Annotated in this window: 216 protein-coding genes, 4 tRNA genes and 6 pseudogenes (2 of these 226 only partly in view); 96 read left to right on the top strand and 130 right to left on the bottom strand. The window is 64.1% G+C overall.

Annotated features, from left to right (window positions below; translation table 11 throughout):
* The 16 genes from tuf to ACNJX8_RS16960 all read right to left on the bottom strand — a co-directional run.
* On the bottom strand, positions 1-191 hold the beginning of the coding sequence (gene tuf, locus ACNJX8_RS17035; protein ID WP_027574053.1) for an elongation factor Tu. 1,000 nt of this gene lie to the left of the window's left edge; the window shows 191 of its 1,191 coding nt (coding positions 1-191); it begins with the start codon at positions 189-191; its stop codon lies beyond the left edge, outside the window.
* A 40-nt stretch (positions 192-231) separates the two neighbouring features.
* Positions 232-2,304: an elongation factor G gene (gene fusA / locus ACNJX8_RS17030; protein WP_128933132.1), complete on the bottom strand. Its 2,073-nt coding sequence runs from the start codon at positions 2,302-2,304 to the stop codon at positions 232-234.
* 33 nt (positions 2,305-2,337) lie between these two features.
* Positions 2,338-2,808: a 30S ribosomal protein S7 gene (gene rpsG, locus ACNJX8_RS17025; RefSeq protein ID WP_008136420.1), complete on the bottom strand. Its 471-nt coding sequence runs from the start codon at positions 2,806-2,808 to the stop codon at positions 2,338-2,340.
* A 15-nt stretch (positions 2,809-2,823) separates the two neighbouring features.
* Positions 2,824-3,195 carry a 30S ribosomal protein S12 gene (rpsL, locus tag ACNJX8_RS17020; protein WP_007603006.1) on the bottom strand — a complete coding sequence of 124 codons (372 nt, stop codon included), beginning with the start codon at positions 3,193-3,195 and terminating at the stop codon, positions 2,824-2,826.
* 883 nt (positions 3,196-4,078) lie between these two features.
* The gene (locus ACNJX8_RS17015) at positions 4,079-6,076 is read right to left on the bottom strand and encodes an ABC transporter ATP-binding protein (RefSeq protein ID WP_439361413.1); all 1,998 of its coding nucleotides are present in this window, start codon (positions 6,074-6,076) and stop codon (positions 4,079-4,081) included.
* 131 nt (positions 6,077-6,207) lie between these two features.
* The gene (locus ACNJX8_RS17010; protein ID WP_128940586.1) at positions 6,208-8,262 is read right to left on the bottom strand and encodes an FAD-dependent oxidoreductase; all 2,055 of its coding nucleotides are present in this window, start codon (positions 8,260-8,262) and stop codon (positions 6,208-6,210) included.
* Positions 8,263-8,454: 192 nt separating this feature from the next.
* Complete coding sequence (gene rpoC, locus ACNJX8_RS17005; RefSeq protein WP_128933129.1) at positions 8,455-12,651, bottom strand: DNA-directed RNA polymerase subunit beta'; 4,197 nt, start codon at positions 12,649-12,651, stop codon at positions 8,455-8,457.
* Between the two features lie 129 nt (positions 12,652-12,780).
* Positions 12,781-16,899, bottom strand: a complete 4,119-nt coding sequence (gene rpoB / locus ACNJX8_RS17000) for a DNA-directed RNA polymerase subunit beta (protein WP_128933128.1) — start codon at positions 16,897-16,899, stop codon at positions 12,781-12,783.
* 488 nt (positions 16,900-17,387) lie between these two features.
* Positions 17,388-17,765, bottom strand: coding sequence for a 50S ribosomal protein L7/L12 (rplL, locus tag ACNJX8_RS16995; protein ID WP_091894765.1), 378 nt, complete (start codon positions 17,763-17,765; stop codon positions 17,388-17,390).
* Between the two features lie 54 nt (positions 17,766-17,819).
* Entirely contained in the window at positions 17,820-18,338 is a 519-nt protein-coding gene (gene rplJ, locus ACNJX8_RS16990) for a 50S ribosomal protein L10 (protein ID WP_128933127.1), read from the bottom strand.
* Positions 18,339-18,921: 583 nt separating this feature from the next.
* A complete protein-coding gene (locus ACNJX8_RS16985) occupies positions 18,922-19,875 on the bottom strand; it encodes a 2-hydroxyacid dehydrogenase (RefSeq protein ID WP_439361412.1) in 954 nt (317 codons plus the stop codon).
* A gap of 90 nt (positions 19,876-19,965) precedes the next feature.
* A complete protein-coding gene (gene rplA, locus ACNJX8_RS16980) occupies positions 19,966-20,658 on the bottom strand; it encodes a 50S ribosomal protein L1 (RefSeq protein ID WP_018647230.1) in 693 nt (230 codons plus the stop codon).
* A 6-nt stretch (positions 20,659-20,664) separates the two neighbouring features.
* Positions 20,665-21,093 carry a 50S ribosomal protein L11 gene (rplK, locus tag ACNJX8_RS16975; protein ID WP_128933125.1) on the bottom strand — a complete coding sequence of 143 codons (429 nt, stop codon included), beginning with the start codon at positions 21,091-21,093 and terminating at the stop codon, positions 20,665-20,667.
* Positions 21,094-21,222: 129 nt separating this feature from the next.
* On the bottom strand, positions 21,223-21,777 hold the full coding sequence (gene nusG / locus ACNJX8_RS16970; RefSeq protein WP_018647229.1) for a transcription termination/antitermination protein NusG: 555 nt from the start codon (positions 21,775-21,777) through the stop codon (positions 21,223-21,225).
* The gene (gene secE, locus ACNJX8_RS16965; RefSeq protein WP_091894769.1) at positions 21,777-21,968 is read right to left on the bottom strand and encodes a preprotein translocase subunit SecE; all 192 of its coding nucleotides are present in this window, start codon (positions 21,966-21,968) and stop codon (positions 21,777-21,779) included. The genes nusG and secE overlap by 1 nt, the downstream gene beginning before the upstream one ends.
* Before the next feature lie 336 nt (positions 21,969-22,304).
* Positions 22,305-22,380: transfer RNA gene (locus ACNJX8_RS16960), tRNA-Trp, on the bottom strand.
* 150 nt (positions 22,381-22,530) lie between these two features.
* Between ACNJX8_RS16960 and ACNJX8_RS16955 the strand changes: the two genes are divergently transcribed.
* Positions 22,531-23,766: a serine hydrolase domain-containing protein gene (locus tag ACNJX8_RS16955; RefSeq protein WP_439361411.1), complete on the top strand. Its 1,236-nt coding sequence runs from the start codon at positions 22,531-22,533 to the stop codon at positions 23,764-23,766.
* A 225-nt stretch (positions 23,767-23,991) separates the two neighbouring features.
* On the opposite strand, the pseudogene ACNJX8_RS16950 reads toward ACNJX8_RS16955, so the two are convergent.
* The 5 genes and pseudogenes from ACNJX8_RS16950 to ACNJX8_RS16930 form a co-directional block, all read right to left on the bottom strand.
* A pseudogene (locus ACNJX8_RS16950) lies at positions 23,992-24,468 on the bottom strand (transposase); the annotation flags it as partial.
* Between the two features lie 79 nt (positions 24,469-24,547).
* Positions 24,548-25,807 carry a group II intron reverse transcriptase/maturase gene (ltrA, locus tag ACNJX8_RS16945; protein ID WP_439361410.1) on the bottom strand — a complete coding sequence of 420 codons (1,260 nt, stop codon included), beginning with the start codon at positions 25,805-25,807 and terminating at the stop codon, positions 24,548-24,550.
* 528 nt (positions 25,808-26,335) lie between these two features.
* Positions 26,336-26,805 (bottom strand): annotated as a pseudogene (locus ACNJX8_RS16940) (IS630 transposase-related protein); the annotation flags it as partial.
* Between the two features lie 104 nt (positions 26,806-26,909).
* The gene (locus ACNJX8_RS16935; protein WP_091894773.1) at positions 26,910-27,677 is read right to left on the bottom strand and encodes an SDR family NAD(P)-dependent oxidoreductase; all 768 of its coding nucleotides are present in this window, start codon (positions 27,675-27,677) and stop codon (positions 26,910-26,912) included.
* Between the two features lie 67 nt (positions 27,678-27,744).
* Positions 27,745-28,443 (bottom strand): histidine phosphatase family protein, encoded by a 699-nt coding sequence (locus ACNJX8_RS16930; RefSeq protein ID WP_164934808.1) that lies wholly within the window; start codon positions 28,441-28,443, stop codon positions 27,745-27,747.
* A 133-nt stretch (positions 28,444-28,576) separates the two neighbouring features.
* On the opposite strand from ACNJX8_RS16930, the gene ACNJX8_RS16925 reads away from it, so the two are divergent.
* Positions 28,577-29,362: an SDR family NAD(P)-dependent oxidoreductase gene (locus ACNJX8_RS16925; protein WP_128933122.1), complete on the top strand. Its 786-nt coding sequence runs from the start codon at positions 28,577-28,579 to the stop codon at positions 29,360-29,362.
* Positions 29,363-30,460: 1,098 nt separating this feature from the next.
* Positions 30,461-31,633, top strand: a complete 1,173-nt coding sequence (argE, locus tag ACNJX8_RS16920; RefSeq protein ID WP_439361409.1) for an acetylornithine deacetylase — start codon at positions 30,461-30,463, stop codon at positions 31,631-31,633.
* 294 nt (positions 31,634-31,927) lie between these two features.
* Here the strand turns inward: argE and ACNJX8_RS16915 are convergent, their stop codons facing one another.
* Positions 31,928-32,986, bottom strand: a complete 1,059-nt coding sequence (locus tag ACNJX8_RS16915; RefSeq protein ID WP_439361408.1) for a phosphotransferase family protein — start codon at positions 32,984-32,986, stop codon at positions 31,928-31,930.
* A gap of 158 nt (positions 32,987-33,144) precedes the next feature.
* Complete coding sequence (locus ACNJX8_RS16910; RefSeq protein ID WP_128933118.1) at positions 33,145-34,380, bottom strand: acyl-CoA dehydrogenase family protein; 1,236 nt, start codon at positions 34,378-34,380, stop codon at positions 33,145-33,147.
* A gap of 216 nt (positions 34,381-34,596) precedes the next feature.
* Between ACNJX8_RS16910 and ACNJX8_RS16905 the strand changes: the two genes are divergently transcribed.
* Complete coding sequence (locus ACNJX8_RS16905) at positions 34,597-35,259, top strand: TetR/AcrR family transcriptional regulator (RefSeq protein ID WP_128933117.1); 663 nt, start codon at positions 34,597-34,599, stop codon at positions 35,257-35,259.
* A gap of 345 nt (positions 35,260-35,604) precedes the next feature.
* Here ACNJX8_RS16905 and ACNJX8_RS16900 read toward each other — a convergent pair whose 3' ends face one another.
* From ACNJX8_RS16900 to ACNJX8_RS16875, 6 genes are all read right to left on the bottom strand, one after another.
* Entirely contained in the window at positions 35,605-35,997 is a 393-nt protein-coding gene (locus tag ACNJX8_RS16900; protein ID WP_439361407.1) for a RidA family protein, read from the bottom strand.
* 93 nt (positions 35,998-36,090) lie between these two features.
* Entirely contained in the window at positions 36,091-36,306 is a 216-nt protein-coding gene (locus tag ACNJX8_RS16895; protein WP_128933115.1) for a hypothetical protein, read from the bottom strand.
* Between the two features lie 161 nt (positions 36,307-36,467).
* Positions 36,468-37,697, bottom strand: a complete 1,230-nt coding sequence (locus tag ACNJX8_RS16890; protein WP_128933114.1) for a CaiB/BaiF CoA transferase family protein — start codon at positions 37,695-37,697, stop codon at positions 36,468-36,470.
* Positions 37,698-37,872: 175 nt separating this feature from the next.
* Positions 37,873-39,078 (bottom strand): MFS transporter, encoded by a 1,206-nt coding sequence (locus ACNJX8_RS16885; RefSeq protein ID WP_439361406.1) that lies wholly within the window; start codon positions 39,076-39,078, stop codon positions 37,873-37,875.
* Positions 39,079-39,211: 133 nt separating this feature from the next.
* Entirely contained in the window at positions 39,212-40,039 is an 828-nt protein-coding gene (locus tag ACNJX8_RS16880) for a 3-keto-5-aminohexanoate cleavage protein (protein ID WP_439361405.1), read from the bottom strand.
* 122 nt (positions 40,040-40,161) lie between these two features.
* Positions 40,162-41,559 (bottom strand): MFS transporter, encoded by a 1,398-nt coding sequence (locus tag ACNJX8_RS16875; protein WP_439361404.1) that lies wholly within the window; start codon positions 41,557-41,559, stop codon positions 40,162-40,164.
* A 195-nt stretch (positions 41,560-41,754) separates the two neighbouring features.
* Here ACNJX8_RS16875 and ACNJX8_RS16870 point away from each other — a divergent pair, with 195 nt between their 5' ends.
* On the top strand, positions 41,755-41,901 hold the full coding sequence (locus ACNJX8_RS16870) for a hypothetical protein (RefSeq protein ID WP_439361403.1): 147 nt from the start codon (positions 41,755-41,757) through the stop codon (positions 41,899-41,901).
* 24 nt (positions 41,902-41,925) lie between these two features.
* On the opposite strand, the gene ACNJX8_RS16865 is transcribed toward ACNJX8_RS16870, so the two are convergent.
* The 7 genes from ACNJX8_RS16865 to ACNJX8_RS16835 all read right to left on the bottom strand — a co-directional run bounded on the left by ACNJX8_RS16865 (position 41,926) and on the right by ACNJX8_RS16835 (position 47,081).
* Positions 41,926-42,096 carry a hypothetical protein gene (locus ACNJX8_RS16865; protein ID WP_164934807.1) on the bottom strand — a complete coding sequence of 57 codons (171 nt, stop codon included), beginning with the start codon at positions 42,094-42,096 and terminating at the stop codon, positions 41,926-41,928.
* 40 nt (positions 42,097-42,136) lie between these two features.
* The gene (locus tag ACNJX8_RS16860) at positions 42,137-42,340 is read right to left on the bottom strand and encodes a hypothetical protein (RefSeq protein WP_091889217.1); all 204 of its coding nucleotides are present in this window, start codon (positions 42,338-42,340) and stop codon (positions 42,137-42,139) included.
* Positions 42,341-42,397: 57 nt separating this feature from the next.
* Positions 42,398-43,735, bottom strand: a complete 1,338-nt coding sequence (locus ACNJX8_RS16855) for a PQQ-dependent sugar dehydrogenase (protein WP_439361402.1) — start codon at positions 43,733-43,735, stop codon at positions 42,398-42,400.
* Entirely contained in the window at positions 43,732-44,172 is a 441-nt protein-coding gene (locus ACNJX8_RS16850) for a DUF2231 domain-containing protein (RefSeq protein ID WP_439361401.1), read from the bottom strand. The genes ACNJX8_RS16855 and ACNJX8_RS16850 overlap by 4 nt, the downstream gene beginning before the upstream one ends.
* A 185-nt stretch (positions 44,173-44,357) precedes the next feature.
* Complete coding sequence (locus ACNJX8_RS16845) at positions 44,358-45,197, bottom strand: bifunctional allantoicase/(S)-ureidoglycine aminohydrolase (RefSeq protein ID WP_128940615.1); 840 nt, start codon at positions 45,195-45,197, stop codon at positions 44,358-44,360.
* Between the two features lie 27 nt (positions 45,198-45,224).
* Positions 45,225-45,725 (bottom strand): ureidoglycolate lyase, encoded by a 501-nt coding sequence (locus tag ACNJX8_RS16840; RefSeq protein ID WP_439361924.1) that lies wholly within the window; start codon positions 45,723-45,725, stop codon positions 45,225-45,227.
* Positions 45,726-45,746: 21 nt separating this feature from the next.
* Positions 45,747-47,081, bottom strand: coding sequence for a C4-dicarboxylate transporter DctA (locus ACNJX8_RS16835; protein WP_128933107.1), 1,335 nt, complete (start codon positions 47,079-47,081; stop codon positions 45,747-45,749).
* Positions 47,082-47,286: 205 nt separating this feature from the next.
* Between ACNJX8_RS16835 and ACNJX8_RS16830 the strand changes: the two genes are divergently transcribed.
* Entirely contained in the window at positions 47,287-48,177 is an 891-nt protein-coding gene (locus ACNJX8_RS16830) for a LysR substrate-binding domain-containing protein (RefSeq protein ID WP_439361400.1), read from the top strand.
* A 175-nt stretch (positions 48,178-48,352) separates the two neighbouring features.
* On the opposite strand, the gene ACNJX8_RS16825 is transcribed toward ACNJX8_RS16830, so the two are convergent.
* From ACNJX8_RS16825 to ACNJX8_RS16815, 3 genes are all read right to left on the bottom strand, one after another.
* Positions 48,353-48,426, bottom strand: a tRNA-Gly gene (locus tag ACNJX8_RS16825).
* 355 nt (positions 48,427-48,781) lie between these two features.
* Positions 48,782-48,985, bottom strand: coding sequence for a hypothetical protein (locus ACNJX8_RS16820; protein WP_439361399.1), 204 nt, complete (start codon positions 48,983-48,985; stop codon positions 48,782-48,784).
* 26 nt (positions 48,986-49,011) lie between these two features.
* Positions 49,012-49,197 carry a hypothetical protein gene (locus ACNJX8_RS16815; RefSeq protein WP_091889314.1) on the bottom strand — a complete coding sequence of 62 codons (186 nt, stop codon included), beginning with the start codon at positions 49,195-49,197 and terminating at the stop codon, positions 49,012-49,014.
* A 195-nt stretch (positions 49,198-49,392) separates the two neighbouring features.
* Between ACNJX8_RS16815 and ACNJX8_RS16810 the strand changes: the two genes are divergently transcribed.
* Complete coding sequence (locus ACNJX8_RS16810) at positions 49,393-49,773, top strand: YciI family protein (RefSeq protein ID WP_164934806.1); 381 nt, start codon at positions 49,393-49,395, stop codon at positions 49,771-49,773.
* Between the two features lie 8 nt (positions 49,774-49,781).
* Here ACNJX8_RS16810 and ACNJX8_RS16805 read toward each other — a convergent pair whose 3' ends face one another.
* Positions 49,782-50,372, bottom strand: a complete 591-nt coding sequence (locus ACNJX8_RS16805) for a TMEM175 family protein (protein ID WP_128933063.1) — start codon at positions 50,370-50,372, stop codon at positions 49,782-49,784.
* Between the two features lie 129 nt (positions 50,373-50,501).
* Here ACNJX8_RS16805 and ACNJX8_RS16800 point away from each other — a divergent pair, with 129 nt between their 5' ends.
* A complete protein-coding gene (locus ACNJX8_RS16800) occupies positions 50,502-52,559 on the top strand; it encodes an ATP-dependent helicase (protein WP_439361398.1) in 2,058 nt (685 codons plus the stop codon).
* 103 nt (positions 52,560-52,662) lie between these two features.
* Here ACNJX8_RS16800 and ACNJX8_RS16795 read toward each other — a convergent pair whose 3' ends face one another.
* From ACNJX8_RS16795 to ACNJX8_RS16785, 3 genes are read right to left on the bottom strand one after another with little or no spacing between them, the layout of a single operon-like run.
* Positions 52,663-53,910, bottom strand: coding sequence for an amidohydrolase family protein (locus ACNJX8_RS16795; protein ID WP_439361397.1), 1,248 nt, complete (start codon positions 53,908-53,910; stop codon positions 52,663-52,665).
* A gap of 17 nt (positions 53,911-53,927) precedes the next feature.
* On the bottom strand, positions 53,928-54,425 hold the full coding sequence (locus tag ACNJX8_RS16790; RefSeq protein WP_439361396.1) for a GAF domain-containing protein: 498 nt from the start codon (positions 54,423-54,425) through the stop codon (positions 53,928-53,930).
* Positions 54,422-55,780: an MFS transporter gene (locus ACNJX8_RS16785; RefSeq protein ID WP_128933059.1), complete on the bottom strand. Its 1,359-nt coding sequence runs from the start codon at positions 55,778-55,780 to the stop codon at positions 54,422-54,424. Before ACNJX8_RS16785 ends, ACNJX8_RS16790 begins: the two co-directional genes overlap by 4 nt.
* Before the next feature lie 112 nt (positions 55,781-55,892).
* Here ACNJX8_RS16785 and ACNJX8_RS16780 point away from each other — a divergent pair, with 112 nt between their 5' ends.
* A complete protein-coding gene (locus tag ACNJX8_RS16780; protein ID WP_091889327.1) occupies positions 55,893-56,816 on the top strand; it encodes a LysR family transcriptional regulator in 924 nt (307 codons plus the stop codon).
* 141 nt (positions 56,817-56,957) lie between these two features.
* The gene (locus ACNJX8_RS16775; protein ID WP_439361395.1) at positions 56,958-57,989 is read left to right on the top strand and encodes an LLM class flavin-dependent oxidoreductase; all 1,032 of its coding nucleotides are present in this window, start codon (positions 56,958-56,960) and stop codon (positions 57,987-57,989) included.
* Positions 57,990-58,002: 13 nt separating this feature from the next.
* Here the strand turns inward: ACNJX8_RS16775 and rlmB are convergent, their stop codons facing one another.
* On the bottom strand, positions 58,003-58,845 hold the full coding sequence (gene rlmB / locus ACNJX8_RS16770) for a 23S rRNA (guanosine(2251)-2'-O)-methyltransferase RlmB (protein ID WP_439361394.1): 843 nt from the start codon (positions 58,843-58,845) through the stop codon (positions 58,003-58,005).
* Between the two features lie 207 nt (positions 58,846-59,052).
* On the opposite strand from rlmB, the gene ACNJX8_RS16765 reads away from it, so the two are divergent.
* Positions 59,053-59,138 (top strand) — tRNA-Tyr (locus ACNJX8_RS16765).
* 192 nt (positions 59,139-59,330) lie between these two features.
* Here ACNJX8_RS16765 and ACNJX8_RS16760 read toward each other — a convergent pair.
* Together ACNJX8_RS16760 and ACNJX8_RS16755 are read right to left on the bottom strand one after the other, a co-directional pair.
* The gene (locus tag ACNJX8_RS16760; RefSeq protein WP_439361393.1) at positions 59,331-59,825 is read right to left on the bottom strand and encodes a hypothetical protein; all 495 of its coding nucleotides are present in this window, start codon (positions 59,823-59,825) and stop codon (positions 59,331-59,333) included.
* Between the two features lie 43 nt (positions 59,826-59,868).
* Positions 59,869-60,354: a hypothetical protein gene (locus ACNJX8_RS16755; protein ID WP_128933054.1), complete on the bottom strand. Its 486-nt coding sequence runs from the start codon at positions 60,352-60,354 to the stop codon at positions 59,869-59,871.
* 282 nt (positions 60,355-60,636) lie between these two features.
* On the opposite strand from ACNJX8_RS16755, the gene ACNJX8_RS16750 reads away from it, so the two are divergent.
* The 7 genes from ACNJX8_RS16750 (at position 60,637) to ACNJX8_RS16720 (ending at position 65,042) form a co-directional block, all read left to right on the top strand.
* Positions 60,637-61,101: a hypothetical protein gene (locus ACNJX8_RS16750; RefSeq protein ID WP_128933053.1), complete on the top strand. Its 465-nt coding sequence runs from the start codon at positions 60,637-60,639 to the stop codon at positions 61,099-61,101.
* Positions 61,102-61,266: 165 nt separating this feature from the next.
* Positions 61,267-61,341 (top strand) — tRNA-Thr (locus ACNJX8_RS16745).
* Between the two features lie 200 nt (positions 61,342-61,541).
* Positions 61,542-62,909: a tyrosine-type recombinase/integrase gene (locus ACNJX8_RS16740; RefSeq protein WP_439361392.1), complete on the top strand. Its 1,368-nt coding sequence runs from the start codon at positions 61,542-61,544 to the stop codon at positions 62,907-62,909.
* Between the two features lie 3 nt (positions 62,910-62,912).
* Positions 62,913-63,563 (top strand): hypothetical protein, encoded by a 651-nt coding sequence (locus ACNJX8_RS16735; protein WP_439361391.1) that lies wholly within the window; start codon positions 62,913-62,915, stop codon positions 63,561-63,563.
* 73 nt (positions 63,564-63,636) lie between these two features.
* Complete coding sequence (locus tag ACNJX8_RS16730; protein ID WP_439361390.1) at positions 63,637-63,858, top strand: hypothetical protein; 222 nt, start codon at positions 63,637-63,639, stop codon at positions 63,856-63,858.
* A gap of 162 nt (positions 63,859-64,020) precedes the next feature.
* A complete protein-coding gene (locus tag ACNJX8_RS16725) occupies positions 64,021-64,344 on the top strand; it encodes a DUF6074 family protein (protein ID WP_439361389.1) in 324 nt (107 codons plus the stop codon).
* The gene (locus ACNJX8_RS16720; RefSeq protein WP_439361388.1) at positions 64,341-65,042 is read left to right on the top strand and encodes an AAA family ATPase; all 702 of its coding nucleotides are present in this window, start codon (positions 64,341-64,343) and stop codon (positions 65,040-65,042) included. The genes ACNJX8_RS16725 and ACNJX8_RS16720 overlap by 4 nt, the downstream gene beginning before the upstream one ends.
* Before the next feature lie 529 nt (positions 65,043-65,571).
* Here ACNJX8_RS16720 and ACNJX8_RS16715 read toward each other — a convergent pair.
* The 3 genes from ACNJX8_RS16715 to ACNJX8_RS16705 form a co-directional block, all read right to left on the bottom strand.
* A complete protein-coding gene (locus tag ACNJX8_RS16715; RefSeq protein WP_128933052.1) occupies positions 65,572-65,991 on the bottom strand; it encodes a GFA family protein in 420 nt (139 codons plus the stop codon).
* Positions 65,988-66,674, bottom strand: coding sequence for a class I SAM-dependent methyltransferase (locus tag ACNJX8_RS16710; protein WP_439361387.1), 687 nt, complete (start codon positions 66,672-66,674; stop codon positions 65,988-65,990). Before ACNJX8_RS16710 ends, ACNJX8_RS16715 begins: the two co-directional genes overlap by 4 nt.
* Before the next feature lie 75 nt (positions 66,675-66,749).
* Positions 66,750-67,469 carry a class I SAM-dependent methyltransferase gene (locus tag ACNJX8_RS16705; protein ID WP_128945651.1) on the bottom strand — a complete coding sequence of 240 codons (720 nt, stop codon included), beginning with the start codon at positions 67,467-67,469 and terminating at the stop codon, positions 66,750-66,752.
* Positions 67,470-67,894: 425 nt separating this feature from the next.
* Here ACNJX8_RS16705 and ACNJX8_RS16700 point away from each other — a divergent pair, with 425 nt between their 5' ends.
* Complete coding sequence (locus ACNJX8_RS16700; RefSeq protein WP_206734841.1) at positions 67,895-68,086, top strand: hypothetical protein; 192 nt, start codon at positions 67,895-67,897, stop codon at positions 68,084-68,086.
* Between the two features lie 3 nt (positions 68,087-68,089).
* Here ACNJX8_RS16700 and ACNJX8_RS16695 read toward each other — a convergent pair whose 3' ends face one another.
* Entirely contained in the window at positions 68,090-68,254 is a 165-nt protein-coding gene (locus ACNJX8_RS16695) for a hypothetical protein (protein ID WP_164934801.1), read from the bottom strand.
* Positions 68,255-68,359: 105 nt separating this feature from the next.
* Between ACNJX8_RS16695 and ACNJX8_RS16690 the strand changes: the two genes are divergently transcribed.
* Positions 68,360-68,737, top strand: coding sequence for a hypothetical protein (locus ACNJX8_RS16690; RefSeq protein WP_439361386.1), 378 nt, complete (start codon positions 68,360-68,362; stop codon positions 68,735-68,737).
* Positions 68,738-69,040: 303 nt separating this feature from the next.
* On the top strand, positions 69,041-69,295 hold the full coding sequence (locus ACNJX8_RS16685) for a hypothetical protein (protein WP_128933048.1): 255 nt from the start codon (positions 69,041-69,043) through the stop codon (positions 69,293-69,295).
* 24 nt (positions 69,296-69,319) lie between these two features.
* On the opposite strand, the gene ACNJX8_RS16680 is transcribed toward ACNJX8_RS16685, so the two are convergent.
* The 4 genes from ACNJX8_RS16680 to ACNJX8_RS16665 all read right to left on the bottom strand — a co-directional run bounded on the left by ACNJX8_RS16680 (position 69,320) and on the right by ACNJX8_RS16665 (position 71,852).
* Positions 69,320-69,562, bottom strand: coding sequence for a DUF6719 family protein (locus ACNJX8_RS16680; protein ID WP_027560017.1), 243 nt, complete (start codon positions 69,560-69,562; stop codon positions 69,320-69,322).
* A 250-nt stretch (positions 69,563-69,812) separates the two neighbouring features.
* Complete coding sequence (locus tag ACNJX8_RS16675) at positions 69,813-70,520, bottom strand: outer membrane protein (RefSeq protein ID WP_439361385.1); 708 nt, start codon at positions 70,518-70,520, stop codon at positions 69,813-69,815.
* A gap of 288 nt (positions 70,521-70,808) precedes the next feature.
* On the bottom strand, positions 70,809-71,204 hold the full coding sequence (locus ACNJX8_RS16670) for a hypothetical protein (protein WP_128937331.1): 396 nt from the start codon (positions 71,202-71,204) through the stop codon (positions 70,809-70,811).
* A 279-nt stretch (positions 71,205-71,483) separates the two neighbouring features.
* Positions 71,484-71,852: a His-rich protein BRANT gene (locus ACNJX8_RS16665; protein WP_128933046.1), complete on the bottom strand. Its 369-nt coding sequence runs from the start codon at positions 71,850-71,852 to the stop codon at positions 71,484-71,486.
* Between the two features lie 250 nt (positions 71,853-72,102).
* Between ACNJX8_RS16665 and ACNJX8_RS16660 the strand changes: the two genes are divergently transcribed.
* Together ACNJX8_RS16660 and ACNJX8_RS16655 are read left to right on the top strand one after the other, a co-directional pair.
* A complete protein-coding gene (locus ACNJX8_RS16660) occupies positions 72,103-72,645 on the top strand; it encodes a tetratricopeptide repeat protein (protein ID WP_128933045.1) in 543 nt (180 codons plus the stop codon).
* A 125-nt stretch (positions 72,646-72,770) separates the two neighbouring features.
* On the top strand, positions 72,771-74,156 hold the full coding sequence (locus tag ACNJX8_RS16655) for a serine hydrolase domain-containing protein (protein WP_439361384.1): 1,386 nt from the start codon (positions 72,771-72,773) through the stop codon (positions 74,154-74,156).
* Here the strand turns inward: ACNJX8_RS16655 and ACNJX8_RS16650 are convergent.
* Positions 74,146-75,714 carry a S10 family peptidase gene (locus tag ACNJX8_RS16650; protein ID WP_439361383.1) on the bottom strand — a complete coding sequence of 523 codons (1,569 nt, stop codon included), beginning with the start codon at positions 75,712-75,714 and terminating at the stop codon, positions 74,146-74,148. The two genes, ACNJX8_RS16655 and ACNJX8_RS16650, sit on opposite strands and share 11 nt — an antisense overlap.
* Positions 75,715-75,966: 252 nt before the next feature.
* Here ACNJX8_RS16650 and ACNJX8_RS16645 point away from each other — a divergent pair, with 252 nt between their 5' ends.
* From ACNJX8_RS16645 to ACNJX8_RS16635, 3 genes are all read left to right on the top strand, one after another.
* Positions 75,967-76,746 carry an NAD kinase gene (locus tag ACNJX8_RS16645; RefSeq protein WP_128933043.1) on the top strand — a complete coding sequence of 260 codons (780 nt, stop codon included), beginning with the start codon at positions 75,967-75,969 and terminating at the stop codon, positions 76,744-76,746.
* Positions 76,747-76,843: 97 nt separating this feature from the next.
* Entirely contained in the window at positions 76,844-77,389 is a 546-nt protein-coding gene (locus tag ACNJX8_RS16640; RefSeq protein WP_008549760.1) for a response regulator, read from the top strand.
* Positions 77,390-77,408: 19 nt separating this feature from the next.
* Complete coding sequence (locus ACNJX8_RS16635) at positions 77,409-77,987, top strand: Hpt domain-containing protein (RefSeq protein ID WP_128933042.1); 579 nt, start codon at positions 77,409-77,411, stop codon at positions 77,985-77,987.
* A gap of 173 nt (positions 77,988-78,160) precedes the next feature.
* Here the strand turns inward: ACNJX8_RS16635 and ACNJX8_RS16630 are convergent, their stop codons facing one another.
* The 4 genes from ACNJX8_RS16630 to folE form a co-directional block, all read right to left on the bottom strand.
* Complete coding sequence (locus ACNJX8_RS16630) at positions 78,161-79,336, bottom strand: DUF2336 domain-containing protein (protein WP_439361382.1); 1,176 nt, start codon at positions 79,334-79,336, stop codon at positions 78,161-78,163.
* Positions 79,337-79,596: 260 nt separating this feature from the next.
* Positions 79,597-80,658: a lytic transglycosylase domain-containing protein gene (locus ACNJX8_RS16625; protein ID WP_164940304.1), complete on the bottom strand. Its 1,062-nt coding sequence runs from the start codon at positions 80,656-80,658 to the stop codon at positions 79,597-79,599.
* Between the two features lie 176 nt (positions 80,659-80,834).
* Positions 80,835-81,257 carry a phosphoribosyl-AMP cyclohydrolase gene (gene hisI, locus ACNJX8_RS16620; protein ID WP_128933039.1) on the bottom strand — a complete coding sequence of 141 codons (423 nt, stop codon included), beginning with the start codon at positions 81,255-81,257 and terminating at the stop codon, positions 80,835-80,837.
* A gap of 84 nt (positions 81,258-81,341) precedes the next feature.
* Complete coding sequence (gene folE, locus ACNJX8_RS16615) at positions 81,342-82,034, bottom strand: GTP cyclohydrolase I FolE (RefSeq protein WP_091889368.1); 693 nt, start codon at positions 82,032-82,034, stop codon at positions 81,342-81,344.
* Between the two features lie 235 nt (positions 82,035-82,269).
* Here folE and ACNJX8_RS16610 point away from each other — a divergent pair, with 235 nt between their 5' ends.
* Positions 82,270-82,725: an iron-sulfur cluster assembly scaffold protein gene (locus ACNJX8_RS16610; protein ID WP_091889370.1), complete on the top strand. Its 456-nt coding sequence runs from the start codon at positions 82,270-82,272 to the stop codon at positions 82,723-82,725.
* Between the two features lie 98 nt (positions 82,726-82,823).
* Here the strand turns inward: ACNJX8_RS16610 and ACNJX8_RS16605 are convergent, their stop codons facing one another.
* Complete coding sequence (locus ACNJX8_RS16605; protein ID WP_128933038.1) at positions 82,824-83,735, bottom strand: hypothetical protein; 912 nt, start codon at positions 83,733-83,735, stop codon at positions 82,824-82,826.
* 248 nt (positions 83,736-83,983) lie between these two features.
* Between ACNJX8_RS16605 and yidD the strand changes: the two genes are divergently transcribed.
* The gene (yidD, locus tag ACNJX8_RS16600; RefSeq protein ID WP_128940497.1) at positions 83,984-84,322 is read left to right on the top strand and encodes a membrane protein insertion efficiency factor YidD; all 339 of its coding nucleotides are present in this window, start codon (positions 83,984-83,986) and stop codon (positions 84,320-84,322) included.
* 92 nt (positions 84,323-84,414) lie between these two features.
* Entirely contained in the window at positions 84,415-84,624 is a 210-nt protein-coding gene (locus ACNJX8_RS16595; RefSeq protein ID WP_128933036.1) for a hypothetical protein, read from the top strand.
* On the opposite strand, the gene ACNJX8_RS16590 is transcribed toward ACNJX8_RS16595, so the two are convergent.
* Positions 84,625-85,833 carry a hypothetical protein gene (locus tag ACNJX8_RS16590; RefSeq protein WP_128933035.1) on the bottom strand — a complete coding sequence of 403 codons (1,209 nt, stop codon included), beginning with the start codon at positions 85,831-85,833 and terminating at the stop codon, positions 84,625-84,627.
* 2 nt (positions 85,834-85,835) lie between these two features.
* Positions 85,836-87,203 (bottom strand): APC family permease, encoded by a 1,368-nt coding sequence (locus tag ACNJX8_RS16585; RefSeq protein ID WP_128933034.1) that lies wholly within the window; start codon positions 87,201-87,203, stop codon positions 85,836-85,838.
* Positions 87,204-87,536: 333 nt separating this feature from the next.
* Between ACNJX8_RS16585 and ACNJX8_RS16580 the strand changes: the two genes are divergently transcribed.
* Positions 87,537-88,859: an alpha/beta hydrolase gene (locus ACNJX8_RS16580; protein ID WP_439361923.1), complete on the top strand. Its 1,323-nt coding sequence runs from the start codon at positions 87,537-87,539 to the stop codon at positions 88,857-88,859.
* A 40-nt stretch (positions 88,860-88,899) separates the two neighbouring features.
* Here the strand turns inward: ACNJX8_RS16580 and ACNJX8_RS16575 are convergent, their stop codons facing one another.
* Positions 88,900-89,277 carry a hypothetical protein gene (locus ACNJX8_RS16575; protein ID WP_091889385.1) on the bottom strand — a complete coding sequence of 126 codons (378 nt, stop codon included), beginning with the start codon at positions 89,275-89,277 and terminating at the stop codon, positions 88,900-88,902.
* A gap of 89 nt (positions 89,278-89,366) precedes the next feature.
* Positions 89,367-90,542, bottom strand: a complete 1,176-nt coding sequence (locus ACNJX8_RS16570) for an MFS transporter (protein ID WP_439361381.1) — start codon at positions 90,540-90,542, stop codon at positions 89,367-89,369.
* A gap of 185 nt (positions 90,543-90,727) precedes the next feature.
* Here ACNJX8_RS16570 and thrS point away from each other — a divergent pair, with 185 nt between their 5' ends.
* The 3 genes from thrS to ACNJX8_RS16555 all read left to right on the top strand — a co-directional run bounded on the left by thrS (position 90,728) and on the right by ACNJX8_RS16555 (position 94,759).
* Entirely contained in the window at positions 90,728-92,770 is a 2,043-nt protein-coding gene (gene thrS, locus ACNJX8_RS16565) for a threonine--tRNA ligase (RefSeq protein ID WP_439361380.1), read from the top strand.
* Positions 92,771-92,863: 93 nt separating this feature from the next.
* Positions 92,864-93,427 carry a nitroreductase family protein gene (locus ACNJX8_RS16560; protein WP_128933029.1) on the top strand — a complete coding sequence of 188 codons (564 nt, stop codon included), beginning with the start codon at positions 92,864-92,866 and terminating at the stop codon, positions 93,425-93,427.
* A gap of 63 nt (positions 93,428-93,490) precedes the next feature.
* Positions 93,491-94,759: a serine hydrolase domain-containing protein gene (locus ACNJX8_RS16555; protein ID WP_439361379.1), complete on the top strand. Its 1,269-nt coding sequence runs from the start codon at positions 93,491-93,493 to the stop codon at positions 94,757-94,759.
* Here ACNJX8_RS16555 and ACNJX8_RS16550 read toward each other — a convergent pair.
* The 3 genes from ACNJX8_RS16550 to ACNJX8_RS16540 all read right to left on the bottom strand — a co-directional run bounded on the left by ACNJX8_RS16550 (position 94,745) and on the right by ACNJX8_RS16540 (position 99,435).
* On the bottom strand, positions 94,745-97,207 hold the full coding sequence (locus tag ACNJX8_RS16550; RefSeq protein WP_439361378.1) for a putative bifunctional diguanylate cyclase/phosphodiesterase: 2,463 nt from the start codon (positions 97,205-97,207) through the stop codon (positions 94,745-94,747). The genes ACNJX8_RS16555 and ACNJX8_RS16550 overlap by 15 nt on opposite strands.
* A gap of 601 nt (positions 97,208-97,808) precedes the next feature.
* Positions 97,809-98,003: a hypothetical protein gene (locus ACNJX8_RS16545; RefSeq protein ID WP_128940488.1), complete on the bottom strand. Its 195-nt coding sequence runs from the start codon at positions 98,001-98,003 to the stop codon at positions 97,809-97,811.
* A gap of 343 nt (positions 98,004-98,346) precedes the next feature.
* Complete coding sequence (locus ACNJX8_RS16540; protein ID WP_439361377.1) at positions 98,347-99,435, bottom strand: hypothetical protein; 1,089 nt, start codon at positions 99,433-99,435, stop codon at positions 98,347-98,349.
* A 240-nt stretch (positions 99,436-99,675) separates the two neighbouring features.
* Between ACNJX8_RS16540 and ACNJX8_RS16535 the strand changes: the two genes are divergently transcribed.
* On the top strand, positions 99,676-100,716 hold the full coding sequence (locus ACNJX8_RS16535) for a patatin-like phospholipase family protein (RefSeq protein ID WP_128933023.1): 1,041 nt from the start codon (positions 99,676-99,678) through the stop codon (positions 100,714-100,716).
* Between the two features lie 7 nt (positions 100,717-100,723).
* On the opposite strand, the gene ACNJX8_RS16530 is transcribed toward ACNJX8_RS16535, so the two are convergent.
* On the bottom strand, positions 100,724-101,152 hold the full coding sequence (locus ACNJX8_RS16530; RefSeq protein ID WP_439361376.1) for a CBS domain-containing protein: 429 nt from the start codon (positions 101,150-101,152) through the stop codon (positions 100,724-100,726).
* Positions 101,153-101,330: 178 nt separating this feature from the next.
* Positions 101,331-102,146 carry a rhomboid family intramembrane serine protease gene (locus tag ACNJX8_RS16525; RefSeq protein WP_439361375.1) on the bottom strand — a complete coding sequence of 272 codons (816 nt, stop codon included), beginning with the start codon at positions 102,144-102,146 and terminating at the stop codon, positions 101,331-101,333.
* A gap of 455 nt (positions 102,147-102,601) precedes the next feature.
* Between ACNJX8_RS16525 and ACNJX8_RS16520 the strand changes: the two genes are divergently transcribed.
* From ACNJX8_RS16520 to ACNJX8_RS16505, 4 genes and pseudogenes are all read left to right on the top strand, one after another.
* On the top strand, positions 102,602-103,156 hold the full coding sequence (locus ACNJX8_RS16520) for a PAS domain-containing protein (protein ID WP_439361374.1): 555 nt from the start codon (positions 102,602-102,604) through the stop codon (positions 103,154-103,156).
* Between the two features lie 141 nt (positions 103,157-103,297).
* Positions 103,298-104,437: pseudogene (locus ACNJX8_RS16515) on the top strand (DJ-1/PfpI family protein).
* 39 nt (positions 104,438-104,476) lie between these two features.
* The gene (locus ACNJX8_RS16510) at positions 104,477-104,983 is read left to right on the top strand and encodes a GNAT family N-acetyltransferase (protein ID WP_164934799.1); all 507 of its coding nucleotides are present in this window, start codon (positions 104,477-104,479) and stop codon (positions 104,981-104,983) included.
* A 124-nt stretch (positions 104,984-105,107) separates the two neighbouring features.
* Positions 105,108-105,395: a hypothetical protein gene (locus tag ACNJX8_RS16505; RefSeq protein WP_439361373.1), complete on the top strand. Its 288-nt coding sequence runs from the start codon at positions 105,108-105,110 to the stop codon at positions 105,393-105,395.
* Between the two features lie 79 nt (positions 105,396-105,474).
* On the opposite strand, the gene ACNJX8_RS16500 is transcribed toward ACNJX8_RS16505, so the two are convergent.
* A complete protein-coding gene (locus ACNJX8_RS16500; protein ID WP_439361372.1) occupies positions 105,475-107,424 on the bottom strand; it encodes a DEAD/DEAH box helicase in 1,950 nt (649 codons plus the stop codon).
* A 245-nt stretch (positions 107,425-107,669) separates the two neighbouring features.
* On the opposite strand from ACNJX8_RS16500, the gene ACNJX8_RS16495 reads away from it, so the two are divergent.
* A complete protein-coding gene (locus ACNJX8_RS16495) occupies positions 107,670-108,182 on the top strand; it encodes a hypothetical protein (RefSeq protein WP_439361371.1) in 513 nt (170 codons plus the stop codon).
* A 65-nt stretch (positions 108,183-108,247) separates the two neighbouring features.
* Here ACNJX8_RS16495 and ACNJX8_RS16490 read toward each other — a convergent pair whose 3' ends face one another.
* The 4 genes from ACNJX8_RS16490 to ACNJX8_RS16475 all read right to left on the bottom strand — a co-directional run bounded on the left by ACNJX8_RS16490 (position 108,248) and on the right by ACNJX8_RS16475 (position 111,026).
* Entirely contained in the window at positions 108,248-108,748 is a 501-nt protein-coding gene (locus ACNJX8_RS16490; RefSeq protein ID WP_128945675.1) for a hypothetical protein, read from the bottom strand.
* Positions 108,749-108,843: 95 nt separating this feature from the next.
* Entirely contained in the window at positions 108,844-109,284 is a 441-nt protein-coding gene (locus ACNJX8_RS16485; protein ID WP_128933013.1) for a VOC family protein, read from the bottom strand.
* Positions 109,285-109,403: 119 nt separating this feature from the next.
* The gene (locus ACNJX8_RS16480) at positions 109,404-109,871 is read right to left on the bottom strand and encodes a DUF5680 domain-containing protein (RefSeq protein ID WP_439361370.1); all 468 of its coding nucleotides are present in this window, start codon (positions 109,869-109,871) and stop codon (positions 109,404-109,406) included.
* Between the two features lie 3 nt (positions 109,872-109,874).
* The gene (locus tag ACNJX8_RS16475) at positions 109,875-111,026 is read right to left on the bottom strand and encodes a zinc-binding dehydrogenase (protein WP_439361369.1); all 1,152 of its coding nucleotides are present in this window, start codon (positions 111,024-111,026) and stop codon (positions 109,875-109,877) included.
* Between the two features lie 273 nt (positions 111,027-111,299).
* Between ACNJX8_RS16475 and ACNJX8_RS16470 the strand changes: the two genes are divergently transcribed.
* From ACNJX8_RS16470 to ACNJX8_RS16460, 3 genes are all read left to right on the top strand, one after another.
* Positions 111,300-112,517, top strand: a complete 1,218-nt coding sequence (locus tag ACNJX8_RS16470; protein ID WP_128945705.1) for an MFS transporter — start codon at positions 111,300-111,302, stop codon at positions 112,515-112,517.
* Positions 112,518-112,676: 159 nt separating this feature from the next.
* The gene (locus ACNJX8_RS16465) at positions 112,677-113,288 is read left to right on the top strand and encodes a PilZ domain-containing protein (RefSeq protein WP_091889429.1); all 612 of its coding nucleotides are present in this window, start codon (positions 112,677-112,679) and stop codon (positions 113,286-113,288) included.
* Between the two features lie 331 nt (positions 113,289-113,619).
* Positions 113,620-114,243, top strand: coding sequence for a transglutaminase-like cysteine peptidase (locus ACNJX8_RS16460; protein ID WP_164939481.1), 624 nt, complete (start codon positions 113,620-113,622; stop codon positions 114,241-114,243).
* Between the two features lie 116 nt (positions 114,244-114,359).
* On the opposite strand, the gene ACNJX8_RS16455 is transcribed toward ACNJX8_RS16460, so the two are convergent.
* The 3 genes from ACNJX8_RS16455 to ACNJX8_RS16445 form a co-directional block, all read right to left on the bottom strand.
* Complete coding sequence (locus tag ACNJX8_RS16455) at positions 114,360-116,120, bottom strand: CYTH and CHAD domain-containing protein (protein ID WP_439361368.1); 1,761 nt, start codon at positions 116,118-116,120, stop codon at positions 114,360-114,362.
* 180 nt (positions 116,121-116,300) lie between these two features.
* Positions 116,301-117,848 carry an FAD-dependent oxidoreductase gene (locus ACNJX8_RS16450; RefSeq protein WP_439361367.1) on the bottom strand — a complete coding sequence of 516 codons (1,548 nt, stop codon included), beginning with the start codon at positions 117,846-117,848 and terminating at the stop codon, positions 116,301-116,303.
* Positions 117,849-118,263: 415 nt separating this feature from the next.
* Positions 118,264-118,971, bottom strand: a complete 708-nt coding sequence (locus ACNJX8_RS16445) for a GntR family transcriptional regulator (protein ID WP_439361366.1) — start codon at positions 118,969-118,971, stop codon at positions 118,264-118,266.
* Between the two features lie 257 nt (positions 118,972-119,228).
* Between ACNJX8_RS16445 and ACNJX8_RS16440 the strand changes: the two genes are divergently transcribed.
* From ACNJX8_RS16440 to ACNJX8_RS16415, 6 genes are all read left to right on the top strand, one after another.
* Entirely contained in the window at positions 119,229-120,215 is a 987-nt protein-coding gene (locus tag ACNJX8_RS16440; protein ID WP_128933008.1) for an ABC transporter ATP-binding protein, read from the top strand.
* Positions 120,216-120,257: 42 nt separating this feature from the next.
* Entirely contained in the window at positions 120,258-121,547 is a 1,290-nt protein-coding gene (locus ACNJX8_RS16435; RefSeq protein WP_164939483.1) for an ABC transporter substrate-binding protein, read from the top strand.
* Positions 121,547-122,506, top strand: coding sequence for an ABC transporter permease (locus ACNJX8_RS16430; protein WP_439361365.1), 960 nt, complete (start codon positions 121,547-121,549; stop codon positions 122,504-122,506). The genes ACNJX8_RS16435 and ACNJX8_RS16430 overlap by 1 nt, the downstream gene beginning before the upstream one ends.
* Positions 122,506-123,384: an ABC transporter permease gene (locus tag ACNJX8_RS16425; protein WP_130219791.1), complete on the top strand. Its 879-nt coding sequence runs from the start codon at positions 122,506-122,508 to the stop codon at positions 123,382-123,384. The genes ACNJX8_RS16430 and ACNJX8_RS16425 overlap by 1 nt, the downstream gene beginning before the upstream one ends.
* Before the next feature lie 20 nt (positions 123,385-123,404).
* Positions 123,405-124,136 carry an aspartate/glutamate racemase family protein gene (locus ACNJX8_RS16420; RefSeq protein WP_439361922.1) on the top strand — a complete coding sequence of 244 codons (732 nt, stop codon included), beginning with the start codon at positions 123,405-123,407 and terminating at the stop codon, positions 124,134-124,136.
* Between the two features lie 177 nt (positions 124,137-124,313).
* Positions 124,314-124,808: a hypothetical protein gene (locus ACNJX8_RS16415; RefSeq protein WP_128940470.1), complete on the top strand. Its 495-nt coding sequence runs from the start codon at positions 124,314-124,316 to the stop codon at positions 124,806-124,808.
* Positions 124,809-125,003: 195 nt separating this feature from the next.
* On the opposite strand, the gene ACNJX8_RS16410 is transcribed toward ACNJX8_RS16415, so the two are convergent.
* Together ACNJX8_RS16410 and ACNJX8_RS16405 are read right to left on the bottom strand one after the other, a co-directional pair.
* On the bottom strand, positions 125,004-125,354 hold the full coding sequence (locus ACNJX8_RS16410; RefSeq protein ID WP_439361364.1) for a hypothetical protein: 351 nt from the start codon (positions 125,352-125,354) through the stop codon (positions 125,004-125,006).
* Positions 125,355-125,457: 103 nt separating this feature from the next.
* The gene (locus ACNJX8_RS16405) at positions 125,458-125,787 is read right to left on the bottom strand and encodes a hypothetical protein (RefSeq protein WP_128933002.1); all 330 of its coding nucleotides are present in this window, start codon (positions 125,785-125,787) and stop codon (positions 125,458-125,460) included.
* 96 nt (positions 125,788-125,883) lie between these two features.
* Here ACNJX8_RS16405 and ACNJX8_RS16400 point away from each other — a divergent pair, with 96 nt between their 5' ends.
* Positions 125,884-126,048 (top strand): hypothetical protein, encoded by a 165-nt coding sequence (locus ACNJX8_RS16400; RefSeq protein ID WP_164934795.1) that lies wholly within the window; start codon positions 125,884-125,886, stop codon positions 126,046-126,048.
* 30 nt (positions 126,049-126,078) lie between these two features.
* On the opposite strand, the gene ACNJX8_RS16395 is transcribed toward ACNJX8_RS16400, so the two are convergent.
* From ACNJX8_RS16395 to ACNJX8_RS16380, 4 genes are all read right to left on the bottom strand, one after another.
* The gene (locus tag ACNJX8_RS16395; RefSeq protein WP_439361363.1) at positions 126,079-127,068 is read right to left on the bottom strand and encodes a PAS-domain containing protein; all 990 of its coding nucleotides are present in this window, start codon (positions 127,066-127,068) and stop codon (positions 126,079-126,081) included.
* Positions 127,069-127,071: 3 nt separating this feature from the next.
* A complete protein-coding gene (locus ACNJX8_RS16390; protein WP_439361362.1) occupies positions 127,072-127,773 on the bottom strand; it encodes a HAMP domain-containing protein in 702 nt (233 codons plus the stop codon).
* Positions 127,774-127,903: 130 nt separating this feature from the next.
* A complete protein-coding gene (locus ACNJX8_RS16385) occupies positions 127,904-128,434 on the bottom strand; it encodes a gamma carbonic anhydrase family protein (protein ID WP_091889454.1) in 531 nt (176 codons plus the stop codon).
* A 96-nt stretch (positions 128,435-128,530) separates the two neighbouring features.
* Entirely contained in the window at positions 128,531-128,860 is a 330-nt protein-coding gene (locus tag ACNJX8_RS16380; protein WP_128940466.1) for a DUF6949 family protein, read from the bottom strand.
* Positions 128,861-129,081: 221 nt separating this feature from the next.
* On the opposite strand from ACNJX8_RS16380, the gene ACNJX8_RS16375 reads away from it, so the two are divergent.
* Positions 129,082-129,789 (top strand): hypothetical protein, encoded by a 708-nt coding sequence (locus ACNJX8_RS16375; protein ID WP_439361361.1) that lies wholly within the window; start codon positions 129,082-129,084, stop codon positions 129,787-129,789.
* Positions 129,790-129,885: 96 nt separating this feature from the next.
* Here ACNJX8_RS16375 and ACNJX8_RS16370 read toward each other — a convergent pair whose 3' ends face one another.
* Positions 129,886-130,785 carry a helix-turn-helix domain-containing protein gene (locus ACNJX8_RS16370; RefSeq protein WP_245474153.1) on the bottom strand — a complete coding sequence of 300 codons (900 nt, stop codon included), beginning with the start codon at positions 130,783-130,785 and terminating at the stop codon, positions 129,886-129,888.
* Between the two features lie 195 nt (positions 130,786-130,980).
* On the opposite strand from ACNJX8_RS16370, the gene ACNJX8_RS16365 reads away from it, so the two are divergent.
* Genes ACNJX8_RS16365 through ACNJX8_RS16355 form a run of 3 tightly spaced genes read left to right on the top strand, consistent with a single transcriptional unit; the run spans position 130,981 to position 134,728 of the window.
* Positions 130,981-133,107 (top strand): molybdopterin-containing oxidoreductase family protein, encoded by a 2,127-nt coding sequence (locus ACNJX8_RS16365; protein WP_439361360.1) that lies wholly within the window; start codon positions 130,981-130,983, stop codon positions 133,105-133,107.
* A gap of 2 nt (positions 133,108-133,109) precedes the next feature.
* On the top strand, positions 133,110-133,415 hold the full coding sequence (locus ACNJX8_RS16360; protein WP_091889461.1) for a ferredoxin family protein: 306 nt from the start codon (positions 133,110-133,112) through the stop codon (positions 133,413-133,415).
* Entirely contained in the window at positions 133,412-134,728 is a 1,317-nt protein-coding gene (locus tag ACNJX8_RS16355; protein WP_439361359.1) for an FAD-dependent oxidoreductase, read from the top strand. Before ACNJX8_RS16360 ends, ACNJX8_RS16355 begins: the two co-directional genes overlap by 4 nt.
* Before the next feature lie 16 nt (positions 134,729-134,744).
* On the opposite strand, the gene ACNJX8_RS16350 is transcribed toward ACNJX8_RS16355, so the two are convergent.
* Positions 134,745-134,963 (bottom strand): DUF3126 family protein, encoded by a 219-nt coding sequence (locus ACNJX8_RS16350; protein ID WP_007602550.1) that lies wholly within the window; start codon positions 134,961-134,963, stop codon positions 134,745-134,747.
* Between the two features lie 130 nt (positions 134,964-135,093).
* Positions 135,094-135,918 carry a serine O-acetyltransferase gene (cysE, locus tag ACNJX8_RS16345; protein ID WP_091889465.1) on the bottom strand — a complete coding sequence of 275 codons (825 nt, stop codon included), beginning with the start codon at positions 135,916-135,918 and terminating at the stop codon, positions 135,094-135,096.
* A 276-nt stretch (positions 135,919-136,194) separates the two neighbouring features.
* Between cysE and ACNJX8_RS16340 the strand changes: the two genes are divergently transcribed.
* Positions 136,195-137,598: a hypothetical protein gene (locus ACNJX8_RS16340; RefSeq protein ID WP_439361358.1), complete on the top strand. Its 1,404-nt coding sequence runs from the start codon at positions 136,195-136,197 to the stop codon at positions 137,596-137,598.
* On the opposite strand, the gene ACNJX8_RS16335 is transcribed toward ACNJX8_RS16340, so the two are convergent.
* Complete coding sequence (locus ACNJX8_RS16335; protein WP_128937326.1) at positions 137,556-138,311, bottom strand: alpha/beta fold hydrolase; 756 nt, start codon at positions 138,309-138,311, stop codon at positions 137,556-137,558. The genes ACNJX8_RS16340 and ACNJX8_RS16335 overlap by 43 nt on opposite strands.
* A gap of 165 nt (positions 138,312-138,476) precedes the next feature.
* Positions 138,477-139,613, bottom strand: a complete 1,137-nt coding sequence (locus tag ACNJX8_RS16330) for a hypothetical protein (RefSeq protein ID WP_439361357.1) — start codon at positions 139,611-139,613, stop codon at positions 138,477-138,479.
* A 307-nt stretch (positions 139,614-139,920) separates the two neighbouring features.
* On the opposite strand from ACNJX8_RS16330, the gene ACNJX8_RS16325 reads away from it, so the two are divergent.
* On the top strand, positions 139,921-140,166 hold the full coding sequence (locus ACNJX8_RS16325) for a zinc-finger domain-containing protein (protein ID WP_279376967.1): 246 nt from the start codon (positions 139,921-139,923) through the stop codon (positions 140,164-140,166).
* Positions 140,167-140,185: 19 nt separating this feature from the next.
* On the top strand, positions 140,186-141,388 hold the full coding sequence (locus ACNJX8_RS16320; protein ID WP_128940460.1) for an FAD-dependent monooxygenase: 1,203 nt from the start codon (positions 140,186-140,188) through the stop codon (positions 141,386-141,388).
* A gap of 25 nt (positions 141,389-141,413) precedes the next feature.
* On the opposite strand, the gene ACNJX8_RS16315 is transcribed toward ACNJX8_RS16320, so the two are convergent.
* From ACNJX8_RS16315 to ACNJX8_RS16300, 4 genes are all read right to left on the bottom strand, one after another.
* Complete coding sequence (locus tag ACNJX8_RS16315) at positions 141,414-141,833, bottom strand: twin-arginine translocation pathway signal (protein ID WP_439361356.1); 420 nt, start codon at positions 141,831-141,833, stop codon at positions 141,414-141,416.
* 615 nt (positions 141,834-142,448) lie between these two features.
* The gene (locus ACNJX8_RS16310) at positions 142,449-142,700 is read right to left on the bottom strand and encodes an acyl carrier protein (protein WP_439361355.1); all 252 of its coding nucleotides are present in this window, start codon (positions 142,698-142,700) and stop codon (positions 142,449-142,451) included.
* Between the two features lie 260 nt (positions 142,701-142,960).
* Entirely contained in the window at positions 142,961-144,034 is a 1,074-nt protein-coding gene (locus ACNJX8_RS16305; RefSeq protein WP_439361354.1) for a phosphatase PAP2 family protein, read from the bottom strand.
* A 394-nt stretch (positions 144,035-144,428) separates the two neighbouring features.
* Entirely contained in the window at positions 144,429-145,727 is a 1,299-nt protein-coding gene (locus tag ACNJX8_RS16300) for a hypothetical protein (RefSeq protein WP_439361353.1), read from the bottom strand.
* Between the two features lie 356 nt (positions 145,728-146,083).
* On the opposite strand from ACNJX8_RS16300, the gene ACNJX8_RS16295 reads away from it, so the two are divergent.
* The 4 genes and pseudogenes from ACNJX8_RS16295 to ACNJX8_RS16280 all read left to right on the top strand — a co-directional run bounded on the left by ACNJX8_RS16295 (position 146,084) and on the right by ACNJX8_RS16280 (position 148,972).
* The gene (locus tag ACNJX8_RS16295) at positions 146,084-147,334 is read left to right on the top strand and encodes a multidrug effflux MFS transporter (protein ID WP_439361352.1); all 1,251 of its coding nucleotides are present in this window, start codon (positions 146,084-146,086) and stop codon (positions 147,332-147,334) included.
* A 300-nt stretch (positions 147,335-147,634) separates the two neighbouring features.
* Entirely contained in the window at positions 147,635-148,645 is a 1,011-nt protein-coding gene (locus ACNJX8_RS16290) for a phosphatase PAP2 family protein (protein ID WP_439361351.1), read from the top strand.
* A pseudogene (locus ACNJX8_RS16285) lies at positions 148,645-148,770 on the top strand (MFS transporter); the annotation flags it as partial. The gene ACNJX8_RS16290 and the pseudogene ACNJX8_RS16285, both read left to right, overlap by 1 nt.
* Before the next feature lie 64 nt (positions 148,771-148,834).
* A complete protein-coding gene (locus ACNJX8_RS16280; protein ID WP_164934792.1) occupies positions 148,835-148,972 on the top strand; it encodes a hypothetical protein in 138 nt (45 codons plus the stop codon).
* 9 nt (positions 148,973-148,981) lie between these two features.
* Here the strand turns inward: ACNJX8_RS16280 and ACNJX8_RS16275 are convergent, their stop codons facing one another.
* Together ACNJX8_RS16275 and ACNJX8_RS16270 are read right to left on the bottom strand one after the other, a co-directional pair.
* On the bottom strand, positions 148,982-150,577 hold the full coding sequence (locus tag ACNJX8_RS16275) for a glycosyltransferase family 39 protein (RefSeq protein ID WP_439361350.1): 1,596 nt from the start codon (positions 150,575-150,577) through the stop codon (positions 148,982-148,984).
* 232 nt (positions 150,578-150,809) lie between these two features.
* Positions 150,810-152,420: an ABC transporter substrate-binding protein gene (locus tag ACNJX8_RS16270; protein ID WP_439361349.1), complete on the bottom strand. Its 1,611-nt coding sequence runs from the start codon at positions 152,418-152,420 to the stop codon at positions 150,810-150,812.
* Between the two features lie 270 nt (positions 152,421-152,690).
* Here ACNJX8_RS16270 and ACNJX8_RS16265 point away from each other — a divergent pair, with 270 nt between their 5' ends.
* The 8 genes from ACNJX8_RS16265 (at position 152,691) to ACNJX8_RS16230 (ending at position 163,141) form a co-directional block, all read left to right on the top strand.
* A complete protein-coding gene (locus tag ACNJX8_RS16265; RefSeq protein WP_439361348.1) occupies positions 152,691-153,821 on the top strand; it encodes a M20/M25/M40 family metallo-hydrolase in 1,131 nt (376 codons plus the stop codon).
* A 215-nt stretch (positions 153,822-154,036) separates the two neighbouring features.
* Positions 154,037-154,978, top strand: a complete 942-nt coding sequence (locus ACNJX8_RS16260; RefSeq protein ID WP_164934790.1) for an ABC transporter permease — start codon at positions 154,037-154,039, stop codon at positions 154,976-154,978.
* A 19-nt stretch (positions 154,979-154,997) separates the two neighbouring features.
* On the top strand, positions 154,998-155,885 hold the full coding sequence (locus ACNJX8_RS16255; RefSeq protein ID WP_091888843.1) for an ABC transporter permease: 888 nt from the start codon (positions 154,998-155,000) through the stop codon (positions 155,883-155,885).
* A gap of 156 nt (positions 155,886-156,041) precedes the next feature.
* Entirely contained in the window at positions 156,042-157,691 is a 1,650-nt protein-coding gene (locus tag ACNJX8_RS16250; protein WP_128940450.1) for an ABC transporter ATP-binding protein, read from the top strand.
* A gap of 297 nt (positions 157,692-157,988) precedes the next feature.
* Complete coding sequence (locus tag ACNJX8_RS16245) at positions 157,989-159,494, top strand: M81 family metallopeptidase (protein WP_439361347.1); 1,506 nt, start codon at positions 157,989-157,991, stop codon at positions 159,492-159,494.
* A 13-nt stretch (positions 159,495-159,507) separates the two neighbouring features.
* Positions 159,508-160,680 (top strand): M20 aminoacylase family protein, encoded by a 1,173-nt coding sequence (locus ACNJX8_RS16240; protein WP_128932986.1) that lies wholly within the window; start codon positions 159,508-159,510, stop codon positions 160,678-160,680.
* A complete protein-coding gene (locus ACNJX8_RS16235) occupies positions 160,673-162,094 on the top strand; it encodes an amidase (protein ID WP_128940448.1) in 1,422 nt (473 codons plus the stop codon). The genes ACNJX8_RS16240 and ACNJX8_RS16235 overlap by 8 nt, the downstream gene beginning before the upstream one ends.
* Positions 162,095-162,250: 156 nt before the next feature.
* Positions 162,251-163,141: a crotonase/enoyl-CoA hydratase family protein gene (locus ACNJX8_RS16230; protein ID WP_439361346.1), complete on the top strand. Its 891-nt coding sequence runs from the start codon at positions 162,251-162,253 to the stop codon at positions 163,139-163,141.
* A gap of 252 nt (positions 163,142-163,393) precedes the next feature.
* On the opposite strand, the gene ACNJX8_RS16225 is transcribed toward ACNJX8_RS16230, so the two are convergent.
* A complete protein-coding gene (locus ACNJX8_RS16225) occupies positions 163,394-164,371 on the bottom strand; it encodes an NADPH:quinone oxidoreductase family protein (RefSeq protein WP_439361345.1) in 978 nt (325 codons plus the stop codon).
* Positions 164,371-164,979 (bottom strand): 2-hydroxychromene-2-carboxylate isomerase, encoded by a 609-nt coding sequence (locus ACNJX8_RS16220; RefSeq protein WP_128932981.1) that lies wholly within the window; start codon positions 164,977-164,979, stop codon positions 164,371-164,373. The genes ACNJX8_RS16225 and ACNJX8_RS16220 overlap by 1 nt, the downstream gene beginning before the upstream one ends.
* 105 nt (positions 164,980-165,084) lie before the next feature.
* Between ACNJX8_RS16220 and ACNJX8_RS16215 the strand changes: the two genes are divergently transcribed.
* On the top strand, positions 165,085-166,107 hold the full coding sequence (locus ACNJX8_RS16215; RefSeq protein WP_128946586.1) for a methionine synthase: 1,023 nt from the start codon (positions 165,085-165,087) through the stop codon (positions 166,105-166,107).
* Between the two features lie 20 nt (positions 166,108-166,127).
* On the opposite strand, the gene ACNJX8_RS16210 is transcribed toward ACNJX8_RS16215, so the two are convergent.
* From ACNJX8_RS16210 to ACNJX8_RS16200, 3 genes are all read right to left on the bottom strand, one after another.
* Positions 166,128-166,745, bottom strand: a complete 618-nt coding sequence (locus tag ACNJX8_RS16210) for a hypothetical protein (protein ID WP_439361344.1) — start codon at positions 166,743-166,745, stop codon at positions 166,128-166,130.
* A gap of 107 nt (positions 166,746-166,852) precedes the next feature.
* Complete coding sequence (gene gpt / locus ACNJX8_RS16205; protein WP_128932978.1) at positions 166,853-167,380, bottom strand: xanthine phosphoribosyltransferase; 528 nt, start codon at positions 167,378-167,380, stop codon at positions 166,853-166,855.
* A gap of 42 nt (positions 167,381-167,422) precedes the next feature.
* Complete coding sequence (locus tag ACNJX8_RS16200) at positions 167,423-168,160, bottom strand: competence/damage-inducible protein A (RefSeq protein ID WP_128932977.1); 738 nt, start codon at positions 168,158-168,160, stop codon at positions 167,423-167,425.
* Between the two features lie 221 nt (positions 168,161-168,381).
* Here ACNJX8_RS16200 and ACNJX8_RS16195 point away from each other — a divergent pair, with 221 nt between their 5' ends.
* The 5 genes from ACNJX8_RS16195 (at position 168,382) to ACNJX8_RS16175 (ending at position 173,438) form a co-directional block, all read left to right on the top strand.
* The gene (locus ACNJX8_RS16195) at positions 168,382-169,800 is read left to right on the top strand and encodes a circularly permuted type 2 ATP-grasp protein (RefSeq protein ID WP_439361343.1); all 1,419 of its coding nucleotides are present in this window, start codon (positions 168,382-168,384) and stop codon (positions 169,798-169,800) included.
* Positions 169,801-169,804: 4 nt separating this feature from the next.
* Complete coding sequence (locus ACNJX8_RS16190) at positions 169,805-170,749, top strand: alpha-E domain-containing protein (RefSeq protein ID WP_091888869.1); 945 nt, start codon at positions 169,805-169,807, stop codon at positions 170,747-170,749.
* A 98-nt stretch (positions 170,750-170,847) separates the two neighbouring features.
* Positions 170,848-171,690, top strand: coding sequence for a transglutaminase family protein (locus tag ACNJX8_RS16185; protein ID WP_128932975.1), 843 nt, complete (start codon positions 170,848-170,850; stop codon positions 171,688-171,690).
* A gap of 206 nt (positions 171,691-171,896) precedes the next feature.
* Positions 171,897-172,655, top strand: a complete 759-nt coding sequence (locus tag ACNJX8_RS16180) for a proteasome-type protease (RefSeq protein WP_128932974.1) — start codon at positions 171,897-171,899, stop codon at positions 172,653-172,655.
* Between the two features lie 24 nt (positions 172,656-172,679).
* Complete coding sequence (locus ACNJX8_RS16175) at positions 172,680-173,438, top strand: SDR family oxidoreductase (protein WP_091888875.1); 759 nt, start codon at positions 172,680-172,682, stop codon at positions 173,436-173,438.
* 132 nt (positions 173,439-173,570) lie between these two features.
* Here the strand turns inward: ACNJX8_RS16175 and ACNJX8_RS16170 are convergent, their stop codons facing one another.
* Entirely contained in the window at positions 173,571-174,809 is a 1,239-nt protein-coding gene (locus ACNJX8_RS16170; protein WP_439361921.1) for an MFS transporter, read from the bottom strand.
* 172 nt (positions 174,810-174,981) lie between these two features.
* Between ACNJX8_RS16170 and ACNJX8_RS16165 the strand changes: the two genes are divergently transcribed.
* Positions 174,982-176,232, top strand: coding sequence for a NupC/NupG family nucleoside CNT transporter (locus ACNJX8_RS16165; protein ID WP_128940441.1), 1,251 nt, complete (start codon positions 174,982-174,984; stop codon positions 176,230-176,232).
* Between the two features lie 132 nt (positions 176,233-176,364).
* Here the strand turns inward: ACNJX8_RS16165 and ACNJX8_RS16160 are convergent, their stop codons facing one another.
* Together ACNJX8_RS16160 and ACNJX8_RS16155 are read right to left on the bottom strand one after the other, a co-directional pair.
* Positions 176,365-176,892 carry a cupin domain-containing protein gene (locus tag ACNJX8_RS16160; protein ID WP_439361342.1) on the bottom strand — a complete coding sequence of 176 codons (528 nt, stop codon included), beginning with the start codon at positions 176,890-176,892 and terminating at the stop codon, positions 176,365-176,367.
* A 176-nt stretch (positions 176,893-177,068) separates the two neighbouring features.
* The gene (locus tag ACNJX8_RS16155; protein ID WP_439362077.1) at positions 177,069-177,335 is read right to left on the bottom strand and encodes a hypothetical protein; all 267 of its coding nucleotides are present in this window, start codon (positions 177,333-177,335) and stop codon (positions 177,069-177,071) included.
* Between ACNJX8_RS16155 and ACNJX8_RS16150 the strand changes: the two genes are divergently transcribed.
* Positions 177,216-177,605: a tetratricopeptide repeat protein gene (locus tag ACNJX8_RS16150; RefSeq protein WP_439361920.1), complete on the top strand. Its 390-nt coding sequence runs from the start codon at positions 177,216-177,218 to the stop codon at positions 177,603-177,605. The genes ACNJX8_RS16155 and ACNJX8_RS16150 overlap by 120 nt on opposite strands.
* A pseudogene (locus ACNJX8_RS16145) lies at positions 177,538-177,975 on the top strand (O-linked N-acetylglucosamine transferase family protein); the annotation flags it as partial. The gene ACNJX8_RS16150 and the pseudogene ACNJX8_RS16145, both read left to right, overlap by 68 nt.
* 179 nt (positions 177,976-178,154) lie before the next feature.
* Here the strand turns inward: ACNJX8_RS16145 and ACNJX8_RS16140 are convergent.
* Positions 178,155-178,442, bottom strand: a complete 288-nt coding sequence (locus tag ACNJX8_RS16140) for an usg protein (protein WP_091888885.1) — start codon at positions 178,440-178,442, stop codon at positions 178,155-178,157.
* Positions 178,443-178,823: 381 nt separating this feature from the next.
* Here ACNJX8_RS16140 and ACNJX8_RS16135 point away from each other — a divergent pair, with 381 nt between their 5' ends.
* Both ACNJX8_RS16135 and groL read left to right on the top strand, forming a co-directional pair.
* A complete protein-coding gene (locus ACNJX8_RS16135) occupies positions 178,824-179,138 on the top strand; it encodes a co-chaperone GroES (protein WP_128932969.1) in 315 nt (104 codons plus the stop codon).
* 45 nt (positions 179,139-179,183) lie between these two features.
* Positions 179,184-180,824, top strand: coding sequence for a chaperonin GroEL (groL, locus tag ACNJX8_RS16130; protein WP_060736470.1), 1,641 nt, complete (start codon positions 179,184-179,186; stop codon positions 180,822-180,824).
* A gap of 289 nt (positions 180,825-181,113) precedes the next feature.
* Here the strand turns inward: groL and lepB are convergent, their stop codons facing one another.
* Positions 181,114-181,866, bottom strand: a complete 753-nt coding sequence (gene lepB / locus ACNJX8_RS16125) for a signal peptidase I (RefSeq protein ID WP_439361341.1) — start codon at positions 181,864-181,866, stop codon at positions 181,114-181,116.
* 177 nt (positions 181,867-182,043) lie between these two features.
* A complete protein-coding gene (locus ACNJX8_RS16120) occupies positions 182,044-182,877 on the bottom strand; it encodes a LysR family transcriptional regulator (RefSeq protein WP_439361919.1) in 834 nt (277 codons plus the stop codon).
* A gap of 129 nt (positions 182,878-183,006) precedes the next feature.
* Here ACNJX8_RS16120 and ACNJX8_RS16115 point away from each other — a divergent pair, with 129 nt between their 5' ends.
* On the top strand, positions 183,007-183,600 hold the full coding sequence (locus ACNJX8_RS16115) for a cysteine hydrolase family protein (RefSeq protein WP_164934789.1): 594 nt from the start codon (positions 183,007-183,009) through the stop codon (positions 183,598-183,600).
* 113 nt (positions 183,601-183,713) lie between these two features.
* Here ACNJX8_RS16115 and ACNJX8_RS16110 read toward each other — a convergent pair whose 3' ends face one another.
* Complete coding sequence (locus ACNJX8_RS16110; protein WP_164939647.1) at positions 183,714-184,820, bottom strand: DUF2778 domain-containing protein; 1,107 nt, start codon at positions 184,818-184,820, stop codon at positions 183,714-183,716.
* Positions 184,821-185,498: 678 nt separating this feature from the next.
* Here ACNJX8_RS16110 and ACNJX8_RS16105 point away from each other — a divergent pair.
* A complete protein-coding gene (locus ACNJX8_RS16105; protein ID WP_439361340.1) occupies positions 185,499-186,023 on the top strand; it encodes a FecR domain-containing protein in 525 nt (174 codons plus the stop codon).
* Positions 186,024-186,085: 62 nt separating this feature from the next.
* On the top strand, positions 186,086-187,975 hold the full coding sequence (locus ACNJX8_RS16100) for a CHASE2 domain-containing protein (RefSeq protein ID WP_439361339.1): 1,890 nt from the start codon (positions 186,086-186,088) through the stop codon (positions 187,973-187,975).
* Positions 187,976-188,011: 36 nt separating this feature from the next.
* Here the strand turns inward: ACNJX8_RS16100 and ACNJX8_RS16095 are convergent, their stop codons facing one another.
* The 4 genes from ACNJX8_RS16095 to ACNJX8_RS16080 form a co-directional block, all read right to left on the bottom strand.
* Positions 188,012-189,514: a glycosyltransferase family 39 protein gene (locus ACNJX8_RS16095; protein WP_439361338.1), complete on the bottom strand. Its 1,503-nt coding sequence runs from the start codon at positions 189,512-189,514 to the stop codon at positions 188,012-188,014.
* A gap of 6 nt (positions 189,515-189,520) precedes the next feature.
* On the bottom strand, positions 189,521-190,654 hold the full coding sequence (locus ACNJX8_RS16090) for a glycosyltransferase family 2 protein (protein ID WP_128932962.1): 1,134 nt from the start codon (positions 190,652-190,654) through the stop codon (positions 189,521-189,523).
* 257 nt (positions 190,655-190,911) lie between these two features.
* The gene (locus ACNJX8_RS16085; RefSeq protein ID WP_128932961.1) at positions 190,912-191,106 is read right to left on the bottom strand and encodes a hypothetical protein; all 195 of its coding nucleotides are present in this window, start codon (positions 191,104-191,106) and stop codon (positions 190,912-190,914) included.
* An 87-nt stretch (positions 191,107-191,193) separates the two neighbouring features.
* The gene (locus tag ACNJX8_RS16080) at positions 191,194-191,559 is read right to left on the bottom strand and encodes a hypothetical protein (protein WP_128946575.1); all 366 of its coding nucleotides are present in this window, start codon (positions 191,557-191,559) and stop codon (positions 191,194-191,196) included.
* Positions 191,560-191,660: 101 nt separating this feature from the next.
* Between ACNJX8_RS16080 and ACNJX8_RS16075 the strand changes: the two genes are divergently transcribed.
* Together ACNJX8_RS16075 and ACNJX8_RS16070 are read left to right on the top strand one after the other, a co-directional pair.
* Entirely contained in the window at positions 191,661-192,497 is an 837-nt protein-coding gene (locus ACNJX8_RS16075) for a DUF72 domain-containing protein (RefSeq protein ID WP_439361337.1), read from the top strand.
* An 8-nt stretch (positions 192,498-192,505) separates the two neighbouring features.
* Positions 192,506-192,967: a DUF488 domain-containing protein gene (locus tag ACNJX8_RS16070; RefSeq protein ID WP_128932958.1), complete on the top strand. Its 462-nt coding sequence runs from the start codon at positions 192,506-192,508 to the stop codon at positions 192,965-192,967.
* Positions 192,968-193,149: 182 nt separating this feature from the next.
* Here the strand turns inward: ACNJX8_RS16070 and ACNJX8_RS16065 are convergent, their stop codons facing one another.
* The 6 genes from ACNJX8_RS16065 to ACNJX8_RS16040 form a co-directional block, all read right to left on the bottom strand.
* A complete protein-coding gene (locus tag ACNJX8_RS16065) occupies positions 193,150-194,064 on the bottom strand; it encodes a PhzF family phenazine biosynthesis protein (RefSeq protein WP_439361336.1) in 915 nt (304 codons plus the stop codon).
* Positions 194,065-194,226: 162 nt separating this feature from the next.
* On the bottom strand, positions 194,227-195,534 hold the full coding sequence (locus tag ACNJX8_RS16060) for an adenylate/guanylate cyclase domain-containing protein (protein WP_439361335.1): 1,308 nt from the start codon (positions 195,532-195,534) through the stop codon (positions 194,227-194,229).
* Between the two features lie 30 nt (positions 195,535-195,564).
* Positions 195,565-196,728, bottom strand: a complete 1,164-nt coding sequence (locus ACNJX8_RS16055; RefSeq protein ID WP_439361334.1) for an ABC transporter permease — start codon at positions 196,726-196,728, stop codon at positions 195,565-195,567.
* 12 nt (positions 196,729-196,740) lie between these two features.
* Positions 196,741-197,673 (bottom strand): ABC transporter ATP-binding protein, encoded by a 933-nt coding sequence (locus tag ACNJX8_RS16050; RefSeq protein ID WP_439361333.1) that lies wholly within the window; start codon positions 197,671-197,673, stop codon positions 196,741-196,743.
* Positions 197,670-198,458: an HlyD family secretion protein gene (locus ACNJX8_RS16045; RefSeq protein ID WP_128940429.1), complete on the bottom strand. Its 789-nt coding sequence runs from the start codon at positions 198,456-198,458 to the stop codon at positions 197,670-197,672. The genes ACNJX8_RS16050 and ACNJX8_RS16045 overlap by 4 nt, the downstream gene beginning before the upstream one ends.
* A complete protein-coding gene (locus tag ACNJX8_RS16040) occupies positions 198,455-199,150 on the bottom strand; it encodes a TetR/AcrR family transcriptional regulator (RefSeq protein WP_091888919.1) in 696 nt (231 codons plus the stop codon). The genes ACNJX8_RS16045 and ACNJX8_RS16040 overlap by 4 nt, the downstream gene beginning before the upstream one ends.
* A gap of 108 nt (positions 199,151-199,258) precedes the next feature.
* On the opposite strand from ACNJX8_RS16040, the gene ACNJX8_RS16035 reads away from it, so the two are divergent.
* Genes ACNJX8_RS16035 through ACNJX8_RS16025 form a run of 3 tightly spaced genes read left to right on the top strand, consistent with a single transcriptional unit; the run spans position 199,259 to position 200,490 of the window.
* A complete protein-coding gene (locus tag ACNJX8_RS16035) occupies positions 199,259-199,594 on the top strand; it encodes an ArsR/SmtB family transcription factor (protein ID WP_128940427.1) in 336 nt (111 codons plus the stop codon).
* Positions 199,591-200,064 (top strand): SRPBCC family protein, encoded by a 474-nt coding sequence (locus tag ACNJX8_RS16030; protein ID WP_128932951.1) that lies wholly within the window; start codon positions 199,591-199,593, stop codon positions 200,062-200,064. Before ACNJX8_RS16035 ends, ACNJX8_RS16030 begins: the two co-directional genes overlap by 4 nt.
* Positions 200,065-200,076: 12 nt before the next feature.
* Positions 200,077-200,490, top strand: a complete 414-nt coding sequence (locus ACNJX8_RS16025; protein ID WP_439361332.1) for a GFA family protein — start codon at positions 200,077-200,079, stop codon at positions 200,488-200,490.
* 105 nt (positions 200,491-200,595) lie between these two features.
* Here ACNJX8_RS16025 and adhP read toward each other — a convergent pair whose 3' ends face one another.
* The 11 genes from adhP to ACNJX8_RS15970 form a co-directional block, all read right to left on the bottom strand.
* A complete protein-coding gene (adhP, locus tag ACNJX8_RS16020) occupies positions 200,596-201,621 on the bottom strand; it encodes an alcohol dehydrogenase AdhP (RefSeq protein ID WP_439361331.1) in 1,026 nt (341 codons plus the stop codon).
* A gap of 136 nt (positions 201,622-201,757) precedes the next feature.
* Positions 201,758-202,168, bottom strand: a complete 411-nt coding sequence (locus ACNJX8_RS16015) for a DUF2000 family protein (RefSeq protein WP_128932949.1) — start codon at positions 202,166-202,168, stop codon at positions 201,758-201,760.
* Positions 202,169-202,341: 173 nt separating this feature from the next.
* Positions 202,342-202,731: a DUF4189 domain-containing protein gene (locus ACNJX8_RS16010; RefSeq protein WP_439361330.1), complete on the bottom strand. Its 390-nt coding sequence runs from the start codon at positions 202,729-202,731 to the stop codon at positions 202,342-202,344.
* Between the two features lie 209 nt (positions 202,732-202,940).
* A complete protein-coding gene (locus ACNJX8_RS16005; RefSeq protein ID WP_439361329.1) occupies positions 202,941-204,545 on the bottom strand; it encodes an NTP transferase domain-containing protein in 1,605 nt (534 codons plus the stop codon).
* Entirely contained in the window at positions 204,542-205,243 is a 702-nt protein-coding gene (locus tag ACNJX8_RS16000) for an XdhC family protein (RefSeq protein ID WP_439361328.1), read from the bottom strand. Before ACNJX8_RS16000 ends, ACNJX8_RS16005 begins: the two co-directional genes overlap by 4 nt.
* A 2-nt stretch (positions 205,244-205,245) precedes the next feature.
* Positions 205,246-205,569, bottom strand: a complete 324-nt coding sequence (locus ACNJX8_RS15995; protein ID WP_008564652.1) for an XdhC family protein — start codon at positions 205,567-205,569, stop codon at positions 205,246-205,248.
* 10 nt (positions 205,570-205,579) lie between these two features.
* Positions 205,580-206,782 (bottom strand): vWA domain-containing protein, encoded by a 1,203-nt coding sequence (locus ACNJX8_RS15990; protein WP_128932946.1) that lies wholly within the window; start codon positions 206,780-206,782, stop codon positions 205,580-205,582.
* 163 nt (positions 206,783-206,945) lie between these two features.
* Positions 206,946-207,869 carry an AAA family ATPase gene (locus ACNJX8_RS15985; protein WP_128932945.1) on the bottom strand — a complete coding sequence of 308 codons (924 nt, stop codon included), beginning with the start codon at positions 207,867-207,869 and terminating at the stop codon, positions 206,946-206,948.
* Between the two features lie 62 nt (positions 207,870-207,931).
* Positions 207,932-208,738, bottom strand: a complete 807-nt coding sequence (locus tag ACNJX8_RS15980; protein ID WP_128932944.1) for an FAD binding domain-containing protein — start codon at positions 208,736-208,738, stop codon at positions 207,932-207,934.
* A 33-nt stretch (positions 208,739-208,771) separates the two neighbouring features.
* Positions 208,772-209,257 carry a (2Fe-2S)-binding protein gene (locus ACNJX8_RS15975; RefSeq protein ID WP_091888943.1) on the bottom strand — a complete coding sequence of 162 codons (486 nt, stop codon included), beginning with the start codon at positions 209,255-209,257 and terminating at the stop codon, positions 208,772-208,774.
* 135 nt (positions 209,258-209,392) lie between these two features.
* Positions 209,393-209,839 carry an SRPBCC family protein gene (locus ACNJX8_RS15970; RefSeq protein WP_128932943.1) on the bottom strand — a complete coding sequence of 149 codons (447 nt, stop codon included), beginning with the start codon at positions 209,837-209,839 and terminating at the stop codon, positions 209,393-209,395.
* Positions 209,840-210,008: 169 nt separating this feature from the next.
* Here ACNJX8_RS15970 and ACNJX8_RS15965 point away from each other — a divergent pair, with 169 nt between their 5' ends.
* The 3 genes from ACNJX8_RS15965 to ACNJX8_RS15955 all read left to right on the top strand — a co-directional run bounded on the left by ACNJX8_RS15965 (position 210,009) and on the right by ACNJX8_RS15955 (position 212,688).
* Positions 210,009-211,364: a 3-carboxy-cis,cis-muconate cycloisomerase gene (locus ACNJX8_RS15965; protein ID WP_439361327.1), complete on the top strand. Its 1,356-nt coding sequence runs from the start codon at positions 210,009-210,011 to the stop codon at positions 211,362-211,364.
* Between the two features lie 37 nt (positions 211,365-211,401).
* A complete protein-coding gene (pcaD, locus tag ACNJX8_RS15960) occupies positions 211,402-212,184 on the top strand; it encodes a 3-oxoadipate enol-lactonase (RefSeq protein ID WP_439361326.1) in 783 nt (260 codons plus the stop codon).
* A 111-nt stretch (positions 212,185-212,295) separates the two neighbouring features.
* Complete coding sequence (locus ACNJX8_RS15955) at positions 212,296-212,688, top strand: carboxymuconolactone decarboxylase family protein (protein ID WP_128940418.1); 393 nt, start codon at positions 212,296-212,298, stop codon at positions 212,686-212,688.
* Here the strand turns inward: ACNJX8_RS15955 and ACNJX8_RS15950 are convergent.
* A complete protein-coding gene (locus ACNJX8_RS15950) occupies positions 212,650-213,174 on the bottom strand; it encodes a hypothetical protein (RefSeq protein ID WP_439361325.1) in 525 nt (174 codons plus the stop codon). The genes ACNJX8_RS15955 and ACNJX8_RS15950 overlap by 39 nt on opposite strands.
* Positions 213,175-213,362: 188 nt before the next feature.
* Positions 213,363-213,524: a hypothetical protein gene (locus ACNJX8_RS15945; RefSeq protein WP_164934786.1), complete on the bottom strand. Its 162-nt coding sequence runs from the start codon at positions 213,522-213,524 to the stop codon at positions 213,363-213,365.
* Between the two features lie 267 nt (positions 213,525-213,791).
* Here ACNJX8_RS15945 and ACNJX8_RS15940 point away from each other — a divergent pair, with 267 nt between their 5' ends.
* From ACNJX8_RS15940 to ACNJX8_RS15920, 5 genes are all read left to right on the top strand, one after another.
* Positions 213,792-214,709 (top strand): ABC transporter permease subunit, encoded by a 918-nt coding sequence (locus ACNJX8_RS15940; RefSeq protein ID WP_128932939.1) that lies wholly within the window; start codon positions 213,792-213,794, stop codon positions 214,707-214,709.
* 24 nt (positions 214,710-214,733) lie between these two features.
* Positions 214,734-216,035, top strand: a complete 1,302-nt coding sequence (gene livM, locus ACNJX8_RS15935; RefSeq protein WP_439361324.1) for a high-affinity branched-chain amino acid ABC transporter permease LivM — start codon at positions 214,734-214,736, stop codon at positions 216,033-216,035.
* Positions 216,032-216,865 carry an ABC transporter ATP-binding protein gene (locus ACNJX8_RS15930; RefSeq protein ID WP_128932937.1) on the top strand — a complete coding sequence of 278 codons (834 nt, stop codon included), beginning with the start codon at positions 216,032-216,034 and terminating at the stop codon, positions 216,863-216,865. The genes livM and ACNJX8_RS15930 overlap by 4 nt, the downstream gene beginning before the upstream one ends.
* A complete protein-coding gene (locus ACNJX8_RS15925) occupies positions 216,862-217,605 on the top strand; it encodes an ABC transporter ATP-binding protein (protein ID WP_091888961.1) in 744 nt (247 codons plus the stop codon). Before ACNJX8_RS15930 ends, ACNJX8_RS15925 begins: the two co-directional genes overlap by 4 nt.
* Before the next feature lie 170 nt (positions 217,606-217,775).
* Positions 217,776-218,894 (top strand): branched-chain amino acid ABC transporter substrate-binding protein, encoded by a 1,119-nt coding sequence (locus tag ACNJX8_RS15920; RefSeq protein ID WP_439361323.1) that lies wholly within the window; start codon positions 217,776-217,778, stop codon positions 218,892-218,894.
* A gap of 76 nt (positions 218,895-218,970) precedes the next feature.
* Here the strand turns inward: ACNJX8_RS15920 and ACNJX8_RS15915 are convergent.
* Positions 218,971-219,352, bottom strand: a pseudogene (locus ACNJX8_RS15915) (response regulator).
* A gap of 235 nt (positions 219,353-219,587) precedes the next feature.
* Between ACNJX8_RS15915 and ACNJX8_RS15910 the strand changes: the two are divergent.
* Positions 219,588-219,754, top strand: the beginning of a protein-coding gene (locus ACNJX8_RS15910) for a PAS domain S-box protein (RefSeq protein WP_439361322.1). The gene runs 2,671 nt beyond the window's last position; 167 of the gene's 2,838 nt are visible here — the first part of the coding sequence; its start codon is at positions 219,588-219,590; its stop codon lies beyond the right edge, outside the window.

Raw genomic sequence — 219,754 nt, 5'->3', positions numbered from 1 at the left:
GAGATGGTGATGCCGCGAGCCTTCTCTTCCGGCGCCTTGTCGATCTGATCGTACGCGGTGAACGTCGCGCCGCCGGTCTCGGCGAGGATCTTGGTGATCGCCGCGGTCAGCGACGTCTTGCCATGGTCCACGTGACCGATGGTGCCGATGTTGCAGTGCGGCTTGGTACGTTCAAACTTTGCTTTGGCCATTTGACTCTCCGTTCAATCGTCAGCTTGAGACCGACGACAATCAGGCAAACTTCTTCTGGACTTCTGCCGACACGTTGGCCGGCGCTTCTGCGTAGTGATCGAACTGCATGGTGAAGGTCGCGCGACCCTGGCTCATCGAGCGCAGATTGTTCACGTAACCGAACATGTTCATGAGCGGCACCATCGCGTTGATGACGTTGGCGTTGCCGCGCATGTCCTGACCCTGGATCTGACCGCGCCGGGAGTTCAGGTCGCCGATGACCGAGCCGGTATAGTCCTCCGGGGTCACCACTTCGACCTTCATGATCGGCTCGAGCAGGACGGACTTGCCCATCTGGAGCGCTTCGCGGAAGCAGGCGCGCGAGGCGATTTCGAAGGCGAGCGCCGACGAGTCGACGTCGTGATACTTGCCATCGACGAGCTGCACCTTGACGTCGACCACAGGGAAGCCCGCGACCACGCCGGACGACAGCACGCTCTCCAGGCCCTTCTCGACGCCGGGGATGTATTCCTTCGGCACCGCGCCGCCGACGATCTTCGATTCGAACTCGTAGCCCTTGCCGGGCTCGTTCGGCTCGACGATGAACGACACGGCCGCGAACTGGCCGGTACCGCCGGTCTGCTTCTTGTGGGTGTAGCTGTGCTCGACCCGCTTGGTGACGCGCTCACGGAAGGCCACCTGCGGCGCACCGATGTTGGCGTCGACCTTGTAGGTGCGCTTGAGGATGTCGACCTTGATATCGAGATGGAGTTCGCCCATGCCCTTGAGGATGGTCTGGCCGGACTCGTGGTCGGTCGACACGCGGAAGGACGGATCCTCCGCAGCGAGCTTGGCCAGCGCCACGCCCAGCTTCTCCTGGTCGGCCTTGGACTTCGGCTCGATCGCGATCTCGATGACCGGCTCGGGGAATTCCATCTTCTCCAGGATCACCTGCTTGTCCGGATCGCACAGCGTGTCGCCGGTGCGCGCTTCCTTCAGGCCGGCCAGCGCGACGATGTCGCCGGCATAGGCTTCCTTGATGTCTTCGCGGTTGTTCGCATGCATCAGCAGCATGCGCCCGATGCGCTCCTTCTTCTCGCGGGTCGAGTTCACGACGCCGGTGCCGCTCTGCAGAACGCCGGAGTAAATGCGGCAGAAGGTGATGGTGCCGACGAACGGGTCGTCCATGATCTTGAACGCGAGCAGCGCCAGCGGCTCTTTGTCGTCCGCCTTGCGCACGACTTCGTTGCCCTTGTCGTCGGTGCCCTTGATCGCGGGCACGTCGAGCGGCGACGGCAGGTAGTCGACGACGGCGTCGAGCAGCGGCTGCACGCCCTTGTTCTTGAAGGCCGAGCCGCACAGCACGGGATAGAACGCGCCGGTCAGCACCGCCTTGCGGATCAGGCGCTTGAGGGTCGCCTCGTCCGGCTCCTTGCCGTCGAGATAGGCGGCCATGGCATCGTCGTCGAGCTCAACGGCGGCTTCCACCATCTTCTCGCGGTATTCCTTGGCCTGGTCGACCAGGTCTTCCGGAATGTCGACATAGTCGAACTTCGCGCCGAGCGCTTCATCGTTCCAGACGACGCCCTTCATCTTCACGAGGTCGACGAGACCCTTGAAGTTGTTCTCGGCACCGATCGGAAGCTGGATCGCGACGGGCTTGGCGCCCAGACGGTCAACGATGTCGGACAGGCACTTGAAGAAGTCCGCACCGATCTTGTCCATCTTGTTGGCGAAGACGATGCGCGGAACCTTGTACTTGTCACCCTGGCGCCAGACGGTCTCGGTCTGGGGCTCGACGCCCTGGTTCGAGTCGAGCACGCAGACGGCGCCGTCGAGCACGCGCAGCGAACGCTCGACTTCGATGGTGAAGTCGACGTGGCCGGGAGTGTCGATGATGTTCAGGCGCTTGCCGGCCCAGAAGGCGGTGGTCGCAGCCGAGGTGATCGTGATGCCACGCTCCTGCTCCTGCTCCATCCAGTCCATCGTCGCGGCACCTTCGTGCACTTCGCCGATCTTGTGGCTCTTGCCGGTGTAGTAGAGGATGCGCTCGGTCGTCGTCGTCTTGCCGGCGTCGATATGCGCCATGATACCGAAGTTACGGTAGTCCTCGATGGCATGTTGGCGGGGCATGGGGTGTTCCTTGCGAGTCCGTTTGTTTCGCCGTTACCAGCGATAGTGCGAGAAGGCGCGGTTGGCTTCCGCCATCCGGTGCACGTCTTCACGCTTCTTGACGGCGTTCCCACGGTTGTTCGACGCATCCAGCAGCTCAGCCGAGAGCCGCTCGGTCATGGTCTTCTCGTTGCGCTCGCGCGCGGCCGAGATCAGCCAGCGGATGCCCAGCGCCTGACGGCGGGTCGAGCGAACCTCGACCGGCACCTGGTAGGTCGCGCCGCCGACGCGGCGGGAGCGAACCTCGATCGTCGGCATGACGTTCTCGAGCGCCTGCTCGAACACGCCGAGCGGGTTCTGCTTGGTCTTGGATTCGATGATGCCGAACGCACCGTAGACGATACCTTCCGCGACCGACTTCTTGCCGGCGTACATCACCGAGTTCATGAACTTCGTGACGATGATGTTCCCGAACTTCGGATCGGGAAGAACTTCGCGCTTTTCCGCTGAGTGGCGACGAGACATTGAGCTGGTTCCCGCTTACTTCGGACGCTTCGCGCCGTACTTCGAACGACGCTGCTTACGGTTCTTGACGCCCTGGGTATCCAGAACGCCGCGGAGGATGTGGTAGCGCACGCCGGGCAAGTCCTTGACGCGGCCGCCACGGATCATGACCACCGAGTGCTCCTGGAGGTTATGACCCTCGCCGGGGATGTAGCCGATCACCTCGAAGCCGTTGGTCAAGCGCACCTTGGCGACCTTACGAAGCGCCGAGTTCGGCTTCTTCGGGGTCGTGGTGTAGACGCGAGTGCAAACACCACGCTTCTGCGGCGACTGCTGCAGCGCCGGCACCTTCTTGCGCGACTTCTGCACTTCCCGCGGTTGAGCGATCAGCTGGTTGATCGTCGGCATCCTGGCCTTACCCTTTGTTCTAGCGCAGACCCTTCCGGATCCGCTTTCTTGCCGCAGCCCGTTGCCGGGACTGCAAATTCTGCTCGAGCTACCTGCCCGACGAGGCCGCCCTGCGCAGATCAATCCGCGCAAAGCGAAATTGCGCCAACCGCTCCATCACTGAGCGGAAAGCGCTTCGACGCCACAGAGGACCGCAGTAGTTCGACCGGTCAGCACAATGCCGCGGCCCGCGCACTGAGGTCATGCATCCGAGTTCGATCCCATGAGAACGTGCTCAAGAGAACTAAAATCGCACTGGCATTGCCTAGCTATGATCGACAGCGTTTGAGCGGCATTCGTCGAGGTTGGTGCCCGCCTTTACGACCCCTTGTGGATCTAGTCCTTGAGGATCAAACGGGTGGCCCGTTCCGACGCTGGCGATGCTCACCGCCTGTCGTTAAGTGAGGCGCTTTCTATAAGTGAGAATCGGTCAAGTCAAGGTGAAACGACAGTCACAAAGCGCCTCAGCGCCTGCAAAAATAGCCTCTTGGCCGCCTCCCGGCGCCAGCCTGAGATGGGGACGAAGCGCTTGATTTGTCAGATCCGAACGAAATTATACCCGGGCGAAATGTAGTTTTATTATCAAAACTGAGGCCTTTTTCCTGCCCATGCACAAATCAGCTGGCTGGCGGCGGCTTTCCAGCTTCCCTGGCGTGCCGCGATGCTCGGTCTCGCGGAGATTTCGGCAGTACTAGTCGACCCGCGACGGGCCGGTGCGCCCAAGCCAAATATCGAAAAAGTCCGCGGCTTGGCGTCGGCCGAACGCCTTGCGTCAGGGAATCACTGAGTCGGTGCTGGTCCGCGCATCGGGAACGGCGTTCTGTGCGCAGCCGAACGCCCCCAGTCATTCCTCCTCGTCGTCCTCATCACCCTCGAGGTCTTCATCCTCGCTGTCGTCGTCGGCGTGAGCCGCCGCGCCATGGGGCTGGTGAATCTGATCGTTCCACAGCTTGCGATAGGTGCCGTTCCTGGCGAGCAGTTCGGCATGGGAGCCGCGCTCGATCGCCTTGCCACCTGAAATCACGATGATCTCGTCCATCTCGACCACCGAGGCCAGGCGGTGGGTCGACCAGATCATGGTACGGCCCTTAGCGACCTTCAGCAGCGTGCGGTTGATCGCGGCTTCCGTGGTCTGGTCGAGCGCCGAGGTGGCTTCGTCCAGCAGCAGCACGGATGGGTTACGGATGATCGCGCGCGCGATCGCGATGCGCTGGCGCTGGCCGCCTGAGAGCGTTTCGCCGCGCTCGCCGACCGGCGTGTCGTATCGCTGCGGCAGGCCCATGATGTAGCGGTGGATCTCGGCCTTCTTGGCCGCCTCCTCCACCTCTTCGTCGGTCGCGCCCTCCTTGCCGAGCCGGATGTTCTCGCGGATCGACATGTTGAACAGCATGTTCTCCTGGAACACCACCGCCATGCTCCGGCGCAGCGAATCCAGCGTCACCTTGCGGACGTCAACGCCGTCGATGGTGACGCGGCCTTCGTCGGGCACGTAGAGCCGCAGGATCAGATTGAGCAGCGTGCTCTTGCCGGAGCCCGAGGGACCGACGATGGCGATGCGCTTGCCGGCCTTAAGCTTGAGACTGAGATTGTCCAGCACCGGCGTCTGGCTACCTTCGTATTGGAACGTCACGTGGTCGAAGGTGATGTCGTTGGTGATGCGCGGCAGGTCGGGCGCGCCGGGGCGATCGGCACCGCGCGTCGGCTCGTCGAGCAGCTCCTGGATGTGCCGGATCGCAGCGGCCGAGGAGATCGACACTGGAATGAAATGCATCACATGGGCGATGTTGTAGGAGACCTCCCAGAACGCGCTCTCGAAGGTGACGAAGGTGCCGATGGTGATCTGGCCCTTGGTCGCAAGATATGCGCCGATCGCGAGCACGACCAGGTGCAGGAGCAGCACCGAGATGGTGACCGTCCGCTCCACCATGGTCGACAGGAATGCGGCCGAGGCGATCTTGTTGCGCGTCTCGTCGTTGCGGAAGGTGAAGAAGCCGAACATCTTGCGTTGCAGGCTGAACGCCTTGATCACCGCCTGCGCCGCCACGTTCTCCTGCACCATGCCGAGCAGCGCGCTCTCGTTGAGCTTCTGCTCGTAATTGGCCTGCACCGCCTTCGGGGTGAGGATGCGCGGGCCGATCAGCGTGATCGGGAACACCAGCAGCGCGACCACCGCAAGCTGCCAGTTCAGGAACACCATCAGGATGATGCCGGCGATCAGTTCCAGGAACGGCAGCGCTGCGCTGTTGGCAAAGCTCTTGACCGAGCCTTCGAAGGCCGAGAGATCGACGGAAAAGCGCGACAGGATCTCGCCGCGCTTGGTGCGGCCGAAATAGGCCGCCGGCAAATCCTGGACATGCTCGAACAGGCGTTTGCGCACGTCGGAAATGATGCAGGCAGCGAGCCGCGCGTCCCAGCGCTCGTACCAGACAGCGACAATCGAGGTGAAGATGCCGGCGGCCGCGAGCACGCCCAGGATCTTGTAGAGGGCCTGGAAGTCCTCCTCGCCGAGCGCGTCGTCGATCAGGTACTTCAGGCTGAGCGGCATGATGACGTTGAACAGCGTCTCGACGCAGACGCCGAACGCGACGAATGACAACATCCGCTTGTAGTTGGTCAGATAGGGCCTGATGAACCCGACGATGGTGGCGAGCGCGCCGGCGGCCTCGCGCGCGGTAAAGACGACGAGGTCCTCGTCCTCATCGTCGTCATCGAGCTCCAGCTCGTCCTCGCCCTCCTCGTCTTCGAGTTCCGGCTTCGCGGCGGCGGCGAGCTTGTCGTCGAGCTCGGCCGCCTCTTCCGCGGCGAGCTTCTGTTTGTCGGGCGAGAGGGGCTTGGACGCCATAAAACCAACCGATGCTGACGGCCGGCATGACCGCAGAGAAAGCAGCAATAGCGGCAGCCGCTATTGCACCGATTCTATGCCATCAAGATGAATTCGGCAAAGCAATTGGCGAAGGCGCCCGACGTCTTGGACTAGTCGTCGTCCTCGACCTTGTCGAAGAAGGAATAGCGCAAGCTGTCAGCGTCGGCGTACCACTGGCCGGGCCCCTTGCTCGCGGCGAGCGTCGCCTCCCAGAGCGCATCGGTGCAGTCCTTGCGGTGCATCGACAGATCGAAGCCGTTGCCGAAGAACAGTTCGGACCACTCCCACCAGGTGCCAAGCTTCTTGACCCCGCGCAGCAGGTCGTAGCGGTCGATCAGTGCCGGCGCCATGTCCGACGTAATCGAGCCGAACACGAGGCCGGTCTTGACCACACGATTCAGCTCGCGAATCGCGCGGACCACCTGCTTCGGCGAAACGTGGCAAAGGCTGGTCTCGAACACGAAGTCGAACGCACCGTCCTTGAACGGCATGTCGGTGATCGAGCCGAGCTTGTTGTACTTCTTCAGCGCCTTCGGCGTTTTGGCGTGAATGGCGCGGTTGTTCTCGATTCCCCATGCATCGATGCCGCGATCGCGCAGCGCACCGACCAGCTCGCCGCTGGCAGAGCCCGCGACCAGCAGCTTGGCGCCCTTCGCCTCGCCCCAGACGATGCCGATCAGGCTCGTGAGATAATCGGGATCGGTGAAGTGGCGCCACGCCTCGTCATAGGGACCGAGGCCGCGATAGTTCTCGAAATAATCGCGGTCGATCTTGTCGGAGAGCGGCTTGTCCTCCTGCGCGCGCTCGCGTCGCAGGCGCATCATCTCGGTGAGGATGATGTCGGTCGCCGCGTCCGAGGAGTCGAGCAGACCGTTCAGCGTCGAGTCGAACAGGTAGTCGCCGACCACCACGATGCCGGGATGCTGCTTCGGCTCGGGCCGGTGATTGGTCATGACGTCGCGCACCGGCAGACCGCCCGGCAGCGCGTTCACCGACGACAGCCAGCGGTGGATCTTGCCTTCCATGAAATGCGAACGCGCATCGCCGAGCGATGCCGGCAGCGATTTCAGCGCCGCCTCGATCAGCTCCTGGTCCGACAGGTTGGCGAAGGCCAGCGCGTCGGAGCCGGGAATGAGCCAGTTCAAGACGCCGTGCTTGCCGACGTCGTGGCGCGCGCCCTCGTTGTAGACGCAGCAGCCGCCGAAGGCCTCCGACATGAACCAGGCGCCGGGTATCCTCTCGCCCCAGAACGGCGTGTCGAACAGGATCGAGACGCGCAGGTAGTGCGCCGGGCGGTCGAAGTACGAGACGTGCTTGACCATCGACTTGCGCAGCTGCTCGCCTTCCCAGCCGACGGTCGCGAGCCAGGAATGCGGCAGGCACATCAGCACGAGATCGAAGTCGCGCGTCTCCGGCCCCTTGCCGTTCATCATCTTGAGCTGATAACGGCCGGTCGGGGCCTTGCCGACGGTGAGCACCCGGTGATTGAGCTGGATGTCGGCATTGACCTCCGACTGCAGGCACTCGATCAGCTGCTCGTTGCCGTTCTGGATGGAATAGAGGCCGATATAGCCGTCGACATCCATCAGATAGTTCTTGAGCGCATTGAGGCCGTTGGTGTTGTGGCTCTCGGTCGCGATGTCCGAGCGCGCCATGACCTTGAAGAAACGCTTTGCCGTCTCGTCCTCGACCTCCTCGTCGAGCACCTGCTCGGCGGTCTTGTAGGCCCAGGGGTTCTCGTTGTCGTGCGCGCCGACGCCCTCGTAATACTCGATCGGCGACATCACCTCGGTGCAGCGCTTGCGGAACGCCTCGATCGCGGCCGCGGTCTTGGCGCCGTATTTGCGGCGCATGCCAGCGATGTCGTTGAGGAGCTCGCCGCCGAACTGCACCTGCTCGGCATCCATCGGAATGGTCTGAAGCCCGAAATGCTGGATCAGCTCGCGCAGCGGATCGGGCCCGGTCATCGAGTAGTCGTAGATCTCGGCAACGCCGGCCTCGTACATCGCGGGCGCGGAATCGAATTTGCGCGTGACGATCTTGCCGCCGAGCCGGTCGGACGCCTCGAAGATGGTGACGCGGCAGAGGTCGCCGAGCTTGCGCTTCAGATACCAAGCGCTCATCAGCCCGCCGGGGCCGCCGCCTACGATTGCGAGATCAAGCATGTGAGTTCCGTGGTCTCCGGCCCTGCCCCCGTCACGGGACCACCGGTCTAAGCTCTCCTAGCAGAAGCGCTTTTGCGGCTGAAGGAAAGATGAACAAAGGCTGATCCCGCATAGCAGCAAACACAGAAAGCAGCAAAAAGGCCGGCAAAAGCCGGCCTTTTCATTGTCCTCGGTATTCTTACGGATGAACCATCATTCAGCCGGCGGCAGCGCCATTGGCTCCGCTTCCGGCGCGGGCGACACGACGGCCGCCTGCTTCTCGCGCTCGTCCAGGATCAGCTTGTCGCGCTTCATGGCGACTTCGCGGATCTTGGCCATGGAGGCGCCGGTGCCCGCCGGGATCAGCCGGCCGACGATGACGTTCTCCTTGAGGCCTTCGAGCGGATCGATCTTGCCGTTGACCGCCGCTTCCGTGAGGACGCGGGTGGTCTCCTGGAACGAGGCCGCCGAGAAGAACGAGCGGGTCTGGAGGCTCGCCTTGGTGATGCCGAGCAGAACCGGCGTCCCCGTGGCGGGCTTCTTGCCCTCTTCCTTGGCCTTCTCGTTCAGCGCGTCGAACTCGATCTTGTCGACCTGCTCGCCGGAGATCATGTCCGTGTCGCCCTGGTCGGTGACTTCCACCTTCTGGAGCATCTGACGGACAATCACCTCGATGTGCTTGTCGTTGATGAGCACGCCCTGGAGCCGGTAGACCTCCTGGATTTCGTTGACCAGGTAAGCCGCAAGCTCCTCGATGCCCTTCACCGCAAGAATGTCGTGCGGCGCCGGGTTGCCTTCCACGATGAAGTCGCCCTTTTCGACGACGTCGCCGTCCTGAAGGTGGATGTGCTTGCCCTTCGGGATCAGGTACTCGCGCGGCTCCTCGGTCTTGTCCATCGGCTCGATCGAGATGCGACGCTTGTTCTTGTAGTCGCGTCCGAACCGGATGGTGCCCGCGATTTCGGCGATGATCGCCGCATCCTTCGGACGCCGTGCCTCGAACAGTTCCGCCACCCGCGGCAGACCGCCGGTGATGTCACGCGTCTTGGCGCTTTCGGTCGAGACACGGGCGAGGATGTCGCCCGGATTGACCTTGGCTCCGACGTCGACCGAGAGAATGGCGTCGACCGACAGCATGTAGCGGGCATCGCCGCCACGGGGGAGCTTGAGCACCTTGCCGTCCTTGCCCTTGACCACGATGGCCGGACGCAGGTCCGAGCCGCCGCGGGTCGAGCGCCAGTCGATAACCACGCGCTTGGCGATACCGGTGGCCTCGTCGAGCGTTTCCGAGATCGATTGCCCCTCGACCAGATCCTCGAAGCCGATCGTACCTTCGACTTCGGTGAGGAGCGGACGGGTATAGGGATCCCACTCGACGACGCGCTGGCCGCGCTTAACCATATCGCCTTCGTCCACGTGCAGGCGCGAGCCGTACTGGACACGGTGCGTCGCACGCTCGGTGCCGTCGGCATCGACGATCGCCACCACCATGTTGCGCACCATCGCGATCAGATGACCTTCGCTGTTGCGGGCGATGGCCTTGTTCCTGATCACGATCTTGCCGTCGAAATTGGCTTCGACGAAGGACTGCTCGTTGAGCTGCGCCGCACCGCCGATGTGGAAGGTGCGCATGGTGAGCTGGGTGCCCGGCTCGCCGATCGACTGCGCCGCGATGACGCCGACCGCTTCGCCGTGGTTGACCGGCGTGCCGCGGGCGAGGTCGCGGCCGTAGCACTTGCCGCAGATGCCGTTGACGAGCTCGCAGGTCAGTGCCGAGCGGATCTTAACCTCCTGCACGCCACCCTGCTGGATGGCGTCCAGATGGCTCTCTTCCATCAGCGTGTCGCGCTTGATGATCACCTTGCCCGAGCTGTCACGCACGTCTTCGCAGGCCGTGCGTCCGAGGATGCGCGAACCGAGCGAAGCAACGACGGTGCCGGCATCGACGATGGCGCGCATCTTGATGCCGAGCTTGGTGCCGCAGTCGCTCTGCGTGATGATGCAGTCCTGCGCCACGTCGACGAGACGACGGGTCAGGTAGCCGGAGTTCGCGGTCTTCAACGCGGTGTCCGCGAGGCCCTTGCGGGCGCCGTGGGTCGAGTTGAAGTACTCGAGCACCGAGAGGCCTTCCTTGAAGTTCGAGATGATCGGCGTCTCGATGATCTCACCCGACGGCTTGGCCATCAGGCCGCGCATGCCGGCGAGCTGGCGCATCTGGGCCGGCGAACCGCGGGCACCGGAGTGAGCCATCATGTAGATCGAGTTGATGTCGGCGTCGGCTCCGCTCGCCGTCTTCTTGGTGGCGGAGATCTCCTTCATCATCGCCTTGGCGATTTCTTCCGTGGCCTTCGACCAGGCGTCGACGACCTTGTTGTACTTCTCGCCATGCGTGATCAGACCGTCGTTGTACTGCTGCTCGAAATCCTTCGCCAGCGTACGGGTGGTATCGACGATCTTCCACTTGCCGTGCGGCACGACCATGTCGTCCTTGCCGAACGAGATGCCGGCCTTGAACGCGTTGTAGAAGCCGAGCGCCATGATGCGGTCGCAGAAGATCACCGTCTCCTTCTGGCCGCAATGACGGTAGACCTGGTCGATCACGCCCGAGATCTCGCGCTTGGTCATCAGCTTGTTGATGATCTCGTACGAGATCCGCGGGTTCTTCGGCAGCAGATTGCCCAGCATGACGCGGCCGGCGGTGGTCTCGATCCAGCGCTTGGAGACCTTGCCGGTCTCGTCCATGCCTTCCCACCGGTACTTGATCTTGGTGTGGAGGTGGATGACCTTCGCGTGCAGCGCGTGCTCGAGCTCGGCCATATCGCCGAACACCTTGCCCTCACCGGGCAGGCCTTCACGCATGATCGAGACGTAGTACAGACCCAGCACGATGTCCTGCGACGGCACGATGATCGGCTGACCGTTCGCCGGATGCAGGATGTTGTTGGTCGACATCATCAGCACGCGCGCTTCCAGCTGCGCTTCAAGCGACAGCGGAACGTGCACGGCCATCTGGTCGCCGTCGAAGTCGGCGTTGAACGCGGAGCAGACCAGCGGGTGCAGCTGGATCGCCTTGCCCTCGATCAGCACAGGCTCGAACGCCTGGATGCCGAGGCGATGCAGCGTCGGCGCGCGGTTGAGCAGCACCGGATGCTCGCGGATCACCTCATCCAGGATGTCCCAGACCTCGGGACGCTCCTTCTCGACCAGCTTCTTGGCCTGCTTCACGGTGGTGGACAGGCCCTTGGCGTCAAGCCGCGAGTAGATGAACGGCTTGAACAGTTCCAGCGCCATCTTCTTCGGCAGGCCGCATTGATGCAGACGCAGCTCGGGACCGACCACGATCACCGAACGGCCCGAATAGTCGACGCGCTTGCCGAGCAGGTTCTGACGGAAGCGGCCCTGCTTGCCCTTGAGCATGTCGGCGAGCGACTTCAGCGGGCGCTTGTTGGCGCCGGTGATGACGCGGCCCCGGCGGCCGTTGTCGAACAGCGCATCGACCGCTTCCTGAAGCATGCGCTTCTCGTTGCGGATGATGATGTCCGGCGCGCGCAGCTCCATCAGCCGCTTCAAGCGGTTGTTGCGGTTGATGACGCGGCGGTAGAGGTCGTTGAGGTCCGACGTGGCGAAGCGGCCGCCGTCCAGCGGCACCAGCGGACGCAGGTCCGGCGGGATCACCGGGACCACGGTCATGATCATCCATTCCGGCTTGTTGCCGGAGTGGCGGAACGCTTCCACGATCTTCAGGCGCTTGGCGAGCTTCTTGTGCTTGATGTCGGAGTCGGTCTCCTGCATCTCGACGCGCAAGGAGGCCTCGAGCTTCTCCAGGTCCATGCCCTTGAGCAGCTCGCGGATCGCTTCCGCGCCGATCATGGCGGTGAAGGAATCCTGGCCGTACTCGTCCTGCGCCTTCAGATACTCGTCTTCAGACAGGAGCTGACGGTCCTTCAGCGCGGTGAGGCCCGGCTCCAGCACGACGTAGTATTCGAAATAGAGGATCCGCTCGAGATCCTTCAGCGTCATGTCCAGCAGGAGGCCGATGCGCGAGGGCAGCGACTTCAGGAACCAGATGTGGGCGACGGGTGCTGCGAGCTCGATATGGCCCATGCGCTCGCGCCGGACGCGCGACAGCGTGACCTCGACCGAGCACTTCTCGCAGATGATGCCCTTGTACTTCATGCGCTTGTACTTGCCGCACAAGCACTCGTAGTCCTTGATCGGCCCGAAGATGCGGGCGCAGAACAGCCCGTCGCGCTCGGGCTTGAAGGTACGGTAGTTGATGGTCTCCGGCTTCTTGATCTCGCCGTAGGACCAGGACAGAATCTTTTCTGGAGACGCGATCGAGATCCGGATCTGGTCGAAGACCTGAGCCGGCGTCGTCGGATTGAAGAGATTCATAATTTCTTGGTTCATCGTCTTCTCCTCGCGTGCCGGTCGCCTCCGGCCGCAAATTCGAAAATCACTTAGCGGGGCGCCCTGCCCCTCAAGGCCTCAGGCCGGGCGCCAACGCCCGGCCGCGAAGGCCGGGCATGACAGGTCGAATTACTCGGCCGCTTCCGACGTCGGCGCCGGTCCCATCTTGGAGTTGTGCAGGTCGACGTTGAGGCCGAGCGAGCGCATTTCCTTGACCAGCACGTTGAAGGATTCCGGAATACCGGCCTCGAACGTGTCGTCGCCCCGCACGATCGCCTCGTACACCTTGGTGCGGCCGGCGACGTCGTCCGACTTCACCGTCAGCATCTCCTGGAGCGTGTACGCCGCGCCGTAAGCCTCGAGCGCCCACACCTCCATTTCGCCGAAGCGCTGGCCGCCGAACTGCGCCTTGCCGCCCAGCGGCTGCTGGGTGACGAGCGAGTACGGACCGATCGAACGCGCGTGGATCTTGTCGTCGACGAGATGGTGCAGCTTGAGCATGTAGATGTAGCCCACCGTCACCTTGCGATCGAACGGATCGCCGGTGCGGCCGTCATAGACGGTCGACTGACCCGAAGCGTCGAGACCGGCGAGCTTCAGCATCTCCTCGATGTCGGCTTCCTTGGCGCCGTCGAACACCGGCGTCGCGATCGGCACGCCACGGCTCAAGTTGTGGCCGAGCTCGATCAGTTCGTTGTCGTTGAGCGACTTGATCGTCTCGTCCTCGCCGTAGACCTTCTTCAAGGTTTCCTTCAGCGGCTTGATGTCCTGCTTCGACAGGTACGCATCGACCGTCTGGCCGATACGCTTGCCGAGGCCGGCGCAGGCCCAGCCGAGATGGGTCTCGAGGATCTGTCCGACGTTCATGCGCGAGGGCACGCCCAGCGGATTGAGCACGATGTCGGCATGCGTGCCGTCTTCGAGGAACGGCATGTCCTCGATCGGCACGATCTTCGACACCACGCCCTTGTTGCCGTGGCGGCCGGCCATCTTGTCGCCGGGCTGGATCTTGCGCTTCACCGCGACGAAGACCTTGACCATCTTCATCACGCCGGGCGGCAACTCGTCACCGCGCTGAAGCTTCTCGACCTTGTCGAGGAAGCGCTGTTCCAGCCCCTTCTTCGACTCGTCGTACTGCTTCCGCATGGCCTCGATCTCGGCCATCAGCTTGTCGTTCGGGGAGGCGAACAGCCACCACTGCGACTTCGGGTACTCCTCGAGCACCGCACGGGTGATCTTGGTGTCCTTCTTGAAGCCCTTCGGACCGGCGATGCCCTGCCGTCCCTCGAGCAGCTCGGCAAGACGGTTGTAGACGTTGCGGTCGAGGATCGCCTGCTCGTCGTCGCGGTCCTTGGCCAGACGCTCGATCTCTTCCCGCTCGATCGCCAGCGCGCGCTCGTCCTTGTCGACGCCGTGACGGTTGAACACGCGCACTTCGACGATGGTGCCCTGCACGCCCGGAGGAACGCGCAGCGAGGTGTCGCGAACGTCGGAGGCCTTCTCGCCGAAGATGGCGCGCAGGAGCTTCTCTTCTGGCGTCATCGGGCTTTCGCCCTTCGGCGTGATCTTGCCGACCAGGATGTCGCCGGCGCGCACTTCCGCACCGATGTAGACGATACCGGCTTCGTCGAGGTTCTTCAGCGCTTCTTCCGAGACGTTCGGAATGTCGCGGGTGATTTCCTCAGGTCCGAGCTTGGTGTCGCGGGCCATCACCTCGAACTCCTCGATGTGGATCGAGGTGAAGACGTCTTCCTTCACGATCCGCTCGGAGAGCAGGATCGAGTCTTCGAAGTTGTAGCCGTTCCACGGCATGAACGCGACCAGCACGTTGCGGCCGAGCGCGAGCTCGCCGAGATCGGTCGAGGGGCCGTCGGCGATGATGTCGCCCTTCTTCACGATGTCGCCGACCTTCACCAGCGGACGCTGGTTGATGCAGGTCGACTGGTTGGAGCGCTGGTACTTCATCAGCCGGTAGATATCGACGCCCGACTTGGTCGGATCGAGATCTTCCGTGGCGCGGATGACGACGCGGGTCGCGTCGATCTGGTCGATCACGCCCGAACGGCGCGCCGCGATCGCAGCACCCGAGTCACGCGCGACCACGCCTTCCATGCCGGTGCCGACGAACGGCGCCTCGGCGCGAACCAGCGGCACCGCCTGGCGCTGCATGTTCGAGCCCATCAGCGCGCGGTTGGCGTCGTCGTTCTCGAGGAACGGGATCAGCGCCGCAGCGACCGAAACGAGCTGCTTCGGCGACACGTCCATGTAGTCGACCTTATCAGGCGTCACCGGCAAGACTTCGCCGGCGTGACGGCAGACCACGAGGTCTTCGGTGAAGCGGCCCTTCGGGTCGAGCGGCACGTTGGCCTGCGCGACCGTGTAGCGGCCCTCCTCCATCGCCGAGAGGTACACGACCTCGTCGGTGACGCGACCGTCCTTGACCTTGCGGTACGGCGTCTCGACGAAGCCGTACTTGTTCACGCGCGCGAAGGTCGCGAGCGAGTTGATCAGGCCGATGTTCGGACCTTCCGGCGTCTCGATCGGGCAGATGCGACCGTAATGCGTCGGATGCACGTCGCGCACCTCGAAGCCGGCGCGCTCGCGGGTCAGACCGCCCGGTCCGAGCGCCGACAGGCGCCGCTTGTGGGTGATCTCGCTGAGCGGGTTGGTCTGGTCCATGAACTGCGAGAGCTGCGAGGAACCGAAGAACTCGCGCACAGCCGCAGCCGCCGGCTTGGCGTTGATCAGGTCCTGCGGCATCACCGTGTCGATGTCGACCGAGGACATGCGCTCCTTGATCGCGCGCTCCATGCGCAGGAGGCCGATGCGGTACTGGTTCTCCATGAGCTCGCCGACCGAACGCACACGGCGGTTGCCGAGATGGTCGATGTCGTCGATCTCGCCCTTGCCGTCGCGCAGGTCCACCAGCGTCTTGATGACGGAGAGGATGTCTTCCTTGCGCAGCGTGCGCTGGGTATCGGGCGCATCGAGGTCGAGGCGCATGTTCATCTTGACGCGGCCGACCGCGGAAAGGTCGTAGCGCTCGGCGTCGAAGAACAGCGACTGGAACATGGCCTGCGCCGATTCCAGCGTCGGCGGCTCGCCGGGACGCATGACGCGATAGATGTCGAACAGCGCGTCCTCACGCGTCATGTTCTTGTCGGCCGACAGCGTGTTGCGGATGTAGGGACCGACATTGACGTGATCGATGTCGAGCAGCGGCAGCTCCTTGTAGCCCTGCTCGTTGAGCGCTTTCATCAGCTTGTCGGTGATTTCCTCACCGGCTTCAGCATGGATCTCGCCCGTCTTCGGGTTGACGAGGTCCTCGGCGACGTAGTTGCCGACCAGTTCCTCATCGGCCATGCGCAGCGCCTTCAGCCCCTTCTCCTGGAGCTGGCGGGCGGCACGGACGGTCAGCTTCTTGCCGGCCTCGAGCACGACCTTGCCGGTATCGGCGTCGATCAAATCGTTGACGGTCGAGTAGCCGCGGAAGCGGTTGGCGTCGAACGGAACGCGCCAGCCTTCCTTGGTCCGCTTGTAGAGGATCTTCTTGTAGAACGTGGACAGAATCGCCTCGCCATCGAGGCCAAGCGCGAACATCAGCGACGTCACCGGAATCTTGCGGCGGCGGTCGATACGCGCATAGACGATGTCCTTGGCGTCGAACTCGATGTCGAGCCAGGAGCCGCGATACGGGATCACGCGAGCGGCGAACAGCAGCTTGCCCGAAGAATGGGTCTTGCCCTTGTCGTGGTCGAAAAACACGCCGGGCGAACGGTGCATCTGCGAGACGATGACGCGCTCGGTGCCGTTGACGATGAAGGTGCCGTTCATCGTCATGAGCGGGATGTCGCCCATGTAGACGTCCTGCTCCTTGATGTCCTTCACCGACTTGGCGCCAGTTTCCTCGTCGATATCGAACACGATGAGGCGCAGCGTCACCTTGAGGGGAGCCGCGAAGGTCATGCCGCGCTGGCGGCACTCGTCGACGTCGTATTTCGGCTGCTCGAACTCGTAGCGGACGAATTCCAGCATCGAGGTGCCCGAGAAGTCGGAGATCGGAAACACCGAGCGGAACACGGCCTGCAGACCCTCGTCGAGACGGCCACCCTGGGGCTCGTCGACCATCAGGAACTGGTCATAGGACGCCTTCTGAACCTCGATGAGGTTCGGCATCTCGGCGACTTCCTTGATGTGTCCGAAAAACTTGCGAACGCGTTTGCGACCGGTGAATGTCTGCTGCGCCATCGTGGCCTCTCATTTCGTCGCCCGCTCTGGGCGCGCCGTCCGGAACGCGGCTGCCACCGCTCCCCGGGTTGAATTTTTCGAACCCGTCTTGGGGGCCGGAAGCTCAGTTTCAGGCGGGAATGTCCTGAATCTGTTCTTCAGACCTTCAAAACGCAAAACGACGCGCGGGGCGCAGAAGCGCGCCCGCCCGTCACAACGATCGTCTTCACGGACTGCAAAAGCCCGAAATAGCCTGCTCTCCCAACGGCTTACAGGGAAATCCGGCATCCCTGCCCACCGCGCTTTCGTGCTGCCGACCCGATATGGGGCGACAATAATGGAGATTCGAGGGGTAAACCCTCAAATCCCCACACTTTTTCGTGTTCGGCCTACGTCGGGACGTTCCGTCGCACGCCTTTTGCATCCGGCCCACCCCCTTCGCTGAGGGGCGGACCAAGATCCCGGGTCGCGCTGATGCTTGGCCCGGGACCCCGCCAGTAAGCTTCTGCTTACTTGAGCTCGACCTTGGCGCCAGCCTTCTCGATCTGCGCCTTGATCTTCTCGGCTTCTTCCTTGTTCACGCCTTCCTTCAGCGGCTTCGGAGCACCCTCGACGAGGTCCTTTGCTTCCTTCAGGCCGAGACCGGTGATGGCGCGGACTTCCTTGATGACCTCGATCTTCTTGTCGCCGGCGCTGGCGAGAACGACCGTGAACTCGGTCTTCTCTTCAGCCGGAGCGGCAGCGCCGCCGCCAGCGGCCGGGCCGGCCACGGCGACAGCCGCGGCAGCCGAAACGCCCCACTTCTCTTCGAGGAGCTTCGCGAGTTCGGCAGCTTCGAGCACGGTGAGGCTCGAGAGGTCGTCAACGATCTTCTGCAAGTCAGCCATTGTTCAGTTTCCTTACGTGTAAGTCTGGTTCGGGTTTGAGTTTTGCGAAGGGCGTCAGGCCGCTTCGCCCTTTGAGGCATGAGCCTGGATGACGCGCGCGAGCTTGCCCGCGGGCGCGTTGGCGAGCTGAGCGAGCTTGGTCGCCGGGGCCACGATGAGGCCGACGATCTTGCCGCGCAGTTCGTCAAGCGACGGCAGTGAGGCAAGCGCCTTCACACCGTCGACATTCAGGACGGTCTTGCCCATCGAGCCGCCGATGATGACGAACTTTTCGTTCGCCTTGGCGAATTCGATGGCGACCTTCGGCGCCGCTACCGGATCGTTGGAAGTCGCGATCACGGTCGGCCCCTTCAGCATGGGGCCAATGGCAACGACGTCAGTGCCTTCAAGAGCAATTTTGGCGAGACGGTTCTTCGAGACCTTCACCGAGGCGCCAGCCTGCTTCATCTGCGTGCGCAGCTTCTGCATCTGGGCAACGGTGAGGCCGGAATATTGAGCAACAATCGCGACGCCCGTGGTCTTGAAGACCTCATTGAGCTGTTCGACCGCTTCCTTTTTTGCCGCTCGTTCCACAGCAAGCTCTCTCCGGTTGGCGGTCATCGCGAGAAGCGGGACCGCCGGGTTGCACCCATCGTCCCGCCCAAACCTGAACCTCCGGGCCAAAACCCATCGGACACGCCGGGCAAGACGACAATTCAAGCCTGCCCTCCGGGAGCCCATGAGGCCCACGGCGTGTCGAGGTCCGAACCAGACCCGTTTCGCGAAGCCAGCCCCTAAAGCTGGGTGCGAAGTGAAATCCGGTCTTCACCCGTCTATGCAGGCCATGCGATTAAGCCGTTGAGAAATCGAAATTCCCCGCGGGCGCCTGCAGTCTTGGACAGGACAAGGTCAGCCGGCGAACCGCCCGACCTCTGCCCGCATTCCACCAAGTGACAAGGTCCCCTTCCCTTTTCCCGGGCAAATCCTTGCGGACGGCCTGGAAAGGAATGATCTCCTGTTGCGTCGGTTTTCGGAATGCGTGCACGAACGCGCCAGCCGAGGCCGGAACGTCCGGAAGCGGTTCTTTAACTGCTCGGAGCCGGCTTGCCAAGAGCAAAATTCACACCAGTTCCAATCCGTTGCCGGCTGGGCCTGAGGCGAGCCGACAAGGGCCGATTCAGGCCGATTTGACCGCGTAAGGCAGCGGCCTGCCCTCGAAGAACGCGGTCAGGTTCGCCAGCACGCAATTTTGCATAGCGACGTGCGATTCGAGGGTGTGGCCACCAATATGCGGGGCAAGCACTACATTGGGGAGCGAGGTCAGCGCATCGGGCGCGTGCGGTTCCCTTTCGTAGACGTCGAGGCCGGCGCCGGCGATGGTCTTGTCGGTAAGCGCGGCGACCAGGGCCTGCTCGTCGATCACCGAGCCGCGGGAGATGTTGACGACATAGCCGTCCGCGCCGAGACGCCTGAGGATATCGGCATTGACGACATGCTGGGTCTCGGCCCCCGCCCGGACCGCAATCATCAGGACGCCGCACCAGTCGGCCAGCGCCTCCAGCGACGGGAAATATTGATAGGGCAGATCGTATTTGGTGCGGCTGAAATAGCCGACCTCGCTCTCGAAGGCCGCGCAGCGCGCCGCGATCTTGCGGCCGATCTCGCCCATGCCGTAGACGCCGATGCGGCGGCCGGGCATGCCGGCCTGTGGCCGCATCATTGGCGAGGGTTTTGACGCCGCCCAATCGCCGCTACGGACATACTGGTCGGCAACCAGGATCCGCCGCGTCGTCGCCAGCATCAGGGTCATCGCGATGTCGGCGACGGAGGCCGCGTTGGCACCCGGACTGTGGCCGACCGCGATGTTGCGCACGGCGGCCGCCTTCAGGTCGACGCCGTCATAACCGGTGCCGTAGCAGATGATGGCGCCAAGCTTCGGAAACAGGTCCATCGCGTCGGCCCCCAGCGGCGTGCCGCCTGCGGTGAGCATCGCGCGGATGCCGTCGAGTTCATCCGCCAAAAACACCTCATGCGCGGGCTTGCCACTGGTGTCGAGCAGCTCGAACCGTTCGGCGAAGCGCACCATCATCGTGTTGGGAAAGCGGGAGTAGATCAGGACCTTGTCAGCCATTGTTCTTGTTTCCGGTGAACGCGGTCACAAACGACGAGGGGCGGAATCGGTTGCCCAATTCCGCCCCTCGCCTCATGCAATTTGCAAACCTTAGCCGAGGATGGTGCCCGGCTCGACCTTCACGCCGGGGCCCATCGTCGAGGACACCGCAACGCGCTGGATGTAGGTGCCCTTGGAGCCGGCCGGCTTGGCCTTGGAGACGGCGTCTGCCAGGGCCTTGATGTTCTCGACCAGCTTCTCCTCGGAGAACGAGGCCTTGCCGACGCCGGCCTGCAGGATGCCGGCCTTCTCGACGCGGAACTCGACCGAGCCGCCCTTGGCACCCTTCACCGCGCCGGTGACGTCCATGGTCACGGTGCCGATCTTCGGGTTCGGCATCAGGCCGCGCGGGCCGAGCACCTTACCGAGACGGCCGACCAGCGGCATCATGTCGGGGGTGGCGATGCAGCGGTCGAAATCGATCGAGCCGTTCTGCACCTTCTCGACCAGATCCTCGGCGCCGACGACGTCGGCACCCGCAGCCTTGGCCTCATCGGCCTTGGCGCCACGGGCGAACACGCCGACGCGGAGCGTACGGCCGGTGCCATTCGGCAGGGTCACGACGCCGCGGACCATCTGGTCGGCGTGACGCGGATCGACGCCGAGATTGATCGCGACCTCGATGGTCTCATCGAACTTCGCTTTCGCGCGCTCCTTGACCATCTTGATGGCGTCCGCGAGCGGGTAAAGCTTTTCGCGGTCAATGCCTTCGCGGGCTTTGTTCAAACGCTTTCCGATTGCCATGACCGCTTACCCCGCAACTTCCAGACCCATCGAACGGGCGGAGCCCTCGACCATCTTCATGGCCGATTCGATGCTGTCGCAATTCAAGTCCTTCATCTTCTTCTCGGCGATCTCGCGCACCTGCGCCTTGGTCACCTTGCCGGCCTTGTCGCGGCCCGGCGCCTTCGAGCCGGACTGGATCTTGGCAGCCTGCTTGAGGAAGTAGGACATCGGCGGCGTCTTCATCTCGAAGGTGAAGGAACGGTCCGCATAGATGGTGATGATCACCGGGATCGGGGTGTTCTTCTCTTCCTTCTGGGTCTGCGCGTTGAACGCCTTGCAGAACTCCATGATGTTGAGACCGCGCTGACCGAGCGCGGGACCGATCGGGGGCGAAGGATTCGCCGCGCCGGCCGGGACCTGAAGCTTCAGGTATCCGGTCACTTTCTTTGCCATGTATCACTCCTGTTGTGCCGGCATGGCCGGCGGTTTCAGGTTCGTGGTCTGGGTCGGATGCGGCTGGCAACCGCCCTCGCCCTCCCACGGCCTCTTGCTGCGCAAGACCGAAGTCTCACGCGTACCCGGTCAGACCTTCTCGACCTGACCGAATTCCAGTTCGACCGGCGTGGCGCGGCCGAAGATCGACACCGCGACCTTCACGCGCGAGCGCGCCTCGTCGATTTCCTCGACTACACCCGAGAACGAGGCGAATGGGCCGTCGGCCACGCGCACGTTCTCGCCGATCTCGAACGAAACCGACGCCTTCGGCCGTTCCACGCCCTCCTGCACCTGATGCAGGATGCGCATGGCCTCGGCTTCCGAGATCGGCATCGGCTTGTTTTCAGCGCCGAGGAATCCCGTTACTTTCGGCGTGTTCTTGATCAGATGGAACGCCTCGTCGGTCAGCTTCATCTTCACCAGCACATAGCCGGGGAAAAACTTGCGTTCGGCGTCGATCTTGCGACCGCGGCGCACTTCCGTGACCTTCTCGGTCGGCACCAGCACCAGCTCGAACAGCTCCTCGAGCCCGCGTTGCTTGGCCTGCTCGCGGATCGATTCGGCGACCTTCTTCTCGAAGTTCGAATAGGCGTGGACGATGTACCAGCGCTTGTCAGACACTTGAGCGGTTGCTGTTGCCATCAGTGGATGCCCAGAAGGAAAGTGATGAGGTAACGGATGATCTGGTCGGAGGCGAAAAAGAAGATCGAGGCCACGGCGACCATGACGAACACCATGATGGTGGTGATGGTGGTCTCACGACGGGTCGGCCAGGTGACCTTGGCGGTCTCCGAGCGCACTTCCTGCAAGAACTTGAACGGGCTGACTGCCATCGTTTGATGTCCAACGTCCGTCGCAAGACGGCTACTGATTTCGAAGGGATCCGAACAGGCGCCTTTGGCCCAGCCCTCGTCTGAAGGATGAGCCGGAAACCGGGCTCGATTGTTCGGGGATTTCAAAGCCGCGCCGGAAATCCGCGTCTAACGGGCCGGCTGCGAGTGCGGGGTAGATACTGCGGATGGGGCCAAAGGTCAAGATATTGGGAGCCCGGGATACGCGTGGCCGCCGCCTGCGGCCCTCATCGGGATCAATGGCTTACCCATGCCGTGATCGACGAAACCTCTTAGGGCGGGCGCCGTCCTGCCTGTAGACTAATTGTCTGGATTAGCTGGCAGGAGTGGCAGGGCTCGAACCTGCGACCCCCGGTTTTGGAGACCGGTGCTCTACCAATTGAGCTACACTCCTACAGACCCTGCGTCGCCTTAGGATCAGGGCCGCTTTCAAGCACAGGGGACGGCCGGTTTGCAAGGGTGAACCGCGCCAGCTTCGGTTGTTTGTACCGGGGTTTTTGGGCCACAGTCCGTTCCCGATAATCAAGAGCAACCGGGAGTGCCCATGACCGCCACAGCGACCGCTACAGCCGCCCCACAGGCCACGATCGCGCCGCAGACCCCGCCTTTGCCGGAAGCCCGTCCCGAGACGCTCGGGCTGTCGCGGCCCCGCCTCCAGGCCATGTCGGACGCCTTCAAGCGCGAGATCGACAAGGGCACTGTTCCCGGCGTCACCGTGCTGGTCGCCCGCCGCGGCCAAATCGGCTGGTTCGAGGCACTGGGACGGCAGAGCCCGACGGGCGCCGCGCCGATGGCGCGCGATTCGATCTTCCGGATCTTCTCGATGACCAAGCCGATCGTCTCGGTCGGCATCATGGCGCTGGTCGAAGACGGCCATCTCCTTCTCAGCGACGCGGTCGCCAAGTTCATTCCGGAGTTCGCCGACCAAAAGGTCGGCGTGGTCAGCGGCGGCAAGCTGGACCTGGTTCCGCCCAAGCGGCCGATGACGGTTCAGGACCTGCTCCGTCACACCTCGGGCCTGACCTACGAGCACCAGGGCGACGGCCCCGTGCACAAGCTCTACCAGGAGTCCCGCGTCCGCAGCCGCAAGATCACCAATGCCGAGCACGCCGCGCTGATGGCGAGCTTCCCGCTGGTCTGCCATCCCGGCGACGAGTTCAATTACAGCCGCTCCACCGACATCCTCGGCCGCATCATCGAGGTCATCAGCGGCAAGTCGCTCGGCGCGTTCCTCGCCGAGCGCATCCTCGCCCCGCTTCAGATGGCCGAGACCGGTTTTGCGACAGCCGAGGCCAATGCCGGCCGGCTCGCCGAACCGTTCGCGGCCGATCCATGGACCGGTGACAAGGTCGCGCTCTTCAACATGCTGGAACAGCCGGCGATGGAGTCCGGCGGCGGCGGGCTGGTCTCGACCACGATGGATTATGTCCGATTCTGCCTGATGCTGCGCAATGGCGGCACGCTCGACGGCCACAGGATCATCGGCCGCAAGACGCTGGAGCTGATGGCGTCCGATCATCTCGGGCCGCACGTTGTCACAAATGGCACGCTGCTGTCGCCCGGCCACGGTTTTGGCCTCGGCTTTGCCGTGCGGCGCGAGCCGGGCATGGCGCCCTTCCCCGGCAGCGTCGGCCAGTATTTCTGGAGCGGCATTGCGGGCACGTTCTTCTGGATCGATCCGAAGGAGGATCTGTTCGCGGTGTTCATGAGCCAGGGCCCGGGCCAGCGCGACTACACGCGCACGCTGGTGCGGGATCTGGTTTACGCGGCGGTGGAGTGAGGGGAAGCTTAGTATCGCGGGGTGCCGACGCTGCCTCCCCACACTCACTGTCATGCCCCGCGAAGGCGGGGCATCCCAGTACTCCGCGGCGGATGTGGTGAGAGCGAGCTCTTCGACGAAGGCCTCTGGAATACTGGATCGCCCGCTTTCGCGGGCGATGACACCGATGGTGGGGCACGCACTTGCCCCTTTCCCGAGCTGCGCGTCAGCTAGAGCATCCGCCGATCATGTTGCAGCGTATCCTGCGGCGATGAAGTAGTTGCGGCATTCCATTGATGTGAAGCGATCAATGATGCGACCAATCGCGCTCCAGAGGCCGTCGACGGTTCGTTCTGCGGCCTGACGCAAGAGTGCCTTGAGCTTGGCGAAGGCATTCTCGATCGGATTGAAGTCGGGGCTGTAGGGAGGCAGGTAGAGCAGGCTTGCACCCGCAGCTTCGATCATCTGGCGGACCCTTGGTCCCTTGTGGCTGGACAGGTTGATGGCGCCTGGCGGAAGGTCGGGGATGAGAACCTTCTCGACATAGACATCGAAGGCGTCGCGATTGATCGGTCCGTCGAGGACCCAGGGGGCGATGATGCCGCTGGAGGTGATTCCGGCCACGAAGGTCGTGGTCTTCCAATGGCCGTGGGGGATCCCGACCTTCAGCCGCTCTCCACGCGGACAGCGGCCGTAGCGGCGGGCCATATTGGTCGAAGCCCAGGGGTGAGTAGGCCGGGGGATTTTCACCCCCGGCCTCTCGCAGAACGGTGCGTGAGCCTCTCGGTTCACACCGCTCCCGTCAGGTGAACGTGGTCGTTCCGAACAACTGCCAGTGTACGAACAGCTCCGCATTGTCCCGAGCCAGCTTTCGCAAGAACAGCGAAGCACCGGTTTTGTGGAGCCGGAAGCGCTTGTACTTTCGCATGATCCACGCCTTCAGCTTCTGATTGACGTAGTCGACCAGAGAGAACAGCGCTGAACGGCTGAACCGACCGTAATAACCTATCCACCCCCGGAGGAGCGGATTGATCTGTTGGGCAATCTCAGCCAGAGTCCCCGGCGTTTGCCGGGGAATGTGCAAGCTTCGGATCGTTGCTCGCATGGCCTTCAAAGCTGTCGGACTGACCGCCGGGGTGTATCCACAAAAGAATTCCTTCCGCTGTGACGTTGCCACCTGCCGCGGCCTGAACTGATATCCGAGAAAGTCAAACTTGACCCTCGGATACGTTCGCCGACGCCTGTTGTCCTTGCAATAGACGATCTGCGTCTTTGTCGGGTGCATCTGAAGTCCGCACACCTCCAACCTCGCTTGAAGCTCCGCCCTAATGGCCTCTGCTTCTCGCTCCGTCCGGCAGTGCACCAGTCCGTCGTCAGCATATCGACACCAAGGGAGGTCGGGATGTGTCCGCGCCATCCAGAGATCGAACGTATAATGCAGGAACAGGTTGGCCAGTATTGGGCTGATCACGCCCCCTTGCGGGGTTCCGCGGCTCCGCTCAACAAGCTTCCCGTCCTTTTCAATTGACGCCGTCAGCCACCTTTCGATGTAGAGCAGCGCCCATCTGCATTGCACGTGTTTCCGGACCGCCTTCAGCAGAAGATCATGCGGAAGATTGTCAAACAGCCCTTTGATGTCGAACTCCAGAACCCAATCATATTTCCAGCACCGCTGACGCGTGACGCCCACGGCGTCCAGAGCCGATTTTCCTGGCCTGTATCCGTAAGAGTCCTGCAGGAAGATGGATTCCAGTTCCGGCTCAATCATCTGTTTGACCACCATCTGCGCGATCCGATCGCCGATAGTGGGCACACCTAAAATCCTTTCGCCGCCCGTCTTCTTTGGAATGGAGACGGCGCGCACCGGAGGTGGAAAGTAGGTCCCTGACGACATGCGATTCCAGATCTTGTAGAGATTCCCTGCCAGATCTGTCTCGAACATCTCCAAGGTCTGTCCGTCCACCCCGGCCGCACCACGATTGGATTTGACCGCCTTGTACGCTTCGTACACTCGCCGCTTTTCTATCGAGAACGGCTTGTTTGTCGCACCGTTCGAAGTCATCCTGTTTCCAGTTGGTTCTAGAGTACGACGACCTGACCCGATCCCTTTGCTCCGACCCCATTACAGGGCCGTCAACGCTCCTACGGATCGGTCCGCCCCAGTCTCTTGCATCGGTACTCTCGCCTCACGGTTGTCGCCGCTTGCGCTTCTCCCTTGGCATCAAGAGCCTGGTTCCTGCAGTTCCGCGCGAAAGCCTGTGTCCAACTCACGCCCCCTCTACGCCGGTCGCCGCCCGCCCGGTTGTCAGGCATCTGGCGGACTTGTCCCAGGATGACGAGACGGTCCTGGTTTTGACGACGCTTGGATTCATAACGACGCGTCCTCGGAGGGTTCACTTTCGTTCGTCTTTCGGACACTCACCTGCTCGGTTTAATCCGAACTTTTGATCCGACGCTCACCACCACGGCTCTTTACCGCAGCAGCTCGGACTGGTTTGAGACCCGCTCCTGAAAGCCGATCTCGGGGGGCCAGCCCCCATCTTTCCCGCAGCTTCACCATCGGTCTTAGTTCATGTTGAACTCCTTCCGCTGTCTGCAGCACACTCTCATCGATGAAGACGAGGCGCTTGGGATCAAGCGCAGGCTGGCCCTCGAGCCAATCCTGGCGCCGCTTTACGACGTCCGGCCGGTCCTGCTCGCTGGCGTGTGCGGTCTTTTTTTGCGCGTGATGCCGTGCCGCACCAGGAAGCGACGGAGTGTGCCTTCGCCGAACACCAGCCCCTTTTGGGCCAGGCTCCGGCGCAGCTCCTCGATCGAGACATCCGGCGTCGCCTTCAGCATCGCAAGGATCGTCTCCTTGTGCGCCTCGATGCGGCCGGACCTGCGGTCTCCACCGAGCGCCTTCGGGCATGCATCACCCTGCTGGCGCTCGCGCATTCCCCACCGGCTCACGCTTGCCGCGCTCACCCCAAACCGTTCACCTGCCTCGCGGTGCGATGCCCCCGCCTTCACCGCGGCCAGAACCCTAACTCGAAGATCCAGCGAAAGAGCCTTCGACATGCCCGCCGGCCTCCAGCCCCGGCAGGCAGTTTGAATCACCTCACAGCTGATTTGGGAATCCCTTTCGATTCATTCAGCTCGGCGGATGCTCTAATCGCCAGCACTCAACTGATCGTCGCGCCGCCGTCGATCACCATGGTCTGGCCGGTCATGAAGTCGCCGGCCTTCGACCCGAGGAACACGGCCGCGCCCGCGATCTCGTCGGGGATGCCGATGCGCAAGAGCGGCGAGCGCGAGGTCGAGGCCTTCAGGTTCTCCGGATTGTCCCACAGCGCCTTGGCGAAATCAGTCTTGATCAGGCCGGGCGCGATGCAGTTCACGCGGATATTGTCCTTGCCGTATTCGCAGGCGAGATTGCGCGCGAGCTGCATGTCGGCGGCTTTCGAGATCGCGTAAGCACCAAGGATGGTCGAGCCCTTGAGGCCGCCGATCGACGAGACGATGATGATCGAGCCGTCCTTGCGCTCGATCATCTGCGGCACCACCATCGAGATCAGCCAATTGTTGGCGACGATGTTGTTGTCGAGGATTTTTCTGAACTGATCGTCGGAGATGCCGGCGAGCGGACCATAGTACGGATTCGACGCGGCGTTGCAGACCAGCACGTCGATCTTGCCGAAGGCGCGGTTGCTCTCGTCGACGAGGTTTTGCAGATTCTCTTTCGACGAGATGTTCGCGGCAATCGCGACCGCGGTGCCCTTGCCGAATCTGTCGTTGATGCCCTTGGCCACCTGCTCGCAAACGTCGGCCTTGCGCGAGGAGATCACCACCTTGGCGCCGTGCTCGGCCATGCGCTCAGCGATCGCGAGCCCGATGCCGCGCGTCGAGCCGGTGATGACCGCAACTTTCCCCTTCATGTCGAACAAGGTCATGTTTCTCTCCCAGAGTATGATCGATTGGCTTGAACCTTACGCCGCAGGCGCGCGGCCGAACAATGGCTCAAGCGAGTTTCTTGACTTCCGGTCCCGCAGGCTGATGCATCGCTGCGTGCGCAGCGTCGGCGATCCACGGCTGCTGGTTCACCATCGGCAACCGCCAGACCGTACGCTCGGGGCTCGCGAAATAATCGAGCCGCGTCACCGACACATTGTCGATATCGAATGCGAGCCCCTGCTCCGGCAAGTCACCGAGCGCGAGGCCGACTGCCGCCTTGATGGTGCCGCCATGCGCGACCGCGATGATGTCCTGCCCGGCCGCTTCCACATTGATCCGTTCGATGGTGCGGCGCGTGCGGTTATAGAGGTCCATGAAGCTTTCACCGCCGGGCGCGGGCTCGTTGATATCGGCGAACCAGCTGGTCCCGACGGGGCGGCTCGCGATGAACTCGGCGCGGTTCATGCCCTGCCAGCGGCCGAGATTCTGCTCGGCGAGATCCGCTTCCCATTTCATCGCCGCAGGCCGCGGAAAGCCGGCCGCCCAGATCGCTTCGGCCGTCTGATGTGTGCGCATCAGATTGCTCGAATACCAGACCGCCTTGCGTGGCAGCACCTTGGCAACAGCGTTGAACACATAGGTGTCGCTGGTGTCGCAGGCGATGTCGGATTGTCCGTAGATGTTGCCGCCGTCATTGCGCACGGGCGCGTGCCGGACCCACCACCATCGTGTCATGACTACATTCGGCTTGTCTGCGCCTGCCATCGAAACCCTTCCATCCCGTGTGATGTCGCTGTACGTCAGTAGCGAACGTGTCTCAAGACACTTTACCGTTTGAAATCTTGTTTGAAATTCCGTCGCGCGGCAAGGGCCGCGTGCGAGCCAAAGGGAGAAGCGCATGGGCCGCCTGCAAGGCAAATCCGTCATCATCACCGGCGCCGGCAGCGGCATCGGCCGCGCCGCTGCGCTGCTGTTCACCAGGGAAGGCGCAAAGCTCATTGCCGTCGATCGCACCGAGGCGGTGAAGGAAACCGTCGAGGAGATCAGAGCGGCCGGCGGTGTCGCGGAAGCCATGGTGGCGGACGCCGGCTCCGAGAAGGACGTCATCGCTGTCATCGACAAGGCGGTGAAGACGCACGGCCGGCTCGATGTGATCTGGGCCAATGCCGGCGTCTCGGGCGGGCTCGTTCCGCTCGCCGAGCAGACGGTGGAGCACTGGCAGGAGATTCTGCGCGTCAATTTGATCGGACCGTTCCTCGCGGTGAAATACGCCATGCCGCACATGGTCAAGCAGCAGTCCGGCGCGATCGTGCTGACGGCGTCCGTCGCGGGTCTCAAGGCCGGCGCCAGCGGCCATCCCTATGCGGCGAGCAAGGCCGGCGTGATCAGCCTGGTGCAGACCACGGCCTATTCGCTCACCGGCACCGGCGTGCGCATCAACGCGGTATGCCCGGGCCTGATCGAAACAGGCATGACCAAACCGATCTTCGACCGCGCCAAGGAGCGTGGCACCCAAGACAAGATCGGCCAGCTCAACCCACTCAAGCGCCCCGGCCAGCCGCACGAGCTCGCGGCGATGGGACTGTTTTTGGCCAGCGACGAGGCCTCGTATGTGAACGGCCAGGCTTTCCCGGTCGACGGCGGACTCACGGCATCGATGCCGTATACGGGCAAGCCGGTTTAGCAAGGGTCTCTTGTCCCGGACGTGACGCAGCGCGCAGCGTTGCGGCGCAGAGCCGGGACCCCACAGGCCGCGCAAACTGCTGTTACATGGGCCCCGGCTCTGCAGCGCACCGCTAAGAAGCGCTGCGCTGCGTCCGGGGCACGAGAGCGGAGTTTGACGCGCACGGCTGCTTCAACATCGTCATTGCGAGCGCAGCGAAGCAATCCAGAGTCCTTCCGCGGAGGCAGTCTGGATTGCTTCGTCGCAAGGGCTCCTCGCAATCACGGAATATGTGGATGGCACCGTCGTTCCTCCAACGCACATCTCGATCGCAGACACAGCTTCGCATCCTCGCGGCTTGTTCGCCCGAGCTTTGCTTCGGTGCCTTGCCCTCAATGAAAGAGGGCGCAGGGAAGACCGGGAGCCGGTTGGCTCCTATGGACCGCCATGCCGAGAGCAGATTGCGTGTGCTTCAATGCATAGCGGGAAACAGGGCAACCGGAGACATCCCGGCCTTCCCTGCGCAGTGGTTGGAACGGCTTATGTCGCGCTCTCCCCGGGGAGCGATGCACTATTGCCCCCGTCGCCTTGCGGATCGCTGATGATGCGAACCCGGTCGGGCCGCGACATCACCGCCAGACTTGGCGCACAGAACCCCGGGCGCCAGGACCACACGATTTGGCCGTACGCGAACCGCACCTGTCGTTGGCGTGACGCTTTCGCTCACGGTTACCCGCCCTGCGAAGCCTTTCGCGCCGGTGTGGTCCACGTCCACCGCCGCCCGACCCGCGTTCGTGACGATCGCGATACGCCCCTCTTCCTTGGGCCGGGTTGCGCGACACATACGTCATTTCCGAATTTCGGTAAAGCGGAATATTTTGGATGGCGCGCGTTGACCCATGGCTTGCGTGTTTTGCCCGACAGGCAACGCAAGGTCTTGTAGCCCGGATGGAGCGCAAGCGTAATCCGGGATTCCATCCGTGCGGACCCAGCGGTCCCGGATTGCGCTGCGCTCCATCCGGGCTACGGATCTGTGTTGATTTGCGCGACCGGCCACCACGTTGGTATGGTTCATGCAAGCCGCCTCACCTTCCGCAATCTCCTGACAAGATCCTAAAAATGCAGAGCTCAAGACCCGACCGTATCCGCAAGCTGCTTGCCGACCTCGTTGCTTTCGACACCGTCAGCGACCGCACCAACCTGCCCCTGATTGCCCATATCGAAAGCTATCTCGCCGCCTTCGGCATCAAGGGCGAGCGCATCATCGATGAGACCGGCAAGAAAGCTTCGCTGTGGGTCACCATTGGACCCGAGGACCGCCCGGGCCTGGTGCTATCGGGCCACACCGACGTCGTGCCCGTCGTCGGCCAGGACTGGAGCCACGATCCGTTCAAGCTCGTCGAGCGTGGCGGCAAGCTCTACGGCCGCGGCACCACCGACATGAAGGGCTTTGTCGCGGTGTGCCTCGCGATGGTGCCCGAGATGGTGGAGGCGAAGCTCAAGACGCCGATTCATCTCGCGATCTCCTATGACGAGGAGATCGGCTGTGTCGGCGTGCGGCCGATGCTGCGCGAAATCGCCAAGACGAAGGTCAAGCCGCTCGGCGCCTTCATCGGCGAGCCGACCGAGATGAAGGTCATCATCGGCCACAAGGGCAAGCACGGTGTCCGCGCCACGTTTCGCGGCCTCGCCCGCCACTCCTCGATCGCGCCCGACGGGGTCAACGCGATCGAATATGCGGCCGAGCTGATCACCGAGATCCGCCGTCGCGCTGTGAAGCTCGCGGCCGCGCGATCAACGGACAGCCTCTACGATGTTCCGCACTCGACGCTGCTCACCAGCATCGTGCATGGCGGCGCCGCGCTCAACATCGTGCCTGATGCCTGCACGGTCGAGTTCGAATGTCGCGGCATCGGCATCACGGAATCGCGTGAGGTCACCGATGCGATCGTCGCCTGGGCCAAGGCCGAGCTCGAGCCGGCGATGAAGGCAAAGAATGCGGATTGCGGCATCGATTTCGAGGAGATTCTCGACTATCCCGCGCTCGACACGGCCGCCGACACCGCCATCGTCACGCTGGCCAAGAGCCTCGCGGGGCGCAACGACCACGCCAAGGTCGCCTTCGGCACCGAGGCGAGCCTGTTCGCCAGCATGGCGGATATCCCCTCGGTGGTCATCGGCCCGGGATCGATCGCACAGGCGCACACGCCGGATGAATTCGTCGCGATGGCCGAGTTGGAGAAATGCGCGGTGTTCGTGGAGAAGCTGATCGCGCATTGTGTGAAGGTGTAGCCCACCTCCTCGTCATTGCGAGGAGCTCTTGCGACGAAGCAATGAAGACTGTCACTGCGGCGATATGCTTGATTGCTTCGCTTCGCTCGCAATGACGGTGGAACGAGCTCGCCTCATCACCCGGTGTCATGCCCCGGCTTGACCGGGCATCCAGTACGCTGCGGCTTCTCGGCTCAAGCACTACGCCTCTGGAATACTGGATTGCCCGCTTTCGCGGGCAATGACACCGAGTTTGTGGGGGGCAGCGAACCACAAATGAAAAAGGCGCGGCCACCGGCCGCGCCTTCGCTTTTCCTAAACCGCGCCCGCCTTCTGCGCGTATTCCCACGAAGCCTTCGACAGCGGCACGGTGCGCTTGGCGGATTCGAGCGCTTTTGCATTCGCGGCGGTGCCGTCGCGGATGCGTCCCGCGATACCCTGCGTGATGCCGGCGAGGCGGAACAGATTGTAGGAGAAGTACCAGTTGAGGTCCGGCACGTTCATCTTGGTGACGCTGCAGTAGATCTGCGCGGCCTCTTCCAGGCTCGGGATGTTGAGCGCCTTGAGATCGACGCCGTGCAAGCCCGGCATGATCCACTGCATCAACAGATAGGTGAAGTCGGCCATGGGATCGCCGAGCGTCGACAGCTCCCAGTCGAGCACCGCTTGCACACGCGGCTCCGTCGCATGGAAAATCATGTTGTCGAGGCGATAGTCGCCGTGGACGATGGAGACGCGCGCCTGCTCCGGCACGGTCTTGGGCAGCCATTCGGCGACCTTCTCGAACTCCGGAATGTGCTGGGTCTCGGAGGCGCGGTACTGCTTGGTCCAGCGGTCGATCTGGCGCGCAAAATAGTTGCCGGGCTTGCCGAAGTCGCCAAGGCCGATCGCAACGGGATCGAACATGTGGAGTTGCGCCAGCGTCTCGATCTTGCTGGTGAAGATCTTTCGCCGCGCATCGGCATCCTGGCTCGGCAGCGTCGGATCCCAGAACACCCGGCCGTCCTCCATCGACATGATGTAGAAGGCAGCGCCAATGACACTATCGTCCTGACACAGCGCGTAGGCGCGCGCGACCGGAAAGCCCTGCTTTCCAAGGGCTGCAATCACGCGGTATTCGCGATCGACGGCGTGCGCCGAAGGCAGCAGTTTGCCGAACGGCTTTCGGCGCATCACATAGGAACGGTTCGGCGTGTCGAGCCGATAGGTCGGGTTGGACTGGCCGCCCTTGAACTGGAGGACGACCAGCGGCCCCTCATAGCCTTCGACGTTGTCGCGCATCCAGGCCTCGAGCCGCAGCTCGTCGAAACGATGCCGCTCCTCGACCGGCTTGGTGCCCGAAAACTCCTCGTCTTTCCTGACGCCGTCAGCCACGATGACGCTCCCTCTTCAGTCCTGACCTTTTCAGGTCGAGCATGATCCTAATCGGTAACCACTGACGCACTTGCGTCAAGCGGTCATCCGACACGGATCATGCCCTGTCGTGTCTTCAAGTCGGAAGCGCCGTCCGGCTCTCCCTCTCGATGACTTGTTTAGTGACTTGGAGAGTTTGCATACTTCCGAAGTTCAAGTCTGGCAATGGCGCGGTTGTGCACCTCGTCCGGACCGTCGGCGAGCCGCAGCGTGCGGATGTGGGCGTAGTCCTTGGCAAGGCCGGCTTCATCCGAGACGCCGCCGCCGCCAAAGGCCTGGATCGCCTCGTCGATGATCTTCAGCGCCATGTTGGGCGCTGCGACCTTGATCATGGCGATCTCGGCCTGCGCGGTCTTGTTGCCGACCTTGTCCATCATGTCGGCCGCCTTGAGGCACAAAAGACGCGTCATCTCGATGTTGGTACGGGCTTCGCCAATGCGCTGTTCCCACACCGAATGCTCGACGATCTTCTTGCCGAAGGCGGTGCGCGAGGCGAGCCGCTTCACCATCTTCTCCAGCGCCTCCTCGGCCTTGCCGATGGTGCGCATGCAGTGATGAATGCGTCCCGGACCGAGACGGCCCTGCGCGATCTCGAAACCTCGGCCTTCCCCGAGCAGGATGTTCTCCTTCGGCACCCGCACGTTCTCGAGCAGCACCTGGGCGTGGCCGTGCGGCGCGTCGTCGAAACCGAACACGGGCAGCATCTTCTCGACCTTGATGCCGGGGGTGTCGAGCGGAACCAGGATCTGCGACTGTTGCTGGTGCTTGGCCGCCTTGAAATCGGTCTTGCCCATCAGGATCGCGATCTTGCAGCGGGGATCGCCGACGCCGGACGACCACCATTTGCGACCGTTGATGACGTAGTGGTCACCGTCTTTCTCGATGCGGGTCTCGATGTTGGTGGCGTCGGACGAGGCCACCGCCGGTTCCGTCATCAGGAAGGCGGAACGGATCTCGCCGTCCATCAGCGGGCGCAGCCATTTGCGCTTCTGCTCCTTGGAGCCGTAACGGATGAACACTTCCATGTTGCCGGTGTCGGGCGCCGAGCAGTTGAACACCTCCGAGGCCCAGGTGATACGGCCCATCTCTTCCGACAGCAGCGCGTATTCGAGATTGGTCAGTCCCGCGCCGCGGAATTCGTCATCCTCGTGCTCGGACGGCGGCAGGAACATGTTCCAGAGGCCTTCGGCCTTGGCCTTTTTCTTGAGGTCTTCCAGGACCGGAATCACCTTCCAGCGGTCGCCGCTCTTGTCCTGCTGGTCGTAGACCGGCACCGCCGGGCGCACGTGCTTGGCCATGAAGGACTGCACGCGGTCGAGCCATTCCTTCTGCTTGGGGGACAGATCGAAATCCATGGGACGCTCCTCGTCTTGCTCTTTGAACAATCTCTTGCGCCGGACTGTCCCGCCGCCGCGTGCGACCCGCAAGCGCGAATGCGCGTGACTTTGCGGCCACTTCGGAACGAGATCGCGAGTTGCGAACGAGTCCCGATTGCGGATTGACATTTCCGGCCTTCAAACGATAGTTTCATACAACTGTTTGAATTGCAACTCCCCTCATCCAGGGCATTCATGGCCAGTGATCATACGAGGTCTGCCATTCTCGCCGCCGCCGAACGGCTCTACGCCGATCGAGGCTTCGGCGACGTGACGCTCCGCGACATCGTCGCGGAGGCCAATGTCAATCTCGCCGCGGTGAACTATCATTTCGGCTCGAAGGATGAATTGATCGCGGAACTGTTCGTCACGCGCTCGATCGCGACCAATCGCGAGCGCCTGCGCGAACTGAAGGCGGCGGAGGAGCAAGGCGGCGGGCGCGCGCCGATCGAGGTGATTTTGCGCGCGCTCGTCGGCCCGACCTTGCGCGGCTGCCTCGGCCCCGAGAACCAGCGCTCCACCGCGGCGCGCTTCATGATCCGCGCCTCGATCGAATCCGTGCCGCCGATCCGCCGCATCAAGAACCGCGAGATCGACCATTTGCGCAAATTCGCCGGCGCGATGCGGAGATCCCTGCCCGAGCGCAGCGACGTCGAGATCTATTGGGGCCTGAACTTCGCGCTCGCCATGGCGCACCACACCATCCGCGAGAGCGAGCGGCTGACGAAGCTGTCGGAAGGCAAATGCGATCTCGACGACGTCGAGGACGTGGTCGCCCGCGTCGTCAGCGTCGCGACGATGGCCCTGACGGCGGGAAAGGCCGAGACGAAGGTGTCGTCAAAGGTGGCGGCGCGTTAGTCGAAAAGGTAGCCACACCGACGCTGCGCTCCCTCGCCCCGTTTGCGGTAGCGCTATCGCATATGCATTTCGCGGGGACCACCCGCGAGTTTGCTCCGCCTCTCCCGCTTGCGGGAGAGGCCGACGCGTCCCGGGCGATGCGAAGCATCGTCCCGAGCGCGGCGGGTGAGGGCTCTCACCGCACTGGGATCGCCTCCGCAATTCTCGACAATCCCGACGCGGAGGCACCCCCACCCCCGCCCTCCCCCGCAAGCGGGAGAGGGAGCCCACTGCCGATGCCGAAGCATTATCCACGCCATATGCGATAGCCCTATCGCTTGCGGGGAGAAGCGAAAGGATCGCCACTCACATCATCGCGATGCAGTCGATCTCGACGTCGAAGTGACCGAACCATTCCGGCGTGCAGACGAAGATCCGCGCCGGCGGATCGAGCGGGAAGTAGCGCGCATAGACGGTGTTGAAGGCGGCGAAATGCTTCGTCGAGGTGCAGTAGACATTGCACTTCATGACGTTGTCGAGCGAGGCGCCGGCCGTCTGAAGGCACAGCTTCATCTGCTCCATGACGAGCTCGCTCTGCCGCTCGATCGAAACGGAGGCGATCTCGCCCGTCACCGGATCGAACGGCGGCAGGCCGGCGACGAAGATCATGTTGCCGGCGCGCGTCAGTGGCGAGGTCGGCGCCTTCCAGCGGTCGAGAAACGTCGAGATCGGTTCGACGCGGAGGGCTTCGCGTTTCATCGGAGGCCACCTTCGGTTCGAGCGAGACGGCGCCGTGGTACACCATATTGCAGCCGGCATGATTCGCTTTCGATCGAAGTGTGGCGGCGGACTCTAGATCCGCTGCGGCATCTCCTCGGCCTCTTCCTTGGCGAGCAGCAGCAGCATCTCGATGCCCATCTCGCCTTCCTGCGGTGAACGGATGAACTTGATCTCATCGGAACTTTGCCGCAGCGCGGCAATGATGGCGACGGCCTGATTTGCGGTCGCCGCCTCGGTCGCCAGAATTCCCTTCTGGTTCTTGGCCTGGAACCCGATCGTGTAGGACATTCGCTTCCCTCCCGCTCAAGTGGAGAGATCGGATCAGAATCGGGCGCGCAGCGAAAGCCTGTGCGACTACGGACCGGGATTATCTGGGGATTGCGGGCAAGCTTCAGGCAAGCCCGAGCATCGCACCGGTCGCGACCGCCGCCCCCCGGAGGGTAAGCGCGCTAAATGATGCCTTGCTGCTTCAGCGTCTCGATCTTGCCGGCATCATAGCCGAGCTTGCGGGTGAGCACCTCCTGGGTGTGCTCGCCCAGAAGCGGCGGCGCGCGGTAGTCCTTGATCGGGGTCTCGGACAAAGTGAGCGCGTTGCGGACCAGCGACAGATCGGGCTCGAAGGGATGGTTGACCTTCACCCGCATGCCGCGCGACTGGACGTGCGGATCGGAAAACACCTGCTCGAAATTGTTGATCGGCCCTGAGGGCACGCCGGCTTCCTCGAGCTTTTCCAGCCAGTAGGCCACCGGCTTCTTCAGGAACAGGCCGGCGAAGATCGCCATGATCTCCTTGCCGTGCACGACGCGGTCGTTGTTCTTGATGAAGCGCTTGTCGCTGGCGAGCTCGGGCTCGCCGAGCACGGCGCAGGTGCGCTGAAACTGGCCGTCATTGCCGACCACCAGCATCAGCTCGCCGTCGGTACAGCGGAACACGCCGGCCGGCATGCCGCCATTGCCCCAGGTGCCGCGGCGCGGCGGTGTCTTGCCGTTGACGAGGTAGATCTGGAGCCAGTGCGACAATGACGCGATGACAGTATCGAACAGGCAGACGTCGATGTGCTGTCCCGCCCCGCCATTGGCGTCGCGATGGTAGAGCGCCGAGAGAATCCCAATCGATGAGTTCATGCCGGTCATGTAGTCGACAATCGAGGGACCGACCTTCATCGGGCCCTCGCCAGGCTCGCCGTCGATATGGCCGGTGACGCTCATCAGGCCGCCCATCGCCTGCAGGATCGCGTCATAGCCGGCGCGCGGCGCGTATGGGCCGGTCTGGCCGAAGCCGGTCACCGAGCAATAGATGACGCCGGGATTGATCGCCTTGATCGATTCATAGTCGAGGCCGTAGCGCTTGAGATCGCCGACCTTGTAGTTCTCCATGAAAACGTCGACGTCCTTGGCGAGCTCCCGGATGATCGCCTGCCCCTCCGGCTTGGCGATGTTGACCGTGACCGACTTCTTGTTGCGGTTGGCGCAGAGGTAGAACGAGTTGTTGTTGTTCGCCTTGCCTTCGGGATCGGCGAGGTAAGGTGGGCCGAAGGCGCGCGCGTCGTCGCCGGTGCCCGGCCGCTCGATCTTGATGACCTCCGCGCCCAGGTCCCCCAGCATCTGGGCCGACAGGGGTCCTGCGAGCACGCGGGTGAGGTCAAGGATCTTGATGCCTGAAAGCGGCAAGGCCGACATGACGATTTCCTCCGGGGAACTGGAATCTTGGCGCGGCGGCTCGAAGCCCTGGCCGCGCAGCTTGCCGATACACTATTTTCGGGCGTCGAGCACTGCACTGGCGGCATACGCCCATCCTCTGCCCGGTGACGGCATCGGCTCTGGACGTCGAATTCCGCGCGGTGAATATTTTTTCTTAGGTCAGGGCTGCAGCGACAGTTCGCGGCCGGCGGCGGCCGAGCAGGACCAGGATCAGCACGGTCGCGCAGGAGCAGACGAAGGTGAGACCGAGGGCGCTGCGGCTGCCGAACTCCGTGAGCAAGCCGACGAGGAGCGGCGGCGAGATTGCGGATGCAAGATTGAGCGGCAGCGCGATCATCGACATGGCCTTGGCGAACTCAGCCTGGTCATAGAACACCAGCGGGATGGTCGCCCGCGCCACCGCCATTGCGCCGCTGCCGGCGCCGTAGAGCAGGATGAAGACCGCGACTGCCCAGGTCGTGCTCTCGCTCATCATCAGCAGCAGCATCGCCAGCGGCAAGGCCGTGCCTGCGACGAGGCCGGTCGTGATGCCGTCCCATCGCCCGCCCCCGAGGAAATCCAGCCCGCGCGCGCTGACCTGGATCACACCGAGCATCGAGCCGAAGGCAATGGCCTGGGCCGGCGCCAGGCCCTCCGCCCGGAGCAGCTCGATGAGAATGGCGGAAAGGCCGAAATTGACGAAGGCATTGAGGGTGATCGCGGCCACGACGAGACGAAACGTGCTCCGCGCAATTGGCGGCGCATCCTCAGGCTTGGCCGGCGCACCGCCATCGCCTTCGGCGCCTCTCCGGCGCGGAGCCGCGAACGCATAGAGTGGAAGCGAAACGAGGATCAACGTGGCGGCATAGACGAGGCATGTTCCACGCCAGCCGAGGTGGCCGCTCAGGAACGATGTGGCCGGCCAGAAGATGCTGTTGGACAAGCCCGTCACCAGCATGAGCGCGCCGATCGCGCTCTTGGCTTGCCGCCCGGCAACCTCGTTCAGCATGATATAGGCGCCGGTCGACAACGTGGCGCTGCCGGCGATGCCGAGCACGATCCAGGCGGCGAAATAGAGCATCGGCTCGCGCGCCAGCGACAGCAGCACGAAGCCCGGCACAGTGACGACCGTGCCGATCATCATAACCGTCCGCGCGCCATGCCGCACAAACGACTTGGCGAGCCAGGGGGCGCACAGTCCCATCGCGACATAGAGAACGGACGTCCCCGCGAACGCCGCCGGCAGGCTCATGCCGAGGTCCGCCGCAAGGTCGCGCCCGATGATGGCGGGAAGCCCGATCGTGCCCCATCCGACCAGCTGCGTGATCGCGAGCACCAGCAGGACCCCGATGAGCCTGCTGTCAGATTTCAAGTACCGCATTCCAACCGTCGCCTGCCCGGCAGGCGCCGATCACGCCTGTGCCCCCGTCATACCCGGAGACTCGGCGCACGGGAACGCCGGCGGCCGAATGGCTGGAGGCAGCCGGGAGCATGTCGAGCGGTGGACGGTCGCCCTAGCCTGCGATCCCGAGCAAGGATCGCGCCTCAGTCGCGGTCGCGACGCGCCGGCCGTGCCGTGCGACAGCCTCGGCCGCGATGGCCACCAGCTCTGCGTTGCTGGCGGCCAGGCGCGTCTTGCCGATCCTGATATTGTCCTCGAGCCCGGTGCGAACCGCGTCGGCGTCCCGCGCGAGCGCCCAGCCCATGACCTCGGCTTGATGGCGCCCGATTCCGGCTGCCGTCCAGGTTGCTTTCGGGATCAGCCGCCTGAGCTCTCCCAACAGGATGTCGAGGACATGTTCGTCCGCCGGCATTGCGTTCTTGACGCCCATGACGAACTGCACGTGCGGACGCTGGTCGATCAGGCCCGCCTCGATCAGGCGGCGGGCGCCATGCAGATGCGACAAATCGAAGATCTCGATTTCCGGCCGGATGCCATTCGCCTTCATGCTGGTGGCGAGCGTTTCGACCAGCGCGGCGCTGTTCTCGTAAACTATCGTCGGAAAGTTCACTGATCCGGTGGAGAGCGAGGCCATGTCGGGCTTGAGATACAGCGCTGAGCCGCGCGCCGAGGGATCGCGGCCCCGCCCGCCGGTCGAGAACTGGACGATCATGCCGGGACAATGCTTCCTGATCCCCTCCTGCACCAGGGCAAAACGCTCGGGGTCGGAGGACGGCGTCTCGTCATCGTTTCGAACATGAATATGCGCAAGCGTGGCGCCGGCCTCGAAGGCTTGTTGCGTCGATTCGATCTGCTCGGACGGCAGGATGGGGACCGCCGGATTGTCCTTCTTGCGCGGAACGGATCCGGTGATCGCGACAGCAACGACAGCGGGGTTCATCCAACAACCTCATGATTCCAGCGCTCGCGCGCACAAAGTTCGAGTAGTTAGTCACGCTATGCGTGAAGCCCTGCCGCTGCAACCTTCGTCAATCGCAGCGGCAGGGCCTTGTTCTGTCCGGATCAGGTCGGAATTGCGGTCGCACCGCCCGCTGCTGCCGCACGCTGCCGCTCATAATCGGCCTGCGCCATCGGAACGGCCTGGGGATTACCGAGATCGTCGATGCTGATCCGATAGGTTTCGCGCGCCGTGACCGCCGCCAGTGCCGCGATGACAGTGATGCCGAAGGCGATCGCCCCCACCGTCAAGGGAATGTTGGTCGAGCCGGGAGGAGCCACAGTCGCAAACAGGGCGGGAAGCAATGCCGTGATGGTCGTGCCGATGTTCTGCGAGATCGCCATCGCCGACACACGAGTGCGCGTCGGAAACAGCTCCGGATAAAAGCTCGGGAAGATCGCGTTGTAGCCCTGATAGACCACGCCCCACATCAGGAGCGACAGGAGGATCGCGAGCGGCACGTTCCTAATGCTGATGGCATAGAGATAGCCGAAGGCGAGCAGGCCGGAGAGCAGCGCGCCCACGATGATCGGGGGCTTGCGGCCGACCTTGTCGGAGAGATGGCCGACGAAGGGAATGATGAACACGGCCAGCATGTTTCCGAGCACCGGAATCCACAGATAGACGTCCTTGGCAAAGCCGATGCCATAGGCCGGCTGGACCGCGTAGGCCGCCCCAAAGATGGTCGCAACGACCGGAATGACGTTCATGAGCGCCATGCAGATGACCCGCAGCATGTCGGGCCAGCTCAGCTTGATGGCCTGGACGATCGGAGCCCGTGGCGTTTCTCCCCGCTCGTCCTCTCGGGCAAAAGCAGGCGTTTCGTCGACTTCGCGGCGAATGATGTAGCCGGCGACGATGACGAAGAAGCTGAGCAGGAACGGAATCCGCCAGCCCCAGCTGTTGAAGGCCTCGGTCGGCATATAGGCCGCCAGCGGCAGGAAGACGGCTGCCGCGAGAATTTGTCCGGCCTGCACGCCCTGGAGCGCGAAGCTTGCATAAAAGCCACGCCGACCGAACGGCGCGTGCTCCAGGATCATCGAGCTCGCGCCGGAGATTTCACCGGCCACCGCAAATCCCTGCACAAGTCGCAGGATGACGAGCAGGACCGGCGCCATGATGCCGGCCTGTTGATACGTCGGCAGGATACCTACCGCCATCGTCGAGAGGCCCATCAGGAACATGCAAAGGATGAGAACGGTCTTGCGGCCATGCGTGTCGCCCCAATGTCCGAGGACGAAGGCACCGATCGGCCGCGCCACGTATCCGACGCCATAGGTCGCAAGCGATGCGACGATTGCGACTGTGGGATTGTCCGACGGGAAGAAGATCTGCGGGAAGATCAGCGAGGCGGCTGTCGCGTAGATGAAGAAGTCATAATATTCGAGAGCCGACCCGATCCAGCCGCTTGCGGCAGCCTTCCTGGACTGAGTCATGTCATGGATCGCGCGCGTCGTGACCATCTCAAAATCCTCCCAATCTCGTTTGCTGACGGCCCGTTGGCGGGCTTCGTTGAAAAATTGGGCAGCAATCTTCGGGCGCTCTGCGGAGTTTCGCGAGCGCTTGTCACTGCCGGTCGGTGTCTGATTGGGGGCAACAATAGGCTTTCGCCGGGCTAACACAATTACCCAGTTATGCGATAAACCTAACATGATGTTATGCCGGGCGAACGCCCGGGCGGCGGCTATGCGCGCGGACTGGCGGCCGGCACTCCCGATGGCATCGAAGCCGCCCGTCTCGATTTCAACGCCTGTGCCGAGGTTGCGGTTGGGATTGCCGCGCGGCGCGGGCGGTTGATCGTCTGATCATGAGCCGCCGCAGATCCCGCGTCACGCGGTGTGGCCTGGCTCGATGTGCTTCGGCGTCTTCTTGTCGCGCTGCGGGGTCATCCTGGCCGGGTCAGGCGCGCCGGGCACGCCGCGCGGGCCCAACTGGTCGCGCTGGATGTCGTCTTCGGACAGCGGCGGCTCGACGCCGTTCTGCTCACGAGGCTTGGTCATTCGGCTTCCTTCTCTCGAAAGCTATCCGCGTCGCGGCGCTCTAGACGCCGAGTGCAGTCTCGCCGGCTTCGCGGCCAGGGACGCTGACATGGACTTCATGTCCCTCGCGAAGGGCCAGGGATGCCGCAGCAACCGCCGATTCGAATGCGGCTTCCTTGGTGGCATATCTGCTCTTGACGTCGCCGTCGTGCAGCACGCCCCATTCGTCCTGTACCGGCACGATGGCATATTGAGCAAGGCCCATGGTCCAACTCCTGGCTTGGCGTTCAGAGACCGTCTGCCCGATAACGCGCCGGCGCGCTTAACGTTGCGTCAGCTGCGGACGCACCGCCGTCACCCGCCACACCGTGTTGCCACTGTCGTCGGCCACCAGCAGCGCGCCGGTCTTGTCGATGGCGACGCCGACGGGACGTCCGCGCGCCTGATTGTCGCTGTTGAGGAAGCCCGTCACGACGTCCTGCGCCGGCCCACTCGGCTTGCCGTCCGCAAACGGCACGAACACGACCTTGTAGCCGTTCAGCACCTGCCGGTTCCAGCTGCCATGCTCACCGACGAAGGCGCCACTACGATAAGCGGCCGGCAGGCTCGTGCCGCTGGAGAAAGCCATCCCGAGCGGGGCGACATGCGAGCTCAGCGCGTAGTCCGGCACGATCGCCTTGGCGACGAGGTCCGGCCGCTCCGGCTTGACGCGGGGATCGACGTGCTGGCCCCAATAGCTGTAAGGCCAGCCGTAGAAGCCGCCCTCCTTCACCGACGTCATGTAGTCGGGCACGAGATCGGGACCGATCTCGTCGCGCTCGTTCACCACCGTCCACAGCGCACCGGTCTGCGGCTCGAAGCTGAGGCCGTTCGGATTGCGCAGGCCGCTTGCGAAGACGCGCCAGCGGCCGCTGGCACGATCGACCTCGAGGATGGCAGCACGATTGTGCTCGGCCTCCATGCCGTTCTCGGTGATGTTGCTGTTGGAGCCGACGCCGGCATAGAGCTTTGAGCCGTCGGGGCTCGCGACCAGGCTCTTGGTCCAATGATGATTGATCGGCCCGCCTGGCAGCGGCGTCAGCACCGTGCCGGGCGCGGTGATCTTGGTATCGCCCTCGGTGTAGGGATATTTCACGATCGCATCGGTGTTGGCGACATAGAGATCGTTGCCGACCAGCGCGACGCCGAACGGCGAGTTGAGACGGTCGAGGAAGACACTTTGCGTATCAGGTACGCCGTCGCCGTTGCTGTCACGCAGCAGCGTGATGCGGTTGCCCGGCCCGGTGTCGCCGCCGCCCGATGTCGCCCAGGACTCGATATATCCCATGACGATCTCCTTGGGCCGCTTGATCGCGGCCCCCTTCGGCGCCTTGGATTCCACCACCAGCACGTCGCCATTGGGCAGCACGTAGAGGAAACGCGGATGCTGCAAGCCGGTCGCAAATGCCTTGGCCTGCAAGCCCTGCGCAACGGCCGGTGTCTCGTCCTTCTTCCAGCCGACGATGCGGGCGATGTGGACCGGAGGCAGCAGATATTGCTGGATCTCCGGCAGCGTCGGATTGGCACCGATTTGCGCCTTCGGATCGCCGCTGCCGTCATTGCAGCCGGCCAGACACAGCAACGAAGAGCACAACAGCGCGCGGGCAATGGAGAACTTCATCGCGCAACTCCCACACCGTGGCGATAGACCATGGCCCAGCCGAGCCAGCCGGTGACGGGCAGGATCAGCACGGTGATCGCCGAAAGCACAAGCCCGGTTGGCCACACCGAGGTCCAGGCATCGCGCATGTGAATCATCGTGTTGAAGATCGCAAGGACCAGCGCCACGGCGTTGCCGATCAGATGCGGCCATGCCGGCGCTTGCGTCCGCACCAGCCGGTTGCCGAGGAAATCGGTCAGGCCTGCGATGGCCGCGAGCACGCCGAAGATGATGCCGACGAGCAGGAGCCAGGCGGAAAAATCCGCCCACATGATCTCGGCGCTCGCGACATAGGCGATGTCAGTGAACAGCGCCCCGATGAAGCACACGATCGGGATCGGCACCAGCATCGGATGAATCGGATGCCCCGCGATCTGCGCCGTGGAACGGACGCGCATGTCGTCTTGCACGGTCGGCCTCGTGACTTTCGCCCTACCCGACCGGCCAACTCATGCTTGCCGTGATGGTTCCTGGACGGATCGATCGTGCGGGCGCGCCTGCATGTCGGCAGCCGGCCGCCGCGTGGAAGGCGGCGATCCGGGCCGGATCGTCGAGCGCTACCCGAAACCGACGCTACGCGAGGTCAAATCAGCGGAGCTCCCTGTCGCAGATTCATGTGGCGGTTGACGTCCTTGTAAAGCAGATAGCGAAACCGACCGGGGCCTCCTGCGTAGCAGGCCTGCGGGCAGAAGGCGCGCAGCCACATATAGTCTCCGGCCTCGACCTCGACCCAGTCCCGATTAAGACGATACACGGCCTTGCCCTCGAGGACATATAATCCGTGCTCCATGACGTGCGTCTCTGCAAAAGGGATCGTCGCACCCGGCTCGAACGTGACGATATTGATGTGCATGTCATGCCGCATGTCGGCCGGATCGATGAAGCGCGTGGTTGCCCACCTTCCCTCGGTGCCCGGCATCGCGACCGGTTCAACCGAGTCTGCATGGGTCACAATCGCCTCGGGCTCGGCCAATCCTGGCACGCGCTGATACAGCTTGCGGATCCAATGAAGCTGCGCCGGGCTCTGCCCCCGGTTGCGAATGCTCCAGGCGCAGCCGGGTGGCAGATAAGCGAAGCCGCCGGGCCTGAGCTCACGCTCCCTGTCCGCCAATGTGAGGACCAACTGGCCGCCCACGACGAACAACGCGCCCTCGGCATCCTTGTCCGGCTCGGGAACTTCACTTCCTCCACCCGGCGCGAGCTCCATGAGATAGTGGGAGAACGTCTCGGCGAATCCGGACAGCGGTCGCGCCAGGACCCAGACGCGCGTGTCGTCCCAGTGCGGCAGGTGGCTGACGACGATATCGCGCTGCACGCCGTTGGGAATGACGGCGTAGGCATTCGTAAAGACCGCCCGGCCACTCAGAAGATCCGTCTGGGGCGGAAGGCCCCCTTGCGGGATGTGATAGGTTTGCGATGACATCATCAAGCCTCGTAGTCGTTACCGGGGTCAGCTTGCGGCTGTCCTGAGATCGAGTTGCATCGTCTCGTCCAGCCAATATTCTTCGAGATTGTCACCACCACCCTTTCGATCGACGACGAGGAACGAGCTTGCGTCCTTGAGGACCAGAAGCGGGTGGTGCCAGCAGTTTCGGGCATAGTTCACGCCTTGGTTGCCCTTGGCAGCGAACGCCCGATAGCTCGATTGTGTGTGCGGGTCCGTGCAAACGACGACCAGCCAATCCCGTCCGTTCAAGGGCATGAACATCTGGCTACCAAGTGGATGGCGCTCCATCAGGCGAATGGCGATCGGCGCGGGCCGCGCAGAGGCGACAAACCAGCTGATGTTGATTTGTCCGCCTTCGGCGCCGACATCGATAGTGGCGAGTTCGTTGTAGCGCTCGGCATAGCCCTGGTTGATCGACAGGGCCGTCAACCCTTCCGTTTCGACGACCTCTCCGAACGGAGCGAACGCCTGCCTGGTCAAGGGCTCAATCGAGAGTGTCGCCATCATCACGAAATGCCTCTGCGCTCAAAGCGTCTGCAGACCCGCGACGGGAGCGTTCGCGCCGGCCGGATCGATCTGCACGTCCTCGCTGGAAGGAACGACCTCACCATCGAGGATGCGATGCGCCTTCGCGCGATCGAGGTCCCCCTCCCACGAGGCGACGACGACCGTGGCAACGCAGTTTCCGACATAATTGCCGAGCGCACGGGCGATGCCGATGAACCAGTCCACCGACAGGATCAGCACCAGTCCGATCGCCGGGATGGCCGGAATGGCAGCCAGCGTCGCCGCGAGGACGACAATGGCCGAGCCCGGGACGCCATGAGCCCCCTTGGAGGTGAGCAGCGCGACGCCGAGGATCGCCAGGAGGTCGCCCGTGGCGAGCGGTGTGTTCGTCGCCTGGGCAATGAAGACCGCCGCCAAGGTCAGGTAGATCGAGAAGGCATCCAGATTGAATGAGTACCCCGTCGGGATGACCAAACCGACCGTCGACCGCTTGATCCCGAGCTGTTCGAGCTTGCGCATGGTCTGCGGAAGCACGCTGTCGCCTGCGGCCGTGCCAAGAACGATCATCAGCTCTTCACGCAGATAGACGAGCAGCTTGAACAGGCTGAAGCCCGACAGCCGCATGATCGCGCCGAGCACGAGGACCACGAAGAAGAACACCGCCAGATAGAACAGGGCAACGAGTCCCCCGAGCTGCTTGAGCGAACCGATGCCATACTTGCCGACAGTGAAGGCGATCGCACCGAAGACGCCGAGCGGGGCGAGCCGGACGACGAAGTTCATCATCTTGAAGATGATCTCATTCACCCGCTCGACGAAATCGACGACTGGCCTCGCGCGCTCGCCGCACAACGACATGGCACAGCCAAACATGATCGACACGATCAGGACCTGCAGAACATCGCCGGAGCTGAAGGCACCGACAATGGTCGACGGGATGAGCTTCATCAGGAATTCGGAGACGCCCCCGCCGGCGACCTGAGCCGCGGTCTGGCTGAATCCGCTGAGCGCCTTGGCGTCCAGCGTCCTCGGATCGATGTTCATTCCGGCGCCGGGCTGGAAATAATAAGCAAGCGCAATGCCAAACATCAGGGCGATGGTGGTGACGATCTCGAAATAGAGCAGCGAGCGAATACCGACCCTTCCTACCTTTGAAAGGTCGCCGGCCGCTGATATTCCCTGCACGACCACGCAGAACACGATGACGGGCACCAGCATCTTGATGAGCTTGATGAAGCCGTCGCCCAGGGGCTTCATCTGCAACGCGGTGTCCGGATAGGCCATGCCGAGAGCGATACCGGCCGCGAGTGCAACGACCACCTGGAAGAAGAGTGACTTGAAAATCTTGGGCATGGCTTTCCTCGCTCGCTGGGCTTCCATTTGTCTGGCTTGGTCGGCCTTTAGCCTTCGCCACTCTTATCGTTGGCGGCGACGTGAAGTCGCCGCGGACGGAGCCATTCGGTCGCGGCAGCACGCGCGAGGTCTCCGCCGGTCATTCGTTGACCAGCCTCGCCGCCAAGTCCAATATATAGAACGACACGATTGATAGGGTTTCGCTATGGATCTGCGCCAGCTCCGGTACTTCATCGCGGTTGCCGAAGAGCGGAGCTTTACCCTCGCCGCCCGACGGCTGAACCTCTCGCAGCCGCCGCTCAGCCAACATATCCAGGCGCTCGAGGCCGAACTCGGGACCCAGCTCCTCTACAGGACGAGCCGCAGGGTTGAGTTGACGCAGGCCGGCGAAGCCATGCTGGTGCGTGGGCGCGCGATCCTGCAGCAGATCAAAGCCACCGAAGACGAGGTCCGGTCGATAGGCGCCGGCTTGGTCGGAACGCTGGATGTCGGGGCGACCGGCTCGATCTTGCGCGGGCGTCTCGCCGAGCTGCTCGCGGCCTACCGGAAGGTCGCTCCGCAGGTCAAGATGACCGTGCATGAGCAGGCGCCGGCGCTGCAGATCGCCGCGCTCCTTGGCCGTACCACCAACATCTGTCTCATTCGCGGCATTCCCGCCGAACGCGACCTGACCAGCAAGCTGGCGTGGCGCGAAGAGGTCGTCCTGGCCGTGCCCCGCACCCATCGGCTGGCGCACCGCAAGCGCATCGCCCTCGGTGATCTCGCCTCCGAGGATCACGTCGTCCTGGATCCGGACAGCTCGGATTTCGCCCGCTACGTACAGAAGTGCTGTGTCGACGCCGGCTTCCTCCCAAAGGTTTCCCAGCAAGTCGTCGACGCCCAGTCGATCCCGAGTCTGATTGCCGCAGGTTTTGGTGTGGCACTCGTACCGCAGTCGATTGCGCGGTTCACAACCACCGACATCGTATTCCGCCCGATCAGGCCCTCGCCGCCCACAGCCGATGTGTTTCTGGTGTTCAGGGAGGACGAGACGTCGATGGTGGTGCACAATTTCATCAGGCTCGCGCTTCGCTACCTCAACCACCGAAGAGCCTGAGCCAGGTTCACGTCATCGATCAAGCCGGCAGGGGCGCCCCCTGCTCAGACCGTTGCGATAATTTTCTTTGACCACGTGTGGCCGTCATGCCGAAGGCACAGGGGCAAATGCCGCTGGTCGTCGACGAAACGCGACGTGTCGGAATGAAATGAAACGTCTAAGCTGTTGAGAACATTGGAGCGGGTGAAGGGAATCGAACCCTCGTATTCAGCTTGGAAGGCTGCTGCTCTACCATTGAGCTACACCCGCGACAGGGGCTCCCTAACACGGCCGGACGACGGTCTCAACTGCCGCGACGGTGACTTTTCGCAGCTTGCCGGCCTTACGAACAGGCCTCGGTTCCGGCCAATCGGGCTGCCCTTAACAGCTGCGGCCTTACAACCTATATTGGAATCTCCCGAAACCAACGAAAGGAGGTGATCCAGTGTCTTATCTCAAGCGCTGTCACCTCGCTGGGATCGCCCGCTAAGCTCTAGACAAAGCTTGGCATCGGGGCGCTCTCAGCCCTGGACCAGCGAGCAAGAAATCGGGCGCGACGGGGCCTCCCCGCCGCGCCTTTTCTTTTGCGATTTGTCTTAATCGAGGGTCGAGAGCGCCCGCCGGCTCAGCTCGCGCGAAGCCGCTCACGGAATGCCACTGAGGCAATCAGCATGCCGACGCACCAGGCCATGATGGCGCGGTGGGGCTCTCCGGAGAGGAGCACGGTGAAGATGCTCGCAAGCAGGCACGGCGCGATCGCCTTGCCGGTCCGGCTCGCCAGCGAGAGCAGGAACGGCATCGCCGCGATCGATATATGCAGGACGTCCATGTCGAGTCACGGTCTCGTCGACGCCTTCAAAAGCCGCAGATGTTGAGCGCACGCGGGCGTTTGCCGCGCCGGCTCTCCACGATCCGCTCGCCGCCGTTCTCGGCCGAGCTGCCGTAATAGCGGTGATGGCCGGCCTGGTCGTGCAGATCGGCTGGCTCCGATTGCCCCGCCCGACGCGCGTCGCAGATGATCTTGATGGTGTGACCCGACATAGCCGCCTCCAGCAAAAACCTTGTTGTTTGTGGTCATCAGTCGCGACCACTTCCGGCGGCGTTCACACGGCGCGGCCGCAATCGGGTTTCAGGACGGTTTCGTCGCTTGCTCGCCGCGCAATATTTTGCTTCGGGATTGTCGGCACGGGCTGCCGTGCTACGTCCTTGGGGCTTGCTTAGAAAAAAGAGGTGACGATGCTGTACGCCATCCTGGCCTATCACGTGGAAGACGAGGTCTTGTCCTGGACGCCGGAGGAGGACGCCGCGGTCGTGGCCAAAGTCATCGAGGTTCAGGCGCCCCTGAGAGCAAGCGGACAGTTTGGGCCGGCCGCCCGTCTGGACGAGACCCGGAAGGCCCGCACCTTGCGGGGCCCCGGCGCGGGCATGGTGCTGGACGGCCCGTTTGCCGAGACCAAGGAGCAGCTTCTGGGCTTCCACCTGATGGAATGCGCCACCGAGGATGAGGCGATTGCGGCGGCGCGGAAGCTGCGTGCGGTCAACCCGACGGCGGTCTACGAAATCCGCCCGGTCAAGCTTTACGTGCCGGCCGACGGGTTCGGCGCGACATCCCCGTGAGGTGCCGCTTACGGGTCTAGCTCGGACCGCGCGATGGTGAAGCGCTGGATCACGAGCCCGCCAAAGGCGATGAACCAGACGAAGGGCGCGATATGCGGCGCGAACGCGGCAACGACCGTGCCCGGAATGAACACGAGCAGCGGAAACATCGAGGCCATGATTTCGTGGCGCCAGCCGCCCAGGATGGTCCACCACAGCCAGGCATTGAGGCCGGCGATCGCGGTCAGGTGCAGGCCGTAGAGCACAGCCACCGCGTTGCTCATGCCATAGTTGGTGTAGAGACCGTTGGTCACCGGCAGCAGCACGATCGAGAGCAGGAAGAACAAATTCAGGATCACCGCGCCGCGGCTGCCAATGGGCTGGCGCGCCAGGCGCCGGTGATGGCTGATCCAGAACACGCCGGCGATGATGAAGCTGAGCGCAAAGCCGGCAAGCTTGCCGGAATAGACATGGGCAAGATCGCTCCAGCCGGGGGCGCTGGTGAACACCGCGGCCTTGGGCAGGTCGTAGGCGAGCAGCGTCATGGCGACACCAAAAATGGTGTTGCTGAGCGATTCCAGCCGCCGCATCTCGAACTGGTCGGGCTTGAGCTCGGTCATGCCAGGGACGCGTTTCTCGGGCTGGAACTTCGGGCCGTCTTTCCCCCTAAATCCTAAACCCGGTTTCGTCCAGCTGCATTGCGATTCGCGAGGAGATCGCCGACTCTCCCCCTTTCACCGGGGCGATTCGTGGCGACATATCTGGACACGCTCAATGCGGAGCAGCGCCGCGCCGTCGAGCATGGCGTGGCCGAAGGCGCGACCGTGGGCGCTCCCCTGCTCGTCATTGCCGGTGCCGGCTCCGGCAAGACCAACACGCTCGCCCACCGCGTCGCGCATCTGATCGTCGCAGGCGCCGATCCGCGCCGCATCCTGTTGATGACGTTCTCCCGCCGCGCCGCGGCCGAGATGGCCGGCCGCGTGGAACGCATCGCCCGAAAAGTGCTGGGTGAGAACAACGCCGCGATCATGCGCGATGCGCTCACCTGGGCCGGCACCTTCCACGGCATCGGTGCGCGGCTCTTGCGCGAATATGCCGAGCGCATCGGCGTCGATCCCGCCTTCACCATCCACGACCGCGAGGACTCCGCCGACCTGATGAACCTGGTCCGGCACGAGCGCGGCCTGTCGAAAACCGAGAGCCGCTTCCCCGCCAAGGGCACGTGTCTTTCGATCTACTCGCGCTGCGTCAATGCCGAGATGGAGATCGAGAAGGTGTTAGGGGTGCACTATCCCTGGTGCGCCGGCTGGGCGGCCGAGCTGAAAGGCCTGTTTGCGGCCTATGTCGAGGCCAAGCAGGCCCAGCACGTGCTCGATTACGACGATCTTCTGCTCTACTGGTCGCAGATGATGAGCGATGCGTTGATCGCGGAAGAGATCGGCGGCCGCTTCGATCATGTGCTGGTCGACGAATACCAGGACACCAACCGCCTGCAGTCCTCGATCCTGCTGGCGCTGAAACCCGACGGCCGCGGCCTCACCGTGGTCGGCGACGACGCGCAGTCGATCTATTCGTTCCGTGCCGCCACCGTGCGCAACATCCTGGAGTTTCCACAGAGCTTCTCGCCGCGCGCCGAGATGATCACGCTCGACCGCAATTACCGCTCGACCCAAGCGGTGCTGGCGGCAGCCAACGGCGTCATCGGGCTTGCGCGCGAGCGCTTCACCAAGAATCTCTGGACCGACCGCACCTCGACGCACAAGCCGCAGCTCGTCACCGTGCACGATGAGGCCGACCAGGCCCGCTACATCGTCGAACAGGTGCTGGCCAATCGCGAGCAAGGCGCGCTCTTGAAGCACCAAGCGGTGCTGTTCCGGACCTCCTCGCATTCCGGCCCCCTGGAGATCGAGCTGACCCGCCGCAACATCCCCTTCGTCAAGTTCGGCGGACTGAAATTCCTCGATGCAGCGCACGTCAAGGACGTGCTGGCGCTGCTGCGTTTCGCGGAGAATCCGCGCGACCGCGTCGCAGGCTTCCGCATCCTGCATCTGTTGCCGGGCATCGGACCCGCCACGGCGCAGCGCGTGCTCGACCAGATGGCCGAAAGCACCGATCCGCTGGCCGCGCTCGGTCAGCTTCCGGCGCCTGCTCGCGCCGGCGCTGATTGGACCGACTTCGTCCGCACGACCCAGAATTTGCGCTACTCGGAATGGCCGGTCGATCTCGAGCGCGTACGGTTGTGGTACGAGCCGCATCTCGACCGCATTCATGAGGATGCCGAGACGCGGCGTGCCGATTTGATGCAGCTCGAGCAGATCGCGAGCGGCTACGCCTCGCGCGAGAAATTTTTGACCGAGCTCACGCTCGATCCACCCGATGCGACCAGCGACAAATCCGGGCCGCCCTTGCGCGACGAGGACTACCTGATCCTCTCCACCATCCATTCCGCCAAGGGCCAGGAATGGAAGTCGGTGTTCGTGCTCAACGTCGTCGACGGCTGCATGCCGTCCGACCTCGGCGCCGGCACCAGCGCCGAGCTCGAGGAGGAGCGCCGCCTGCTCTATGTCGCGATGACGCGCGCCAAGGACGATCTTCATCTTGTCGTGCCGCAGCGCTTCTTCGTCCACGGCCAGGCCGCCAAGGGCGACCGCCACGTCTACGCCTCGCGCACCCGCTTCATCCCGGAGCAGCTGGTCTACCTGTTCGAGCGCACCGCCTGGCCGAAGGCCGCTGCCGGCGCAGCGCGCACCGCGGCGCAGGGCCCGAAGATCGACATCGGCGCGAAGATGCGGGGGATGTGGCGGTAGAGCTAAAGCGCGATGAGGTTGGGATGAATCGTCATCGCGCTTTAGGTTTTGGTCTGAGCATGATCTTTTCGGAAAACCGCTTCACACTTTTCCGGATCATGCTCTAGGCGTTCAGCCTGTCGAACTGGACCTTGCCTGCCTTCATCACCAGCGGAATGTGCTCGCCCTGGCCGAGCAGGCAGGAAACGTCGCGCAGCGGATTGCCGTCGACTACCAGCAGGTCCGCGATGGCCTCGGGCGCGATCCGGCCTAGCTTGCCTTCCATGCCCAGCACCTCGGCGCCGATCAATGTCGCGCTGGCGATCACGGCGCGCGAGCCGAGAATTTCGGCGCGGATGCGGAATTCGTCGCTCTGCAGGCGCTGCGACGGGCCAAGCAGATCGCTGCCGAACCCCATCTTCACGCCGGCGTCGCGGTAGATCGCGAGGGAACGCAGCCCGGCGTCGCGAACATCGGCGATCTTGGCCACGCTCTCGGGCGGCAGACCGTATTGGGCGCCCTCGTTCGCCAGCGCTTCATAGGTGACGAGCGTCGGCACCACATAGGCGCCCTTCTCGGCCATCAAGCGCGCGGTCGGAGCATCGACCAGATTGCCGTGCTCGATCGTGCGCACGCCGCAGCGAACGGCGCGCGCGATGGCAGCAGCGCTGTAGGCATGGGCCAGCACATAGGTCTGGCGCCCGTGCGCCTCCTCGACGATGGCGCGGATCTCGTCCTCGGAGTAGCCGAAGGCGCCGACCGGATCGGTTGGCGAGGCGACGCCGCCGGATGCCATGATCTTGATCTGGTCGGCACCCATCTGCAGCTCCTCGCGCGCCGCCTTGCGCACGCCGTCGACGCCGTCGGCAACGCGTGCCAGCGCGCCGACACGCACGCAGCAGGGACACGGCGCGTCGCTGGCGAGGTAATCCGAGCGCGCCCGCATGTCGCCATGCCCGCCGGTCTGGCTCAATGCGCGGCCGGAGACGAACAGTCGCGGGCCGTCGGTCAGGCCGGTCTCGATCGCCTGCTTCAGCGCATGGCCAGCCCCGCCGGCGTCGCGGACGGTGGTGAAGCCACGCCGGAGCATGCCACGCAGCAGCAACGTCGAGCGCAGCGTCACCAGCACGTTCGGCATGTGCACCTGCTGCGCCAGATTGAGCTCGACCGCCACCGCATGAACATGCAGGTCGATCAGGCCGGGCATCAACGTCTTGCCCTTCAGGTCGATCGTCCGATCGGCCGAGGCCTGGAGCGGCCGGTCGGAGACCTCCTTGATCAGATTGTCCTCGACCAGCACGTGATGTCCCTCCAGCAGGTCCGGCTGGAGCGGATCGAGCAGAGCGACGTTCTTGAAGAGGGTGCTGGGCATGGTCGTTTCCTGTCTGGTCAGGACTGTGTGAGCAGCGCGGGCAGCGCGAGCTGGGCAAAGGGAAGGCACGCCGCGATGTCGTCCGCGCCGTACCAGCCTGACTCGTGCAGCAGGTTGAGCGAGCCGAGCGTGCGCCCGCGCCAGCGCACGGGCATGTTGAGCACGCTCTCGCAGCCGAGCGACGCGATCAGCTCGTAGTCGGGAAAGACGTTGCGCAAATCATCCTGCGTGCGGCCGATATAGGCCTCGCCGCGATCGAGAACGGCCTCGGTCCACGGGCCCGGCGCCAGGCGCTTGCGTCCGCCGGTCGGATACGGGCCGGGGAGATTGGAATAGACCCGCGCTGCTTCGCCGCTGTCGCCGTCATAGGTCAGGATGGTGAACAGCTTGTGCCCAATCGCCGATTTCAACGCGTCGTCCAGCGCCGAGAACAGGGCATTCGGCTGCTCCACCCTGCCCTGCGCGGCCGCCACATTGCAGAGCAGCGGATCGGCCTGGCGTCTCACCTTCCTCATGCGACTTCACCCGCCGCAATCTCTTCCAGTGAGCGGCCGCGCGTCCGCACGCCCATCAGGACGACGGTCAGCGCGCCGATCAGCAGAACGCTGGTGGTGATGCCGAACACGCCGGCAAAGCCGAAATTGGGATAGAGATAGCCGACCAGGATCGGCGAGACGATCGCGCCGATGCGGCCGATCGCGGAAGCAAGGCCGGCGCCGGTGGTCCTGACCGGCGTCGGAAACACTTCCGCCGTATAGGCATAGACGCCCGCATAGGTGCCGTTCATGAAGAACGACAGGCAGATGCCCGCGAGCATGATCTGCTGGTCGCTGTGCGCGAACGCGAGTCCGAGCGCGCTGGCGCCGCCGAGCACCATGTAGGACGCGATCGTCGCCTGCCGGCCAACGCGCTCGTTGAACCAGGCGGCGCTGAAATAGCCGGGTATCTGCGCGCAATAGATCGCGATCGAATAGGCGAAGCTCTTGGTGATGCTCATGCCGTTCTGGACCAGAAGGCCAGGAATCCAGACGAAGAAGGAATAATAGCTGAAGGTGATCGCCAGCCACATGATCCAGGTCATGATGGTGATGCGCGCCTGCCGGCCGGCGAGCAGCGCGGCGAAATTGGCCAGCAGCGTTCCCCCGGCGAAGGGCGGACTGACCGCATCGACGACTGGCTGCGACAGCGCGTGACCCTCACGGGCGAAGCCGGCTTCGATCCTGTCCAGCACGGCTTCGGCTTCCTTGCTCCTGCCCCGGCTTTCCAGCCAGCGTGGCGATTCCGGCAGCGCCCTGCGCCACCACAACAGCATGACGACCGGGACGGCGGTGATCACCAGCACGATGCGCCAGCCGTTCTCATAGGCGGGAACGATGAAGTAGCCGAGCAAGGCCGCCGCGACGAAACCGAAGGAGAAGAAGCCGGCCAGCGCGCCGGTAAAGCTGCCGCGGAAGCGCCGCGCGACGAACTCGGCAAGATAGGGCGCGATGATCGCGCTCTCGGCACCGGTGCCCATGCCGGCGACGACGCGGGCGGCGAAGAAGGATGGCCAGGTGTCGACCGCCGCGCTCACGATCGATGCCGCGCAATAGAGCGCCAGCGCCGACATCATCACCGCCCGGCGGCCAATCAGGTCGCCCAGCGTGCCCGCCAGCAACGCGCCAAACAGGAAGCCGATATAGGTGCTGCTGCCGAGTACGCCGATCTCGACGCTCGACAAATTCCAGGCCGTGCGCAGCACCGGCAGGATGAACGCCAGCACGGCCGCGTCCATCGCGTCGAACATGTAGCCGAGCCCGCCCATCAACAGCAGATGCGTGTGGAAGCGCGCGAATGGAAGGCGCTCGATGCGCGCCGATATCATCGACATGAAAGTCCCCCTCGATTGTCACGGGCCCGGCGCGCCGCTCGGGAGGGAACCATAGACAAAGTGACATTATCGTCATAATTTATAATTATGATCTGATATATCACCGTGGTGAATGTTCGTGTCGTTCCGCGCGCTCGACCTCAACCTCCTGAAAGTCTTCGAGGCGCTGATGACCGAGGGCAGCGTCACGCGCGCCGCGAATGCGTTGCGGATGACCCAGCCCGCGGTCAGCAACGCGCTCGCGCGGCTGCGCGACGCGCTCGGCGATCCCCTGTTCGTGCGAGCCGGCACCGGTATCCGCCCGACCCAGCGCGCCGTGGTGCTGTGGGAACCGATCGGCGAGGCCCTGGAAAGCGTGCGCGGTGCGCTCGACGAGCAGGTGTTCGATCCTGCACGTGCACAGACCGAATTCAGCCTGTCGATGTCGGACTACGTCTCCTCGCTGGTGATGCCGAACCTGCTCGGCCATCTCGGCAAGGTTGCGCCGAAGTCGCGCGTCCACACCGTGCCCAATACCGTCGTCGAGATCGCCGACCAGCTCGAGGACAACAGGGTGGATTGCGTGCTCAGCGTCTATGTCAACGAAGCGCAGCAGCCGGCCGCCATCCGCTCGCGCTCGCTTTGGACGGTCGACTATGCCTGCTTCATGCGGCGCGGCCATCCGCTCGCGGCCCAGAAACGGCTGAGCACGCGGACCTTCCTCAACGCGGGGCACGTCGATGTGAGTCTCGCCGGCAAGACCTTGCCGTCCTACGATCTCTTCCTGGCCTCGCGCGGGCTATCGCGCAACCTGGTCGCGACCGTCAATCACTACAGCGCCGCCTACGAGGTCGTCCGGCAGTCCGACTTGATTGCCGTGCTGCCGAGCGACCTGCGCTCGCAATCCCGGCACGCGCCGTTCCTGCACGCCATGCCGCTTCCGCTTCGCGCGCCGCCGCGCATCGTCAGCCTGTTCTGGCACCAGCGCAACGACACCGTGCCGGCGCAACGCTGGCTGCGCGAGACGCTGGTCGGGATGTTCGCCGAGGCCGACTGAACACGCACCTAACACCCTCCAAAAAGGAAACGGTGCGTTTCTCGAAGCAGCATTGTTGCGCTGGCATTAGCGGCCTAGCTCCACCGCAAACGATCCCTCCCTCAATGACAGGCGCCTGTTGCGCCCGCAGAGACCTCATCGATGACCGCACCGCTCGAATTCGGACTGGATACCTTTGGCGACGTCACCAAGGACGCCTCCGGCGCGATGCTTTCGCATGCGCAGGTGATCCGAAACGTCGTCGATGAAGCCGTGCTGGCCGACGAGCTCGGTCTCGACTTCATCGGCCTCGGCGAACATCACCGCGCCGACTTCGCGATCTCCTCGCCCGAGACCGTGCTCGCGGCCATCGCGGCGCGCACCAAAAGCATCCATCTCGGCTCTGCGGTGACGGTACTGAGCTCGGACGATCCGATCCGCGTGTTCCAGCGCTTTGCGACGGTGGATGCGCTCTCGAACGGGCGCGCCGAGGTGATCCTCGGCCGCGGCTCGTTCACCGAATCCTTCCCGCTGTTCGGCTTCGACCTGCGCAAATACGAAGAGCTATTCGAGGAGAAGCTCGACCTGTTCGCCGCGCTCTTGCCGCAACAGCCGGTGACCTGGGAGGGCAAGCTGCGTCCGCCGCTGCGGGATCAGTTGGTCTATCCGCCGGTCGAAAACGGCACGCTCAAGACCTGGATCGGCGTCGGCGGCAGCCCGCAATCGGTGGTGCGCGCCGCGCATTACGACCTGCCCCTGATGCTCGCGATCATTGGCGGCGATCCAGCGCGCTTTGCACCCTACGTCGAGCTCTATCACCGCGCGTCTAGGGAGTTCGGCCGCCCGGCACAGCCGATCGGTGTGCATTCCCCCGGCTATGTCGCCGAGACCGACGAACAGGCGCGTGAAGAGTTGTGGCCCGATTACAAGGCCATGCGCGATCGCATCGGCAAGGAACGCGGCTGGCCGCCGATGGGCCGCGACGAGTTCGTCAGCGAAGCCGAGCACGGCTCGCTCTATGTCGGCTCGCCCGAGACCGTTGCGCGCAAGATCGCCAAGACGGCGAAGGCCCTTGGCATCTCGCGCTTCCAGCTGAAGTATTCGGCGGGGCCATTGCCGCACGAGAAGCTGATGCGCAGCATCGAGCTTTATGGGCGCAAGGTGGTGCCGATGGTGCGGGAGATGATCGGGTAAGTCTGCCTTTGGTCTACGACGTCGCGCCCTGCTTCATCAGCCCGAGCCTGCTTGCGCCGACATAGAGCGAGAGCACAGCGGCGTTGGAGACGTTGAGGCTCTTGATCTCGCCGGGCATGTCGAGCCGCGCCACGACGCTACACGTCTCGCGGGTCAACTGCCTGAGGCCCTTGCCTTCGGCCCCTAACACCAGCGCCAGCGGCTCACGCAGCGCGACGTCGCTGAGATCCTCGCTGCCCTCGCTGTCGAGCCCGACGGTCTGAAAGCCGCGCTCGTTCAGCGCGGTGAGCGCGCGGGCGAGGTTTTGTACGGTGATGAGCGGCACGAGCTCGAGCGCACCGGAGGCTGCCTTCGCGAGCACGCCGGTGGCTTCCGGACTGTGACGCGCGGTGGTGACGATCGCCTTCACCGCAAAGGCCGCGGCGGAGCGTAAGATCGCGCCGACATTGTGTGGATCGGTGATCTGGTCGAGCACCAGCACCATGCCTTCCTGCTTCAAGGTCTCGATATCAGGCGAAGGCAGCGGATCGGCTTCCGCAAGCAACCCCTGATGCACGGCGTCTGGGGACAGCAGACGGTCGATCTCCTGGGGCCGGACGATCTCGGGCGCGATGCGGGTTGCGATGTTTTCGTCCGCGAGCCGCCTTGCGGCGTTCTCGGTCAACGTCAGCTTGCGGATCCGCCGCCGGGGGTTGGCGAGCGCCATCGTGACGGTGTGCCAGCCATAGAGGATGACAGGCCCGTCGGGGTGCGAATCGCGGTCGCGCCAGACCGGCCGGCCGGCCGATTTCCCGGGTCTGTTGAAGGGCTTAGCCCCGCCGCGAGCCCCCTTGGGGCCGAATTTTCGATCCTTCATGGGCTCGCTTGTGTCACGGGTCCCGGAATATGGCAATTTCGGTGCCGTCAGGGGCGATTTTAGCTGTTCGCCTCGGTTGACTTTGCCCCACTGCTTCGCCCATAAACGCGCCCGGTCGCGCCCCGATCAGGGTTGTCGCGGTCTTCACGTTCCATGGCCGTCTTCGGTCCGCCGGCAAGGTCCGGCCCGATTGTGCTGCCGTCGAGCGGGGGAGTGTCCCGAGTGGCAAAGGGAGCTGACTGTAAATCAGCCGCCTCATGGCTTCGCAGGTTCGAGTCCTGCCTCCCCCACCAGCCTTCGCTCGCTTCGCGAGCTTCGGCTTGGCAAGCCAGGGCAGAACGTCATGGCGCGAAGCCAAGCCCGGACATGACGACTTTCTCATAACTGCATTCGTGTGATCGCCACCACGGCACGCTCACACCAAAAAGCAAAACGCCCGTCCGCATCACGCGAACGGGCGCCTCGTCGGCTGAACCGATCAGAGATCAGTAATAGCGGCGCAGCACGCGATGGCCGCCGTAGTACGGTGCGTGGCGATGAGCGTAGCCGTAGCGCGGACCGTAGCCGTAGTGCACGCGCGGCAGATAGCCGTAGCGCGGGCCATAACCGTAGCGATACGGACGATAGTACGGGCGGTGATAGCGATAAGCGGCACGATAGCCGTAACCATAGCCATAATTGGCGGGCGCGACGACCGCGTCTTCACGATACGTCGGATACGGCGCGAAGGCGCCCGGGCCTGTGTAGGTCGGCCCTTGGTTGACGTAATAATACTGCGTGGTCGGCTCGGCGAGGCGCTCATATGCTCCATAGCCATAGCCATAGCCGTACCCATAACCATAGCCGCCGCAGCCGGTGTTGCAGCCGGAATAGACCGGCACAACTGGCGCGCACGTGGTGAAGCCGCAGGCCGCGGCGGGCGCGGTAGCGACGAACATCACGGCAGCCGCCGCGACCAGTCCCGAAATCATTTGACGCATTACTCTCTCCTGTTGATTTCCGTTTTTTGGGTTTTCACGTTTGCTAACCCGGCGGCTTGCCGGGGATCTCTGTATGCGGCCGTGGCCGAGGGCGCCGAGGATGGTCGTTGATCTCGGGCGCGAGGATCACTGGCGGCGGATCGACGGGCACGTCCATCTGCGGCGGTAGCGGCGCGGACGACGCGCCCCAGCTCTGGTGGTAGCTCTCGGCCGGCTTCGGCAATTTGCGGTTCGCGGGCGGCTCGACCTCGAGCCGGCCGTAGCCGGGCCGCAGGCCCAGCGTCGGATAATAATGGCCGACGTCGTCGGGCTGCCGCTCGGCGATATAGCGCCCGCCATAGATCGTGGGCTGCACCTGCTGGTTCTTGCCGAGGCCCCAGACGCCCTCGACGACGCTGTAGGACGCGTCGATATTGTTGATGATGATCGGCACGCCGGGACGGCCGGGAACGACGATATCGAAGCCGCCGTCGGCAAGCGCCGTCGCAGGCAGTCCGATCAGAAAGGCAGCGAGCGCCACAGCGCGCATGAGAAGGCCCCGGTTGTCCGGCCACAACCTATCCGATCGCGACGCAGAGAGGGTTAAGGCCCGCTCACCAATTTCCGGTAAGCCTAATGTGCAAGGATTGCGCGCTGCTCAAATGCTGCAAAGCGCACTAGCGAAGCGTTAACGGCATCGAGCGCACCGGCCGGAACCACCGTATGCTCACATCCGTTTGACCGTCCGGCTGCGAAAATCGACCGGTTTCACCGGAACGTCCGGCGCGCTCGGCATTTAGCCCCCGTTCAACCACAACGGGAGCCAACAATCATGAATATCAAACTCCTCGGCGCCGTCGCGATCGCGACCACCACCCTCGCGGGCCCCGCGATGGCACAGGCGGTGGTCAACAATCCTGCCCGCTGCTCGGCCCAGTTCCCGAATGCCAACTGCCAGAACCTCGGACCGGGAAATCCGTACACCGACAGGGGTTATCGCCATCGCCGCATGTCCTATCGGCAGACCAACAGCGGCGACTGGAATAATGATTGGAACAGGAGCCGCACCGGCTTCTGGCCGACCGATGTCGCGGCGGGCGTAGCCGGTGCCGCGATCGGCACCGCGGGCGCGATCGCAACCGCTCCGTTCCGCGCCTGGGACAATTCCTACGCGTACGATCGTTCGTGGGACAATCGCGGCTGGGACACCCGCACCTATGCCCAGCGTAACGGCTTCGTCTGCACGCCCGGCACCTGGTTCAAGGGCGACGACGGCCGCCGGCACATCTGCCAGTAAGCGGCTCACATTGAACGCGACCCATCAGGCGGCCCGCAAGGCCGCCTGATTCATGTCTTGCGACGACGATCGCGGTTCTGGCACTTTCCGACCAAGTCTGATATTGCGGCGCGCAAGGGTGGACGGCCCCGGCATGTGCCGGCCGTGCCCGCTTTCTCAGGCGTCGCCGGCTTAGCTCAGCGGTAGAGCAGCGGTTTTGTAAACCGAAGGTCGGGGGTTCAATCCCCTCAGCCGGCACCAATTGACTATCCTCCATCCTCCGCTATTGTCCGTTTCAGCGCCTAAACCCGCGGAAAACAACGATTTTCTTGTACGTCCGCGACCGCTGGCATCTGCTGGTATCCGAGCATTTTGTTGGTATCTCTGTTGGTACCTCCGGTCTCGAGCAAAGGAGATACCAACAGACGTTCGGGAAACGCGAATAATCGAGGGGGTGAGCGATGGGACTGACGGATGCAGCCTGTCGAGCTGCAAAAAAGGCCGAGAAGCCTTACAAATTGAGCGATAGCGGCGGCCTCTTTTTGCTGGTCGATACAGGGGGATCGCGTCTCTGGCGGCACGCTTATCGCTTCGCCGGCAAGCAGAAGACGATCTCGTTGGGCGTCTATCCGCACGTCGGCCTCGCGGCCGCGCGAGACGCGCGCGACGCGAACAAGCGCATGCTAGCTGCGGGGGTTGATCCAGCTGAAAAGCGAAAGGCCGATAAGCAGGCCGCAGCCGTAGCGCATCTGACAACGTTCGACCGGATCGCTGACGATTGGCTCGAAGATCAGCGCAGCCTCACCGGAGGATTTGATGCGCCCAAAGACCAGCGCAAGAAGTCCCCGGAGACGATCGAAAAACTGGATTGGTTGCTGTCGCTGGTTCGACCCCAGCTCGGCAAGCTCGATGCGCGCACATTGACCACTGCGCAGATCGTGGACGCGCTGGATCGCATCGGTGCGCGTGGTCAACGTGACACGGCCCACCGATGCCGCGCGACTGTCAGCCGCGTGCTTGCCCGTGCAGCCAGACGCGGAGCCATCCCGATCAACCCGCTCGGCGATACCAGGAACAGCGACATCACCATTAGAGGCGCCAAGGCCGTGCAGCACCACGCCAGTGTGACCGACGCGCGCGACGGGGACCGCGATGGTGACGCCGCACGGCGGTTCGGCAAACTCCTCCGCGACGTGCGCGGCTATCACGGCGCGCCCCAAACCCGTCTGGCGCTCGAATTGCTCGCGCTGACGGGGCTACGGCCGGGCGAACTTAGGCGATTGCGCTGGTCTTGGATCGACGCTGACGGCGCCGAGCCGATCGTCACGTTGCCACCCTCGCTCATGAAGATGCGCAAGAGCCACACGGTTTACCTCAGCCGGCAGGCAGTGGCGCTGCTGCAAGAGCTTCGACAACTCACCGGGTGGACGGTGGAAAGCGCCGACCGCGTCGCTGCCGGAGCTGATTTCCTCTTCCCATGCCATCAACCGCGCCGCACGGTTGGAAAGGACGGGCAGCCGGTGAAGCGATCGCGCTACCGCCCGCTGTCGGAAAGCGCCATGAATTCGGCACTGCGACGGCTCGGCTACGCGAACAGCGACCACGTCGGTCACGGCTTCCGTAGCGCGTTCTCGACACTGGCGAATGAGGCCCACGCCGCTCGCGCTGACGTCATCGAGACCGCTCTAAATCACATGGATGAGGATGCTGTGCGCAGCACGTACAACGATGCCGCTTACCACGAGCAGCGGCGCAGACTGTCCCAATGGTGGGCCGACTATCTCGACGAGCTCCGCGGGCACGGCCGCGTGGTGCAGTTGAGGGCTTGAACAATGGCAGAGTTTGCAGAGCCATCACGCGACGCAGAACACGATCTCCGGCGACGCACGCAGATCCTCATCGACGCACTGAACCGTCGAGGCCTATGCGGCGCGACCTACGAAGAAGCTGACGAAAGCCTTCGCAGCCACTTTGCAGGCCTGACAATGCTGGCGTGCAATCCCCCGGCCCACCTGATGTTTCAAGACGCTCGATCCGTGAAGCTGCTCAATGAACTGGGTGAGCTGGCGAGTGCGCTTGATGACAAGCTCGAGGAGATCGACAGCTACAGCGTCATCGACACGGGCGAGAAGATCAACCTGTGCGAATTCGCGCTCCCGCAGGATGATATCGAGCAGCTCCGATGCACCATGCAAGTGCTCCGGCTCGCTCGGCACCGCGCGGAGGAGATAGGGGTGCGCGCCCGGCGCGGCCGGCAGACGCTGCCCGTGTTTTACGAATTCGTGAGGCGGCTTCACAAACTCTACAAGCAGAGGACAGGACGAAAAGGGTTCAGCGAAAAGGATGGTCTCGTGGCAGGCGACTTCGTTGAGCTCGTTTTTGAGGCGCAGCAGATGCTATCGCCGTCACTTCAAAGCGACAGCCTCAAAACCGTCGGGACCCGCGTGCTGGCCGCCTTTTCAGGTTTAAATCCGGAAAGATAATTATTTATACCGGTCGTGACTGTCCTTCGTCCTCCTTTTAAGTCCGTACTCATCGTTATCGATGGAGCGGAATATGGACGAGGGTTTCGAGCGATGGGTTAAGGCGTACGGTGTCACCCCAGCAAACTCGCCAAAGCGAGCTTGCGAGCTGCTCGGCTGCGGGCACGACTATTTCTACAAGCTGGTGAAGCTCGGCAAGATCACCATCAGGAAGATGGGCACCAAGAGCGTCGTCACTGGCGAGAACATCTATCAGGTGCTGCGGGAGCTTCCAGAGGCCGATCGCGCCGCCTGAGCCTCTCGTCAATCTCATCACAGTTGCAGCCGCGCCCGTCGCCGCAATCCGGGCGCCGGCGCAGCCGCCGCGAGCCGGAAGTACGCTCGCGGCACAGCGCCCCCAGGTGTGGTGAAAGCCTGGGGGCGCATTCCTTCACCCAACATGATCTAGGACCTTGCGATGGGCACCGTCGTCAGATTTCCCCTCAAGCTCCGCTCACCAGAGCCACAGCAACAACGCGCAGAGACAAAGGTATTTCCCTTCCCTTTCAGCCGTCGCCGCTATCTCGTCGAGCGATCCGCGCGCGCGATGCGCGGCCTGACGCCTGACAAGGCTGAAAATTATCTCAATGCTGTTCTGGACCGCCTTTGCGCCGAGCTCAACGCGATCGGCCTCGATTGCGAGGATGGGGATGGTCAATGCGCCGCGCTTTGCGAGTTCATCGAAGCAGTCGGCAAGGAGCTTCACGGTCCGCAATTTCGGCTTGAGGAGGCCGCGCAATGAGGATGTCTCAAGTTAAACGCGCCGTTCGTCGCGCAGTTGACCCGGCCGACGATCTTCAACCTGACCCAGCGGACGACCATACCGCCCAGGAAGCTGAGCTGACGAGCTCCGCACATACGACTGGTGACGACGTAGAGGATCCGAGGGTCCTCTCGCACCACGACCGCTCATACAGCCCAGTGACACCAAAGACGTGGAAGGGCACGCTGCCGTCTCTTCAGCAGTGGCTTGCGGAAGGTCGGGTCCCCGACAACGACGTGACTATTCTGTCCGGCGACGGCGGCAGTGGAAAAACCGAGATCGCCATGCAGCTCCTAATCTGTGTTGCTGGTGGTGTTGGCGAGTGGATGCCGACACCTTCGCAATTTTGGCAGACGCCACGAAGTCGATCGGGCTTGTTCGGATCGCCGCAGCAGACCGGGCAAGGGAGCCCCTCATCTGTTCCGGCCTTCACGATCTCCATCTGGCCGCTACAGACTATGCACACGCATTTGCCGTTGCAGACGGGGCACAAGGTATTTCCGCCGGGCATTCCCAGTCCTATCGTTGCGATCAACCCGGCCCCTATTTACACCGGCCGGACAGCCGGCAGACGTGCTCGGCTGGCGTTGTCCCCGGCAAAACGTCCGCCACCCTCCGCAGCCTGTTGGTATCTGCGTTGGTATGTTACGGAGTTATTCCACAAATTACCGTTTTAATTCAGATGGATAACGGGAGTTACCCATCCCCTCAGCCGGCACCATTGGTTTAGCCGACACCGCGTCGTGGCCTGACGTGCTATGTCGAACCTGCAATCGACCCGGGCGGTAAAGCTTCGATCGCCCTCCGCGACCGCAGATCGAAGCCTGTCAATTGCCACGGCTCCATATTCATCGGCGACCACCGCAAGAACTAAATCATCGGTTTGCCGTTATCCTCGTGCTATAGAGCCGTCTCGCGGAGGTCTAGCGATGGACCCGAATGATCGGGTAGCCTTAGCCCTATCGGCTGTCGCCTTGGCCATCGCCATTGTGGTTGCATCGACAGTCACGTTAGAGCGCGTCAATACCCGTACCGCCAGCAACGACGCACCTCCCGGAACGGTAGGACTCGCCAGGCCTCACCCGCCACTGGACCGTGCTCCCGGTGAACCGATACAGACGTCAGGAGCGCCGTCCGACGCAAGTCATCGGCAGCGTCCTTGACCGAACACCGGCCGCGCCGGCACCAGGACTCGATGCCTGTGCCTCAGCTTGAACTCTTGCGCGCTGCGCCCTGTTCGAAGTGCGCGACGCCGGCGCCACCGATCTCGACCCAGGCATGTTTCGATTGCTCGAACACCGATCTGACGGGCGCGGGAAAATCCGGATCCGCGATGGCGCCGACGGCAACGCCGATCATGTCAGGCAGATTGTCAGCCTTCCAGCAGACCGTCGAGCCGCAGTCGGCGCAGAAATAGAAGCGGACCTCGCCGCCGCTTGCGGCGGCGCGAGCGTACTGCTTCGGCGCGCCGGAGATCGTGACGTCCTCGACAGGATAGAACGCTCCGACGCCGAACGGCGCTCCGGTTCGCCGCTGACAGTCGATGCAATGACAGGCCGCGACCAGCCTGGTCGGTCCCGGAAGCGAAAGTGAAACAGCACCGCAACTGCATCTGGCATCAATCATCGGACATCCTCCAGCTGCCAGAGCCCGAGGCTCTTGTCGCGCCAGCCGCCACCGCCCTCCTCGCAACGCTCGTTGATCAGTGCGTGCGGCGCCGGCCAGTCGAACGGCGGCTTCTCCATGTTCAGCGCCCGCCAGTCGCCGTCCTCGCAATCGCGATTTGCATCCCATTCCGGAAAGGTGGTGGCCAGCAGGAAGCGCGCGCCGCTCTCTCGAAATCGCGCGAGGGCGCGATCGATATTCGCAAAGCTCAAATGCACCAGACAGTCCCGGCAGAGAATGACATCCGCACGCGGCAGCGCATCGCACGTGATGTCGGCAACGAGAAACCGGCCCGGCGACCCGCCGCCTGCCACACGCCGGCGGTTGGCCTCGATCAGCGACGGCACGACGTCGATGCCGGTGTAATCGACGTCGAGCTTCAGGCGGCCGATCCATCCGGCATCGCCGCAGGGCGCATCGAGCAGCGAGCGCGCGCCGAGCCGTTGCAGCAATGGAGCAAGCGCCTCCCGGATCGCGGCGGTCGCGGGGTCCTCCGAGCCGAGGCCCGACACCGAAGTCGCCGCGCCCCACAGGTTGGTCCGCTCGATCCGCTCGAACCGGGCAGCGAGATCGAGGCCCGCGAAATTCTCGCGGTCGGCGAGGAAACGTTCGTGGGCGAGCACGGGAGGACGATTGGAGATCATCGGACTAGGCTCAAATCAAGTCGCGAGGCCAGTGTATAGGCGATCCGTCGCCTCCGGAATCGCCTGTCTTTTCGCTCAGGCCGGCTTCTGCCACTCCATGACGTGGAAGAAGGGCACGCGGCGATGACGGGCAACCTGCTCGGGACTGCCGCCCGTTGGCTGCGGCTCGACGAATAGGCGCAACTGGAGACCGTGGTCGAGCAACAGCGTCATGTAGGTGCTGAGCGGACGGTGCCAGTTCCGGATCCGGATGCCGTGCCAAGCGGCCCAGATCGGCCGCTCCTGCATATAGTGGTCGATCGCGAAGCGCCACGGGCCTTCGCCATCACGCGTCCAGCCGTCCGGCTGGCCAGCGGTGCTGAAGCTCGTCAGGTTGGCGATCAGTAGCGTGCCGCCCGGGCGCAGCACCGCCACCATCCTGTCGATCGCCGCATCGAGATCGGGCATGTCGATCAGACTGAGATAGCTGACGACCAGGTCAAAGCTCGCATCGAGCTCCATCGTCTCGGCGCGGCCGAGCCGATAGTCGCCATCCGGGTCCAGCTGGCGGGCGCGCGCGAGCAGCGCCTCGGTCGGATCGATGCCGGTGGTACGGATGCCGGCGCGCTGCATGATGCGGCAAAAGCGCCCTTCCCCACAGCCGACATCGAGCGCATTGCGAAAGCCGCGCCCTTCGATGCGCTCTCTCATCGGCGCGTCCAGCACGAAGCGGCGACCATAGTCGCCATCTTGCCCCTGCTCGACAATCCAGGCAGCCGCGGACGCGGCCCAGCCGTCGCTGACGTCCTCGTTCATAGGCAGACCTACAGGAATGGAGGTTGGCCGCGCGCAGCGCGGGCGCAGTTACTGAGCACAGATTGGATCAGAGTTCAACATGAGGTAGCATGCGCATACGATGCGTTCCACCACGCTCAAAGAGAAGGCCAGGATCGCCGCCGGTGCGGTTACGGCCATCGTGATGACGGCCGTGCTGTTTGCAATCGCAATGGGGTTTCTGCTCGCGCTATAAATGGCATCGGCACCGCGGGCATGCGCCGCTGCCCAAGCTCACCCGGCGCACACGGCCCGCCGGAATTTTCGGACTTCACCATTCAGCTAGTCGCCATCGCTTGGCAGCGTTGGGCGGACTTGTAGGCGGCCGCTCCGATAGGGTCTGACCGGAACCAAAGCCCTGCGTCATGGGTTCTCGATCCATGCGGATCAGGGAAGAAAACCGAAACATGTTTCTGCTGGCGACGGTTACGCTGTGCTGTGGCGCCGTCGCCGGCACAGTTGCGCTGTTCGAACCGGCGCCAGCACCTGATCCGGCACAGCAGGTGGCCCAGCGGATGGCGGCCGACGTCAGCGCTCAGACGCCGGTTCGGGTGGTCGGCGCGCCGTTCGAGCCCAACGTCAATCCGCGCCAGCGCTAGCCATCACTGCGGCGATACCTCCTTGCCCTTTTCGGGCCGGCCATGGGCACGCACCAATTCCTCGACGAACGCGATCACCTCCGCCCGCTTGTCGGGCGGCAACGACAGGAATGCGCGGACGAGCCTCAAGCCCTCCGCTTCGTCCATCCGCTTGTCTTCGGCATTCATCTGACCAATGTCGGGCGATCGGGAAAAATATGCAATCCCCTTTACAAACGGACCCTTGATTCGGCGCGGCCGCTTTGTTGGAATGGGGCGCGACTGAGGTGGATCATGAAGTGGATCAGGGAACGCGACGCACTGATCGCGCAGACACTGGCCTTCGTCCAATCGGTGACCGGCAAGAAGGATGACATCCTTCAGCCGGGCGCGCCGTCGGATTCGGCCGCGGCGACCGTCGAGATCGTCGCCGTCGAGGCCGTCACGGTCGAGATCGACCCGCCCCACCCCACTCCGCAGCCTCAGCCCGTCAAGCTCCCGCCGGCGCGGGCAAGCGGCGATTTCCGCAGCGAGATGCAGGCCCGGATTGCCAATTTCCGCAAGCATCAGGAGCGGTTCGAGCGCGAGCGCGAGGAATATTGCGCGGCCACCCTGACCAAATTGCGCGCCGCCATCTGTGACCCCTCCCCCCGTCCACCGGCCGAAAAGTAGGGCCGGCTCTCCAGTCGGGGGCTACAGCCAGGACCACACCAGCCAGAGATTGGCCGCGCAGGCGCCAAACAGCGCCAGCGTCAGGGGCAGGAGCATGTGCCCGCAGGAGGTTTTCAGGTCGCTCGTCATGGCCGAAAACATCCGCTGATTCCGGCCGGAGAGTCCCAGGGATTCTTTTTTTGGGGATTCAGGACTCGTTAGGGACTCAGGGCCCAACTCTCCGATCACGGCGCCGTGATCGGGCCGCCGGCCGGAACCCCTCACCCCGCAAAGTCGTTAACGGGCTTTCCTGGAGTGGGAAGAATGCCCTACGCCCTGTTCTGCAACGAGGCCCAGATCAGCAAGGCCTATCCGAGCGAGTCCGACGTCTGGAAGCTCGCGCAGCGAAGTGGCCTTGTCGTCGACGTGATCGCGGACGACGAGCAGCGGGGACCGCGCCGGGTGCTCGACAACGACTACGAGATTGCGCCCTGCCAGGCAGCCCAGGGTGAGGACCCCGCCAAGAACAAGGCCGAGGCCGACCAGCAGTCGAGGATGGAGCTTGAGCTGAATTATTGAGGTCCGACGCCAAACCGGCGTTTCTCAGGGAGTCGCGGTCGCGAGAGACGCCTGCTCGCCTGCCAGGGCCACGCAGGCCTTCCGGCGATGCAGCCCGCGGATCGCGCCGGTGACCTTCAGCACCTTGCCCGACGGACAGGAGGCGTCCTTGACGAAGGCGACCTCATAGGGCGCCAGCATCAGGGGTTCGGATTTGAGGATTGTCTGTGCAGAGCACGGCAGGCAGGTGAAGCATGAGAGCACCACTGCCGACACAAAGATACGCATGTCCGTCGTCCCACCAGCCCGATAATTCTCATATAACGCGTTGAGGAGCGCGAGTTCCGTAAATCGCAAAAATTATTTTTGCTTTACCCCGGCCCCATGACGCGCGTGAGAAGGCGCGCCCGCACTGCTTGCAAGCAAATGACGCGCCAGATGGTTCACGCAAAGCAAACGGAAGGCCGGCGAACAGATGCTGACAAACGAAAGGCCGGCGGGAGCCGGCCTTTGTCAGATCCTGGTCGTGGGCGGTAGGTCAGTAGCGCGCGGCCGCCGGCCCGCCCCAGCCGAACCGGTAGTTCACACCGACCTTGACGGTATGCTCGTCCTCCCGGCCACGAACGCCGACGATATCGGCCGGGCCGGAGGTGAAGGTTGTGCTGCCAAAGTTGTAATACTGGTACTCGGCCTTGGCCGACCAGCTCGGCGCGAACATGTATTCGAGGCCGGCGCCGACGGTGTAGCCGTCCTTGCTGTTGCCGGTGGTAGTGAAGGTTTGCGGCACCCCCGCGATGTTCACGCCAAGACCGTTATTGCGCCAGGCATAACCGCCCTTGGCGTAGAGCAGCGTTGGTCCCCAGGTGTAGCCAATGCGACCGGTCACCGACCCGAGCTGGTCGGTGTTGGACGTCACCTGCGTGCCCAGCGGGAACGTGACGCCGTTGTTGTTGGTCGGCAGCCAGGAATACTGGGCCTCGATACCTACCACCCAATTGGGCGCGAACTGGTAGTCGAAGCCGCCCTGCACGCCGCCGAGGAAGCGGGCGTCGCTCGACTGGAAGCTGTTGTCGCCGGCGAAGGCGCCGCCGACATGGCCGCCGATGTAGAAACCGGTCCAATTGTAGATCACCTGCGGCGGCGTATAGGCCGGCGCCTTGGTGTAGGTGCGCGGCTGCATGTCGGCAGCAGCGGCCGGCGCGGCCAGCGCCAGCAGCGCGACTGCTCCGAGCAAAAGCCTCTTCATGATCATCCCCGTGCTTTCAAATTCGACCCTCAGCAAACAACGTGGCGTGAATTTGGTTGCTTCGCGACGATGCCGGAACGTTGATCGTTCGTTACTGTGACGGGGTGGCAACAGCGCGATTTTGTTCCGTCACGTCGCCTTGCGCTGGCTGCTCTCGTCGCCTGTGCAGGGCCTGCCGTAAAGGATTTGTCGCGAGACGAAACCGCCCCGTTCAAAGCTCGCCAAAATGTGATCCAGCGGCTCCGGCGCGGACTGTCCTATCACGAGGCGATGAAGGCGGGCTTTGCGCTACCGCGTCATCTTTTCCAGTTCCGGAAAGGGTGCGTAAACCGCACCCGCACAAAGCTCGCTCGTCCGATCGACGACGCGGTCGCTCCGCCCGTTGACGAAAATCACGGCGCGCTCGCGCATGCCCTTATAGCTGCCATCAGTCTCGCGCGGAGTGAAGTGCAGGCAGCTCACATAGAATTGGCGCCCGCCAACCTCGCGCAGCACCGGATCAGCCATGCTGGCGTCGCGCACTCCGACCGGATTGTTCAGATAGCTGCGCATCAAGGCCAGCGTGTCGCCGCGGAAATTGTCGGGAAACGGCTGCGGCCCTCCGGCCTGGGTCCCACCCAACAGCGTTGGACGGTCACCCTCGCTGCCGAAACATGCCGCAAGCGCCAACGGCAACGCCAGGATCACCGCACATCTCGCCAATCGCCCCACAGGCCCCGCTCTCCGCTCGATCAGATTCGGAGATGTTCTAGCGCGAAGCTTCTACGAGCCCAAGCCTGCACGATCCCAAGCCTGCACGATCCCAACCCTGCATGAAGGGAATTCGCCTGCAGCGGCGCAACGACGCACCGGCCCGCCGCCGATACCTCGAGCTTTCGCACAAGGCACGGCGAACGGACCGGACCTGAATTCCGCACGCGGCGGCGGGGCAATGCCAGGGATGCCGCCTCGCGGGATCAGTCGTCAGTTGCGCTTGTCCGATGTCGCCGGCTTGGTCACGTCCGGCTGCGCCTTCAGCGACTCCTTGGCCGTGACCTGCTTGTGGTGATGGCGATGCTTGTGCACGGACTTGTGCTCGGCCGGGGTGACGGCAGCGTTGGCGTTCATCGCCTTCGACTTGGTGTCCACCTTGGCGTCCGCCTTGACGTCGGAAGTCTTCGTGTCGGCCTTGGCGCCCGCATCCGGTTTGACGGCAGTGTTCGCCGCCTTGGTCTGACTCTGATCCGCCTTGATCACCGGCGCGGTCGTGGTGGTCTTGCCGGCCTCAGCGGCGAAGGCCGGGGCTGCGATCACGGAAGCGGCGAGCAAGGCTGCGGAAATGGTCTTCAACATGGTGGTCTCCTCTTGGAAGGATCTTGAGGCGGCGCCCTCTCGTCACCTCTTCGATCGTAGGTTGGAGCCTAGGGGCTGCGCACTGAACCCGATCTGAAGGCCGCTGCAGGCTTCCGTTCATCTCGATGACAAGTTTGTCATCTGCGGCAGTACGAATAGATCGTGCGAAGCGGGAATGTTTTCGCCCCATGGGTGTTCCGGTCTTCGGGCAATCGTGTAGGATCGCCACGTTCCATACCGGAGAACTTAGATGCGCAAACTCTCAATGCTTGTTGTGCCGGGACTTGTCGCCATGACGCTGGCGGCTGCGCCGGTGCTGTCCGGCGCCTATGCCGCGGGCAGCGACGAGCCCTCCTCGCCGCCGAAGTCGGACAGCTCGTCCAAAAAGGGCAAAAAGAAGAGCTCCTCCGTCAGCGATCCCAAATTCCTGGCCGCCTATCGCACCGCTTATACTGCGATCTACGACCGCCACGACTACACGGGCGCGATCGACCAGCTGAAATCGCTCAAGCGCGACGACGTCGCCGATGTCGCAAACCTGATCGGCTACTCCTATCGCAAGCTCGGTGATTACCAGTCGTCGAAGGCCTATTACGAGCTGGCGCTGAAGGACGATCCGAACCACGTCCGCACCTGGCAGTATTACGGCCTCTGGCAGCTCGAGCAGGGCAACCGCGAACAGGCGCAGTATCACCTCAACAAGATCGCCTCGCTCGCCGGCACCGACAGCTCCGAATATCGCTCGCTCGCCGCCGCGCTCGATAAGCCGACCGGTGCGACGCTGGTCTACTGAGCCATCGGTCTACTGAGACCTCGCATCCTTGAATGAATTGAACGGGCACAACCTTGGGGTTGTGCCCGTTCCACTTTCTCGGCTAGCTTCCCGCACCAAATCTTTCCCTCGCAAATTGGTGCGCAATGGACCCGTGGCTGCGATCCGCGATCGACTACATTAGCTCCTGGATCGAATTCCAGCTGAGGACAATCCAACAGCCCGGCGTCATCGTCGCGTTCGCCCATCGCGGCGAGGTCGTCGCCGAGCACGCATTCGGCCTTGCCAATCTCGACACCGGCGAGAAGCTCACGCCCCGCCACCGTTTCCGCATCGCCTCGCACTCGAAGAGCTTCACCTCCGCCGGCATCATGAAGCTGCGCGAGCAGCGCAAGCTCCGGCTCGACGATCCCGTGGGCCAATATGTCGGCGGCCTGCATGCGCGCGTCGCCGAGACGACGATCGCGCAACTGCTCTCGCACAGCGCGGGACTGACGCGCGATGGCGCCGATTCCGGCCAGTTCATCGACACCCGCCCCTATCTCAACGCGAACGAGCTGCTCGCGGAATTGAAGCTGCCGACCGCGGTCGAACCCGGCACGCGCTTCAAATATTCCAATCACGGCTTTGGCCTGCTCGGTCTCGTCATCGAAGCGGTGACGATGGAGGCTTACCCGGTCTGGATCAGGCGCGAGATCATCGAGCCGGCCGGCTTACGTGAGACCGAACCGAATGCCCCCCTTGCCAAAGGCAAGCCATTCGCGTGCGGCCACACGCGAAAAGTGCCGTTCGGCGAGCGCTGCGTGATCCCCGGCAACAATCCCGCGCACGCGATGGCCTCCGCCGCAGGCTTCGTCGCGACTGCCGGCGACACCGCCCGCTTCTTCGCGCAGCTCGCACCCAATGCGAAAAAGAGCGTGCTGTCGGCCGCGAGCCGCCGCGAGATGACGCGCCACCATTGGCGCATCCCGCAGAGCTTCGAGGGCTATTATGGCCTCGGCATCAACGCCGGAAAGACCGACGGCTGGGACTGGTTCGGCCATGGCGGCGGTTTCCAGGGCTACATCTCCCGGACCTGCTCCATTCCTGATTGCGAGCTCGCGATCAGCATCCTCAGCAACTCCATCGACGGCGCCGCGCCGTTCTGGATGGACGGCGCGCTGCAGATCCTGCGCGTGTTCAAGACGCGCGGCGCGCCGGACCGGCGCGTGCGCGACTGGACCGGCCGCTGGTGGACGATCTGGGGAGCCACTGATCTCGTGCCCGCGGGCAACCGCGTGCTCGTCGCCAATCCGCAATTCAATAACCCATTCATGGATGCCGCCGAGATCGAAGTCACTGGCCGCGACACCGGCAAGCTCGCCTGGGCCGCCGGTTACTCCAGCCATGGCGAGCCTGTCCGCCGCGTCCGCGACAAGCGCGGCAAGGTGGGCGACATCTGGATCGCCGGTGCCAACGTCAAGCCGGAAAAAGTCGTCGCCCGCGAGATCGGCCGTCGATATCAGCCGCGCAAGCGCCGGCCTATTCCCTGATCAACGCCTCGACCTCACTCCGCATCGCCTGCCGCGATCCGTCGCGCGAATAGAACATGTGGCCGCCGGGATAGACGACGAATTTCACGCGTTGCGTGACGAAGGCCGGCAACTGGTCGAGCACACGCTTCGATCCGAAATAGGGCGTGGCGAGATCGAACAGGCCGTGTGCGACCAACACGTTCAGCTTCGCGTCGGTGGCGAGAATCTGGCGCAGCTCCGACACCGATTGCGGCGGGTTGAGGCCGCGGCCGAAATCCCAATGCCCCTCGACGCTGCCGTTCAGGACTTCGTAGGACCCGTCCGGCCGCCAGTTGAGCTTGCGTGTCAGCACGTCGACCGCGGCACTCGTGAGCGGCGCCTGCAGTGCATCGCCGGAAGGGTCGCCAAAGCGCGAGCTGCCGGAATCCGGATAGGGATCGAAGCCGCGCACGGAGCCGTCGTAGCGTCCCGTCACCTTGCCGTTCCTGCGATCGAACTCGCGGCGGAATTCACCGACGTCGAACCGGCCTGCGAGCCTGCGGCTCACCGCCTGGTCGATACCGGTGAGCTCGGCGACCTTGTCAGCGAGCCGGTTGGTCGCCTCCTTGTTCGCTTCGCCCTTGACGAGATCGGCCAGGAATTCACCGCGCGCATAGGCCTCGACGTCGGCGAGATCGGCGCGCGTGACCGGTCTCTTGGCCTCGCGCGCGACCGCGACATAGCTCGGCAGTGTCGCGACATATTGCAGCAGGCTCGTGCCGGCGAACTCGCGGAAGTCGAACAGCGGCGAGACCAGGATCAATCCCCTGACGCCGACCCCATGCTGGAGCTGCAACTGACGCACCACCTTCGGTCCGCGAATCCCGCCATAGCTCTCGCCGGCGACGTATTTCGGCGAGGTCAGCCGGTCGTGCTTCTCGAGCCAGCGACGGATCACGAGCGCGATCGAATTGACGTCGCCGTCGACGGAATAGAAGGACTTGCGCGCGTCCTCGCCGCTCGCAACGAAGCGGCTGTAGCCGGTGCTAACAGGGTCGATGAAGACGAGATCGGTGAAGTCGAGCCAGGTCTCCGCGTTGGGCTTCACCTCGGGCGAGGCCGACGGCGACAGCCCTTCGCCGTCGAGCGGCAGCCGCCATGGCCCCGCGACGCCGAACTGCAGCCATGCCGAGGACGCGCCCGGCCCGCCGTTGAACAGGAACGTCACCGGCCGCGTCGCGCGGTCGGCACCGTCGAGCTCGTAGGACGTGTAAGCGATGTCAGCCAGCGGCTCGCCCTTGCCGTCGAACACGCGGATCGAGCCGGCGGTCGCGGCGAAGTTGAGCGTCCGGCCAGGCAGTTCGAGCGTCTGCCTCGTGGTCGAATCCGGCGGCAGACGGTGCAACTCGGCCGCCGACGGCGAAGCCGGCGCAGTGCTTTGCGCGCCACCGCCACGCCCGCCCTTCTGTCCGGCTGGCGACGCCGCCTCGGAGCGGGGCTGCGGCGGATCATCCGCACGCGCCAATCCTGCGAACCCGAAAGCCGAGACCGCCAGCACCAGCATCACGTGGCGGAGCACCGGCAAACTCAAAACCATGATCGTTCTCCGTGCCCGGCTCTGAAAGCCGGTGCCAACGGAAAGACTAGCGCGAAATTACGACGGTTTGGGGGATCATCGGTCCGGCGCCCCTCGAAGAGGCCGACCGGGCTTGAAACGCCCCTGTTTTGTCCTGAACCCGGCGGTCGCCCGTTTGCCTTGAAAGGCGGTCCTCCTCGACAATCGAGGCCCAGGTCGTATAGACGAGCCGGGCGGAACTTACTCGAGCCAGCGGCACCTGCCCGGGAAGCCATGACCAAGACCTCGCGATACGACCGGATCGCCTTCGTCGCCAGCCCGAGCAGCGAGGCGCAGTCCGCCTTCGCCCAGCTCACCCGGGACTATGGCAATTGCGACCCCAGGGAAGCCGATGTCGTCGTCGCGCTCGGCGGCGACGGCTTGATGCTCCAGACTCTGCACCAGAACATGCACACGGGAAAGCCGATCTACGGCATGCACCGCGGCACGGTCGGCTTCCTGATGAACGAATACTCGACGCACGATCTGCGCAGGCGGCTCGAGGCGGCGCACGAATCCGAGATCAATCCGCTCCTGATGCGGGCGACCGACGTCAACGACCGCGTCCACCTGCATCACGCCATCAACGAGGTCGCCCTGTTCCGGCAGACCTATCAGGCGGCACGCTTGAGGATCCTGATCGACGAGCGAGAGCGCATGTCCGAGCTGATCGCTGACGGCATCTTGGTGGCGACGCCGGCGGGATCGACCGCCTACAACCTGTCCGCCCAGGGGCCGATCCTGCCGATCAACGCCGCGATGCTGGCGCTGACGCCGATCAGCGCCTTCCGCCCGCGCCGCTGGCGCGGCGCGCTGCTGCCCAACACAGCCTATGTCGTGATCGAGGTGCTCGAGGGCGACAAGCGCCCCGTCGCGGCGGTCGCCGACCACGACGAGGTGCGCGACGTCCTCCGGGTCGAGGTCCTCTCCGACAAGACCATCTCGATGCGGATGCTGTTCGATCCCGGTCACAGCCTGGAAGAGCGGATTCTGCGCGAACAGTTCGGCTATTGAGCCGCCGGTCAGCCCCGTCCGGAGAGCCGATCGCAACCCTTCATTAACCCCCGCCACGATATGGTTAACGAAGGTTGACCGCTTTGGCCCGGGCGTCATGTTCCGCATCGACTTCAACAAGCTGCGCTTCCTCGTCTGCGACGACAATCCGCATATGCGCCGCATCCTGCGGACGCTGCTGCATTCGTTCGGCGCACGCGAAGTCTACGAGGCCGAGGACGGCGCCACGGCGCTGGAAATGTACAGCCATTACGTGCCCGACATCGTCATCACCGACTGGGCGATGCCGATCTTCGACGGGCTCGAGCTTGCGCAGATGATCCGCCAGCCGGAGTCGAAGGGTAATCCCTACGCGCCGATCATCATGCTGACCGGCCATTCCGAGAAGCGTCGCGTCACGGTCGCGCGCGATGCCGGCGTCACCGAATTCCTGGCCAAGCCGATCTCTGCCAAGGGGCTCTATCAGCGCATCCTCAACGTGGTCGCCAATCCCCGCCCCTTCATCAAGACCAAGACCTATTTCGGCCCGGACCGGCGCCGCAACACCAACTCCGCCTATATGGGCCCGGAACGCCGCGTCGGCGAAAAGCACGAGGTGCTCCAGCAGCCCTCGTTGCTCGACAAGGCCCGCTCCTCCATCTAGCGCACACGAGGCAGGCATCATGGCGAAGAACAGCGCAAAGGACATCGAGGTCACGGCCTTCGCCACGCATCACGTCATCAGGCAGCCCAATCCCTTGCGAAAGGTGCTGCGCCGGGTCGAAGACAAGGACATGGACGATCCGGTCGCCCGCGCCGAGCAGGCGCTGGCGGGCCTTTCCGGCGAATTCAGGAACTGGATGACGATCGAGGTCCAGAGACTGTCCGCCGCCTGGACCGCCGTGCAGCGGGATGGCTTCACCAAGAAGCTGCGCGACGAGCTGTTCCACGCCGCGCACGACATCAAGGGCGATGCGGCGACGTTCGGCTTTGCTTCGGCAGCGGGAATCGCCGAGAGCCTGTGCCGCGTCATCGAGCATGCGCCGGATCTTTCGAAGGTGCCGGCCGAGCTGTTCACGCACCACATCAACGCGATCCTCGCCATCGTGCACGAGAACACCAGGCTCGACAGCATCAGCGTCTCCGCCGAGCTCAGCCGGCGCCTGCGCAAGGTCGCCGACGAATATCTCGCCCACGTCAACCGCGACCGCCCCGAGCATCTCGAGGTAATCCTGGCACCAAGCATTGCGCCGACGGAGTAAGGGCTCAGCTCTTTCCTCTGGCAATGATGGAGTTTGGGGCTTCGACTCCGCTCTATCGACACGATCAGAATCGTAGGGTGGGCAAAGCGGAGCGTGCCCACCAATCAACATGATCTGTGTGAAGAAGCGGTGGGCACGGCGCGATGCGCCTTTGCCCACCCTACGGCGTCTCGTCAGGCCGCAATCAGATCATCATAGACCGGATCGACCGCATCCTCGGCGACGAGCTCGTCGCAGAACAGTCGTGCCTCTTCGCGCGCGGACTCGGTGGCGAAGCGGCGGAGCAGGACCATCAGCGGTTCGGTCGCGCCGCGGTCGGTCTCGCAATGGGTAAGCACGCGCTCGACCATGCGCCGGCGCAGCCGCGCCGCACCATCATCACTGTCGACGAAGCCCTGCTCGTGGCAGGCATCGAGTGCGACCTGGAATGCCGCGAATGTCGCCTCGGGCAGCCCGGCGCGGCGGAGCAGCGCGTGCAGGCTGTTGCCGCCGCGGTCGTGCAGCAGCGCCGAGACGCGCGCCAGCGGCAGATCGGCGAGTTCAGCGAGCGCCGCATCGAACAGGTCGAGATTGCTCGACAGCAGCGCCCGCAGGATCAGACCCGCGGTGAGCTGGCCGGTGATGCGCAGGTGACGCACCAGGCCCTGCATGTCCTCGCCACGCGAGCGCGCTGCGATGTTCATGGTGGAGCGATCGCGCGCCTCGATCGTGATGCGCTCGGCACGGTCGGCACTCAGCCAGTTTCGGGCCACGACGAACTGCGCAAGGGTCTCGGAAAGCTTGGTCACCAGCGCCGCGCGCGTTGCGGCCGGCAGATCCTCCAGCACCAGCATCGCCTCGCGGATCGCGGCGAGATGGCCGTGGCGCTCGACGATGCGGTTCCAGGAGAACGGCGCGAGCTCGGCATGGGGATTTTCGATCAGCTCCAGCGCCGCAGCCGCGCAGCCGACCTCGGCGATGGCGGCACAGACCGATACCGGCAGCGCTATACGGCGGGCGACCCCGCACTGCACCTCGTCATTGCCGGTGGCGACGATGTCGACGAGATCGGCATCGATCAGCAGCGGAGAATGTTCGAGCACGGGCAGCGCAACCGTCGGCTGATCCGCCGACAGTGCCCGCACGATTGCAGCCGGCGCCTCGGTGCTGCGCGCAAAGGCTTCGGCCATCGCCTGCCGCACCAGCGGCGAGGGATCGTCGAGCAACATCAAGAGCGCGCCTTCGGCGGCGACGCGATCGTCATGAGAAAGATCCGAGATCAGCCAGGCCCGGGCCAACGCCCGCGTCGCCTCGGCCCGCTCCCCGGCGGACGCCGTCCTGATCCAATTAATGAACTGCCGAACAATCATGGTGCTTCCGGCTTACGCAACGAAAACGAAAAATGGTGACGGCTTGTCACCTGCAACACAAAATAAACCACGACGCTTAACAAAGCGTTCACCATAACTGGCTGGTTTTATTGACGTTTTGTTAAGGGAACAAAGGCCGCGGCGTCCGGGACACGAGAGAGCGCGAGCCCTCGCCCACGCACCGCACAAAGATCTGGATTTCGTGCACGGATGCAGCGCGGCGCGTCCGGGACGCGAGCGATTATTCTTCGATCAGTGAGTTAGCTCGAGAACGTGCCGCTGCGATCGCTGAAGAGATCGAGCGGCTGCGGCGGCCGCATGTCCGGCGTCGCGGATGCGACCGAAGTGAGTGAGGCGTTGTTGCCCCACAATTTCTGCACGGTGGTCGAGACCGGCTGCGTGACGTCGCCGGGCTGATAGATCGAACGAAACACCGGCGTGCTCGGCGCATTGTCCGCGAGCGTCGCTGGCGACGTCGCACCGACGGGCGTCACGGCGCGAGTATTCGGGAAGGTCTGGAGATAAGCCGCGTTGTCGATGACCGGCGCAGCGGGCTGCACGCCATTCGCGCTCGCGACCTGCGTCGTCGTGGGCGTATCGCCATACATCGCCATCGCGCTGCGCGTCACTTTCGAATTGGCCGCGCTGGCATAGCGCGCGTCGAGCACCGAATAGACTTCGGAGACGCTGCGGGCGCGGCCATCTTTGGCGTAGAAAATCGAGCGGTTGGCGGCGGCCGCGTTGGGAAACAGCCGCGCACCGACGGCTTGCGGATTGTCCTCGGCATTGGCGATCAGTTTCGCGGCGCCGCCGACGCCCATGAAATGGGCCATGTAGAGTTCGCTGTCGCTCGGCCTGCGCCCGAGCAGGCCGGTGAGCTTGAAACTGTTCGACTGCGTCAGCGCCGCAGCCATGTTGGATGCAGCCTCCGGATCGTCGCGCAGCTTCATGATCGACCGCTTCACCAGGGGATCATCGACGGTGTAGGTGCCCGACGAGGTCCTAGTGATGGCGTCGGCATAGCTGCCATAGCCGAGTTGGGTGCCGGCCTCCTTCACGGTGCCAAGCCAGGTCTGGTCGATGAACTGATAGAGCCCGTGCGCAGACGAGGTGGTGGCACCGGCCGTCGGATCGAAATCCGATTCCATCTTGGCAGTGGTCAACATGTACTGGAAGCTGACGCCGGAGATATTGGAGGCCTGCTTGATCGCGCCGGCAACGCGCGCCCGCGACGGATCGAGACCGGCCGTCTGCGTCGCACTGAAATTGTCGACCGACATGATGAAGTGCCCGCCCCGCGCGGCGTTGAGCGGCGCCGGCAATTCGGCGCCCTGTCGTCTCACCGTGGGACAGGTATGGTTAATGCCGGGTTAATTTAGCCCTCACGGTCATTCCGGGGCGCACCGTAGGTGCGAGCCCGGAATCCATTGAGCCGCGCGCGATGCCCTGCAATGGATTCCGGGCTCGCGCTACGCGCGCGCCCCGGAATGACAGCTTGCTATTTCTTATAGACCGCGTCCGGATCGAACAGCCGTTCCGCATCGACGAACACGAGCTTCGCACCGGTGCCCTCTCCCTCCACCTTGCGGTAGAAGCAGGACCTGCGCCCGGTGTGGCACGCCGCGCCGATCTGCTCGACGCGGATCCAAATCGCGTCCTGGTCGCAATCGGTGCGCATCTCGACGACGCGCTGGGTCTGACCCGATGTCTCACCTTTTCGCCACAAGGCATTGCGCGAGCGGCTGAAGTACCAAGCCTCGCCGGTCGCGATCGTCTTGCGCAGCGCCTCCGCGTTCATGTGCGCGACCATGAGCACATCGCCCGTGGCGACATCGGTCGCGACGCAGGTCACGAGACCGCTCGCGTCGAACTTGGGCAGGAAGGCGAGACCTTCCTCGATCTCATGGGAGTGAGCGGACACGGGACCCTCGCTCGAGCATGATCCGGAAAAGTGTGAAGCGGTTTTCCGAAAAGATCATGCTCAAAAAAATAAGGCCTTGCGAGGTCAGCGCGTCGTGCCTCGCACCAGGGACAGGAAGCGGGCCTGCTCCGCGGGATTGTCGCGGAACATGCCGGTGAAGCGGCTGGTGAAGGTGGAGGCGCCATGCTTGGCGACGCCACGCACCGACATGCAGGTATGCTCGGCCTCGATCAGCACCGCCACGCCGCGCGGCTTGAGGATCTCGTCGATGGCGGCCGCGATCTGGGCCGTCAGATGCTCCTGGGTCTGCAGCCGGCGGGCGAAGATATCCGTCAGGCGCGCGAGCTTGGACAGGCCAACCACGCGTTCCACCGGCGTATAGGCGATGTGCGCCTTGCCGTAGAACGGCATCATGTGATGCTCGCATTGCGAGGTGAATTCGATGTCGCGGACCAGGACGAAATCATCATAGCCCGCCGTCTCACCAAAGGTGCGGTCGAGCACCTCGGCCGGGCATTGGTGATAGCCCTGATAGAGCTCGTCGAAGGCCTCGACCACACGGCGCGGGGTGTCGAGCAGGCCTTCGCGTTCGGTGTTCTCGCCGATATAGGCGAGCAGCGTCTTCACCGCCGCTTCCGCCTCGGCGCGCGCCGGGCGCGGCTGGTCGGCGCGGACGGCGACCGCGAGGAATTCGGCAGGATCAAGCTCGGCGGGGCGGCTCTCGGGCTGCCGATCGGAAGGCTTGTTGGGGCGGATGGATTTGATCGTGGCGTCCATATCGACTCCGTTCGACGGCCTTGCGGCCGGAGTGTCACCGGCAGACGGGGCGGCAAGCCGCCGGACGCCTGAACAGAATAATTGAACCTGGTGGAAAAGATCCTCTCCACCAACGTCGGCCGCATGGTCTGGGCCACCCCCGCTGGACTATTTTTCCGCCGGTTCCGCCCCTATATAGGACCGTGGACGGCGCGCGCCAAGGCCGATCCGGTGCGGAAGTGTTGGACTCCATCACATGCTGAACGACATCTACAACAAGCGGATCATCGAACTGGCCGGGAATATTCCGCGCCTCGGGCGGCTGTCGGACCCCGATGCCTCCGCCACTGCCCACTCCAAGCTGTGCGGCTCGACCGTGAAGGTCGACCTCAAGATGAATGGGGACACCGTCACCGACTTCGCCCATGACGTGAAGGCCTGTGCCCTCGGACAGGCCTCTTCATCCATCATGGCAAGTCACGTGGTCGGCTCGACTGCGAGCGAACTCCGTGAGTTACGCGAAACCGTTCGCAAGATGCTGAAGGAGAACGGAGCGCCTCCTCAAGGCAAATGGGAAGAGATCAAGTTCCTCGAGCCGGTCCGCGATTACAAGGCGCGGCATGCCTCGACGCTCCTGACCTTCGATGCGGTGGTGGATGCCATCGGCCAGATCGAGGCCAAGGCGAAGCAGCCGGCGGCGGCGCAGGGCTAGTTCATCAGTGTCATTCCGGGGCGCGCGTCTGCGCGAACCCGGAATCTCGTGCCGCAATCTCTAGATTCCGGGTTCGTCGTTTCGACGGTAGAAGAAGCTTATTTCTGCGTCGCCGCGGCTGGTGTGGCTGGTGTGGCCACGCCGCCGGCGGTCGGTGCCAAGGCTTCCGCGGTCTTGGTCGACTTGGCAGGCTGCTCCGGTCCCGTGCCGAACCTGGCCTGCGTCTTCGGTGCAAGCTCCGCCATCGCCGGCGCGGAGATGTCCACATGCGGCAGCACGTCGGCCACGAGGTCCGTCGTCACGAGATTGGTGAGCTTGAGCTCACCGGCGTCGAGCTCGTGCAAATCCTCCCACGGCGGCACGCTGAGCGCGAGCGACAGCAGATCGCCGGCGCCGCCCATGTCGAAGGTGTATTTGGCGAGACGGCCGATGTCGCGTTCCACGATCATCAGGTCCTGCGCGCTGTAGCTGGCAGCCTTGGCATCGTCGGCGCGATCGCCCATCCAGATCTGATGAACGCGGACATGGGCGGCTTCCGGCACGTAGCGCTTCTTGCCGGCCAGCAGCAGGAACACGCACATGGATTCACAATAGGCCCCGGACGCGACCGCCGGACGGGCGCCTTGCCCGCCGCGGTTTGGCAGGCTAATGCCGACCGTGGTCAGAAGTCCGAGATTGCGGAAGCGCCGGCCCAGCGTGATGGCATCGTTGACCGAACCGCCGCTGGAGTCGAGCACCACGGTGGCGCCGCCGAGCTGGCGTCCGCGAGAAAACTCCTCGAAATCCTTTGGCGTATCGGCGGTGATGATGCCGACTGCGCTGACCCAGCCGCGGCAGTTCGGCTCACACGCCACCCAGCTGAACTTCATCGGCAGCTTGCGCTCTTCGAGGGCAGCACCGGCTCGCGCTGACGACCCGAATGTCGCGACGGCTCCAGCCAGCGCGACTCCACAGACGGCGGTTCCCACTAGCAACCAGCCGCGAAGATTAAGGGAGTTCAGAAGTTTCAATCTGGTTCCTTCCCCAAGCCCCAAAGGTCCCCAAACAATCCCCGGTAGCGCCCTCTGAGTCCATCATACAGGCGTATGTTTCTACACACGGGCGTCATAAAAATGGTATCCGGGCGAATACAGCTCGTCCACAGATACTTGCTGCACTGCTCCCAGAAAGCAGGCAAAATATGGCGCGCAAACAACAGCTTACGGTTCCCTGCATTGGAACCGAGCAGTACGTCGCTTAACGTTGCAGCAAAGCGCACATGAAGCATTCAGCCTGCGAGCATTGTTCCAATCCCGTTGCGGGCGCGCTCCGGCTCCCGCGCAGATTCGGCCGCGCTCTGATCTGGCTCTACCGCCATACGCTCTCGCCGCTGGTCGGTTACAATTGCCGGCACCTGCCGACCTGCTCCGTCTATGGTGACGAAGCGATCGAACGGTTCGGACTCTGGGCCGGCGGCTGGATGACGCTTGCGCGCCTATTGCGCTGCAATCCCTTCGGCACCTCAGGCATCGACAACGTACCGCTCACCGCGCCGCAAAGCGCGCGCTGGTACCTGCCTTGGCGCTACGGCCGTTGGCGCGGGGTCAACGCGTCCTAAGCTGCTGCGGTGCGTCGCGCATCGCTGTCTTGACTGGAACCGGAACTCTCAGCTCGCGTTGATGTGATGCTCCCATAGGGGAGGAAACAACAATGCGCTGGAAAATCAGCCCTCATTTTCCCTTCAGGATTAAGCCAAATCCTGGCTCCAGGCGGCACCACGACCCCAGAACCATGGATCTGCTCGCAATCGTCGCCCTGCTGGCGCTCGTGCTCGGCTCCGGCTGGTATCTAGCGACGAGCCTCGCAACGCCGCCAAGCACGACGGCGTTCATCGTGCCGAGCCAGAGCGTGCACTGGTAGCTAACGGAACCAGAAGAAACGTCCGGACTGCGGCGGGATCGACTCGGGCGGACGTAGCCGCTTCGGCCGTAGCGGCTTTGGCGACGGCTCGGCGAACGTGGTCTCCGCCGGCGCGGCCTCGCTCCCCGGCACCTTCACCGAGAGCAGCAGGTTCGACTCGTGCGTCCGCCAGCGGTAGCCCACGCCGAAATCGATCGGTTGGGCGCGCGTGAACAGTTCGGCGTAGCGCTCCTGGTAGCGACCCGGGAATTCATCGATCGGACCGAGATAACGGCCGAACGGGAAGAACCGCCATTGCCGCGCGCTGTAGTTCGCGAGCGGAATGCCGGAATCGTCCTGGATGATGGTGGCGCTGTTGGCGAGGAGCCAATCGCGCACGACGGTGAAATTGCCGGAATGCAGCAGATACGACGCGCTCTTGAGCAGGCTGTTGCCGGGCCCGAGCGTCTCGCAAAATTTCAGGAAGCCGGTCGCGCGTGCACCGGCATTGGAAAGATCATTCGAGAAATAATACAGCGTGCGCGCCTCCCCATCGCTCCCGGCGAAGGTGATGCGGACGCCGCGCGTAGCGTTGGGGCCCGGATTGTCGCCGGCCGTATGCACCCCGCCCTTGTCGTCGAGCGCGATCATCTCGACGTTGCGGATGGTCTTGCCGGAGCGCGCCAGGAAGACATAGAGGATCGGCAGCGTGCCGTTGACCTGATTGGCGTGCAGGTCGACCTTCATCTGCTTGGTGATGAAGAACGAAAAACTCAGGATCGAGGCGAGCGAGCGCTCGACGTTGTAGAGCGCAGTGCCGACCGAACCACGCGGCAGCCGCGTCAGGTCGGGCACCGCCCCCACCGGTTCGAGCGCGCCGAGCACATAGGTGCTGGCCTTGGCATAGAAGGCGTTGGCATAGAGGAAATCCGGACCACTGAACATGTAGAACATGGTTGGCCGGGGCGCGGCGAGATTGACGTCGGCCCAGCTGCGGATCTTGGAGAGCTGCCGTTGCTCGAGCTGGGCGAAGGCGCCATCGAAGAATTTCGCATGACGCTGCCAGCCCGGATCCTTCGTGAGCGGCACCAGCGGCGAGTCCGCCGAAGGCTGCATGCCTGCAAGGAAGCGCGCGGTGTCGTCGTAGGTGACCTCGGCGGCACGTGCGGACGAGACGGCCGCAGCCAGCAGGGCAAGGGCTATGGCTGCAATTCTCAGGGGTCGAAACATGTCTATTCGCGATGTGATGAATTGCCAGCGGCAACCGGCCGCCTGCGGAATGCAACATAAATCAGCAGGCCCGAGAGCATGACGAGCATCCCCGACAGCGACTGCACCGGCCGCTCGGTCAACAGGTAGTACATCATGAACGCGGTCACGAGCAGGAAAACCAGCGGCGTGAACGGGTATCCCCAGGCGCGATAGGGCCGCGGCAAATCGGGATCGGTGATGCGAAGCTTGATGACGCCGGCGACGGTGAAAAACGAGCAGAACAGCAGCGCGAACTGGATGAAGTCGAGCACCGCCTCGAAGCTGCGCGTGAACAGCAGCAGGGTCGCGACGGCGAGCTGAAACAGGATCGCATAGGCCGGCGCACCGTTCGCCGACCTCTGCGAGAACACGCGCAGCGCCGGAATGTCCTCGCCCATCGTCATCATCACGCGCGGGCCGATCCACATCATCGCGCTGATCGAGGAGATCAGACCGACACAGATCATCGCGCCGACGATCCGGCCGCCGAGGCCGCCGAAGATGGCGCTGCCGGCGACACTGGCGACGTCGAGCTGGCCGGCCAGCGCGCTGACAGGCGTCGAGTAGAGGAACACCGCGTTCAGCGCGACGTAGAGCACGAGCACGATCAGCGTGCCCGCGAGCAACGCGCGCGGCAGGCTCCGCTGCGGCGTGCTCATCTCGCCGATGATGTAGGTCGCGGCATTCCAGCCCGAGAACGAGTACATCACGAAGACGAGCCCGATCGCGAACGGCGCGCTGACGATGTGGGCGAGATCGCCCGACTGCGGCATGAAGGTGATCTGCTGTGGCACGCCGATAACGAAGCCGGCCACCAGGAAGGCGACGATCAGCACGACCTTGATAATCGTCGAGATCAGCTGGAAGGTCGAGGAGTGCCTGACGCCGGTCAGTTGCACGAGCGAAACCAGCCACACCACGCCGATGGCGAGCGGGATCGGCGGCAGTTCGGGCACGACCGATTTGGCATATTCGCCGAACGCCATTGCGGCGAGCGCGACCGGCGCTGCAAATCCCACCGTCGCCGAGACCCAGCCGGCGAGAAAGCCGAAGGCGGGATGATAGGCGCGGCCGAGGAAATTGTATTCCCCGCTCGAGCGCGGAAACATCGCGCCCAATTCGCTGTAGGAGAACACCCCGCACAGCGCGACGATACCGCCGACTGTCCAGAGCAGAAGGATCGAAAAGCCCGATGGGATGTCCTTGACCTGGAAGCCGAGGCTGGTGAAGACGCCGACCCCGATCATGTCGGCGACGACAATGGCGGTTGCGACCAGAACGGAGACCCCCGACCCGTTTCCGGTCAGCCGGCCAGTCCAGGGCGCGGTACCCGCATCTGATGCTGTCATCGGGTCCTCAAGCCTCAGGCGTCTCGCCCCATGGGGAGCATCATGCAGATTGGTCAGTCAATTCAAGCAGGGTTAACAAGGGTTAAATGAGGCAGGCGAACCGGGTATTTTGACACCTCTTATGCACGGTCTTGGGCAATAAACCTGCGCAAATCCCGGACAATCCCGTTCTCATCCCCCACAATCAGGACACGATTGCATGGTCCCTTTGAGCGTTCCGGATGTGGGGAAGTTTCACCGGACGCTTAACGTCGCCTAAACGCTAGTCGGCGCAATTTTCTCAAGATTGCCGATGGACGCGACTTGATGGACGTGACTTGGGGTCATGGGTGGATGGTCGGGGCCGTTCCGAAATTGAGAGCTGACACTCGTGTAGACCGGACGATGTCCGGCGCGCGCGGTCGCGTGCTCCGGATCGGCCTGATCTCAGCCTTGGTACCGATGTCGCTGACGCTGGTTCAATGCGGCAAGGCGCCCAATCCGGCGGCGCTCGCGGCGAACTCGCAGGCCAACGTGCAGGTGGTCGCCAAGACAAATACGCAGGCGGCAAGCGGCGACACGTTCGAGGATCGCTTCCCTGCCCCGCAGTTCAGGGAGCGTTTCCCCTCGGCGAGCGAGAGCTTCCTGCAACGGCAGATGTCGGACTTCTCGCCCAAGCGCGCCGTCCAGCAGCCGCAACCTGAGCAGGCACCCTACAAGGTCGCTTCGCTCGAGCCGCAGCTCCCCTACAAGCGTCCGCCGCGCGAAGACCTAACGACGCTCGTCAGCATGAAGTCGTCGGCCTTTCCCTATTTCGGCAACAACCCCGCCTCCGACGCGCCCTTCCTCAACATCTCCAAGGGCGACCGCCGCGGCCACCGCAGCTATTCGGGGCGCGTCTACTGGCAGGACGAAACCTACAGCGACAGCCGCGTGCTGGTGCACGTCCCCGAGCATTTCGACGTCCGCAAGCCGGGCGTGATCGTGGTGTTCTTCCATGGCAATGGCGCGACGCTCGAGCGCGACGTGCGTGACCGCCAGCTGGTGCCGAAACAGATCACCGATTCCGGCGCCAATGCCATCCTGCTTGCGCCGCAGATGGCGGTCGATGCCGCCGATTCCAGCGCCGGCAAGTTCTGGCAGGCGGGCGGCCTCAAGCGCTTCATGGAGGAATCGGCCAACCACCTCGCCCGCCTGACCGGCGATCCCAACAGCGCGCGGGCCTTCGCCAACATGCCAATCGTGATCGTCGGCTACAGCGGCGGCTTCCTGCCGACGGCCTGGAGCCTGGAGGTCGGCGGCATCAGCGACCGCGTCCGCGGCGTCGTGCTGCTCGACGCGGTCTATGGCGAAATGGACAAGTTCGCGTCCTGGATCGAGAGCCACCGTTCCGGCTTCTTCGTCAGTGCCTACACCCGCTACACCGCGCGGCGCGACCGCGAGCTGATGAGCATGCTGAGGCAGAAGGGCATCAGCGTCTCGGAAGACATGGACGGGCCATTGCGGCCCGGCAGCGTGGTGTTCGTCGAGACTGGCGAGGGCATCACTCATCGCGATTACGTGACGAGGGCCTGGACGCGGGATCCGCTCAAGGACGTCCTGGTGAAGATGTCGGCGACGCCCGCGCTTGCGCTCACGCGCGTCGCCTCCACCAATCCATCCGCATCGAGCCGTTAAACGGACGTGACCGTGGCGCGCTGAGGGCCCGGTCTATCGCTTAGGTTTTCGGCAGCTTCGGAATGCTCTCGGCAAAGCCGTTGAAGCAGGCCAGCCGCTCGTCCTCTTCCTTGAAGAAACGGCAATCGGCGTAGCCCTTGGCCTTCGCCGGCTTCGGCTTCGGCGCCGGCGGGATCACGGCGTCGTAGCAGTTGAGACGGTCCTTGGTGCCGTCATCGATCTCGAGGCAGGCCTGGAGCCGCGCCGCGATCGATTGCGGCTTGCCCTTCGCCGCCGCGGCGGGCTTGGCCGCAGCCTCCTTAGTCCCCTTGGGCTTGACCTGCACCAGCGGCTTGTCCCCCACCATCGGTGGCTTGTCGGCTTGCGCGAACGCGGAGGCTGAATAGAGCACCGCGGCAACCGCCAAAATCATCCTCATCTCAGTCAACTCTCTCTGGTCCCCATGATGGGCGTTCTAGCGCTCTCCCGCGCGGTTGCCAAGCATCTTGCACGCGGAAGCCGCGGGATTCAGGCCATCACGGCGGCAGCCGACCGGGGCTGGGTCAACAGCACCAGGAGCAGCGCCAACACGACGAAACCGACCGCGACGAAGCCGAGCGTGTGCAGGAGCTCGCGGGCGAACAGCAATCCGCCGATGGCCGAGCCGACCGCCTGACCGATATAGAGAACGGACGTGTTGAGCGCGACGGTCGCCGATGCCAGCGACGGCGCGGCCGCGACCAGCCGCACCTGCTGCATCGAATTGGTCGAGGCAAAGCCAAGGCCCCAGACCGCGACCGCGCCCGCCATCAATGCGAACGTGCCGGCGCCAAGCGCCCAGCCGGTGATCCCCGCAAGCAGCAGGCAGGTGAACAGCAGCGAGGTGCGATAAGGGCCCGAGGTGTCGACAACGCGGGTCGCGATGGCGACGCCGAGAAAGCCGCAGACGCCGTAAAGCGCGAACACCATGCCGATGGCATCGGGTCCGGCGCCGGTGAGCTTGTTGAGCAGCGGGCCCATGAAGGTGAACACCACGAACTGCCCGGACATTTGCAGCATGGTGATCGCAAGCAGGAGCAGAATTGTCTTGCTGCGGCCGACCTCGGCCCAGGTCTTGATATCCACTGGCGCGCCCTTCAGGCCCGACGGCAGGCGCAGCAGCAGCAACAGGAAGCTGATGCAGGCGAGCGCGCCGATCTCGCCATAGGCGGCGCGCCAGCCGTAGCGGCTGGCGACGAAGGTGATCAGCGGCAAGCCGACGGCGGCAGCGAGCGACCAGCCGAGGAAGATGTAGGCGATGGTGCTGCCGCGCCGCTCCACCGGCACGATCAGCGCCGCCGTGCCGGCGGCCTGCGGCGTATAGAGCGCGCCGACCGCGAGCATCACCAGACGGATGGCAAGGAGGCTCGCATAGTCGGGCACAAAGGCCGAGGCGAGATTGCCGACGGCGAGTACGGCCAGCGTGGTCGTGAGCAGCGTGCGCCGTTCGATGCGGCTGGTCAGCCAGGCCGTGAGCGGCGAGCCGATGCACAGCGTGATCGCGCCAAAGGTGATCAGGAGCCCGGCCGCATGGATGCTGACGTCGAGCCCGGTTGCCAATTCCGGCAGCATGCCCGCGGGCGCCAGCACCGAGCAGCCGGTGACGATATTGCCGAGCATCAGGGCGGTTGGCGCGAAGCGGCCGGCAGCAGGCGATCTTTCCATGCAAGTGCATGTAGAGCAGAGCTGCGGTCGATTAAAGGGCGCGCTCTGAAATAGTTGGTGCACGGTCCCAGCTTTTGCGCGCCACTTTCTTGGAATTGCCGGATTGCGCAGGCCGAATCGCCTGATATATCGCTCGTTCCCGCTTACCTGCGCTCGTTCGCAGGAGTGAGCCTCAGGAGAAAAGCATGACCGACCAGCCAAAATCCGAATCCGGATTCCAGTACAGCCTCTCCAATCTGAAGCCCGTGTCTCCCGCCCCCAAGGTCACCCTCACCTTCCCAGACGGCGCCCAGCGCCAGTTCGACAAGGGCATCACCGGCCTCGATATCGCCAAGGGCATCTCGCCGTCGCTGGCCAAGCGCACGGTCGCGATGGCGCTCGATGGCGCGCTCGCCGATCTCAATGACCCGATCGAGGCCGATGCGAAGATCGAGCTCGTCAACCGCGAGGATCCCCGCGCGCTCGAGCTGATCCGTCACGACTGCGCGCACGTGCTGGCCGAAGCCGTGCAATCGCTGTGGCCGGGCACCCAGGTCACCATCGGCCCGGTGATCGAGAACGGCTTCTACTACGACTTCTTCCGCAACGAGCCGTTCACCCCGGAAGATTTTGCCGCGATCGAGAAAAAGATGCGCGAGATCATCGCGCGCGACAAACCTTTCACCAAAGAGGTTTGGGATCGCGAAAAGACCAAACAGGTGTTCCGCGACAAGGGCGAAGCCTTCAAGGTCGAGCTGGTCGACGCTATTCCCGGCAACGAGCCGATCAAGATCTACTACCAGGGCGACTGGTTCGATCTCTGCCGCGGCCCGCACATGACCTCGACCGGCAAGGTCGGCAATGCCTTCAAGCTGATGAAGGTGGCCGGCGCCTATTGGCGCGGTGACAGCAACAACCCGATGCTGACCCGCATCTACGGCACCGCCTTCGCCAAGCAGGAGGACCTCGACGCCTACCTCAAGCAGATCGAGGAAGCCGAGAAGCGCGACCATCGCAAGCTCGGACGCGAGCTCGACCTCTTCCACTTCCAGGAGGAAGGTCCAGGCGTCGTGTTCTGGCACCCGAAGGGCTGGACCATCTTCCAACAGCTGATTGCCTATATGCGGCGGCGCCTGACCGGCGACTACAGCGAGGTCAACGCGCCGCAGATCCTCGACAAGGTCTTGTGGGAGACCTCGGGCCATTGGGGCTGGTACCGCGAGAACATGTTCGCGGCGCAGTCGGCCGGCGACGAGGCCGAGGACAAGCGCTGGTTTGCGCTGAAGCCGATGAACTGCCCGGGCCATGTGCAGATCTTCAAGCATGGCCTGAAGAGCTACCGCGACCTCCCCTTGCGCCTCGCCGAGTTCGGCGTGGTGCATCGCTATGAGCCGTCGGGCGCCATGCACGGCCTGATGCGCGTGCGCGGCTTTACCCAGGATGATGCACACATCTTCTGCACCGAGGACCAGCTCGCCGAGGAGTGCCTGAAGATCAACGATCTCATCCTATCGACCTACGCGGATTTCGGCTTCACCGGCGACCTCACGGTGAAGCTGTCGACCCGTCCCGACAAACGTGTCGGCACCGATGCGATGTGGGATCACGCCGAACGCGTGATGGCGACGGTGCTGCGCGAGATCCAGTCGCAGAACAATCACATCAAGACCGAGATCAATCCCGGCGAAGGCGCCTTCTACGGGCCGAAGTTCGAATATGTGCTGCGCGATGCCATCGGCCGCGACTGGCAGTGCGGCACCACGCAGGTCGACTTCAACCTGCCGGAGCGGTTCGGCGCGTTCTACATCGATCATGACGGCGGCAAGAAGCCGCCCGTGATGGTGCACCGCGCGATCTGCGGCTCGATGGAGCGCTACATCGGCATCCTGATCGAGCACTATGCCGGCAGCTTCCCGCTCTGGCTCTCGCCGGTGCAGGTGGTGGTCACCACCATCACCTCGGAAGCCGACGAATACGCCAAGCAGGTCGTCGAGCAGGCGCGGCGCGCGGGCCTTCGGGTCGAAATCGACCTGCGGAACGAAAAGATCAACTACAAGGTCCGCGAGCACTCGCTGGCCAAGATCCCGGCGCTGCTCGTGGTCGGCAAGAAGGAAGCCGAGACGCATTCGGTCTCGGTCCGCCGGCTCGGCAGCGACGGCCAGAAGGTGATGACGACGCAGGAGGCGATCGCCGCCCTCCTCGACGAGGCGACCCCGCCGGACGTGCAGCGGGCGCGTGGCGCCGTCTGAGCCCTGAAATCGATCTAAATTCGCTTCCGGTTGCGGGCGTGCATACCTATCTCGGGTCTGTACGTCCGCCGACCAGTTGAAGAGGATATCGCAGTGCGAGATGCCATCGAACTCCTGAAGACCCGCCGCTCGGTCAAGCCGCGCGAGATGACCGGGCCCGGCCCCTCCGCAGCCGAGCTCGAGACCATCCTCACCATCGGCGCGCGCGTGCCCGACCATGGCAAGCTGACGCCCTGGCGTTTCATCATTTTCGAGGGCGATGCCCGCCAGCGCGCCGGCGAGGTGATCGCAAAAGTCTTCGCCCGGAAGAACCCAGGCGCACCTGCCGCCGACGTCGAGACCGAGCGCAAGCGCCTCACCGACGCGCCGCTCGTGATCGGCATCGTCAGCTTCACCAAGCCACATCCGAAGGTGCCGGCCTTCGAGCAGGAATTGTCGGCCGGCGCCAGCGCCATGAACATCGTCACGGCCGCAACCGCCCTCGGCTACGGCGCCTGCTGGCTGACCGGCTGGTTCGCCTTCGATCGCGACGTGCTTGACGGCCTCGGCCTCAAGCCGGACGAAAAGCTCGCCGGCTTCGTCCACATCGGCACGCCGACCAAGCCGAGCGAAGACCGTCCGCGACCGTTCCTTTCGGAAATCGTGACGCGTTTTTAAGCGATGTTTTGTTGACGCCTTTGGCGTCTTCCGGCTTTCATCCCGCCCAGGGAGGAAGCCCGGATGAGACGCCGTGAATTTCTGGTCGGGGCTACGCTGCTGGCCAGCACCATGGCGCGAGGCCGCGCCGCCGAGATTCCCGCTCCAACGCCCGATGGCCTCGATCGCATCACGGCATTCTTCGACAACGAGGTGACGAGCGGCCGGCTGCCGGGCGCCGTCATCCTGGTCCAGCAGCACGGCAAGCCGGTCTACCTCAAGACGTTCGGCGTGCGCGACGTCACGACTGGCCTTGCCATGACGCCGGACACGATCTTTGCCATCCACTCGATGACCAAGCCGATCACGTGCCTCGGCGCGATGATGCTGATCGACGAGGGTAAGCTCGCGCTCACCGATCCCGTGTCGAAATACGTCCCGCTCTTTGCCGACACCAAGGTGGGCCTCGAGATCACCAAGCCGGACGGCAAGCTGGAGCTCGATCTCGTGCCGCCGGTCCGTCCCGTCAACATCGAGGATCTGCTGCGGCACACCTCGGGCATCAGCTACGATTATATCGGCGGCAAATGGGTCGAGCAGGCCTACAAGGCTGCCGATATCTTCGAAGGTCAGTTCAACAACAGGGAATTCGCCGACCGCATCGCGAAGCTGCCGCTGGCGCGGCAGCCGGGAACGTTGTGGCGCTACGGTCATTCCACCGACGTGCTCGGCAGCGTCATCGAAATCATCTCGGGCCAGACGCTGTACCAATTCCTGAAAGCACGCATCTTGGATCCGCTCGGCATGAGCAGCACCAAATTCGCGCTGGCGACGGAGGACGAACTGGCGCGGATGGCGCGGCCGCTGCCGAACGATTTCATCCTGCTCGCCGCCGAGCGTGAGCGCCTCGACCATCCCGAATGGCAGTCGGGCGGCGGCGGGCTGCTCTCGACCATCACCGACTATCAGCGCTTCGCGCAGATGTTGCTCAACGGCGGCGAGTTCGAGGGCAAGCGTTATCTGAGCCCTGCTGCGTTCAAGGCCATGACGACCGATCACATCGGGCCCGGATCCGGCGTCGGACGCGACTATTTCTATTTCCCCGGCGACGGTTTTGGCTATGGCTACGGTCTTGCGGTGCGCACCGATCCCGGCAACGCGAAACCGCCGCCGCCTGGTTCGATCGGCGAGTTGAAATGGGACAGCGGCAGCGGCACCTATTTCGGCGTCGATCCCAAGCTCGACATGGTCTACCTCATGATGCAACAGACTCAGAGCGAGCGCGGCCGCATCACGCCGGCGTTCAAAGCGCTGGTCTACGATTGCTACCCGCCTCCGCTACGCCGCCCGTGAGGCGCGCTGACCGAAATCGGCGAGCAGCTTTCCGATCTCGGCTGCGGGCCGCGCCGCGCTGAACAGGAAGCCTTGCACCTCGTTGCAGCCTTCGGCGCGCAGCCAGTCGAGCTGATCCTCGGTCTCGACACCTTCCGCCGTGGTGGTGATGTTGAGGCTGCGGCCGAGACCGGAGATCGCGCGCACGATCGCGCTGCAATCGGGCCGCTGCGCCAGATCCTTGACGAAGGACCGGTCGATCTTGATCTTGTCGAAGGGGAAGCTGCGCAAGTAGCTCAGGCTGGAATAGCCGGTGCCGAAATCATCCATGGAGATGCCGACGCCGAGCTCGCGCAACTGATGCAGCGTGGCGAGGTTGGCTTCGGTCTCCGCCAGGAAGATCGACTCGGTGATCTCGAGTTCGAGCCGCCTCGGCGACAGGCCGGACTGCGCCAGGGCCGAGATCACGACCTGAACCAGGTTGCGGCTGCGGAATTGCGCCGGCGACAAATTGACCGCGACCTTGATGTCGACAGGCCATTTCACGGCTTCGGCGCAGGCCTCGCGCAGCACCCATTCGCCGAGCTGCGAGATCAGGCCGATGTCCTCGGCGACCGGAATGAACTCGGCGGGCGAGATCATGCCCTTGTCTGGGTGCCGCCAGCGCAAGAGCGATTCGAAGCCGGAGATGCGGTCGGAGGCGATCGACACCAGCGGCTGGTAGTGCAGCTCGAACTCGCCATTGGCAAAGGCGCGGCGCAGGTCGAGCTCCATGTCGCGGCGCCTCTGCGCCTGGAGGTCCATCTCGCGCTCGAAGAAATGGTGCACACCGCCGCCGTCGGACTTGGCCCGGTACAGCGCCATGTCGGCGTTGCGCATCAACTCCTCGGACGTCGTGCCATCACCCGGTGACAGCGCGATGCCGATGCTGGCGCCGATCACCATCTCCTGGCCGTCGATCTCATAGGGCGCCTTCAACATGTCGATCAGCAAGGTCGCGCAGGCGCTGGCCTCGTTCGGCGAGACGTCGGCCGCCAGGATGACGGCGAACTCGTCGCCACCGAGGCGGGCCGCGAGATTGGCACCGCGGACCGCGGTGGTCAGACGTTCGGCGACTTGCTTGAGCAGGCGGTCGCCCGATGGATGCCCGAAGGAATCATTGATGTTCTTGAACAAGTCGAGATCGATGTAGAGCACGCCGACCCGCTTTCCGCCGGCCTGGTCGAGCGCCTGCTTCAGCCGCTGCTGGAAATATTCGCGGTTCGGCAGGTCGGTGAGCCCGTCATGATGGGCCATGTGGGCGATCCGCGCCTCGGCCTTGCGCCGCTCGGTGATGTCGACCACCGCGACCAGATAGCCATCGCGATCATCGAAGGCGACGCGGCGGCCGAAGGTGAGCACCTCGATTTCGCTGCCGTCGGCGCGCAGGTGCCGCCAGTTGCGCGAGGAATGATAGGCATCGCCAACGCGTTCGAGTGCCTCGGCGTGGCTCTCCCACTCGTCCTCGGGCCAGATCTCGTGCAGCTTCATGCGCAGGAAGGTGGCGCGGCTGTAACCGTAATGCTGGACCGCGGCGTCGTTGACGCTGAGGAACTGCTTGGTCTGGGCGTCGAACACCCACATCGGCATCGGGTTGTTGTCGAACAGCAAACGGAACGAGGCGTCGCGTCGCTTCAACGCGGTGACGTCGGAGATCGTGAGCGAGACCACGTCGGCGAAGGCGGTGGCGCCGAGGCGGAGGTGTCGTCCGTCGCTCTCGATCTCGAGCTGCTCGCCGCGGCCGCCCGAGACGGCCTTGAGCAGGAAGTCCATGATCTCGGGTGCGGCCAGCAGCGTGCTCTCCTCACCGACCCGCCGCCACAGCAGGCTTCCGGTCGCGGCCTTCAGCAGCGCGCCCGCGCTCTTGTTGTGGTGCACGATCTGGAGATCGAACGCCTTGCCGCTTGCATCGCGCAGCGTCGCCAGCGAGACCACCGCGTCGTCGGTCGCGGAGAAAATCGCATCCAGGAGATTGTATTGCGTGCCGCGCTCGTTGATGTAGGCGCCGACCAGCGTCGCGCCCCAGCGCGAGGCGGTCGGCAGCGTCAGCACATCGTAGGTCCTGACCATGCCGTCGCGCACGCAATGCGCGCTGGCATGATGTGGCTGTCCCGTCGCGAGCGCGATCGCCGCCGCTTCCGTCAGCGCCGTGGCGCAATCGGGCGACAGCTCTGCGACGGCAATGTCCCAGCGCTCCTCGCCGAGCCATTTCTGCACATAACGTCCGCTGCGCGACAGTTCGAGCGCGCCGTCACCACTGAGCAGCGCGATGTGATCGGCGAGCCGTCCGAGACTGCCGAGCATCACGTCCTCGTAGCGCGGCAGCCGTTCGCCCGGCTTCAACGCGGCACGCCATTTGCGTTGAAGCACCGGGATGTCATCGAACATTTCGGCGGCCGGTTTTCCCGACACTTTCTTCGTGGCACTCATGGCAGTCCCCAACGCACTATCCCGGCGCATCCAATGCAGCTGCGCTTAACGGCGTGTAAAGAGCACACGGACGCGGGGTCCGTTCGGTGATTATGACAGTTTTAAGTCAGGTGTTGGTTAGTCGGCGTTAGAGACTATGACGGTTGTGTTTTCGAAACGTGCTGAGACATTGGCGACGGCGTCGCCGTCCCCGGTGTCGTCCTGGCGAAAGCCATGACCCATAACCACCGCAGATCGTTGTTGCGATCGCTTTGGCCGTTAGCGTGCTTCGACAATGCTGACCGGAGTAATGGGTCCTGGCTCTCGCCAGGACGACGTGGGGAGGTAGCGTGCGCGACTGCATCAACATCGTCATTGCGAGCGGAGCGAAGCAATCCAGAATCCCTCGGAGAAGGCAGTCTGGATTGCTTCGTCGCATCAGCGCAAAATTGCATTGCAATTTTGTCGCGAGCTCCTCGCAATGATGGAATATGTGGATGGCAACGTCGCTCGTCTAACGCACATCTTCATCGCAGGCACACCCGCGTATCCTCGCCCGACGGGCAGCGCAAGGTCTTGTAGCCCGTACTCGCTCAAAGCAAGGCGAGGCGCTCGCCCGCCGCTACTCCTCGCTCGAGGCGGCGGAGCGGTCGTTCAGATGGGCCTGTGACAGCAGAAAGAACAGCGCGCGCTCGCCGTGATATTTGGCGGACGGACGCGTGCGCTCGAACCCGTCCGCAAATATCTTGCCGGACTGGTCGCACACCTGCCATCGCCAGCCAAACCGCTTGCGCCTCGTTAGGATCACTTCGAACATCCCGACCGGCTGGGCCCCCTGCTCATTGCCGCTGGCGCAGCCGTCGATGGTCTGCGCATCCGGCTCCCCTGGACCGATGCGACATATAACCCAGCGGGATAGAAAGAGAATAAAATTGATGATCGGAATCGGGCATCGTCCACCGGCGTGGTGAACTCACGTGGTTTTCCGGAATAAGGCGCGGATGGCGGGTTTCTTCGCGCCTTGAGACGCGGCCTGGGCGCTACCGCAGAGGTAACAGGAGATGGTGTGCTTGTGCGCCATGTGAGAAGCGGAGGATTTTCCGAGGCGTGAAGCCCAGCATCCGGACCAGACCACCACCGGCGGCATCGCCGCCGAGGCATCACCGCGCGACGACCTCGACTTCGCCGTCGACGCCGTTCACGACGTTGAAACCGCGCTCGTAGACCTTGCCCTCGTTCTTGGCGATGGCGCGGTATTCGCCTTCAGAGAGCACGACGCGCGGAAAGGCGCCGATCGATTCCTTGATGACGTCGCCGCCCGGGGTCAGCACCGACCAGGCGGTGTTGGCGAGCGCCTCTCCGCCCCTGTCGCTGACGAGCTTGAGTGTGATGACGGCAGCGCGGTGGGTGATGGTGACGTCGGTGAGCTTGCCGGCCTGGACGCGGATGTCCGAGCGCACCACCGAATTGGCATCGCCATAGTTGGAGACGATGTAGTAGGTGCCCTCCGGTATCAGCACGACGTCGCCGGCGGCGACGTTCGGTACCAGGGAGGCGCGCTCGCCGGATTCGAACTGGCTGCCCTTGTAGATCGCGAACGAGATCTGGTTCTGCGGGATGCGGCTGGTGCCGACCCGGCCTTCGATGCGCAGGCCGCCGGCCGGCAGCACAAAGGATTCGCGGTCGGTCTCGGCCTTCAGGCTGACGGTACGCACTGCACTGACGAGGCCGAAGGCGACGTGCACGACGTAAGTGCCCGGCGGCAGCACGATGTTGGGCGTGGCGTTGCGGTCCTCGCGGATCAGCTTGAAGGTGCCGTTCTCGTCGGGACGGTCGGCGAATACGCGCCAGACTAGGCCGCTGGTGATCGCGGGAGAATCCTTGCCGTATTTCGCGGTCAGCGACAGCACGCCCTGACCGGGCGCGGCCGCATTGAGCGGCGCGGCCGGCGGCACGGAGGTGACTGCGGGCGGCGGCATGCTCGGCGTAACCGGCTGCGCCAGGGTCGGCGGCAGGCTCGGGGGGCCGGCGCCCGGCCCGGAGGGCGGCGCCAGATTGATGGCGCCGCCGGGATCCGGCACCGATGCGGGGGGCACTGGCGGCGGCCGATCGGAGAAAAGCTGCGCGCGCGCGGCGTTTTGGCCAAGAAAAACCGGGCCGAGGGACATGAGGCATGCGGCAAGGATCAACGCCGGCAGCAGCCGAACGCTGCGCCGCCATCCGATGATGCCGTCACCCCCGCGTGTCATGCCCCTGCTTTTCACCGAAAACGCGGCAAATTCAAGCCTCAGGAACCCGATCGAATACGGTCATTGGAACCCGGTTGACGCCTGCGTGATTAGTCCCGAAGCAACCGTCCATCGCCATACTCCTGCCCTGTGCGCTTCCCAAAGCGGCATAAACCATGCTTCGCCGCGGTTCTGGCGGAGCGCCAGTGTGACGCCTAGTCTGGTGATACGGGCCTGGCCCCGGCGTAGGGGAGTTTTTCAGTGCTGGACATCTTGAAGGGTCGGGGCGCGAACGGCTCAAACGGCGAGAAAGTTGGCGAGAAAGTTGGCTTGGGCAGCATCCGCCGGCCGGTCATCGGCCTTGCTCTCGGGGGCGGCGCGGCGCGCGGCTTCGCCCATATCGGCATCATCAGGACCCTGCTCGCCAACGGCATCGTGCCTGACGTCGTGGTCGGCACCTCGATCGGCGCCGTGGTCGGCGGCGCCTATGCGGCCGGCCAGCTCGATACGCTGGAAGAATGGGGGCGCAGCCTGCAAGGCATGCGCAACATCCTCGGCTATCTCGACATCCGCCTCAATGGCTCCGGCCTGATCGGCGGCGAGAAGCTGGCGACCCGGCTCGAGGAAGCCGTCGGCCAGACCCTGATCGAGGACCTCCCGGCCAAATTCGCCAGCGTGGCGACCGAGGTGCGCACCGGCCACGAGATCTGGCTGACGCGCGGCCGCGTGGTCGATGCGATGCGCGCCTCCTATGCGCTGCCGGGCATCTTCTCGCCCGTGCTGATCGGCGACCGCTGGCTGGTCGACGGCGCGCTGGTCAATCCGGTGCCGGTCTCGGCCGCCCGCGCGCTCGGCGCCGAAATCGTCATCGCCGCAAATCTTTCCAGCGACATCTTCACCCATTCCACGACGATCTATTCGCACGGCGCGATGCCCACTCCGGTGGCGCCGGTGGCCGAGGAGACGACGACCAAACGGCGTTTCCCGCGGCTGTTCTCGCCCGAGAAGACCATGAAGCGCGAGTTCTTCGGCGGTGGCGGACGCCCCGGCATCTCCTCGGTGATGGTGGATGCGTTCAACATCATGCAGGACCGCATCACCCGCGCCCGCCTCGCCGGCGATCCGCCCGATATGCTGATCACGCCACGGGTCGGCCAGTTCGGCTGGTTCGACTTCCACCGTGCCGAGGATTTGATCGCGCACGGCGTGCGTGCCGCAGAGCGTGCATTGGATTCGATCCAGGAAGCGATCCACGTGCTGGCGCCGCCGCCTGAAGGCGCAGCGCCGACAGTACACGAGTGAAGTCCACTCAGGCGGTCTTGATGTAGTCGCGCAGGGCTTCCTGCTCGGCCTCGTATTCCTGGACGCGGCGCTTGACGATGTCGCCGATCGAGATCAGGCCAACCACCTTGCCATTCTCGATCACGGGCAGATGGCGGAACTTGCCTGTCGTCATCATCTCCATGAGCTCGGCGACCGTATCGGTCTCCTTGCAGGCGACGACCTTGCGGGTCATGACCTCCGCGACCGGCTCCTCCAGGACGCCGGCGCCGCGCTCGCCGAGCACGCGCACGATGTCTCGCTCGGACAGGATGCCTTCGAGCCGGCTCTGGTTCATCACCAGCACCGCACCGATCTTCTTCTCAACGAGCAGCTTGATCGCGACCGACAGCTTGACGTCGGGCTCGACGCTCATGATCTGATGGCCCTTGGTGTTGAGAATGGAACGTACCGTCATTGTCGTCTCCCTGAATCGGAGCCGTCCGCCATTTGGCGGTTCGGAACTTGTTCGCGAGTCTTCAACTAACAGTTTCAGCGCCGGTTCACGCTCGTGCGCTTTGCGAAGCATTGCTTCGCTTTCGGAACATTCTTCGCGGGAATGATGGATGAATTCGGGCCGCGCCGCAAGCGCCGCTTCAAATTCGGTCTGAAACGTCCTGTGATGACGCATCCGCAGCATCGCTTCGCACGCGCGGCACGGGATCGAACAGCGCGAACAGCAGGAGCCCTGCGAAGAAGCCGCCGATATGCGCTTGCCAGGCCACGCTCGTGGTTTCGGCATCGACGCCGATCGCGCCGACACCGAAGATGATGTTGAGGCCGAACCAAACGCTGAGGAAGCCGACCACCCGTCCGTCGCGCAGCGCGCGCGACAGCGGCAGCGCCGGAACCTTTGCGGCGGTATCGGCGTCCGAACGGCTGAACGACAGGAAGCTGCCGCGAGCGAACGCGAAGCGGATCGCCGCCGCCATCGCCCCCGACACTGAGGCCGAGGCGCCAATCATTGGCGCCACCGCGTGCTCATGGGTGACGAGATGGGCGAGCGCGCCGGCCGCCGCCGTCACCGCCATGAACACGAAGAACCTGATGGCGCCGAAGCGCCGCGCCAGTGCACTGCCGAACGGCAGCAGCCACAGCACGTTGAAGCCGAGATGGGTGAGGTTGGCGTGCAACAGCGAATAGGTGACGAAGGTCCAGACCTTCGCACCCGCCCCGCCCGGGATCTGCAAATTGAGCAGCGAGGAATCGTAGCGCTTCGGGATGAACCCGAAGACGTCGATGGTCCAGTTCTCGATCTCCGGCGGCAGCAGCACCCGCAGATGGATCAGCGCCAGCAGGGCGATATAGGCGGTCAGCGCCGCGGGCAGCGTCAGGATCGGCTCGCGCGGTGCCTCCTGGACGGCCGGCAGATCCGGAGAATCCTGCGGTGGAGAATTTTGCGGGGAATCCAAGGCAGCTTCGCTTTCAGGCGCGATCGGAGCGATCCACTTGGAGATAGTCGCCTTTGCCGGCGTTGCGCAAGTGCACAAAAGGAAAAGGCAGGGCCCTGGGAAAGCCCTGCCTGTCCGTATCGGACTTCAGGTACCCCTGGGAATAAGGTGTATCCCCACCCCTCCCCGCGGTCCCGTGACCAAACTGTTTGACGCCCAAAGTACAGGCCTCGCCGAGAACCTGGAAAAACCGGCGGGACTTGCGACCGCGATCACCATAGCAGGCGGGCCGCCGGCGCAAAGCGCATAGTTAATTTAACGTTAACGACGCAAAAGCAGCGCCCAGGAGTGCGAAAACGCCCTCGCGGCATGGACGCTGCAGATCCCCTCCTGCACAACAACGAAAGGGATCGCGGGTGCACTGAAGCGGGACAGGTTTGTGCCGTGAGGATGCGCCCCGGGGTAAGCGTTCAGTCATGAAACATCCGTCAAGCCGCGAGTTCTTCGCGTATTGGGACGACAAGCGCGGCACGGCGCGGGCCCCTGACCGCGCCGACATCGATCCGGCCGCCGTCCGTGACCTGCTCGGCGACATCTTCGTGCTGTCCTGCGAGCAGCACCTCGGCTTCCCGTTCCGCGTCGCCGGCACGCGCGTCTGCGCGCTCGCCGGAGGTGATCTCAAGGACCGGAGCTTTGCGGCGCTGTTCACACAAGCCAGCCGCGGCGAGATCGAGGAGATCACCACAATTGTCGCCGACGAGACGTTGGGTGCGATCGCCGGCGTCACGGCCGCACGCGAGAACGGCAGCAAGGCGCATCTCGAGCTGCTGCTGCTCCCCTTCAATGCTCGTCCGCATACGCCCGTCAGCGTGACCGGCGTACTCGCGCCGTTCGACGACGAATGCGGCACACTCGGCCCCTTCACCCTGACCTCCTGGCGCTATCTGCATCAGCCGGAGAAACTGCTGCCGCGCGCGATCCGCAAATTGCAGATCGCACGCGGGCTGATGGTGTATGAGGGGCTGCGGTAGATTTCGAAATCTCCTACGCAGACGGTGATCGTGCGATGGATCGTCGCGCGCCATGACCGATTTTGCCGGATTTGCGTCATTCCTGAAATCGTTGCGACCGGATAGCTTCCGCGCCGCGTGAGACGACGAGCGGGTGACATCATGAGCTGGCGCATTCTGGCGTGGACCGCCCTCGGCGGCATGGCATTGCTGGTGGCGATCGGCGGAACCTGGCTGCTCCTGCTGCCGGGTACGCCGGCATCGGGAACCGCGCCTGCGATCTCCAGAGACGAGGCCGAGGCGACGCTGGCGGCGCTGAAACCGCCGAAACGAAAGCGACCCCTGATCGTCATCGTCGGCATCAACGACATGAGCGAGACCACCGACTATCTGATGCCCTACGGCATCCTCGTGCGGGCGAACGTCGCCGACGTCCTCACCCTGGCGACGCAGCCGGGACCCGTCACGCTCTATCCCGCACTGAGGGTGCAGCCGCATGCGACCATCGCCGAGTTCGACGCCGCGCACCCCGACGGCGCTGATTACGTCATCGTGCCCGCGATGAGCCGCGACGACGACGCAGTCGCCCTGCAGTGGATCAGGAGCTAGGCCGGCAAGGGCGCGATCGTGATCGGCGTCTGCGTCGGCGCCACGGTCGTTGCCAACACCGGGCTGCTCGACGGCAAGCGGGCCACGACGCATTGGTATTCCGTGCGCGATCTGCAGAAGCATTCGACCATCCGCTATACGGCGGACCGCAGACTGGTCGTCGACCAGGGCGTCGCGACGACCACCGGAATCAGCGCATCCATGCCGATGGCCCTCACCCTGATCGAGGCCATTGCCGATCGGGCCAAGGCCGAGGCGGTCGCCAGCGACATCGGCCTTGCGGCGTGGGATGCGCGCCACCGCAGCGACGCGTTCAGCTTCACGCGCCCCTTCGCGCTGACGGCGATCGCGAACACGCTCGCCTTCTGGAACCGTGAGCAGCTCGGAATCGCACTAACGCCTGATATCGACGAGGTCTCGCTCGCGCTGATCGCCGATTCATGGTCGCGGACCTATCGCTCACGCGCCCTCACCTTCGCCGCCACGGCGCAGGCGCGCACGAGCCGCGGAGGCCTCGCCATCCTGCCGGACCGGATCACGGACGATTGGCCGGCGCAGCAGGCGCTGCCGGGAGCCGGCACCTCCCCGCCGGCACAGGCGCTGAACGAAACGCTGCGTGCGATCGACGCGCGCTACGGATCGCGCACGGCCGACTTCGTGGCGATGCAGCTGGAATATCCGAAGCCGGATTGATCTCACTCTTAGCGGCGGAATAGATTGGAACGGATCCACATGAGCAAGCCGCGTTGGCGTCGCGCGCGCACGGCCGACCTTGCTGCGATCGGCGCGATCGCGGCGCTCATCCATCCTGATCTTTCCGAGCGCCCTGATGTGTTCGCGGAGAAGATGCGGCTTTGTCCCGATGGCTGCCGCGTGCTCGCGGCGGACGAAGGGATCGTCGGCTACGGGCTCGCCCATCCCTGGAAGCAGCATCAGATCCCGCCGCTCGACGGCTTCCTCGCAAGCTTGCCCGATGATGCTGACTGCCTCTACGTGCACGACGTCGCCGTGCTGCCCGACGCCCGTGGTGGTGTCGCGCGCGCCTATATCGCGACGATCGAGCAACTCGCACGCTCAATGGGCATTGCGGCTCTCGCGCTGGTCTCGGTCTATGCCACGCGGCCGCTATGGGAACGTTTCGGCTTTCGGCCCGTCACGATGGATGCGGAGTTGCGCGCAAAGCTCGCATATTACGGTGAAGGCGCGACCTACATGCTGCGCGATCTCGCTGCGACGTGAGCCCCCTCCCCGGTCGCGGCTCACGCGGGCGTGAAGCCACCAGTTCGAACCGGGTTCAGCCAGCCTCCGTCGAAGAACCGTGCGGGCCGTTCTGGTCTCGCCGAACCGAGACTGGAGAATGTCCATGAAACTCACGTTGCCGAAAGTAGCCTTGATTGCCTTCGTTGCGGCGACCGCATTCAACGCGACCAGTGCCACCGCCGCGCAGTACCGGACCTACGGCTGCGAGTTCGCCTTCTTCGAGGGCTGCAGCGGCCTGATCGAGACGCCGAGCCAGGGCGGACGACGCACGGTCACCCATCGCGACACCTCGCCGACTTACATGAAGCAGAGCGATCCTCGCTACAGCTCCGCGATGCGTGATGCCGGCGGCGGTGGCGGTGGAGGCGGCGGTGGCGGTGGTGGCCGCTGAAACTCACGCCTCTCTCTTCGGATGATGTCGCCGGTGCAATCCGGCGGTATCATTGCCGTCTGAGCTGAACGGCGGACGCTCAGCCTCGCCGTTTCTTCTTCGCCTTCTTTCCCGGCGCGCCCTTCACCGGCCACGGCGTGACCGAAAGCTCTGCGTGGCCCTGTTTGTTCTTATGCTTCTTTTTCTTCCCGAAGGAAGGAGCGTCGCCAAATTTCGGGCCACGCTCGCCGTGAGACTTGCTGCGCGGCTTGAACACACCTGCCTCGCGCGCGCGATCGCTCTGACGCTCACGGTGATCATCGTCAGCGGCCTCGCGCCGAGGCGCATATGACCGCTGCTCCGAAGCCGCCTGCCGCGGCAGTGCGTCCGCCATCGGCTCGATGCGGATGCTGTCTTCCTTGTCCGGGCGCTTGATCTTGGCGGCGAAGGAATCCGCGACCCGCTCGGAAATCTCGAACTCGGTGGTGGTGTCCATGATCTTGATGGCGCCGATGTCGCGCTTGTCGATGCCGCCGCGGCGGCAGATCATTGGCAGCAGCCAGCGCGCCTCCGCATTCTTGCGCCGGCCGATGGCGGCACGGAACCAAACGCTGGCCTCCGCCATGCCATGTTTCGACGATGACTTGCCAGATTTCGATCGCGGCTTGCCGGGGCGATCGCCGCCGCCTTCACCTTCAAACCTGTCACGACCGCGATCGTCGCGCGGCTTGCCGCTGCGCTCGCCGGGATCGATGATGTCCCCGGGCGCCGGCAGCCGGGCCCGATAGAGCCGCGCGAGCGCAGCGGCGATATCTTCGGGCGAGCGCTCCGCCAGCAATGCCTGCGCCAGCACCAGATCGTCGGCGGTGGTGTCCTCGGTGAACAGCACGTCCTTCATGCGCGCGTGATCGAGCTTGCGGATGTCCTCCGCCTGCGGCGCCGTGCCCCAGGTCGCCTCGATGCCGGAGAGATTGAGCAGCAATTCCGCGCGCCGGCGTCGTGCCGGCGGCACCAGGAGGACGCTCGTGCCCTTTCGTCCCGCACGCCCGGTGCGGCCCGAGCGATGCTGCATGACCTCGGCGTCATTGGGCAGATCGGCATGGATGACGAGGTCGAGGCTCGGCAAATCGATGCCGCGGGCGGCGACGTCGGTCGCGACGCAGACGCGGGAGCGTCCGTCCCGGAGCGACTGCAGCGCCATGGTGCGTTCGTTCTGCGTCAATTCGCCTGACAGAGCGACCACGGAGAAGCCGCGCTCCAGCAGCGCTGCCTGCAAATGCCTGACGGCATCGCGCGTGCTGCAAAACACCAGCGCGCTCGGTGCCTCGTAGAAGCGCAGCACGTTGACGACCGCGTGCTCGACGTCGGCAGACGCGATCCGGATCGCGCGGTACTCGATGTCGGCGTGACCGCCTTCGTCACCCGCGACCTCGATGCGGAATGCGTCGCGCTGATATTGCCTGGCGAGCGCGACGATGCCGCGCGGAAACGTCGCCGAGAACAGCAGGGTGCGGCGCGACTCAGGCGTGGTCTCGAGGATGAATTCCATGTCCTCGCGAAAGCCGAGATTGAGCATCTCGTCGGCCTCGTCGAGCACGACCACCTTCAATTCGGAGATGTCGAGGCGGCCGCGACGCAAATGATCGCACAGCCGGCCGGGCGTGCCGACGACGATATGCGCGCCGGCCGCAAGCTCGCGCTGCTCGCGCCGCGGATCCATGCCGCCGACACAGGAGACGACGCGCCCGCCGGCATGCCCATACAGCCAGGCCAGTTCGCGTTGAACCTGCAAGGCGAGCTCGCGGGTCGGCGCCACGATCAGGGCAAGCGGCGCGCCGGCCTGGTCGAACCGCTCGGCCTCGCCCAGCAAGCCCTTCGCCATGGCAAGGCCATAAGCCAGGGTCTTGCCGGAGCCGGTCTGAGCCGAAACCAGGAGGTCGCGGCTGGAGGTTTCGTCCGTGAGCACGGCGAGCTGAACGGGAGTCGGGGAATCATAGTTCCGCTCGGCCAAAGCTCGGGCGAGCGGCGGGGTCAGGGCCGGAAAAGACACGAGATGGAGAACCTTGGTTGATTCAGGCGCGCAAACGGTGGACCGGCGGACCTGAGCTGCATGCGCGGCAAACGGCCCGACCGCACGCGGGATTTGATCTGGGCGCTCTTTACGCCAAGCGCTCAGAAATCACCATGCCTGTGATGCATGGCTTTGCAATGAGAACCGCGCCTGAAGGTTGCAGCGGATTTTTGCGGCCACCTCGACTAAGCTGAAACACAACCGGATCCCAAGGGAATGACCGCGTGACGTCCTCCGCCAAACGCAGCTGCGGCGATTGCACGCTTTGCTGCAAGGTGATGGCCATCGAGGCGCTGGCCAAGCCGGTTAATGCCTGGTGCTCGCATTGTCAGCCCGGCCGCGGCTGCGCGATCTACACTGCGCGGCCCACCGAATGCGAGGACTTCGCCTGCCTGTGGCTCGTCAATGATCTCCTCGACGAGTGCTGGAAGCCGAGCCGCTCGAAGCTCGTCGTGACGACGTCGGAGGACGGCGTCGAAATCCGATGCGACCCAGGCTCGCCCAACGCCTGGCGCAAGGAGCCCTATGCCGGAGACATCCATGCATGGGCGGTCGAAGGCGAAACCAACGACATGACGGTTGTCGTGATCATCGGCCGGCGCATGATCCTGGTCACGCCGGACCGCGAGTTCGATCTTGGAATTGTCGGCCCCGACGAACGAATCGTGCGCGAGCTGGAGGGCACGAAGGTGGTGGGTGCGACGGTGGTGAAGGAGAACGAGCTCGGCCGCGGCTAGCGAGTGCACAAGCACGACGACACCGACGATTTCCCTGTCGTTGCGAAGGGGCGCCTGGCTCGGATCTAATCCCTGGAGGTCGCCAGCTTGCTAAAGCTCCCGACCAACTTCGCAACACTGTCTCTCGCTGCAAAGCTCAAGGCGCGGATGGCGCGCCAAGCTTCGGTTGCCTGCAGCCACGCCTTCATTTCGGTGAACTTCCCGTATGTCCAAGCGAATGCCGGAATCCGCATCAGCTTGTCCCGCGTGAGATGGAACAGGCGCTCGACCAGCACGAGCTTGAGCAGTTCACCGACGATCAACGTCGCCGCGCCGCTCAGGACCTGGCCAGTTGCGGCAAGGTAAGCTGCCAGGGGCTTGATCGGCTCCAGAATGATGACTGGCACGGAAAACAAGGCCAGCGAAGGATAAGGCGGCAGCGACCTGATCCAGGCCCGCAATCGCTCGAATTGGAAGTGCCGCCCAAGCCAGAGCGCGATGGGCCGCGCAACGGCCATGAAGACCGCGTCCACCAGGAAGTAGATGACGGCCAGGACGTAAGTGACGGGTTTCAGAATTCGCTTCACGGCACCTCTCCCGTGAACTGAAATCCGGAACTAGGGCCTAAGTTTCACCGCGGCGTGAAGAGTTCGCGGATTCCCGATGGAACTTTTTGGGCTGTTCAGATCTCCGCATAGACCTCCAGCAGATTTCCGTCGGGGTCGCGGAAGAACAGCGTGCGATGACCGAACGCCTGGTTCGTCGGCGGCGACAGCAGCGCCACCCCCTGCCGCACGAGTTCGTCGGCGCACGCATCAACTTCAGTTGCCGACACCTTGAAGGCCAGTTGCAGCGAAGCGCTCCCCGTCGGCGTCGGCGCATCGGCCGCGGTCCGGCTCGGCCTTGCCAGCGCCAGCGTGTTGCAGCCTATGCCGTACTCGATCCAGTTCGGCGAGAGCTCGCGCAGCAGCGGAAAGGCGAGAACGTCTTCGTAGAAGCGCCGCATCGCCGCCATGTCGCGCACGAAGATGACGGTGTAGTCTATCGCGCAGATGGCGGTGAAGGGAGAGCGACGGCGCGGGGTTGGTTCGGTTGTTTGTTCGCTTGACATCTCGTCCTTCATTCCAGCCCGACTCGTAGCCCGCATGGAGCGAAGCGGAATCCGGGGCAACTCCATCCACAAGCACCCCGGATATCGCTTCGCTCATCCGGGCTACAATATCTTGCGAAGTTTGCGAGACTTTATCTCAGCAGCCCACCACCATAGCGCAGCTCATAGAGCGGCGCGCCGTCATCCCGCGCAATCGTCTCGGCACCGTGGAAGCGATCCAGTGCGCCTTCGACCTCGTTGCGGTAGACCATGCCGCTCTGTTCGAACCGGCGCGGGTCCGCGTTTACGGCGAGCAGCGCCTGGCGCAGGAATTTGTAGATCGCGAGGAAAGTGTCCCGATCTCTGATCTCCGCACGTGCGCCGCCGCTGTAGCTCATCGACCAGATGATGCGATCATCGCGCGACACGGTCTCCTGCCCGACGAAAAACCCCATGCCGAAATAGATATCACGATAGGCATAAGGCGGCGCGCGGTGCTCGAGCTGTTTGGAGCCCGCGAGCAGCGGGACGGCGATAGTCGCATCGTCATCCAGCCCGGCATAGGTGCGCCGCTTGGCTTCGACCGGGAACGCGGCGAGATCGTGGGGGACGGAGGACATGACCTACTCCACCAGCTCCGGCCACGGCACGATGGTCGACTTCACCGTCTTCATCGCCATCGCGTCCTTGACCGCCTGCGCGACGCCCGCTTCCGTGAACGGATAGATGGTCTGCATATTCAGCCACGGATACTTGTCGCGCGTGCGGTAAAGCATGTCGACGCCGAGCGGCAGATCGTTGCCGGTAAAACCCCAGGAGCCGAGCACGTTGAGGTCCTTGGTGCAGATGCGGTGCCAGGAGGTCTCGATCGAGCCGGCGTCGGTGAACTGGCCCATCTCGACATAGGTGCCGCCGTCACGCAGCATCTCGATGCCTTCAGGGCCGGCTGAAGGGTATCCCGAACAATCCATCACGAGATCGGCGCCGAAGCCGCCGACGATCTCGCGCACGCGCGCGATGCGATCCTGCGGCGATTTGATCTCCTCGATGTTGACAGTCGCCCCCGCGCCGAATTCGCGCGCGAGGCGAAGCCGCGGCTCCTCCGGCGCGCCGATGCAGATCACCCGCCCTGCCCCCATCTCCCGCGCGGCCGCGATCGCCAGAATGCCGATCGGCCCCGAGCCCTGGATCACCACCGTGTCGCCCCAGCTGAATCCGCCGGCGCGGCTGGCGCGGTTGAAGGCGCGGATGCAGGACGTCAGCGGCTCGGACAGCGCGCCCAATCGCAGCGACATGTCGTCGGGCAGCTTGTAGATTTTGGTGCCCGGCAGCATATCGAGATCGACATAGACATATTCGGCCCAGCCGCCCCACATGTGAGGTGGCTTCTCGAAGCCGAGATAGCGGCCGTAATAGACCGGCGTCAGGCACTTGTTGGCTGTCTGCGGATAGTGGATGCAGTAATAGCAGCGTCCGCAAGGCATCAGCGGCGGGATCATCACCTTCGAGCCGACTGTAAGCGGCTTGCTCATGAAGTCCTCAGTGAACTCGTCGCCGCATTCGACGATGATGCCGCCGAGCTCATGGCCGAGCGTGAACGGCCAGGGCAGCGGCTTCGGCCAATGTCCTTTGAGAATATGCAAATCGGTACCGCAGACCCCGCAGGCGCCGACCTTGATCAGCGCCGCCTTGCGGCCGACCTTCGGCCACGGCACGGTGCGGATGACGGGCTCCGAGCCCGGCCCTGCATGGGTGCAGACGCGGATGGATTCCATGGCTGTTTCCTCGATGCCCGTCTGTTATGATTGATTGGTGCGGGCTGAAGCGAAGCGTATGTGAGATGCGGGCTGGTGCCAAGCGGGCAGCCTCGTAGCCCGCATGGAGCAAAGCGGAATGCGAGACCGGCGGCCCCGGATTACGCGTCCGCTCCATCCGGGCTACGGGCTCCTAACTCGCACACCCAAGTGTCTTGAGCCATTGACGCCGAACGTGTAAGGCGGCCCAAGTCCTACCTTGGTGCCCACTTGAACCCCCTCCCTCAAAATCCCATGGTCGCGTCCGGCTCGTTCGCGGCCATGAAGTCGGTGCCCTACCGACTCCAGTTCGTCGCCTACGTGCTGGCGATGATGGCCGACAATGTCGAGCATGTGATCAGCTATTGGGTGGTGTTCCAGAAATTCCATTCGCCGGCGCTGGCGGGCTTTGCGGTGCTGTCGCACTGGCTGCCATTCCTATTGTTCTCGGTCGCGGTGGGCGGGCTCGCCGACCGGTTCGATCCGCGCCGCATCATCCAGTGCGGCATGGTGCTGTTCATCGTCGCCTCCGCCGGCTGGGGCTTCTTCTTCCTCACCGATACGATCCAGATGTGGCACGCGATGCTGCTGCTGGTGATCCACGGCTGCGCCGGCGTGTTGTGGCAGACGCCGAACCAGCTGCTGCTCTACGACCTCGTCGGCCCCGCCGATCTTCCGAGCGCGGTGCGGCTGAACGCGATGGCGCGCTATCTCGGCATCCTGGTCGGGCCCGCGGTCGGCGGAATCATCATGCTCACGCTCGGCACTTCGCACGGCATCATCTTCAACACGCTGTTCTATCTGCCGATGCTGCTCTGGCTGTTCTGGGCGCCGCTGCGCGACAAGAGCGTCGCCGTGCGGCGTTTCGCGGTGCGCGGCCTTGCCGACATCGTGCTGACCATCCGCGCCATCGGCACCCAGCCGGTGCTGTTAGCGATGACTTGGCTCGCAGGCCTCACCTCCTTCATGATCGGCAACGCCTATCACGCCCAGATGCCGGGCTTTGCCGGCGATCTCGGCCATGGCGACCCCGGCGTCTCCTACAGCGTGCTGCTCGCGGCTGACGCGGCTGGTGCGCTGCTCGCCGGCATCGCGCTGGAGTCCTGGGGACGCCTCAAGGGCACGCCGCGCACCGCGATCATGCTGGCGATGCTCTGGAGCATGGCGCTCTTCGGCTTCGCCTCCGTGCGGATCTATCCGGTCGCGATCGTGCTGCTGTTCTTTGCGGGCTTCTTCGAGCTCTCGTTCAACACCATGGCGCAGGCGCTGGTGCAGCTGAACGCACCATCCGACATCCGCGGCCGCGTCGTCGGTCTCTACAACATGGCCGGACTCGGCATGCGGGCCTTCAGCGGCATCACCGTTGGGCTATCAGGCGCCGCGATCGGCATTCACTGGTCGCTCGGGCTCTCGGCGGTGGTGCTGCTGGCGCTGCTGGGTCTTCTATATCGGCGGCGCCTGCGAGCGGCTTGACCGGTCCCGCCCGGGGGCCTCGCCTGCCCGCCCTTGATGTGGCTTTTCGAGCGCATTGTGTCTGTCCGTTACCGGCGCGCCCGATCCTAACGCGGCATTAACCCTATGCACCTTAGGGTCGTGCCGGACTCCGCCCGGGCGGGGGGTCGGGTGTTGGAAATGGCGTTAGCGAACAGAAAATTTCTTCCGGCCGCCGAAGAGCGTCGGCGTTTCCAGCGGGTGAAAGTGCACCTGCTCGGCCGTTACATGCTGCCGGACCGCCGTGAATTCCCCTGCCAGGTGATCAACATGTCGCCGGGCGGCCTCGCGCTGCTCGCCCCCGGCATCGGCAATGTCGGCGACCGCGTCGTCGCTTATCTCGACCATATCGGCCGGGTCGAGGGCAAGATCACCCGGATCATCGACAATGGCTTTGCCATGACGATCGGGGCAACGCCGAGGAAGCGCGACAAGCTCGCGGCCCAGCTGACCTGGCTCGCCAACCGCGACATCCTCAACCTGCCGGAGGACCGCCGTCACGACCGTATCGTGCCGCGCAACCCGATCGCGGTGCTGACGCTCGAGGACGGCACCAAGATGACCTGCCGCATCATCGACCTGTCGCTGTCAGGCGCCGCGATTGCCGCGGAGAACCGCCCGCCGCTGAAATCGACGGTTCTGCTCGGCCGGGTCCAGGGCCGCGTGGTCCGAAACCTCGAAGACGGCTTCGCCCTCGAATTCATGCACGAGCAGCCGGCCGAGACACTCGAAGAGAGCGTTACCGCGCGGTAAAGCGCGACGACATCAAAACCACTGCATTTCCAGCCTCGAAGGCGGCCTCCGCGATGCGGACGCCGCCTTTTTCGTGCGTTGCGACTCGCTCTACGCGAGTTAACGCGAGGGGTGCACGTGCGCGCAAACAACGGCTCCGCCAGCGTTTGCGCGTTAATAGATAAATTTTGAATCAATTGCAGTCATTTCAAATTTTACGAGAATTCGATTCAAGTATAGATCGAATTCGCCGCGCCTTTTACTTGCATTCGTCTCGACTTGACTTGGCTGACTTAGCGGCAACTCAAAAGCTCCGTGCGAAATGTGGTCCCAACAAGAAACGGGGGCCGCAATGTTTGACTTCAGGGGACAGGGGAAAGGGCTGGCGCTGGCCGCCATGCTCTTCGGGATCAGCGCGACAGCGCAGGCCGGCGAAGGTCGTCTGCTCTACGCGAGCCTCGGCGACACCACGCGTGCGCCGATCGGCTGGGTCGAGTTCTGTGCGGACAACGCCGCTCAGTGCAAGGGCGGGCCGACGCAGGCACGCGACATCGTGATGTCGCAGGCTGCATGGCGCGACCTCGTCAAGGTCAATCGCTGGGTCAACGAGACCGTGAAGCCTTTGACCGATCAGGAGCACTGGGGCGTGATCGAGAAGTGGTCGCTGCCGACGGACGGTTACGGCGACTGTGAAGACTACGTGCTGTTGAAGCGCAAGATGCTGATCGATGCCGGATGGCCGCGCGAGGCCCTGCTCATCACCGTCGTGCGCGACAAGAAGGGCGAAGGCCACGCGGTGCTGACGGTGAAGACCGACAAGGGCGAGTTCGTTCTCGACAATCAGAACGAGAGCGTCGTTGCCTGGACCGAGACCGGCTACCGCTTCGTCAAGCGCCAGTCGCAGAGCGATCCCAACGTCTGGGTCTCGCTCGGCGATACCAAGCCGGCGGTCTCCACCGCCAGCGCCAGAGATTAGGAACGAGACAACGAGTTACGCGACCCGGTCACATCCCCACCCCTCCCCGTCCCAGACCGGTTCGCGCGCGGCCAGCCATCCCCCAATGGCTGGCCGCAACTTTTTGAGGAATACGATCAGTCCTGTGCGGTCCGGCGAGACCAGGGCACGCGCGCCGCGGTGAAATCGCGCCACGTGGTTTGCAAGGCGGGCTGCACGCCAACCGACGCGCGCGCCTGCCAGCCGGCGATCGCCGCCGCGGCGATGGCGCTGTCGGGCTCGGCATCGAGCCGATCCAGCAACGATGCCGTCACTGCCATGTCGTTGAAGGCGCCGAGCTCCTCCTGCAAACCGGCGAGCCTGCGGGCAAATTTTCTCGCAGACTTCCGATCGGCAAACAGCGGCAGCAGGAACTCGCTGAGATAGCGCAGCCGCTTCGTCGCGAGCCGCACCCGGTGCAGTTGTTCGATCGTGAGCGACTTGAAGCGGCGCCCGCGCTTGAGCACCTTGGCGTATCGCTCCGACAAGATGCGCTGCGCGAAGTTGACGGCGGGCTCGGCGAGCTGGCCGAGATCTTCGGCGGCGACGTCGTTGCGCCAGCCGCGTGTCTCGATCCAGCCGCCGAGGCCGATCAGGAACACGGCGCAGCGGCGGTCGGCGAGCGCATCATGCGCCTTGCGATAGGCGTCAGCCTGACGCTCGGCCGCGGCCCGGCCGAGTGCATCGAAGCCGGCGATCGAAGGACAGGCTTTTGCGATTGTCGGCAAGGTCTCGAGCTGGAACACATCCCAGTCCCGCGCGGCGGACAGATCCTGCGCCAGCCAGCGCGCCTCCGACCGCAACGCATCGAGATTGCTGAGCGCGCCGACCGATCGCATCAGGTCCAGCGCCGAGCGCAACCGGCGCAGCGCAACGCGAAGCTGATGGACGCCTTCCGGATTGCGGCCGTCCTCGGCGGCGGGCAGCGACTGAAGCAGATGATGGAAGCAGGAGCGCAGGATCGTCGCGAAGGCCTCGTCAAGGGTCACCGACGGATCGAGGCGAAGTTTTCGCGGGCGCCGTGCCGAGGGCGGCTTGCCGGCGGCAAGGTCGAAGCCACGCTCCGACTTGGTGCGGATGGACGGCTTCACCGCCCCGTGTTCCGCAAGCGCGACCTCATAGATTGCGCTTGCGCTGCCGCTCTTGAGCTCCAGCTCGATCTCGCTCACCGGCAGCGAACCGTCGCCGGCCGTCAGCTCGCCCTGGTCGAAGGCGACTTCGACCGTGCCGGACGGCAGATCGAGCATCCGTCCATGACGATGGACATCGGCGGTGAAGACGGCTTCGAGCGGCCGCGCTTCGAGGTGGCAACGAAGCTTCTCCGGAATGAAAGGCATCGCCAGAGCGAGATCGGGCGCCAGCGACGGCACGCTCGCCTCCCACTCGTCGCGGCGCAGCGGATCGTCCGCGGCGTCGGTCTTCACGGTCTGCACGAAGCGCGCGCCGCTCTGGCGTACGCGCAAGCTCAGGCCGCTACGCCGAAGCGTGCGCTCGGGCGTGTCATAATAGACGGACTTGAGATGCTTGCGCGTGCCCTTATTGCGCGCGTTCGTCGTGATGACCGGCGCAGCGTTGAAATGCGCCATGCGATCGGCATCGACGAGAAGCTTGAGTTCGATTTCACCGGCCGGACGCGCGCCAACGCTTGACGGAACTGGTTTCGGATCAGGCGTCGTCTCTTGCGATGACGTCTGATCACTCACGGCGTCCTCGATCCGAGGTTCTGCGCCTGGCCCGGCGGGTTCAATCTGCCTGAGGAAGCCGGCAACGACTTGCGTTCTCTTGTTGTCCTTTGGACCAGGATTCCCATCCGGCGCGCCCGGAGTCTTGCGGGCCGGTGTTGAGTCTGACTTCAGCATTTTGGGGTACATGACAGTTCGATGACAGAGCGCGAGCATATAGCCGGCAAGCCCCGCAAGGAATAGTCAGGTTACGTCGCAATGCATCATCGTCCACATGCGACGCACATCCGCGAACCACAGCTCAGCGGCGGCGGAGGTCCTTAAAGGCCTGCCCGCAGCTTTTCGAGGGATTGCCGCTCACTCCGCGGCTTCGAGATTGACCGGCCTCTCCGCGCTCGCGAGCGGCGACACCGCCGGGCCATTGAGTGCGGTGCCGTCGGGCGCGAATTGCGAGCCGTGACACGGGCAATCCCAGCACTGCTCCAGCGCATTCCAGTGCACGACGCAGCCGAGATGGGTGCAGCTTGCCGAGTGCAGATGCAGACGTCCGTTACGGTCCCGGCAAGCGGCAATCTTCTTCAGGCCGCTGCGGACCAGACGCCCCTCGCCCGGCCGCAGCCGTTCGACGCTCGCCATCTCGCTCGCCGCAAGATATTCCGCAAAATTCTTCAGCGGCGTGATGTTCTCGCTGATGAACTCGCCGATGTTCTTCTGAATCTTCCGTGACGGAGCGTAGACTTCTTCCCAAGGGCTCGCGCCCGTCGTGATCAGATCCGTCACCAACAGGCCGGCGACGAGCCCGTTCGTGATCCCCTGCCCGGAATCGCCGCTGACGATGAAGAGATGCTCCTCGCCGGGGCTGCGGCCAATGAAGCCGGTGAAATCGACCGGCTCCAGCACCTGGCCGGACCAGCGATGGGTGACCTCGCGCAAACCCGTCAAGCGATCGCGTGCCCAGCGCTCGAGCGCGTCAAGGCGCTGTACGCCGTCGTTCGCTTCGCCCGATTTATGATCTTCCCCGCCGATGATCACGATATCCTCGTCGGCAGAGAACGGCTGGAGTCGGACATAATGATAGGGATCGAGCGTATCCCAATAAAGCGCATCCTCCAGCGCGCCGGCCGCAATCTTCGCGGCGAGCGCATAGGTGCGATAAGGCGCCTGCTTGGTGTGGATCGCCACCTGCACATTGACGGGCGAGTTCGTCGCGACCACCACGTCGGCGGCGTGGACCTCGTGGCCTGAGGCGGTCGTCACGACCATGTCGCCATGCTGTTGACGGATGCTCTCAACACAGGTGTCGGCGTAGAGCCGCGCCCCCCGGCGCTCGAGTGCGCTCGCCAGACCCGCGAGGTATTTGGTCGGGTGCAGGCGCGCCTGCCGGGCAAAGCGCAGCGAACGCACCTGGCCCTCGGCATGGAATGGGGTTGGCTCGATGCGGTTTTCGACCGGAATTCCGAGCTTGCGACAGCAAACCAATTCCTCGTCAAGTTCGGACGCGGGCGTTTCGGGCGACAGCACCCAGTAACCGTCGACGCGTTGAAAATCGCAATCGATATGCTCGGCAAGCTGGATGACCTCGGCGCGATCGATCGCGGCAGCGACGCTCTGATAGTAGTGCCGCGCACGCTCAGAGCCGCGCACCCTCACCAACTCGTCGTAGCCGTCGTCGAGCGCCGTCGCCAGATGAGCGGTGGTGCGCGCCGTCATCCCACTGCCGATGCCGCCGCGGTCCAGCACCACGACCGAGCGTCCGTGGCCGGCAAGCTCATAGGCGACCGACATCCCGGCAATTCCAGAACCGACAACGACGACGTCCGTACCCACCGTACCGGATAGCGCCGGCGCGTCGGCAACCGAAACATCCATCCAGAGCGATCGGGTGTGCTCGTCCCGGGCATTCATGACAGTACTCCTCGCAAGAAAAAACGAGGCGGCAGGAACAGGGTTCCTCCCCGGCGGCCGGCGAGCGGAAATCGCATTGAGACACCGCGTTCATTAGGAACCTTCATCGCGCTCGCGCTTGAAACGACATGAAAAATCCATCACCCGGAATGCGCAGGGCGTTACGTCAGGCTCAATTGTACGGACATCTGCTCGTCCGGAATGACAGGCTGTATTACCCAGGAGGCAATCATCCGATCTGCTCGATACAGCTTGCACGAGAGATGGTCAGGTCAGGATGGATGACCAAGCACGACGGCGAATACGAGATCACGCCTGACGGGCAGCTTGCCGCCGAGAGCGAGCTCAGCCGCTGATGCGGTCGCGCAGGTCCGCCGGCCGCAACTTCTCCTACAGGCTTTGCGATCCGTGCCGGTCAGGCGCCGAGCACGTCGACCAGCCGAAGCTCGTCGGCGGCGGGATCCTTCAAGAACAGCTCGGCCTCGATCTCGGTCAGATGCGACAGCATCTGCGCGCGCGCCGCCTCTCTGTCGCGCTTGCGGATCGCGGCGACGATGCCGGCGTGGTGATCGGTGCCGCAGGCCGGCGTGTCGTGGCGGCGGTAGAGCAGGATGATGAGCGAGGAGCGCGCGATCAGCTCCTTGAGGAAGCCGAGATAGATGCTGTGGCCGCTCATCTCGGCGATGAGGCGGTGAAACTCGCCGGAGAGGCGGACCGAGGCGCGCGCATCGCCACGCAGCTCGGCCTCGCGCTCTTCAGCGAGATGGCGCTGGAGGCGATCGAGCCAGGCCGGCGATGCCGCATCGATGGCGTGATCGACGATGGTGGGCTCGATCAGGCGGCGCGCCTCGAACACTTCGCGGGCATCGGCGGGTGTCGGGCGCGCGACGAAGGCGCCGCGGTTCTTCTCGATATTGACGATGCCCTCATGCGCGAGCTGCTGGAGCGCGGTGCGGACCAGCGTTCGGCTGGCGCCGTAGATGTCGCCGATCTCGTCCTCGCCGAGCTTCGTGCCGGGCAACAGGCGGTGCTCGAGGATCGCCGCGGTCACGCCCTCCCGGATACGGCTGACGCGATCGCTCGCGTCCGGCGCGTCGGATTTCGGGCGGGTCTTGGCGGCCATGGTTGTAAGGCTCGATCGACAACGTTCGGCTGCGAATGTTAGTCGACGAGCTGTATCCAATCACAGGCGAAAGTTTATACAATCTTCGCCCGTTTTGTGTGCAGATGACTGCGCATGCGGCAGGCAGCCTGGCTGCGCCAGATTCGATCTAACGATCTGACTCCGCTGCACAGTTTCGAAAAATTGACCGGCCGAGAGCCGTTGGCACGGACCTTGCGGAGAGAGGCGGGAAGCATCGCCCTCCTGTCGGACACGCCATGGCCACTCCCGCCGCTCTCGAACTGGTTGCCGTCACCAAGCGCTACGACACGACGCTGGCGGTCGACAATGTCAACCTGAAGATCCCGGCCGGCACCTATTGCTGCCTGCTCGGCCCCTCCGGCTGCGGCAAGACTTCGACATTGCGCATGATCGCGGGTCATGAGGCGGTCAGCGAGGGCGATATCATCCTCGGCGCGCAGAACGTCACCGACCTTGAGCCCGCCAAGCGCGGCACGGCGATGATGTTTCAGTCCTATGCGCTGTTTCCGCATCTCAGCGTCATCGACAACGTCGCTTTCGCACTGAAGATGCGCGGCATCGACAAGCCGACACGCCACAAGCGCGCCGGCGAATTGCTCGAACTGGTGGCGATGAGCCCCTATGCGGGGCGCCTGCCCGCGCAACTCTCCGGCGGCCAGCAGCAGCGCGTCGCGCTTGCCCGCGCGCTGATCACCGAGCCGCAGATCCTGCTGCTCGACGAGCCGCTCTCCGCGCTCGATCCCTTCCTGCGGGTGAAGATGCGGGGCGAACTGAAGCGGCTGCAGCGCGAGCTCGGCATCAGCTTCATCCAGGTCACCCATGGCCAGGAAGAGGCAATGGCGCTCGCAGACCATATCGTGGTGATGAACCACGGCCGGATCGAGCAGCAGGGCACGGCGCGCGACATCTTCCACCATCCCCGCACCGAATTCGTGGCGCGCTTCATCGGCGGCCACAACGTGCTCAGCGACGCCGGCAAGCTCATCGCCGTGCGCGCCGATCAACTCGGCATCGTCCCGTTCACCGACGGCGCCTTCGGCGCGCCGGCGCTGCTGACCCAGACCGAGTACCAGGGCTCCTACGTCGCCGTCTCGCTCACGCTCGACGACGGCACCGCCCTGTTCTCCCACGTTCCCGAAGCCAGCTTCGACGTCCACCCGTTCCGTCCGGGCGATCGCGTGCTGGCCACCTGGGATCCCGCCAAGGCGCAACGCCTGCAATAGCGCCGATCGATCACTGGAATGCGCAACAGAGGAGTGACTGATATGACCGAGACCACCAGGACGAAGGGCGTCAGCCGCCGCACGCTGCTCAAGGGCACCGCGGGTCTCGCCGGCCTTGCCGCCGGCTCCGGCGCCATCACCGGCTTTCCCTATGTGAAGTCGGCCGACGCGAAGGTGCTGCGATATCTCGGCACCGCCGTGAACGAGGGCGATGACATCTCCAAACAGTGCCTGAAGGATACCGGCATCAAGATCGAATACATCACCGCAACCACCGACGACGTCACCAAGCGCGTGATGACCCAGCCGAACTCCTTCGACGTGCTGGACACCGAATATTTCTCGCTGAAGAAGATCGTGCCGTCGGGCAACATCCTTGCCCTCGACGCCAAGAAGATCAAGGAATTCGACAACATCACGCCCGTCTTCACCAAGGGCGAGACGCCCGGCGGCAAGAAGATCGGAGGCCAGGGCACCGCGCCCTGGAAGGTGCTCTATCTCGAAGGCAAGGACTCCAAGAAGTTTGCGACGTCGGCGACCGAATTCGTGACGCTGATCCCGACCGTCTACAACGCCGACACGCTCGGCATCCGTCCCGACCTGATCAAGCGGCCGATCAGCTCGTGGTCCGAGCTGCTCAATCCCGAATTCAAGGGCAAGGCTTCGATCCTCAACATCCCCTCGATCGGCATCATGGATGCCGCGATGGTCGTGGAGGCCTCCGGCAAGTACAAATATGCCGACAAGGGCAACATGACCAAGGAAGAGATCGACCTCACCATGAAGGTGATGACCGAAGCCAAGAAGGCCGGCCAATTCCGCGCCTTCTGGAAAGACTTCAACGAGAGCGTCAACCTGATGGCTTCAGGGGAAACCGTGATCCAGTCGATGTGGTCGCCGGCGGTGACCAAGGTGCGCTCGATGGGGATTGCCTGCACTTTCCAGCCGCTCAAGGAAGGCTACCGCTCCTGGGCCTCGGGCTTCTGCGTCTCCAAGGGCGTCTCGGGTCCCAAGCTCGACTGGGCCTATGAGTTCGTGAACTGGTTCCTGTCCGGCTATGCCGGCGCCTATCTCAACCGCCAGGGCTACTACTCGGCCGTGCTCTCCACCGCGAAGGCCCACATGGAGCCCTACGAGTGGGCGTACTGGATGGAGGGCAAGCCGGCCGAGAAGGACATCAAGGCGCCCGACGGCTCGCTGCTCGAGAAGGCCGGCGCCGTGCGCGACGGCGGCTCCTATGAGGACCGCATGGGCGGCGTCGCCTGCTGGAACGCCGTGATGGACGAGAACGACTACATGGTCCGCAAGTGGAATGAGTTCATCGCGGCGTAATGGATATGTCGGAAGAAGTCCTGCAACAGGCATCCCCGGGCTTGATCCCGGGGTCGGGCACAGCGCGCGCCGCGAAAGCGACGCGCCTGTCGCCGTCCTTCATCTCCTGGCTGCAGGCCGGGCCGATGATGCTGGTTTTTCTCGCCTTCTTCCTGATTCCGCTGGTGTTCGTCGTCATCGTCTCGTTCTGGGATTACAACGAATACCAGCTGCTGCCGGCCTTCTCCGGCCGCGGCTATACCGATACGTTCGAAGGCTGCGTCGCGCAGCTCCCCGATCTCTGCACCATCGGCAAGACCTATGTGAAGACGCTGAAGCTCTGCTTCATGGTCTGGGCCATCACGCTCTTCATCGGTTTCTGGGTCGCCTACTTCCTCGCCTTCCACGTCAAGTCCAAGACCTGGCAGATGGGATTGTCGCTGCTGTGCACCATCCCGTTCTGGACCTCCAACGTGATCCGCATGATCGCCTGGATTCCACTGCTGGGACGCAACGGCCTGGTGAACTCAGGCTTGATCAAGACGGGCCTGATCAACCAGCCGCTGGAATGGCTGCTGTTCTCCGAATTCTCCGTGGTGCTGGCGCTGGTCCACCTCTTCACCTTTTTCATGGTGGTGCCGATCTTCAATTCGATGGTGCGCATCGACAAGACGCTGATCGAGGCCGCCTATGACGCCGGCGCGAGCGGCTTCCAGACACTGGTCAACGTGATCATCCCGCTGGCAAAACCCGGCATCGTGATCGGCTCGATCTTCGTCATCACCATCGTGATGGGCGACTTCATCACCATTGGCGTGATGGGCGGCCAGCAGATCGCCGCCGCCGGCAAGATCATCGAGACCCGGCTCAACGCGCTGCAATTCCCCGCCGCCGCCGCCAACGCCGTGATCCTGCTCGCGATCACCTTCCTGATCATCACCATGATGTCGCGCATCGTCGACATCCGGAAGGAGCTGTGATGAAGGAAGGACGCCCGCGCTCTTTCTACGTGCTCGCAATCTTCTTCGCGGCCTATGTGCTGTTCCTTTACGGCCCGATGATCGCGATCTACGTGCTGTCGTTCCAAGGACCGCAGGGCGGCCTCACCTTCCCGATGAACGGGGTCTCGACCTTCTGGCTGGCCAAATTGTTCGAGGGCACCGGCATCGTCGATCTCGGCGCCGCTTTCCGCCGCTCGCTGCTGCTCGGCCTCGTGGTGATGGCCGTCACCGTCGTGTTGTCGGTCGCGGCCGGCATGGCTTTCCGCAGGAAGTTCAGGGCGCAGAGCATCCTGTTCTACTCGGCGATCGCGAGCCTGATCGTGCCTTCGATCATCACCTCGCTCGGCATCTCGCTTGAATTCCGCATCATCGACGACCTGATCAAGGCGCATTGGAACGAGAACTTCGAGACCTCGATGGGCCTGCTCACTTCGGGCCTCGGTGCCCATCTGACCTGGACGCTGCCGTTCGGTCTCTTGATCATGTTCGCGATCTTCAACCGCTTCGATCCGCGCCTGGAGGAAGCCGCGCGCGATCTCGGTGCGACGCCGTGGCAGACGTTCCGTCATGTCGTGCTGCCGATCATCCTGCCGTCGGTGATCGGCATCGGCCTGTTCGGCTTCACGCTGTCCTGGGACGAGCTCGCCCGCTCCAGCCAGGCCATCGGTCCGGTGAACACACTGCCGCTGGATCTCCAGGGCCTCACCACCACAGTGACGAAACCGGACATCTATGCGCTCGGCACGGTGATCTCAGCGGTGTCGTTCGCGGTGATCACGCTTGCGCTCGGCACCATCCACATGCTCAACAAGCGGCAGGCGGCCAAGGGCTCGGACGCCGGCAAGGGACTCGTCTGAGAAGGGACTTGTCTGATCCGATGCGCCTTCACGTCGTCAATCCCAACACCACCGCGTCGATGACCGCAAAGATCGCTGCTGCGGCGCGCAGCATCGCCCTGCCCGGCACCGTGATCGATGCGCGCCAGCCGGCGATGGGCCCGGTCTCGATCGAGGGTTTTTACGACGAGGCCTTCGCCGTGCCCGGCATGCTCGGCTGCATCCGCGAGGCTGATCGCGACGGCGCGGATGCGCACATCATCGCCTGCTTCGACGACACCGGCCTCGACGCAGCGCGTGCCGCCGCCAAGGCACCGGTGGTCGGCATCGGCGAAGCCGGCTTCCACATGGCGAGCCTGATCGCGGCGCGTTTTGCCGTGGTGACGACCCTCGGTGTCTCCATCGTGCCGATCGAACACAACTTGCGGAAATACGGCCTCGCCGAGCGCTGCGCCGGCGTCCGCGCCGCCGAGGTCCCGGTGCTCGCACTGGAGGAGCGCAACGCCGATGCCATCAGCAAGATCTCCGCCGAGATCTCGGCCGCGATCCGCGACGACCGCGCGGAGGCGATCGTGCTCGGCTGCGCCGGCATGGCCGATCTCGCCAGCGAGCTCGCCGCCACGCACGGCCTGCCCGTCGTCGACGGCGTCGCCGCCGCCGTGACGCTGGCGGAATCGGTGGTGCGGCTGGGACTGACGACGTCCCGGCTCGGCCCCTATGCGAGGCCTCGGTCGAAGACCTATTCCGGGACGTTTTCGCCGTTTCAGCCCTGATCCGTGCCCCTTAAGAGACCTTCGGAGGCCCTAAGGTCCCCTGATTGCTGGTTTTTTTGTCCTTAGCCTCTTTTTGGTCCCATTCCTTGCCGAAACCTAAGGCTTTCGGGACGCCCCGGCGACCTCTGGTTGCCGGCCTTCGCCACGCACCAAGTTTCAATTTGGGCTTTGTTCGCGATGATCGATCTCGCACAGGACACACCATCCACCCCCCTGCTTCGCCTCGGCGGCCAACCGATCGCGCTGACCGCCGCCGCACTTCTCCTGCTCATCGCCGGCGTGACCTCGATTGCGGTCTGGCGCGCCTATACTGGAGCGGCACCGGAGACCGATCGGGTGGTGGCATCGCGGCTGCTCCAGGCCCGCACGGCACAAGTGTCCGAGCAACTGGTCGAGAAGACCAAGGGGCTGGAGGCGACTCAGCAGGAATCGATCGACCAGCTCCAGGTCGTGCAGGATCAGCTCCAGACCATGAAGCGGCTGATGGCGGGGCAGCAGGCCGACACCAAGCGCCTGTCCGAGCAGGTCGCGACGCTGAACGAATCCATCGATAGCTTGCGGCAGTCCTTTGCCAGCGCCCGGGCCACCGAGGCTGAAACACCCTCGGTTACCCGCAGGAAACCGGCGCGGCAACGCGTCCACGCCAGCGCGCGCAAGCGTTCGCGCGGCTGAGCCGATCCCAGCGCGATTGGAACTTTATTTTCGCCACTTGTGAACTGGATCACATTCGCCTGTATGATTCCGCGCCATCCTCGCGGTTACCGGATGGCGTAAGCCGATTTCAATGTCCGGGGCTGGCAAGGTCGTTGACGGTATACTGCGTCAACGGCCTTGTTCTTTGATGGGCCCAGCTATTCGCCAAGGATGCTATTCGCAGACATCCACGCGGCGGTATCGCCATCCAGCTGGCGTCATGACCCGCTTCCGAACGACGTAGCAGCCGCCATAACCGTCGTCGTAGCCGGCACCATAATAATAGGGGCTGCCGTAATAGGGATAGCCATAACCATAATAAGTGCCGTAGTAGCCGGCGCCGGCAAGGCCCGCCCCGATCGCAACGCCCGGCCAGAAGCCGCCGCCATGCCAATGGCCGTGCCCGCCATGGCCCCAGCCGCCGCCCCAGCCACCATGGCCGAAACCGCGCGCCTCGGCCGCTTGCGGCGCCGACAGCCCGACCGCCGCGACGGCCAGCGTCGTCATGATCATCTTGCGTAACATCACTCGATCCTCCGCGTGGACACGCTCCACGCTTCAAAGCAGGATCAAGCTAATGTCACTTGGGCATTCCTGACAGCCACACTGTCTCAATTCCGCGCGAGCGTCAGCAGCCGCGGCAGATGCTCTTCATCTTCTTGTCGAGCAGCCGGTTCTCGGCATTGACGGTGGCGTCCGCGGCGCCCGAGCCGGTGCCGATGGTGGCACCGGAGCCCGGACCGGATGATTGAGCCGTCCCCAGGCTGTTGGTCCCGGGCGGCGGAGCTGGCGAGTTGGTGACGCCCCCCGTCGGTCCCGCAGAGCTTCCGGTCGAACCCGCAGAGCCTCCGGTTGATCCGGCAGAGCCGCCGGTCGCCTGCGCGAACGAGGTGGCCGGCATCGCCGTGAGCGCGAGGATCACCATCATGGTCTTGATTGCGGACGATCTGGCAGACATCGGAAATTCTCCCTTTGCCGGTCAACCGCTGCGGCGAGCACCTGTTCCGGAACAAATGCCGTCACGTCAGCTTGAAGGCGAGGAGGCCAAATCACGATGACCGATCGCGATCCTTTTGCTGAAGGCGAGCGCGCCGCGCGCGAAAGCATCCCCGCCGAGGCCAATCCTTACCTGGACGGTAGCGACGAGCACGCACTATGGGCCGCCGGCCACGAGAAGGTTGCGGGCGCGACCGAAGCGCGCGAATCCGAGGGACGCTGACGCCCCCCTCCGGATGGCGCGAGCCGGTCACTATGCGGCCGCCACCATCTTCTCGGTCCGGTCCTCGACCATGGTCACGAACATGTGCGACTCTTCGTCGGCGCCGCCGATCTGAACGCGGCGGGCGGAGATCACACGGCGCCCGCGCGCGGGATTGTCGATGGTATCGACGATCGGCTCGAGCTGCTGCTTCTGCGCCAGCAGCTGCTGGTCGCGCCGCTCGATCAGTTCGGCCGCCTCCACGGAGAACAATTCCCGCGCCGTCTTGCCGATGATCTCGCCACGCGACATGCCGATCATCTTCTCGGCGGCCTTGTTGACGAAGACGTAGCGCAGATTGCGCGCGTCCTTGGCGATGATGCCCTCGGCCACGTTCTCGATGATGGTCGCGAGGAAGCGCTCCATCCGCTCCAGGATACGCTGGCGCTGGCGCTGCTCGGTGACGTCCTCCTGCACCGACACCCAACCGCCGCCGTCCATCGGCCGCTCGTAGATCTTGATGATGCGGCCGTCGTTGAGGGAGATCTCGTAGGCCGTCGGCTCCCGCCTGGCGATCCGGTCGCGCACCGCCCCGACATATTTCGTGACGTCGCCGCTGAACAGTCCGCTCTTGACTCGGTGCTGGAGGATTTCCTCGAGCGTCGATCCGGGCTGGATCGTCTCAGGCAGATTGTAGATCCGCCGGTAGTTGGCGTTCATCGCCACCACGTTGGCCTTGCCGTCCAGCATGATCAGGCCCTGCGGCATGCTGTTGATCGCGGCGGAGAGCTGCCACTTCTTGGCCTGGTACTTGTCGTTGAACTTGTCGCGCTCGGTCATGGCCGCGTCGCGCGCCTGGGCGGTGCCGAGCTCGAGCTCCTCGAGCTCGAAGATGCGCGCCACCGCGTCGCGGAAATTCTGCACCGCGCGCGCAAGATGCCCGATCTCGTCGTGACGGCGCAGATGCGGCACTTCGCTCTTGACGTCGCCCTGCGCGATCCGGTCGGTCGCCTGCGTGATCTCGGCCAGCGCGCCGACCACTGATCACCGCATGACGATGACGTTTAGTCCCGCAAGGATGAGCGCCGCCAGCCCGAGCGCGAACAGATAGGCGGCAGCATAGCGGTTCTCGTTGGCGAGCTCGTCCGCCTCGCGGGCGCGCTGATGGTAGATGCGCTCGAGCGCCTCGATATCGCTGTTGAGCTTACTGCGCACTGTCCGGTTGGCGTCGTTGTCGCCCCATTCGCGCGCCGCGGCCGAGCTGATCTCCACTCCGCGCCGCACCAGCTCCTGACGGAAGTCGATGAACTGCGTGATCCGCTGCCGGAAGCTCGCGAACAGTTCGGCATCGTCGTCGCCGACGTCCTTCTCCATGCTCTTCACGGCCTCGGCAAGCTCACGGTTGCGACGCAAGAGCCCGTCCGCGAACTGCTTCATCTTGCCGTGATCGGCCGTCATGTAGATGCCGCGCGACTCCATGACGATCGCATAGATCAGCGCATTGATGCGACCGACGTTGATCGCCGCCGCAGCCGAGGACGCATGCATGTGACGATAGGTCGTCTGCAAGCGCACCGACTGGATCGACATCACGAGCAGGAAGGTGGTGACGATCGCCAGGAAGCCGGCGATGCTGTAAACCTTCTCCGCGACCGTCAGCGTGTCGGCGCCGCGAACAAAACGAACGACTTTCTTCAGAAATTTGGTTCCGGCTCCGAAGCCGGATCCCAGCGCCGTCGCGTCCATGGCGCCGCTCCTCCTGGTTGAAAACGCTCAACGATAAGCGTGATCGCGCTAGCGGAGGATTAAAGGGCCCGCCTGTATTTTTACGGTACGGAACCATTGCCGTGGGGGCCAGGCACAGCCGGCGGGCATCTCAGCCGATCCGCTTCAAGCCTTTCTTGAACCGCGGACCGTTGGCCACGTAGAATCTGGCCGCACTCCCCATCTTCTGGACCTGGGCGTCATCGAGCGTGCGGATCACGCGCGCCGGCGAGCCGATGATCAGCGAGCGCTCGGGAAACTCCTTGCCCTCGGTGATGACGGAGCCGGCGCCGACGATGCTGTTGCGGCCGATCTTCGCGCCGTTCATCACGATCGCGCCCATGCCGACGAGCGCGCCCTCCTCGATGGTGCAGCCGTGCAGGATGACGTTGTGGCCGACCGTGCAGTTCCTGCCGATGACAAGCGGAAAGCCGAGATCGGTGTGGCAGGTCGAGCCGTCCTGCACGTTGGCGCCCTCGCCGATCTCGATCCACTCATTGTCGCCGCGCAGCACCGCGCCGAACCAGACGCTCGCGCCCGGCTTCAGGCGCACCCGGCCGATCACGGTGGCGGTCTCCGCGATGAAATAATTGCCGTCGGCGGGAAGGTCGGGCGCCTGCCCGTCGAGTTCGTAGATCGCCATGGAGGTCTCCTGTCAGGATGATCCTGGCATAGCGAAACGGCGGCCTTGACGCAAAGGGCCGCCCGGCCGGGCAGCCTGGGAACGACGCCGGAGGCGTCAGCCCAGCACGCCGGCCGCGCGCAGCGTCATCAGGAAGAAGGTGCCGCTCATCATGCTCCAGAAGCCGGCGATGAGGGTCGCCATCATCACGAATTCGGCGCGGCGGCTTTCCACGCGCATGCCGCGCAGCGTGTTGCGCATGATGATGAAGGGCGCCGCGAAGACCAGGAATGGCACCGCCGCGAAGGTCTTCGGCGCGACGCCGTCCTGCAACAGGCCGAAGCCGGCGGGACGCTGCGCGACCGCCTGGTATCCGTTCACGAGCGCGCCCGCGAGCGCGAAACCGATGCAGATCGAGAAGAGGGTATTGAGAGCTTCAGGTGTCATCGGAACGGTCCGCCCTTACGCAACGCTGGCACCTTCCTGTGACAAATAGTGCCGGTTAACGCTACATTATCCTTAAGAGAAGGTTAACGCCGCCTCCCGCCCGGCGCAGGGCTCTCCCCCTTTCCCGCAGCCAGGGGCGCTGCGCGAAATCGCCGCCACATGGCATATTCGCCGCTGATTCGTCGGCCAGCGGCCGACTTCGGCTTACCTTGCGTTAGCTCATGACGGTGTTCTCGGCAGCCTCCTCTCGCCCTCCCCGCACGCACACCCGCGCGCACGTCGTCCCGATCGTGCTCAGCGGCGCGGCTGCGGCATGCGCGGTGGCGCTGGTCGCCTATTTGCTGTGGCCGACCTGGGGCACGCGCGGTGCGAACGCCCCGGACAAGCTGCCGGTGAGCGTCGGCGGCACGCTGTTCAACCTGCCGACCTCGGCGATCCGGATGAAGATCCAGCGCCACACCGGGCCGCAGGAGCGCATCGATCTCGACTTCCTCTATCCCTCGCTGGAGCCGCCCGGCGCACCGAAGCACGTCACCGCCGACACGGTGGAGGCGACGGTGCAATCGATCGACCGCATCTTCCTGTCGATCGCGGCCCATCACGATGCGCTCGCGCCGGAGCAGCGAACAGCCACGATCTATCCGCGCTATCTCGACCAGGCCGCAACCCAGCCCGAGGAAGGCCTGACGATGCGGATGTTCCGCGCCGAGACCCCTTACGGCAGCGAGGACCTCTATTCCGCCGCAAGCCCCGCGCTGACCGCGCGCTGCACCCGCGATGCGGCGACGCCCGGCATGTGCCTCTCCGAGCGGCGCGTCGGCGGCGCCGACCTCACCTTCCGCTTTCCGCGGAGCTGGCTGTCGCGGTGGCGTGACGTGGCGGAGGCAATGGAGAAGCTGACGGCGCAGCTGCGCGGGCCGCGGAGCTGACAGTCATCGCAGCTTGGCGCGAGCGGTTGGGGTTTGACGAGACCGGCCAGATCGCTCTGATCCGGTTGCCCCTGACGCCGTCCTCTGACGGAAGCCTCAGTCCCGGCCCTTCTGCGCCCGATACAGGCTCGGCGTCGTCCCGACCGCCTTGCGGAAGGCGCGGTTGAAATTGGCCTGCGATGAAAATCCTGCGGCATAGGCGATGTCGACCAGCGGGCGATCGCTGGTGGACAGCAGCCGCTTGGCCAGATCGAGACGCTGCCGGCTGACATATTCATGCGGCGCGCTACCTGTCGCCGCCTTGAAGCTGCGAGAGAAATGCGCCGGGCTCATGCACGCCACCGATGCCAAATCCTTGACCGTGAACTCGCGCTCGACGGATGCATCGATGAACTCCGTCACGCGCGACAGCCGCTTGGCGTCGAGCGGCCGCTGACCGGCGTTGATTTGCCGGAGCCTGACTGCAGTTGCCGAGTAGGTATGCACGAGATGGGCTGACAACGCGCGCCCGAGACTTTCGATCAGGAGCCGGCCGGTGGAGGTCTCCTGTTCGAGCTCCTTCAGGATCCGGTCAGCAACGTGCTCGATGAACATGTCCTGATCGATGGTCTCGTAGCGGATCGAGATACCCGAGGGATCGATGTCCAGATCCCGGAGCATGGTGTCGTCGAACGGCTTGCCGGGGAGAAAGAGATGCAGGCATTCCTGCATCTGGTTCTCGACACGGATGAAGTCTTCGCGGATGCCGGCCGGGCAGAGCCAGACGGTGCCCTTTCGGCCGAAGGTGCGCTGCCGCATGCCTGCGCCTTCGCGATCGACGACCGAGCTGCCTCGCAGCAGGATTGCGATCTCGGTGTCGCGCGGCAATTGCGGCGGAAGATCGCCTGGCTCATGGCTCCATCGCTCGGCCAAAAGGTGTCCCCACCGCCGGTCGTTGGACGTCTGAAGCATTCTGCCGGTAACATATTTATCGACAGAATTGCCGAGCATACCCATCGGAAATCTCCGCCAGATCACGCGATGTGTGGGTAGAAAGGTATTGCCGGGTCCAGCAATTAGCATGCCAGACATCCGGCCGGCCGTCCACGGGCCGAGAGCAGTCCGGGACAACAAGACCGCACATTTTGAAAAGCCAGGCCGCGCCCGCCGGCCGCATCCTTGACCGACTTGAATCGGGAAGCGGAGAGACCCATGGCCCGGACCACGGTAATAGGCGCGTGCCCCCACGACTGCCCGGACACCTGCTCCATCCTGACCACGGTCGAGGATGGCAAGGCCATCGCCGTCCGGGGCAATCCCGATCACCCCTTCACGCGCGGACGGCTCTGCGTGAAGGTCAACAACTACGAGGAGCGCGTCTACAGTGACAAGCGCGTCCTGTATCCGCTCAAACGCGTCGGACCGAAGGGCACCAAGCAGTTCCAGCGGATCTCCTGGGAGGAAGCGCTCGCGACCATCGCCTCGCGCTGGACATCCGTCATTGCCGAGCACGGTGCGCAGGCGATCCTGCCCTACAGCTATCTGGGCACGCAGGGCATCATCAATGGGCTGAACGTCGGCGATCCCCTCTTCAACAAGCTCGGCGCGACGGTTCTGGAGCGCACCTTCTGCGATTCCGCCTCTTGCACGGCGTACATGATGACGATCGGGCACACGCCGGGCGTCGATCCCGAAAGCTTCGTGCACTCGAAATACATCATCCTGTGGGCCTGCAACACACTGAGCACGAACTCGCATCACTGGCCGTTCATCGAGCAAGCGAAGAAGGCCGGTGCCAAGCTCGTGGTCATCGATCCCGTCCGCACCCGCACCGCACGCCTCGCCGACTGGCATATTCCGATCCGTCCCGGCACCGATGCTGCGCTGGCGCTCGCGATGATCCACGTCATCATCAAGGAGAATCTGATCGATCGCGACTATGTCGACAAACACACCGTGGGCTACGACGAGCTGGCCGCGCGGGCGTCCAGCTACACACCCGAATTCGCCTCGCAGGAAACCGGCATTCCCGTCGACGACATCGTCAAGCTGGCGCGGGAATATGCGACGACACCACCGGCCGTCGTGCGCATTGGCGTCGCCGTCGAACGGCATGCCGGCGGCGGTCAGACCGTGCGCGCGATCGCCTGTCTTCCGGGACTGATCGGTGCCTGGAAGCACGTCGGCGGCGGGCTGCTCCAGCTCCCGATCTGGGCGTTCCCGGTCAGATGGGACGTGCTGATGCGTCCCGATCTCCAGCCGGAGAAGATGCGCGTGCTCAATTCCTGGCGCCTTGGAGCGGCGCTGACGGGCGAGCTCGGCTTCGATCCGCCGATCAAGGCGCTGTTCGTCTACAACGCCAATCCAATGGCGATGGTGACCGAACAGGGCAAGCTCGAAAAGGGATTAGAACGCGAGGATCTCTTCACCGTCGTCAGCGAGCACTTCCTGACCGACACCGCCAAATACGCCGACATCGTTCTGCCCGCGACCACGCAGCTCGAGCAGAAGGACATCATGTTCTCCTGGGGGCATCTCTATCTGTCCTACAACAACCAGGCGATCGCGCCGCTCGGCGAAGCCGTGTCCAACACCGAGCTGTTCCGCCGGCTCGCGCGCGCGATGGGCATCACCGACCCGGCCTTCTTCCGGAGCGACGACGAGATCATCGAAGCCTCCCTCGACTGGAGCAGCCCGGTGCTCGCCGGGATCACGCTCGACGGCATCAAGGCCAAGGGCTATGCGCGCCTCAACATGCCCGCGCCGGCCGACTGGGCGCCGCACCGCGAGGGCAATTTTCCGACCGCATCGGGGAAGTGCGAGTTCAGCTCGACCATCGCCGGCGGCGGCAACTTCGTGGTGCCGCTGTTCCGCCAGGGCTACAATGGCGATCAGGACGCCGCGCCAGTCGATCCCCTGCCCCACTACATCCCGCCGAACGAGAACCCGCGCACCGCGCCCATGCTCGCAACGCGCTATCCGCTCAGCCTGATCTCGCCGAAGAGCCACGCCTTCCTGAATTCGAACTACGGCAACCTACCGGCACAGACCGCGCAGGCGGGCGAGGAACAGGCGGTGCTCCTCAATCCGGACGATGCGGCACAGCGTGGCATCGTCGCGGGCGCGCCCATTCGCGTGTTCAACGACCGTGGCGCGTTCGAGGCCTTCGCGACCGTTTCGGCCGACGTCATGCCGGGTGTGGTGGTGGCGCCGTCCGGCTACTGGCAGCGGTCCAATCGCAACGGCGCGACGGTTCACGTGCTGACGCCTCCCGCCTTCGCCGACCTCGGCCGCGCCCCGACATTCTCGGACATCCTCGTTCAGGTCAGCGGGGCCTGACGATGACATATGTGGTCACCGACAATTGCCGCGGCTGCCGATACACCGAATGCGTTACCGTCTGTCCCGTGGAGTGTTTCCACGTCGACGACACCATGACCTACATCGATCCGGAAAACTGCATCGATTGCGGTGGCTGCGCGCCGGCATGCCCGGTCGGCGCGATCGAGCCCGACTATCGCCTCGCCGCGGACAAGAAGTACTGGATCGACGTCAACCGCAAGCGCGCGACTGAAACTCCCGTCATCAGTGCGCGCCTGCCGGCTCTGCCGGGGGCCGATGAACGCAGGCAGGCGCTGGGCCGATGACGGGGTCTGCTGCAAACGAAGTTCGCATCGCCGTCGTCGGCAGCGGACCGAGTGGCTTCTACACCACCGAGGCCCTGTTGCGCTCGGGCGCGCCCGTGACTGTCGACATGTTCGAACGGCTCCCCGTGCCGTACGGGCTGGTGCGGTTCGGCGTTGCCCCCGACCATCCGAAGCTCAAGCAGGTCACAGCGGCCTTCGACCGCATCGCCGCCATGCCCGGGTTTCGCTTCATCGGCGGCGTCACGATCGGAGACGACCTCACGATCGACGAACTGCGCGAGGCCTATGACGCCGTTGTGCTCGCGACAGGCGCGGAACTGAGCCGGGCGCTCGACATCCCCGGTGAAGCACTGCCGGGCAGCCACACGGCGGGCGATTTCGTCGCGTGGTACAACGGGCATCCGCAGTTTGCGGATCTGCGGTTCGATCTTCGGCATGAGACCGCGATCGTCATCGGCCATGGCAACGTCGCTCTCGACGTGGCGCGCATCCTCGCCAAGACCGCGGACGAGCTGCGCCGGACCGACATCGCGCGCCACGCGCTCGACGTCCTGGCAGAGAGCCGGATCCGCGAAATCCACGTCGTCGGCCGCGGCGGACCGGCGCAGGCCAGGTTCACCGCAAAGGAATTACGTGACTTTCTCGAACTGGGCGCATGCGACACATGCGTCGACCTGCGCAACGTCACCTCCGATGAATTCGAGCCGCGGCGTCCCGACGATCCGGAGCTGACCGAAAAATTGTCGTTGCTGCGCGCGTTCTCGCGGGCGGCCGTGGCGAAGCCGCGGCGCTGCGTTTTTCGCTTTGGTCTGTCTCCTGTCGCGCTCCGAGGACGAGGCCGCCTGGAGGCCATCGCGTTCAAGCAAGGATCGGGCGCTATCGAGGACATCGCATGCGGCCTCTCGCTCAGCAGCGTCGGCCGGAAGACCACGCCTGTGGCCGGGGTTCCCTATGACGCGCATCGCGGCGTGCATGCGAACGTCGACGGACGTGTCGCAGTCGATGGTTCGGTGATCGAGGGCCTCTATGTCTGCGGATGGAGCAAGCGCGGGCCAAACGGCACGATCGGCACCAATCGCGGCTGCGGGATTGCCACCGCAGAGGCCGTCCTGGCGGATATCGCCCATCGACGGCCGCGCCCGGATACGCCTGACGCACTGCTTGCGCGCCTGACCGGCCGCGTCGCACGCATCGTGAGCTATCCGGATTGGGGCACGATCGACGCGGCCGAGAAACGCCGGGGGGCCGCGCTCGGGAAGCCCCGGGAGAAGTTTGTCACGATCCCCGAGATGCTCGCCGCGGTGGATGCGTGACTCCGAGGCGCTACGCCTACTCCTGGTCGACGAGATCGTCCTCGAGGATCGCCATCTGGAACTGGAACGAGCGGTCGTCGTCCTCGTCGTCGACGAAGAGCACGCCGATGAATTCCTCGCCGATATAGACTTCGGCGGAATCGTCCTTCTTCGGCCGCGGTACGACGCGAATCTTGGGATTGCCGAATACGCGCTTCAGATACGCGTCGAGCTTTCTCACTTCCTTGACGTCCACGGCAAGTCTCCAATCGAAATCTGGTTGGCGGGGTTTACGACGAGACGCGACGAACCGCCAGCATGAATTGCCAAAGAATTTTGGGACGGAAAGGGCCGGAAAATCCGGCCCCGTTCCGATCAAACGGAGATCAAAGCCCCATCGCGTTGATCATCTGATCCATGGTGCGCGACGGCTCGGCGCAGCCGGCTTCGCCGACGATCTTGGCGGGCACGCCCGCAACCGTGACGTTGTGCGGCACCGGCTTGACCACGACCGAGCCGGCGGCAATGCGCGCGCAATGGCCGATCTCGATGTTGCCGAGGATCTTTGCGCCGGCGCCGATCAGCACGCCATGGCGGATCTTCGGATGACGGTCCTCGTTCTCCTTGCCGGTGCCGCCGAGCGTGACGCCGTGCAGGATCGAGACGTCGTCCTCGATCACCGCCGTCTCACCGCAGACGAAACCGGTGGCGTGGTCGAGGAAGATGCCGCGGCCGATGCGCGCGGCGGGGTTGATGTCGGTCTGGAACACCGCGGACGAACGGCTCTGGAGGTAATACGCGAAATCCTTGCGGCCCTTCAGATAGAGCCAGTGTGCCAAGCGATGGGTCTGGATCGCATGAAAGCCCTTGAAGTAGAGCAAGGGATCGATGAAGCGCGAGGTCGCGGGATCGCGGTCGTAGACGGCGACGAGATCGGCGCGAAAGGCGTTGCCGAGATCGGGATCGTCGCGCAGCGCCTCGTCATAGGTCTGGCGCACGAGATCGCCAGACAGCGCGGAGTGATCGAGCCGGTCGGCGAGACGGTGAATCACGGAATTTTCGAGGCGGCTGTGATGCAGCACCGTCGAATAAATGAAGGTCGCAAGCTCGGGCTCGCGATGGACGATGTCCTCCGCCTCGCTCCGGATCCGGTCCCAGATCGGATCGAGCGATGCGAGCTTTCCTCCCGGATTGACCTGATGCACTGCCATGGGAATTGCTCTTTCGAATGGGCTGGTTTTGTTGGCTCTATAGCACAGTCTACGCGACAAAGTCCTGGCCGGCTTGCCTGAGAGTGAACAGTGCCTTGCCTTGCGAAAGCGCGCCAAGACATTGAAACACAAGACTTTCTTCTGACGCCCCCAAGCGGCAAGGTCGGCTCAAAGTGGTCAGAGTTTTGCCAAATTCAAGCCGGGCCGCATCAAACTATTGGTGAATTCTCCCCCAACCGTTATTGCGGGCATGGTCCGAGCGAGGACGGAACAGTTTTGAGCATCACCACCGACCAATTGCGCGCGCGCGCCGCGGGCTCGTTATGGCTGCGGCTGGCCGCAATGGCCCTGCCTCTGCTGATGATCGCGCCGGCGTTCTGGAACGGCTATCCATTGTTGCAATGGGATACCGGCGGCTATCTGGCGCGCTGGTACGAGGGCTATCTCGTCCCGAGCCGCTCCACCGTGTTCGGCCTCTATCTGCACTATGGCGAGAGTTTTGGTTTCTGGATCAACCTCGCGGTCCAGTCGCTGGCGACGCTGTGGCTGTTGCAGCTCAGCTTGCGCGTGCTCGGGCTGATGCAGACCTTCCGCTTCGTCGCGATCAGCCTGCTCCTGATCCTGTCGACCGCCCTGCCCTGGCTGGCGAGCATGCTGCTCACCGACATCTTTGCAGGGCTGTCGGTGCTGTCGCTGTTCCTGCTGGTGATCGGAGCACACCGCACCTCGCGGCTCGAAAAAATCGCGCTGTTCGTCTTCACCGCCTTTGCTGCAGCGACCCACAGCGCGACGCTCGGCGTGCTGCTCGGTCTGTGCGCCGCCGGCTGGATGGCGCGGCCGCTCCTTAGACCTCGCCTTCCGCTCGCGGGATTGGCGCTGGCGAGCCTCACCATCGTCGCGGGCGGCCTGATGCTGATGTCGGCGAATTATGCGCTGTCGGGCAAATGGACCTGGACACCCGGCGGCTATGGCGTCGCCTTCGGCCGCATGATGCAGGACGGCATCGTTGCGCGCTATCTCAACGATCATTGCCCGCGCGAACGCTACAAGCTCTGCCCCTATCGCAACGAGCTGCCGGCGACCGCCGACGAGTTTCTGTGGGGCAAGAGCATGTTCAACACGCTCGGCCGGTTCGAAGGCATGAACGAGGAGATGGGCTACATCGTCGTGCATTCGCTCGCGGACTATCCGGCCTGGCAGGCCGGCGCGGCGCTGCGGGCGATGGGGCAACAATTGCTGCATGTCGCAACCGGCGAAGGCACCAACGGCTGGATTCCGCACACCTACGGCATCATCGAGCGCTACATACCCGCGCAAGTCGCGCCGATGCGCGCGGCGCGGCAGCAGCACTGGGCCGTCAATTTCGACGACGTCAACTGGCTGCACATCCCCGTCGCGCTGGCCTCGATGGCAGCGCTCGTCGGGCTGCTGGTGCATGCGCTCGCGAGGCGCCGGCTCGACGATCTGACGCTGCTGGCAGCGACCGTGACACTGGCGCTGCTCGGCAACGCCTTCATCTGCGGCGTGATCTCCGGTCCGCACGACCGCTATGGCGCGCGGATGGTGTGGATTGCAACCTTCGTGGTGCTGACCGCGCTGTTTCGCGCGTTCGGCGACGAGGCGCCGACGGACGAGACTCAGCTACGGCGTGAGAGGAAATCGAGCACGCCGGTCTTGTAGACCTTGTCGCCGACTGCCCGCATGTGATCGCGGCCCGGGATATCGAGCACCTGCGCGCCCGGGATGATCGCGCCGAGCGCGCCGGCAGAGCCCGCGACGTCGTCGGCGGTGCCGACCGCAATCAGCACGGGCACCTCGATGCGTGCGGCTTGCGCTCTCGTCATGAGCTCCCGCGTGCCGCGCAGGCAGGCGGCGAGCGCCCGGCGGTCCGAACGGGTCTGATCGGCGAAGGCGCGGAAGGTGCGACCCACGGGATCGGTGACGTCGTCGAACGAGGGCGCCTCCAGCGCCTTCGCGACGTTCTCGCCGGGACCGGTGCCCTCGATCAGGCCGCCGATGCCGATGCCGCCGAGGATCGCCGAGCGCAGGCGCTGCGGCTCATTGAGCGCGAGCCACGCCGCCATCCGTCCGCCCATCGAATAGCCCATGATGTCGGCCTGCGGGATGGCGAGATGATCCATCAGCGCCAGCACGTCGCCGGCCATGACCGGAATCGAGTACTGCGCAGGCTCGTAGAGCTTCGCACTCTCGCCGTGGCCGCGATTGTCGAGCGCGACGACACGGCGGCCGTTCTTGCGCAGTTCCGAGACCCAGGTCGGATAGACCCAGTTCACGTTCTTGCTCGAGGCAAAGCCGTGCAGGAGAATGATCGGGTCGCCCTCGCCTTCGTCGAGATAGGCAATTTCAACGGCGCCGTTGTGGAAGCTCGGCATCATCAGTTCCGCGGGTCTTGAGGGGGAAAAGTCGATCTTAGAGCACGATCCGGACAAGTGTGCAGCGGTTTTTCCGCTCCGCAAACGCGGAACGCGTTTGCGCGGGGATCATGCTCAAACAATAGCCTCAAGCGCGGCTACGAATTACCTCAATCTCATCGCGCTTTAGGCCTTAAGGGCTGCATCCGCCAGAGCGGCCTCGGCGGCCATCTGCGCCCGGCGGAGCCGCCGCGCGCGCTTGCGATCACACCAGGCCTGGGTCAGGCGCTCCGTGGTCGCCTTGATCGAGGACAACAGCCCAAACAGCGTCAGTGCCGCGCCGAACAGCCAGAGCGTCAGATCGAACGCACCGCCGATGAGGAGCAGCGCGCCGCGGCCAAGCAGTTTCATGATGGCGCGGGTCTTGCCGCCCTGCGCCTCTGCAAGCCGCGCCGCGCGCGCAACATCCTTCGGGCCGTCGGCGATCCGCAACGTGTCCATCGCTCCGCGCGTGCCGGTCTTTTCGGCGACGCGCGTCACGTCCTTGCCGAGCCGAACTAGCGCGCCGGCCTTTTCGGCGCGGAACGCAGCCTTGATCGCGCTCACGGTCTCACCCGGCCGCAGCACCGACCCCTTGGCGACCGCGTTCTGAAGCATCGGCGTGTCGACGATCTCGCGCGCCGACCGGCCGGCCCATGCCGCAAGCCCCTCACCGAGCCGCCCCACCTTGCGCGCGTCCTTCACCAGTGTCAGCCCGGCGCGCACCGGCGCGGCACCACCGACCGAGACGTAGGTTGCCGCCGTCACCACAAGGCCCGCCGCCGCAAGCCCCAGCACGAGCCGGTCGGTGTCCTCGCCCATGGCGAGATGCTTGCCTTCCCGGACAACGTCCCTGATGTCGCCGATCACGAAGAGATCGCCGGCCACCGTTCCCGACAGGCTCGCGACGTCGTCGGCGTTGCCGGTGACGAGACCGGTGGCAAATCGTTTGGCGAAATGGGAGGTGGAATTCTCGGCTTTGACCGCGTCGCTGACGCGGCTCAGGAGGTCGTCCGGGAGCGCGATGTTACGGTCACGCGCGAGCGCGACGAAACTGTCGGCGAGATCGGCGTCGCCCGCGGCAAGCGCAGCCTCGATGTTGTCCTGAACCAGGCGCTCGTTCTGCCGCAGCAGCGCATCGAGCTTGAGCTCGGAGAGCACGGCGGGATCGTCCTGGGCGGCGAGGATCGCGCCGGCCTCGCGGGCGTGCGGTGCTACCTGCGCGAGCATGAAGCTGCATGCCGCGACACCGGCCAACGCTGTGCTGATTCGCAGCCATTTCATGCGGAAAGCCTGGACGGTCCTAAAATCGCTGACGCCTGACGATTCGTCTTTCGTCGCAATTATGCTCGTCGACAGACATAGTATGCCAAAATTGCGACACAACGCCACCGACGAAAGAAGGGCTTCTCTCAGGCCCCAAGATTGTGTCGAATTTGCATGAGCAAATGAGCATGGGGCAATTGCGAACCTTTCGGTTCCGCTGGACTAGCAATCATCTGAACCCACCAGTATGGTCCGCGGCGCCTTAAAGATGCCGCGTCAGTTTCCGATTGTACCTGTCGCCATTGCCACTCCAGGATGAACTACGATGTCCGACCATGTCGTCCCGCACTTCCACAACGATGCCGGAGTTCCCGTCATCGAGATCGGCTCGCAAGAGTTCATGTGCGTGGGCGCCAACCCTCCGTTCGATCATCCGCACGTCTTCCTCGACCTCGGCAACGACAACGAGATCATCTGCCCCTATTGCTCGACGCTGTACCGCTTCGCGCCCGACCTGAAGGCGGGCGAAGCCCGTCCGCCGGAATGCGTGCTGAAGGACAAGGTGGCCTGACCGGTCTCATCGGTCAGGGGTGGCGCTCTCCCGAACGATTGTCATTGCCGGTGCCGGCATCGGTGGACTGACGGCCGCGCTTGCGCTCGCGGCCCGCGGCTTCCGCATCGTCGTGCTGGAGAAGGCCGAGCGCCTCGAGGAAGTCGGCGCCGGCCTGCAACTCTCCCCCAATGCCAGCCGCGTGCTGGTCGAGCTCGGTCTCACCGAACGCCTCAAGCTGCGCGCCGTGATCCCGGAAGCGGTCTCGATCATGAGCGCGCGGGCCGGCGGCGAGCTGCTGCGCATGCCGCTCGGCGAAGCAGCCTCCGCGCGCGCCGGCGCCCCCTATTGGGTGGTGCACCGCGCCGATCTGCAATCGGCGCTGGCGGGCGCTGTTGCCGACCATCCCGATATCGACCTGAAGCTGGGCGCGACCTTCGAGGACGTCGCGCCTCACGCCAAGGGGCTGACGGTGGTCCATCGCAGCGGCACGATCCGCCGCAGCGATCTCGCCAGCGCATTGATTGGCGCCGATGGCATCTGGTCGACGGTCCGCCAGCACCTGTTCCCCGAAGTGCAGCCGCGCTTTTCCGGCCTGATCGCCTGGCGCGGCACGCTCGATGCGACGCAACTGCCGAAGGACTACACCGCGCGCCGGGTGCAGCTCTGGATGGGCCCGAACGCGCATCTCGTGGCCTATCCGATCGCGGGCGGACGCCAGATCAACGTGGTCGCGGTGCTGCCGGGCACCTGGAACAGGCCGGGCTGGAGCACGCCCGGCGATCCTCTCGAGGTCATGGAGGCTTTCGCCGCGCCGCGCTGGCCGCCGTCGGCGCGGATGATGCTCGCTCCGGTCGACGCCTGGCGGAAATGGGCGCTGTTCGGGGTGCCTGACGGCTGCCCCTGGAGCAAGGGGCCAGTCGGGCTGCTCGGCGATGCCGTGCATGCGATGCTGCCGTTCGCAGCCCAAGGCGCCGGCATGGCGATCGAGGATGCCGCCGTGCTTGCCCGGCATTTGAGCGTCGAGGCGGCCGAGAGCACCGCGGGCATCACGGCTGCGCTGACGCAATATGGCCGCGCGCGCCAGGCACGCGTACGGCGGGTGCAGCGGACGGCGCGGCAGCAGGGCCGCATCTATCATTTCAGCGGGCCGCTCGCGATCGCGCGCGATCTTGCGATCCGCGCGCTCGGCCCGGACCGCATGCTGGCGCGGCAGGACTGGATCTACAACTGGCGGCCTTGAGTCCAGGCGCCGCCGGCGCGGTGCCTCAGCGGATCGCTTTTCCGGATTTCGATGCCGGCTTGGCAGCGGCCGCGGATGACGGCGGCGCGGCGGGCGGTGTCGGCTCGGGCGGTGTTTCCCGGCACCTGTTGCGGCGCCAGGCCTCATCGGCAAGTTGCGCCTGGCCCCGCGCCGCGATGTAGTCGTTGCGATAGGCAAGCTCGGACACCACCGCGCCACCAGCGCCGGTCTGGGCCTTGTCCATCAGCTTCTGCAAATCGGCAGTGCGGTTCGCGAGCGCCTTGCGCTCGGTCTCGAGCTGCTTGCAGTCATACAATTCGTATTTGCCGGGATCGGCGAAGGCCGGCGCGACCGTCTCACTCATGCCGGCGCAGCCGGACAGCAAAGCACCGGCCGCGAGCAGCACGCTGCAGGAGCGCAGGGAAGAGGAAAACGAAGCAGCCATGCCGGATGATTAGTCCCCGCGGATTGAGAATGCCTAAAGCAACAATAGATGTCCGGATTGAGGCTTTGCCTCGTGCGCCCGACTCGCTCAAGGAAGAACCGCCTATAGAGCCAACAAAGCAGCAATGCCAGAGGGCCGAGGACGTGACGGAATCCGAGCTGAAGCCCCTGAGGTAAGCGGCTCAAATCGTGCGCGGAATCGGCTGTATTCTCTTTGCCCGTCGGGCAATTGCGCCGTATAGATGGGCCGATGCGGGCGTGGCGGAATTGGTAGACGCATCGGACTTAAGCCATTGAGTGCCCTGGAGGAAACTTCAGGAGCAGAACTGCTCAAAGTCGGGGAAACCTTCACTGGCAATCCCGAGCCAAGCCCCGCCAGGGGGAAGGTGTAGAGACTAGACGGGCAGCACCTACAGCGGACAAGCGCCAGGGTGAAGGGATAGTCCAGACCACGAACGCCGAAAGGGCGGCGGCGAAAGCCGAAGTGGTATGAAAATCCGTGGGGCCGCAAGGCCTGTGCCGGTTCGAGTCCGGCCGCCCGCACCAGGTGAGAGTATCGTGCGAAGCGTCTGTGACATCTCACACGGACGAATGGCTAAAGAGCCATTTGGACTGGTCACGCATTGACCGCATCCACCAGATCGCAGATGGCATTGATCGAATCCAGCTGCGTCAGATCGAAATTGATCCGCGCAAAATCGATCCCGTAGTCCATCTCCAGCGACATGATGATTTCGACCGCATCCAGCGAGTCGAGCCGGCCGCTGGTGAACAAGAGCTCATCGTCCTCGACCGGAGAATGATCTCCGCGCAGGCTGAGCCGCCGGATGACGTAGTCGCTCATTTTCGAGCGGACATTCAGATCCATGTGTCAACTCCCAAGAGGTATGCGAGAAAATCAGCGCGCTGCCAGATCGTGTGGACACGATCGAGCGGAGCGTCGAAGACATGCAGAAGGCAGAAGAAGAGGATGACCCAAATCATTCCCAATGCGCGGGCTGAGCCTGGATCCCACAACCTCGCGCGGCGGCAATTTAACGCCGCATAAAATGAAGGCAGCAACCAGATGGATTTCGGCTTGGCCGACACCCGGTCATGCGCGCCTTCAACTATATTTCCACCGCAGCACTACGACGATTGCGGGCTCAGATCTCCGTCGGGCTCGACCATCGCCAATGGGTCGACGGTGGAGATCTGTGAGATGACTCTCTCCCGATCCTGCTCGGGCGCAAGAAGTGCGCCGATGCGTTTGATGACCCAGATCGATGCAATGCCGACGGCCACCCCGGCGAACACGTCGACAAAATAATGTCCTCCCCCGATCGGGGTCGCGGCCAGCATGACCGCGTTCCATAGCAGGCCGATGCCCCGGACCCAGCGGATCGGCCAGAGCACCCACATGTACAAGACTGCCGAGATCGCGTGAAAGCTTGGAAAGGTCAGAAGCGGCCCCAGTTGAAACGCATCGAGCAGCTTCACTGTGCCGTCGCGCACTAGGGGGAGCTCGCGCAGCGTCGCGTTGTAGACGGAGGGCTCGAAATTGGGATGGTCCGCTGAGTGTAGTCCTACGGTTTCATAGACGCCGGTCGCTGGGAACAGCGTGGAGATGAGGGTCGTGATAGCCAACGTCAGGCCAAATCCGAGCGAGAACTCCGCAGCGCGCCTGTAGTGACCGAGCAGTGGAACGACAACCACGATCAGAACCAGTTGCCATCGAATGGAGTCGTAGGTCACTGCAAGAGCATCGATCAGACCCGGCCGGTTGACCAATGCCAGATAAGCACGAAAATCCAGGCCGAGCGCCCGATCCATGGCCAGCAGATTCGTGTCCTGCATTGGAAAGTTGGCTGTCGCCGCGAAATAGCCGATCGACACCAGAAGAAGAATCTGAAGAACGATTTGAGCAATGAAGAACAGGGCGATGTAGACGCGGGGGCTCCGTCTGAGTTTCGATTTCAGATTTAGATAACCGACCACTCCGTACACGCCGGCAATTCCGAAATAGAGCAGATAGCTGCTTACCCGCAATTGAAAACCGGCTAGACACAGCCCAACGACGAAGACGGCCAGCGTGGCTGCGATGAGAGCCCAGTTGAGCTGAAAAAGATTAAGGCAAACCGCGAGTTCCGCCCTTGCCCCTGGGGTTGATAGAGTACCTGTCGAACGAGGAAGACCACCGACCGAGCATGCCTGAACCGCCATTTGTCATTCCCAGCAATTCCGGAGACATGTATGGCAATACAACCTTTAATAGTTTGACAACGAGCGCGTGTAGATTTAATCAGGACAACCTCAGCCGGGTGGGCGGTGATCCTTTGCGCCAAGCTCCATCCTCGCCCCCGCTTGGACGACTAATTGCGTTCATGGCGGCATTCGGAACGCGACCAAGCATCCACGAGATCGTTGATGCCGCGGGGTTGATCTCGCGCACGGAACTTTGTTAGGCGCCGTTATCTGCTCAACCACACCAGCATTGGTCGAGATCGATGGCCGACCTTTGGGCCCGATCCGGTTCCTACAATGCCTTCATGGATGTGAGATCGAGGTCGGATCTCCGGAATGCGCGCAGAAGCGATTCAGCGCGATCGTGAGCCCTTCAACGTGACTCCACTATGTGCGCCTCGGGGCGTTTCGGCTCGGCACGGAAGTCGAGCAGCAGGATCCAGAAGCACATCAGCGCGACCGTGAGGAGAATGAAGCTGCCCTCGAATGCTGCTCCCAGAAGCGAGATCAGTGCGGGAAGGAGCAGACCGACCGAGAGACATGCGGCGAGCGCCATGGCCGGAAGATCGACGATAAGGATGGCGGCGTAGAGCGCGAGCTCGAAGAAGGCATATTCCTTGAGCCGCGGCGAGCTGAGATAGAGTGCAAACATGGCGAGCACCGTGACGCGCATGGCCGTGCGGGGATGATCCATCAGCCAGCGATCCAGCCGCGTCAGAAGCGATCCCCCTTCCCGTACCGGGTGGCTCGCGGCCACGCGCAGGACGGACAGGGCGAACGGCACCAGCACGAGCGCGAGGGCTGCGAGCGCATAGGCCGCGAACATCACCGGCTTGCTGTCACCGAGGCCGGCATGGTCCATGAGGTCCCGCGCCAGCAGCAGCAGCGACGGATTGATCTCCACGAGATCGACGGCATGCTGGTTCGGGATCTGACCCGCAATTACAAGCAGCCAACTCGCGAACAGATCAGGATACAGCAGCCTCGACATCAAGACCGGCAATGCGAAGCCGAACGCCGCCATCGCGATCAGCGCCAGCTTGCGACTGCGCGGCAGCGGCAGGAAATAGAGCGCAGCCAGCACGGGACAGAACACCAGCTTGAACGAGGTCACGAGACCGAGCAGTGCAGCGCCGGCAAGGCGCAAGGGAAAGCTCGTGTTTTCTCTAGAGGGAAGCGGACGAAGCAGGAGCGACAGCGCGATCGCGGTCAGCAGGCCGCTTAGAATCGCGAAATTCCCCGACGCCTGCACCCATTCGAAACCGACGAACGCGCCGAGCGCGCACAGCACCTTGAGCGCAGCATCGCGCGCGCTCGTGCCCGTTCGGCCGAGCCCGGGCAACAGCAGGCCGCAGATCACGGCGAGGACGAGAAAGATTCCTCTGTAGTGATCGACCAGAAAGCCGCCCGCGCACAGCGGGCGGAAGACGTCCAGCGTCACCGGCAGATAGGGATAAGAGAGCTTGGTGCCCTTCAGGTTCTTGACGAAGTAGGGATCGAGCCCGTCGGCATGCGCATCGACTGCCGCGCAATTGACCCGGACATCCCAGCCATATTTCACATCGAGCCTGGCGTCGTTGGCGAGATTGCCGAGCACCAGCAGCGCAGTCAGCGCGATCAGGCAGGCAAGCCAGACGTTCCGCCTCGCAGCCGTGTCGGCTGCGGGCTCCAACCATCGTGCTGCACCGGACATCTCGGACACAGGCGGATACCTTTGTTTGGCTTGTTTCTCTGAGCGCCGCTGCGGCGCCTCCTCATCTCGGCCGCACTGTGGGCAGAATGCGTTTCGGTTTCATCCTGCCCGACGGGCGGGGCCGCGCCGGATGCCGATCTTTAGGAAGGGATGGTGAATCAGTGGTTTCCGGCCACCGGGGGTTGCGCGATCTGGAGAATCCGGCAGGAAAGGAAAGGCGGCCATCTCACCAATTCTTGTCCGCTCCGGCCCTGCCTGACAGCCATCCCGAAACGGGGGTTGTGCAACGCAACATCGGAATGGATAACGCCCTCAATTTCAAGAGGTGAGCTTCCTTGTCCGACGTCAATGCCGACGATTGGGTGTCCTCCGGACACCGTCCCATGGGTTTTCCCGAATTCGTCATCGTAATCGCGTCCATCATGGCGCTGAATCCGCTTGCGATGGACATGATGCTGCCGGCCCTGCCCAACATCGGCACCGCCTTCAAGATTCCCGTCGCCAACCATCTTCAACTGGTGCTGTCGACCTTCCTGGTCGGCTTCGGCGCCGGCCAGTTCGTCATGGGCCCGTTGTCGGACCGCTTCGGCCGCCGCCCGGTGCTGCTCGGCGGCATGGCGGTCTATGCGGTGGCGAGCGTGCTGGCGGTCGCCGCGCCCTCGTTCGAGACGCTGCTGCTGGCGCGCGCACTGCAAGGGCTCGGCACTTCGGCGACGCGCGTGATCGCGACCTCGATCGTGCGCGACTGCTATGTCGGCCGCCGCATGGCGAGCGTGATGTCGCTCGCGATGATGGTGTTCATCGCGGTGCCGGTGATCGCCCCCTCGTTCGGACAGGCGGTGCTGCTGGTGACGGCATGGCGCGGCATCTTCGTGGTGCTGATGCTGTACGGCCTGCTCGCGCTCGCATGGTGCGTGCTGCGGCTGCCTGAAACCCTTCCCGAATCCGAGCGCAGGTCGCTGGCACCCGCCGACGTGCTCTCGGCCTTCCGGCAGACCGTGACCCATCGCCAGACCATCGGCTACGCCACGGCCGCCGGCGGCGTCATCGGCGCGCTGTTTGCCTACGTCTTCTGCGCCCAGCAGGTCTTCACCGGCATCTATCACCTCGGCCATTACTTCCCGCTCGCCTTCGCGGCGATCGCGGCCGGCACCGCCATGGCCGGCTTCCTCAACGCGAGGCTGGTCGGTCGGCTCGGCATGCGCGTGATCTCGCACGGGGCACTGACGCTCTACACCGCGGTAGCCGGCGTGATGCTGCTGACCGAAAGCCTCGGCGTGCTGCCGCTATCCTTGTTCATGGTGCTCTCCGCCCTGATGATGTTCTCGTTCGGCATGATGGTCGCCAATTTCACCGCGCTCGCGATGGAGCCGCAGGGCCACATCGCCGGCACCGCCTCCTCGCTCTACGGCTCGATCACGACATTGATCGGAATCGTGGTCGGCATGGCCATCGGCCAAAGCTTCGACGGCACGCTGCTGCCGTTCTCGATCGGCTTCTGCCTGTCGACGCTCGCAGCGCTCGCGATCGTGCTGGTGGTGGAAAAGGGACGGCTGTTCAAGCCGCATCATCGCCCCACCGCGTGAGGAAGCTCGGACGTTCGGGGCGGGCGCGCCCTGCTGAGCGCGTTATACACTTTAACGTAACGGTCGGTGCCACAAGAGCGCCCTGACGCCTTCCTAGTAGAAGTCGTCACTTGTGCAGACATCTCTAATCTTGAGATTATGCAATGTCTTTATTTCAATTTTGCCGGAATGGATCCTGCTGTCGTAGAGCTTCGATTGGGAATGAGGGTTGTTCCATCGCCTAACGACGTCGGCAGGTTGTTGATATATTAAAGGTTGTGTTGCCATATATTTCCCGGAAGATGCAGGAAATGGCGGCGCATGACCGTTCGTGCTTACGTGAGAAACAGTCCCGCCCAATCCGCGGGAGCGCAAACGAGTTCAGAAGCAGTGGAAGCCTATGGTCTCTACCTGCTGAACTGGATCACTATTACAATTCTGGCGCTATTCGTCGGTGTATCCCTTGCCTTGTTGAAACTCTCGATGGCCCTCGAAGGCGAGTTGTTGGGAGGCATGGCGACGGTTGCAGGTCTCACGGCGGCAGGTCACGTCTTGTTGTCACGAGTACGCGCCGTGCGCATTGCGTACGTTCTTATTTCCGTCGCCCAGTTAGGCCTTGTGTCCATGCTCGGGGCCGTCCTGACCTACGTCGCAGCATCTGCAAATTTGCCATTGCAGGATGCCATGCTCGACTCCTGGGACAAATTCTTCGGACTGGATTGGACTATTTATTATCGGCTCATGACAGCCTGGCCTGCACTGCTGCCGTACGCATGCTTGTCCTATGGTGCAATCGGTTTGCCGCCGATCGCGGTTCCCATCGTTCTCGGACTGACGAACAACCACGTTCGATTGCAACAGTTCACGATGGCGACGTTGCTCACCCTTTGTGCGGTGGCTTTGATTTCTGCGCTGATACCGGCCATCGGCACCTATCAGCAATACAATTTGCCAACCGAGTTCGCGACCTTCAAGGCTAGCGGCTATTTCATCCAGCTTGATCGCCTGCCCGTGGTGAGAAGCAGCAGCCTGCAGGTTCTGAACATCTCGCAGATCGGCGGCATCGTGACCTTTCCCAGCTTCCATGCTGCGGCGGCTCTGCTCGCGCTGTGGGCGTGGTGGGGCGTGTGGTGGATGCGTCCATGGGCTTTAATGATGTGCGTTGCAATGCTGGCAGCAACGCCCTTGTGGGGTGGACACTACTTTGTGGACATCTTCGCTGGTGTAGCCGTTGCAGCTCTTGCGATTGCCTTCGCGAAAGCAATTGAAGTTCAATCGTCGGTCATTCCCCACGGCGCAAAAAGTACCTCGCTTGCATGCATGCCCCCCTGATCGGGCGAAGCTTCGACGGCACGCTGCTGCCGTTCACGATCGACTTCTTCCTGTCGATGCTCGCAGCGCTCGCGATCGTGCTGGCGGTGGAAAAGGGACGGCTGTTCAAGCCGCATCATCGCCCCCATCGCGTGAGGAACTTCCCGTCCCTCTCGATGTTGTCCTGCAGCAATTCGAGAGGCCACGTTAATGGAACTGGAACACCGCGAAAACCGCGAGGCGAAACGGCAGAAACAGGAGCGTTCGGAGCCGGACGCTGAGCAGACCACGTTCACGACGCCTTTGGCGAGCGAGGGGCTCGAGCAGGTACGCGACAGCCATTGCTGATCACGAAATCTATTTGGCCGCCCGCCTGCTGGCGCTGAAATCCTCAGCAGCGCTCTCGGGTGCCGCCCCGCTTCCTCGCGGCGGCACCATCAGCACGACCACCTTCCGCGACAGGCCGGGCCGCCCCCACAGAGTTGCCTGCACGGTGAACTCGCGCCTGACGACGTGTCCGGCTTTCGAGGACACCCGTTCCATCCACCTGCCACAATAGTCCTGGCCGCGAAAACAGAGCGCGGCCCAGCCGCGGTCCAGCGTCGCCTTGCGCGGCAAGCCCCAGGAGTTTTGATGCTCGAACGGCCGTGCACAATGCGGATGGTCGGGGCTGTAGAACGCCGTCGCGAAGGCCAGCGAATCATCACCGCTCACGGCGCTGAGCGGCGTGCCGGCCAGTTCGCGCCATTCGCGCGTCAATTCGCCGGCCACCTGCGCGTAGAAATTCCGGCCTTCTTCGTAACCGTGATCGTTGCGATAGACGGCATGGATCGGCGCTACGACCATGACCGCAACGAGCGCGACGCCAGCCACGGTCACGGTGAGGTTGACGGTGTAGAAGCGCTCGATCGGATAGCGCGCGCCGCAAACCACGAGAACGGCGAACAGGAACAGCCCTTGCAATGCCCACAGCGACGGCAGATCAGTGCCCATCACGAGCGATGTCAGCACCGGCAACGTGATCGTGCCCATGGCGACGTAGAACAGAAGCCGCAGACCCGGGCTCATTGCAGCGAAGTCGGCGGGAAATTGCTTCAGCCGCGTGCCCGCGATCAAGACCCATAGCACGGCCGACACGCTCATGGCCGCCGCCAGCCCGAGCAGGAAGTTCCTGGCCTCGCCGAGCGAGCTTAAGGCATTGCCGTTGGCATGGGCCAGCGCATAGGTGAAAGTCGACGCCCCCGTGGCCGCGAGCCACACGACGTGCGGCGACAGCGCCGCGAGCCCGACCACCGCCGAGATCCAGGGCGAAGCGGAGGTGAAATAGGCGCGCCGCGCCGGGTGCGCCAGCGCGGCAAACGCGAAGCTCGCAACGAGAAAGATCGAATAATATTTGCCGAGCATTGCCAGCGCCGTCGTGCACCCCACCGCGACCGCCCACGACGCGGCGCGCGTCTCGAACGCGCGCAGGAAGCACCAGGTCGCCAGCGGCCAGACCGCGAGCAGCACGGCATTGGCATTGAAGCGCTGGGCATGGAATTGATAGGCCGGCGTCAGCATCAGGAGCAGCAGCACCAGGACGCGCTTGTGCCCGCTCACGAATTGCCGCGCGATCCGGTCGACGAAATACAGCGCAAGCCCGGCGTTGGCCATCGCCATCAATTGCAGCGACCAGTCGCTGAGCGGAAAGACGAAGGTCCAGCTAGCGGCAACCCAGCCGGTCAATGGCGGATGCTTGTGATAACCCCAGGCGAAATGCCGACCCAGGGTCCACGCTTCGAGCGTATCGGGATGCAGGCCGCCGCCGGCGTACGCGATCACGAGATAAAGCGTCCAGATCGCGACAAAGCAGGCGATGAGAAGCGGCACGGCCCAGCCTGTCTCGACCGCGTCCAGCCAGTGCAGGAAAGGCCGGCGCCATCGCGCCGGCGCACGATCGGACCGTTCGGCCATCGCCTGGAATGCAAAATCGAGCGGCACGGGAATCAAATGAAAGAAGGAAAGCGATGCGCGAGGACGACACATCTATTTCAGGACAGAAACAAGTAGCAACAATTGAAAACTGGAACGGTTAAAAACGCTCCGGCCTCTCAGCCAACGCAAGGTCGACAAAAGGCAACGGCGCCGCTGATGACAGCGGCGCCGCGTGGTGAGGGAGACGAAAGACGCGTGGTCTGGCCTGCCCCTACTCCGACTTGTCAATGTTCCAGAACAGCGGCGTCGCGGGACCGTCGAGCACGCCGCTGAGCGATTTGCGCCAGCCGCTCGGCAACAGATACTGCCCCAGCGGAATGTAGATCACCTGCTCATACGCTTCCTTCTGGATGTCGGCTGCGATCTTCTTCTGCTCGTCGAGCGAGGACGCGCGGACGAAGGCGTCCTTGAGCTGCTCGATCTTGGCGTCTTCCGCCCAGCCGAACCAGCCGCCCTTCTTGCCCTGGCCGCCGATCGAGAGATTGGCGATCGGGTTGGAGACGTCGGCCGCGACCCAGTTGGTGAAGAACATGTTCCAGCCGCCCTCCTTCGGCGGCTTCTGGCTGGCGCGGCGGCTCACCACGGTCTGCCAGTCGGTCGCTTGCAAATCGACCTTGAAGCCGGCCTCGCGCAGCAGCTGGGCCGCAACGATCGGCTGCGCCTTCAGCGTCGTGACATCGCCAGGGGCCATGATCACGACCGGGGTACCGTCATAGCCGGACTCGGCGAGCGCCTTCTTGGCTTCCGCCATGCCGTTGCCCTTCACCAGGGTTTCCCCGCCGACCTCGGTCGCGAGCGGCGTATCGCACACGAAGAAGGCGCCACAGATCTTCTGGTACTTCGGGTTTCCGACCAGCGCGTCGAGCACGTCCTTCTGGTTTATCGCCAGCAAGGCAGCCCGGCGCACCTTCACGTTATCGAACGGCGGATGAAGGAAGTTCATCCGGCCGAGCGTCTGAAAGCCGAACTTGTTCGAGACCTCGAGCGTGAGCTCCTTGTTCGCCTCCAGTATCGGCAGCATGTCGTAGGGCAGATTTTCCATGAAATCGATGTCGCCCGACTGCAGCGCGTTCACCGCGGTCTGGGAGTCCGGCATGGTGATCCATTCGACGCGGTCGACCTTCACCACCTTGCCGCCGGAGGTCCAGCTCGCCGGCTCCTTGCGCGGCACGTAATCGGTGTTCTTGACGTAGACCGCCTTCACGCCCGGCTGGAATTCCGACTGGACGAACTTGAAGGGACCCGAGCCGATCTGCTCCGGGATCTGCTTGTCTGGCGGCGTTTCGGCGAGGCGCTTCGGCATCATGAAGGCGACGCGCGAGGACGGCTTGCCGATCGAATCGAGCACGAGGCCGTAGGGCTCCTTCAGCTTCAACGTGATGGTCTTGGCGTCCGTCGCCTCGATGCTCGCGGTGAAATCCATGAGCTTCTGGCCCATGCCGTCGACCGCGGCCCAACGCTTCAGCGATGCGACGCAGTCTTCCGCCGTGACCGGTGCACCGTCATGCCACTTCAGGCCGTCGCGCAGCGTGAAGGTGTAGGTGAGCTTGTCGTCGGAGATCTTCCAGTCCGCCATCTGCGGCTGGATCTTGAAGTTCGAATCGGTGGCCACCAGCGTGTCGTAAACCATGTAGCCATGGTCACGCGTGATGTAGGCCGTGGTGAAGATCGGATCGATGATGCGCAGATCCGAATGCATCACCGCCGTGATGGTCTTGCCGGCGGCAAACACCGGCGAGGCCATCGCCGTGGACAGCGCGACGACCGACAGCGCAAGTTTGGAGGCAAACGCGCGAGACCCCCGGCGCATGAAGTTGAACATGGAAAGTTTCTCCTGACGTGAAACTGTTCAAAGGCAGATTATTGGTTGAGCATCCGGTTCGTTCTTTGGGCGAACTAACCTCATGCAATGCCTTTATCTTTTCGAGACTTGCAGACAGTGCCGAGCGCGTCAATCCGGTTTCGCTGCAAGCCCTCGCGGCGTGTGCACGGGCTCCACAAGGATCGGTTTGGCTCTACAACACTCTCTGCCTGTCCTGCCCCGCGCCGATGCAATGCGCGTTCCATCTTTCGAAGCTTGAGAGACATTGAGATGAATCCAGCCAATCTTCCCTTCGATTCCGAGGCGATGCTCCAGGGCCTGCGCGGCTGGGTGGAATGCGAGAGCCCGACCTGGGACGCGGGCGCCGTGAATCGCATGCTCGATTTCGCAGCGCGGGATATGGCCATCATGGGTGCGACCATCGAACGCATCGCCGGCCGCCAGGGCTTTGGCGACGTGATCCGCGCGCGCTTTCCCCATCCGAAGCAGGGCGAGCCCGGCATCCTGATCGCCGGGCACATGGATACCGTCCACCCGGTCGGCACCATCGAGAAGCTGAAATGGCGGCGTGAGGGCAACAAGTGCTACGGCCCCGGCATCTACGACATGAAGGGCGGCAACTATCTCTCTCTGGAGGCGATCCGGCAGCTGGCGCGCGCCGCCTTCACCACGCCGCTGCCGATCACCGTGCTGTTCACGCCGGACGAGGAAGTCGGCACGCCCTTGACCCGCGACATCATCGAGGCGGAGGCCGCGCGCAACAAATACGTGCTGGTACCCGAGCCCGGCCGCGCCGACAACGGCGTCACCACCGGACGTTACGCCATCGCGCGTTTCAATCTCGAGGCGACAGGACGGCCGAGCCACGCCGGCGCGATGCTGTCGGCGGGACGCTCGGCGATTCGCGAGATGGCCCGGCAGATCCTCGCGATCGACGCGATGACCACGGACGATTGCACCTTCTCGGTCGGCGTCGTGCATGGCGGACAATGGGTCAATTGCGTTGCCACGACCGCCACAGGCGAGGCGCTGTCGATGGCCAAGCGCCAGGCCGATCTCGATCGCGGCGTCGAGAGGATGCTGGCGCTGTCAGGCACAACCAATGATGTCACCTTCAAGGTCACCCGCGGCGTGACGCGCCCGGTGTGGGAACCGGATGCCGGGACCATGGCGTTGTATGAAAAGGCCCGCGGCATCGCCAAGTCGCTCGGCGCCGAACTGCCGCATGCGAGTGCCGGCGGCGGCTCCGACGGCAACTTCACCGGCGCAATGGGAATCCCGACTCTCGACGGCCTAGGCGTGCGTGGTGGCAACGGACACACGCTCGAAGAGTATATCGAGGTCGAAAGCCTGGTCGAACGCGGCCGGCTGATGGCGGGGCTGCTGGCAACGCTGGAGTAATGGTGAAGCTATTCCGTGGGGTGGGCAAAGGCGCGAAGCGCCATGCCACCATTTTGCTGAACGTGGTGGGCACGCTCCGCTTAGCCCACCCTACAACGACTGGCCGCACTGCAAAAGCTGTGGCCCGGATGGCACGGGAATTGCTGAAATGTTAGGCTGATGGCAGGCTTGCCGAACGCCCTGCCACGATTTGACTCTAATCTGACGGATCCAACTTGCTCGGATATCTCGTTCGCCGAATCTTCGCCGCCGTGCCCGTGATGGGCGTCGTCGCGCTGTTCGTCTTCCTGCTGCTCCGCCTCACCCCCGGCGATCCCGCCGCCATTCTCGCCGGCGACAACGCGACGCCGGAGCGGCTGGAGCGCATCCGCACCTCGCTCGGCCTCAACGAGCCCCTGATCGTGCAGTTCGTCACCTGGGTGAACAAGCTGCTGCACGGCGACCTCGGGACCTCGCTGATCTCCAACCTGCCGGTGATGAAGATGATCGGCCAGCGTGTCGAGCCGTCGATCTCGATCGCGCTGTCGACGATCATTCTCGCCGTCATCGTCGCCGTGCCCTTGGGCGTGATCGCGGCGTGGAAGCACGGGACCTGGATCGACCGCTTCGTGATGGGCCTGTCGGTGCTCGGCTTCTCCGTGCCGGTGTTCGTGGTCGGCTATGTCCTGATCGAAATCTTCGCGATCGATTTGCGCTGGGTGCCGGTGCAGGGCTTCAAGAGCATCTCGAATGGTTTCGGCCCGTTCTTCGAACGCATCATCCTGCCGACCTGCGCGCTCTCCTTCATCTACATCGCGCTGATCGCGCGCATGACCCGCGCAGCAATGCTCGACGTGCTCGGCGAAGATTACGTCCGCACCGCACGCGCCAAGGGCATCAACGAAGTCGCCGTGATGATGCGGCATGCGCTGCGCAACGCGGCGGTGCCCGTCATCACCGTCATCGGCACCGGATTTGCGCTGCTGATCTCCGGCGTCGTCGTCACCGAGAGCGTGTTCAACATTCCCGGCATCGGCCGCCTCACCGTGGACGCGGTGCTGGCGCGCGACTATCCGGTGATCCAGGCGATGATCCTGCTGACGTCGCTGATCTATGTCGTCGTCAATCTCCTGATCGACGTCGCCTATACGCTGCTCGATCCCCGGATCCGGTACTGAGGCAAGGGTAAGAACAAGAATGTCGGTTGATAGCCTCCCCCAGTCGTCCATTCCGATCACGTCGCCGCTGCGGCCGCGGTTCGGATTCCTCACCTCGACGCCGATCATCGCGACGGCCACGGTCTGCCTCGCGCTGGTCGTGGTGATCTCGATCGTGGCGCCGCTGATCGCGCCGCATGATCCGATCCAGCTCGCGCCGTCGCAGCGGCTCAAACCGTCGTCGGCGCAGTTCCTGCTCGGCACCGACGCCTACGGACGCGACCTGCTGTCGCGCGTCATCTATGGCGGCCGCATCTCGCTCCTGATCGGCATCGGTTCGGCGATTCTGTCCGTCGCCATTGGCCTTGCGATCGGTCTCGTCTCCGGCTTCTTCAAGCTGGTCGATGCCGTGATGATGCGGATCATGGACGGCCTGATGGCGATGCCGAGCATCCTGCTCGCGATCGCCGTGGTGTCGCTCTCCGGTGCCAGCCTCTGGACCGTGCTGATCGCGATCACCATTCCAGAGATCCCGCGCGTGGCACGCCTGGTGCGCTCGGTGGTGCTGTCGGCGCGCGAGGAGCCTTACGTCGAGGCGGCGATCTCTGTCGGCTCTAGCCTGCCGAAGATCATGTGGCGGCATCTGATGCCGAACACGATCGCGCCGCTGATCGTCCAGGGCACCTATGTCTGCGCCTCCGCGATCCTGACCGAGGCCATTCTCTCCTTCCTCGGCGCCGGCATCTCGCCGGAGACGCCGACATGGGGCAATATCATGGCCGAGGGCCGCCAGTACTTCCAGCTCAAGCCGTCGCTGATCTTCTGGCCGGGCCTGCTGCTCTCGATCGCCATCCTCAGCATCAACTTGATCGGCGATGCCGCCCGCGACGCCCTCGATCCGCGCATGAAGCAGCGGGAGGGGAAGTGATTTGTTTCGCCGGCCCATCCCCTTGTTCCGTCATTGCGAGCGAAGCGAGGCAATCCGGTCTGCCTCCGCGGAAAGATTCTGGATTGCTTCGTCGCCAGCGCAAAATTGCTTTGCAATTTTGTCGCGGGCTCCTCGCAATGACGATGGAGTGACCTGATGACCAACACCATCCTCGACATCAACAATCTCGTCGTCTCCGTCGGCAAGAAGCCGGGCGGGCCGAAGATCATCGACGGCATCTCGATCCAGGTGCGCGAGCGCGAGACGCTGTGCCTCGTCGGCGAAAGCGGCTCGGGCAAGTCGGTGACCTCCCTGACCACGATGGGCCTGTTGCCCAAGGGCACGCTGGTGCCGACCGGCGGCAGCGTCAAGCTGGTCGGCGAGGAGCTACTCACCGCGACCGACCGCCGCCTGCGCCAGCTCCGCGCCACGCAGATGGCGATGATTTTTCAGGAGCCGATGACCGCGCTCAATCCGGTCGTGCCGGTCGGCCGCCAGATCGACGAAGTCCTGCGCGCCCATACCAATCTCGACGCCAAAACACGGAAGAAGCGCATCCTCGATATGATGGAGCAGGTGCGCCTGCCGCAGGTCGAGCGCATCTTCGCCTCCTACCCGCACCGCCTCTCCGGCGGCCAGCGCCAGCGCATCATGATCGCAATGGCCCTGGTGCTCGAACCAAAGCTCCTGATCGCGGACGAGCCGACCACTGCGCTCGACGTCACCACGCAGAAGCAGATTTTGACCCTGATCCGCGATCTCCAGCGCGATCACGGCACGGCGGTGCTGTTCATCACCCACGACATGGGCGTGGTCGCGGAGATCGCCGACCGCGTCGCGGTGATGCGGCAGGGCCGCCTGGTCGAGACCGGTCCGCTCGAGACCGTGCTGCGCAATCCAACCATGGAGTACACCCGGAACCTGCTCGCCTCGGTGCCGAGCCTGGTGCCGCGGTCGCCGCGCGAGGAGACCCGTGAGCCGGTGGTGCTGGAGGCCAACGACCTCAGCAAGGTCTACAAGGAGCGCGCCTTCTTCGGCAAAGGCCGCGAGGTCGTCGCCGCCGACAAGGTGACGCTGACGCTGCGCAAGGGCCGCACGCTCGGCATCGTCGGCGAGAGCGGCTCGGGCAAGTCGACGGTCGCGCGCTGCATCGTCCGCCTGATCGATCCGACCTCCGGCGGCGTGCGCCTCGCCGGCCGCGAGATCGCCGACATCTCGCGCCGCCTGCTCCAGCCGCACCGGCAGAAGATCCAGATCGTGTTCCAGGATCCCTACCGCTCGCTCAATCCGCGCGTCACCGTCGGCGAGAGCATCGCGGAAGGCCCGATCAATTACGGCGTGGCACACACTGACGCGATGAAGCGGGCGCGCGAGCTGCTGGAGCTGGTCGGCCTGCCCGCCGATGCGGTGTCGCGCTATCCGCATCAGTTCTCCGGCGGGCAGCGCCAGCGCATCGCCATTGCCCGTGCGCTCGCGCTCGATCCCGACGTGCTGGTCGCGGACGAAGCGGTCTCCGCGCTGGACGTCTCCGTGCAGGCGCAGGTGCTGGAACTGCTGGACGAGATCCAGAAGCGGCTCGGCATTGCCATCCTGTTCATCACCCACGATCTGCGCGTCGCCGCACAAATCTGCGACGAGGTCGTGGTGATGCAGCACGGCCGCGTCGTCGAACAGGGTCCCGCCGCCGAAGTGCTGACGCACCCGAAGGAGGCCTACACCAAGGCGCTGCTAGATGCGGCTCCGGGGCGCGACTGGGACTTTGCGAACTTCCGGCCGGTGGCAGAGGGTGTGGGGGCGAGCGCGTAAAAATCTCTCCGCTGTCGTCCTGGCGAAGGCCAGGACCCATTACCCCGCGAGAAGTTTGGCGAAGACTCATCGCTCGGGACTAGCAGCGCACACCACAGATAGACCTCGCGGTATGGGTCCTGGCCTTCGCCAGGACGACACCGGAGGTATGGCAGATGGCTCCTCTCACAACACCCCACCGCATCCGCAGCATTCCCAAAACGATCTGACCCTATGCATGGCGCGATTGCTTCCCACCTTGCTCTCGCAGCAAAGCAGAGGCTAACGTCGCGCACTTTCAATGGCCTGGACTGAGTAATGACACGCATCGCCGTCGGCGGCTTCCTGCACGAGACCAACACCTTCGCTCCGACCAAGGCGACGTTCGCCGACTTCCAGCATGGCGGCGGCTGGCCGGCGATGACTGAAGGCGCCGACGTGCTGAAGGTGATGCGGCGCATCAATGTCGGTCTCGCCGGCTTCGTCGACAGCGCTGAAGTACACGATTGGGAACTCATTCCAACGATCGCCTGCGGTGCGAGCCCGTCGGCGCATGTCACCAAGGATGCTTTCGAGCGCATCGTGAAGGTGATGGTCGACGGCATCGCAGCCGCCGGTCCGCTCGATGCCGTCTATCTCGACCTGCACGGGGCGATGGTAACCGAACATCTCGACGATGGCGAAGGCGAGATCTTGGCGCGCGTGCGCCGCGTCATCGGCAAGGATGTTCCGCTGGTCGCGAGCCTTGACCTGCACGCCAACGTCACGCCCGAGATGATCGAGCACGCCGACGCGCTGATCGCCTACCGCACCTATCCGCATGTCGACATGGCTGCGACCGGCCGCGCCTGCGCAAAACATCTGGCGCTGCTACTGAAGACCAAGCAGCGCTTCGCGAAGGCGTTCCGGCAGTTGCCGTTCTTGATCCCGATCAGCTGGCAGTGCACCAACGACCAGCCCACCCAAGGCATCTACGAGAGGCTCGCCGCGCTGGAGAGCGATGCGGTTCCGACGTTGTCCTTCGCACCGGGCTTCCCCGCAGCCGATTTCCGCGATTGCGGACCGAGCGTGTTCGCCTATGGCAAGACGCAAGCCGACGCCGATCGCGCGGCGGGTGCGCTTCTCAAGCTGATCGAAAGCCACGAGGACGATTTCGACGGCAAGATCTGGTCACCCGACGAATGCGTGCGCCACGCGATGGAGCTTTCCAAGAGCGCGAGCAAGCCGATCATCATCGCCGACACCCAGGACAATCCCGGCGCGGGCGGGGATTCCGACACCACAGGCATGCTGCGCGCGCTGGTGCGCAACAACGCGAGCGCCGCGACGGGGGCGATCTACGATCCGGTCTCGGCCAAGGCGGCGCATGAAGCCGGCGTCGGCGCCACCGTGACGCTGTCGCTCGGCGGCAAATCCGGCATCCCCGGCGACGAGCCCTATCGCGAGACCTTCGTCGTCGAAAAGCTCTCCGACGGCCGCTTCATCGCGCCCGGTCCTTATTATGGCGGCCGCGACATGGAGATGGGCCCCTCCGCAGCCTTGCGCATCGGTGACGTCCGCGTCGTCGTCTCCTCGCACAAGGCGCAACTCGCCGACCAGGCGATGTACCGCTATGTCGGCATCGAGCCGACCGCGCAGAAGATCCTGGTCAACAAGAGCTCGGTGCACTTCCGCGCCGATTTCGAGCCGATCGCGGAGAAGCTGCTGATCTGCGCCGCCCCCGGCGCGATGCCGGCCGACACCGCTTCCCTGCCCTGGACGCGCCTGCGGCCGGGCATCCGCATCAAGCCGAACGGCCCCGCCTTCCATCCCCCATCACGCTAACCGGACAGGACACATGCCCACGATCGACCGCATCGACGGCTATGCCGACGAACTCACTGCTATCAGGCGCGACCTCCACGCCCATCCCGAGATCGGGTTCGAGGAAGTGCGCACCTCCGGCATCGTCGCCGACAAGCTGAAGAGCTGGGGCATCGAGGTGCATCGCGGTCTCGGCGGCACCGGCGTGATCGGCGTCATCAAGGGCAAGGGGACGAGCGGCAAGCGCATCGGCCTGCGCGCCGACATGGACGCGCTGCCGATGGAGGAGAACACCAATCTGAAATGGAGCTCGAAGATCCCCGGCCGCTTCCACGGCTGCGGTCATGACGGCCACACCACCATGCTGCTCGGCACCGCGCGCTACCTCGCCGAGACCAGGAATTTCGACGGCACTGTGCACCTGATCTTCCAGCCGGCCGAGGAAGGCCTCGGCGGCGCCCGCGCGATGATCAAGGACGGCCTGTTCGAGAAATTCCCCTGCGACGAGCTCTACGGCCTGCACAACGCGCCTGACCTCAACCACGGCGAGATCGCGATCCTGCCGGGCCCAGCGATGGCCAGCGCCGACTTCTTCGACCTCCGCATCACCGGCTATGGCGCGCATGGCGCGATGCCCGAGCGCTCCAAGGACGCGGTGATCATCGCGACCACGCTGGCGCAGGCGATCCAAACCATCGTCAGCCGCAACGTCGAGCCGCTGCAGTCCGCCGTCATTTCGATCACCCAGATCCATGCCGGCTCCGCCTACAACGTCATCCCCGGCGAAGCGCATCTCTGCGGCACCATCCGCACCTTCTCGGATGAAGTTCGCGCCCTGATCAGCGAGCGCATCCGCACGATCTGTGCCGGCATAGCAGCTGCGTTCCAGTGCACGATCGAAGCCGACATCCGCGACACTTTTGGCGTCCTGATCAACCAGGTCGAGCAGTCCAAGGTGGTCGAGGAGGTCGCGCGCACAGTGGTCGATCCCGCCAACGTGATCACCCGCGCGCAGCCGAAGATGGGCAGCGAGGATTTTGCCGACATGCTGCAGACCATTCCCGGCGCCTATTTCTGGGTTGGCCACGACGGCTCGGTGCCCGTGCACAATCCCGGCTTCGTGCTCGACGACAAGATCCTGCCGATCGGCGCCAGCATGTTCGCCCGCATCATCGAGACCCGCATGCCGGTGGGTAGCCATGCATAAAAAGAGCGCCGAAGAGACAGTCACCTCGCTGCATGATCTGTCCGCGGTCGATCTGATCGCGGGCTATCGCGCCAAGCAGTTCTCGCCAAGCGAGGTGCTGGAGGACGTGCTTGCGCACGTCGCGGCGTGGGAACCGCATCTGAAAGCGCTCTATGCATTCGACCCCGAGGCCGCGCGCGAGGCCGCGAAGGCCTCGACCGCGCGCTGGACCGGCGGCGAGCCGTCCGGCGCGCTCGACGGCGTGCCTGTCACGGTGAAGGACAATATCGCGACCAAGGGCGTGCCGGTGCCGCTGGGCGCTGCCAGCGTCAAGCTGGTGCCGGCCGAGAAGGACGCGCCTCCCGCCGCGCGGCTGCGCGAGGCCGGTGCGATCATCTTCGCCAAGACCACCATGCCCGATTACGGCATGCTGTCCTCCGGTCTCTCCAGCTTCCACGCGCTCGCGCGCAATCCCTGGGACCTCTCCAAGAACCCCGGCGGCTCCAGCGCGGGCGCCGGTGCTGCCGCGGCAGCCGGCTATGGTCCGTTGCATCTCGGCACCGATATCGGCGGCTCGGTGCGCCTGCCCGCGGGTTGGTGCGGCCTCGTCGGCCTGAAGCCGAGCTTTGGCCGCGTGCCGATCGATCCCACCTACGTCGGCCGCGTCGCCGGACCCATGACCCGCACGGTCGATGATTGCGCGCTGATGATGAGCGCGATTGCAAAACCCGACCGGCGCGACGGCATGAGCCTGCCGGCCGAGCCCCTCAACTGGAAGGGGCTGGAGAAGTCTCCGCGCAAACTGCGCATCGGCTTGATGCTCGATCCCGGCGTCGGCATGCCGCTGGACAAGCCGGTGCGCGAGGTCGCCGTGAAGGCGGCCAAGGCGTTCGAATCCGCCGGCGCCGTCGTCACCGAGGTCGACGGCATCCTCACCCGCGAGATGCTCGACGGCCTCGACAATTTCTGGCGTGCACGGATGTGGGACGATCTGTCCAAGCTGACGCCGGCCGAGCAGGCCAAGGTGCTGCCCTACATCTTCAAGTGGGGCGAGTCCGGCGCCAAGCTGTCGGGCGTCGACGTCATCCGCGGCTTCAACCAGACCATGGCGATCCGCGCGGCCGCAGGAAAACTGTTCTGCGAGCTCGATTATGTGATCTCGCCGACCGCCCCGAACGTGAACTATCCGGTGGAATGGGCCTCGCCGACCAACGATCCCATGAAGCCGTTCGAGCACATCGCCTATACCGTGCCGTGGAATATGTCGGAGAACCCTGCGATCTCCGTCAACGGCGGCTTCGACGCCAAGGGTTTTCCCATCGGCGTGCAGATCGTCGGCCGCCGCTTCGACGATATCGGCGTGCTCGGCATTGCCAAGGTGTTTGAGGGTCTGCGCGGGGCGCAGCGGCCCTGGCCCAAGCCGCCGGGGCGGTAAGACGCTCTCCTCATCCCGGGAAGCGCGCCCTTTAGGCGCAAGCCCGAATGACTTGGGACGGGCAGTATGCGGAGCCTCTCTTGCTTACCCTCCCCTACAGGGGAGGATAAGCCTCTGCCGCTCACGCAGTGAAAAGAACAACGGAAGGAAACCACCATGGCGTATGAGACGATCAAATACGAGGTTGCCGAGCAGATCCTCACCATTACTCTGAACCGGCCCGACAAGCTCAACGCCTTCAACGCGCAGATGCAAGCAGAGCTGATCGACGCGTTCGACGCCGCCGACAAGGACGACAATGTTCGCGCCATCATCGTCACCGGGGCCGGCCGCGGTTTTTGCGCGGGCGCCGATCTCTCCTCCGGCGCCGACACGTTCGACCGCGACGCGCGCCGCGGGCCGGTGAAGCGCTTCGCCGACGGCAAGGTCGATTATAGCGATTCGCAGGTGCGCGATGGCGGCGGTCAGGTCACGCTACGCATCTTCAAATGCCTGAAGCCGGTGATTGCCGCGGTGAACGGCCCCGCGGTCGGCATCGGCGTCACCATGCAGCTCGCCATGGACATCCGCATCGCCTCGGACGCCGCGCGCTTCGGCTTCGTGTTCTCCCAGCGCGGCATCGTGCCGGAGGCCGCCTCGAGCTGGTTCCTGCCGCGCATCGTCGGCATCTCGCAGGCCTTGGAATGGTGCTATTCGGGCCGCGTCTTCCCGGCACAAGAGGCGCTTGCGGGGCGTCTCGTCAGCAAGGTCGTCGCGCCGCATGATCTCCTGCCAGCCGCGCGCGCACTTGCCAAGGAATTTGCCGCCAAGACCGCGCCGGTATCGATCGCGCTGATCCGCCAGATGATGTGGCGCATGATGGGCGCAGACGATCCGATGGAGGCCCACAAGGTCGACAGCCGCGGCATCTATGCCCGCGGCCGCTCGGAGGACGTGAAGGAAGGCGTGGTGTCGTTCCTGGAGAAGCGTCCGGCGCAGTTCAAGAACAAGGTGTCGAGCGATATGCCGGATTATTTCCCGTGGTGGACCGAGCGGGAGTACAAGTGAGGCTCTCGTAGGGTGGGCAAAGGCGCTCTTGCGCCGTGCCCACCATCTACCCGCAACCGAAACCCAGAATGGTGGGCACGCTTCCGCCTTCGCTCTCCGAGCTACGGCGGATAAGTCGCTTTGCCCACCCTACGGCACTGCAGGGCGTAACCCACCTCTTTGCTTTCCGCTCTGGCAGAAGGGGTGGATTACGCCAGCGGACTGCGCTTCGCGCAGCCGCGGGCTAATCCACGCTACGGTTCAGCGGCACCGTCAATCCATCACCAGCGCCACGCGTCCAATCGCCTTGCGCTCGATCAAGAGCCGCATCGCCTTCGCATAGTCTTCCAGCGGCAGGCGGTGCGAGACGTTCGGGCGCAGCTTGCCTTCCTCCGCCCATTGCAGCAGTGCCTTCAGGCGCACTTCGCCGAGCGCGGGATTTCTTCGCACGGCCTCGCCGGCGCGCACCCCCAACACGCTGGCGCCCTTGATCAGCAGCAGATTGGTCTTGGCCGAACCGATGCCGCCGGTGAAGCCGATCACCAGAAGCCGCGCGCCCCAGGCGATGCAGCGCATCGAATCCTCGAAAACCTGGCCGCCGACGGGATCGAACACGACATCGGCGCCGCGGCCGTCGGTGATGCGCTTGACGGCATCGCGAAACGGCTCGTGATCGTAGCGGACGAGATGATCGGCGCCGCGCGATTTCGCGATCGCCAGCTTCTCGTCGCTGGAGGCGGTCGCAATCACGGTCGCGCCCAGCATCTTGCCGATCTCGACGGCGGCAAGGCCGACGCCGCCGCCGGCGCCGTGCACCAGCAGCACCTCGCCCGGCGCGACCCGGCCGCGATCGATCAGTGCATGATAGGCCGTGCCGTGGCCGGCGAGATAGGTCGCAGCTTCCGCATAGTCGAACGTGGACGGCTTGGGGGTGAGCTGCGACGGCGTCACCACCGCCTCATCGGTGAAGGCGCCGTGGCGCATCTTCACGATGACCTTGTCCCCGACGGCAACTCCCCTCGCCTCCGCCCCCACTTCGATCACGTCCCCGGCAGCTTCCATGCCGGGCGTAAACGGCAGCTCCGGCTTGAGCTGATATTCGCCCGCCGCCATCAGCACGTCGGGAAAATTCAGCCCGGCGGCGCGGATCGCAACGCGCACCTCGCCATGCCCAAGCGGCGGCGACGGAAACTCTTCCAGCCGCAACGTCTCGGGCGCGCCGAGTTCGCGGCAAACGACAGCCCGCACCATCAGGCCGCACTCGCCCTTTGACGCTGCAGCGCCTCGCGGATCAGCGGCAGGCGGTCATTGCCGAAATACATGTCGGTCTTGCCGACGAAGATGGTCGGCGAGCCGAAACCGCCACGCGCGACGACCTCCTCCGTATTCGCCTTGAGCTGGTCCTTGATGCCCTGCTCTGCGATGCCGGCGAAGAATTTCTGTTCGTCGATACCCACCTTCTTGCAGATCTCGGCCAGCACCGCGTCCTGCGAGATGTCCTTGTCCTCGCCCCAATAGGCCTCGAACACGGCGGTGGCGAATGGCACCATGTCCTTGCCCAGCCAGATGCAGCCACGCATCGCCTTGACGCTGTTCACCGGAAACACCGTCGGCGGCATCTTGATCGACAGGCCAGCCGAGCGGGCCCAGTCGGCGAGGTCCTTCTTCATGTAGCGCGCCTTCAGCGGCACCGGCTTCTCCCGCTGCGCATAGACACTCGGGTTGACGGTGTTGAAGATGCCGCCCACCAGGATCGGCCGCCAGATGATCTCCGCGCCGAGCTCTTTCGCGAGCGGCTGGATGTTGTGGAAGGCGAGATAGGTCCAGGGGCTGGAACAGTCGAAGAAGAATTCGATCATGGCGTTTCCGGTCCGGCGTCGCGGGTTTGACGACTTTTGTCGTTCTGTACCTCGACGTTAAGACATGGCAGGAAGGGGCGCAACACAACCCGCCGGGAGGCCGCCATGCTGTTTCCAACCACGATCGCCGGCTCCTTGCCGAAGCCGGAATGGCTCGCCGAGCCCAATATGCTCTGGGCACCCTGGAAGTCGCAGGGCGAAGAGCTCTTGCGCGCCAAGCGCGACGCGACACTGATCTGGCTGAAGATTCAGGAGGACGCCGGCATCGACATCGTCACCGAGGGCGAGCAGGCCCGCCAGCATTTCGTGCACGGCTTCCTGGAGAAGATCGAAGGCATCGACTTCGCCCACAAGGTCGAGATGGGCATCCGCAAGGATCGCTACAAGGCGATGGTGCCGCAGGTGGTTGCCCCGCTCCGGCTCAAGGGCCGCGTTCATGCCGACGAGGCGCGCGTCGCGCGCTCGCACACGAAGAAGAAGCTGAAATTCACCCTGCCCGGCCCGATGACCATCATCGACACGATTGCAGACCGTTATTACGGCGACCGCGTCAAGATGGCGTTCGCCTTCGCCGAGCTGCTAAACGAGGAGGCCAAGGCGCTCCAGGCCGACGGCGTCGATCTCGTGCAGTTCGATGAGCCCGCCTTCAACGTCTATATGGACGAGGTCAACGACTGGGGCATCAAGGCGCTGGAGCGCGCGGCGCAGGGCCTCTCCTGCGCCACCGCCGTGCACATCTGCTACGGCTACGGCATCAAGGCCAATACCGACTGGAAGGAGACGCTCGGCAGCCAATGGCGGCAGTATGAGCAGATCTTTCCGGCGATCGACGCCAGCCCGATCCAGCAGGTCGCGATCGAGTGCCGCAATTCGAAGGTGCCGCTCGACCTGCTGGCGCTGCTCAAGACCAAGATCGTGCAGGCCGGCGTGATCGACGTCGCCAGCGATACGGTGGAAACCGCCGAGGACGTCGTGAAGGTGATCGAGGCGGTATCGAAATTCGTCCCCAAGAGCAACATCATCGCCACCACCAATTGCGGCATGGCGCCGATGCGGCGGGAGATCGCGGAAGCCAAGCTGGCGGCGCTCGGCGCAGGAGCCGCGCTGGCCCGCGAGAAACTCGGGTAATGGCAAAGGCGGGCGCTGCGCTAAGGCAGCGCCGTCGGATGCAACACTGGCGCGTAGCCGGCGTTCAATGTGCGCAGCGTTGAGGGCGGCGTCAGCAACGCCGCTTCGCCAAGCTGACGCTCGACCGCGCTATAGCCCGCCGGTGACCACAGCAGGGCCCTGCCCTGCGTCACCAGAAAGCTCTCCGCACCCTGCTGAACCATCGCACCGGCGGGAAGCTGGTGCAGCGGCACCAGCAGCACGTGCAGTCGTTTCCTACCGTGATCGAGCCGCTCGTGATGCAGTACCGTGTCGATGTCGTGCATGCGGACGTCGTGCACGCCATTGCCCTTCTCCCATGCGGCCCGGAAGCGATTGGCATCGTCGCGGCGACAATAGAAGCAGGGGCGATGGCCGGCGGCGAGCGCAGTGGCCTCGTCCAGGAAGAACAGCTCGGTCCAGCTGCGCTGTGCCATCACCTCGCGGCGCCGGCCGCGGAATTCGCAAGTGCAGGTGAGCCAGGCCGACGACGACCAGCGCTTCTTCAGCAGCGTCTTCGTCGCGGGATCATGGATGATGCCGCGGTTGCCGGTGAACAGGCCGCGATGAGGGGTGGCGATGATGTCGCCTGTCGGCGTGACGCGGTTTTGCAGGGGCATAGCTGCCTCCGCCCGTCATTGCGAGCGAAGCGAAGCAATCCAGAAATGCATCCGCGGAAGCAGTCTGGATTGCTTCGTCGCTTCGCTCCTCGCAATGACGGCGACAGTCACGCCGCCCCATCTCGCAGCGGCGGGTGGTAGGACAGCGCGGTGTCCCAGGGGAAGAAGATCCAGGTGTCCTGTGATACTTCCGTGATGAAGGTATCGACCAGCGGACGGCCCATCGGCTTGGCGTAGACCGTGGCGAAATGCGCATCGGGCAGCATCTCGCGCACCAGCTTGCCGGTCTTGCCGGTGTCGACGAGGTCGTCGACGATCAACAGCCCTTTGCCGGTGCCGCCGCCGAGCTTCATCGCCGCCTCGGAAATACCCTTGAGGACCTGGAGCTCGCCCTGCTTGTTATGCTCGTAACTGGCGATGCAGACCGTATCGATGACGCGCACGCCGAGCTCGCGCGCCACGATCGCGGCCGGCACCAGGCCGCCACGGGTGATCGCGATCACCGCATGGAACGGGCCGACCTCGTTCAGCCGCCAGGTCAGCGCCCGGCAATCGCGGTGGAACTGGTCCCACGAGACCGGGAAGGCCTTGCCCGCCCGCTCCTGCGCGCTCAGTTCCGGTGCTTCACCAGCCATTGTCGTCTCCTGCTTCGTCAAACGTCCAGCAAGCTGGGCGCTTTAGCGGGTGATGTTCAATCCCGCCAGCATTTCCTTCACCGCCGCCATCGCCGCCGCGAGCTTCTCCGCATCGCGCGAGCGCACCACGAGATTGGTGTTGGGCCTCTGCTCTTCGTCCATGAAGGGATAGCTGCCGATGATGGTGTCGGGGTGAGCGGCGGCAATGGCCCGCAGCGGACTGCCGATGTCACCCTCGCGCGCATTGGCGCGGACCGATTCGGAGAGCATGCGCACGCCGGATTTCAGCTTGGGCGAGACGATGTCCATCATCGCCTGCATGATCGAGGGCACGCCGGCCATCACGATGACATTGCCGATCTTGAAGCCGGGGGCGAGGATGGTGGCGCTCTGGATTAGCTCGGCACCATCAGGGATGCGGGCCATGCGCAAGCGGGCCTCGTTGAGATCCTGCTCGCTCCAGCGCTCGCGGAAGCGGGCGACCACCTCCGGGTGATGGTCGATGCCGACGCCGAAGGCCTTGGCGACGCTGTCGGCAGTGATGTCGTCATGGGTCGGGCCAATGCCGCCAGTGGTGAAGACATAGGTGTAGCGTTGCCGCAGTGCATTCAACGCGGCGATGATGTCGTCCTCCTCGTCGGAGACGATCCGCACTTCCTTCAGGTCGATGCCGATATTGGTCAGATATTCGGCGATGAAGCCGATGTTCTTGTCCTTGGTCCGGCCGGACAGGATTTCGTCCCCAATGACCAGAATGCCCGCCGTGACGATCTCGCTCATAAAACTGTCCCTCACCTGTGGCGCCGACTTTGCCGAGGTAACGCGTTCAAGTCACGCGGTTTTGCTGCCGAAATAAGCAGTCCTCAGCCATTTTTTCAGGCAAGCCGCCGGGCATCCCCGGCAAATGCCCATCCTCCATGCTTATCGCGCTGGCCCGCCCCTTGCTACCACATGAAAGTCATGCACTCTTGCCGCATGGCCACGGAAACAAATCGGGATCTATGGCAATCGCGTTTGATGAAATGAATATTCCCGGCGGGGACCTTCGCCCCGCCTATCAGGAGCTGGCGCGCTGGCTCAAGGAGACGCCTCCCGAGGCGCTCGAATATCGCCGCCAGGAGGCGGAGCTCCTGTTCCGCCGCATCGGCATCACCTTTGCGGTCTATGGCGAAGCCGAGGCGACCGAGCGCCTGATCCCGTTCGACGTGATCCCGCGGATCATGTCCGGCAAGGAATGGGCGTTGCTGGAGAAGGGCCTGAAGCAGCGCGTGCGCGCGCTCAACATGTTTCTGCGCGACATCTATCACGGCCGCGACATCCTTCGCGCCGAGATCGTGCCCGACGATCTGATCTTCCAGAACCCAGTGTTCCGGCCCGAGATGAACGGCCAGCAGGTGCCGCACGACGTCTACGTGCACATCGCCGGCATCGACATCGTCCGTGTCGACGCAGAAGACTTCATCGTGCTGGAGGACAACGCGCGGACGCCCTCGGGCGTGTCCTACATGCTGGAAAACCGCGAGATCATGATGCGGCTGTTCCCGGATCTGTTCGCCCGCCACAAGGTTGCGCCGGTCGAACGCTATCCGGACGAGCTGCTCGCCGCGCTGCGCTCGGTCGCGCCGCAAAGTGCTTCCGGCGAGCCGACCGTCGCCCTGCTCACGCCCGGCGTCTACAACTCGGCCTATTACGAGCATTCCTTCCTCGCCGACAAGCTCGGCATCGAGCTGGTCGAGGGGCGCGACCTCATCGTCAAGAACAATGAAGTGTTCATGCGGACCACGGAAGGGTTGAAGCGGGTCGACGTGATCTATCGCCGCGTCGATGACGACTTCCTCGATCCCCTCACCTTCCGCCCCGATTCCGTGCTCGGCGTGCCCGGCCTGATGTCGGCCTATGCGGCCGGCAACATCACGCTCGCCAATGCGGTCGGCACCGGCATCGCCGACGACAAGGCGATCTACTCCTACATGCCCGATATCGTAAAATTCTATCTGGGCGAGGAGCCGATCCTGAAGAACGTGCCGACTTGGCGCTGCCGCGAGCCGAAGGATCTCGCCTATGTGCTGGACAATCTCGGCGAGCTCGTCGTCAAGGAAGTCCATGGCTCCGGCGGCTACGGCATGCTGATTGGCCCCGCCGCGACCAAGGCCACCATCGAAGCCTTCCGCGAGAAGCTGAAGCGTGAGCCGGAAGGCTTCATCGCACAGCCGACGCTGGCGCTCTCGACCTGCCCGACCTGCACGGGGTCAGGCCTCGCGCCGCGCCATGTCGACCTGCGGCCGTTCGTGCTCACCGGCAGCAAGCGCACCACGATCGTGCCGGGCGGGCTGACACGCGTCGCACTGAAGGAAGGCTCCCTGGTGGTCAATTCGAGCCAGGGCGGCGGCACCAAAGACACCTGGATTTTGGACGAGTAGAGAGATGCTGTCGCGTACCGCCGAAAACCTCTACTGGCTCGCCCGCTACGTCGAACGGGCCGAGTATCTCGCGCGCACCATCGATGCGACCTTGCGCGTCACCGCGCTTCCCGCCGCCTATATCGGCAAGACCAATGAATGGGACTCGGCGCTGCTCACCGCCGGCGTCGCCGCCAGCTTCTATCAGCAATATGAGGAAGCCAACGAGCACAACGTCGTCGACTATCTTTCGTTCTCGGCGGACAACCCGTCCTCGATCCGGAACTGCATCGAGGCAGCGCGGCTGAACTCGCGCTCGGTGCGCACGGCGCTGACCAGCGAGATGTGGGACACCATCAACTCGGCCTGGATCGAGCTTCAGGCGGTCTGGAGCAAGGGCACCTCGACGCGCGAGGACCTCGCCAAATTCCTGCGCTTCGTGCAGGAGACCTCGCTGCGCTTCGATGGCTCGGCCTATCGGACCATGCTGCGCAACGATGCCTACTGGTTCTCGCGGATGGGCGTGCATCTCGAACGCGCCGACAACACCGCGCGCATCCTCGATGTGAAGTATCACGTGCTATTGCCCGAGGAGGAGCATGTCGGCGGCCCGCTCGACTTCTATCAGTGGAGCTCGATCCTGCGCTCCGTCTCGGCGCTGACGGCCTATCATTGGGTCTACCGCGAGACGCTGAAACCCTGGCTGATTGCAGACCTGCTCATCCTCAACGACACGCTGCCGCGCTCGCTGGCAAGCTGCTACGGCAATCTCGTGCGCAACCTCGACCAGATCGGCGTCGCCTATGGCCGCCAGGGCCCGGCCCAGCGCCACGCCCGCGGCATCCGCAACCGGCTGGAACACAGCAATATGAACGACATTTTCCAGCACGGCGTGCATGAATTCATTCAGGAATTCATCGCGGACAATTCCAGGCTGGGCGAAATCATCACGAAGCAGTATTTGATCTGATACACGCAGTCATTCCGGGATGGTCCGAAGGACCAGACCCGGAATCTCGAGATTCCGAGCTCGGCTAAGCCGCTCCGGAATGACGGAATCAAAACACCATGCGCCTGCGAATCCAGCACACCACGACCTATCGCTACGAGCCGCCGGCCACCAGCGTGATCCAGATCCTGCGCATGACGCCCGGCAGCCATGACGGGCAATATGTGGCGGAATGGCAGATCGACGTCTCGACCGACACCAAGCTCGACACCCACGAGGACGCGTTCGGCAACGTCACCCATGTGCTGTCCTGCGGGCCCCTCAGTGACATCAAGATCATCGCCGAGGGCCTGATCGAGACTCACGACACCGGCGGCGTGCTGCGCGGCACGGACGAGCGCTTTCCGGCCGGCATGTTTTTGCGCGCAACCGACCTCACCACCGTCAATCCGGCGATGATGGCGGTTGCGCGCCAGTTGCGCAGCGAGGCCGAGAGCGACACGCTGGGCTTCCTGCACACGTTGATGACGCAAATCAGTGATCACATGACCTTCGACGAGGACCCGACCAACAGCGGCACCTCGGCGGCCGAAGCCTTCGCGCTCAAGCGCGGCGTGTGCCAGGACTACGCGCACATCTTCATCGCCTGCGCGCGCAGTGGCGGCGTGCCGGCACGCTTCGTCTCCGGGCACTTCCTGCGCTCCGACGGCACGGTGCATCAGGAGGCCGGCCATGCTTGGGCGGAAGCCTATGTGCCCGATCTCGGCTGGGTCGGCTTCGATCCCGCCAACAGCATCTGCGCCACCGACGCCCATGTCCGCGTCGCGATCGGGCTCGACTATCTCGGCGCAGCCCCCGTGCGCGGCACCCGCTATGGCGGCGGCACGGAGACGCTGACGGTGGCGGTCAAGGTCGAGCAGGCCGGCCGCGGCGGGCAATCGCAGTCACAGTGGCAGAGTTAGATCGTCATTTCCGGGAAGCGACAACGTCGCGAGCTACGGTACGCAATTGCGCATCTGAGAATCCATCGGGCCGCAGAGCTAGTGGATAAATGGATTCCGGGTTCGCGCTGGGCGCGCCCCGGAATGACGTGTCCCCGGGAATCGGGGGTTGGAGCGGCCCCCGAAATTGGCTAGTAATTTCGCGCAAACGCGTTCGGGGACTGGAAATGACCTATTGTTGCGGAATCCTGGTTCGGGACGGTCTGGTGATGATCGCCGATACCCGCACCAATGCCGGCCTCGACAACGTCTCGACCTTCCGCAAGCTGCACATCTTCTCCAAGCCCGGCGAACGCATCATGGCGATCGCCAGCGCCGGCAACCTCGCCATCAGCCAGTCGGTGCTGTCGACGTTGACCGAAGGCCTGGAGGACCCCGACACGGGCGAGGTCGAGACGCTGATGAACGCGCCGACCATGTTCCAGGCGGCCCAGCGCATCGGCCGGGCGATCCGGGCGGTGCACGCGACCGAAGGGCCGGCGCTGAAATCCGAGGATGTCTCCTTCGACGTCTCCTTCCTGTTCGGCGGCCAGATCAAGGGCTCCCGGATGCGCCTGTTCATGATCTACACCGCCGGCAATTTCATCGAGTGCACCACCGACACGCCGTACTTGCAGATCGGCGAGCACAAATACGGCAAGCCGGTGCTCGACCGCGCCATGCACTACGACGTCGAGCTCTACGAGGCGCTGAAGACTGGCCTGATCTCGATGGACTCGACCATGCGCTCCAATCTCGGCGTCGGCCTGCCGATCGACGTGCTGGTGGTGCGCAACGACGCCTGCGAAGCCGATCTCAATCACCGCATCGAGGCGGGCGAGCCCTATTTCCATGATCTGCGCTCGCGCTGGTCGGCGGCGCTGCGCGCCGCGCATCAGAACATTCCGCGCCCGCCCTACAAGAACGAAAAAGAACCCAAAACCTGACAGCGAAAGAAAAGGCAGGAAACAATGAGTGAAACAAAGAAGATCGCAGTGGTGACGGGTGCCGGCACCGGTGTCGGGCGTGCGGCGTCGCTGGCGCTGATGAACGCCGGCTTCACCGTGGTGCTCACAGGGCGCCGGCTCGACATGCTCGAGGAGACCGCGAAGCTCGGCCCTGCGGGAAAGAGCCTGTGCGTCACCGCCGACATGACCAAGCCGGATTCGATCGCCGCGCTGTTCGACAAGGTGAAGGCCACCTATGGCCGCCTCGACGTGCTCTTCAACAATGCCGGCATGGGCGCGCCGGCCGTGAACTTCGAGGATCTCAGCCTCGAACAGTGGCAGGCGGTGGTGAACACCAACCTGACCGGCCCATTCCTGTGCACGCAGCACGCCTTCCGCATCATGAAGGACCAGACCCCGCGCGGCGGCCGCATCATCAATAACGGCTCGATCTCGGCGCATGCGCCGCGACCATTCTCGGCGGCCTACACATCGACCAAGCACGCCATCACGGGCCTCACCAAGGCGTCCAATCTCGACGGCCGCATGTATGACATCGCGGTCGGCCAGGTCGATATCGGCAATGCGGCGACCCCGATGACCGATCGCATGGTCAACGGCCCCGGCGTGCTCCAGCCCGACGGCACCACCAAGCACGAGCCGCGCATGGATGCCAAGGCGGTCGGCGATGCCGTTGCCTATATGGCAAGCCTGCCGCTCGATGCCAACGTGCTGACCATGACGGTAATGGCGACCAAGATGCCGTTCGTGGGACGGGGGTAATTTAAAGAACGCGGCGCCTCCCCAATCGTCATTGCGAGCGCAGCGAAGCAATCCAGACTGCCCCCGCGACAAGATTCTGGATTGCTTCGTCGCAAGGGCTCCTCGCAATGACATGGAGAGAGCGGAGGACCCCTACTCCAAACTCTCCACCCGACGCAGGCTCGGGAACAGCTTCATCCACAAGAGCGCCACTGCGACCGTGCAGACGCCGCCGAGCACGGCGGCGGGCATGGCGCCGAACAGGGCGGCGGTGAGCCCGCTCTCGAACTGGCCGAGCTGGTTCGAGGCGTTGATGAAGAGGAAGTTCACCGCGCCGACCCGGCCGCGCATCTCGTCGGGCGTCGACAGCTGCACCAGCGAGAAGCGGATCACGACGCTGATCGTGTCGGCCGCGCCCAGGACGGCGAGCGCAAGCACCGACAGCCACATCCAGGACGACAGCGCGAACACGATCGTGGCGACGCCGAACACGATCACGGCCTGGAACATGCGCAGGCCCACATGCCGCGAAATGGCGTGACGCGCCAGCACCATGGTCATCAAGAGCGCGCCGACCGCAGGTGCCGCACGCAGCACGCCAAGCCCGACCGGTCCGGTCTGGAGGATGTCGCGGGCATAGATCGGCAACAGCGCAGTGACGCCGCCGAACAGCACCGCGAACAGATCAAGCGAGATGGTGCCGAGGATCGCAGGATTGCCGCGGATGAAGCGGACGCCCGCAAAGACATTGTCCGAGCTCGTCCCCTCCTTGGCGACCGCCTGCGGGCGCGGGCGGATGAAGCCGGTCAGGATCATCCCAAGGATCCAGAACAGCACCATTACGGCATAGGCAAGATGTGGCGCCACCGCATAGGCAAAGCCGCCGAGCGCCGGACCCGTGATGGTCGCGACCTGCGCCGCGCCACTGGAGACCGCGGTGGCGCGCTGGAGCGAGCCTTGCGGCGCGATCAGCGGCAACAGCGCCGCCGTGGTCGGGCTCTCGAAAGCGCCGGCGATGCCGAGCACGAAGGTCGCGACGAAGATCTGCACCTCGCCGACGGCGCCAAGATAGGTGATAAGGGCCAGGTAGAGTGCGGTCGCCGCTTCCACGAGCTGGCAGAGCTGGACGACGCGCTTGCGCTCGTAGCGATCGGCGGCGTGTCCAGCGACGAACACGAGCAGGGCGGTCGGCAGGAACTGGACCAGGCCGACCATGCCGAGATCGAAGGCCGAGCCGGTGAGATCGTAGATCTGCCAGCCGATCGCGACCGCCGCGATCTGGCTGGAAAAGCGCGACAGGCTGCGCGAGAGCAGGAAAAACAGGAATGCGCGGTGGGCGAGGAGCGCGCGGGCACTGACCGGCCGACTGGCTGGTATCGGCTGCTCTTGCATCGCCTCTTGGATCGTCTCTTGGGTCACCCTCGGACCGTCCGCCCTCTGGTTCTCGACGTGCCCCGCGTGACTGAGGCGGACCGGCTTGTCAACAGCGGGACGCTTCCCGCATGTGCCGGCATTGCCTTTGCACCGCAGGCGCGGCCATAATCATTGGGGCTTTGGGGACACCATGCTGCGCTTGCAATCGGCACTCGGCATTTTCGCATTGCTGCTGATCGCCTTCGCGTTGGCAGAAAATCGGCGCGCCGTCTCGCTGCGACAGGCTGCGATCGGCCTCGTCGCCACCTTCGCGACCGCCATCGTCCTCTTGAAGCTGCCGATCGTCGCGCGCGCCTTCGGCGCCATCAACGACGCGGTCGGTGCGATCTCCGCGGCCTCGCGCGCCGGCTCCTCGTTCGTGTTCGGCTATGTCGGTGGTGGCCCCCTGCCCTTTGACGTGAAGGTGCCGGGTGCCGATTTCATCCTGGCGTTCCAGGCGCTCCCGATCGTGCTGGTGATGAGCGTGCTGACGACGCTGCTGTTCTATTGGCGGGTGCTGCCGCCGATCGTGCGGGGCATGGCTTGGCTGCTGGAGCGCACGTTAGGCGTCGGCGGCGCGGTCGGGCTTTCCACCGCCGCCAACATCTTCCTCGGCATGGTCGAGGCACCGCTGTTCGTGCGGCCGTATCTGAAACAGATGACGCGCAGCGAATTGTTTCTTGTGATGACCGGCGGCATGGCCGGTATCGCCGGCACGGTGCTGGTGCTCTACGCGACGCTCCTTGCTCCCCTCATCCCCGATGCCGCCGCGCATTTCGTCATCGCCTCTGTGCTGGGCGCGCCGGCCGCGATCCTCGTCAGCCTGATCATGGTGCCCGAGACCTCAGACAGGCGCACCGGCGGCGCGCTGGAAAATCCGGAGATGGAGGTCTCCGGGACGATGGATGCGATCGTGAAAGGGACGAGTGCGGGGATTGAGCTACTGATCAACATCGTTGCGATGCTGCTGGTGCTGGTGGCGCTGGTCTATCTCGTCAACGCCATCCTCGGCCTGCTGCCTGATATCGGCGGCGCCCCAATCTCACTGCAACGGCTGCTGGGTCTGGTGATGGCGCCGGTGTGCTGGCTGATGGGGCTGCCATGGGACCAGGCGGTCACCGCCGGCAGTCTGATGGGTACGAAAACCGTGCTCAACGAGCTGATCGCCTATGTCGACTTCTCGAAGCTACCACCCGATACGCTCGATCCGCGCTCGCGCCTGATCATGCTCTACGCGATGTGCGGCTTCGCCAATTTCGCCAGCCTCGGCATCATGATCGGCGGCCTCGGCGTCATGGCGCCGGAGCGACGTGAGGAGATCAACGCGCTCGGGCTGAAGTCGATCGCGTCGGGGACGCTGACGACGTGCCTGATGGGAGCGGTGGTGGGAGTGTTGACGTAGACTCTCTCCGCGTCATTGCGAGCGAAGCGAAGCAATCCAGAAATGTGTCCGCGGAGATAGTCTGGATTGCTTCGTCGCAAGAGCTCCTCGCAATGACGAGTGGAGAGAGTTGTGCGCTGTTCCTGATAGCGCCTACGCCTTCAACTCCACCGTCTTAAATTCCGCCGGCAGGATCACCTCCAGCAATTCCACGTCGTCCGAATAATCCAGAATCATGTGCTTGATCCTCGGCGGCTGGGTCCAGGCGCTACCTACTTTCATCAAGGTCTCGCCCTGGCCGTCCATGTAAGTCTTCACCCAGCCCTTGAGCACGTAGACCATCTGGAAGTCCACGTCGTGATAGTGAAGCTTTGACACCTCGGCCGGATTGCAGCGGCCTTGCAGGCGGATCACATGCGCTTGCGCGAGGCCGTGGGTCGCCTCGGCGATGCCGAGGTCGCGGTATTTTGCGTAGGCGCGCAGGCCGTCGGCTTTGAAGTCTTCCTCCCGGTGATGGCTGATCGCGATGCGCTGCTTAGGACGTGCGGGCTTCTTGGGTGCGGCAGTGCGGGCCTTCGCCTTCACCGCCTTGCGTGCCGAGGATCGCGCCGCTGCCTTGGCGCCGCTCCGCTTCTTCACCGCGGTCTTCGTTGCGGGTCTTGATGCCTTTTGCTTGGCCATTGTCTGCCTCCCTGATCTGAGCCGCGCCCCGCCGGACGGGTACAACCCGAAAGGCAGATTATCCAGTCTTGGACGAGGCAGCAATTGCCGGGCTTAAAGCCAGTCACTCGACGACCCAATCGGTCGTAGCTTGTCCCAAGCTGTCGTGGCGAGCGGCCATCGTCTCGAATTCGTTCTCACGCTGAATTAATCTCGCCGGGAGATTCTGGGGGAATTGATTCATGGGCAACGTAGGTCAGCGTGCATTTCAAAAAGCCCGGCTTCAGAAACGGCAGAAGGCCGAAGTGCTGCCATTGCTCGGACACGCACTCCAGCTGCACAAGATGGGGCTTTTCCCCGAGGCCCAGGCGGCCTATCGCCAACTCCTGCAGCTCGCACCCAACCAATTCATCGCGCTGCATATGCTCGGCACTTTGGAGTCCGATGCCAAAAACTACCAGCAAGCCGAAATTCTGCTAAGCCGAGCGGTTGCCGTGGATCCGCGATCTGCCGAGGCTCATATGAGCCTAGGCGTTGATCGATTATTTGTTCTCGGACCCCGTCGCGATTCCTTTCGCGGTTCGGCATCTGTTTGCGGAGACCATTGTCGACCTGCCGTGCTTCGTGACGCTGGCACCACTGCCGGCCGGGATTGCTCGCGCGCCAATGCCGGCGCTCTCGAACGGCTTCGTCACATTCGGTGTCTTCAACCGCATCAGCAAGATTTCGGATGAGGCGGTGGAAGTCTGGTCCAGGATTCTCGAGCGGGTGCCGGGTTCGCGACTTCTGATCAAGGATGTTGCACTGGACGATCTACTGGTCCGCGACAATCTGCTGGCGCGGTTTGCGGCTTGCCGATTGCCGGCCGAACGCGTCGATTTGCTCGGAGCCACCTTGCGACGCGAACATCTGGCATCGTTCAATCGCGTCGACATTGCGCTCGACACCTTCCCGCAGAATGGCGGCGTCAGCACATTGGAAGCCTTGCAGATGGGGGTGCCCGTGGTGGCGAAGCTCGGGACCAGTCTGCCCAGCCGTGCCGGCGGCGCCATCCTCACCGCGCTTGGCCTGCCGAACTGGGTCGCGGATGGCAATGAGGCCTATATCGAAATCGCAGCTAGCGGTGCGGCGCAGATCGGCGACCTCGACAAGTTGCGCAGCGAACTGCCCGGACAGATCGACGCTGCGGCCGCCGGCAATCCTTGCCTCATACGCGCGAGCGGTGGACGACGCCTATCGCGCGATGTGGAAACGCTATTGCAGCGGCGCCGGCTGATCTCTCCTCAATGCAGCCGGAACACGCCATCTACGGCGCGCAGCTCGGCCGGCTTGATCAGCTTGGAATGCGCCACCGTCACCGAGAACAGGGGCCCGTCGAGCTTCTCCTGCCAGAAGGCGAGGAAATCCTTCAGCGCCGGAAATTTCGGAAACATGTCGTAGTTCTGCCAGACGTAAGTCTGGAGCAGCGAGGGATGATCCGGCATCCGATAGAGAATTTGCGCCGTCGTCAGCCCGTAACCCAGCATCTGTTTCCGGAAATCCTCGGAAACGCCCCCACTCCGCAGTCCCATGCCAACCTCCTTTGCAGGAGCGCATTGAAGGGGGCGGCCTGGTCGGTGTGTGCTTGACGAGCCACCCGGTACTGATGCGCTCACATGAGCGAAATGTGACGCAAACTGACAATTCATCTCAAGCTCAAAAGTTTAACAAGCTGTTGAAATTCAATGCGTTAGCAGCAGACGCGGCTCCGTGCTAATACGGACCCGGCGCGCCGTTAACGATGGAAAAGAGATTCTGGCAGTCCGCGCTTCCGGGTGCTAATTTTTCTGCTAGAAGCCCTTGCCCCCGCAAAATTCCCGTCCTATTTCTGCCTCGCCCGTGCTAGCACTCGCGGGCAACGACTGCTAACCATCTAAAAATCCTCAACTCGTGCAATTGCTTAGGAGGACTGCATGAAATTCCGTCCGCTTCACGACCGCGTCGTGGTCAAGCGCATCGACGCAGAAGAGAAGACCGCTGGCGGCATCATCATTCCCGACACTGCCAAGGAAAAGCCCTCCCAGGGCGAAGTCATCGCCGTCGGCCCCGGTGGCCGCGACGAAGCCGGCAAGCTGATCCCGATCGACCTCAAGATCGGCGACCGCGTGCTGTTCGGCAAGTGGTCCGGCACCGAAGTCAAGATCGACGGCGAAGACCTGCTGATCATGAAGGAAAGCGACGTCATGGGCGTCCTCGACGTCCCCGCTTCCAAGAAGAAGGCGGCCTAAGAGCCCCTCTTTCCCTCCAGTCAAACACCTCAAGGAAAATTCCAGATGGCAGCCAAAGAAGTCAAATTCTCGGTTGAAGCGCGCGACAAGATGTTGCGCGGCGTCGACGTCCTCGCCAATGCGGTGAAGGTCACGCTCGGTCCGAAGGGCCGCAACGTCGTGCTCGACAAGTCGTTCGGCGCTCCCCGCATCACCAAGGACGGCGTCACCGTCGCCAAGGAGATCGAGCTCGACGACAAGTTCGAGAACATGGGCGCCCAGATGGTGCGCGAAGTCGCCTCCAAGTCCGCTGACGCGGCCGGCGACGGCACCACCACCGCCACCGTGCTCGCTCAGGCGATCGTGAAGGAAGGCGCGAAGTCCGTTGCCGCCGGCATGAACCCGATGGACCTCAAGCGTGGTATCGACCTCGCGGTCGAAGCCGTGGTTGCGGACCTCCAGAAGAACTCCAAGAAGGTCACCTCGAACGACGAGATCGCCCAGGTCGGCACCATCTCGGCCAACGGCGACCAGGAGATCGGCAAGTTCCTCTCCGACGCCATGAAGAAGGTCGGCAACGAGGGTGTCATCACCGTCGAGGAAGCCAAGTCGCTCGAGACCGAGCTCGACGTCGTCGAGGGCATGCAGTTCGACCGCGGCTACATCTCGCCCTACTTCGTCACCAACGCCGACAAGATGCGCGTTGAGATGGACGACGCCTACATCCTCATCAACGAGAAGAAGCTCTCCTCGCTGAACGAGCTGCTGCCGCTGCTCGAGGCCGTGGTGCAGACCGGCAAGCCGCTGGTCATCGTCGCCGAGGACGTCGAAGGCGAAGCTCTCGCAACCCTGGTCGTGAACCGCCTGCGCGGCGGTCTGAAGGTCGCGGCCGTCAAGGCTCCGGGCTTCGGCGATCGCCGCAAGGCCATGCTGCAGGACATCGCGATCCTGACCGGCGGCCAGGCGATCTCGGAAGATCTCGGCATCAAGCTCGAGAACGTCACGCTCAACATGCTCGGTCGCGCCAAGAAGGTGATGATCGACAAGGAGAACACCACCATCGTCAACGGCGCCGGCAAGAAGGCCGACATCGAGGCGCGCGTGGCCCAGATCAAGGCGCAGATCGAGGAGACCACCTCGGACTACGACCGTGAGAAGCTCCAGGAGCGTCTGGCCAAGCTCGCCGGCGGCGTCGCGGTGATCCGCGTCGGCGGCGCGACCGAGGTCGAGGTGAAGGAACGCAAGGATCGCGTTGATGACGCGATGCATGCGACCCGCGCGGCTGTCGAGGAAGGTATCGTCCCGGGCGGCGGCGTCGCCCTGCTCCGTGCCTCCGAGCAGCTCAAGGGCCTGCGCACCAAGAACGACGACCAGAAGACCGGCGTCGAGATCGTACGCAAGGCGCTGTCGGCTCCCGCTCGCCAGATCGCGATCAACGCCGGTGAAGACGGCTCGGTGATCGTCGGCAAGATCCTGGAGAACAAGGCCTACAATTACGGCTTCGACTCCCAGACCGGCGAATATGCCGACCTCGTCAAGAAGGGCATCATCGACCCGACCAAGGTGGTCCGTACCGCGATCCAGAACGCAGCCTCGGTGGCCGCGCTCCTGATCACCACGGAAGCCATGGTCGCCGAGCTGCCCAAGAAGGGCGGCGCCGGTCCGGCGATGCCCCCCGGCGGCGGCATGGGCGGCATGGACTTCTAAGGTCCAGCCACTCTGGCAAACGACGAAATGCGAAACCCCGGCAGCGATGCCGGGGTTTTTGTTTTTCTCCGCTCGTCATTCCGGGGCGCGCCCCCTTGGGCGCGAGCCCGGAATCCATTTCAGCACTTGCGACTGACGTGTTCGCCTGATCCCCTCACATGGAAGATCGGAATCCAGGCGGCAGTGACAGCATGCCAACCTCCGGACCGCGTCTGCGGATCAATGGATTCCGGGCTCGGCGCTTTGCGCAGCCCCGGAATGACGATCTTTTGCGCGGAATGATCTGGCCTCACCCCACCTTCCCCAGCCGCTCCATGTGCGGCTCGCCGTCTTCGTCGAGCGACCAGAAGATCCGCGTTACCTTACCGACGAGATTGTCCATCGGCACGAAACCGAATGTCGACATCATGCGGCTGTCGGTGGAATTGTCGCGATTGTCGCCGAGCACGAAGACGTGGCCCGGCGGCACCGTGAAGACGTTGGTGTTGTCCAGGAAGCCGTTGTCGATGCAATCATAGGTCACATAGGACGCGCCGCTCGGCAGCGTCTCGCGCCAGCGCTTGACCTTGATGCCGCCGTCCACACCGCAGGCAGCGCCGGCGAGGCCGTACTCGAGCGCGACGCGCGTCACCGGGCGGTCGTTGAGGATGAGCTGGCCCTGCCGCATCTGGATGCGGTCGCCGGGCAGCCCGACCACGCGCTTGACGTAATCGACCGAACTGTCCTTCGCCGTCCGGAACACGACGATGTCGCCCTGTTCGGGCTCGGCGGCAAAGACGCGGCCCGAGATCCAGGACTGCGCGAACGGGATAGAATAATGGCCGTAGCCATAGGCATATTTCGCGGCGAAGACGTAGTCGCCGACCATCAGCGTCGGCGCCATCGAACCAGAAGGGATGTTGAACGGCTGATACAGGAAGAAGCGAAACAGGAACGGCGGCGACCACAGCACCGGGATCAGCAGGATCAAGATGACAATCGCCTTCCATTCCCGCGATTGCGCCGACGACCGCGGCCGGATCGTTTCCTCAAGAATGGTCATGCACCTGCCCTGATCAAGTCCGTAGTCGCCCCGAGATCACGCAACTTTTGCGCGCATGCAATCCCGGCTCCGTGATCTTGGTCGCACAGGCGCGGCCACGCGTTCATCGCGGGGCGACAGACGGATATGTGAAGGGCCGCCAATGGGCGGCCCTCCGGTTTTCACGCGCTCTCGGGGTTATCCCCGCGCAAGCTCGCTGAAACAGGTCCGCACCCAGTCGATCGTCACGCGGGTCGCGGCGTCGCGCTTGAGATGGTTTTGCACCAGCAGCCAGACGTCGCGCCGTTTCGGCAGTAGCGTGGCGCGCAGGCGGCGGTCGGCGAGCAAATCGGTGCAGCTGTGCTCCGGCAACACGCCCGCGGCCCGGTGCGAGCGGATCAGCGTGCGGATGACGCGGACATTGTCGGTCACGCAGCGCGGCCGGATTTTCTTCGTCCGCAGGAATTGCATCTCGGGAATGGCGCCGAGCTCGTCCGGATAGGCGCACAGCACCGGCTCGCCTTCAGTCGCGACCGGTTCGAAATAGTAGATGCGGATGTCGCCGAGTCTGGAGATCGAGAAATCGCCTTTGTCGGGCTTGCGCAGGCGGATCGCGAGATCGGCCTCCCAGCGCGAGAATTTGACGTTCTCGCTCGAGGTCAGGAATTGCAGTGTCAGGCCGGGATTGGCGCGCAGGAAGTCGCTCGCGCGCGGCGCCAGCACCTCCTCGGCGACTGCATTGGTCGTGGCGATGCGCAGTCGTCCCACCGGGCCCGGCAAGCTTTCACTGATGCGGCCGATCTCGGCGGCATGCACCGCCATGGCCTGCACGTGCGCCAGCACCGCCTCGCACTGACGGGTCGGCTTGCGGAGACCGTCCGCAGCCTCGAACAGGCGCAGGCCGAGCGCTCGCTCGATTCGCGACAGCCGGCGTCCGACCGTGGTCTCGTCGATGCGCAGCCGCGCGCTGGCGCCGGCATAGGTGCCCTCGTCCCTGACCGCGGCGATGATGCGAAGGTCGTCCCAATTCATGGCTTCAAGCCTATATCGGCCGGCGTTGACCTGCAATATCGCAGCCATCGGCTGCAATATCCCTGCATATCAGCAGGCACCCGACGAGCTATGCTAGGCCAACGTTCCGCCTTGGAGATTCTGAAGATCATGACGCCCGCAAAGACCCTGCTGCAGCTCGCCGGTGCCGACCTCACCCCGCCGCGTCTTGGCGACGCCGCGCTGGTGCTGATCGACATCCAGAATGAATATCTCGCAGGTCCCCTCGCCCTGCCCGACGCCAAGCCTGCGATTGCGCGGGCGGCTGCCCTGCTGGCACGGGCGCGTGAGCGCGGATCTGCGATCATCCATATCGCCCATCGCGGCAAATCCGGCGGCCTGTTCGATCGCTCCGCCGATCGCGGCGCCATCGTCGCCGAGCTCGCGCCGCGTGCGGACGAGCTCGTGATCGAGAAGGAGTTGCCGAACGCTTTCGCCGGCACCGACTTGCAGGCGCAGCTCGCCGCGAGTGGACGCAAGAACATCGTGCTGGCCGGCTTCATGACGCATATGTGCGTCAGCTCCACCGCCCGTGCCGCGCTCGATCTTGGCTTTCGCACGACCATCGATGCCGATGCCTGCGCCACGCGTGATCTGCCCGACGGCCGCGGCGGCACGCTGGACGCCCGGACCATCCACGAGGTCGCGCTGGCCGAGCTGTCAGACCGCTTCGCGATCATCGCGCGCGGCGATGCGCTGACGTGAGTGCCGGCTGAATCTGGGCTTTTTCCCCGCAAGGGGGCATTGAAGTCGGCCCAAAAGCGCGATGACGATTCATCGCGCTTTAGACGGGCAGACATCGGCGGGCTTTGCCGACGTCACTCCACCCGCGCCAGCACCGCGAGCTTGCGGATGCCCTTGTTGCGGTAGGCGTCGAGGAATGCGTAATAGTCCTTGAACGACACGCAGCCGTTCGAATCGCCGTTCGGTCCGAGCATGAAGGTATGCGCGAGCAAGCCGTCGCGGCCGTAGATCGCACTCTCGCCGCCGACCGGGGTCAGACGCAGCGCCGGCACGCCGTGGAACAGCGCCTCGCGCGGCTTCAGCGTGTAGATGTGCGGCGGCGTCACGCCGCGCATGCGGATTTTCGACGAGCGCGGGTCGTCGAGATTGGAGCCGAGGCCGGAATGCGCCTCGAGCTTGGTGCCGTCGGGCAGATAAACCGTCTTTGCGGTGATGTCGTAGACCGCGGTGTCGCGCTCATAGGGCGGCGCGCCGCCGAACATCGGGTTCTGCTCCTTCGGCGCGATCGACGCGGTAATGCTGGCATCGGCCGAGGCATAGGCGAGCAACCCGCCGGACGGCTCACGCTTGCCCCAGAGCTTTTCGACCATCGACTGGCGCGGACCGGTGATCGACATCACCGCGGCCTTGGCGCGATCGGCGAAGGATTTTGGCTTTGCCTCGGGCGCCGGCACGATCTCGGCCGGATCGGCCGAGGCCAGCTGCACGCCTGCGTCAGCGCGCTTGGCCTTGCCAGCGTCCGCAATCTTGGCCGAGCCGTGCGGCTTCAGCGCGTCCGCGACCTTCGCGATCACGCTCGGCTTCGCGGCCTCCTTCAGCGCGTCCTTCGACGTTTCCTTGACCTCGGCAACCTTGGTCGCGGGCGCGGCAGGCGCGGCGCTGGCCGCGTTCGAGGCCACGCCTTGCGTCGCAGCCGCGGCAAAGCGCTCGTTGAACATCTCGCGCGAGATCGGCGCGGCCACCTGCAACCGGTCGGGCAAGAGCGCGAAGGCTTCCTTGACCGCCTCACCCGCCTCGCGCAGCGCGACCTTGGGCGCGCGCTTGATCACCGGCTCGTCGTAGCCGCTGTTGCCGACGGTTGGATAGACGCTGGCGCCGAGGATGTTGGTGTAGATGGTCCAGCCGGCGCCGATCACGACGCAGCCGATCGCCGCGGCGCCAAGCCAATTGTGGGTGGTCATTTTCCGGGAAGATTTCCGCGAATAATTCTTCGAGAATTTCTTGGACTTCCGTGCCGCGTTACTCTGCGCAGCGATACTCGTACTCATTCACCTTGCGTCCAGGACGGTGTCACTCAGTCCCCCTTCGAAGCGCCGCTGGTCACGATCCGGGGACAGCATCTCGCAGAGGGTCGGAGCGTCATTAAGGCGACTTTTAGTTAAATGCGGATTAAGTTCAGGCGGATGTGGGGCAACTCGTTAATGCTGTCCCATTTCGAGAAAAAAGCCCGCAGAACTACGGACTTAGGCGAGACTGTTAACTATAATTCTCGGCCGGATCGGTGCGGTCAGCGGACCTCTTCGGCCGCCTTTGTAAACGCATCCAACCAAGTCAATTTCGTGGTCTTCAATACCGCCTCACCCTAGCGGCTGAGCATTGCGCGAGGCTGGTGGACTCCGCTTCCAGCAACCCTGCCCTGAGCCGGCCGATCGCGGCAACAGCTCACGCGCATCTCACATCGCGAACGGAAGCGCTCATGCGGCACGGCGCCGTGACTGAAAGTTGATCGCGCCGGTCTGGCAAACGCCGCCACGAGAAAATAGCTCTCACCTCGGCACTTTTCAGCAGCCTCTGCGGGTGATACGGTGGCGTATCAACATCGCCTTGAACTGTGCCGAGCACGCGAAACGGAGGCTGGCATGAGAGGCTTTTCACACGCCGGGTTTTACGCCGTGGCGTGGTCATCGTTGTTGATTGGGTTTGCGAGTGCACAGCCTGCGACCAATGCGGGCTGCACGGCATCACCGTCGGTCGCGGGCACGCAAGTCTGGCGCTGCGACAACGGCATCACGATCGTTGCCGAAAACGGCGCCAGATTTGAACTAAAGGACGCCAACCGCGACGGACATATAGACTCCGTGGAGTTGAGCAGCAAAGCCCTGCTGATCGAGGTGCCCAAGAAGCCCGGCGGCAATCCGTTCAAGGTGCTGACGCCGCAGGCGATCGCCGCAGTGCGCGGCACGAAATGGGCGGTCGATGTCGCTGACGCCAAGGCCTCCGTGTTCGTTGCCGACGGCCGTGTCGGCGTGAGCCGCAGGGGCCGTGGACGCGGTGTCGTGCTTGGACCGGGCGAAGGCGTCGATGTCGAGCCAACCGGCCCGTTGACCGTCAAGACATGGGGCCAGCCGCGCGTCGACGCGCTGATGGCGAGGCTTGGACAATAAGGCAGGGTCAAACAACGCTCGGCCAATGAGATTTGGACAATAGAAGATTGCAAACCGACCGCATGCGTAGCCGACGCGTTCAGATCCTGATGGCGCTCGTCCTCACCGCGCTGTGGGGCGCGGGCGTCTATGCCGCGCACGCCAACGGCCATCTGCGCTTTCTCGACCGCCTCGAAGCGACGCTGACGGATTGGCGGACCCAGGTTCGCGGCGTGCAACGTCCGCCCGATGTCGTCACCATCGTCGCGATCGACGATACCGTGGTGAAGCGCGGCGGCAGCTATCCGCTGCCGCGCGCCGATCTCGCCCGTGTCGTCGACACCATCGTGCAATTCAAGCCGAAGGTCGTCGCGATCGACTTGCTGCTGGTCGACCGCAGCGCCGCGATCGGAGATGCGACGCTGGCAAATACACTTGCCACCGGTCCCATGGTGCTCGCCGCCGCGGCGATCTTCCCGGCCGCCAGCGAGACCGTGGCGCCGAGCAGCGAAGGTCCCCTCGCCGTCCTGCCGCAGGCCGAGCGCTTTCTGCTGCCGCTGCCTGCATTCGCCGACCATGCCGAGGTCGGCGTCGTCAATGTCGCGACGGGACAGTCGGGCTCGCCGCTCTCGGTGCCGATGCTGTTCCGGACGGCCGACAAGGTCGAGCTGTCGTTTCCCTTGCGCGTGGCGGCCCGCGCGCTGGACAAGCCGCTGACGATCGCGCCGGATCATCTCAGGCTCGGCGACCGCACGGTGCCGACCGACAGCGACTTCGCGCTGCCTATTACCTATTACGGCCCGCGCCGCACCATCCGCACCGTCAGCGCGCAGAGCATCTTCGACGGCACGCTCAACCGCGCGGTGATCGAGAACCGGATCGTCGTGATCGGCGCCGCGGTCGCCGGCGGCGGCGACTTCTACCCGACGCCGTTCGATTCGCTGATGCCCGGCGTCGAGGTGGTCTCGACCGCGATCACCCACCTTGTCGCCGGCGATAACGTCGTGCGCGACCGCAGGGTCCATATCGCCGACGCACTCGCCGCGATCCTCTTGCCGATGCTGCTAGTCGGCCTGCTCGCTTGGCGGCGCAGTGCGCTCGGCGTCATGGCGGCGGCCGCGGTGATGCTCGCCTGGGCCGGGCTCAACGTATTCGCGTTCACGCATGGGATCTGGCTGAACGCCGCGACCACGCTCGCGGCCACGGTGCCGCCAGTTGCGGTCTTTGCCGGCGTGCAGTTGTGGGCGGGAGGCCGCCGCACGCAATATCTCGCCGCCAAGAGCAGTTCGCTAGCGCAATTCCAGGCGCCGGCGGTGCAGGACTGGCTGGCGCGCGATCCGAATTTCCTGTCCAAGCCCGTCCGCCAGGACGCAGCCGTGGTCTTCATCGATCTCTCCGGCTTCACGGCGCTGAGCGAACGGACCGATCCAGACGCGCTCCAGGACATGCTGAAGGCGTTTCACGCGCTGATCGACAAGACTGCGGTCGATTGCGGCGGCTTGATCACCGGCTTTCTCGGCGACGGCGCCATGATCCTGTTCGGCCTGCCGCGCGCCATGCCCGATGACGCGGTGCGCGCGCTGAAATGCGCGATCGACTTGCATCGCGGCGTCGAGCACTGGATCGCCTCGCTGCCGCCAGCGATCGGAGACCAGCTCGGCTTCAAGATCGGCGCGCATTTCGGCGAGATCGTCGCCTCCCGCCTCGGCGAAAGCCACCAGCACATCACGGCGACCGGCGACACCGTCAACGTCGCGAGCCGGCTGATGGAGATCGCCGCCCAGCACGACGCGCGGCTTGCGCTGAGCGATACGCTGCTGAATACCGCTGACTTCCACGGCGCTCCCGACGGCGTCCTGTCGGGCCCCCTGCTCACCCAAGTCCGCGGCCGCTCCGGCGTCGTGACCGTCTGGTTCTGGCGGGACCGGGATGGGCCGAGCCAGGCTGCGGCTAAGGCCGAGGTGATGGACTGAATTCGCCAGGACGACGATGCGGAGGCAGCGCGGCCGCTACCGCGCTTCCGGCGGCGGGGAGCGGTCGAGCACGTCGCCCTTGGCGCCTTCCAAGAGATCGATGCCGTAGGTCTCGACCACGAGCGGCCCGCGCTTGCGCTGCAATTGCGCAATCTGCGTCACCGTCGCAAAGAGGTCGTTGAGGACGGGATGACCATCGCTGCGCAGCTCGTCGACATAGAGCAGCTTGCCTGCGAGCAGCTTGGGATCGGGCTCGGGCATGTTGACCCAGCGGATGCGCTGGCTCTGCTGCGCCACGCAGGTGCCGCGCGGTAGATAAAAGGCAAGCCAGCCCGTGGTTCCATAGTCCTGCGCGAGCACACAGGTCGCGCCACTGCGCGCGCGCACGGCTTCGATCTCGGCAGCAAGATCGCGCCAACCGACGCCGACGCTGCGCACGGTGGCATCGCGGCGATATCCGGACAGCCAGCCGGTATTGGCCTGCACGATCAGGGCTGCAAACATCACGACGCCTGTTGGCGCGGCCCAGCGCAAGCAGAAATCGACCAGGCGCCGCTGGCGCGGCTTCCATTGCACGAGATTGGCGGCGGCGGCCGCGGCGACGATGAAGGGCGGATAGACCGGCGCGAACCAATTGGCCTCGACGCGGGCATGCAGGGAATGCCAGACGAAATAGGCGACGATGGTCCAGAACATCGTCTCGATCAGCACGCGCGAGGCCAATGCACCGGCCCGGTGCCAGGTCAGCGCATGCAGCCCCATCGCGCCCAGGATGAAGACGAGCGGGGTCGCGAACGCGATCTGGGTCGGGATCAGCTCGGCGATGAAAACGGGACGGAAGTCCTCGATTCTGGCGCGGCCAAGCTGCTTTGCGAACGAGACCCATTGATGGTCCGCATTCCAGAGGATCACCGGCGAGAACAGCGCGAGGGCCACGAGACCGCCGAGATAGGGCCACGGCGAGAGGAACCAGGACCTGAGCTTCGGCACGACCGCGAGCCAGATCAGGATCGCGAGCCCGAAGAACATCGCCGTATATTTCGACAGCAGCGCCGCGCCAACGGCTGCGCCGACCGCGAGCCACCAAACGCCGCGGCCGGTCTCCAGCACCTTTGCGAGGAAGAACAGCACGAAGCTGGAGGCGACCAGCAGTGGCGCATCGGGCGTCACGATCAGCGTGCCGACCGACGCCATCATCGTCACGTTGAGCAGGATGGCGCTGTTCGCGGCCACGCGCGCGCCGCCGAACAGAATCGCAGCGGAGCGATAGACCGCATAGCTCATCGGCAGCGCCAGCAGGATCGAGACCAGGCGGACGCCGAGCTCGGTGTTGCCGGCGATCATGGTGCCGGCGCGGATAACATAGGCCACCATCGGCGGGTGGTCGTAATAACCGCCCGCCAGATCGTTCGACCACATCCAGTAATAAGCTTCGTCGAAGGTGATCGGCGTGAACGCGGCGGCGACCAGTCGCAAGCCGACCAGCGCAAGAATTGCCAGCGCGGTGTTGCGGACGATCCCCGCGTCAGCTCCGCCCATATCGCGCTATTTCTTGCGCCAGACGAACAGTCCGGACATCGCGTAATTCCACACCACGCCCATCAGCGCGCCGGCCATGCCGGCCAGCCACCAGATCGGCTCCTGGTCGTAGACCGAGAAGGCGACGCCGACATTGGCGAGCAGGCCAACGCTACACACGATGTAGAAGGCGATCAGGCCGCGCAGCAGCGCAAGACCCTTCAGCCGCTGGTCGCGATAGGTGAGGAAGTTGTTGAGAATGAAGTTGCTGGTCATGGCGACGATGGCGCCGGCGGCCTGCGCCTCCGGGAACGGCACCTTGAACAGCTGAAGCGCGATGAACAGCGTGGTCAAGTGCACCACGAGGCCGATGCCACCGACCATCGCGAACAGGATGAATCGCAGCGAGACGATGTCGTTGCTCAGCTTGGCCAGGACGAGGCCGAGGAAGTCCAGCGCGACCATGGAATCGAGCTTGCTCTCGCCATGCTGGCGGGCGCCGAAGGTGTAGGGAATCTCGACCGCCCGCAAGCCGCCATGCGCGGTCGCGACGAGGTCGAGCAGGATCTTGAAACCGTGCACCGAAAGCTTTGGCGCGAGCTGCTCGAACCGATCGCGGCGAATCATGAAGAAGCCGCTCATGGGATCGGCGATCTCGACCCGCAGCATCTTCCTGGCGACCTCGGTCGCGAGGGCACTGGCGCCGGCGCGCTGCTTGTTGAAACCCTCGCTCTTGTAGCCCTCGATGTAGCGGCTGCCGACCACGAGGTCGGCCTCGTCGCTCGCGAGCAGCAACAGCATCTTCGGCAGTTGCGTCTCGTCGTGCTGGAGGTCGGCGTCGATCACGGCCACAAAGGGGGCGCTCGAGGCGAGGATGCCCTCGATGCAGGCGCCCGACAGGCCGCGGCGGCCGATGCGGCGCACGCAGCGCACGCGGCTATCGCGCTGCGCCAGCGCGCGCACGACGTCCCAGGTGCCGTCGGGCGAATTGTCGTCGACGAACACGACTTCCCAGGCGACGTTGATGAGTGTCGCCTCCAGCCGCCGGTACAGCACCGTGACGTTGTCGCGCTCGTTGAAGGTCGGGACGATGACCGACAGTTCCGGCCCCTCTTGAGCCTGCGGCAGGTTGTCGACGCCCGGTCTGATCGCTTCATTCATGACGGCAGCGTATATCCGCCACGTCATGCGCTGCCAAGTTCTTGCGCTACCAAGCCGGGGTTTCCAAGGGGAACGGCCCAAAAGAGGCCCTAAAATGCCAACGACCCCGGAACGGCGGACCGCGCGTACATCCGGCGCAGGCCCAAGCTATTCCAAGGTCGTCCCAGCGACGGAGTTTTCGCTCAACGTCGCCGTTGCAAGCTAGATAGGAACGACGAATCCGCTTCGCAAGGGGGCCAAAACCCGATTTTGGTGCCCTATTGGTTGGGGACTTCCCGAATCACCGGCCCTCGCGGCGCCGGAGCGGCCGGGGCTGCGGGTGCCGCAGTAGGGGCCTGCTCGACTTTCGCCGGCTTGCCGTACTGGCCAATCGGTCCGAACACGACGGCGACCGCAAGCACGATCGCCGCGACGATCGCGCCCAGAATGCCCCCCACCGACTCAGACGACATGGACCCATCCCCGTTCCAGATGCACCCAGTGATACCATGGATGAGCGCGCAGCCGGAAGAGCTGCCGGGCAGCAACGGTCAATGGAGTTATTTCTGCGGCGGCCGGTGCTTGACGAAGGCCGTCACGATGTCCTTCTGCGCCGACTCCACCGCCCTGTTCGCGGTGGCGAGATGGGCACCGGAATCGATGTTGGGATATTGCGTGGTGAGATAGTCGAGCAGCACCACCCGGTAATATTGCCGCTCCGACGGACAGGCGCCCGCGACCGAACGGCCAAAATCCTGTTCCGACAGGCCCTGATTTGAGTCGCGGGAATATTCCCGCGCCAGGCAATGCCAGTAATCGTCGCGGCCCTGCTGGGCGAGCTTCTGTGCGCTTTTCGCATCGTCGTCATCCGCCATGGCAGCAGATGTCATCATGACGAGCGCGGCTCCCAGCAACAGCATCCGCATTCTTGTTCTCCTGCTTCGCGGGTCCGGCTCGCGAGCTTAGACGGGACGGGCCAACTGGCCAATCACAACTGGTTTGATTAGGATGAGGCCCCTCCCCGTCGATGCGAGATCCTTCCGTGGCCAAAGCAAAAACCGCGTCCAAAAAATCCGGCAACATCTTCATCGGCATCGGCGGCTGGACCTTCGAGCCCTGGCGCGGCGTGTTCTATCCGGAGAAGCTGACGCAGGCCAAGGAGTTGTCGTACGCCGCCTCGAAACTGACCTCGATCGAGATCAACGGCACCTATTACGGCTCGCAGAAGCCGGAGAGCTTTCGCAAATGGGCGAGCGAGGTGCCGGAGGGTTTCGTGTTCTCGGTGAAAGGACCGCGCTTCGCCACCAACCGCCGCGTGCTCGCCGAGGCCGGCGATTCCATCAAACGATTCTACGATTCCGGCGTGCTGGAGCTCGGCGACCATCTCGGGCCGGTGCTCTGGCAGTTCGCGCCGACCAAAAAATTCGACGGCGCCGATTTCGGCAAGTTCTTGGAGTTGTTGCCGCGCAAGCTCGAGGGCCGCGCGCTGCGCCACGTCGTGGAAGTGCGCCATGACAGCTTCTGCACGCCTGACTTCGTCGCGCTGATCCGCGAATTCGAGACGCCGGTGGTGTTCGCCGAGCACGGCAAATATCCGGCGATTGCCGACGTCGCCGGCGATTTCGTCTATGCGCGGCTTCAGAAGGGCAATGACGAGATCAAGACCTGCTATCCGCCGAAGCAGCTCGATGCCTGGGCCGAGCGCTTTCATGCCTGGGCGTCGGGAAGCGAGCCCGACGACCTTCCGAAGGTTGACAAGGCCAAGCCCAAGAAGGAGCCACGCGACGTGTTCGCCTACGTCATCCACGAGGGCAAGGTGCGCGCGCCGCACGGCGCCATGGAACTGATCGCCCGGGTGAGCTGAGGTCTCCCATGGCAAAGGCGAAGAAGCTCTTCACCATCGGTTATGAGCAGACGCCGCCCAAGGCCGTGCTGGACGAGCTGGAACAGGCCGGCGTCAAGCTCGTGGTCGACGTGCGCGCGGTGACGTCCTCGCGACGGCCGGGATTCTCCAAGAAGCAGCTCTCCGCAGGACTCGACGAACGCGGTATCGCCTATATCCATCTCGCCGCGCTCGGCACGCCGAAGGAAGGCCGCCTCGCCGCCCGCAGCGGCCAATACGATGTGCTGGAAAAAATCTATTCACAGCACCTGAAGACGCCGCAGGCGCGAGAAGAGATGGACGAGCTCTCGGCGTTGGTGAAGAAGGCCGGCCCCGTGTGCCTGCTCTGCTACGAGCGCGACCACACCCACTGCCACCGCCAGATGATCGCGGAGATCATCGAGGAGCGCGATGGCGTGGCGGTGAAGAATTTGGCGGGGCGGCAGGTGTAGCTGCCGCCGTAGCCGTCATCCTGAGGTGCCGTAGCGAGGCGGAGGCCTCGAAGGACGACGGCGTGCCACCGAGGTGCGGTTCGGCCGTAGATCCTTCGAGGCTCGCAAGGGCTCGCACCTCAGGATGACGGGTCTACCCGCATACGATGCGCTGCCCCGGAATGACGAATGGAGAGAGCACCCTAGCCCTCTCCCGCCAACCGAAACGTCCCTTCCATCATCTGCACGCAGCTGCCGCCGACATGGGCCGAGATGATCTTGCCGTCCTGCTTGCGCACCCGCGTCAGCAGCAGACTCGGGCGGCCCATGTCAAAGCCTTGGCCGACCGTGAGCTTCAATTCGCCGTCGCGCGCGGGGTCAAGATCGGCGAACAGCGCGGCGGCCGCGACCGTGGCGCTGCCGGTGGCAGGGTCCTCGGCGAGACCGCCGGCGCCGCGCATGAACATCCGCGCTTGAAGCTCGCAGGGCGCCTCCGCCGCGGGCACATCGCGCGTATAGAACCAGGCCGAGACTGCGCCGTCGCGCGGAAATATCCTGCCGAAGGCCGCCGCGTCGGACCTCGCCCGCTTGAGCGCATCGCGCGAATGCAGCTCGATCACCAAAAATGGCGTTCCAACACCGACGACCTGCGGCGCGTGACGGTCGACCCTGATATCCTCCGCGCTGAGCGAGATGCAGCTCGCGGCATCCGCGGCCGACAGTTGCGACAACCGCGCCAGCGGCTGCGGCGCGGTGAGCTCGGTGCTCACCACCCGGCCCTGCTCCCGCCGGATGTCGACCGGCACGAGCCCGGCCTTCTCTTCGAACAGCAAGCGCGGCTTCGGCTCCTTGGCGATCGTCGCCAGCACGAAGGCCGTGCCGACATTCGGGTGACCCGCGAACGGCATCTCCCTGACCGGGGTGAAGATGCGCACCTCGGCATCATTCGCCTTGTCACGCGGCGGCAGCACGAAGGTCGTCTCGGAATAGTTGAACTCGGTGGCGATTGACTGCATCTGCTGAGTGGACAGCCCGCCGGCATCGAGCACCACGGCGAGCTGATTGCCGCCGAAGGCGCGGTCGGTGAACACATCGACGGTGATGTAGCGGCGCTGCATCTTTCAATTCCCCATGCAAGTCGCGGCCGCAACCGGCCGCATCGCCGACAAGTCTACAGGCCGGCGACATCGCCCGTCATGCCCCAAAATTCGGAGCAATCGGAGCATTCGCGGAAGCGACGTTGCGGGCGCGCCTTGCCTACGCCCCGCTCTAGACAGCGCTCACCCCAGCTGAAACACCGCGACCGGCCGCTCATAGCCGCGCACCTCGACCTCGCCGAGCGCGACGGCATCGCTGCCGTCGTCTCCCAGCGCCTCGCGCACGGACTCGGAGATCAGGAGCTGGGAGCCGAGCTCCTTGTTCAGCGCCTCCAGGCGCGAGGCGAAATTCACGGTGTCGCCGATGACCGTGTATTCCTTGCGCCGGGGCGAGCCGATGTTGCCGGCGACGACCTCGCCGAAATGGATGCCGATGCCGATCCGCAGCGGCCAGCTCGTCTGCGCGTTGATGCGGTCCATCGCCGTCAGCATCTCGCGGCCGGCAGCGACCGCGCGGTGCGCGGCGTCGGAGGCCTCCAATGGCGCGCCGAACAGCGCGAGAAAGCCGTCGCCCAAGAACTTGTTCACGATGCCGCCGTGGCGGTCGAGGATATCGACCAAAACGGCGAAGGCGCCGTCGAGCCGGTCGACTACCTCCTGAGGCGTGCGCGACTGCGCACCGGCCGTGAAGCCGCGGAAATCGACGAACATCACCGCGACGCGGCGGAGGTCGCCGCCTGCAGTCGTTCCCGCCGCCATCAGCCGCTCCACCACCTGCGGGGAGACGTGCTGGCCGAACAGATTCGTCACCCGGTCCCGCGCGGTGGTCGCCGCAATGCTCGCGGCAAATTGCCGCCGCAGCTGGGCGCCGACCGCGCCGGCGAGCACGCCGCAGATCAGGATGATGATGCTCCGCACGGCGTGGAAATAAATCAGGGGTTCGTCGGCCTCGCTCGCCGAATTGTAATACAGCGCGATTGCTAGAAGCCCGGCTGCGGCCACGAGCCCCGTGAAGGTGGAGAGCCAGAAATCGAGCCGCAGGGTCGACAGAATGACAAAGATGAAGTACATCAGCGGCACGGCGAAGCCGAGCGCCTGGCTCGCGCCCATGGTCCGGATCTGGAGAATGAGGATCACCGTGGGCAGCGACGTCTCGATCAGCGTGCCGAGATAGCGCCTGATCACCGGCAGGTCGCGATCAAGGCGAAGGTTCTTCCTGATCTGGGTGTGGACCCAGACCTCGAACAGGATGAAGCCGACCAGAAGGCCGTAAATCTCGATGAGCCCTTCCGTTCCGCGCCAGACCCGGTTCACGACAGCAGGATCGATCAGGTAGATCGTGGTGAGGAACAACATCATGACGCAGCCCGTCATGATCAGCGCGCGCACCCGCAACAGCTCGGTGCGCAGCACCTCCCGCGTCAGCTCGCGCTCGAAATCCTCCGATAGCACGGCATGCTGCCGGGCTTTCCTGCTTGCAAACCTGACCATTTCACCCCTCGATTCCGGGGGCATTGTGCCTCAATCCAGCGTGCGGCGGAAGCGCGTCACGGCGATGGTCATGGCGAGCAGCATCAGGGCCGCCAGCGCCAGCGTGTCGAAGCGCAGGTTCTGCATGGTCGCGCCCTTCAGCATGATGGCGCGGACGATGCGCAGGTAATGGGTCAGCGGCAGGGCCTCGCCGACATATTGCGCCCAGGCCGGCATGCCCGCGAACGGGAACATGAAGCCGGAGAGCAGGATGCTGGGCAGGAAGAACATCATCGACATCTGCATGGCCTGGAGCTGGTTCTGCACCAGCGTCGAGATGGTGTAGCCGATCGACAGATTGGTGGTGATGAACAGCGTCGAGAGCAGCGCCAGCAGGAACAGATTGCCGAGCACGGGTACGCCGAACAGGCCGACGCCGATGCCGATGATGAGGAAGGCCTGCACGAAGCCGACCAGCACGTAAGGCACGATCTTGCCGAACATCACCTCGACCGGCTTGATCGGCATCGACAACAGGCTCTCCATGGTGCCGCGCTCGACCTCGCGCGTGACCGAGAGCGCGGTGAAGATCAGCATGGTCATGGTGAGGATGGTGCCGACCAGGCCCGGCACGATGTTGAGGCTGGAGGCCGCGGCCGGATTGTAACGGGCATGCGCGCGGATCTCGAACGGCATCTCCGGGGGATCGCCGATGTAGAGATCGTGCTTGAGCGCGGTCTGCACCACCATGCCGAGCGAACCGATCGCCGAGCTCGCCGCAACGGGATCTGTGGCGTCGGCCGCGACCAGCAGCGCCGGCTTGTCGCCGCGCCGCACCGCCCGCTCGAAGCCGCGCGGGATCTCGATGCCGAACAGCACCTTGCCGGATTTCAGCAGATTGTCGAAATCTTCGACGTCGTGCACTTCATAGAGGAAGCGGAAATAGGCGGTGTTCTCCAGCGCCTTCAGGATCGAGCGGGCGAGATCAGAATCCTCCTGGAGCAGCACCGCGCTCGGCAAATTATGGGGCGTGGTATTGATGGCGTAGCCGAACAGCATGAGCTGCATCACCGGCAACATCACGATCATCGCGAACGAGACGCGATCTCGCCTCAGTTGGATGAACTCCTTGATCAGCATCGCATAGGAGCGTCTCCAGAAGCCGAAGCGCTCCCGGATTTCGTGCTGTGGCGCGGGATGATCGACAACGCTCATTGGACATTGTCCTTACTGGAAATTGTCCTTGGAATGGCTCATCAGCTCGATGAACACGTCTTCGAGCGATGGCGACGATTTCTGCCAGTCCAGGCCGCTCTTCTCGCGCAACGGCCCGATGCTGGCTTCGAGCGCGGCGACGTCGCGCCCCGAAACGTGCAGCGAGGTGCCGAACGGCGCCACCATGTCGATGCCGGGCTTGCCGGTGAGCTCGGCCGCGAGCCCATTCAGGTCTTCGCCTGTGACAGTGTAGGTGGTGAGCGCGGATTTGGCGATCACCTGCTCCACCGTCCCATGCGTCAGGAGATGGCCATAGGCGATGTAGGCGATCTCGTGACAACGCTCGGCCTCGTCCATGTAGTGGGTCGAGACCAGCACGGTGAGGCCGTCGGCGGCGAGCGCATGGATCTCGTTCCAGAAGTCGCGCCGCGCCTTGGGATCGACGCCGGCGGTCGGCTCGTCGAGCAGCAGGAGTTGCGGATTGGGCAGCGTGCAGGCCCCTAGCGCCAGGCGCTGCTTCCAGCCGCCGGAGAGCTCGCCGGCGAGCTGCTCCTCGCGGCCGGAGAGCCCGAGTCGCTTGATCATGTCGCGAGCAGCGCCACGCGCGTCAGTGAGGCCATAGAGCCGCGCGACGAATTCGAGATTCTCGCGCACCGAGAGGTCCTGGTACAGGCTGAAGCGCTGAGTCATGTAGCCGACCTGGCGCTTGATCTTTTCGGCATCGCGGCGGATGTCGTATCCGAGGCAGGTGCCCTCGCCGCTGTCGGGCGTGAGCAGGCCGCAGAGGATGCGGATGGTCGTTGTCTTGCCAGAGCCGTTCGGCCCGAGGAAGCCGTAGATCGAGCCGCGCTTCACCTGCATCGACAGATCGTGCACGACCTCGCGGCCCCCGAACGACTTGGTCAGGCCCTTGACGTCGATCGCGATACCGTTGCCGCCGCTCATCGCTTGTCCGCCACCGGTGTCTTCGGATTGAGATGGACGTCGATCGGCTGTCCGACGCGCAAGGCGTCGGGCCGCGACGGCCGCGCCTGGATCAGATAGACCAGCTTGTTGCGCTCATCGAGGCTGTAGATGACGGGCGGGGTATATTCGGCCGAGGTTGCGATGAAATAGATCTTTGCGGTGAGATCGGCCGCGCAATTGTCGCAGGCGATGCGCACCGTGTCGCCGATGGCGAGCTTCGGCAGCTCGGCCTCCGGCACGAAGAAGCGCAGCTTCATGTTGCCGGGCGGCATGATCGAGAGCACCGGCCGCTGCGCCGCCACCATCTCGCCCTCGCGAAAATAGATCTGCTGGATGGTGCCGGCGACCGGCGCAAAGCCCTTGCGTCGCGCCATCCGCGTCTCCGACGTCGCCACCCGCGCTTGTGCGACGCGCAAGGCGGACACGGCGGAGTCCAGATTGGCCTGCGTGCCCGAGCCGGTCTTGTTCAGCGACGCCGCCCGGTCATAGGTTTGCTGCGCATTCGCCAGCGTCGCCTTGTTCTGGTTGAGATCGGCCAGCTGGAGATCGTCATCGACGGAATAGAGGTGATCGCCGACCTTGACTTCGTCCCCCTCGCGGACATTGAGCTTGGTCACCCGGCCGGCCTCGTCCGGGCTGACGAAGATCATGTCGGCCTCGACCCAGCCCTGGAATCCGGGATCGCGCTTCTCGTTGCAGGCTGCAAGCACGGTTGCGAGCACGACGGCCAATGCAAATCTAAAAATCGCTCGCGACGACCTCATGTCGTCCTCCGTTCGCCAAAAATCAAATCGAGATGAACGCGCAGCATGTCCTGCGCGTCGAGCGGCGCATGCCGCACAAAAAGGCTCTGCCAGATCACCGCGATCATCGCGGGCGCGACCAGTATCTGTGGATAGCGCGCGAGATCCTTCTCCCGAATCTCGCCGCGGGCGATGCCGAGCTCGATCAGCGCGCGCATGGCGGCAATCCCGCGCGAGACCACTTCGCGGTAGTAGAAATCGGCAACGGATGGAAAGCGCGGACCCTCCGCCACGATCAGGCGGACGAGATCGCCGCGCCTGGTGCCGATGACCTCCTTCAGGAAGTTGCCGGCGAAGGCCTCTATCAGGTCGCGCACCGAGCCCACCGGCGGCGGCAGCGCCGTGAGGCGCGTGACCACCGGCACGATGACAATGCGCACCAGCTCCTCGAACATCGATTCCTTGTCCTTGAAGTGCAGGTAGATCGTGCCCTTGGCGACACCGGCGCGCTTCGCGATGTCGTCGAGCCGCGTCGCGGCAAAGCCGCGCGTGATGAACTCGTCCATCGCCGCCTCCACGATCGCTGCACGCCGCTCCGCGGCCCGGGCGGCGCGGTTTGACACGCGGGCCTCGGCGTCAGCGCCGGCTTCGGGTGCGTGGCTCCCGGCTCGGGCCACGGATGCAATCGCTGTTCTGGCGGGCTTCTTCGTCATTTGCTATTTATGACTGACTAGTCAGTCATTGTCAATCAACGAAGAAGTCGAGGCCGACACGACAAATTAGTGTTTACTAATGAATTAGCACATGCTAATGCGTTTCTCATGATGGAAGTCACCCCCAACCCCGTAACCGCTGTGATGCGCGCCCTCGCCGACCCAACGCGCCGCGCGGTGTTCGAACGCGTCTTCGACAGCAGGGAAATCAGCGTCGCCGAGCTGACACGCGGCAGCGGCGTGACCCAAGGCGCGATCTCGCAGCACCTGAAATCCCTCAAGCAAGCCGGCCTCGTCGCCGAGCGCGCCGAGGGCCGCAATGTCTACTACCGCGTCGCGCCGCGCGGCCTCGAGCCGCTGGTCACCTGGATGGACCACTACGGCGTGTTCTGGCGCGAGCGCTTCCAGAACCTGCGTGACCTCTTGAAGGAGATCGATCCGTGAATGCAGCCGAGTTGAAAGCCGAGACCCAAGACAACATCCGGGACATCGTCATTGACGAAGTGCTCCCTCATGCGCCGGAGACGATCTGGAAGGCGCTGACCAGCGCGCAGTTGATCGCGCGCTGGCTGATGCAGCCGACCGGCTTCGAGGCGAGTGAAGGCAACACCTTCACGTTCCAGACCACCCCTGGCGGCGCTTGGGATGGCGTCATTCATTGCCGGGTTCTCGAGGTCGTGGCCAACAGGCGCCTCGTCTACGCCTGGAAGGGCGGCGATGAGCGCAACACCGGTTACGGCGCGCCGCTCGACACTGTCGTGACGTGGTCCCTCACCCCGGTCGAAGCCGGCACGCGGATTCGCCTTGTCCATGCGGGCTTCGTGATGCCCAGGAACGAGTCGGCCTACAACGTGATGAGCGGCGGCTGGAAGAAGGTCGTCAGACAGCTCGACGAGATCAGCGGCGAGAAGTGAGGAGATATCGCGATGGACAAGCCTTTTACTGGCGGCTGCGCCTGCGGCGCAATCCGCTATTCGATTGCCGGTGAGCCGCTGTTCAGCAATCACTGTCAATGCCGGGACTGCCAGCGGGAAAGCGGCAGCGGCCATGGCTCGTACGCAACGTTCGCGCGCGCCGGCGTCACGCTGACCGGCGAAGCGAAGCATTGGGACATGGTCGCCGACAGCGGCAACGTGAAGACACGCGGCTTCTGCACACAATGCGGCGTGCCTGTGTACATGACCTTCGCGGCACAGCCTGGCGTCTTCACCATCCGCGCCGCAACCCTCGACGAGCCCGGCCGCTACAAGCCGCAGGCGGTCACTTTCGCCGCGCGCGGCCATGACTGGGATCGCCTCGACGCCAGCCTGATAAAGTTCGAAGGCATGCCGCCGGGGTGAGATGCTAAAGCGCGATGAGATTGGGATGAATCGTCATCGCGCTTTAGGTTGTTGTTTGAGCATGATCTGTTCGGAAAACCGCTTCGCACTTTTCCGGATCATGCTTTAGCCAAAATCCAGCACCATGCGGCCGTCGATCTTGCCGGCCTTCATGCGGTCGAAAACGTCGTTGATTTGCGTGAGCGGCACCTTCGTCACCTCGGCCTTGACCTTGCCGTCCGAGGCAAACGCGATGGCTTCGTCGAGATCGCGCCGTGTGCCGACGATCGAGCCGCGCACGGTGATGCGCTTGAGCACGACATCGAAGATCGGCGTCGGGAATTCGCCCGGCGGCAGGCCGACGAGGCTGACGGTGCCCTTGCGGCGCACCATCTTCAGTGCCTGGGCGAACGCTGCGGTCGACACCGCCGTCACCAGCACGCCATGCGCCCCGCCCCCTGTTGCCGCAAGAACATTGTCCACGGCCTCTGCGGCGAGTGCGTTGACCGCGAGATCGGCGCCGGCCTCACGTGCGAGCGCGAGCTTGTCCTCGGCGATATCGACCGCCGCGACCTTGAGCCCCATCGCCTTGGCGTACTGAATTGCGACATGGCCGAGCCCGCCGACGCCTGAGATCACGACCCACTCGCCGGGTCGCGCCTCGGTCTCCTTCAATCCCTTGTAGGTGGTGACACCGGCGCAGAGGATCGGCGCAATGGCCGCGAAATCGACGCTCGCCGGCAGCTTTGCGGCGAAGGCGGCCGAGGCGATGACATATTCGGCGAAGCCGCCGTTCACGCTGTAGCCGGTGTTGTGCTGGTGCTCGCACAGCGTCTCCCAGCCGGTCTCGCAATATTCGCAAGACATGCATGCATCGTGCAGCCAGGCCACGCCCACGGCATCGCCGACCTTCAGGTTCTTCACGCCGGACCCGACCGCGGCGACGATGCCGGCTGCTTCATGGCCGGGAATGAAGGGCGGCACCGGCTTCACCGGCCAGTCGCCGGACGCGGCGTGCAGATCGGTGTGACAGACGCCACAGGCCTTCACCTTGACCAGAACCTCTCCCGGACCGGGCTGCGGCACCGGCACGTCCTCGATCACCAGAGGCTTGCCGAATTGTCTGACAATTGCGGCTTTCATGGTCGGCATCGGTCTGCTCCTTTGCATTACAGACTGAGACTAGCGATACCGAGCGGTCCTCCTTTGATGGGCGTCAAACAGCACAAACTTTGCGCAACCCGATCGCCATCACGACATGACGGCACGACGTGACGCGCCTTCGGGCTCAGCTGTGGAACTTGAGGCCGTCGATGATCTTGTCGATTACCTTGCGCTCGGCGCGCATCGCGATGCCGACGAGATTGAGGTCGGTGCGCATCACCGCCCTCACCACTTCGCGATTGGCGGCGTCATGCGTCGTCTTGAACATGTCCTCGGTATAGACTGCCGGCTTGACGTTGCGCGTCAGCGCCCGGTCGAGCGCGCGCGATAATGCCGGACCATCGGCGCCATAGATCAGGATCGGCTGGCCGATCAGCGCATGATATTTCGTGCCCGAGGCGTCCTCATAGGCTTCGCCGATGCATTCCGGAAAGGCCGCGGCAATGCCGCTCGTCAGGAAAGACGCGACGTTGAGCTTCTGCCAAGCCTGAAGATCGGTGCGGATCACGACAGCGATCTTGGTGTCGAACTGCATGTGTATTCCTAGATGTCATTCCGGGCGCGCCACTTGGCGCGAGCTCTGATGCGCTGCGCATCGAGAATCCATCGCGTCCCAAAGTCGGGGAGGCTCGATGCTCAGGTCCGCGCACCGCGCGGTACCGTTGCATCGCCCCGGAATGACAGCAAGAGGAATCAGCGCTCGAAGGATCAACCCTTGGCGTCGCAGGCCCAGGCGCGGATCACGCATTCCTTGCCGCCATATTTGTAGCATTCGCGCGTGGCGGCATTGAGCGAGTCCGAAATCTTCGGCTTGACGGCAAAGCCATAAGCGCCGCAGGGATTGGCGAGATCGACCGACATCGCAGCGCAGGCGCGCTTCATCGTCACGGTCCTGCAATCGCCCTCGCACTGTTTCTGTGCCGCGGCGCGCGCCTCGTGCTCGGCGCCGTAATCATAGGCCTGGCCATATGCGCCGCACTTGCCGACCGCAATAGCGCCCGCTGCGTGGGCTTCGGTGATGTAACGGGCGCCGGAGACACAAACCGACAACGCAAAGAAAAACATCGCGCAACGGCGCGCGACGACGTTCGAAGCCATGGAAAAACCCCTCCCCCCAAGGCAGGTGGAGGGACTCTAAGCGGGGGTCGTTTCCAGATGGTGAACGGGTGGTTGAAATCGGAGGGGTGAGAGATGCCGAAAGGTGGGCAAAGGCGCAGCGCCGTGCCCACCAATCTGTCCTCACAACTACCTGCAAATCGGTGGGCACGCTTCGCTTTGCCCACCCTACGGCAGCGTTTACGGAAGCGTCATCCGCGTCTTGCCGCTTCCAGCGCCTGCGGGGTGTCGATGTCGAGGAAGGCGCTCTCGCCATCCACGGGCACTTCGGCCACCGCTTCAGTGTGCTTGGCGATCAGATGCCGCGCGCCGACATCGCCGTCGAGGGTCAACAACTCCTTGAAGAAGCGGCGCGACCACAGCACGGGGTTGCCACGGCGGCCTTCGCTGACGGGCACGACGATGAGGTTGCCGCGGTCGGGTGCAAAGCCGTCGATGAGGTGGTCGATCAGACCGGCATCGATCAGCGGCATGTCGCCGAGGCACACCAGGGCGCCGTCGCAGGTCTCGGGCACGGCGGCGATGCCGGCCTTGACCGAGCTTGCGATGCCGCCGGCGAAATCCGGGTTGCGGACGAATTTGACTTTCAGGCCTTGCAGTGCCTGCTCGACCAGTTCGGCCTGATGTCCGGTGACGACGATCACCTCGGACGCCTTCGAGGCCAGCGCCTGCTCGGTGGCGATCCGCACCAGCTTCTTGCCGTTGAACTCCGCGAGCAGCTTGTTCGGTCCGCCCATCCGCGTGGAGCGGCCGGCCGCCAGAACGATGGCGGCGACCTGGCTGTTGCCCTCGGTCTCGGGTTTTGCGCGCGGCTGCGGCCGCGTCACGATCTCCATCAGGAGGCCGCCGACACCCATGCCCATCAGCTCGGACCGCGTCACCTTGATGCCGGCGAGCAGCCGCATCAGCACCCAGTCAAAACCGTTCTCGACCGGCGAGCGCGCGCAGCCCGGCGCGCCCAGCACCGGCACCTCGCCGGCGCGCGCGATCAGCAGCAGATTGCCGGGATCGACCGGCATGCCGAAATGCTCGATTTCACCACCGATGCCGGTGACCGCCGCCGGGATCACGTCGCGGCGGTCGGCGATGGCGGACGCGCCGAACACGATGACGAGCTCGGCGCCAAGGCCCAGCAACTCCTTGATCGCAGCCGACAGCACCTGCTCCTCATGCGGGACCCGTCGCTCGGCGATGATGCTGGCGCCGGCCGGCGCAAGCCGCTCGGCGGTGACTCGCAGCGTCTTGTCGATGACCTTGGATGACAGGCCCGGCAGCAGCGTCGAAACCACCCCGACACGCTTGACCACATAAGGCGCGATTCTGAGCACGTCCTTGCCGGCCGCCTTGACCGCGGCATCGCGCAAACCCTCTTCGACGCCGAACGGGATGATCTTGACGGTGCCGACCATCTCGCCCTCGACCACCGGCTTGTAGGCGGCGAGTGTGGCAAAGGTGATGGCCTCGTCGACATTGTTGATGCGATCGACCGCGGCGCGGTCGATCACCAGCACGCCCGCCCGCGCGGCGAACAGATTGGCGCGGCCGGTGAAGGCGCGCTCGACATGGATGCCCTCGCCGCCGACGGCAAGCGCGATGCTGGCGGCCGCAACGTCCTCGGAGACGTCGCCAGCCTCCATGCGCACGACCACGATGTCCTTGATCCCAGCGCGCTCCAGCGCCTCGACCTCGGCGGGGCCGATCGTCGTGCCTTTCTTGAGCACCAGCGGTCCCTGGCGCAGGGTGTGAACGGTCACCCCGCCGATCGCATCCTTGGGGCTCGCCGGGCCGAACTTCATGCCGCTTCTTCTTTTTGTTTTGGAGGCAGCCGCAGCACCGCCGTGATCTCGGCCATGATCGCCACCGCGATCTCGGCCGGAGAAACCGCGCCGATCGCAAGGCCAATGGGCGCGTGAATGCGCGCGATGTCGCTCTCCTTGGCGCCCTGCGCCCGCAGCCGGTCGCCGCGCTTCGCATGTGTCTTCCGCGAGCCGAGCGCGCCGATGTAGAAGCAGTTGCGCTCGAAGGCGTGCAGCAGCGCGGGATCGTCGATCTTGGGATCGTGCGTTACCGCGACGAAAGCGGTGTAAGCATCGACATTGAGCGACGGCAGCGCCGTGTCAGGCCATTCCGCGACGAGCGGAATGTCGGGGAAGCGCTCGGGGCTCGCAAAGGCCGTGCGGGGATCGACGACCGTGACGTCGTAGCCGAGCGAGCGTGCCAGCGGCGCCAAGGCCTGGCTGATATGCACCGCGCCGACGATGACGAGTTTTGCGGTCGGCGCGTATACGTTGAGGAACAGCTTCTTGCCGCCGGCCTCGACATTGGCGCTCTTGCCCATACGAAGCTGCTTGTCGAGTTCTGCGTGCAGCGGATCTTTGGCAAAGTCCTTGGCTTTCACCAAGCGCTGCTCGCCGCTCTCGGTGTCCGTCACCAGAATCACCGGCCGGCGCGCGGCGCGCTCGGCGTTGAGTTCGTGCAGGATCGCGAGCTTCACGACTAACCCACCTTCTCGACGAAGACGCGGATGGTGCCGCCGCAGGACAGCCCGACATTCCAGGCGGTCTCGTCAGCAACGCCAAACTCCAGCATCTTGGGCTTGCCGCTCTCGATCACGTCCATGGCCTCGGTGACCACGGCGCCCTCGACGCAACCCCCGGAGACGGAGCCTAAGAACGTGCCCTCGTCGTTGATGACGAGGCTCGAGCCCGCCGGGCGCGGCGCCGAGCCCCAGGTCTCCACCACAGTGGCGAGCGCAACGCCACGGCCGGCCTTTTGCCAGTCCTCCGCTGCCTTCAGAATATCCTCGTCGCGATCGAGCATGGCTGGCCTCTCAAGCTGCGGAGCGGATCAGGCTGCGGTGATGCGGCGGCAGCGGCCGGGAGAGCGTGGTGATCAGCTCCTGGATCGAACTCAAATTATGTACCGGGCGGAATTCGTCAACGTGGGGCAGCATCATTTTGATGCCCTGCGCCTTGGCCTCGAAGCCGCCGAACCGGAGCAGCGGGTTCAGCCAGATCAGCCGCCGGCAGGAGCGGTGCAGCCGGTCCATCTCGAAGGCCAGCTTGGAATCGGCCTCCCGCTCCAGCCCGTCGGAGATCAGCAGCACGATGGCGCCCTGGCTCAGCACGCGCCGTGCCCACAATTTGTTGAAGTTGTGCAGCGAGGCCGAGATCCGCGTGCCGCCGGCCCAGTCCTCGACCGAGGCCGAGCAGCTTGCCAGCGCCTCGTCGGGGTCGCGCTGGCGCAGGGCGCGGGTGACGTTGGTCAGCCGGGTACCGAACAGAAACACCGAGACGCGCTTGCGCGCATCGGTGATGGCATGCAGGAAATGCAGGAAAAGGCGGGTATATTCGCTCATCGAGCCCGAGATATCGAGCAGCGCGACGATCGGCGCGGGCTTCTCGATACGTCCAAGGCGATGGATGTCGATGATGTCGCCGCCGGTTCGTAAAGATGCGCGCAGCGTGCGGCGCAGGTCGAGCCGCAGGCCGCGCGGATCGGGTCGTTGCCGGCGCGTCAGGAGCTCGGCTTGCGGCAGGTGCATCCGCTCGACGGCGCGGAGCGCCTCGGCGATTTCAGCCGCGCTCATCTGCGCAAAGTCCTTCTTCTGCAGGATCTCCTTGTCGGAGACCGACAGGCGCAGATCCTGCTCCTGGTGCTGCGGCGTCTCCGTCATCCGCGGCTGCGACATCGCCTCCTGCACACGGCGGGAGCCTGCCTGCGGCTTCTTCCTGGCCTGCTCCGGCAGCGGCACCGAATCCAGCATGTGCTTCCATTCTTCCGAGGCGCGGAAGAACAGGTTGAAAGCCTGCTTGAAGATCAGCGCATGCTCGTGGCGCTTGACGAAGATCGCCTCGAGCGTGGTGAAGACATCGGCGCGACTGCCGATGTCGATCACCTGGAGCGCGCTCATGGCGTCGATGGCAGCGCCCGGTCCGACCGGCATGCCAGCTGCACGCAGCGCGCGGGCAAAGCCGACGATGTTGTCGGCGAACTGCTCGGTTTGCTCCGGGGCAAGGTGATTGATGGCCATGGTCGTATCCATCCCCTCGTCATTCCGGGGCGCGCCCTCTTTGGCGCGAGCCCGGACTCCATTCATCCACCGACTCTGCGGCCCGATGGATTCTCAGGTGGGCAATTGCGCACCGTAGCTCGCGCTACGCGCGCCCCGGAACGACGAACTCAATTAACGCGCGTCAATTGTCGGTCGTCGCGTCTTTCAGTACCTTCTGCAAGGCATCGCCCTGCATCCGCGTGATGTCGTCCTGGTATTTGAGCAGTGCGCCCAGCGTATCGCCGACCACTTGCGGGGTCAGCGAGCGGGCGTCGAGCTCCGACAAAGCGGTGGCCCAGTCGATGGTCTCGGCGACGCCCGGCGACTTGTAGAAGTCCTGGTTGCGCAGCGCCTGGACGAAGCGCACCACCTGCTGCGAGAGTTTTGCCGAGATGCCGGGCACGCGCGTCTTGACGATCGCGAGCTCGCGCTCGGCGGCGGGATAGTCCACCCAGTGATAGAGACAGCGCCGCTTCAGCGCATCGTGGATCTCGCGGGTGCGGTTGGAGGTGATGATGACGATCGGCGGGTGCGGCGCCTTCACGGTGCCGAATTCGGGGATCGTCACCTGGAAATCGCTGAGGATTTCGAGCAGGAACGCCTCGAACGCCTCGTCGGCGCGGTCGAGCTCGTCGATCAGCAGCACCGGGGGACCGGCAACGTCGGGCTCCAGCGCCTGAAGCAGCGGCCGCTTGATCATGTAGCGGTCGGCGAAGATGTCGCTCGAGAGCTGGTCGCGATCGGTGTCGCCGGCGGCTTCCGCCATCCGGATCGCGATCATCTGCGCGGCGCTATTCCACTCATAGACAGCGGAGGAGACGTCGAGGCCCTCGTAGCACTGGAGGCGGATCAGCTTCCGCCCAAGTGCTGCCGACAGCACCTTTGCGATCTCGGTCTTGCCGACGCCGGCTTCGCCTTCCAGGAACAGCGGCCGGCCCATGCGCAGCGACAGGTAGGTCACCGTGGCCAGCGCTCGCTCGGCGAGGTAGCCGCGCGACGTCAGGAGTTCGAGCATCGCATCGACCGATGCCGGCAAAGCACCGGAAGAAGAGGCCGCTGAAGTCATGAAAAAGCCAGTCTCGCTACGCCCTCACCGGGGACAGATTTGGGCCGAGGGATGAGGTCAGCTCATCCCTTGGCATTGGCGGCATCGACGGCGCGGCGCGTCAGCACGCCAATGAGATGCGCGCGGTATTCGGCGCTGCCGTGGATGTCGCTGTTGAGGCCTTCCGCCGGCACCGCAATGCCGTCAAGCGCCTTCGCCGAGAACCGCTTCTTCAGGGCCTCCTCGAACGCGGTGACGCGGAACACGCCTTCGGAGCCCGCACCGGTGACGGCGACGCGTACATCCGACGGACGTCGCGCCACGAACACGCCGACCAGCGCATAGCGCGAGGCTTGGTTGCGGAATTTGATGTAGGCCGCCTTCTTCGGCAGCGGAAACATCACCTTGGTGATGATCTCGTCAGCTTCCAGCGCGGTCGAGAACAGGCCCTGGAAATACTCCTCGGCCTTGAGGCGGCGCTTGTTGGTGACGATGGTGGCCCCTAACGCGAGCACCGCGGCCGGATAATCTGCGGTTGGATCGTTGTTGGCGAGCGAGCCGCCAATCGTGCCCTTGTGACGCACGGCGGGATCGCCGATTCCGCCGGCAAGGCTGGCGAGCGCCGGGATCGCCTCGCCGACGACGGCCGAGGCCGCGACCTCGGCGTGCTTGGCGGTGGCGCCGATCACCAGCGAGCGGCCCTTCATCTCGATCGTGTCGAGCCCCTCGATGTGAGAGAGGTCGACCAGATGCGGCGGGTTGGCGAGACGCTGCTTCATGACGGGGATCAGCGTGTGGCCACCGGCGATCACCTTGGCGTCTTCGTTCTTCACCAGGAGATTGGCCGCCTGGCGAACGGTCCCAGGGCGATGATATTTGAATTCGTACATGGGTGTGTCCTGATCGCGGAGTGCGCGCGCGGTTTACGCGAGATCGGATTTGGCCATCGCCTTCGCGCCGGCGGAGATCGAGGCCACGATGTTCTGATAGCCGGTGCAGCGGCAGAGATTGCCTTCCAGCTCTTCGCGGATGGTGTTGTCGTCGAGCTCATGGCCCTTGCGATGCACGATGTCGATCGCAGTCATGATCATGCCGGGCGTGCAGAAGCCGCACTGGAGCCCATGATGCTCGCGGAAGGCTTCCTGCATCGGATGCAGCGGCGCACCGTCCGCGGCCAGTCCCTCGATCGTCTTGACCTCGTGGCCGTCGGCCATCACCGCCAGTGTGGTGCAGGACTTCACGGCCTTGCCGTCGAGATGCACGACGCAGGCGCCGCACTGCGAGGTGTCGCAGCCGACATGGGTCCCGGTCAGCCGCAGATTCTCGCGCAGGAACTGCACCAGGAGGGTCCGGGGATCGACGTTGGCCGTGACTGGATTGCCGTTCACGATGAGGGAGATTTTTGCCATAAGCACTCTCTATCAGCGCCCCGACGGGTCCCATCGAAGCGGTTCTTATAATTATTCCAACCCATCATATGGGCCATTATGCCCGGGGGCAACATCACCCCGGACGCAAGGCGCCATGCCGAAAGGCGATAGCCTTCAGCCCTGTACCGCCTTGGCGAAGTTCGCGAAAAATTCGTCGGCCAGCTTCTTGGCAGCGCCGTTGATCAGGCGCTGGCCGAGCTGCGCCAACTTGCCGCCGATCTGCGCCTCGACGTCGTAGGAGAGCAGCGTGCCGCCGTCCTTCTCCGCGAGCTTGACGGCCGCGCCGCCTTTGGCGAAGCCGGCCACCCCGCCCTCACCCTCACCAGAGATCTTGTAGCCATTGGGCGGGTCGAGATCGGACAGCATGACTTTGCCCCTGAAGCGCGCGGATACCGGGCCGACCTTCATTTTCGCCGTTGCGCGAAAGCCGCCGTCGTCAGTTTTCTCCAGCTCCTCGCAGCCGGGAATGCAGGCCTTCAGCACTTCGGGATCGTTGAGCTTGTCCCACACGGCCTCGCGCGACGCCGCAAGCTGGACTTCGCCGTTCATCGTCATGGCCATGGGTGCCTCCCGGATCGCACAACTATAATGCTGTTCAAGTAACGCACGGAGGACGTAAAGGAAAGGGCGGCCTCCGGTCCCGTGCAATGCATATTCGCAACTGCAAAAAGCTTGCGCCGATAGTTTGGGATTGGCACAGGCGGGCCATGGTGGTTAGGTCCCGCACAATATGAGCACTTCCCTCTCCCCCCTGCTCGCGCCGATGCTGTCGAGCGCAGCCATGCGCGCGGTCTGCAACGACCGGTCGACCCTTCAGAACATGCTCGATTTCGAGGCAGCCCTGGCACGGGCCGAGGCCGCCACAGCTGTGATTCCCGCATCCGCGCTGGGGCCGATCGCATCTGCCTGCAAGGCTGATGCCTTTGATATGGCAGCCCTGGCCGAGGCGGCAACGCGATCAGGCAATCTCGCGATTCCCCTGGTCAAGGCGCTGACCGCCAATGTCGGCAAGGCCGATGCGGAAGCCGCGCGTTACGTGCATTGGGGCGCGACCAGCCAGGACGTCATCGATACCGCAACCATGCTCACGCTGCGCGCTGGCATCGATGCGCTGGACGCCGACCTCAGCCGCGCCATCAAGGGTTTTGCCGCGCTGGCGCGAGCCCATCGCGCCACCGCGATGGTAGCGCGGACCTGGCTCCAGCACGCGCTGCCGATGCCGTTCGGGTTGAAGGCCGCCGAATACGCTGCAAGCCTTGCCCGCGCCCGCTGCCGCCTCAGGCGGCTCTCCCGCGAGGGTCTCGCGCTACAATTCGGCGGCGCCGCCGGCACCCTCGCAGCCCTCGGCGACAAGGGACTCGCGGTCGCCGAGCGGCTGGCGGAGGAGCTGAACCTGCCGCTGCCTGAGGCGCCCTGGCACACCCATCGCGACCGCATCGCGGAAGCCGCCTCCTGCTTTGCAATTCTCGCCGGCAGCTGCGGCAAGATCGCGCGCGACGTCTCGCTGCTGATGCAGACCGATGTCGCCGAAGCGTTCGAGCCCGCCGGTGAAGGCCGCGGCGGCTCCTCGACCATGCCGCACAAGCGCAACCCGGTTGCCGCCGCGAGCGCGCTCGGCGCTGCGACCATGGCCCCGCAGCTCGCCGCGACGATTTTTGCCGCGCAAGTGCAGGACCACGAACGCAGTGCCGGCCCCTGGCACGCGGAATGGCCGACGCTGCCGCAATTGATGCTGGTCACCTCGGGGGCGCTTGCCGCCATCGTCGACATCGCAGAAGGCCTCGAAGTCGACGCCGCGCGCATGCGCAGCAATCTCGATGCGACGCATGGCCTGATCATGGCGGAAGCGGTCACCTTTGCGCTGGCAGAGAAGATCGGCAAGAGCGATGCGCATCATCTCGTCGAAGCCGCCAGCAAGCGCGCGGTCGCCGAGAAGAAGCATCTGCGCGAGGTGCTGTCGGCTGTTTCGCTAGTCACTGCTCATCTGCCGCCGGAAAAAATTGCGGCATTGTTCGAGCCGATGGCCTATCAAGGAGCTTCCCAAGCCCTGATCGACCGGCTGCTCGACAGCCTGGACCGCGAATAAGAACCGCAATTACGACCAAATACGACGGAGACGCCGCATGCCCATGATCGATGCCGACGGATGCCTGCTCAACGTCTCCGTCGAGGGCCGCGACGGCGGACCGACCTTGATGCTCTCCAACTCGCTCGGCTGCACGCTGCAAATGTGGGAGCCGCAGATGAAGGCGCTGACGCAGGTGTTCCGCGTCATCCGCTACGACCGCCGCGGCCACGGCAAATCGAACGTGCCGCCCGGTCCCTACACGATGGAGCGCTTCGGCCGCGACGTGCTCGCGATCCTCGACGATCTCAACATCGAGAAGGTGCATTGGTGCGGCCTGTCAATGGGTGGCATGGTCGGGCAATGGCTGGGCGCCAACGCGCCGGAACGCTTCGGCAAGATCGTCCTCGCCAACACCTCCTGCTATTATGCCGAGCCGACCAAATGGCTGGAGCGCATCGACGCCGTGAAGAAGGGCGGCATCGCGGCGGTCGCGGATGCCGTGATCGCGGGCTGGCTGACCCAGGACTTCCGCGAGCGCGAGCCGGAGATCACCGCCAGAATGAAGTCGATGCTGCTCGCCTCCCCCGTCGAGGGCTATCTCGCCTGCTGCGAGGCGCTGTCGACGCTGGACCAGCGCGCGCTGCTTCCTAAGATCAAGAGCCCGACACTGGTGATCGCCGGCCGCCACGACATGGCGACGCCGATCTCGGCAGCCGAACTGATCCGGTCGAACATTCCCGGCGCCAGCATGACCATCATCGACGCCGCCCACATTTCCAACGTCGAACAGCCGCACGCGTTTACGGACGCGGTGGTGGGGTTTTTGACACAGCGCTGATCTCACAACGCGTCATTGCGAGGAGCGTAGCGACGAAGCAATCCAGACTGTCTCCGCGGACGCATTTCTGGTTTGCTTCGCTACGCTCGCAATGACGAAGGAGGAAACACAATGGACGACCAGAACCGCCGCGATGCCGGCATGAATGTGCGCCGAAAGGTCCTGGGCAACGCCTGGGTCGACAAGTCGATCGCGGGCCGCAACGCGTTCAACACCGACTTCCAGGACCTGATCACCCGCTATGCCTGGGGCGAGATCTGGACGCGGCCGCATTTCGACGAGCGCACGCGGCGGGTGCTGGTGATCGGCACCATGGTCGCGCTCGGGCAATGGGACGAATTCCGCCTGCATGTGCGCGCCGCGCTTGCCGAGGGCGGCTTCACGCCCGACGACATCAAGGAAATCCTGCTGCAGCAGGCGATCTATTGCGGCGTCCCGGCGGCGAACCACGCCATGAAGGAAGCCTCAGCGATTGTGCAGGAGCTCGGCCTGCTCAAGACCTAGTGGTGCGGCGGTCTCGACGGTCTTTGGCGCCGTCGCCGGCTTCTCGATCACCACTACGATGGCGGCACCGAGCAAGAGCAAGAGCTCGGTGGCGTGCAGCCGGAGCGCGGCCATCTCGCCGACCTTCGAGGCCATCACCATGCTGGCAAACGAGATCAGGCTGCCGATCGCCAGGGCAATGCCGAGCGCCTCGTCGCTGCCGCCATTCTTCCGCGTGCGGGGGATACAGAGCAGCGCGAGATAGATCACGAAGAACGCCACGACGGTCAGTCGGCCCAGGGCCAGCAGCCAGGCGGCCCGCACCGTGCTCATCCCCGTCATCTCGAGATGGTCGCTGAGGAACAGCGCGACCGCGACGCTCGGCCGCTCATAGAGGCCGTGCACCGGTGCCACCATGATGCTGAAGGCGACGAGGGTCCAGGCCGGGATGAAATAGGCCGCCAGCAGCGCGCCGTTGACCGAGCCGATCCGCCAATTCCTGAACATGCCGCTTCCCGCTTGGTTTGCCGAAGGCCCTCAACGGAAGGCAGCGGCTTTGCCGGAGCTAACTCGCATCGGACTGTGGTGGCAATTTAAACCCTTTGTTTACCTTAACTGCCCGGTGGACCGGGGCGCCCCAATAAAAAGGCCCCGCCTTACGGCAGGGCCCCTCTTCTCACGCCTGGGCTCCCAAATTACTTGTCCTGACCCTGTTGCTGACCGGGCCGGTCGCCCTGGCGCATCGGATCCTGCTGTTGCTGTCCGGGTTTCTGCCCGCCGCCCTGCTGCTGCTGAGGGGTGCGCTGGCCGGGGTTCTGACTCTGCTGACCCGGATTCTGGTTCTGCTGTTTCGTCATTCGGGGAACTCCCTTGTTGGACGACAGAGGCGAGACAACGGCCGCCCTCCATTTTGGTTGCCCAGGAACCCGGTTCCTCACTGTTCGTGGGAACCGAAGGTGAAAATGACCTCTGTACAAGCCTTGATGTCGAGATCTGGCCAGTTGCAGCCGCCAGTTCCCTCCTGTTACAAAAACCGGAAGAACGCTCAAGGGCTGCCGGGGCCCGAGAAGAAACTTGAGAACTCTCTCCCTTTGAGCCGCGTCAGGTTTGGTAAACGGCAGCGCATGGATTATTTCGCCCAGCAGCTCATCAACGGTCTCGTCCTGGGCTCGATCTACGGCCTGATCGCGATCGGCTACACGATGGTCTACGGCATCGTCGGCATGATCAACTTCGCCCATGGTGACATCTTCATGATCGGCGGCTTCATTGCGCTGATCACCTTCCTGATCCTGATCTCGTTCGGCCTCACCGCAATCCCGGTGATCCTGCTCGTGGTTCTCTTGGTTTCGATGGCGATCACCGCGCTCTATGGCTGGACCATCGAGCGTATCGCTTACCGGCCGCTGCGCCATTCCTTCCGCCTCGCTCCGATGCTGTCGGCGATTGGCATGTCGTTCGTGCTAACCAACTACTCGCAAGTTACGCAAGGTGCCCGCGTCAAGCCGATTCCGCCCTTCATCACCGGCGGCTACACGCTGCATGAGAGCCCGGACGGCTTCGTGATCCAGCTTTCCAACATCCAGATCATGGTGGTCATCACCACCATCGTGCTGCTGGCGATCTTCACCTGGCTGGTCTCGCGCACCCGGCTCGGGCGCGACATGCGCGCCTGCGAACAGGACCAGACCATGGCGGCGCTGCTCGGCGTCAACGTCGACCGCACCATCTCCATGACCTTCGTGATCGGCGCCGCGCTCGCCGCGGTCGCGGGCCTGATGTACCTGCTCTATTATGGCCTGGTCGATTTCTTCATGGGCTTCGTCGCCGGGATCAAGGCCTTCACCGCAGCCGTGCTCGGCGGCATCGGCTCGCTGCCCGGCGCCATGCTCGGCGGGCTTGCGATCGGTCTGATCGAAACGTTCTGGTCGGCCTATTTCTCGGTCGAGTACAAGGACGTCGCGGCGTTCTCGATCCTCATTGTCGTGCTGATCTTCATGCCGACCGGCCTGCTCGGCCGTCCCGAAGTCGAAAAAGTCTGACGCCGCGTGACAGCTCCCTCGACCATGACGGCCAGATCCGCAACGGGCATCCTCACCCTCCTGAAGACGGCCGTCATCAACGCGCTGGTTGCGCTGGTGCTGTTCTCGCTGATGGTCGGTATCCGCACCGAGGCGGGCTCTTCCGGCCAGCTCACCTACTGGACGCGCTTCGGTGAGCTCGCCTCCCTCGTCGCCATCGTGTTCGGCGGCTCGATCTTGATCGAGCTGGTGCGGCAATGGATCGGTCCCAATGGCGGCGAGAAGCTGGTGCCGCGTGCGGTGCAGAGCGGTGTGTCCTTCATCGGCCGCTTTCTCGCGCCGGCGCTCCTGATCTTCACGCTGCTGGTACCTGTCTTCTTCTATGACCAGCGCTACATCCTCGACCTCGCGATCCTCGTGCTCACCTATGTCATGCTGGGCTGGGGGTTGAACGTCGTGGTCGGCCTCGCCGGCCTGCTCGATCTCGGCTACGTCGCCTTCTATGCCGTCGGGGCCTATTCCTACGGGCTGCTCGCCACCAATTTCGGCTGGTCGTTCTGGATCTGCCTGCCGCTCGCCGGCATCCTCGCCGCATTCTGGGGCGTGCTGCTCGGCTTCCCCGTGCTGCGTCTGCGCGGCGACTATCTCGCCATCGTGACGCTCGCCTTCGGCGAGATCATCCGCCTCGTCATCATCAACTGGCAGCAGCTCACCGGCGGTCCCAACGGCGTCAGCGGCATTCCGCGTCCCACCTTCTTCGGCATCCCGCTCGACAACAGCGATGAGGGGCTCGCCGCCAGGCTCGGCATCGAGTATTCGGCGACCCACCGCATCATCTTCCTGTTCTACCTGATCCTGGCGCTTGCGCTCCTGACCAACTGGGTGACGATCCGCCTGCGCCGCCTGCCGATCGGACGAGCCTGGGAGGCCTTGCGCGAGGACGAGGTCGCCTGCCGCGCGCTCGGCATCAACACCACGACCACCAAGCTCACGGCGTTTGCGACGGGCGCCATGTTCGGCGGCTTCGCCGGCGCGTTCTTCGCCACGCGCCAGGGCTTCATCAGCCCGGAATCCTTCACCTTCCAGGAATCGGCGCTGGTGCTCGCCATTGTCGTGCTCGGCGGCATGGGTTCGCAGCTCGGCGTCGCGCTTGCAGCGCTCGCCATGATTGGCGGCTTCGAGCTGTTCCGCGGCCTCGAAACCTATCGCATGCTGGTGTTCGGCATGGCGATGGTGCTGATCATGATCTGGCGGCCGCGCGGCCTGATCGGCCACCGCTCCCCCACCGTGTATCTGACCAAAGCGCAGGCGATCTCCTCCGACCTCGTCAAGGAAGGGCACGGATGAGCGGCGACAAGATTCTCAGCGTCGACCGGCTCACCATGCGCTTTGGCGGCATCGTCGCCGTGCAGGACCTGTCGCTCTCGGCTGAGCGGAAGAAGATCACCGCACTGATCGGACCGAACGGCGCCGGCAAGACCACCGTCTTCAACTGCATCACCGGCTTCTACAAGCCGAGCGGCGGCACCATTCGCCTGAAGCATGACGACGGCAAGGTCATCGCGCTGGAGCGGCTGAACGATTTCCGCATCGCCAAGCAGGCCAAGGTCGCGCGCACCTTCCAGAACATCCGCCTGTTTCCCGGCATGACCGCGCTGGAGAACCTGATGGTGGCGCAGCACAACCCATTGATGCGCGCCTCCGGCTTCACCCTCCTCGGTCTCCTCGGCGTCCCCGCCTACCGCGACGCCGAAAAGCGCGCGATCGATCTCGCCACCGACTGGCTCAGGCGGGTCAATCTGCTCGACCGCGCCGACGACGCTGCCGGCAATTTCGCCTATGGCGATCAGCGCCGGCTCGAGATCGCGCGCGCCATGTGCACCGAGCCCGCGCTGTTGTGCCTGGACGAACCCGCGGCCGGCCTCAACGCGCGCGAGAGCGCCGCCTTGGGCGAACTCCTGCTCTCGATCCGCGACGAGCTCGGCACCTCGATCCTGCTGATCGAGCACGACATGTCGGTCGTGATGCAGATCTCCGACCACATCGTGGTGATGGACCATGGCGTCAAGATCGCGGAAGGATCCCCGCGCGAAGTCCGTGACGACCCCAAGGTGATCGCCGCCTATCTCGGCGCCGACGAGGACGAGGCCGTGGCCGTGATGGAGAGCGGGACGTGACGTCGGCCCCCACTCCCCTGCTCGCGATCCACGGTCTTCGTGCCGCCTACGGCAAGATCGAGGCGCTGAAGGGCGTCGATGTCGAGATCAATGCCGGCGAGATCGTTGCCCTGATCGGCGCCAATGGCGCCGGCAAGTCGACGCTGATGATGACGATCTTCGGCAAGCCGCGCGCCCGCGCCGGCCAGATCCTGTACGAAGGTCGCGACATCACCGACGTTCCCACCCACGAGATTGCGCATTTGCGCATCGCGCAATCGCCAGAAGGCCGCCGCATCTTCCCGCGCATGAGCGTTGCGGAAAACCTCCAGATGGGGGCGGATGCCACCGGATGCACCGATGCGGAGCGCGAGGCGACGCTCCAGCGCGTGTTCACGCTGTTTCCGCGGCTGAAGGAACGCTTTGCCCAGCGCGGTGGAACCCTGTCCGGCGGCGAGCAGCAGATGCTGGCAATTGGCCGCGCCCTGATGAGCCGTCCCCGCCTGCTCCTGCTGGACGAGCCCTCGCTCGGGCTGGCACCGCTGATCGCCCGCCAGATTTTCGATGCGATCCGCACCCTGAACCGGCAGGACGGCCTGACCGTCCTGATCGTCGAGCAGAACGCCAACCATGCCCTCAAGCTTGCCCATCGCGGCTATGTCATGGTCAATGGTCTGATCACGCTGGCGGGGACCGGCGCCGAGTTGTTGCAGCGCCCCGAGATTCGCGCCGCCTATCTGGAAGGCGGCCGGCACGGCTGACGCCCCCAAGGGCGACTATGGGCGAACCACGTGCGGCCCAATGTGGCGAGATATCTCCGCCCACGCCCGTATTTTGCCGGTGACTTCTCGGCAATTTCATTCGAGAATGGGACCGGTTTGGACCGGGCAATCCCGGCAACTCCCACAGGCGACCACCCGCGAGGTATCTCATGAAATCACTGAAGCTCATCGGTCTGGCATTCAGCGCATCGCTCGCGCTGTCGAGCGCGGCATTCGCGCAGGATGTCAGCGTCGCAGTCGCTGGCCCGATGACCGGCGGCGAGTCCGCCTTCGGCCGCCAGATGAAGAACGGCGCCGAGATGGCCGTGACCGACATCAACGCCGCCGGCGGCGTCAACGGCAAGAAGCTGGCGCTATCCGTCGAGGACGACGCTTGCGATCCGAAGCAGGCGCGCTCGATCGCTGAGAAGATCGCCGGCGCGAAAATCCCGTTCGTGGCCGGGCACTATTGCTCGTCGTCGTCGATCCCCGCCTCTGAAGCCTATGCCGACGGCAACGTGCTCCAGATCACGCCCGCCTCGACTAACCCGCTGTTCACCGAGCGCAAGCTCTGGAACGTGGCGCGCGTCTGCGGCCGCGACGATCAGCAGGGCCTGATCGCGGCGCAGTACATCGCCAAGAACTTCAAGGGCAAGAACATCGCGATCCTCAACGACAAGACCACGTACGGCAAGGGTCTTGCCGATGAGACCAAGAAAGCGCTCAACAAGGCCGGCATCACCGAGAAGATGTACGAGTCCTACAACAAGGGCGACAAGGACTTCAACGCGATCGTCTCGCGCCTGAAGCGCGACAACATCGACCTCGTCTATGTCGGCGGCTATCATCAGGAGAGCGGCCTGATCCTGCGTCAGATGCGCGATCAGGGCCTCAAGACCGTGCTGATGGCCGGCGACGCGCTCGCCGACAAGGAGTACGCCTCCATCACCGGTCCGGCCGGCGAAGGCACCCTGTTCACCTTCGGCCCCGATCCGCGCAACAAGCCGACGGCGAAGAAGATCGTCGAGGCCTTCAAGGCCAAGGGCATCGATCCCGAGGGCTACACGCTCTACACCTACGCGGCGATGCAGGTCTGGTCGCAGGCCGCCAAGAAGGCCGGCACCACCGACCCCAAGAAGGTCATGGCGGCGATGAAGGCCGGCAAGTGGGACACCGTGATCGGCCCGATCGAGTATGACGCCAAGGGCGACATCAAGCAGATCGACTACGTCGTCTACAAATGGGATGCCAAGGGCGGCTACTCCGAGATCGCCGGCAGCGGCACCTAGCCCGCTGGCGTGGCCTCAGACCGACCAATCACCACCACGCCCCGGCTTGCCCCGGGGCGTTTCTTCTTGCGTGAGGTCAGACGGCTGCCGGCAGCTCGCCGCCGGCCGCGGCCTGGGCCTTTCGCGGGGCTTGCAGGAGATCATTCGGCCGAAACGGCTTTTGCAGGCAGACCACGTCGGCGAGGTGAGGCGATTCCATGAAATCGAGGGTCGTCATCCCGGACACCGCAACGACGGGCAGCGCAGGCGCGCGCTCACGCAGGGTCGATAACGTCGACGCCGCTGGTATCACCGAGGAAGATGTCGACGATCGCCGCGTCAAACGAGCTTTCCGCGAAGGCTTTCAGCCCGGCCGCACCGCTTTCAGCCTCTACGACCTCGAAACGATTGACCCGAAGCACGATCGCGACCATCGCGCGGACGTCCTTCTGGTCGTCGATGATCAGAACGCGAGGCATGGGGACAACTTCCGATATTGAGATCAAAATCGCTGATTCAAACCTGGAACCCGCCGGGACGGAGGGGCATTATGACACCACCCAGTAAAAGCGCATCTTACCCGTCCTATACCGCGTTCCCGCCGAAATTAAGTAATCTGTAACCTTCGGTTGAGTCGTCACCGGTTCCGTTCACGATGCGCGCCAGAACTCGCTACCATGAACGAGGCTGACGGCCGAATGAGACGAAGCGGAGATGCTCAAAACCCTGCTCAAAGCTGACCTGCTCAAGACCGACCCGCGAGAGGTGGACGTGCCTACACCGATCGACCGAAGCACATTTCTTTCGACCCTGCCGGCCACCTCGACCGACCGCAGCGCGGCATTGACGATTGTCGGCGTGTCCTCGATCTTGTTCGCGGC

The organism is Bradyrhizobium sp. SPXBL-04 (genome assembly GCF_051853035.1).
In the GTDB taxonomy this organism is placed as follows: domain Bacteria; phylum Pseudomonadota; class Alphaproteobacteria; order Rhizobiales; family Xanthobacteraceae; genus Bradyrhizobium; species Bradyrhizobium zhanjiangense.
The sequence above is the reverse complement of the archived record's forward strand: the minus strand, read 5'-3'. Positions and strand labels throughout refer to the sequence as shown.

Excerpts from the sequence above, each read along its gene's own strand:
- ACNJX8_RS16570 (WP_439361381.1), bottom strand. The coding sequence starts at position 90,542 with ATGGAAAGATCGCCTGCTGCCGGCCGCTTCGCGCCAACCGCCCTGATG.
- ACNJX8_RS16635 (WP_128933042.1), top strand. The coding sequence starts at position 77,409 with ATGGCGAAGAACAGCGCAAAGGACATCGAGGTCACGGCCTTCGCCACG.
- ACNJX8_RS16470 (WP_128945705.1), top strand. The coding sequence starts at position 111,300 with ATGGTCGCGTCCGGCTCGTTCGCGGCCATGAAGTCGGTGCCCTACCGA.
- ACNJX8_RS16475 (WP_439361369.1), bottom strand. The coding sequence starts at position 111,026 with ATGGAATCCATCCGCGTCTGCACCCATGCAGGGCCGGGCTCGGAGCCC.
- ACNJX8_RS16480 (WP_439361370.1), bottom strand. The coding sequence starts at position 109,871 with ATGTCCTCCGTCCCCCACGATCTCGCCGCGTTCCCGGTCGAAGCCAAG.
- ACNJX8_RS16375 (WP_439361361.1), top strand. The coding sequence starts at position 129,082 with ATGACGGTGTTCTCGGCAGCCTCCTCTCGCCCTCCCCGCACGCACACC.
- ACNJX8_RS16315 (WP_439361356.1), bottom strand. The coding sequence starts at position 141,833 with ATGGCTGCTTCGTTTTCCTCTTCCCTGCGCTCCTGCAGCGTGCTGCTC.
- ACNJX8_RS16740 (WP_439361392.1), top strand. The coding sequence starts at position 61,542 with ATGGGACTGACGGATGCAGCCTGTCGAGCTGCAAAAAAGGCCGAGAAG.
- ACNJX8_RS16455 (WP_439361368.1), bottom strand. The coding sequence starts at position 116,120 with ATGCTGAAGTCAGACTCAACACCGGCCCGCAAGACTCCGGGCGCGCCG.
- ACNJX8_RS16075 (WP_439361337.1), top strand. The coding sequence starts at position 191,661 with ATGCGAGATCCTTCCGTGGCCAAAGCAAAAACCGCGTCCAAAAAATCC.
- ACNJX8_RS16505 (WP_439361373.1), top strand. The coding sequence starts at position 105,108 with ATGAAACTCACGTTGCCGAAAGTAGCCTTGATTGCCTTCGTTGCGGCG.
- rpoB (WP_128933128.1), bottom strand. The coding sequence starts at position 16,899 with ATGGCGCAGCAGACATTCACCGGTCGCAAACGCGTTCGCAAGTTTTTC.
- ACNJX8_RS16750 (WP_128933053.1), top strand. The coding sequence starts at position 60,637 with ATGAATATCAAACTCCTCGGCGCCGTCGCGATCGCGACCACCACCCTC.
- ACNJX8_RS16220 (WP_128932981.1), bottom strand. The coding sequence starts at position 164,979 with ATGATCGAATTCTTCTTCGACTGTTCCAGCCCCTGGACCTATCTCGCC.
- ACNJX8_RS16140 (WP_091888885.1), bottom strand. The coding sequence starts at position 178,442 with ATGGGACTGCGGAGTGGGGGCGTTTCCGAGGATTTCCGGAAACAGATG.
- ACNJX8_RS16645 (WP_128933043.1), top strand. The coding sequence starts at position 75,967 with ATGACCAAGACCTCGCGATACGACCGGATCGCCTTCGTCGCCAGCCCG.
- ACNJX8_RS16795 (WP_439361397.1), bottom strand. The coding sequence starts at position 53,910 with ATGCCCAGCACCCTCTTCAAGAACGTCGCTCTGCTCGATCCGCTCCAG.
- ACNJX8_RS16860 (WP_091889217.1), bottom strand. The coding sequence starts at position 42,340 with ATGGGCCTTGCTCAATATGCCATCGTGCCGGTACAGGACGAATGGGGC.
- ACNJX8_RS16540 (WP_439361377.1), bottom strand. The coding sequence starts at position 99,435 with ATGACACGCGGGGGTGACGGCATCATCGGATGGCGGCGCAGCGTTCGG.
- ACNJX8_RS16930 (WP_164934808.1), bottom strand. The coding sequence starts at position 28,443 with ATGGCAGGCGCAGACAAGCCGAATGTAGTCATGACACGATGGTGGTGG.
- ACNJX8_RS16840 (WP_439361924.1), bottom strand. The coding sequence starts at position 45,725 with ATGGCGACACTCTCGATTGAGCCCTTGACCAGGCAGGCGTTCGCTCCG.
- ACNJX8_RS16835 (WP_128933107.1), bottom strand. The coding sequence starts at position 47,081 with ATGCCCAAGATTTTCAAGTCACTCTTCTTCCAGGTGGTCGTTGCACTC.
- rlmB (WP_439361394.1), bottom strand. The coding sequence starts at position 58,845 with ATGAAGGATCGAAAATTCGGCCCCAAGGGGGCTCGCGGCGGGGCTAAG.
- ACNJX8_RS16325 (WP_279376967.1), top strand. The coding sequence starts at position 139,921 with ATGTCCGACCATGTCGTCCCGCACTTCCACAACGATGCCGGAGTTCCC.
- ACNJX8_RS16630 (WP_439361382.1), bottom strand. The coding sequence starts at position 79,336 with ATGATTGTTCGGCAGTTCATTAATTGGATCAGGACGGCGTCCGCCGGG.
- ACNJX8_RS16550 (WP_439361378.1), bottom strand. The coding sequence starts at position 97,207 with ATGAGTGCCACGAAGAAAGTGTCGGGAAAACCGGCCGCCGAAATGTTC.
- ACNJX8_RS16655 (WP_439361384.1), top strand. The coding sequence starts at position 72,771 with ATGGACCCGTGGCTGCGATCCGCGATCGACTACATTAGCTCCTGGATC.
- ACNJX8_RS16120 (WP_439361919.1), bottom strand. The coding sequence starts at position 182,877 with ATGAATTGGGACGACCTTCGCATCATCGCCGCGGTCAGGGACGAGGGC.
- yidD (WP_128940497.1), top strand. The coding sequence starts at position 83,984 with ATGAAGCATTCAGCCTGCGAGCATTGTTCCAATCCCGTTGCGGGCGCG.
- ACNJX8_RS16590 (WP_128933035.1), bottom strand. The coding sequence starts at position 85,833 with ATGTTTCGACCCCTGAGAATTGCAGCCATAGCCCTTGCCCTGCTGGCT.
- ACNJX8_RS15995 (WP_008564652.1), bottom strand. The coding sequence starts at position 205,569 with ATGCTCGATCGCGACGAGGATATTCTGAAGGCAGCGGAGGACTGGCAA.
- ACNJX8_RS16850 (WP_439361401.1), bottom strand. The coding sequence starts at position 44,172 with ATGCGCGTCCGTTCCACGGCGCAGATCGCGGGGCATCCGATTCATCCG.
- gpt (WP_128932978.1), bottom strand. The coding sequence starts at position 167,380 with ATGGCTGGTGAAGCACCGGAACTGAGCGCGCAGGAGCGGGCGGGCAAG.
- ACNJX8_RS16225 (WP_439361345.1), bottom strand. The coding sequence starts at position 164,371 with ATGGTGCGGGCTGTCGTTTGCCGCGAACTCGGCGCGCCCGAGACGTTG.
- ACNJX8_RS16110 (WP_164939647.1), bottom strand. The coding sequence starts at position 184,820 with ATGACCACCCACAATTGGCTTGGCGCCGCGGCGATCGGCTGCGTCGTG.
- folE (WP_091889368.1), bottom strand. The coding sequence starts at position 82,034 with ATGGACGCCACGATCAAATCCATCCGCCCCAACAAGCCTTCCGATCGG.
- ACNJX8_RS16710 (WP_439361387.1), bottom strand. The coding sequence starts at position 66,674 with ATGATCTCCAATCGTCCTCCCGTGCTCGCCCACGAACGTTTCCTCGCC.
- ACNJX8_RS16665 (WP_128933046.1), bottom strand. The coding sequence starts at position 71,852 with ATGTTGAAGACCATTTCCGCAGCCTTGCTCGCCGCTTCCGTGATCGCA.
- ACNJX8_RS16890 (WP_128933114.1), bottom strand. The coding sequence starts at position 37,697 with ATGTCGGCCTTGCCGCTTTCAGGCATCAAGATCCTTGACCTCACCCGC.
- adhP (WP_439361331.1), bottom strand. The coding sequence starts at position 201,621 with ATGCCGACCATGAAAGCCGCAATTGTCAGACAATTCGGCAAGCCTCTG.
- ACNJX8_RS16095 (WP_439361338.1), bottom strand. The coding sequence starts at position 189,514 with ATGGGCGGAGCTGACGCGGGGATCGTCCGCAACACCGCGCTGGCAATT.
- ACNJX8_RS16810 (WP_164934806.1), top strand. The coding sequence starts at position 49,393 with ATGCTGTACGCCATCCTGGCCTATCACGTGGAAGACGAGGTCTTGTCC.
- ACNJX8_RS16785 (WP_128933059.1), bottom strand. The coding sequence starts at position 55,780 with ATGTCGATGATATCGGCGCGCATCGAGCGCCTTCCATTCGCGCGCTTC.
- ACNJX8_RS16355 (WP_439361359.1), top strand. The coding sequence starts at position 133,412 with ATGACGGGGTCTGCTGCAAACGAAGTTCGCATCGCCGTCGTCGGCAGC.
- rplK (WP_128933125.1), bottom strand. The coding sequence starts at position 21,093 with ATGGCAAAGAAAGTGACCGGATACCTGAAGCTTCAGGTCCCGGCCGGC.
- secE (WP_091894769.1), bottom strand. The coding sequence starts at position 21,968 with ATGGCAGTCAGCCCGTTCAAGTTCTTGCAGGAAGTGCGCTCGGAGACC.
- ACNJX8_RS16485 (WP_128933013.1), bottom strand. The coding sequence starts at position 109,284 with ATGAAGGACGAGATGTCAAGCGAACAAACAACCGAACCAACCCCGCGC.
- ACNJX8_RS16370 (WP_245474153.1), bottom strand. The coding sequence starts at position 130,785 with ATGGGTATGCTCGGCAATTCTGTCGATAAATATGTTACCGGCAGAATG.
- ACNJX8_RS15990 (WP_128932946.1), bottom strand. The coding sequence starts at position 206,782 with ATGGCCATCAATCACCTTGCCCCGGAGCAAACCGAGCAGTTCGCCGAC.
- ACNJX8_RS16165 (WP_128940441.1), top strand. The coding sequence starts at position 174,982 with ATGCTGCGCTTGCAATCGGCACTCGGCATTTTCGCATTGCTGCTGATC.
- ACNJX8_RS16985 (WP_439361412.1), bottom strand. The coding sequence starts at position 19,875 with ATGGCTGACAAGGTCCTGATCTACTCCCGCTTTCCCAACACGATGATG.
- nusG (WP_018647229.1), bottom strand. The coding sequence starts at position 21,777 with ATGGCAACAGCAACCGCTCAAGTGTCTGACAAGCGCTGGTACATCGTC.
- rpsL (WP_007603006.1), bottom strand. The coding sequence starts at position 3,195 with ATGCCGACGATCAACCAGCTGATCGCTCAACCGCGGGAAGTGCAGAAG.
- ACNJX8_RS16200 (WP_128932977.1), bottom strand. The coding sequence starts at position 168,160 with ATGAGCGAGATCGTCACGGCGGGCATTCTGGTCATTGGGGACGAAATC.
- ACNJX8_RS16085 (WP_128932961.1), bottom strand. The coding sequence starts at position 191,106 with ATGTCGTCTGAGTCGGTGGGGGGCATTCTGGGCGCGATCGTCGCGGCG.
- ACNJX8_RS16070 (WP_128932958.1), top strand. The coding sequence starts at position 192,506 with ATGGCAAAGGCGAAGAAGCTCTTCACCATCGGTTATGAGCAGACGCCG.
- ACNJX8_RS16065 (WP_439361336.1), bottom strand. The coding sequence starts at position 194,064 with ATGCAGCGCCGCTACATCACCGTCGATGTGTTCACCGACCGCGCCTTC.
- ACNJX8_RS16010 (WP_439361330.1), bottom strand. The coding sequence starts at position 202,731 with ATGGCTTCGAACGTCGTCGCGCGCCGTTGCGCGATGTTTTTCTTTGCG.
- ACNJX8_RS16700 (WP_206734841.1), top strand. The coding sequence starts at position 67,895 with ATGTTTCTGCTGGCGACGGTTACGCTGTGCTGTGGCGCCGTCGCCGGC.
- ACNJX8_RS16440 (WP_128933008.1), top strand. The coding sequence starts at position 119,229 with ATGGCCACTCCCGCCGCTCTCGAACTGGTTGCCGTCACCAAGCGCTAC.
- ACNJX8_RS16310 (WP_439361355.1), bottom strand. The coding sequence starts at position 142,700 with ATGGATCTGAATGTCCGCTCGAAAATGAGCGACTACGTCATCCGGCGG.
- ACNJX8_RS16640 (WP_008549760.1), top strand. The coding sequence starts at position 76,844 with ATGTTCCGCATCGACTTCAACAAGCTGCGCTTCCTCGTCTGCGACGAC.
- ACNJX8_RS15940 (WP_128932939.1), top strand. The coding sequence starts at position 213,792 with ATGGATTATTTCGCCCAGCAGCTCATCAACGGTCTCGTCCTGGGCTCG.
- ACNJX8_RS16175 (WP_091888875.1), top strand. The coding sequence starts at position 172,680 with ATGAGTGAAACAAAGAAGATCGCAGTGGTGACGGGTGCCGGCACCGGT.
- ACNJX8_RS16885 (WP_439361406.1), bottom strand. The coding sequence starts at position 39,078 with ATGCGGTACTTGAAATCTGACAGCAGGCTCATCGGGGTCCTGCTGGTG.
- ACNJX8_RS16305 (WP_439361354.1), bottom strand. The coding sequence starts at position 144,034 with ATGGCGGTTCAGGCATGCTCGGTCGGTGGTCTTCCTCGTTCGACAGGT.
- ACNJX8_RS15970 (WP_128932943.1), bottom strand. The coding sequence starts at position 209,839 with ATGGCCATGACGATGAACGGCGAAGTCCAGCTTGCGGCGTCGCGCGAG.
- ACNJX8_RS16090 (WP_128932962.1), bottom strand. The coding sequence starts at position 190,654 with ATGAATGAAGCGATCAGACCGGGCGTCGACAACCTGCCGCAGGCTCAA.
- ACNJX8_RS16855 (WP_439361402.1), bottom strand. The coding sequence starts at position 43,735 with ATGAAGTTCTCCATTGCCCGCGCGCTGTTGTGCTCTTCGTTGCTGTGT.
- livM (WP_439361324.1), top strand. The coding sequence starts at position 214,734 with ATGACGGCCAGATCCGCAACGGGCATCCTCACCCTCCTGAAGACGGCC.
- ACNJX8_RS16790 (WP_439361396.1), bottom strand. The coding sequence starts at position 54,425 with ATGAGGAAGGTGAGACGCCAGGCCGATCCGCTGCTCTGCAATGTGGCG.
- ACNJX8_RS16100 (WP_439361339.1), top strand. The coding sequence starts at position 186,086 with ATGCGTAGCCGACGCGTTCAGATCCTGATGGCGCTCGTCCTCACCGCG.
- ACNJX8_RS16215 (WP_128946586.1), top strand. The coding sequence starts at position 165,085 with ATGCTGTTTCCAACCACGATCGCCGGCTCCTTGCCGAAGCCGGAATGG.
- ACNJX8_RS16530 (WP_439361376.1), bottom strand. The coding sequence starts at position 101,152 with ATGACGGTACGTTCCATTCTCAACACCAAGGGCCATCAGATCATGAGC.
- ACNJX8_RS16815 (WP_091889314.1), bottom strand. The coding sequence starts at position 49,197 with ATGTCGGGTCACACCATCAAGATCATCTGCGACGCGCGTCGGGCGGGG.
- ACNJX8_RS16865 (WP_164934807.1), bottom strand. The coding sequence starts at position 42,096 with ATGACCAAGCCTCGTGAGCAGAACGGCGTCGAGCCGCCGCTGTCCGAA.
- ACNJX8_RS16650 (WP_439361383.1), bottom strand. The coding sequence starts at position 75,714 with ATGGTTTTGAGTTTGCCGGTGCTCCGCCACGTGATGCTGGTGCTGGCG.
- ACNJX8_RS16410 (WP_439361364.1), bottom strand. The coding sequence starts at position 125,354 with ATGTTACGCAAGATGATCATGACGACGCTGGCCGTCGCGGCGGTCGGG.
- groL (WP_060736470.1), top strand. The coding sequence starts at position 179,184 with ATGGCAGCCAAAGAAGTCAAATTCTCGGTTGAAGCGCGCGACAAGATG.
- ACNJX8_RS16235 (WP_128940448.1), top strand. The coding sequence starts at position 160,673 with ATGCATAAAAAGAGCGCCGAAGAGACAGTCACCTCGCTGCATGATCTG.
- ACNJX8_RS16185 (WP_128932975.1), top strand. The coding sequence starts at position 170,848 with ATGCGCCTGCGAATCCAGCACACCACGACCTATCGCTACGAGCCGCCG.
- ACNJX8_RS16775 (WP_439361395.1), top strand. The coding sequence starts at position 56,958 with ATGACCGCACCGCTCGAATTCGGACTGGATACCTTTGGCGACGTCACC.
- ACNJX8_RS16680 (WP_027560017.1), bottom strand. The coding sequence starts at position 69,562 with ATGCGTATCTTTGTGTCGGCAGTGGTGCTCTCATGCTTCACCTGCCTG.
- ACNJX8_RS16910 (WP_128933118.1), bottom strand. The coding sequence starts at position 34,380 with ATGGATTTCGATCTGTCCCCCAAGCAGAAGGAATGGCTCGACCGCGTG.
- ACNJX8_RS16040 (WP_091888919.1), bottom strand. The coding sequence starts at position 199,150 with ATGACGAAGAAGCCCGCCAGAACAGCGATTGCATCCGTGGCCCGAGCC.
- pcaD (WP_439361326.1), top strand. The coding sequence starts at position 211,402 with ATGCCCATGATCGATGCCGACGGATGCCTGCTCAACGTCTCCGTCGAG.
- ACNJX8_RS16880 (WP_439361405.1), bottom strand. The coding sequence starts at position 40,039 with ATGAACCCCGCTGTCGTTGCTGTCGCGATCACCGGATCCGTTCCGCGC.
- ACNJX8_RS16080 (WP_128946575.1), bottom strand. The coding sequence starts at position 191,559 with ATGCGGATGCTGTTGCTGGGAGCCGCGCTCGTCATGATGACATCTGCT.
- ACNJX8_RS16450 (WP_439361367.1), bottom strand. The coding sequence starts at position 117,848 with ATGAATGCCCGGGACGAGCACACCCGATCGCTCTGGATGGATGTTTCG.
- ACNJX8_RS16760 (WP_439361393.1), bottom strand. The coding sequence starts at position 59,825 with ATGCGTCAAATGATTTCGGGACTGGTCGCGGCGGCTGCCGTGATGTTC.
- ACNJX8_RS16415 (WP_128940470.1), top strand. The coding sequence starts at position 124,314 with ATGATCGATCTCGCACAGGACACACCATCCACCCCCCTGCTTCGCCTC.
- ACNJX8_RS16725 (WP_439361389.1), top strand. The coding sequence starts at position 64,021 with ATGGGCACCGTCGTCAGATTTCCCCTCAAGCTCCGCTCACCAGAGCCA.
- ACNJX8_RS16460 (WP_164939481.1), top strand. The coding sequence starts at position 113,620 with ATGTTTGACTTCAGGGGACAGGGGAAAGGGCTGGCGCTGGCCGCCATG.
- ACNJX8_RS16390 (WP_439361362.1), bottom strand. The coding sequence starts at position 127,773 with ATGGACGCGACGGCGCTGGGATCCGGCTTCGGAGCCGGAACCAAATTT.
- fusA (WP_128933132.1), bottom strand. The coding sequence starts at position 2,304 with ATGCCCCGCCAACATGCCATCGAGGACTACCGTAACTTCGGTATCATG.
- ACNJX8_RS16730 (WP_439361390.1), top strand. The coding sequence starts at position 63,637 with ATGGACGAGGGTTTCGAGCGATGGGTTAAGGCGTACGGTGTCACCCCA.
- rplA (WP_018647230.1), bottom strand. The coding sequence starts at position 20,658 with ATGGCAATCGGAAAGCGTTTGAACAAAGCCCGCGAAGGCATTGACCGC.
- ACNJX8_RS16150 (WP_439361920.1), top strand. The coding sequence starts at position 177,216 with ATGGGGCTTTTCCCCGAGGCCCAGGCGGCCTATCGCCAACTCCTGCAG.
- ACNJX8_RS15950 (WP_439361325.1), bottom strand. The coding sequence starts at position 213,174 with ATGTTCAGGAATTGGCGGATCGGCTCGGTCAACGGCGCGCTGCTGGCG.
- ACNJX8_RS16820 (WP_439361399.1), bottom strand. The coding sequence starts at position 48,985 with ATGGACGTCCTGCATATATCGATCGCGGCGATGCCGTTCCTGCTCTCG.
- ACNJX8_RS16240 (WP_128932986.1), top strand. The coding sequence starts at position 159,508 with ATGCCCACGATCGACCGCATCGACGGCTATGCCGACGAACTCACTGCT.
- ACNJX8_RS15965 (WP_439361327.1), top strand. The coding sequence starts at position 210,009 with ATGAGCACTTCCCTCTCCCCCCTGCTCGCGCCGATGCTGTCGAGCGCA.
- thrS (WP_439361380.1), top strand. The coding sequence starts at position 90,728 with ATGACCGACCAGCCAAAATCCGAATCCGGATTCCAGTACAGCCTCTCC.
- ACNJX8_RS16190 (WP_091888869.1), top strand. The coding sequence starts at position 169,805 with ATGCTGTCGCGTACCGCCGAAAACCTCTACTGGCTCGCCCGCTACGTC.
- ACNJX8_RS16690 (WP_439361386.1), top strand. The coding sequence starts at position 68,360 with ATGAAGTGGATCAGGGAACGCGACGCACTGATCGCGCAGACACTGGCC.
- ACNJX8_RS16675 (WP_439361385.1), bottom strand. The coding sequence starts at position 70,520 with ATGAAGAGGCTTTTGCTCGGAGCAGTCGCGCTGCTGGCGCTGGCCGCG.
- ACNJX8_RS16805 (WP_128933063.1), bottom strand. The coding sequence starts at position 50,372 with ATGACCGAGCTCAAGCCCGACCAGTTCGAGATGCGGCGGCTGGAATCG.
- ACNJX8_RS16660 (WP_128933045.1), top strand. The coding sequence starts at position 72,103 with ATGCGCAAACTCTCAATGCTTGTTGTGCCGGGACTTGTCGCCATGACG.
- ACNJX8_RS17010 (WP_128940586.1), bottom strand. The coding sequence starts at position 8,262 with ATGCTTGATCTCGCAATCGTAGGCGGCGGCCCCGGCGGGCTGATGAGC.
- ACNJX8_RS16025 (WP_439361332.1), top strand. The coding sequence starts at position 200,077 with ATGGACAAGCCTTTTACTGGCGGCTGCGCCTGCGGCGCAATCCGCTAT.
- ACNJX8_RS16905 (WP_128933117.1), top strand. The coding sequence starts at position 34,597 with ATGGCCAGTGATCATACGAGGTCTGCCATTCTCGCCGCCGCCGAACGG.
- ACNJX8_RS16250 (WP_128940450.1), top strand. The coding sequence starts at position 156,042 with ATGACCAACACCATCCTCGACATCAACAATCTCGTCGTCTCCGTCGGC.
- ACNJX8_RS16210 (WP_439361344.1), bottom strand. The coding sequence starts at position 166,745 with ATGCCCCTGCAAAACCGCGTCACGCCGACAGGCGACATCATCGCCACC.
- ACNJX8_RS16695 (WP_164934801.1), bottom strand. The coding sequence starts at position 68,254 with ATGAATGCCGAAGACAAGCGGATGGACGAAGCGGAGGGCTTGAGGCTC.
- ACNJX8_RS16610 (WP_091889370.1), top strand. The coding sequence starts at position 82,270 with ATGCTGAACGACATCTACAACAAGCGGATCATCGAACTGGCCGGGAAT.
- ACNJX8_RS16580 (WP_439361923.1), top strand. The coding sequence starts at position 87,537 with ATGGTCGGGGCCGTTCCGAAATTGAGAGCTGACACTCGTGTAGACCGG.
- ACNJX8_RS16405 (WP_128933002.1), bottom strand. The coding sequence starts at position 125,787 with ATGTCTGCCAGATCGTCCGCAATCAAGACCATGATGGTGATCCTCGCG.
- ACNJX8_RS15975 (WP_091888943.1), bottom strand. The coding sequence starts at position 209,257 with ATGGCAAAAATCTCCCTCATCGTGAACGGCAATCCAGTCACGGCCAAC.
- ACNJX8_RS16755 (WP_128933054.1), bottom strand. The coding sequence starts at position 60,354 with ATGCGCGCTGTGGCGCTCGCTGCCTTTCTGATCGGACTGCCTGCGACG.
- ACNJX8_RS16780 (WP_091889327.1), top strand. The coding sequence starts at position 55,893 with ATGTTCGTGTCGTTCCGCGCGCTCGACCTCAACCTCCTGAAAGTCTTC.
- lepB (WP_439361341.1), bottom strand. The coding sequence starts at position 181,866 with ATGACCATTCTTGAGGAAACGATCCGGCCGCGGTCGTCGGCGCAATCG.
- ACNJX8_RS16160 (WP_439361342.1), bottom strand. The coding sequence starts at position 176,892 with ATGGCCAAGCAAAAGGCATCAAGACCCGCAACGAAGACCGCGGTGAAG.
- ACNJX8_RS16255 (WP_091888843.1), top strand. The coding sequence starts at position 154,998 with ATGTCGGTTGATAGCCTCCCCCAGTCGTCCATTCCGATCACGTCGCCG.
- ACNJX8_RS15920 (WP_439361323.1), top strand. The coding sequence starts at position 217,776 with ATGAAATCACTGAAGCTCATCGGTCTGGCATTCAGCGCATCGCTCGCG.
- ACNJX8_RS16425 (WP_130219791.1), top strand. The coding sequence starts at position 122,506 with ATGAAGGAAGGACGCCCGCGCTCTTTCTACGTGCTCGCAATCTTCTTC.
- ACNJX8_RS16270 (WP_439361349.1), bottom strand. The coding sequence starts at position 152,420 with ATGTTCAACTTCATGCGCCGGGGGTCTCGCGCGTTTGCCTCCAAACTT.
- ACNJX8_RS16555 (WP_439361379.1), top strand. The coding sequence starts at position 93,491 with ATGAGACGCCGTGAATTTCTGGTCGGGGCTACGCTGCTGGCCAGCACC.
- ACNJX8_RS16845 (WP_128940615.1), bottom strand. The coding sequence starts at position 45,197 with ATGTCATCGCAAACCTATCACATCCCGCAAGGGGGCCTTCCGCCCCAG.
- ACNJX8_RS16050 (WP_439361333.1), bottom strand. The coding sequence starts at position 197,673 with ATGAGCGGCGGCAACGGTATCGCGATCGACGTCAAGGGCCTGACCAAG.
- ACNJX8_RS16585 (WP_128933034.1), bottom strand. The coding sequence starts at position 87,203 with ATGACAGCATCAGATGCGGGTACCGCGCCCTGGACTGGCCGGCTGACC.
- ACNJX8_RS15985 (WP_128932945.1), bottom strand. The coding sequence starts at position 207,869 with ATGACTTCAGCGGCCTCTTCTTCCGGTGCTTTGCCGGCATCGGTCGAT.
- rplL (WP_091894765.1), bottom strand. The coding sequence starts at position 17,765 with ATGGCTGACTTGCAGAAGATCGTTGACGACCTCTCGAGCCTCACCGTG.
- ACNJX8_RS16330 (WP_439361357.1), bottom strand. The coding sequence starts at position 139,613 with ATGAAATGGCTGCGAATCAGCACAGCGTTGGCCGGTGTCGCGGCATGC.
- ACNJX8_RS16195 (WP_439361343.1), top strand. The coding sequence starts at position 168,382 with ATGGCAATCGCGTTTGATGAAATGAATATTCCCGGCGGGGACCTTCGC.
- ACNJX8_RS16290 (WP_439361351.1), top strand. The coding sequence starts at position 147,635 with ATGACCGTTCGTGCTTACGTGAGAAACAGTCCCGCCCAATCCGCGGGA.
- ACNJX8_RS16430 (WP_439361365.1), top strand. The coding sequence starts at position 121,547 with ATGGATATGTCGGAAGAAGTCCTGCAACAGGCATCCCCGGGCTTGATC.
- ACNJX8_RS15955 (WP_128940418.1), top strand. The coding sequence starts at position 212,296 with ATGGACGACCAGAACCGCCGCGATGCCGGCATGAATGTGCGCCGAAAG.
- ACNJX8_RS16230 (WP_439361346.1), top strand. The coding sequence starts at position 162,251 with ATGGCGTATGAGACGATCAAATACGAGGTTGCCGAGCAGATCCTCACC.
- ACNJX8_RS16385 (WP_091889454.1), bottom strand. The coding sequence starts at position 128,434 with ATGGCGATCTACGAACTCGACGGGCAGGCGCCCGACCTTCCCGCCGAC.
- ACNJX8_RS16870 (WP_439361403.1), top strand. The coding sequence starts at position 41,755 with ATGCCGGGCGAACGCCCGGGCGGCGGCTATGCGCGCGGACTGGCGGCC.
- ACNJX8_RS16875 (WP_439361404.1), bottom strand. The coding sequence starts at position 41,559 with ATGGTCACGACGCGCGCGATCCATGACATGACTCAGTCCAGGAAGGCT.
- ACNJX8_RS16595 (WP_128933036.1), top strand. The coding sequence starts at position 84,415 with ATGCGCTGGAAAATCAGCCCTCATTTTCCCTTCAGGATTAAGCCAAAT.
- ACNJX8_RS16055 (WP_439361334.1), bottom strand. The coding sequence starts at position 196,728 with ATGAGCGTTGTCGATCATCCCGCGCCACAGCACGAAATCCGGGAGCGC.
- ACNJX8_RS16035 (WP_128940427.1), top strand. The coding sequence starts at position 199,259 with ATGATGGAAGTCACCCCCAACCCCGTAACCGCTGTGATGCGCGCCCTC.
- ACNJX8_RS16015 (WP_128932949.1), bottom strand. The coding sequence starts at position 202,168 with ATGCAGTTCGACACCAAGATCGCTGTCGTGATCCGCACCGATCTTCAG.
- ACNJX8_RS17015 (WP_439361413.1), bottom strand. The coding sequence starts at position 6,076 with ATGGCGTCCAAGCCCCTCTCGCCCGACAAACAGAAGCTCGCCGCGGAA.
- ACNJX8_RS16735 (WP_439361391.1), top strand. The coding sequence starts at position 62,913 with ATGGCAGAGTTTGCAGAGCCATCACGCGACGCAGAACACGATCTCCGG.
- ACNJX8_RS16420 (WP_439361922.1), top strand. The coding sequence starts at position 123,405 with ATGCGCCTTCACGTCGTCAATCCCAACACCACCGCGTCGATGACCGCA.
- ACNJX8_RS15980 (WP_128932944.1), bottom strand. The coding sequence starts at position 208,738 with ATGTACGAATTCAAATATCATCGCCCTGGGACCGTTCGCCAGGCGGCC.
- ACNJX8_RS16715 (WP_128933052.1), bottom strand. The coding sequence starts at position 65,991 with ATGATTGATGCCAGATGCAGTTGCGGTGCTGTTTCACTTTCGCTTCCG.
- ACNJX8_RS16170 (WP_439361921.1), bottom strand. The coding sequence starts at position 174,809 with ATGCAAGAGCAGCCGATACCAGCCAGTCGGCCGGTCAGTGCCCGCGCG.
- ACNJX8_RS16380 (WP_128940466.1), bottom strand. The coding sequence starts at position 128,860 with ATGACACCTGAAGCTCTCAATACCCTCTTCTCGATCTGCATCGGTTTC.
- ACNJX8_RS16705 (WP_128945651.1), bottom strand. The coding sequence starts at position 67,469 with ATGAACGAGGACGTCAGCGACGGCTGGGCCGCGTCCGCGGCTGCCTGG.
- ACNJX8_RS16005 (WP_439361329.1), bottom strand. The coding sequence starts at position 204,545 with ATGAAGTTCGGCCCGGCGAGCCCCAAGGATGCGATCGGCGGGGTGACC.
- ACNJX8_RS16045 (WP_128940429.1), bottom strand. The coding sequence starts at position 198,458 with ATGAGGTCGTCGCGAGCGATTTTTAGATTTGCATTGGCCGTCGTGCTC.
- ACNJX8_RS16925 (WP_128933122.1), top strand. The coding sequence starts at position 28,577 with ATGGGCCGCCTGCAAGGCAAATCCGTCATCATCACCGGCGCCGGCAGC.
- ACNJX8_RS16180 (WP_128932974.1), top strand. The coding sequence starts at position 171,897 with ATGACCTATTGTTGCGGAATCCTGGTTCGGGACGGTCTGGTGATGATC.
- ACNJX8_RS16935 (WP_091894773.1), bottom strand. The coding sequence starts at position 27,677 with ATGACCTTGTTCGACATGAAGGGGAAAGTTGCGGTCATCACCGGCTCG.
- ACNJX8_RS16510 (WP_164934799.1), top strand. The coding sequence starts at position 104,477 with ATGAGCAAGCCGCGTTGGCGTCGCGCGCGCACGGCCGACCTTGCTGCG.
- ACNJX8_RS16245 (WP_439361347.1), top strand. The coding sequence starts at position 157,989 with ATGACACGCATCGCCGTCGGCGGCTTCCTGCACGAGACCAACACCTTC.
- rpsG (WP_008136420.1), bottom strand. The coding sequence starts at position 2,808 with ATGTCTCGTCGCCACTCAGCGGAAAAGCGCGAAGTTCTTCCCGATCCG.
- ACNJX8_RS16465 (WP_091889429.1), top strand. The coding sequence starts at position 112,677 with ATGGCGTTAGCGAACAGAAAATTTCTTCCGGCCGCCGAAGAGCGTCGG.
- ACNJX8_RS16900 (WP_439361407.1), bottom strand. The coding sequence starts at position 35,997 with ATGAAACGCGAAGCCCTCCGCGTCGAACCGATCTCGACGTTTCTCGAC.
- ACNJX8_RS16365 (WP_439361360.1), top strand. The coding sequence starts at position 130,981 with ATGGCCCGGACCACGGTAATAGGCGCGTGCCCCCACGACTGCCCGGAC.
- ACNJX8_RS16135 (WP_128932969.1), top strand. The coding sequence starts at position 178,824 with ATGAAATTCCGTCCGCTTCACGACCGCGTCGTGGTCAAGCGCATCGAC.
- ACNJX8_RS16335 (WP_128937326.1), bottom strand. The coding sequence starts at position 138,311 with ATGCCGAGCTTCCACAACGGCGCCGTTGAAATTGCCTATCTCGACGAA.
- ACNJX8_RS16265 (WP_439361348.1), top strand. The coding sequence starts at position 152,691 with ATGAATCCAGCCAATCTTCCCTTCGATTCCGAGGCGATGCTCCAGGGC.
- rpoC (WP_128933129.1), bottom strand. The coding sequence starts at position 12,651 with ATGAACCAAGAAATTATGAATCTCTTCAATCCGACGACGCCGGCTCAG.
- ACNJX8_RS16720 (WP_439361388.1), top strand. The coding sequence starts at position 64,341 with ATGAGGATGTCTCAAGTTAAACGCGCCGTTCGTCGCGCAGTTGACCCG.
- ACNJX8_RS16275 (WP_439361350.1), bottom strand. The coding sequence starts at position 150,577 with ATGGCCGAACGGTCCGATCGTGCGCCGGCGCGATGGCGCCGGCCTTTC.
- ACNJX8_RS16060 (WP_439361335.1), bottom strand. The coding sequence starts at position 195,534 with ATGGTCAGGTTTGCAAGCAGGAAAGCCCGGCAGCATGCCGTGCTATCG.
- ltrA (WP_439361410.1), bottom strand. The coding sequence starts at position 25,807 with ATGACTTCGAACGGTGCGACAAACAAGCCGTTCTCGATAGAAAAGCGG.
- ACNJX8_RS16435 (WP_164939483.1), top strand. The coding sequence starts at position 120,258 with ATGACCGAGACCACCAGGACGAAGGGCGTCAGCCGCCGCACGCTGCTC.
- ACNJX8_RS16545 (WP_128940488.1), bottom strand. The coding sequence starts at position 98,003 with ATGTTCGAAGTGATCCTAACGAGGCGCAAGCGGTTTGGCTGGCGATGG.
- ACNJX8_RS16280 (WP_164934792.1), top strand. The coding sequence starts at position 148,835 with ATGGAACTGGAACACCGCGAAAACCGCGAGGCGAAACGGCAGAAACAG.
- ACNJX8_RS16685 (WP_128933048.1), top strand. The coding sequence starts at position 69,041 with ATGCCCTACGCCCTGTTCTGCAACGAGGCCCAGATCAGCAAGGCCTAT.
- ACNJX8_RS15930 (WP_128932937.1), top strand. The coding sequence starts at position 216,032 with ATGAGCGGCGACAAGATTCTCAGCGTCGACCGGCTCACCATGCGCTTT.
- ACNJX8_RS16400 (WP_164934795.1), top strand. The coding sequence starts at position 125,884 with ATGACCGATCGCGATCCTTTTGCTGAAGGCGAGCGCGCCGCGCGCGAA.
- ACNJX8_RS16445 (WP_439361366.1), bottom strand. The coding sequence starts at position 118,971 with ATGGCCGCCAAGACCCGCCCGAAATCCGACGCGCCGGACGCGAGCGAT.
- ACNJX8_RS16520 (WP_439361374.1), top strand. The coding sequence starts at position 102,602 with ATGAAACATCCGTCAAGCCGCGAGTTCTTCGCGTATTGGGACGACAAG.
- ACNJX8_RS16105 (WP_439361340.1), top strand. The coding sequence starts at position 185,499 with ATGAGAGGCTTTTCACACGCCGGGTTTTACGCCGTGGCGTGGTCATCG.
- ACNJX8_RS16115 (WP_164934789.1), top strand. The coding sequence starts at position 183,007 with ATGACGCCCGCAAAGACCCTGCTGCAGCTCGCCGGTGCCGACCTCACC.
- ACNJX8_RS16830 (WP_439361400.1), top strand. The coding sequence starts at position 47,287 with ATGGATCTGCGCCAGCTCCGGTACTTCATCGCGGTTGCCGAAGAGCGG.
- ACNJX8_RS16360 (WP_091889461.1), top strand. The coding sequence starts at position 133,110 with ATGACATATGTGGTCACCGACAATTGCCGCGGCTGCCGATACACCGAA.
- ACNJX8_RS16895 (WP_128933115.1), bottom strand. The coding sequence starts at position 36,306 with ATGTCCTACACGATCGGGTTCCAGGCCAAGAACCAGAAGGGAATTCTG.
- ACNJX8_RS16955 (WP_439361411.1), top strand. The coding sequence starts at position 22,531 with ATGACCGCCACAGCGACCGCTACAGCCGCCCCACAGGCCACGATCGCG.
- argE (WP_439361409.1), top strand. The coding sequence starts at position 30,461 with ATGCAGAGCTCAAGACCCGACCGTATCCGCAAGCTGCTTGCCGACCTC.
- cysE (WP_091889465.1), bottom strand. The coding sequence starts at position 135,918 with ATGGCAGTGCATCAGGTCAATCCGGGAGGAAAGCTCGCATCGCTCGAT.
- ACNJX8_RS16575 (WP_091889385.1), bottom strand. The coding sequence starts at position 89,277 with ATGAGGATGATTTTGGCGGTTGCCGCGGTGCTCTATTCAGCCTCCGCG.
- ACNJX8_RS15945 (WP_164934786.1), bottom strand. The coding sequence starts at position 213,524 with ATGACGAAACAGCAGAACCAGAATCCGGGTCAGCAGAGTCAGAACCCC.